Annotated in this window: 174 protein-coding genes, 14 tRNA genes, 7 rRNA genes, 4 pseudogenes and 1 other annotated feature (2 of these 200 running past the window's edge); of the genes and pseudogenes, 15 read left to right on the top strand and 184 right to left on the bottom strand. The window is 46.5% G+C overall.

Annotated features, from left to right (window positions below; all coding sequences use genetic code 11):
- The 14 genes and pseudogenes from C0Q44_RS09460 to ppc all read right to left on the bottom strand — a co-directional run.
- On the bottom strand, window positions 1-5019 hold the 5' end (the start) of the coding sequence (locus C0Q44_RS09460; RefSeq protein ID WP_105407002.1) for a non-ribosomal peptide synthetase. The gene continues 13920 nt to the left of window position 1, outside the view; 5019 of the gene's 18939 nt are visible here — the first part of the coding sequence; it begins with the start codon at window positions 5017-5019; the stop codon falls past the left edge of the window.
- An 82-nt stretch (window positions 5020-5101) separates the two neighbouring features.
- Window positions 5102-6835: an ABC transporter ATP-binding protein gene (locus tag C0Q44_RS09455; protein ID WP_105407001.1), complete on the bottom strand. Its 1734-nt coding sequence runs from the start codon at window positions 6833-6835 to the stop codon at window positions 5102-5104.
- Window positions 6832-8658, bottom strand: a complete 1827-nt coding sequence (locus tag C0Q44_RS09450; protein ID WP_105407000.1) for an ABC transporter ATP-binding protein — start codon at window positions 8656-8658, stop codon at window positions 6832-6834. Before C0Q44_RS09450 ends, C0Q44_RS09455 begins: the two co-directional genes overlap by 4 nt.
- Window positions 8648-11955, bottom strand: a pseudogene (locus C0Q44_RS09445) (non-ribosomal peptide synthetase). Before C0Q44_RS09445 ends, C0Q44_RS09450 begins: the two are co-directional and overlap by 11 nt.
- A gap of 149 nt (window positions 11956-12104) precedes the next feature.
- Window positions 12105-14081, bottom strand: a complete 1977-nt coding sequence (locus C0Q44_RS32015) for a condensation domain-containing protein (protein ID WP_258166222.1) — start codon at window positions 14079-14081, stop codon at window positions 12105-12107.
- Entirely contained in the window at window positions 13973-27055 is a 13083-nt protein-coding gene (locus C0Q44_RS09440; protein WP_258166221.1) for an amino acid adenylation domain-containing protein, read from the bottom strand. Before C0Q44_RS09440 ends, C0Q44_RS32015 begins: the two co-directional genes overlap by 109 nt.
- 764 nt (window positions 27056-27819) lie before the next feature.
- The gene (gene ectB / locus C0Q44_RS09435; protein ID WP_105406999.1) at window positions 27820-29103 is read right to left on the bottom strand and encodes a diaminobutyrate--2-oxoglutarate transaminase; all 1284 of its coding nucleotides are present in this window, start codon (window positions 29101-29103) and stop codon (window positions 27820-27822) included.
- 1248 nt (window positions 29104-30351) lie between these two features.
- A complete protein-coding gene (glmS, locus tag C0Q44_RS09430) occupies window positions 30352-32184 on the bottom strand; it encodes a glutamine--fructose-6-phosphate transaminase (isomerizing) (RefSeq protein ID WP_105406998.1) in 1833 nt (610 codons plus the stop codon).
- 791 nt (window positions 32185-32975) lie between these two features.
- Complete coding sequence (gene glmM / locus C0Q44_RS09420; protein WP_105406996.1) at window positions 32976-34316, bottom strand: phosphoglucosamine mutase; 1341 nt, start codon at window positions 34314-34316, stop codon at window positions 32976-32978.
- A gap of 74 nt (window positions 34317-34390) precedes the next feature.
- Window positions 34391-35884 carry a CdaR family protein gene (locus C0Q44_RS09415; protein WP_181150910.1) on the bottom strand — a complete coding sequence of 498 codons (1494 nt, stop codon included), beginning with the start codon at window positions 35882-35884 and terminating at the stop codon, window positions 34391-34393.
- Window positions 35877-36713, bottom strand: a complete 837-nt coding sequence (gene cdaA / locus C0Q44_RS09410; protein WP_105406994.1) for a diadenylate cyclase CdaA — start codon at window positions 36711-36713, stop codon at window positions 35877-35879. Before cdaA ends, C0Q44_RS09415 begins: the two co-directional genes overlap by 8 nt.
- A gap of 382 nt (window positions 36714-37095) precedes the next feature.
- Entirely contained in the window at window positions 37096-37710 is a 615-nt protein-coding gene (locus C0Q44_RS09405) for a zf-HC2 domain-containing protein (protein ID WP_017692118.1), read from the bottom strand.
- 135 nt (window positions 37711-37845) lie between these two features.
- Entirely contained in the window at window positions 37846-38412 is a 567-nt protein-coding gene (gene sigW, locus C0Q44_RS09400; protein ID WP_017692117.1) for an RNA polymerase sigma factor SigW, read from the bottom strand.
- A 261-nt stretch (window positions 38413-38673) separates the two neighbouring features.
- Window positions 38674-41466, bottom strand: coding sequence for a phosphoenolpyruvate carboxylase (gene ppc, locus C0Q44_RS09395; RefSeq protein WP_105406993.1), 2793 nt, complete (start codon window positions 41464-41466; stop codon window positions 38674-38676).
- Between the two features lie 573 nt (window positions 41467-42039).
- Between ppc and C0Q44_RS09390 the strand changes: the two genes are divergently transcribed.
- The gene (locus C0Q44_RS09390; RefSeq protein ID WP_105406992.1) at window positions 42040-42369 is read left to right on the top strand and encodes a WGxxGxxG family protein; all 330 of its coding nucleotides are present in this window, start codon (window positions 42040-42042) and stop codon (window positions 42367-42369) included.
- Between the two features lie 225 nt (window positions 42370-42594).
- Here the strand turns inward: C0Q44_RS09390 and C0Q44_RS09385 are convergent.
- The 19 genes from C0Q44_RS09385 to C0Q44_RS09295 form a co-directional block, all read right to left on the bottom strand.
- A tRNA-Gly gene (locus tag C0Q44_RS09385) sits at window positions 42595-42665 on the bottom strand.
- A gap of 12 nt (window positions 42666-42677) precedes the next feature.
- Window positions 42678-42751, bottom strand: a tRNA-Pro gene (locus C0Q44_RS09380).
- A gap of 15 nt (window positions 42752-42766) precedes the next feature.
- Window positions 42767-42843 (bottom strand) — tRNA-Arg (locus C0Q44_RS09375).
- A gap of 7 nt (window positions 42844-42850) precedes the next feature.
- Window positions 42851-42925 (bottom strand) — tRNA-Gly (locus C0Q44_RS09370).
- A 10-nt stretch (window positions 42926-42935) separates the two neighbouring features.
- Window positions 42936-43016 (bottom strand) — tRNA-Leu (locus C0Q44_RS09365).
- Between the two features lie 6 nt (window positions 43017-43022).
- Window positions 43023-43098 (bottom strand) — tRNA-Lys (locus C0Q44_RS09360).
- 10 nt (window positions 43099-43108) lie between these two features.
- A tRNA-Gln gene (locus C0Q44_RS09355) sits at window positions 43109-43183 on the bottom strand.
- 10 nt (window positions 43184-43193) lie between these two features.
- Window positions 43194-43269, bottom strand: a tRNA-Val gene (locus tag C0Q44_RS09350).
- A 7-nt stretch (window positions 43270-43276) separates the two neighbouring features.
- Window positions 43277-43348 (bottom strand) — tRNA-Glu (locus C0Q44_RS09345).
- Between the two features lie 10 nt (window positions 43349-43358).
- Window positions 43359-43431 (bottom strand) — tRNA-Thr (locus C0Q44_RS09340).
- A gap of 3 nt (window positions 43432-43434) precedes the next feature.
- Window positions 43435-43510 (bottom strand) — tRNA-Asn (locus tag C0Q44_RS09335).
- Window positions 43511-43594: 84 nt separating this feature from the next.
- Window positions 43595-43711, bottom strand: a 5S ribosomal RNA gene (gene rrf / locus C0Q44_RS09330).
- Between the two features lie 146 nt (window positions 43712-43857).
- A 23S ribosomal RNA gene (locus C0Q44_RS09325) occupies window positions 43858-46782 on the bottom strand.
- A gap of 252 nt (window positions 46783-47034) precedes the next feature.
- Window positions 47035-47110, bottom strand: a tRNA-Ala gene (locus tag C0Q44_RS09320).
- Between the two features lie 22 nt (window positions 47111-47132).
- Window positions 47133-47209, bottom strand: a tRNA-Ile gene (locus C0Q44_RS09315).
- 35 nt (window positions 47210-47244) lie between these two features.
- Window positions 47245-47361: ribosomal RNA gene (gene rrf / locus C0Q44_RS09310) — 5S ribosomal RNA — on the bottom strand.
- 159 nt (window positions 47362-47520) lie between these two features.
- Window positions 47521-49074, bottom strand: a 16S ribosomal RNA gene (locus tag C0Q44_RS09305).
- The 16S, 23S and 5S rRNA genes sit together here with 13 tRNA genes alongside, the layout of an rRNA operon.
- Window positions 49075-49600: 526 nt before the next feature.
- Window positions 49601-49831: a hypothetical protein gene (locus tag C0Q44_RS09300; protein WP_017692114.1), complete on the bottom strand. Its 231-nt coding sequence runs from the start codon at window positions 49829-49831 to the stop codon at window positions 49601-49603.
- A 155-nt stretch (window positions 49832-49986) separates the two neighbouring features.
- Complete coding sequence (locus C0Q44_RS09295; RefSeq protein WP_105406991.1) at window positions 49987-50604, bottom strand: stage II sporulation protein M; 618 nt, start codon at window positions 50602-50604, stop codon at window positions 49987-49989.
- A gap of 122 nt (window positions 50605-50726) precedes the next feature.
- Between C0Q44_RS09295 and pdaB the strand changes: the two genes are divergently transcribed.
- Window positions 50727-51503 (top strand): polysaccharide deacetylase family sporulation protein PdaB, encoded by a 777-nt coding sequence (gene pdaB, locus C0Q44_RS09290; RefSeq protein ID WP_105406990.1) that lies wholly within the window; start codon window positions 50727-50729, stop codon window positions 51501-51503.
- Window positions 51504-51603: 100 nt separating this feature from the next.
- Here the strand turns inward: pdaB and C0Q44_RS09285 are convergent, their stop codons facing one another.
- Window positions 51604-52236, bottom strand: a complete 633-nt coding sequence (locus C0Q44_RS09285; protein ID WP_105406989.1) for a KinB-signaling pathway activation protein — start codon at window positions 52234-52236, stop codon at window positions 51604-51606.
- Between the two features lie 124 nt (window positions 52237-52360).
- On the opposite strand from C0Q44_RS09285, the gene gerD reads away from it, so the two are divergent.
- The gene (gene gerD, locus C0Q44_RS09280) at window positions 52361-53101 is read left to right on the top strand and encodes a spore germination lipoprotein GerD (RefSeq protein WP_105406988.1); all 741 of its coding nucleotides are present in this window, start codon (window positions 52361-52363) and stop codon (window positions 53099-53101) included.
- Window positions 53102-53185: 84 nt separating this feature from the next.
- Here the strand turns inward: gerD and C0Q44_RS09275 are convergent, their stop codons facing one another.
- The 63 genes from C0Q44_RS09275 to C0Q44_RS08965 form a co-directional block, all read right to left on the bottom strand.
- Window positions 53186-54286 carry an Mrp/NBP35 family ATP-binding protein gene (locus C0Q44_RS09275; RefSeq protein WP_105406987.1) on the bottom strand — a complete coding sequence of 367 codons (1101 nt, stop codon included), beginning with the start codon at window positions 54284-54286 and terminating at the stop codon, window positions 53186-53188.
- Window positions 54287-54365: 79 nt separating this feature from the next.
- On the bottom strand, window positions 54366-55121 hold the full coding sequence (gene cwlD, locus C0Q44_RS09270; protein WP_105406986.1) for an N-acetylmuramoyl-L-alanine amidase CwlD: 756 nt from the start codon (window positions 55119-55121) through the stop codon (window positions 54366-54368).
- 68 nt (window positions 55122-55189) lie between these two features.
- Window positions 55190-56359 carry a sulfate adenylyltransferase gene (gene sat, locus C0Q44_RS09265; protein ID WP_105406985.1) on the bottom strand — a complete coding sequence of 390 codons (1170 nt, stop codon included), beginning with the start codon at window positions 56357-56359 and terminating at the stop codon, window positions 55190-55192.
- Between the two features lie 24 nt (window positions 56360-56383).
- The gene (locus C0Q44_RS09260; RefSeq protein WP_105406984.1) at window positions 56384-57076 is read right to left on the bottom strand and encodes a phosphoadenylyl-sulfate reductase; all 693 of its coding nucleotides are present in this window, start codon (window positions 57074-57076) and stop codon (window positions 56384-56386) included.
- Window positions 57077-57869: 793 nt separating this feature from the next.
- Window positions 57870-58262, bottom strand: coding sequence for a 30S ribosomal protein S9 (gene rpsI / locus C0Q44_RS09255; protein WP_017692105.1), 393 nt, complete (start codon window positions 58260-58262; stop codon window positions 57870-57872).
- 19 nt (window positions 58263-58281) lie between these two features.
- On the bottom strand, window positions 58282-58719 hold the full coding sequence (gene rplM / locus C0Q44_RS09250) for a 50S ribosomal protein L13 (RefSeq protein WP_105406983.1): 438 nt from the start codon (window positions 58717-58719) through the stop codon (window positions 58282-58284).
- Between the two features lie 205 nt (window positions 58720-58924).
- Entirely contained in the window at window positions 58925-59698 is a 774-nt protein-coding gene (gene truA, locus C0Q44_RS09245; protein ID WP_105406982.1) for a tRNA pseudouridine(38-40) synthase TruA, read from the bottom strand.
- A gap of 159 nt (window positions 59699-59857) precedes the next feature.
- Complete coding sequence (gene rplQ / locus C0Q44_RS09240; protein WP_105406981.1) at window positions 59858-60223, bottom strand: 50S ribosomal protein L17; 366 nt, start codon at window positions 60221-60223, stop codon at window positions 59858-59860.
- A gap of 34 nt (window positions 60224-60257) precedes the next feature.
- On the bottom strand, window positions 60258-61202 hold the full coding sequence (locus C0Q44_RS09235; RefSeq protein WP_017692101.1) for a DNA-directed RNA polymerase subunit alpha: 945 nt from the start codon (window positions 61200-61202) through the stop codon (window positions 60258-60260).
- A 136-nt stretch (window positions 61203-61338) separates the two neighbouring features.
- The gene (gene rpsK / locus C0Q44_RS09230; protein ID WP_017692100.1) at window positions 61339-61734 is read right to left on the bottom strand and encodes a 30S ribosomal protein S11; all 396 of its coding nucleotides are present in this window, start codon (window positions 61732-61734) and stop codon (window positions 61339-61341) included.
- 19 nt (window positions 61735-61753) lie between these two features.
- Window positions 61754-62122, bottom strand: coding sequence for a 30S ribosomal protein S13 (rpsM, locus tag C0Q44_RS09225; protein ID WP_017692099.1), 369 nt, complete (start codon window positions 62120-62122; stop codon window positions 61754-61756).
- Window positions 62123-62142: 20 nt separating this feature from the next.
- Window positions 62143-62256 carry a 50S ribosomal protein L36 gene (gene rpmJ / locus C0Q44_RS09220; RefSeq protein WP_003333770.1) on the bottom strand — a complete coding sequence of 38 codons (114 nt, stop codon included), beginning with the start codon at window positions 62254-62256 and terminating at the stop codon, window positions 62143-62145.
- A 152-nt stretch (window positions 62257-62408) separates the two neighbouring features.
- Entirely contained in the window at window positions 62409-62624 is a 216-nt protein-coding gene (infA, locus tag C0Q44_RS09215; RefSeq protein ID WP_017692098.1) for a translation initiation factor IF-1, read from the bottom strand.
- A gap of 3 nt (window positions 62625-62627) precedes the next feature.
- Window positions 62628-62936 carry a KOW domain-containing RNA-binding protein gene (locus C0Q44_RS09210; RefSeq protein ID WP_105406980.1) on the bottom strand — a complete coding sequence of 103 codons (309 nt, stop codon included), beginning with the start codon at window positions 62934-62936 and terminating at the stop codon, window positions 62628-62630.
- Window positions 62937-62946: 10 nt separating this feature from the next.
- Entirely contained in the window at window positions 62947-63699 is a 753-nt protein-coding gene (map, locus tag C0Q44_RS09205) for a type I methionyl aminopeptidase (protein ID WP_105406979.1), read from the bottom strand.
- Between the two features lie 3 nt (window positions 63700-63702).
- The gene (locus C0Q44_RS09200) at window positions 63703-64347 is read right to left on the bottom strand and encodes an adenylate kinase (RefSeq protein WP_105406978.1); all 645 of its coding nucleotides are present in this window, start codon (window positions 64345-64347) and stop codon (window positions 63703-63705) included.
- A 90-nt stretch (window positions 64348-64437) separates the two neighbouring features.
- The gene (gene secY, locus C0Q44_RS09195) at window positions 64438-65736 is read right to left on the bottom strand and encodes a preprotein translocase subunit SecY (RefSeq protein ID WP_105406977.1); all 1299 of its coding nucleotides are present in this window, start codon (window positions 65734-65736) and stop codon (window positions 64438-64440) included.
- Complete coding sequence (rplO, locus tag C0Q44_RS09190) at window positions 65736-66176, bottom strand: 50S ribosomal protein L15 (RefSeq protein WP_105406976.1); 441 nt, start codon at window positions 66174-66176, stop codon at window positions 65736-65738. Before rplO ends, secY begins: the two co-directional genes overlap by 1 nt.
- 43 nt (window positions 66177-66219) lie before the next feature.
- Complete coding sequence (rpmD, locus tag C0Q44_RS09185; protein ID WP_017692092.1) at window positions 66220-66405, bottom strand: 50S ribosomal protein L30; 186 nt, start codon at window positions 66403-66405, stop codon at window positions 66220-66222.
- 12 nt (window positions 66406-66417) lie between these two features.
- Window positions 66418-66915 (bottom strand): 30S ribosomal protein S5, encoded by a 498-nt coding sequence (gene rpsE, locus C0Q44_RS09180; protein WP_105406975.1) that lies wholly within the window; start codon window positions 66913-66915, stop codon window positions 66418-66420.
- Window positions 66916-66942: 27 nt separating this feature from the next.
- On the bottom strand, window positions 66943-67311 hold the full coding sequence (rplR, locus tag C0Q44_RS09175) for a 50S ribosomal protein L18 (RefSeq protein ID WP_105406974.1): 369 nt from the start codon (window positions 67309-67311) through the stop codon (window positions 66943-66945).
- A gap of 117 nt (window positions 67312-67428) precedes the next feature.
- The gene (gene rplF, locus C0Q44_RS09170; protein WP_105406973.1) at window positions 67429-67971 is read right to left on the bottom strand and encodes a 50S ribosomal protein L6; all 543 of its coding nucleotides are present in this window, start codon (window positions 67969-67971) and stop codon (window positions 67429-67431) included.
- A 30-nt stretch (window positions 67972-68001) separates the two neighbouring features.
- Complete coding sequence (gene rpsH / locus C0Q44_RS09165) at window positions 68002-68400, bottom strand: 30S ribosomal protein S8 (RefSeq protein WP_017692088.1); 399 nt, start codon at window positions 68398-68400, stop codon at window positions 68002-68004.
- A gap of 32 nt (window positions 68401-68432) precedes the next feature.
- Window positions 68433-68618, bottom strand: a complete 186-nt coding sequence (locus C0Q44_RS09160; protein ID WP_013312154.1) for a type Z 30S ribosomal protein S14 — start codon at window positions 68616-68618, stop codon at window positions 68433-68435.
- 73 nt (window positions 68619-68691) lie between these two features.
- On the bottom strand, window positions 68692-69234 hold the full coding sequence (gene rplE, locus C0Q44_RS09155; protein WP_105406972.1) for a 50S ribosomal protein L5: 543 nt from the start codon (window positions 69232-69234) through the stop codon (window positions 68692-68694).
- A 32-nt stretch (window positions 69235-69266) separates the two neighbouring features.
- The gene (rplX, locus tag C0Q44_RS09150; RefSeq protein ID WP_017692086.1) at window positions 69267-69620 is read right to left on the bottom strand and encodes a 50S ribosomal protein L24; all 354 of its coding nucleotides are present in this window, start codon (window positions 69618-69620) and stop codon (window positions 69267-69269) included.
- Between the two features lie 39 nt (window positions 69621-69659).
- Complete coding sequence (gene rplN, locus C0Q44_RS09145) at window positions 69660-70028, bottom strand: 50S ribosomal protein L14 (protein ID WP_017692085.1); 369 nt, start codon at window positions 70026-70028, stop codon at window positions 69660-69662.
- A gap of 35 nt (window positions 70029-70063) precedes the next feature.
- The gene (gene rpsQ, locus C0Q44_RS09140; RefSeq protein ID WP_105406971.1) at window positions 70064-70330 is read right to left on the bottom strand and encodes a 30S ribosomal protein S17; all 267 of its coding nucleotides are present in this window, start codon (window positions 70328-70330) and stop codon (window positions 70064-70066) included.
- A gap of 44 nt (window positions 70331-70374) precedes the next feature.
- Window positions 70375-70575 (bottom strand): 50S ribosomal protein L29, encoded by a 201-nt coding sequence (rpmC, locus tag C0Q44_RS09135; protein WP_105406970.1) that lies wholly within the window; start codon window positions 70573-70575, stop codon window positions 70375-70377.
- On the bottom strand, window positions 70565-70999 hold the full coding sequence (rplP, locus tag C0Q44_RS09130) for a 50S ribosomal protein L16 (protein WP_017692082.1): 435 nt from the start codon (window positions 70997-70999) through the stop codon (window positions 70565-70567). Before rplP ends, rpmC begins: the two co-directional genes overlap by 11 nt.
- A 2-nt stretch (window positions 71000-71001) precedes the next feature.
- Window positions 71002-71667 (bottom strand): 30S ribosomal protein S3, encoded by a 666-nt coding sequence (gene rpsC / locus C0Q44_RS09125; RefSeq protein ID WP_105406969.1) that lies wholly within the window; start codon window positions 71665-71667, stop codon window positions 71002-71004.
- A gap of 15 nt (window positions 71668-71682) precedes the next feature.
- The gene (gene rplV / locus C0Q44_RS09120; RefSeq protein WP_024633583.1) at window positions 71683-72015 is read right to left on the bottom strand and encodes a 50S ribosomal protein L22; all 333 of its coding nucleotides are present in this window, start codon (window positions 72013-72015) and stop codon (window positions 71683-71685) included.
- 38 nt (window positions 72016-72053) lie between these two features.
- Window positions 72054-72332, bottom strand: coding sequence for a 30S ribosomal protein S19 (gene rpsS / locus C0Q44_RS09115; RefSeq protein ID WP_017692079.1), 279 nt, complete (start codon window positions 72330-72332; stop codon window positions 72054-72056).
- 71 nt (window positions 72333-72403) lie between these two features.
- On the bottom strand, window positions 72404-73234 hold the full coding sequence (gene rplB, locus C0Q44_RS09110) for a 50S ribosomal protein L2 (protein ID WP_024633585.1): 831 nt from the start codon (window positions 73232-73234) through the stop codon (window positions 72404-72406).
- Window positions 73235-73264: 30 nt separating this feature from the next.
- Window positions 73265-73555: a 50S ribosomal protein L23 gene (gene rplW, locus C0Q44_RS09105; protein WP_105406968.1), complete on the bottom strand. Its 291-nt coding sequence runs from the start codon at window positions 73553-73555 to the stop codon at window positions 73265-73267.
- Window positions 73555-74178, bottom strand: a complete 624-nt coding sequence (gene rplD / locus C0Q44_RS09100; RefSeq protein WP_105406967.1) for a 50S ribosomal protein L4 — start codon at window positions 74176-74178, stop codon at window positions 73555-73557. The genes rplW and rplD overlap by 1 nt, the downstream gene beginning before the upstream one ends.
- Before the next feature lie 25 nt (window positions 74179-74203).
- The gene (gene rplC / locus C0Q44_RS09095) at window positions 74204-74827 is read right to left on the bottom strand and encodes a 50S ribosomal protein L3 (RefSeq protein ID WP_105406966.1); all 624 of its coding nucleotides are present in this window, start codon (window positions 74825-74827) and stop codon (window positions 74204-74206) included.
- 48 nt (window positions 74828-74875) lie between these two features.
- Window positions 74876-75184: a 30S ribosomal protein S10 gene (gene rpsJ, locus C0Q44_RS09090; protein ID WP_105406965.1), complete on the bottom strand. Its 309-nt coding sequence runs from the start codon at window positions 75182-75184 to the stop codon at window positions 74876-74878.
- Window positions 75185-75623: 439 nt separating this feature from the next.
- The gene (tuf, locus tag C0Q44_RS09085; protein ID WP_105406964.1) at window positions 75624-76814 is read right to left on the bottom strand and encodes an elongation factor Tu; all 1191 of its coding nucleotides are present in this window, start codon (window positions 76812-76814) and stop codon (window positions 75624-75626) included.
- A 95-nt stretch (window positions 76815-76909) separates the two neighbouring features.
- On the bottom strand, window positions 76910-78988 hold the full coding sequence (gene fusA, locus C0Q44_RS09080) for an elongation factor G (protein ID WP_105406963.1): 2079 nt from the start codon (window positions 78986-78988) through the stop codon (window positions 76910-76912).
- 48 nt (window positions 78989-79036) lie between these two features.
- Complete coding sequence (gene rpsG / locus C0Q44_RS09075) at window positions 79037-79507, bottom strand: 30S ribosomal protein S7 (protein WP_017692071.1); 471 nt, start codon at window positions 79505-79507, stop codon at window positions 79037-79039.
- An 86-nt stretch (window positions 79508-79593) separates the two neighbouring features.
- Window positions 79594-80016 (bottom strand): 30S ribosomal protein S12, encoded by a 423-nt coding sequence (rpsL, locus tag C0Q44_RS09070; RefSeq protein ID WP_105406962.1) that lies wholly within the window; start codon window positions 80014-80016, stop codon window positions 79594-79596.
- 153 nt (window positions 80017-80169) lie between these two features.
- On the bottom strand, window positions 80170-80418 hold the full coding sequence (locus C0Q44_RS09065; RefSeq protein WP_105406961.1) for a ribosomal L7Ae/L30e/S12e/Gadd45 family protein: 249 nt from the start codon (window positions 80416-80418) through the stop codon (window positions 80170-80172).
- A 206-nt stretch (window positions 80419-80624) separates the two neighbouring features.
- Window positions 80625-84239, bottom strand: coding sequence for a DNA-directed RNA polymerase subunit beta' (rpoC, locus tag C0Q44_RS09060; RefSeq protein WP_105406960.1), 3615 nt, complete (start codon window positions 84237-84239; stop codon window positions 80625-80627).
- Between the two features lie 112 nt (window positions 84240-84351).
- The gene (gene rpoB, locus C0Q44_RS09055; RefSeq protein ID WP_105406959.1) at window positions 84352-87897 is read right to left on the bottom strand and encodes a DNA-directed RNA polymerase subunit beta; all 3546 of its coding nucleotides are present in this window, start codon (window positions 87895-87897) and stop codon (window positions 84352-84354) included.
- Window positions 87898-88301: 404 nt separating this feature from the next.
- Window positions 88302-88913 carry a class I SAM-dependent methyltransferase gene (locus C0Q44_RS09050; protein ID WP_105406958.1) on the bottom strand — a complete coding sequence of 204 codons (612 nt, stop codon included), beginning with the start codon at window positions 88911-88913 and terminating at the stop codon, window positions 88302-88304.
- 96 nt (window positions 88914-89009) lie between these two features.
- Entirely contained in the window at window positions 89010-89369 is a 360-nt protein-coding gene (gene rplL, locus C0Q44_RS09045; RefSeq protein ID WP_105406957.1) for a 50S ribosomal protein L7/L12, read from the bottom strand.
- Between the two features lie 73 nt (window positions 89370-89442).
- A complete protein-coding gene (gene rplJ / locus C0Q44_RS09040) occupies window positions 89443-89946 on the bottom strand; it encodes a 50S ribosomal protein L10 (RefSeq protein WP_105406956.1) in 504 nt (167 codons plus the stop codon).
- Between the two features lie 23 nt (window positions 89947-89969).
- Window positions 89970-90117, bottom strand: a sequence feature (ribosomal protein L10 leader region).
- Between the two features lie 68 nt (window positions 90118-90185).
- Window positions 90186-90878 carry a 50S ribosomal protein L1 gene (rplA, locus tag C0Q44_RS09035; RefSeq protein WP_017692063.1) on the bottom strand — a complete coding sequence of 231 codons (693 nt, stop codon included), beginning with the start codon at window positions 90876-90878 and terminating at the stop codon, window positions 90186-90188.
- Window positions 90879-90972: 94 nt separating this feature from the next.
- Window positions 90973-91398, bottom strand: coding sequence for a 50S ribosomal protein L11 (gene rplK, locus C0Q44_RS09030; RefSeq protein ID WP_056697655.1), 426 nt, complete (start codon window positions 91396-91398; stop codon window positions 90973-90975).
- A gap of 68 nt (window positions 91399-91466) precedes the next feature.
- A complete protein-coding gene (gene nusG, locus C0Q44_RS09025) occupies window positions 91467-92000 on the bottom strand; it encodes a transcription termination/antitermination protein NusG (protein ID WP_105406955.1) in 534 nt (177 codons plus the stop codon).
- A gap of 21 nt (window positions 92001-92021) precedes the next feature.
- Window positions 92022-92213 (bottom strand): preprotein translocase subunit SecE, encoded by a 192-nt coding sequence (gene secE, locus C0Q44_RS09020; protein ID WP_105406954.1) that lies wholly within the window; start codon window positions 92211-92213, stop codon window positions 92022-92024.
- A 20-nt stretch (window positions 92214-92233) separates the two neighbouring features.
- Window positions 92234-92383, bottom strand: coding sequence for a 50S ribosomal protein L33 (gene rpmG, locus C0Q44_RS09015; RefSeq protein ID WP_072735843.1), 150 nt, complete (start codon window positions 92381-92383; stop codon window positions 92234-92236).
- A gap of 303 nt (window positions 92384-92686) precedes the next feature.
- A complete protein-coding gene (sigH, locus tag C0Q44_RS09010; protein WP_105406953.1) occupies window positions 92687-93331 on the bottom strand; it encodes an RNA polymerase sporulation sigma factor SigH in 645 nt (214 codons plus the stop codon).
- A 171-nt stretch (window positions 93332-93502) separates the two neighbouring features.
- Complete coding sequence (locus C0Q44_RS09005; RefSeq protein WP_105406952.1) at window positions 93503-94024, bottom strand: NYN domain-containing protein; 522 nt, start codon at window positions 94022-94024, stop codon at window positions 93503-93505.
- Between the two features lie 5 nt (window positions 94025-94029).
- Complete coding sequence (rlmB, locus tag C0Q44_RS09000; protein ID WP_105406951.1) at window positions 94030-94776, bottom strand: 23S rRNA (guanosine(2251)-2'-O)-methyltransferase RlmB; 747 nt, start codon at window positions 94774-94776, stop codon at window positions 94030-94032.
- Between the two features lie 43 nt (window positions 94777-94819).
- Entirely contained in the window at window positions 94820-95209 is a 390-nt protein-coding gene (locus tag C0Q44_RS08995) for a Mini-ribonuclease 3 (RefSeq protein WP_308737396.1), read from the bottom strand.
- A 122-nt stretch (window positions 95210-95331) separates the two neighbouring features.
- Entirely contained in the window at window positions 95332-96732 is a 1401-nt protein-coding gene (cysS, locus tag C0Q44_RS08990) for a cysteine--tRNA ligase (protein WP_105406950.1), read from the bottom strand.
- Between the two features lie 14 nt (window positions 96733-96746).
- A complete protein-coding gene (cysE, locus tag C0Q44_RS08985; protein WP_105406949.1) occupies window positions 96747-97427 on the bottom strand; it encodes a serine O-acetyltransferase in 681 nt (226 codons plus the stop codon).
- Between the two features lie 534 nt (window positions 97428-97961).
- Entirely contained in the window at window positions 97962-99425 is a 1464-nt protein-coding gene (gene gltX / locus C0Q44_RS08980) for a glutamate--tRNA ligase (RefSeq protein WP_105406948.1), read from the bottom strand.
- Window positions 99426-99458: 33 nt separating this feature from the next.
- The gene (gene ispF, locus C0Q44_RS08975) at window positions 99459-99935 is read right to left on the bottom strand and encodes a 2-C-methyl-D-erythritol 2,4-cyclodiphosphate synthase (protein WP_105406947.1); all 477 of its coding nucleotides are present in this window, start codon (window positions 99933-99935) and stop codon (window positions 99459-99461) included.
- A complete protein-coding gene (gene ispD, locus C0Q44_RS08970) occupies window positions 99932-100624 on the bottom strand; it encodes a 2-C-methyl-D-erythritol 4-phosphate cytidylyltransferase (RefSeq protein ID WP_105406946.1) in 693 nt (230 codons plus the stop codon). Before ispD ends, ispF begins: the two co-directional genes overlap by 4 nt.
- 82 nt (window positions 100625-100706) lie before the next feature.
- Window positions 100707-101792 (bottom strand): PIN/TRAM domain-containing protein, encoded by a 1086-nt coding sequence (locus C0Q44_RS08965; RefSeq protein WP_105406945.1) that lies wholly within the window; start codon window positions 101790-101792, stop codon window positions 100707-100709.
- A 171-nt stretch (window positions 101793-101963) separates the two neighbouring features.
- On the opposite strand from C0Q44_RS08965, the gene C0Q44_RS08960 reads away from it, so the two are divergent.
- Complete coding sequence (locus C0Q44_RS08960) at window positions 101964-102359, top strand: nucleoside triphosphate pyrophosphohydrolase family protein (protein WP_105406944.1); 396 nt, start codon at window positions 101964-101966, stop codon at window positions 102357-102359.
- A gap of 131 nt (window positions 102360-102490) precedes the next feature.
- Here the strand turns inward: C0Q44_RS08960 and pssA are convergent, their stop codons facing one another.
- The 12 genes from pssA to C0Q44_RS08900 all read right to left on the bottom strand — a co-directional run bounded on the left by pssA (window position 102491) and on the right by C0Q44_RS08900 (window position 117828).
- On the bottom strand, window positions 102491-103222 hold the full coding sequence (gene pssA / locus C0Q44_RS08955) for a CDP-diacylglycerol--serine O-phosphatidyltransferase (RefSeq protein ID WP_105406943.1): 732 nt from the start codon (window positions 103220-103222) through the stop codon (window positions 102491-102493).
- Between the two features lie 45 nt (window positions 103223-103267).
- Window positions 103268-104344: a DNA integrity scanning diadenylate cyclase DisA gene (gene disA / locus C0Q44_RS08950; protein ID WP_063567410.1), complete on the bottom strand. Its 1077-nt coding sequence runs from the start codon at window positions 104342-104344 to the stop codon at window positions 103268-103270.
- Between the two features lie 13 nt (window positions 104345-104357).
- The gene (radA, locus tag C0Q44_RS08945) at window positions 104358-105725 is read right to left on the bottom strand and encodes a DNA repair protein RadA (RefSeq protein ID WP_105406942.1); all 1368 of its coding nucleotides are present in this window, start codon (window positions 105723-105725) and stop codon (window positions 104358-104360) included.
- A 258-nt stretch (window positions 105726-105983) separates the two neighbouring features.
- Entirely contained in the window at window positions 105984-108446 is a 2463-nt protein-coding gene (locus tag C0Q44_RS08940; RefSeq protein ID WP_105407662.1) for an ATP-dependent Clp protease ATP-binding subunit, read from the bottom strand.
- Window positions 108447-108630: 184 nt separating this feature from the next.
- Window positions 108631-109701: a protein-arginine kinase McsB gene (mcsB, locus tag C0Q44_RS08935; protein WP_105406941.1), complete on the bottom strand. Its 1071-nt coding sequence runs from the start codon at window positions 109699-109701 to the stop codon at window positions 108631-108633.
- A 29-nt stretch (window positions 109702-109730) separates the two neighbouring features.
- On the bottom strand, window positions 109731-110255 hold the full coding sequence (gene mcsA / locus C0Q44_RS08930; protein ID WP_105406940.1) for a protein-arginine kinase activator protein McsA: 525 nt from the start codon (window positions 110253-110255) through the stop codon (window positions 109731-109733).
- 31 nt (window positions 110256-110286) lie between these two features.
- Complete coding sequence (locus C0Q44_RS08925; RefSeq protein ID WP_105406939.1) at window positions 110287-110748, bottom strand: CtsR family transcriptional regulator; 462 nt, start codon at window positions 110746-110748, stop codon at window positions 110287-110289.
- A gap of 496 nt (window positions 110749-111244) precedes the next feature.
- Window positions 111245-112420 (bottom strand): GNAT family N-acetyltransferase, encoded by a 1176-nt coding sequence (locus tag C0Q44_RS08920; protein WP_105407661.1) that lies wholly within the window; start codon window positions 112418-112420, stop codon window positions 111245-111247.
- 183 nt (window positions 112421-112603) lie between these two features.
- Window positions 112604-112720: ribosomal RNA gene (gene rrf, locus C0Q44_RS08915) — 5S ribosomal RNA — on the bottom strand.
- A gap of 143 nt (window positions 112721-112863) precedes the next feature.
- A 23S ribosomal RNA gene (locus tag C0Q44_RS08910) occupies window positions 112864-115790 on the bottom strand.
- A gap of 253 nt (window positions 115791-116043) precedes the next feature.
- A tRNA-Ala gene (locus C0Q44_RS08905) sits at window positions 116044-116119 on the bottom strand.
- A 155-nt stretch (window positions 116120-116274) separates the two neighbouring features.
- Window positions 116275-117828: ribosomal RNA gene (locus tag C0Q44_RS08900) — 16S ribosomal RNA — on the bottom strand.
- A 757-nt stretch (window positions 117829-118585) separates the two neighbouring features.
- On the opposite strand from C0Q44_RS08900, the gene C0Q44_RS08895 reads away from it, so the two are divergent.
- Window positions 118586-119953, top strand: coding sequence for a molybdopterin-dependent oxidoreductase (locus tag C0Q44_RS08895; protein WP_105406938.1), 1368 nt, complete (start codon window positions 118586-118588; stop codon window positions 119951-119953).
- 132 nt (window positions 119954-120085) lie between these two features.
- On the opposite strand, the gene ligA is transcribed toward C0Q44_RS08895, so the two are convergent.
- The 15 genes and pseudogenes from ligA to uvrB all read right to left on the bottom strand — a co-directional run bounded on the left by ligA (window position 120086) and on the right by uvrB (window position 146519).
- Entirely contained in the window at window positions 120086-122104 is a 2019-nt protein-coding gene (gene ligA / locus C0Q44_RS08890) for an NAD-dependent DNA ligase LigA (RefSeq protein ID WP_105406937.1), read from the bottom strand.
- A 75-nt stretch (window positions 122105-122179) separates the two neighbouring features.
- A pseudogene (gene pcrA, locus C0Q44_RS08885) lies at window positions 122180-124539 on the bottom strand (DNA helicase PcrA).
- A 457-nt stretch (window positions 124540-124996) separates the two neighbouring features.
- Window positions 124997-125683, bottom strand: coding sequence for a heptaprenylglyceryl phosphate synthase (pcrB, locus tag C0Q44_RS08880; RefSeq protein ID WP_374955095.1), 687 nt, complete (start codon window positions 125681-125683; stop codon window positions 124997-124999).
- A gap of 189 nt (window positions 125684-125872) precedes the next feature.
- Window positions 125873-126748 carry a phosphatidylinositol-specific phospholipase C/glycerophosphodiester phosphodiesterase family protein gene (locus tag C0Q44_RS08875; protein WP_105406935.1) on the bottom strand — a complete coding sequence of 292 codons (876 nt, stop codon included), beginning with the start codon at window positions 126746-126748 and terminating at the stop codon, window positions 125873-125875.
- A 194-nt stretch (window positions 126749-126942) separates the two neighbouring features.
- Window positions 126943-127824: a dTDP-4-dehydrorhamnose reductase gene (gene rfbD / locus C0Q44_RS08870; protein WP_105406934.1), complete on the bottom strand. Its 882-nt coding sequence runs from the start codon at window positions 127822-127824 to the stop codon at window positions 126943-126945.
- Complete coding sequence (rfbB, locus tag C0Q44_RS08865; RefSeq protein WP_105406933.1) at window positions 127821-128846, bottom strand: dTDP-glucose 4,6-dehydratase; 1026 nt, start codon at window positions 128844-128846, stop codon at window positions 127821-127823. Before rfbB ends, rfbD begins: the two co-directional genes overlap by 4 nt.
- A gap of 54 nt (window positions 128847-128900) precedes the next feature.
- Window positions 128901-129449, bottom strand: coding sequence for a dTDP-4-dehydrorhamnose 3,5-epimerase (gene rfbC / locus C0Q44_RS08860; protein WP_105406932.1), 549 nt, complete (start codon window positions 129447-129449; stop codon window positions 128901-128903).
- A 183-nt stretch (window positions 129450-129632) separates the two neighbouring features.
- Complete coding sequence (gene galU / locus C0Q44_RS08855; protein ID WP_105406931.1) at window positions 129633-130511, bottom strand: UTP--glucose-1-phosphate uridylyltransferase GalU; 879 nt, start codon at window positions 130509-130511, stop codon at window positions 129633-129635.
- A gap of 75 nt (window positions 130512-130586) precedes the next feature.
- Entirely contained in the window at window positions 130587-134357 is a 3771-nt protein-coding gene (locus C0Q44_RS08850) for a DEAD/DEAH box helicase (protein WP_105406930.1), read from the bottom strand.
- Between the two features lie 107 nt (window positions 134358-134464).
- Complete coding sequence (locus C0Q44_RS08845) at window positions 134465-136978, bottom strand: U32 family peptidase (RefSeq protein ID WP_105406929.1); 2514 nt, start codon at window positions 136976-136978, stop codon at window positions 134465-134467.
- 254 nt (window positions 136979-137232) lie between these two features.
- The gene (locus C0Q44_RS08840; protein WP_258166220.1) at window positions 137233-139203 is read right to left on the bottom strand and encodes a stalk domain-containing protein; all 1971 of its coding nucleotides are present in this window, start codon (window positions 139201-139203) and stop codon (window positions 137233-137235) included.
- Complete coding sequence (locus tag C0Q44_RS08835; protein ID WP_258166219.1) at window positions 139172-140341, bottom strand: S1C family serine protease; 1170 nt, start codon at window positions 140339-140341, stop codon at window positions 139172-139174. Before C0Q44_RS08835 ends, C0Q44_RS08840 begins: the two co-directional genes overlap by 32 nt.
- A gap of 271 nt (window positions 140342-140612) precedes the next feature.
- Window positions 140613-140825, bottom strand: a complete 213-nt coding sequence (locus C0Q44_RS08830) for a hypothetical protein (RefSeq protein ID WP_105406927.1) — start codon at window positions 140823-140825, stop codon at window positions 140613-140615.
- Between the two features lie 341 nt (window positions 140826-141166).
- Window positions 141167-144025 carry an excinuclease ABC subunit UvrA gene (uvrA, locus tag C0Q44_RS08825; RefSeq protein ID WP_105406926.1) on the bottom strand — a complete coding sequence of 953 codons (2859 nt, stop codon included), beginning with the start codon at window positions 144023-144025 and terminating at the stop codon, window positions 141167-141169.
- Window positions 144026-144527: 502 nt separating this feature from the next.
- Window positions 144528-146519 carry an excinuclease ABC subunit UvrB gene (uvrB, locus tag C0Q44_RS08820; RefSeq protein WP_105406925.1) on the bottom strand — a complete coding sequence of 664 codons (1992 nt, stop codon included), beginning with the start codon at window positions 146517-146519 and terminating at the stop codon, window positions 144528-144530.
- 169 nt (window positions 146520-146688) lie between these two features.
- Here uvrB and C0Q44_RS08815 point away from each other — a divergent pair, with 169 nt between their 5' ends.
- Window positions 146689-147486: a flagellar motor protein gene (locus C0Q44_RS08815; RefSeq protein ID WP_105406924.1), complete on the top strand. Its 798-nt coding sequence runs from the start codon at window positions 146689-146691 to the stop codon at window positions 147484-147486.
- The gene (locus C0Q44_RS08810) at window positions 147470-148312 is read left to right on the top strand and encodes a flagellar motor protein MotB (RefSeq protein ID WP_105406923.1); all 843 of its coding nucleotides are present in this window, start codon (window positions 147470-147472) and stop codon (window positions 148310-148312) included. The genes C0Q44_RS08815 and C0Q44_RS08810 overlap by 17 nt, the downstream gene beginning before the upstream one ends.
- Window positions 148313-148462: 150 nt before the next feature.
- Here the strand turns inward: C0Q44_RS08810 and C0Q44_RS08805 are convergent, their stop codons facing one another.
- From C0Q44_RS08805 to C0Q44_RS08795, 3 genes are read right to left on the bottom strand one after another with little or no spacing between them, the layout of a single operon-like run.
- Entirely contained in the window at window positions 148463-149641 is a 1179-nt protein-coding gene (locus tag C0Q44_RS08805; protein WP_105406922.1) for an ABC transporter permease, read from the bottom strand.
- Complete coding sequence (locus tag C0Q44_RS08800) at window positions 149634-150830, bottom strand: ABC transporter permease (RefSeq protein WP_105406921.1); 1197 nt, start codon at window positions 150828-150830, stop codon at window positions 149634-149636. Before C0Q44_RS08800 ends, C0Q44_RS08805 begins: the two co-directional genes overlap by 8 nt.
- Window positions 150831-150842: 12 nt before the next feature.
- A complete protein-coding gene (locus C0Q44_RS08795; protein WP_105406920.1) occupies window positions 150843-151778 on the bottom strand; it encodes an ABC transporter ATP-binding protein in 936 nt (311 codons plus the stop codon).
- A 210-nt stretch (window positions 151779-151988) separates the two neighbouring features.
- Between C0Q44_RS08795 and C0Q44_RS08790 the strand changes: the two genes are divergently transcribed.
- Together C0Q44_RS08790 and C0Q44_RS08785 are read left to right on the top strand one after the other, a co-directional pair.
- On the top strand, window positions 151989-153200 hold the full coding sequence (locus tag C0Q44_RS08790) for a sensor histidine kinase (protein ID WP_105406919.1): 1212 nt from the start codon (window positions 151989-151991) through the stop codon (window positions 153198-153200).
- 21 nt (window positions 153201-153221) lie between these two features.
- Window positions 153222-153910, top strand: a pseudogene (locus C0Q44_RS08785) (response regulator transcription factor).
- A gap of 78 nt (window positions 153911-153988) precedes the next feature.
- Here the strand turns inward: C0Q44_RS08785 and C0Q44_RS08780 are convergent.
- From C0Q44_RS08780 to ftsE, 5 genes are all read right to left on the bottom strand, one after another.
- Window positions 153989-155317 carry a PDZ domain-containing protein gene (locus tag C0Q44_RS08780; RefSeq protein WP_105406918.1) on the bottom strand — a complete coding sequence of 443 codons (1329 nt, stop codon included), beginning with the start codon at window positions 155315-155317 and terminating at the stop codon, window positions 153989-153991.
- A 63-nt stretch (window positions 155318-155380) separates the two neighbouring features.
- Window positions 155381-156853 (bottom strand): S41 family peptidase, encoded by a 1473-nt coding sequence (locus C0Q44_RS08775; RefSeq protein ID WP_105406917.1) that lies wholly within the window; start codon window positions 156851-156853, stop codon window positions 155381-155383.
- 136 nt (window positions 156854-156989) lie between these two features.
- Window positions 156990-158270 (bottom strand): murein hydrolase activator EnvC family protein, encoded by a 1281-nt coding sequence (locus tag C0Q44_RS08770; protein WP_105406916.1) that lies wholly within the window; start codon window positions 158268-158270, stop codon window positions 156990-156992.
- A 187-nt stretch (window positions 158271-158457) separates the two neighbouring features.
- On the bottom strand, window positions 158458-159375 hold the full coding sequence (gene ftsX / locus C0Q44_RS08765; RefSeq protein ID WP_105406915.1) for a permease-like cell division protein FtsX: 918 nt from the start codon (window positions 159373-159375) through the stop codon (window positions 158458-158460).
- Window positions 159365-160051: a cell division ATP-binding protein FtsE gene (gene ftsE / locus C0Q44_RS08760; protein ID WP_105407659.1), complete on the bottom strand. Its 687-nt coding sequence runs from the start codon at window positions 160049-160051 to the stop codon at window positions 159365-159367. The genes ftsX and ftsE overlap by 11 nt, the downstream gene beginning before the upstream one ends.
- A 253-nt stretch (window positions 160052-160304) precedes the next feature.
- Here ftsE and C0Q44_RS08755 point away from each other — a divergent pair, with 253 nt between their 5' ends.
- A complete protein-coding gene (locus tag C0Q44_RS08755) occupies window positions 160305-161738 on the top strand; it encodes a VanW family protein (protein WP_105406914.1) in 1434 nt (477 codons plus the stop codon).
- Window positions 161739-161964: 226 nt separating this feature from the next.
- On the opposite strand, the pseudogene C0Q44_RS08750 reads toward C0Q44_RS08755, so the two are convergent.
- The 4 genes and pseudogenes from C0Q44_RS08750 to C0Q44_RS08735 form a co-directional block, all read right to left on the bottom strand.
- Window positions 161965-163525: pseudogene (locus C0Q44_RS08750) on the bottom strand (MDR family MFS transporter).
- Between the two features lie 72 nt (window positions 163526-163597).
- A complete protein-coding gene (locus C0Q44_RS08745) occupies window positions 163598-164293 on the bottom strand; it encodes a hypothetical protein (RefSeq protein ID WP_105406913.1) in 696 nt (231 codons plus the stop codon).
- 33 nt (window positions 164294-164326) lie between these two features.
- The gene (locus C0Q44_RS08740; RefSeq protein ID WP_105406912.1) at window positions 164327-165055 is read right to left on the bottom strand and encodes a polymer-forming cytoskeletal protein; all 729 of its coding nucleotides are present in this window, start codon (window positions 165053-165055) and stop codon (window positions 164327-164329) included.
- Window positions 165056-165069: 14 nt separating this feature from the next.
- Window positions 165070-165693, bottom strand: coding sequence for a YhbD family protein (locus tag C0Q44_RS08735; RefSeq protein ID WP_105406911.1), 624 nt, complete (start codon window positions 165691-165693; stop codon window positions 165070-165072).
- 313 nt (window positions 165694-166006) lie between these two features.
- On the opposite strand from C0Q44_RS08735, the gene C0Q44_RS08730 reads away from it, so the two are divergent.
- From C0Q44_RS08730 to C0Q44_RS08720, 3 genes are all read left to right on the top strand, one after another.
- Complete coding sequence (locus tag C0Q44_RS08730) at window positions 166007-166795, top strand: alpha/beta hydrolase (protein ID WP_105407658.1); 789 nt, start codon at window positions 166007-166009, stop codon at window positions 166793-166795.
- Window positions 166796-167031: 236 nt separating this feature from the next.
- A complete protein-coding gene (locus tag C0Q44_RS08725) occupies window positions 167032-167721 on the top strand; it encodes a helix-turn-helix domain-containing protein (protein ID WP_105406249.1) in 690 nt (229 codons plus the stop codon).
- Between the two features lie 2 nt (window positions 167722-167723).
- Window positions 167724-168596 (top strand): IS3 family transposase, encoded by an 873-nt coding sequence (locus C0Q44_RS08720; protein ID WP_181150857.1) that lies wholly within the window; start codon window positions 167724-167726, stop codon window positions 168594-168596.
- A 162-nt stretch (window positions 168597-168758) separates the two neighbouring features.
- Here C0Q44_RS08720 and argH read toward each other — a convergent pair whose 3' ends face one another.
- The 7 genes from argH to argC all read right to left on the bottom strand — a co-directional run bounded on the left by argH (window position 168759) and on the right by argC (window position 178036).
- Window positions 168759-170162: an argininosuccinate lyase gene (gene argH / locus C0Q44_RS08715; RefSeq protein WP_105407657.1), complete on the bottom strand. Its 1404-nt coding sequence runs from the start codon at window positions 170160-170162 to the stop codon at window positions 168759-168761.
- A 105-nt stretch (window positions 170163-170267) separates the two neighbouring features.
- Window positions 170268-171503 (bottom strand): argininosuccinate synthase, encoded by a 1236-nt coding sequence (locus C0Q44_RS08710; RefSeq protein WP_017692004.1) that lies wholly within the window; start codon window positions 171501-171503, stop codon window positions 170268-170270.
- Window positions 171504-171596: 93 nt separating this feature from the next.
- Window positions 171597-172562, bottom strand: coding sequence for an ornithine carbamoyltransferase (argF, locus tag C0Q44_RS08705; protein ID WP_105406910.1), 966 nt, complete (start codon window positions 172560-172562; stop codon window positions 171597-171599).
- 204 nt (window positions 172563-172766) lie between these two features.
- Window positions 172767-174020, bottom strand: a complete 1254-nt coding sequence (locus tag C0Q44_RS08700; RefSeq protein WP_258166218.1) for an aspartate aminotransferase family protein — start codon at window positions 174018-174020, stop codon at window positions 172767-172769.
- 397 nt (window positions 174021-174417) lie between these two features.
- Window positions 174418-175257, bottom strand: a complete 840-nt coding sequence (gene argB, locus C0Q44_RS08695; protein ID WP_105406909.1) for an acetylglutamate kinase — start codon at window positions 175255-175257, stop codon at window positions 174418-174420.
- Between the two features lie 367 nt (window positions 175258-175624).
- Window positions 175625-176863, bottom strand: coding sequence for a bifunctional glutamate N-acetyltransferase/amino-acid acetyltransferase ArgJ (gene argJ, locus C0Q44_RS08690; protein ID WP_105406908.1), 1239 nt, complete (start codon window positions 176861-176863; stop codon window positions 175625-175627).
- A 123-nt stretch (window positions 176864-176986) separates the two neighbouring features.
- A complete protein-coding gene (argC, locus tag C0Q44_RS08685; protein WP_105406907.1) occupies window positions 176987-178036 on the bottom strand; it encodes an N-acetyl-gamma-glutamyl-phosphate reductase in 1050 nt (349 codons plus the stop codon).
- 332 nt (window positions 178037-178368) lie between these two features.
- Here argC and cls point away from each other — a divergent pair, with 332 nt between their 5' ends.
- Window positions 178369-179817, top strand: coding sequence for a cardiolipin synthase (gene cls, locus C0Q44_RS08680; RefSeq protein WP_105406906.1), 1449 nt, complete (start codon window positions 178369-178371; stop codon window positions 179815-179817).
- A 143-nt stretch (window positions 179818-179960) separates the two neighbouring features.
- On the opposite strand, the gene C0Q44_RS08675 is transcribed toward cls, so the two are convergent.
- From C0Q44_RS08675 to C0Q44_RS08635, 9 genes are all read right to left on the bottom strand, one after another.
- Window positions 179961-180869, bottom strand: coding sequence for a YitT family protein (locus tag C0Q44_RS08675; protein ID WP_105407655.1), 909 nt, complete (start codon window positions 180867-180869; stop codon window positions 179961-179963).
- A 124-nt stretch (window positions 180870-180993) separates the two neighbouring features.
- A protein-coding gene (gene prfB / locus C0Q44_RS08670; RefSeq protein WP_105406905.1) for a peptide chain release factor 2 occupies window positions 180994-182107 on the bottom strand; the annotation gives its coding sequence in 2 pieces (ribosomal slippage) (window positions 180994-182034 and window positions 182036-182107; 1113 coding nt in all).
- 477 nt (window positions 182108-182584) lie between these two features.
- Window positions 182585-185089 carry a preprotein translocase subunit SecA gene (gene secA, locus C0Q44_RS08665; RefSeq protein WP_105406904.1) on the bottom strand — a complete coding sequence of 835 codons (2505 nt, stop codon included), beginning with the start codon at window positions 185087-185089 and terminating at the stop codon, window positions 182585-182587.
- A gap of 1021 nt (window positions 185090-186110) precedes the next feature.
- Complete coding sequence (gene hpf, locus C0Q44_RS08660) at window positions 186111-186674, bottom strand: ribosome hibernation-promoting factor, HPF/YfiA family (protein ID WP_105406903.1); 564 nt, start codon at window positions 186672-186674, stop codon at window positions 186111-186113.
- Between the two features lie 421 nt (window positions 186675-187095).
- The gene (locus tag C0Q44_RS08655) at window positions 187096-187293 is read right to left on the bottom strand and encodes a cold shock domain-containing protein (protein ID WP_017691992.1); all 198 of its coding nucleotides are present in this window, start codon (window positions 187291-187293) and stop codon (window positions 187096-187098) included.
- A gap of 281 nt (window positions 187294-187574) precedes the next feature.
- Window positions 187575-187934 (bottom strand): flagellar protein FliT, encoded by a 360-nt coding sequence (gene fliT, locus C0Q44_RS08650; RefSeq protein WP_105406902.1) that lies wholly within the window; start codon window positions 187932-187934, stop codon window positions 187575-187577.
- The gene (fliS, locus tag C0Q44_RS08645) at window positions 187931-188314 is read right to left on the bottom strand and encodes a flagellar export chaperone FliS (RefSeq protein WP_105406901.1); all 384 of its coding nucleotides are present in this window, start codon (window positions 188312-188314) and stop codon (window positions 187931-187933) included. Before fliS ends, fliT begins: the two co-directional genes overlap by 4 nt.
- A gap of 23 nt (window positions 188315-188337) precedes the next feature.
- Window positions 188338-189819 carry a flagellar filament capping protein FliD gene (gene fliD, locus C0Q44_RS08640; RefSeq protein WP_258166217.1) on the bottom strand — a complete coding sequence of 494 codons (1482 nt, stop codon included), beginning with the start codon at window positions 189817-189819 and terminating at the stop codon, window positions 188338-188340.
- 13 nt (window positions 189820-189832) lie between these two features.
- Entirely contained in the window at window positions 189833-190225 is a 393-nt protein-coding gene (locus tag C0Q44_RS08635) for a flagellar protein FlaG (RefSeq protein WP_105406900.1), read from the bottom strand.
- Window positions 190226-190385: 160 nt separating this feature from the next.
- Here C0Q44_RS08635 and C0Q44_RS08630 point away from each other — a divergent pair, with 160 nt between their 5' ends.
- A complete protein-coding gene (locus C0Q44_RS08630) occupies window positions 190386-190853 on the top strand; it encodes an FAD synthase family protein (protein ID WP_105406899.1) in 468 nt (155 codons plus the stop codon).
- Window positions 190854-190956: 103 nt separating this feature from the next.
- On the opposite strand, the gene C0Q44_RS08625 is transcribed toward C0Q44_RS08630, so the two are convergent.
- From C0Q44_RS08625 to C0Q44_RS08475, 32 genes are all read right to left on the bottom strand, one after another.
- Complete coding sequence (locus tag C0Q44_RS08625; RefSeq protein ID WP_105406898.1) at window positions 190957-193086, bottom strand: hypothetical protein; 2130 nt, start codon at window positions 193084-193086, stop codon at window positions 190957-190959.
- Between the two features lie 12 nt (window positions 193087-193098).
- Window positions 193099-194763 (bottom strand): SAM-dependent methyltransferase, encoded by a 1665-nt coding sequence (locus C0Q44_RS08620; RefSeq protein ID WP_105406897.1) that lies wholly within the window; start codon window positions 194761-194763, stop codon window positions 193099-193101.
- Between the two features lie 14 nt (window positions 194764-194777).
- Complete coding sequence (locus tag C0Q44_RS08615; RefSeq protein ID WP_105406896.1) at window positions 194778-196919, bottom strand: hypothetical protein; 2142 nt, start codon at window positions 196917-196919, stop codon at window positions 194778-194780.
- Between the two features lie 21 nt (window positions 196920-196940).
- Window positions 196941-198116 (bottom strand): LicD family protein, encoded by a 1176-nt coding sequence (locus C0Q44_RS08610; RefSeq protein ID WP_105406895.1) that lies wholly within the window; start codon window positions 198114-198116, stop codon window positions 196941-196943.
- A 16-nt stretch (window positions 198117-198132) separates the two neighbouring features.
- Complete coding sequence (locus C0Q44_RS08605) at window positions 198133-200676, bottom strand: hypothetical protein (RefSeq protein ID WP_105406894.1); 2544 nt, start codon at window positions 200674-200676, stop codon at window positions 198133-198135.
- Window positions 200677-200687: 11 nt separating this feature from the next.
- A complete protein-coding gene (locus C0Q44_RS30845) occupies window positions 200688-200819 on the bottom strand; it encodes a hypothetical protein (RefSeq protein WP_258166216.1) in 132 nt (43 codons plus the stop codon).
- A gap of 152 nt (window positions 200820-200971) precedes the next feature.
- Window positions 200972-202852 carry a hypothetical protein gene (locus tag C0Q44_RS08595; RefSeq protein ID WP_105406892.1) on the bottom strand — a complete coding sequence of 627 codons (1881 nt, stop codon included), beginning with the start codon at window positions 202850-202852 and terminating at the stop codon, window positions 200972-200974.
- A gap of 69 nt (window positions 202853-202921) precedes the next feature.
- Window positions 202922-203989, bottom strand: coding sequence for an NAD-dependent epimerase/dehydratase family protein (locus tag C0Q44_RS08590; protein ID WP_105406891.1), 1068 nt, complete (start codon window positions 203987-203989; stop codon window positions 202922-202924).
- A gap of 2 nt (window positions 203990-203991) precedes the next feature.
- Window positions 203992-204717, bottom strand: coding sequence for an IspD/TarI family cytidylyltransferase (locus tag C0Q44_RS08585; RefSeq protein ID WP_105406890.1), 726 nt, complete (start codon window positions 204715-204717; stop codon window positions 203992-203994).
- A 308-nt stretch (window positions 204718-205025) separates the two neighbouring features.
- On the bottom strand, window positions 205026-206228 hold the full coding sequence (locus C0Q44_RS08580) for a CDP-glycerol glycerophosphotransferase family protein (protein WP_105406889.1): 1203 nt from the start codon (window positions 206226-206228) through the stop codon (window positions 205026-205028).
- Between the two features lie 11 nt (window positions 206229-206239).
- Window positions 206240-207310: an NAD-dependent epimerase/dehydratase family protein gene (locus tag C0Q44_RS08575; RefSeq protein ID WP_105406888.1), complete on the bottom strand. Its 1071-nt coding sequence runs from the start codon at window positions 207308-207310 to the stop codon at window positions 206240-206242.
- A gap of 110 nt (window positions 207311-207420) precedes the next feature.
- The gene (locus C0Q44_RS08570) at window positions 207421-208203 is read right to left on the bottom strand and encodes an IspD/TarI family cytidylyltransferase (protein WP_258166215.1); all 783 of its coding nucleotides are present in this window, start codon (window positions 208201-208203) and stop codon (window positions 207421-207423) included.
- Window positions 208204-208402: 199 nt separating this feature from the next.
- Window positions 208403-209245 (bottom strand): TylF/MycF/NovP-related O-methyltransferase, encoded by an 843-nt coding sequence (locus tag C0Q44_RS08565; protein WP_105406887.1) that lies wholly within the window; start codon window positions 209243-209245, stop codon window positions 208403-208405.
- 71 nt (window positions 209246-209316) lie between these two features.
- A complete protein-coding gene (locus C0Q44_RS08560) occupies window positions 209317-211200 on the bottom strand; it encodes a glycosyltransferase (RefSeq protein WP_105406886.1) in 1884 nt (627 codons plus the stop codon).
- 161 nt (window positions 211201-211361) lie between these two features.
- Complete coding sequence (hag, locus tag C0Q44_RS08555; RefSeq protein ID WP_105406885.1) at window positions 211362-212255, bottom strand: flagellin Hag; 894 nt, start codon at window positions 212253-212255, stop codon at window positions 211362-211364.
- 144 nt (window positions 212256-212399) lie between these two features.
- On the bottom strand, window positions 212400-212645 hold the full coding sequence (gene csrA, locus C0Q44_RS08550) for a carbon storage regulator CsrA (protein WP_105406884.1): 246 nt from the start codon (window positions 212643-212645) through the stop codon (window positions 212400-212402).
- A 1-nt stretch (window position 212646) separates the two neighbouring features.
- The gene (gene fliW / locus C0Q44_RS08545) at window positions 212647-213060 is read right to left on the bottom strand and encodes a flagellar assembly protein FliW (protein WP_258166286.1); all 414 of its coding nucleotides are present in this window, start codon (window positions 213058-213060) and stop codon (window positions 212647-212649) included.
- Window positions 213061-213171: 111 nt separating this feature from the next.
- Complete coding sequence (locus C0Q44_RS08540; RefSeq protein WP_105406882.1) at window positions 213172-213741, bottom strand: DUF6470 family protein; 570 nt, start codon at window positions 213739-213741, stop codon at window positions 213172-213174.
- Window positions 213742-213759: 18 nt separating this feature from the next.
- Entirely contained in the window at window positions 213760-214680 is a 921-nt protein-coding gene (flgL, locus tag C0Q44_RS08535) for a flagellar hook-associated protein FlgL (RefSeq protein WP_105406881.1), read from the bottom strand.
- 24 nt (window positions 214681-214704) lie between these two features.
- The gene (flgK, locus tag C0Q44_RS08530) at window positions 214705-216261 is read right to left on the bottom strand and encodes a flagellar hook-associated protein FlgK (RefSeq protein ID WP_105406880.1); all 1557 of its coding nucleotides are present in this window, start codon (window positions 216259-216261) and stop codon (window positions 214705-214707) included.
- A 19-nt stretch (window positions 216262-216280) separates the two neighbouring features.
- Window positions 216281-216784 (bottom strand): flagellar protein FlgN, encoded by a 504-nt coding sequence (locus tag C0Q44_RS08525; protein WP_105406879.1) that lies wholly within the window; start codon window positions 216782-216784, stop codon window positions 216281-216283.
- A gap of 11 nt (window positions 216785-216795) precedes the next feature.
- Window positions 216796-217080, bottom strand: a complete 285-nt coding sequence (gene flgM, locus C0Q44_RS08520) for a flagellar biosynthesis anti-sigma factor FlgM (protein ID WP_105406878.1) — start codon at window positions 217078-217080, stop codon at window positions 216796-216798.
- Between the two features lie 175 nt (window positions 217081-217255).
- A complete protein-coding gene (locus C0Q44_RS08515) occupies window positions 217256-217660 on the bottom strand; it encodes a TIGR03826 family flagellar region protein (RefSeq protein WP_105406877.1) in 405 nt (134 codons plus the stop codon).
- 149 nt (window positions 217661-217809) lie between these two features.
- A complete protein-coding gene (locus C0Q44_RS08510) occupies window positions 217810-221778 on the bottom strand; it encodes a fibronectin type III domain-containing protein (RefSeq protein ID WP_181150909.1) in 3969 nt (1322 codons plus the stop codon).
- A gap of 365 nt (window positions 221779-222143) precedes the next feature.
- Window positions 222144-223040 carry a ComFC family protein gene (locus tag C0Q44_RS08505; RefSeq protein ID WP_105406875.1) on the bottom strand — a complete coding sequence of 299 codons (897 nt, stop codon included), beginning with the start codon at window positions 223038-223040 and terminating at the stop codon, window positions 222144-222146.
- A 104-nt stretch (window positions 223041-223144) separates the two neighbouring features.
- A complete protein-coding gene (locus tag C0Q44_RS31745; protein ID WP_374955074.1) occupies window positions 223145-223606 on the bottom strand; it encodes a helicase-related protein in 462 nt (153 codons plus the stop codon).
- 53 nt (window positions 223607-223659) lie between these two features.
- Window positions 223660-224220: a DEAD/DEAH box helicase family protein gene (locus tag C0Q44_RS31740; RefSeq protein WP_374955073.1), complete on the bottom strand. Its 561-nt coding sequence runs from the start codon at window positions 224218-224220 to the stop codon at window positions 223660-223662.
- Between the two features lie 475 nt (window positions 224221-224695).
- A complete protein-coding gene (locus C0Q44_RS08495) occupies window positions 224696-225031 on the bottom strand; it encodes a hypothetical protein (protein WP_146113434.1) in 336 nt (111 codons plus the stop codon).
- A 447-nt stretch (window positions 225032-225478) separates the two neighbouring features.
- Window positions 225479-225883 carry a hypothetical protein gene (locus C0Q44_RS08490; RefSeq protein WP_181150908.1) on the bottom strand — a complete coding sequence of 135 codons (405 nt, stop codon included), beginning with the start codon at window positions 225881-225883 and terminating at the stop codon, window positions 225479-225481.
- A 335-nt stretch (window positions 225884-226218) separates the two neighbouring features.
- Window positions 226219-226941: a response regulator transcription factor gene (locus C0Q44_RS08485; protein WP_105406872.1), complete on the bottom strand. Its 723-nt coding sequence runs from the start codon at window positions 226939-226941 to the stop codon at window positions 226219-226221.
- A gap of 4 nt (window positions 226942-226945) precedes the next feature.
- Window positions 226946-228106 (bottom strand): sensor histidine kinase, encoded by a 1161-nt coding sequence (locus C0Q44_RS08480; RefSeq protein WP_036612500.1) that lies wholly within the window; start codon window positions 228104-228106, stop codon window positions 226946-226948.
- Window positions 228107-228153: 47 nt separating this feature from the next.
- Window positions 228154-230686, bottom strand: the 3' portion of a protein-coding gene (locus C0Q44_RS08475) for a stalk domain-containing protein (protein WP_105406871.1). The gene runs 194 nt beyond the window's last position; 2533 of the gene's 2727 nt are visible here — the last part of the coding sequence; its start codon lies beyond the right edge, outside the window; the stop codon is at window positions 228154-228156.

The raw sequence follows: 230686 nt of genomic DNA, 5'->3' as shown, positions 1-230686 counted from the left end.
TCCCGACGTGTAGATGACATAGGCCAGATTGCCTGGCCCAGAAATGGACTCCAAGTTCGAAGCTTCCAGCGCATCTGCGGAGTCTGCACCTCTGTTGCCCCAAACGAAATCATCCAATTCAAGGCGCGTTCCTGCAAAGTCGGTCTTATCATGCAGATGCTTTTGAATCAGCAATAACGGTGCGCACGAATCCTCAATCATGAAGCGGATCCGCTCCTCCGGGTAGTCGGGATCGACAGGCACATAGGCTCCGCCCGCTTTGAGAATCGCCAGAATGCCGACGACCATATCGAGCGAGCGTTCGGCCAGAATCGCTACCAGTTGGTCCGCTTCGACTCCCGTCTCCCGCAGCTTCCGCGCAAGCCGGTTGGATCGCTCGTTCAGCTCGCGGTAGGTCAACTGCTGCTCGTTCATGACAGCGGCCACATTGTCCGGGTAAAGTTTCGTCTGCTCTTCAAACAAGCTGTGAATCGTTTGGTGACGCGGGTAGTCCGCCGCCGAATCGTTGAAACCACGCACCAGCTCGCGGATTTCCTCCTCTGTGAGCATTTCCAGCGAGGCAATATCCCCGTCTGGCGCTGCTGCGATGGTTTCGAGCAGCTTGTCATAATGTCTGGCGAACCGCTCCGCAGTCTTCTGTTTATACAAAGCTGTAGCGTACTCCAAACGGCATTCGAGCTGACCTTCCAGCTCCGAAATGTCCAGGAGCAGCTCGAACTTGGATGTTCGGTTTTCCAGCGGATAAAACGATTGCTCCAGCCCCTCGATGACAATTTGCTCGTTCTCCGTATTTTGCAGAGAGAAGAACGTATCAAAGAGCGGATTCCGGCTGGTCGCGCGCGGAATGTGAAGACTCTCTACCAAGTCTTCGAACAAATAATTTTGGTGTTCGAAAGCCCCAAGCGTGATGTCCTTGATTTCTTCCAGGTACGAAAGGTACGTCTTGGAACGCTCCGGACGGCTGCGAATAGCCAGCGTGTTAATAAACATTCCTACGATCGGCTGCACTTCTTCCTGCGTTCTTCCGGCAATCGGCGTTCCCACGATCAGTTCTTCCTGACCCGAATATTTATGCATAAGGATAGAGTAAGCCGACAGCAGCACCATGTACAGTGTCGTCCCCGTCCGTGACGCCAGCTTTTTCAGCTTCTCCGTCCGCTCTTTCCCGATATAAAACTTCACAGTCCGGCCGTCAAAGCTTTGCACCGCAGGCCGCGGGAAGTCTGTCGGCAGCTCCAAAACTGGCAGCTCACCCGACAATTGTTCCAGCCAGTACTCCTTCTGCGGCTGGAGCATCTGCCCATAGGCTTCGGAATGCTGCCACACGGCATAATCTTTGTATTGAATACTCAGCGAAGCCAGCTCCTCACCCCGATACAAGCGGCTGAACTCGTCGAAAATCAGCGCTGTCGAAATGCCGTCCGAGACGATATGGTGCATATCAAACAGCAGAATGTGGCGCTCCTCGGCGACTTTGATCAGGCCGATACGGAGAAGTGGCGGCTTGGTCAGATCAAACGGGCGATAGTAAGATTCCACCACTTGGTGCAATTCCTGCTCGCTCGCCTGGAAATAATCGACAGCAAACTCCACCTCGTCGTAGATGCGCTGGACAAGCTCGCCTTCAACTTGCTCAATCCCGGTACGCAGCGTTTCATGGCGCTGAATCAGTGCCATGAAAGCATGCTCGACCCGCGTGCGGTTCAACTTGCCTTCGAGAAGAAGCGCCGCCGACATATTGTAGCTTCGCTGGGAACCGTCAAGCTGGCGCAGGACGTACAGACGCTTTTGCTCGGATGAAACCGGATAGTACTCGGCATCCGCCGCCTTTGTAATCTCATACGTCTCCTGCTGCTTTAAACCATCGATTCTTTGCGCCAACTGTGCGATCGTAGTGTAGCGGAAAATTTCCCGCAACGGAACCTCGACTTGCAGTTCTTTCCGAATTTTAGAAACAAGCGTGGAGGCACGCAAGGAATGACCACCCAGATCAAAGAAATCGTCTTGGACTCCAACTCGCGCAATACCCAGCACCTGTTGCCATATGAGAGCAAGTCTTGTTTCCAGCGTTGTACGAGGAGCCACATACTCATGACTTGCTTCTACCTCTGAAGTCGGTTCAGGCAACGCTTTACGGTCAATTTTGCCGTTCGGCGTAAGCGGAAGCTTATCAAGAGACACCAGTCGGGAAGGTACCATATGAGCTGGCAGCTCTTGCTTCAATTGGGACAGCAGATCGCTCAGCTTCAAGGAAGCATCCGCCGCCACGTAGCCACACAAATACTTTTGCCCCTGCTCATCCGTACGGTCGGTCACCACAGCCTGCTTGACGCCCGGGAAACGCAGCAGGGCCGTTTCAATTTCGCCGAGTTCAATCCGGAACCCGCGAATTTTCACCTGGTAGTCGATCCGACCGATGAAGTCCACGTTGCCGTCTTCCAGCCAGCGAGCCAAATCGCCTGTCCGGTACAGACGTTCACCCGGCACAAACGGGCTGCCCACAAACTTCTCGGCAGTTAGGTCAGGACGGTTCCAGTACCCGCGCGCCACCCCGGCGCCGCCGATGACAAGCTCGCCCGGAATCCCTACAGGAACCGGATTCAACGCGGCATCTACAATGTAAAACCGGGCGTTCAGCCAAGCTTTGCCGATCGGCACATGACCCGACGGTGGCAGCTTATCCAGCGGCTCATCGTAAAAGCTGCTGTCAATGGCCGCTTCGGTAACGCCATAGCTGTTGATGATGCGAAATTGTCCGCCGAATCTTTCCTCCAGCAATCGGTAATCGGTGACACTGCAAGCATCCGAGCTGGTAATCAGCAACTGCATAGAGCTGACGTCCAGCCCTTCTTCATAAATATGCTGCATGAAAGGCAGGATGAGCGCAGGCGTCGATTCGAATACCGTAATGTTTTGGTCCCGAATCCAGCCGTATAAGCGGTTCGGATCAATCCGGTCATCCTTCGGCACAATCACCATCGTGCCACCGTTATACAACGTCCGCGCAATGTCTCCAACGAAGACGTCAAACGAGAAGCTCGCCAGTTGCAGCAGCCGCACCGGGAACTGATCCAACCGGTACTCACGGCGGTACGCATCCGCCGTATTCACGAGACTACCGTGCTCGATTAAGACGCCTTTCGGGTGTCCCGTCGTACCCGAGGTGTAAATCACATAAGCCAAGTCTTGCGGGGCGCTGTCAGCAGATTCAAATTCCATAGCTAAGGCATCCCCGTTATAAATCTGTTCATCGTCCATGTCATAGACAGCTTGAAGCTTCAGCTGGTCATCTGCCAACCAACCTCCGGCCCGTTCCAACAGATGACGCTGCGTAAGCAGCACCGATGCTTCGCTATCGCTAAGCATGTACTCAATCCGCTCAGCCGGATAATCAGGGTCCAGCGGTACATAGGCTCCGCCGGCTTTCCAAACGGCGAGCACCCCGACCAGCAGTTCCACCGAACGCTCCGCCCAGATCCCCGTAATCGTCTCCCTTCCCACGCCCTGTGCGCGAAGGTGAGAAGCCAGCCGCTCGGCGCGTTCGTTCAATTCGCCGTAAGTCAGCTTTTTGTCCATGTAGACGACTGCCGGGTGATCCGGAATGTCTCGGGCAAACTTTTCGACATACCGATGAAACGCTATTCCCTCGCTCAGTGCTGCCACCGGCGGGTTAAACACGTCCAGAATACGGTGTCTCTCCTCATCGCTCAACAGAGAAATCTCGCGTACCTGCAGTTCAGGAGTCTCAAGAAACTGGTCCAGAACGGTTACATACTGTTCCATAATTCGATCAATCTCGGCCGTCTCGAATAGGCCGGTACGATAGGAAGCATGGAGAATGACATGGCCTTCATTTAGCATATGGTCGAAGCGCAGCAGTAAATCGTCCATCTCGTGCCTAGCAAAGTGAGCCTCCAGGCGTACCTTGATTTCTTCGTACTCCACAATTTTCAAAGGCAAATATTCCAGAGACGTGCGGAACAGCTCCGAAAGATCGTTGCGGCCGTGTTGTTCGCGTAAATCCTGGATCAATTGGTTATAAGGGTATTTCTGATACCGCAGATCCGCCGTATTTTCCTTCGAAACCGCTTGGATCAAGGAAAGCACATGGCCATCTGGATCCAGACGAATCCGCGTAGCCACAGTGCTGACGAACATGCCAATCGTTTCTTTTTCCTTCTTGCTGGTGCGATTGGCAAAAACCGTGCCGACCGGAACATCAGTGCTATCGGTCAGCTTGTACAATAAGGCGTACATGGCGGACAGAAATAACGTATATAAGCTGACCTGATATTGTTCGCTAAAGGCCAGAATGCGTTCATAACGAGGACCGTCCAATGTGATAGCCAGCTTATTGGATTCGCTGCCGATCGAGAACGGCGGAACCGATTTAATGCCGGTCGTTTCAGGCAAAGTGTTGTACTTCGTCAGCCAGTATTCCTTGCCTTTTTGATAACGCTGCGATTGCTCATATTCATGCTCTGCATAAATATAATCCAGATAGGATGGAGCCTGGTAACTGCTGGAGTTGCCTTTGCGTAGCTCCAGGTATTTTTCCATCACCGCATGCAGCAAAGCAGTGACGGACAAGCCGTCGGCGATAATATGATTTATCGTTAAATTGAGCCATACTTGGCCGTTCACAAAGTGGATCATAGTAAATTCGTAGAGATGTTCGTCGAACACGCTGGCCGGCTTTTCGCTTATTCCTTTCACCCAAGCATCGAACTGTTCGGTTGTGCCTATTTCGAGGCGGGTTATCCTGGCTTGGACATTCTCCGGTTGTTCGAACCACTGCGTTGGATTTTGCAAATCCCCGCTAATACGGATTCGGAAAGCGTCATAGGTTTTGACGATCTCTGCCGCCGCTTGCTCCAGAAGCTGTGTGTCGATCTCACCCGTAATTTGGTAGGTCGCGGAAAGCATCGTGATAGACGTCCCCGGATTCATAATTTCCATGAACCATATCCGGCGCTGGGCTTGCGTTAATCCATATTGCTTGTTCGTATTCTCTCTCACATCGACACACTCCCGTATTAGAGATTGTTTGTAGATTGGCTTTGTACCTAGATATCAGCAGGAAGCCACTCGTCATAATGGTCTAGCCGTACAGCCGCGCGTAATAACCTCCGAGCGCCAGCAGGTCCTGATGGCGGCCTCGTTCGACGACCGTTCCTTGATTCATGACTGTAATCAAATCCGCATGTTCCACGGTGCTGAGACGGTGGGCGATCAGAATGGTGGTGCGCCCCTTCATTAATATGTTCAGGGCTTGCTGTACCCAATGCTGGGATTCGTTATCCAGCGCGGAAGTCGCTTCGTCCAACAACAGAATCGGGGCGTTTTTGAGAATCGCCCGGGCGATCGCAATTCGTTGCCTTTGTCCGCCCGACAACGATGCTCCTCTCTCTCCTACCGGCGTTTTATACTGTTCAGGAAGCTCCTGAATGAAATGGTGAGCGTACGCTGCTTTGGCCGCTTCGATCACTTCTTCATCCGTTGCATCCGGGTTGCCGTAGCGGATGTTTTCCTCAATCGTGCCGGTAAACAAGAACGGCTCCTGCGGAACGTATGCAATCTGCCTGCGAATCTCATCCAGCGTGTAATGGCCAAACGGTTTGCCTTGGAGCAGGATTTCACCGCTGTCCACAGGATAAAAGCCGAGAAGTAGCTTAATCAGCGTACTTTTACCGCTACCGCTGGCACCCACGATCGCGGCGACCTGACCAGGAAACACCTTCATGGACATATCGACAAGTACCTTTTTATCCGCCTGATAAGAAAATTCCACGTCGCGAAACTCCACCGCAGCCTCAGACACCAGCTCGCTGTTAGGAGATCCCAAACGCTCCGGTTCCTCTTCCTCTCTTAGTACCTCTTGAATCCGGTGAGCGCCCGCGAGCGAATTTTGGGTCATCGACAGAACCATCCCTAAGTTCAACAAGGCGTGCGTCAGATTCACTTGCAGAACCGCCAGGGCGGCGACGCTTCCCATTCCCATCAGTCCGTTGGCATACAGAAGACTGCCGATGACGATGATGCCGCAGAACGTGATGTAGCTGATAAAATGGTTCACCGCAGCCTGCATGCCGTTCTTCTGCGCGGTTTGCCTAAGTGTCTGCGTCATTTGTTCGTTCAACGCCTCGTACTGGCCGTATATCGTGCGGATGCGGAACAGCTTCACAATTTGAATGCCGCCCATGAAATCTTTGAATTTTTCGGTCATTTTACCGAGCGTTTGCAAGCCTTGTTCGGACAAGGCGCGAATATCCCGCGCAAATTTCAGGCTGACCACAGAGGACAGCAGTAGAATGACGAAGGATACGCCAGCAAATCGCCAATCAATCAACACCATGGAGGTAATGGAGCCGATACAAAAGACAACTTGAAGCAACAAAACGAAGTAAACCTGTGAGAATGTAAACTCAACGGTCGTTACGTCGTTGTTCACCCGCGACAGCAAATCCCCATGGTGCGTCTGCTCCAAGAATCTCGGCCGCACCCGGCATAGCTTGTTATAGAGACGTTCGCGGATATTCAGCACAGTCAGCTCGACACTGCGCTGATATAAGTAAATGAACCACGGAGAAACCATATTTTCCAGGAACAGGGCCGCGCCCAAAATAATAAAGGCTTCCACCATTAGGGACGTATCTCGGGACACGGCGAAATCAACCAAGTTATGTACGACCAAACTGAAGGCGATCAGGAACAATGTCTGGGTGAGTGTGGTCACGACAAGGCCGATGGCATACTGGGTTTTGAGCTTGCGGTTCATAAACGTCAGCAAATAGCCGAGTTCTTTCACTTGCGAGAGCCTTCCGCCTTTTTTCATCTGTACGCCACCTCCCTGCGTTCGGCAGACTCGATAAATTCCTGGTAGTACGACTGGGCGTACAGTCCTTTCATCTCCAGCAATTGTTCATGAGTGCCCTTTTCAACAATATTCCCCTGTTCCATGACCCATATTTCGTCGGCGTTTTGAACTGTAGAAAGCCGGTGGGCAATAACCATTGTTGTTCTCTGCTTCATCAATACGCCCAGCGCTTCCTGAACCGCGCTTTCCGACTCTGGATCAAGAGCCGACGTTGGCTCGTCCAGCAACAGAACGGGAGCATCCTTCAGAAAAGCCCGGGCCATTGCAATGCGTTGGCGCTGCCCACCGGACAAAAATCCGCCACGCTCTCCGACATACATCTGGTAGCCGCCGGGAAGCTGCATAATGAAGGAATGCGCCTGAGCTGCTTTGGCTACTTGAATAATCTCGTCCATCGACGCTTCTTCCCGCCCATAGCCGATATTCTCGGCGATCGTGCCGCTAAACAAATATGAATCCTGGGTGACCACGGAAAAATGTGACCTAAGCTGCTCCGGGTCGGCGCCGTGGATCTGACTGCCGAACACGCGAATCTCGCCCTGATCCTCTGGAAGCGTATAAAAGCCGCATACAAGCTTAAACACCGTGCTCTTCCCTCCACCGCTTGCTCCGACAAGCGCGATCGTCTTCCCTTCCGGCACAGAGAAGCTAACACTCCGCAGGATTGGGGAGCTCTCCTCATACCCGAAGGTTACGTTCTGAAACTCGATGGGGGCGGCGCTTGCTTTCGGAAGCGAACGGCCATGTTCCGTTTCGGTTGGCTGCTCGACGATTTCGGAGACCCTTTTCAGGGAACCGGCCATTTCGAACGTGCGCGTGATGAGCTCAGGAATATGCTCCAGTGGCTCCAGACACAGATTCAGCAAGTACAGAAAGGCAATTAGCTCTCCCGCGCCTAGCTGCCCTTGGTAGATCAAATAGCTTCCGTAACTGACGGCGAAAATGATCGGGCTGATCATCAGTGTGGAAAGCAGCGGGTTAACCCAGGCTTCCCGCTTTTTCACGGCCAGCTTTTTTTGAGCCGTCAATTGCAGCAGCACTTGGTAGGAGCGAGATAACATGCCGGATAGCAGGTAGCTTTTTACAATAGGCATACCCCCAAGCGTATCCTGAAGGTTGACGTTCATTCGGCCCATATTCGCCTGGGCTTCCTCGGTTAATCGCTCCAACTGCTTGCCGATCCATTGGGAAACCAGCAGCGCTACGGGAAATAACAGCAGGCTGTACAGCATCAGCTCCCATTGGAGGTAGATCAAATAAGTGAAACAGCCGATGAACAACAGTGGATGATAAAACCACTGGGCGAGGTCCCGAATCATAAACTGCTGGATGAGCTGCAGGTCGTTGTTGATTCGCGACAACACATCGCCGGAGTGTTGCTTTTCCAAATAGGAGACTGGGAGTTTACCAATATGATGCATGACATGGTTGCGGATATCCTGCACCGCAGAGGCGCTGCTTCGCTCCACGCCGAAGCTCATGAAAAACTTCGCCGGCACACCGATCAAGATGACCACAAAGACCGTGTACACGATTTGCAGAACGATTGGCCCCGCTCCCTTCTCGGCCTCGGTGGTCAGCTTCTCGATCAAACTTCCCGTCCATATCTCAATAACGGCGGCGGCAATCGCGGACAAGATACCGACGATCATCCAGCCTTTGTGGCGGCTTACATAGGACATCAGCCAGCGGAACGCTTTCCAGGTGGAGTAAGCAGTTTGGCGCTTGGAAGGTGCCGCTGTGCCTTGTTCTTGAACAGACGGCTGCCGGTCAGCTTCCATGCAGTACCCCGGCCTCCGCTTCGATCTGCCGCTTGACTTGCTCTAAGATGCCCCGGATGACGGCGGCCGTTTCTTCCACGCGCGCGAGTTCCAGCAATTCCTCGTGCGCGCCCTCCAGCCGGTAATCGGCATAAGCTTGTCTCGTTGCCCCCCGCCAGGACGGCAATTGATGCTCCAGACGGAACGCTTCGCTGTCCTTCGCAATCAGTTCGTAAATCCGGGCAGGGATCGTGCCGGAATTAATAAGCTGCGCTTCGTACGCCAAGGTCGCTTTGACCTTCCGATGAACCCGCTCCCGCACGAGCGGGTTGCTCATTAATTCCTTCTCTTCTTCGTCGAAATCGGTAAGCGTTTCTTCCAGCTCTTTCTCCGACGTTTCGGAAGGCGTCAGCATGTCCTTAATCCACGAGTCCACCATGAGCACGTCCGTTACGGAATACCCTCTTTTCTCCATCGTTTTGGCTACCTCGAACATCAGGTTGCCTCCGAAGCAGTATCCCAGTAGCACGTAAGGTCCTTCCGGCTGGATGCGGACGATCTCGTCCACATAACGCTTCAGCATGGCCTCGTAATCAACGGCATCGTCGATAAAATCAATACCGTAGAGCACGAACCGGCCATCGAGCCTACTTGCGAGTTCTCGGTAACCGATGCCGAAGCCGCTGCCCGGAGGGAAGCAGAACACGTTCAGATCTCCTGCTTTATTCAGCTTAATGAAAGAGTCTCCCCCTTGATCCAGACCCAGATCCCCCTCTCCGAAAGCCATAGCTTCAACGGTTAAATGATGGAATTGGCGGTTCAGCGGTACCTCAATGCCCGTTTCATCATAAACAGCTTGTACGAGCCTCATCAGACTTAATGAATTACCACCCAACTCGAAAAAGTTATCCTTTACGCCGACCTGCGGCACGCCAAGCGTATCCTGCCAGACGCGGGTAATCTTCATTTCGAGCAGCGTTCTCGGCGCGACATATTCCGCGCCTCCGGCTGCCGCTTCCTCCGGCGCGGGCAACGCTTTGCGGTCCACTTTGCCGTTGGAAGTCAGCGGCATGCGCTCAAGCTGCACGAGGTGCGAAGGAATCATATACCCCGGAAGCTGTTTGGCGAGCTCCTCCTTGAGTTCATTCGCCCCCAGCCTTGTTTCCGCGACGTAATAAGCGACAAGCTGCTTTTGGTCATTCGCGTCCTTGCGATCGAGCACCTTGGCTTCTTGCACGGCGGCGATCTTCAGAAGCTGCGTCTCGATTTCGTCCAGCTCGATCCGGTAGCCACGGATTTTGACCTGGTGGTCGATCCGACCCATGTATTCGATATTGCCGTCCGGCAGCCAAGCCGCCAAGTCGCCCGAGCGGTACAGTTTCTCCCCTCCGCGAACGGGGAATCCACGAATTTCTCTGCCGTCAGATCCGGGCGGTTCAGGTATCCTCTCGCAAGGCCTTCCCCGGCCACGTACATTTCGCCCGCCACGCCGATCGGCACAAGGTGGCGGTTTTCATCCAAGACGTACACGCTCAGCGTTGGGATCGGCTTGCCGATATTGCTCTTCGCCGCCTCCATTTCGACCCACGTGATTTCCTTATACGTAACATGAACCGTCGTCTCGGTAATCCCGTACATATTGATCAGCTTCGTCTCCGGGTACTTCGTCTTGAAGCCCTTGAGCAGCAGCGGACTCAGCGCTTCGCCCCCAAAGATGACGTTGCGAATCCGCAGATCGTACAGATGATCCACCAAGACCTTACGCAGTAGCTGGTAGAAGTACGTTGGCGTCTGGTTCAAAATCGTGACCTGTTCGCGGCCCAGCAGCGCCAGAAAATCGGCCGGATTTTTTGCCGTGAGCGGCGGTACGATGACCAGCTTGCCTCCGAACAGCAACGCTCCATACATCTCCCAGACGGAGAAATCGAAGCAGAACGAGTGGAACAGCGTCCAAGTGTCGGACGGCCCGAAGTCGAACAAGTTCTTTTCGTTGAACAAGAGGCGCACGACATTTTTATGCTCAATTAGCGTTCCTTTCGGTCTGCCGGTCGTTCCTGACGTGTAGATGACATAAGCCAGGTTGCCCGGCCCGGAAATGGACTCCAGGTTCGAAGCGTCCAGCACATCTGCGGAGTCTGCCCATCTGTCACCCCAAACGAAATCATCCAATTCAAGGCGCGTTCCTGCGAATTCCGTCTTCTTGTGCAGATGCTTTTGAATCAGCAATAACGGCGCGCCCGAATCCTCAATCATGAAGCGGATCCGCTCCTCCGGGTAGTCGGGATCAACAGGCACGTAGGCTCCGCCCGCTTTGAGAATCGCCAGAATGCCGACGACCATATCGAGCGAGCGTTCGGCCAGAATCGCTACCAGTTGGTCCGCTTCGACTCCCGTCTCCCGCAGCTTCCGTGCAAGCCGGTTGGATCGCTCGTTCAGCTCGCGGTAGGTCAACTGCTGCTCGTTCATGACGGCGGCCACATTGTCCGGGTTAAGCTCCGCCTGCTCTTCGAACAAGCTGTGTATCGTCTTCCCCCGCTCAAACTCGGTTTCGGTGTCATTAAATTGCTTCAGCAGCGTCTCCCTCTCGTCTGGGGATAGCACATCAACTTGTCCAAGCTCCAGATCCGGTTGAAATAAAAGCAAGGACAGCAGCCGAACAAGATGGTCGGCCGCCTGTTCCACAAATGCGCGCTCGTACCGCTGCCCGTCAAAGCTTATTTCCAGCTCGATGGAATGGTTTTGGCGATCGAAGCGAAAAACCGTATCGGCCGCCACCCGTTTACCCTGCGGTCCCGGATGAATCGGGGCGAAGGATGTGACGGTGTTGACGACCGGGAGGCCGTCCACTGTATAGTCCAGATGGAGCGGCTCCACCATTTTCCGAAAAGGCAGGTGCTGATGCTCCAGCGCCTCGCCGATGGAGGCTTTGATGCCCCCGAGCAACGTTTTCAGCGTAATCTGGCGGCTTATAGACGTCTTGATCACCAAGATGTCATGTGCCGGCGGAGTCCCGGCGGGGTCTGCGCTATAAGAAGGCATGCCGACCAGCATTTGGTCCCTCCCGGTATATTTGAACAGCAGGCTTTTTACTCCTGCAAGAACAATCATGTACAAAGCCAAATCCGAACCGTTGGCGAGGCCAATGATTCTCTCCGAGAGTTCGCTCGGCAGAGTACGATGAAGCAAGCCCGGCTCGGCCACAGCTTCCCCGCCCTCGGATAATTTGGAGGATTGACTGTAGGGAAGGAAGCTCAGGCTGTCATCGGCGTCAAACTTGCCGCTCCAGTACCGTTCTTCCTTTTCAAATAAAGATTTCATTCGTACCTCCCCTAAAAATGAAGTGACCACATGCCCTGGCGCAGGTCCGAAAAAGCTTGCTTTCGGCCTGCGGTTATGGGCTTGGGCGTTGTTCGCCGTCTTCAATATGCGCGCCGCTTTCGCTTGACAGCGGAGACACACTTGTAGGATTAAAACGCAAATTCGATTGTATCGACGGCACTCTTTGCACCTGAAGCCGGTTTATGACATTCAATCTGGCTTAGCTCAAGTTGTGGATTTTCCGCAATTTGAGACAGTACCCGCAGGTAATTCTCGGTCAAGGTGCGGATCATCGATTCTTTGAACAGCTTGGTGGCGTAGAAGAAGCCCCCGCTCATCGTCTCGTTGTTTTCATACATAAACAGCGTCAGATCAAACTTCGCTTCTTCCAATTGGTCCAGCTCGTAATTCTTCAGGCTGACCTCTTCCAGTTCGGCGTCATGTTCTTCGATATTTTGCAAATCGAAAACAGCATCAAACAGCGGGAAGCGGCCCGGTTCCCGCTTCACATTCAAACGCTCCACGAGTTCCTCGAATGGATAATCCTGATTCTCGAAAGCACCCAGAGCTGTTTCCTTCACTTCTTCCAGATAGGACAAGAACGTTTTGTGAGCCGACGGACGATTGCGGAGCGCCAGCGTATTGACAAACATTCCGATGACCGATTCTAAATCGGCGTTCGTTCTTGCCGCCACCGGGGTGCCCACGATTAAGTCCTCTTGCCCGCTGTACTTGGACAGCAGCACAGTATAAGCTGCAAGCAGCACCATGTACAGGGTGCTTTCATGCTCGGCCGCTAATTCACGCAGCCGCGAAGAGAGTGAAGCTTCAACGTCGAACTCCAGATGAGCACCTTCGTAGTTGCGAACCGTAGACCGTTCGTAGTCCATCGGCAGATCCCCTGTCGGCAGCTCGCCTTCGAAGGTTTGCAACCAATACGCTTCCTGTAGCCCGATCCGCTCTCGGTGGGTCTTCGACTGTTGCCAAACGGCATAATCCTTATATTGAATGCGCAGTGGCGGCAGTTCCTCCCCAGCGTAGAAACTTGAGAATTCATCGATCACAATTGCCATTGATACGCCATCGGACACGATATGGTGCATGTCGAAAAGGAGAATATGCAGGTTCGGTTCCAACTCGATGACCCCGGAGCGTAGCAGCGGCGGCTTGCCAAGATCAAACGGACGAATGAAGCTGCGGACGATCTGCTCAATCTGAGTTGCATCCTCTTGATCCGCTTGATGATGCTCAATAGCAAAATCAACCTGCGGGTAAATCCGCTGAACGGCTTCGCCCTTCACGATTTCAAAACCGGTGCGAAGCGATTCATGCCTTGTGATCAATTTCCGCAAGGCGCCTTCCAACCGTTCTAAATCAAGCTCGCCTTCCAACTGCACCAGCTCCGGCATGTTGTAAAGCTGATCGGCTCCATCCAGTGTGTGCTGAATGAACAGCCTTTTCTGGGCGGAGGACAGAGGGTAGTACTCTCGCTCTTCCGCTTGAGGGATGGCTTCATGCTCCCGCCGTTCCATCCGGGCAATCACATCGGCCATCGCTGCAATCGTGGAGTGACGGAATACGTCGCGCAGCGGCAGGTTGACTTTTAATTCTTTAAATACCTTGCCCGCCAGCGTCGTCGCTCGCAGGGAATGGCCGCCGATGTCGAAGAAGTTGTCGTAAACGCCTATCTCCTTCGTAAGCCCCAGCACCTCCTGCCAAATCACTGCCAGCTTCGTTTCCAGCTCATTGCGCGGTGCGACATACTCCGTTCCGCTTCCCGCTTCCCCTTCCGGCGCTGGCAACGCCTTCCGGTCAATCTTTCCGTTCGGTGTCAGAGGCAGACGCTCCAGTTCCACAAAGTACGATGGGATCATATACCCCGGCAACTCCTGTGCCAGCGCGCTACGCAGATCGTTTACTACCAGCCTGGCTCCGGTATCTGGCGTGTAATATGCGCATAGTGACTTCTGCCCGTTCGCGTCACTTCGAACCAGCACTACCGCTTCGCGCACGCCTTCTACCCGCAGCAGCTGCGATTCAATCTCACCCGTCTCAATCCGGTAACCCGGATTTTCGCCTGGTTGTCGATTCTGCCGATGAAGTCTACGTTCCCATCCTCCATCCACCGCGCCAAATCTCCTGTAAGGTACAGCCGCTCACCCGCGGCGAACGGGCTGTCTACGAACTTCTCTTCTGTCAGCTCCGGGCGGTTTAAGTACCCACGCGCCACGCCGACTCCGCCGATAACCAACTCACCCAGCACCCCGACCGGTACCGGATTCAGATGCGCGTCCACGATGTAGAATTTCGCATTCAGCCATGCTTTGCCGATCGGCACATGACCTATCCGCGTTAGCTTCGTCAACGGCTCGTCGTAGAAACTGGAGTCGATCGCCGCTTCCGTCACGCCGTATGCGTTAATGATTCGGAACAATGAGCCAAAGCGTTCCTGCAAGGTTCGGTAATCCGCCACGCTGCAGCTGTCCGAGCTCGTGATCAACAGCTCCATCCCGCTTATATCCAACCTCTGCTCGTACACATAATCCATAAACGGTACGATCAGCGCCGGCGTTGATTCGAAGATGGTGACCTGCTCCCGCTCCATCCAGTGGTGCAGACGAGATGGATCGATCCGGTCGTCCTTAGGCACAATCACCATTGTGCCTCCGTTATACAGCGTCCGTGCAATATCTCCGACGAACACGTCAAACGAGAAGCTGGCGAGCTGCAGCAACCGCACCGGGAACTGATCCAACTGGTATTCCCGTCGGTAGCCCGCCGCCGTGTTCACCAGGCTGCCGTGCTCGATCATTACGCCCTTAGGCTTGCCCGTCGTTCCCGACGTATAGATCACGTAGGCCAGATCCTCTGGACGGGCTTCATGGAAGTTGTCCATGCTGACATGCGGATGGCTCTCATCGCCGTTGTTCACAGCATCCGTTCGCTTACCGGAGACCATGCCGGAGTCCATCGGTGCATTCGCCCGCTCCTCGCTGTACGACGCTTCGTCGTCCAGGTACAGCACCGCCGCCAGTGCCAGTTCATCTTCACTGAGCCAGGCTTCGGCACGCTCTCGCAGCGCCGTTTGCGTCAGCAGCACCTTCGCGCCGCTGTCTTCCAGCATGAACCGCAAGCGATCCGCAGGATAATCCGGGTCGAGCGGCACATACGCCCCGCCCGCTTTCCAGATGGCCAGCACGGCCACCAGCAAATCCACCGAACGCTCGGCGAGAATGCCGACGATCGTCTCCCGGCCGATGCCGCTTGCGCGCAGCGTCGCTGCCAAGCGATTCGCCCGCTCGTTCAGCTCCGCATACGTCAGCCGGTCGTTCTCGTACACAACGGCCACCTCTTCCGGCGTGTGCTCCGCCTGTTCCTCAAACAGCCGGTGGAACGCAACGGTAGGAGCCGCTTCCAGCTGCGCCGGGTTAAACGCGCCGAGAATTTGCTCTTTTTCCTCTGCCGTCAACACGTTTAGCTCGGCGAGCTTCGCATCTGGACGGCCTACGATCGTTACGAGCAGTTGCTCGTAATGTTGCGCCAGCCGTTCGATCGTCTCCCTTTTGTAGAGAGCCGTCGCATACTCGAAACTGTAATCCAAGCCTCCGTTCTCCTCACCCACATCCAAGCTGATATCAAACTTCGCGGTATCCAGTGCGCTCGGATAAGGAATCAGGCGAAGCCCTTCCAGCTCAAACTCCTCATTCTCCGTATTCTGCATCGTAAACAGCGTGTCGAAGAGCGGATTGCGGCTTAAATCACGGGTGACTTGCACCTTGTCCACCAATTCTTCGAACGGATAGTTTTGATGCTCGAAGGCGTGGAGAGTCGTTTCTTTGACTTCGTTCAGGTATGAGAGGAATGTCTTCTCCGAAGCCGGATAACTGCGGATCGCCAGCGTGTTTAAGAACATCCCGATCAATGGCTGTACATCTCCATGATTCCTTCCGGCTATCGGCGTACCAACGATCACGTCTTCCTGACCTGAATATTTATGCAAAAGGACGTTATACGCCGCAAGCAACACCATAAACAGTGTCGTGCCCGTTTCCGAGGCCAGCTGCTTCAGGCCGTCGGTTTTTGAAGCGTCGAAGAAAAATTCCAGCGTTTGACCTTCGTAGCTCTGCACGGCCGGACGCGGATAATCGGTCGGCATTTCCAGTACCGGAAGCTCGCCCTGGAACATGGTCAGCCAGTACGCCTCCTGATGCTGAAGCCGTTTTTTCTGCTCCTGCGAATGCTGCCAAACGGTATAGTCTTTGTACTGAATGCGCAGAGGCTCCAATTGCTCTCCACGGTACAAGCGGACGAATTCTTCAACAAAAATCTCCATCGAGACACCATCGGAAATAATATGATGCATGTCGTACATTAGAATATGGCGTTCCGGGGCCAGCTCAACAAGGCCTACCCTCAGCAGCGGAGGCTTCGCCAAGTCAAACGGACGGACGAAACGGCGAACCGTCTCTTCGGCCTCTTGCTCATCTGCTCGATAGAACTCCACGGCAAAATTCACGTCCTGGTAAACCCGCTGTGATGCTTCACCATCCACCATTTCGAACCCGGTACGCAGCATTTCATGCCGTGCCACGAGCTTACGGAACGTTTCTTCGAACCTTGCCCGGTCCAAAGCACCCTCCAGCAGCATCGCTTCCGGCATGTTGTAGCTAAGCTCAGCGCCTTCCAGTTGATTCAAGATAAAGAGGCGTTTTTGAGCAAAAGATTGCGGGTACACCTCTCGGTCATACGCCACCGAAATGGAAACAAATTTCTTTTCATCCAGCCGGGAAATGGCAACTGCCATGCTCTCGATGGTGGAATGTCGGAACACGTCGCGTAGCGGCAGATCCACGTTCAACTCTTTATGAATCTTGCTGACCAGTGTTGTCGCCCGCAGGGAGTGGCCGCCGATGTCGAAGAAGTTATCGTGAACGCCAATCTCCTTCGCAAACCCCAGCACCTTCTGCCATATCACCGCCAGCTTCGTTTCCAGCTCATTGCGCGGTGCGACGTACTCCGTTCCGCTGCCCGCTTCCCCTTCCGCCACTGGCAGCGCCTTTCGGTCAATCTTTCCGTTCGGCGTCAGAGGCAGGTGCTCCAGCTCGACAAAGTACGACGGGATCATGTAACCCGGCAACTCCTTTGCCAACTCGCTGCGCAGATCGTTTACTACCAGCCTGGCTCCGGTATCTGGCGTGTAATATGCGCATAGTGACTTCTGCCCGTTCGCGTCACTTCGAACCAGCACTACCGCTTCGCGCACGCCTTCTACCCGCAGCAGCTGCGATTCAATCTCGCCCGTCTCAATCCGGTAACCCCGGATTTTCGCCTGGTTGTCGATTCTGCCGATGAAGTCTACGTTCCCATCCTCCATCCACCGCGCCAGATCTCCTGTAAGGTACAGCCGCTCACCCGCGGCGAACGGGCTGTCTACGAACTTCTCTTCTGTCAGCTCCGGGCGGTTTAAGTACCCACGCGCCACGCCGACTCCGCCGATAACCAACTCACCCAGCACTCCGACCGGTACCGGATTCAGATGTGCATCCACGATGTAGAATTTCGCATTCAGCCATGCTTTGCCGATCGGCACATGACCTGTCCGCGGTAGCTTCGTCAACGGCTCGTCGTAGAAACTGGAGTCGATCGCCGCTTCCGTCACGCCGTAGGCGTTAATAATTCGGAACAATGAGCCAAAGCGTTCCTGCAAGTTTCGATAATCCGCCACGCTGCAGCTGTCCGAGCTCGTGATCAACAGTTCCATCCCGGTTATATCCAGCCGCTGTTCGTACACATAATCCATAAACGGTACGATCAGCGCCGGCGTTGATTCGAAGATGGTGACCTGCTCCCGCTCCATCCAGTGGTGCAGACGAGACGGATCGATCCGGTCGTCCTTAGGCACAATCACCATCGTGCCTCCGTTATACAGCGTCCGTGCAATATCTCCGACGAACACGTCAAACGAGAAGCTTGCCAGTTGCAGCAACCGTACCGGGAACTGATCTAACCGGTATTCCCGCCGGTAGCCCGCCGCCGTGTTCACCAGACTACGGTGCTCGATCATCACGCCCTTAGGCTTACCCGTCGTTCCTGACGTATAGATCACGTACGCCAGGTCCTCTGGACGGGCTTCATGAAAGTTGCCCATGCCAACATTTCGATGGCTCTCATCGATGTCGTCCACAGCATCCGTCCGCTTGCCGGAGACATTGCTGGAGCCCATCGGCGCATTTGCCCGTTCCTCGCTGTACGACGCTTCGTCATCCAGGTACAGCACCTCCGCCAGTACCAGCTCCTCTTCGCCGAGCCAGGCTTCGGCGCGCTCACGCAGCAGCGTTTGCGTCAGCAGCACCTTCGCTCCGCTGTCTTCGAGCATGAACCGCACGCGCTCTGCCGGATAATCCGGGTCGAGCGGCACATATGCCCCGCCCGCTTTCCAGACAGCCAGCACGGCCACCAACAAGTCCACCGAACGTTCGGCGAGAATGCCGACGATCGACTCCCGGCCGATGCCGCTTGCGCGCAGCGTAGTCGCTAGACGGTTCGCCCGTTCGTTCAGCTCCGCATACGTCAACCGGTCGTTCTCGTACACAACGGCTGCCTCTTCGGGCGTGCGCACCGCCTGTTCCTCAAACAGCCGGTGGAACGCAACGGCAGGAGCCACTTCCGGCTGCACCGGGTTAAACACGCCGAGAATTTGTTCTTTTTCCGCCGGTGTCAACAAGTTCAGCTCGGCAATCTTCGCATCCGGACGGCTTACGATCGCCGCAAGCAAATGTCCGAAATGAGTCGATAGTCGCTGGATCGTGCTTTCTTTATAAAGAGCCGTTGCGAATTCAAAGCTGCACTCCAGACGCCCGTTTTCTTCCGTAACATCCACACTCAGGTCAAACTTGGCCGAGCCGTATTCACTAGGGTACGGGGACAATTTCATCCCTTCCAGCCTAAACTCTTTATCCTCCAAGTTTTGCAGGGAGAACATCGTGTCAAATAGCGGATTGCGACTCAAATCCCGGCTGACCTGCACTTTATCAACGAGCTCTTCGAACGGATAATTCTGATGCTCGTAAGCACCTAAGGTTGTTTCTTTCACTTCTTCCAGATACGACAGGAAGGTCTTCTCCGAAGCCGGATAATTGCGGAGCGCCAGCGTGTTGACGAACATTCCGATCAAAGGCTGCGTGTCTACGTGCGTTCTGCCCGCAATCGACGTTCCGACGATCAAGTCGTCCTGACCTGTGTATTTATGCAAAAGCACTGTATATGCCGCAAGCAGCACCATATACAGCGTCGTTCCTCTTTGAGCGGCCAGCTGCTTCAAGCCTTCGTTCGTTGACTCATCTACGAAGGATGTCAGCGTTTGTCCCTCAAAGCTCTGCACGGCAGGACGCGGATAGTCCGTCGGCATTTCCAGAACCGGCAACTCGCCCCGGTAACGATCCAACCAGTAGGCTTCCTCGCGTTTTAATTGCAATTTTTGCTCGTCCGACTGCTGCCATACTGCATAGTCCTTGTATTGAATGCGTAGAGGCTCTAATGACTCGCCGCCGTACAGACGAACGAGTTCCTCGACTAACACCTCCATCGAAACCCCGTCAGAGACAATATGGTGCATGTCGAACATCAGCAAATAACGTTTGGCTGCCAGCTCTACGAGCTCCGCGCGCAGCAGCGGCGGCTTCACCAAGTCGAAAGGCCGAATGAATGCCTGCACGACTTCAGGCGCTTCTTCCTCGCTCGCAAGAAGATACTTGACGGCAAAGTCTACGCTCTCGTAAATACGCTGTACTACTTCGCCTTGTACGATCTCAAAGCCGGTTCGTAGCGTTTCGTGCCGTGCCATCAGTCCGCGGAAAGCCTTCTCCAGCAGACTCCGGTCAATTGATCCTTCCAGTAGCAGCACACCCGGCATGTTATAGCTCTGATCAGCCCCTTCCAGCTGATTCAGGATGAACAGCCGCTTCTGAGCTGAGGAAAGCGGATAATATGCTCTTGCGCCTGCCAGCGGAATTGACGAGAACGACTGCTCTCCCATTCGGGAGATGACGAGAGCCATCTCTTCGATCGTCGAGTAGCGGAATACATCGCGCAGAGGAAGCTCAACGTTCAGCTCCTGATGCACCTTGCTTACCAGTGTCGTTGCCCGCAGGGAATGACCGCCCAGGTCGAAGAAGTTGTCATGAACGCCGATATGCATCAGTCCAAGTACACTTTTCCAAATTTCGGCCAAACTGGCTTCTAGCGGAGTACGAGGCGGAGTATGTCCTTCGCCCGGTTGCAAGCTCTCTTCCGGCGCCGGGAGAGAGCTGCGGTCAACCTTGCCATTCGTCGTCAACGGGAGCCGATCCAACTGGATCAGGTACGCCGGAATCATATAGGCCGGCAGTTCCTGGGAAAGAACGCTCTTCAACTCGGCCGCTGGAAGCTCGTAGTCCGCTTCATAATAGGCGCAAAGCTGCTTTTCCCCGGAGGCGTTTTCCTTCGCGAATACCGTTGTTTTCCGAATTCCTTCTACTTTTTGGAGCTGAGCTTCGATCTCGCCCAACTCAATGCGGAAGCCACGGATTTTCACTTGGTCGTCCGTCCGCCCCACATAATCGATCGTGCCGTCCGGCAACCATTTCGCCATATCTCCCGTCCGGTACATGCGCTCTCCCGACACAAACGGATTCTCCACAAATTTCTCTGCCGTCAGCTCCGGCCGGTTATTGTAGCCCTGTACCAAGCCTTCTCCGCCGATGCAAAGCTCCCCGGCCACGCCGATCGGCAGAACCTTATTCCGACTGTCTACGATATACACCGTTGTATTGCTGATCGGCCGTCCGATAGGTACGGTAACCGCCGACTCATCGACGAAGTCGACCGGAAGATACGTAGCATAAACCGTGCTTTCCGACGGGCCGTACAGATGGTTGAGCCTGCCCGGTCCGATATGGGCGAGTGCTTTACGCACATGGCCGACCGAGACGCGCTCTCCTCCGAACAAAATCGCACGGACATCCCGCAGGCAATCAACATTCACATCTACAAGGATGTTGAAAAAAGCTGTCGTAATCAGCATGACCGAGATACGCTCACGCTGGATGAGATCCGCCAGCTGGCCGATTTCCAGCAAAGTCTCGCGGGGAACCAGCACCAGCCGCGCCCCGTTGGTCAAAGCGCCAAAAATATCGAAAATCGCTCCGTCGAACGAATAGCTCGAAAGTTGGAGGACATGATCCCGCTCGGTGATATAGATATAATTCGTATTTCGCACGATCCGCACAATGTTACGGTGTGAAACAAGATTGCCTTTCGGCTTGCCCGTCGTGCCTGACGTATAGATGACGCAGGCCAGATCTGTCGCTTCGGTGCCCGGATTTAGATCTGTGCCGTCCTCTTGATAGAAGGACTCATCATCCAGTAAAATCACGGAGTCCAAACCCGCCAATCGCTCGCGCAAGTGGCTTTGCATCAGCATGACCTGCGCTCCCGAATCCTCAATCAAGAAACGGATACGCTCCTCAGGATACTCCGGGTCAATCGGTACGTAACCTGCTCCGGCTTTGTGTGCCGCCAGCATGCCCACCACCATTTCGATGGAACGCTCAGCCATAATGGCAACCAGACAACCTTTGGATATCCCGTGGCTACGCAAGGTACGGGCAAGGCGGTTGACGCGTTCGTTCAGCTCGCGGTAGGTCAGCTCTTGCTCATTCCAGGAGATGGCGGCTGCATCCGGGATGCGCTCCGCCTGCTCTTCGAACAATTGAATGAGCGTCTTCCCGCGTGGAAATTCCGTAGTGGTGTCATTAAAACGTTCGAGAAGGTCAGCCTTTTCCGTCTCCGTCACAAGTTCTAACTCGCCCACGGTAATTTCCGGGTTATCCGTCACCTGCTTCAGCAGATGAACGAGATGCCCCTTGAGCCGCTCAATGCTGTCTTTATCGAACACTTCGACGTTAAAGTCAAACCGAATTTCAATCTCGGCTCCTGGCACCACGGTCACGTTGAAGTTATAGTTCGTCTGCTCCTCCATCTGAACATCAGCGATCGTCAGGTCGCCATGCCGCTGGTCGCCCGCCTGTTCCATCTGCTCGTCCACCGGATAGTTCTCGAAAGCGATGATATGGTTGATCAGGTTCTGCTTTTGCACACTGCGGGCTTGAATTTCATACAGCGGATAGTAATCATAACGCCCGGACTCCAGCGCCCGCTCTTGCATCTTCGCCATCAGGTCGCCGAACACGGTGTCCGCTTCGCTTGTGACGCGGACCGGCACCGTATTGATGAACAGGCCGATCATGGACTCGATGCCCGGGATTTCCGCCGGTCTTCCGGCCACAACACTGCCGAATACGGCATCATTTGTTCCGTTATATTTTTGCAGAATCACACCCCAAGCGGCTTGCAGTAACGTATTGACCGTAACCAGACGCTGTTTTGCCACCCGATCCATCCGCTCGCTCAAGTCTTTGCCCAGTTCGGCGGTGACGTGATCTGCCGTAAATCTGCCATTCGGCGCCAGTTCCTTTTGTCCGGGGATTATGGTTTGCCCTTCATAACCAGCCAGGAATGCCGTCCAATAGCCGGATGCCGCTTGATCGTCCTGTTTTTCCAACCATTCGATATAGGCGCCATAATCTGATCCCTTATCTCCCGCTGGCTGTTTGCCAGATGTCAAGGCCGAGTACGTCTCAAACAGCTCATGCGTCAGTTGTGTCAGGCACCAGCCATCCATCAAAATGTGCTGGAAACTCCAGAGCACATGATAGCTTTGCTCTTCGGTGCGCAGGATCGTAACCCGAACGAGCGCGTCATGTTCCATGTCGAAGCCGCGAAGCATGTCATCCTCGGCCCTTTTATCCAAATACGCTTGTTTCTCGTCCGCCTGCAAATGAAGCAGCTCTTCATATTCAAAGCCGACCGGCTTATCACGGTATATGATTTGCATCGGCTCGCCCGCCGGTCCTTTCACAAAGTTCGCCCGCAGCACCAGATGACGTTTCGCAAGCTCCGTCCAGCTCCTCTCGAAAAGCTGGACGTCAAGCGTTCCACGCATGGTAAACCGCGTCTGCTCGAAGTAAGCGGCCGACTGTCGGTCAAACGCGCTGTGGAACCACATGCCCTTCTGCATCGGCGTAAGCGAGTAAATATTTTCGATTTCCCCGAGATGGCCCGAGCGCTGGGCGATTTGCTCCAATTCCGCGATGGTCAAGCCTTTAAATTGCACGTCGCTCGGTGTTAATTCGGTGTTTTCTTTGCCTGCGCAGTGGATGATAAGCTCTCGGAGACTTTGCTCAAGCCGCTGAGCGAAGGCTTCCATCGTTTCCTTGCGATACTGCTTCCGGCTATAGCTAAGATCGAGCGATAAAGCGCCGTCCAGCACCATGCCGTTGATATCCAGCACAAAGCTGCGGGCCTGCCGGTCGCTGGCCGGGCTGCCGCTGGAATAAGAAGATATGCCGATCTCGTCCTGATTGACATCATCGTCGAACTGGCCGAGGTAGTTAAAATTAATTTCCGGCTCCGCGCCCCAAACAAAGTCATCCTCCGATTGGGAGAGATGGCGGCATACGCCGTACCCCAGCCCTTTGTTCGGAATGCGACGCAAGCTTTCCTTGACCTGTTTAATCTGATAGGCTAAATCCCGGTCGGTTTGCGGCTCCAGAACAACCGGAAACTTGGTCGTAAACCAGCCGACTGTACGCGTGATGTCGATATCCGTTCCGATCGTTTCGCGTCCGTGTCCTTCGAGATTGATCCGCATCCGCTCGTGTCCCGTCCACTTGCGAACGGCTATACCGAGCGCCGTTACCAAAATATCGTTCATTTCGGTGTTGTAGGCCCGATGAACGCGCTTCAGCATCAGCTCCGTTTCTTCGGGAGTCAAACAAACGAACAGCGATTCGCTGTCTTGCTGCGTCGTAACGTCCGCCTCCAGATCCTTCGGTATGGCCGGAACCGCAATTTGATCCACGGTCTGCCAATAGGCTCGTTCCTTCGCCATCTCTGGGCTTTGCGCGTAAGCGGCCAACTGCTCGGACCAAGTGCGGTACGCATCCGTTTTCGTCGGGAAACGAATGTCATCGCTTTTGCCAGCCTGCTCGTAACCCAGAGCGAAATCTTCCATCAAAATGCGCCAAGACACGCCGTCCACCACGGCATGATGAACTGCGAGCAGCAAATGATCGCCGTCCGTGCACCGGAACAGTCCCGCCGTCACGAGGGGTCCGTTCTCCAGATCAATGCCCGCTTGAATGTCGGTTGCCTTCGCTTCCACATCCTGCGCAGTATTTTCCGTATCCTTAAAGTCGAACACATCCAGCGTGAATAGCCCGCCTTCCTGAATCGCGCGGGTCCGCGCACTAAACCCTTGTTCCGCCTTGCGGAACACCATCCGCAAGGCGTCATGATGCTCGGCCAGCTTTTGCAGCACCTGACGCACCGTCTCTTCGTCGAAGCGTTCCTTCCGGTACAGCATCACCGACTGGTTGAAATGATGTGGGTCCGCAAAGGAGCTCTCGAAAAACCAATGCTGAATTGGCGTCAGCGCCGTTTCACCCGTTATTTCGCCTTGATCGATGGTACGTCCGATCGGTTTTACATGCAGACTGAGCTGTGAGATTGTCGGATATTTGAACAAATCTCGGATTTCCAGCTTGTACCCGGATTGATGAAGCCGCGAAGATACTTGAATGGACTTGATCGAGTCTCCACCAAGCTCGAAGAAATGATCCGTTACCCCAACGCGATCAGCGTTCAATACCGCCTGCCACACATCGGCCAGCGTTCGCTCGGCTTCATTGCGCGGAGCTACGTACGTGCCGCCAGTCAGCGCGTTTCCTTCCGGGGCGGGCAAAGCCTTACGGTCGATTTTGTCGTTCGGCGTGAGCGGCATCCGCGGAAGCTGAACAAAATGTGCCGGAATCATGTAATTCGGCAATTTTTGCGCCAGCGCGCTTCTCAGCTCGCCGAGCGTAAGCGAGTGGCTCGACACCAGGTAAGCACATAGTTCTTGCCCGCTTTTTCCTTCCCGCGCGATTACGATCGTCTCCTGCACGGAGTCAATCTTCATAAGCTGCTCTTCAATCTCGCTGATCTCAATCCGGAATCCACGAATTTTCACCTGATGGTCAATCCGGCCCAAGTACTCCATATTTCCGTCTGGCAGCCAGCGGGCGAGATCTCCCGTCCGGTATAGGCGTTCTCCCGGTGCAAACGGATGTTCCACAAACTTCTCTGCCGTCAGCTCCGGTTGGTTCAGGTAACCTCTCGCAAGCCCAACGCCTGCCACACACAGCTCGCCTTCCACTCCCGGAGGCACAAGCTGCAGATGAGCATCTAAAATAAAAATTTGGTGATTGTCCAGCGGTCGCCCGATCGGAATGACTCTGTGCTCCGGTTGCTCCTCATCTGCATCCCAAAGCGTCGTAACAATCGAAGCTTCGGTCGGACCGTAAGCATTGAAATAGCGGACTTTCGATTTCCACTGCTGCACGAATTCGGCCGATACTGCCGAGCCTCCCGTTACGAGCTTCGTTAAACTGGGAAGGCGGTCCGGGTTCAAATAAGCACTGTACGTCGGAGGCAAAATCGCCGCTGTAATCGCGTGCTCGTTCATATAATTCTCGAACAGGCGGGTGTCGAGAATCGTCTCGGCTGTCGGGATGTACAAAGCCGCACCAAAATAGAGCGCTTTGAACATTTCCCAGCAGGATGCGTCGAACGACAGACTCGCGAATTGAACGATCCGGTCATGCTCCGTGATGCCCATCCTGTCCGCGAACATCAGCTTCAAGCTGACCAGACCGCGATGCTCCAGCATGACCCCTTTGGGTTTGCCCGTCGTACCTGACGTATAGATGACATAAGCCAGATCATTCGGACCGCTGGCCGACTTCAGGTTTGAGCCATCGTCGCTGTAGGACTGTTCGTCATCCAGCGCCAACAGGGTCCCTTCGAACGCCACCTGCTGCTGCAGCTCCCTTTGAGTCAGCAGCAGCTGCGCGTTCGAGTTCTCCAGAATGTAACGAATGCGTTCTTCCGGGTATTCCGGGTCGATCGGCACGTAGGCACCGCCAGCTTTCAGAACTGCCAGAATACCAACGACTGTCTCCAGCGATCTCCTGACCATCAAGCCTACCAGCTGATTGGGCAACACGCCGACCGATCGCAGCGTCCGCGCCAGCCGGTTCGCCCGTTCGTTCAACTCCGCGTACGAAAGCCGTCGCCCCTCAAAGACAATCGCCGTCGCTTCAGGCACCCGCTTCGCCTGCTCCTCCACGAGCTGATGAATCGTCCTGTCACGGGGATAGTCCTTCTCGGTATCGTTAAAGCTTTGCAGCAATTGAAATTTCTCGTCCTCCGATAGCATGTCCGCCCGTACGATGTCCAGTTCCAACTCGTGAAGCCCCACGACCAGCAGGCGATTCAGATGGCCGACGACCCGAGTCATGAACTCGGAGTCATATAAGTGCTCGTTATATGACAGCGCTAGCTGTATCGTCCCACCGGTTAAGCTGAATTCAAAGGAACAATCCGTGACCATATTTTGCCCGATTTCGTCCAGATGCAGCTCCTTGAGGGATACTAGCGTATGCACGACGGGTATCCCATCTGCATATTGCAGGTCCAGCTTCTCCGTCATTTTTAAGAACGGAATATGTTGATGCTGAATCGCATCCGGCAAGGAAGTCCTCAGATCGCTCAGAAGCGTCTTAAAAGTCGCACCCGCCGAAAGCGAGTTTTTCAAAATGACCGTATGATTAACGGATCGGCGCGTCTCCGCCTTTTTCCGTACAACCGGCATACCGACCAGAATGTCAGAAGCACCTGTATATTTATGCAAAAGTGACTGAACTCCAGCGAGCAAAATCATAAAAGCGGCCAGCGGAGCGCCCTTGCTCATTTGAAGAACGCGCTGCGCCGCTTTCTCCGAAAGCGAACCGCCGACGGTTGTCATAATGGACGCCAAAGAGCTTGGAGCTTTGCTGTAAGGAAGCCGTGTCAAGGTATACTCGTCGCTACCGAATTTTCCGTTCCAAAACAACATTTCTTTTTCAAAAGCCACCTGGATCGTTCCCCTCTCTTCATCGGTAAAAGCAATCCGGCGGAGCATATGTTGCAGCAACACTCCAGCCTTCGCTTCCCGCCTTTTCAAACATGTGACAACAATATTAATGGCTTACGCCAGGTCACCGCTTCGCTTGCCCGGTTGATCGCATGCGGCAATCCTCTGCCTGGCAACTGTCCCGCTCGGTCCATTCGTAAAAGAAAACAACGAACATCGTTCTATGCAAGAAATGCGGCTGCTTCTAGCTCCTCTGCTTCAATATACTTTCTGCGGACGAGCCGCCCGAAGACGGGCTTTGGTTTAACATTGGGTTCGGAACTGGTCTTGGAATGGTTTTGGAATTGGATTTGCGGGTGGACAAGGGATGTTCCTCCCATCAGATGTAAGGATTGCTGTAGGGTTCCGACCGGCCAGCAGAAAGTGGGCCAGTCGGCCATACCTCTGGATACGGCACCGGAGCTGCCTTTGTCGAAGCCTATGTTTATGGGGTATTGATACACTCTATGTACGATTTGTGTATTCCCCGCAGCCCTGATGGGGATAAGTAAAGATCCCGCTGCGGGGTAGCGATCTTTTCCTGACGATTAGATGTGACGATGGTACTGCACGAGGTTCAAAGAATGCTCCGTATGGCATGAACGAGACAGCACTTGGATTAGCGATGAATTTCAAACTTCATTACGGTAACGCAAAGAAGCATAGAGACACAAACTTTCAGTGGAGTGAAAATGTCGCTCAACATCAGGGCCGCACGGCCTCCGGAAGGCACTTCCGTGCCTCTTGCCGGGGCGGCACCGTCTTGGCGGAGCTTAGGTCGTTACCAGCAAATTCTGGGTCTCCTGAGAGATCACCTGCTGAATACTGGACTTGATAATATCGCACCCGGCGGCGAGATGCTCCATCGAGACGGTCAGCGGAGGCATGATCTTCAGCACGAGGTCTCCTCTGCCGGCTCTTTCAATGACGAGCCCGTTCTCAAAGCTGATCTCCGTCATCCGCTTCGCCCCGGCTTCATCCGTGAAGCCCGAGACGTCAATGCCCCAGATCAGGCCGAGTCCGCGGATGGCGATGGATGGATGCAGAGGCTTGATTTCTTTGTCAAGGAACGAGCGCACAAACTCTTCCTTCTTCTTCACCTGTTCTTCCAGGGCAGTTCTGTCTCGGAACTCGAGAGCAGCCTTTGCAGCCACAAAAGCGAGCTGGTTACCGCGGAAGGTACCGTTGTGCTCACCCGGCGTCCAGAGATCCAGTTCGGGCTTCATGAGCAAGAGGGCCATTGGCAGGCCGTACCCGCTGATCGACTTCGACAGGGTAATGAGATCCGGCTCAATCCCTGCACGTTCGAAGGAGAAGAATTCACCTGTCCGGCCGCAGCCGACTTGAATCTCATCGGTAATGAGCAGGATATCGTGTCTGCGGCAAAGCTGCTGCAGCCCACGTAGCCACTGCGCGTCGACGACGTGAATTCCGCCTTCGGCTTGTACCGTTTCAAGCAGGATGGCGGCTGGCTTGTCGATTCCAGAGTGCGAATCAGTCAGGATATTCTCAATATAGCCGAGCGTATCCATTTCTGCGAAAGCCCCGCTCGGATGCGGCATGAACGTAACTCCGTCCAGAGGAAGCCCCGCCCCTTCCCTCATGGACTTGGAGCTTGTCGCCGACAGGCTGCCGAGCGACATACCGTGGAAGCCACCCATGAATGCGAATATCCCGGTTCTCTTTTTCACCTTACGTGCGAGCTTCATTGCCGCTTCCACTGCGTTCGTTCCCGTCGGACCGCAGAATTGTAGCTTGTAATTCAGCTTCTTCGGCTCTAGGATCCGCTCCGAGAAGCTCTGGATGAATTCGCGCTTGGCCAATGTATACATATCCAGACCGTGCATAATCCGGTCGGAGGTCAAGTAATCGAGGACCCGGTCCTTGATATAATCGTTGTTATGACCGTAATTCAGTGCGCCGGCTCCTGCAAAAAAATCAATATATGGTCTTCCGTCCTCAGAATATAACAGGTCCCCTTTGGCCCGGTCGAATACCACCGGAAAGCTTCTGCAGTAAGATCTTACGTTGGATTCCAGCTTTTCAAAAATGCTCATGCGCTTCATCCTCCATCGGAATTGGGATAAGGTTAGCTTCATTCTTTCTGAACCTTCTGACGTCATGGAGCAATATATTCTCGGCTGTCATTTTCCACAATTGTCGCTCCCCGCATACCGGGTAGCCAGTGGACTGGTCTTTCGTGCAAAGCTTTGTTAGGTATAAAAACCCTATAATTCTATTTTATAGTATAATTGGAAAGTCGACCTAGGTAGAATTATATCAAAATTTCGAAGATTGTATAGTAAAATTTTTGTTAAATATAGTAAAACATTTGTTAAATTTGGTTTATACAATATAATCTGTTAATATTTCGCCTCAAATGAGTGTATCGAGAAGAAAAGCTGAGAATGGTTTTCCATCAATTGAGGAATATAAGGCGTGTTGACATTCAGTTTTCTGCTGAGAAATTTGGTATATACTACCTACTTTCACTCTCTGCCAGTGCTCTATATCCTTACGCTTGCAGTAACTTAACATGATTACCTGACGAATTTTTGGAAGCCTGGCTGGATAAATGTGACTGGATGTCAGCTAGATAAGCTGCTTTGATCTCCATCAAGGTATACGTAGTTCGAATGTATATAGATTTTTGAAAATGTTGAATTTCTTTATAGGAACAATCCTTTCGCTTGTATATTGTTTAACTTTCGACATCTGTGTTTTATTGAAAGCATTCCATTTACTTATTGGTGTGAAATAGTCCCTACTTGAATTGCATAGGAAGACTATGTGCAACTTCAAACTCTTCAATTTTTCATATGTAAACTTTTCGTTATGTGAGTTACTCTTCAATTGTCCGAAATTTAAAAAGCACTATCACTAAGGTACTTTAGAATAAAAACAGATGGCTTTTCGTTCAATGAAGAACAACTATAATTTATGATGTAAGAACAAAAAAAAGGTGGTTCTGATATTCAGAGCCACCTTTTTCAACTTCTGCACTACTTTATGAATAACGTCTTATTTTCATTTTAATAAAATTTATGATTTCGCTTTGGTCGGTATCGGTGTGTTCTTATATTTGTCTGATTTATTGAGGTAATAGTTGACGGAATTAATCCCTCTTAAAATTAAGAAAGTCCTGATGACTTAACGTCATCAGAACTTTTATTTAGTTTAGATATTATTGAATGTCGGATGACATTGATCAATCTCATCCGACATTAGATCGTGTAGTTCCATGCTTTTGTCACTGGTTCCACGTTTTTTTATCACTGGACAACCATAATATTAAGAATCAATTCTTACTCTACCGTTACGCTTTTCGCCAGGTTACGTGGTTTATCCACATCGTGACCTAATGCAAGAGATGCGTAGTATGCCAGCAATTGCAATGCAACTACGGACAGAGCCGGGCTAAGCAGTGGCAACGTCTTAGGGATAGCAAACGCTTGGTCTACGGATTTCAACAGCGTTGCTACGTGCTCTTCGTACGTAATCACCAATACGTCTGCGCCGCGTGCTTTCACTTCCTTGATATTGCTCACGGTTTTCTCCAGAACGTTCTCCTGCGTTGCAAGAGCAATGACAGGGATGCCATCTTCAATCAATGCAAGCGTACCATGTTTCAACTCACCCGCAGCATAAGCTTCAGAGTGAATATAAGAGATCTCTTTCAGCTTCAACGATCCTTCTTGAGCTACTGCATAGTCAAGACCACGACCGATGAAGAAGAGATGCTCGTGTTTCGAGATCTGCTCTGCATATCCTTTGATTGCGTCGGCTTGCTCCAGCATAGATTCCACTTGCTCAGGCAATGCTTGCATTGCTGCTAGCGTGTGTGCAATCTCTTCTGCAGATTTTGTACCGCGTACTTGTGCAAGGTACAGACCGAGCAAGTTAAACGCGATCAACTGTGAAGTATATGCTTTCGTAGAAGCTACCGCAATTTCAGGGCCTGCCAATGTTGCGATGACATCGTCTGCATCACGTGCAATGGAACTACCCACAACGTTCGTAATTGCCAGTACATGTGCACCATTGGATTGTGCTTCGCGAAGTGCAGCAAGGGTATCTGCAGTCTCACCAGACTGGCTCACAACGATCACAAGTGTATCCTTGTGCACGATTGGCGAACGGTAACGATACTCGGAAGCCACATCCGTTTCAACCGGAATACGTACCAATTGCTCAATGACTGTACGTCCAACCAGACCTGCATGGTATGCTGTACCACATGCAATGATTTGAACGTTACGGATATTTTTAATTTGCTCTTCTGTCATTTTCAACTCAGGAAGTTGAACTTTTTTGCCATCATTGTCGATGCGACCGAGCATTGTATCACGATATGCTTTGGGTTGCTCATGAATTTCTTTCAGCATGAAGTGCTCGAATCCGCCTTTTTCTGCGGTTACAGCATCCCAATCGACATGAATCATTTCCCGAGAAATAAAGTTGCCTTCAATCGTCATTAATTCGACAGCATCATGTGTCAATATAGCCATTTCACCATCGTTCAGAATGTACACATTACGTGTATGTTCCAGAATTGCCGGGATGTCGGAACCGATAAAGTTCTCTCCTTCACCGATACCGATAATCAATGGGCTTGCTTGACGCACAGCTACGAGTTTCTCAGGCTCATACTCTGTCAATACACCCAGAGCGAACGCGCCACGCATCAGCGTAATCACTTTTTGCACTGCTTTAACAATATCACCATTGTATTCGCGTGCAATCAGGTGAGAGATAACTTCAGTATCTGTCTCGGAAGTGAACGTGTGACCTTGTGCCATCAGTTCTTCTTTCAGATCCAGGTAGTTCTCAATAATGCCGTTGTGAACAACAGAGAACTTCTGGCTCTCATCCGTATGTGGATGGGAATTCTCATCTGATGGTTTACCATGAGTTGCCCAACGTGTATGTCCGATTCCGGCATTACCTACCAGAGGAGCGCCATCAAGTTTGGCTTCAAGGTTCGCAAGACGTCCGAGAGCTTTCGTGATTTGCAGACCTTCCGGTGTAAATACCGCGATACCTGCTGAATCATAACCACGATACTCAAGCTTTTTCAGACCTTCGATCAATACCGACTGAGTGTTCTTATTACCAATATATCCAACAATACCGCACATAATATATTTCCTCCGTTTGTGTATGAATACTGTGTCACGAAGAGAAACAGGCAGAGGCGGCATATCGGAAAAATGAGTGATTGCCTAACGGTTCATGAATACTTGTTACCTATTCAATTATCAATGATCAGAGCGACCTCTTGTCGCCCCGCAGTCATCATAAGCTGTTATGAATGCAATCATGAATGTACATCATTTTCCCGTCCGCGTACTGTTTACGCTCTTCACGCACATTCATTTGAATTTTAGTTGACTCTTGCACCTGCACCGGCGCGTTGTGTGGACAGTCACCTATCCATTTTCCGCATTCCGGTTTACGGCTCTGGTGCTTCACCGGGAGGTCCCCGCCGAACAATCCGAACACCTCCACCTCGTCAGCTTGATTGCCGTTGATGTTGTTCAGCCTTCTCTATCAACCCAGGATGATCGTTGATCGGTTACTTAAACCGAACAAGCATATACATCCCTCGAAAGAAAACTCTGATCTACACCATCCCGCGCAACTTCAAGCTCTGGCGCTTGTGTAACTGTTACCTTACAATCCTCACTTTCTGTGTCTGAATGACGACTCCACTCATTATATGCACGTCAGGTCCATTTTGCAATGGAGCAAAATACCTGTGACAATTTCAGCATATTTACCCACAATCCCGACCTGATAATCAGACCTATGGTCTCACCAAGTCGGGATGCAGGAATAATGAATTTTATAACATAACCTTGGTATATTAAACCATCCTGTGCAGCATTTCTCTACAGAGAATACCGCCCAGCGGTGTATAATGATTCTTCTATACCAGTTCTTTTTGCACCACATCTGCAATTTGGGATACAAATTGTTCAAGTTCGTCTTTATCTGGTCCTTCCGCCATAACACGGATCAGTGATTCAGTTCCTGAAGCACGAACGAGTACACGTCCATTATCACCCAGTTGTTGTTCCACCGTCGCAATGGCTTGCTCAATCGCAGAATTGCCCTCGTATTTGCTCTTATCTTCAACACGCACATTCACCAATACTTGTGGGTACTGGGTCATCAGCGCTTTCAGTTCACTCAGTTTTTTACCAGAAGCCTTGAGCGTATCCACGAGTTGAATCCCAGTTAACATGCCGTCTCCCGTTGTGTTGTAGTCCAGGAAAATAACATGACCAGATTGCTCTCCACCCAGGTTATAACCCCCGCGACGCATTTCCTCCATCACATAACGGTCACCCACTGCCGTTTTAGCTGTTTTCAGTGCAAGTTTTTCTGTTGCTTTGTAGAATCCAATGTTACTCATAACGGTCGACACGACAGTACTGTCCTTCAGCTTACCTGCACGATTCATCGCATCACCACAGATACACAGAATGAAGTCTCCATCCACCTCAGCGCCCGTCTCATCAATCGCAATTAAACGATCTGCATCCCCGTCAAAAGCAAGACCCAGATCCGCTTTATGTTTGAGTACTTCCTGCTTCAAATTATCTGGATGAGTTGATCCACACTTCTCATTAATATTCAGGCCGTTAGGTTCTGCGCCAATGGCAATGACTTCTGCACCAAGCTCACTGAACAATTTGGGTGCCAGCTCATAAGCTGCTCCGTTTGCACAGTCCAGAACAATTTTCAGGCCAGAGAACGACTCATTTACTGTAGTTTTCAGAAAATCGAGGTAACGATAACGGGATTCTTCATCCGTCATTACGGTTCCCAGACCGCCTCCAACAGGACGTGGCAATTCATCTTTCTCTGCATCCATCAACTCTTCAATCCGGTTCTCGGTTTCATCCGACAACTTGAAGCCATCTCCACCAAAGAACTTGATTCCATTATCCTCAACCGGATTGTGGGAAGCCGAGATCATCACGCCTGCATCAGCTTTCAACAAACGTGCAATATATGCCACTCCTGGAGTGGATACAACGCCCAGACGAATCACATCAGCACCGATGGACAATAGACCTGCAACGAGTGCGGACTCCAACATGAGTCCCGAAATACGAGTATCCATGCCGATCACTACCTTCGGTCTTTCCACACCGCCTGCAAGTACGTAACCACCACAACGTCCAATGCTGTAAGCCAGCTCCGCCGTTAACTCTTTATTGGCAACCCCTCTTACACCGTCTGTACCAAAATATTTACCCATGATTTAACTCCTTCTATTCGCATCGTATACGAGTACAATTATAATTTTTTTTAAAAATTTCAGAATGAGAACATTTACGGATTAGAGCCATTTTTACCGCCATTACCGCTGTTATTGTTATTTAGATTACCACGATTGGTTGTGTTCGACTGAGGGCTCTGCTCCTGACTGTCCGTATTCGATTCCGTCTGCTCTTCGTCAGGAACAGGCTCCGTTTCCCCATTTTCGACCTCTGCTGGTGAAGGGTCAGGTGCTACCGTGCCCTCATCAGTCGGATCTTCACCGGGAGTAGTCGTTGTATCTTCAGCCTTTTCACTAATTTTGACCGTTGCACTCAGCGCACTGGATGAATCATCCAATTTCGCAAAACGGGGCAGATCGGCTTCAACCTTAATCTCATGCGTACCCGACGCAAGTCCCGCGAGGTTCCCGGTCAACTTGAGATCATCACTACTCAGCCCTTCAAGCATGCTTGGCGAGCCTGTGAGTGTAAGGTTCAGACCGCCACTTCGAGGAGTAACCAACGTACCTTCCAGTCCATTCCCCGCACCGGTAAGTGTAATGGGGACGTTGGGAAAGACCTTGGTGGTCTCCTCTACTTCGTCAAATGGTGATACGGTAACCTTAATCTGAATCGAACTAGGCTCGATTTTCTCAAAACCGGAAGGCGGCGTCAAGTCCATGGTAACTGTCGACGTACCTGCCTGATCGAACTGTGTTAGATCAAGGGTTACTTGGTCGTAGGACTGTATACCCGCAAGCACATCTTCTGATCCATAAACCGAGACTTCTTTCACGCTTGGCTCTACCGTGGAGAGAACTAGGCCTTCCGGCAGCTGTCCCGAATATCTGATTCTTAAGGGTACAGATGTATAGGGCTGATTGACCGGAACCCGGACTTCAACCGTTTCTGGCGTTATAATCGCATTTTCAAGGACTTTGCCTTCGGCATCGTATGCCTGAAGCTTCACTTTTTTCTGTATGACATCATCCTTCGCATCCTTCACGCTCACACTGCCCTGGACTTTCGCTACAGCCTCAAGCTGTCCTTCCGGCAGAGTTACCTTAACCGGAGCTGCCGGTTCAACAACGGGCGTTCCAGCGCTGTATCCGGCGGATGGTTCTCCTTCGGGTACAATATTCACATTGAAGGATTTCGTGCCCAATTTTTCCACATTCACTGTAACCATGGAAGGCTCCATGCTAACCACTTCAACGCCAGAAGGTAGATCAGGCACCAGCGGCAATGTATTGGACCCATCTTTCACCTGGCTCAGATCGACCAGGACTTTATAATCGTCATTGGTAAAAATCGAAGTTAACATCGAGCGCTGCCCTTTGATTTCCAATCGGACCTCATCTGTACTTAATGATGTAAGCACATAGGCGTTGCTGTCTAACCCATAAGGTTGAACAGGCACCGTACGTTCCACAACCTTATGGGTTATTCCCGTTGTAATCGTCGGAGTAGTTGGCACTTCATCCAGATGAATCATGAACCAGAGTAGCAGGCTCACCGCAAGCGCCAGTATTTTGGCAAAGTTATTATTGTTAAACCACTTATCCATTGTTACGTCCCCCCTTCCGTTTCCAGAAGGTTGTCCAGCCATTCTTTTTCAAATTGGATGTAGGGCGCAACTCCTCGTATAGTTTGGTAATCAGTGATTCTTCCTTAATATCACGTACCACCTGTCCATTCATCGCCAGCGACACTTGTCCTGTCTCCTCGGAAACAACCAAACAGATCGCATCTGCAACTTCAGTAATTCCAATCGCTGCACGGTGACGTGTTCCGAGTTCCTTGCTGATAAATGGATTCTCTGATAAAGGCAAATAACAGGCTGCCGCCGTGATCTGCTTTCCTTGTATAATAACGGCTCCATCATGGAGCGGTGTATTAGGAATAAAGATGTTTATCATCAGCTCTGAGCTGACAAGAGATTGCATCTTAATGCCCGATTCCGTGTAATCGTTCAGACCCGTTTCACGCTCGAATACAACCAACGCGCCAATTTTACGCCGTGACAGATAATTAACAGACTTAATAATCTCACCAATTAGCACCGTTAATTCTTCATCACTCGCTGCCGCTGAACGTCCAAACAGCTTACCGCGTCCCAATTGCTCCAGACCACGACGCAATTCCGGCTGAAAGATAATAAACACCGCAACGACACCAAACGTAAACATCTGGTTCATCAGCCATTTGAGCGTATACAGGTTTAGCCATGTACTTAATGCCCAGATCAGCACAAGAAACAGAATCCCTTTTAGGAGCTGAACCGCACGCGTACCTCGCACAAGCAAAATCAGTTTGTACATAATATAGGTCACGATCAATATATCAATAACGTCCTTAATGGACTCTGTCCACGTTAAGTCAGCAAAATAATTCATAAGCCAGCCCCCGCTATCCCCATTGATGAGTAAACCCTGATCTCATATTAACCCATTAGGATTTTATATAATCCTTTATCTTAGCATCTGCATCATTCCATTCAAGCTGCTCCTATAGTCGAAGAGAATGATTTCAATCTATATTGATGGAGATTACGCTCTTTGGATGGATGCATAGTGCTTATCTATATGTAGTAGTATGTTCTCTTTAGTATCTAGGTTATAACGTTAACGTTCAGGTTGCAAGTTACAGCAGTCACAATCTGCGCATAAATAATGGATTTACCATAAATTACAATTCATACGTATAAAAAAAGAGTACCCCCTGATGCAATCTGGAGGTACCCTGCTTGGTATATACCATTGAAGAATTTACCCTGTTCTAGCGATAAGCTACTTCATTTACCATATTGGTTATTTTGTACCAGAACCAGTCCAGCGCCTGATCAATACTTTTCACCTGACCTGAAATATGCGCCGTTGAAGCCTGAAACAGTTGTCCGTCGATAACCGTCAGATTGCCGTTCACATCACCATATACTTGTGCGGTTCCATTTTCTATCGTAAGATCGCCAGCAATTGACTTACCTTCAGGAACAATAACCGTGTTACCCTGAATCACGATCTGGTCCAGATTATTTCCCTTAACGACCATTTCGTTATTCTGATTCCAGAAATTCAAGGCGCTAAAGAGCATCACGACCAAAAAGAAGGCTGCCGCCGTCAGCGCGGGATGTCCTTTGACCCATTTGAGCCATACTTGCTGTCTCTTGGGCTGGGGCAGAGCATTCATAATTCGATTGGTCAGCTCATCCGAGGCAGACGGTGAATAGTGTTTCATGGCAAAGAGTAGCATTTCCGTCTGTTCCAACTCTTTAAAGCGCATGCGACAATCCGGACAGATCACAAGGTGACTTTTCAGTTCAACCTTCTGGGCCGGGGACAACGACTCATCCAAACATTCATGCATTAAAGAGACGGCCGAGTTGCAATCCATATGAGAGCCAATCCTTTCTTAGATCACTTAGTCCATGAGCCTGTAAAAAGCGCGCATAAGACTTGCATACATTACATACGCATCCGTTTCGGATATGTTTCAAATAATTTCGCCCAAATAAAAAGCATAGAACATTTATAACTTGTACTCCAATTTTTTACGTAAGAAATCACGGCCCCGATGAACGCGTGTCTTAATCGTTGTTACGGGCATACCTGTTACATCACTGATTTCCTGTAGTGACAAGTCCTGTAAATATCTCAAAATCATAACGGACTTATACTTGGCCGGCAAACTGTCAATCGCCTCACGAATGAGTGTCTGCGTTTCCGACAGCAGTGCTTCACTCTCCGGTGTACGATCATCACTCGGAAGCATCGCGTAACCATCCGATCCTTCTTGATCGTTCAGTTCAGCATCCAAAGAGTAGGAAGGTTTCTTTCTGCGCAGTCGGTCGATACACAGATTGGTCGCAATCCGGTAGATCCAGGTTGAGAACTTCTGGTTCGGATCGTACTTCTCCATGTTGCGAAACACACGCAAAAACGTCTCCTGTACAACGTCTTCAGCTTCATGACGGTTGTTCAGCATCCGGTATGCCAAGTGAAACAGCTTGTCTTTATATAGTTCAACGATTTCTGCAAAGGCTCTCTGGTCGCCTTTCAGCACCAGCTTAACAAGCCTGTTTTCCAAATTGTCCACCTTTAATTCCCCCAGACATGCTGATGGGTCTTCCGTCTTCTGATACCCGTCCACACTTGTAATTCACCAATCAAATCGTAAATCAACTTTGGTCAAAAATCAAGACTGTATGACAAATATCCGCCAAAAACAGTAAAAACGGGAACTCCCGAAGGAGTCCCGTTTCATTTCTCACTCCTTAGAGTAGAGAATGGAGCATTTAATCAACAAAGTAATGGGTACTTCGTTTCATATCGTCATTCTTTTGCAGCAGTTAGATAATCAACCTGTATTACGAAGCCCTGCAGCGATGCCGTTGATTGTCAGCAACACTTCCCTAAGTAGTTCCGTATCATCCTCACCACGTTCACGCATATCTCTGAGCTCGCTCAGAAGTTGAACCTGCATGTAGGACAATGGATCCACATAAGGGTTACGAAGACGAATGGATTCTTGAATAACGGGTACATCATCGAGAATCTCAGCTTCTCCGGTAATTTTCAGAATCAGCTCTTTGGTGAGCTTGAATTCGGCTTCAATCTGACCGTATATGCGATCACGGGCTTCTTTGTTCGAAGTCATTGCTGAATATTCTTTGGCAATAACAAGGTCAGCCTTGGCTACGGCCATCTGAACCGTATCAATAAGCGTGCGGAAGAATGGGAAGCTTGCATACATTTCTTTCAGAACAACCAGGTTTTCCTCTTTATCCTGATAGTAACTTTGCAACCCTGTTCCTGCCGCATACCAAGCCGGAAGCAGATATCGACTTTGCGTCCATGCAAATACCCAAGGAATCGCTCTGAGATCTTCGAACTTGTCGCTACCTTTCCGCTTGGACGGACGTGAACCAATATTCAGTTCACCCACCTCTGGAAGCGGTGTGGATTCCTTGAAGAAGGTGAAGAAGTCTGGATCACGGAAAATCAGATCCTGATACTTCGTCAGGGATACTTCCGAAATCTCTTTGATGATGCTGTCCCAATGACGCTCAGATTCTGATTCTTGTGGTTCAAGACCATTCAGTGCTGCTGTTATCAAAGCAGAAGTTGCCTGCTCCAGACTACGGTATGCAATCCCCTGAAGGGAGTAACGGGAAGAAATAACCTCTCCCTGCTCCGTGATCTTGATGCCCCCACCAATGGTATGCGGTGGTTGAGCAAGAATACTACGGTTGAGTGGCATGCCGCCACGTCCAAGAGCCCCGCCACGTCCATGGAAGAACTTCAGCTTAACGCCGTGTTCATTACCTACAGCCGTAATGGCGTTCATGGCTACACGCAGTTCCCAGTTGGCTGTAACCACTCCACCATCCTTGTTGCTGTCTGAATAACCAAGCATAATTTCATGCAGTTCATTCCGTCCACTTACGCTTGCGCGGTATACAGGGAGGTTGAACAACTTCTGCATAATTTCCGAAGCAGCATGTAGATCATCAATCGTCTCAAAGAGTGGAACGGCCTGAAGTGTAGATATGACCTCACCATTCTGTCCTTTGGTGAATAAGCCCACTTCCTTGGCAAATACCATAACCTCCAACAAATCACTTGCGCCCTGCGTCATACTGATGAGGTAACTTGTGATACAGTCGGCCCCAAATTCGTTCTGGGCACGCTTAATGGTACGGAAGACCTCCAAACACTCTTTGGTTCCCTCCGTATATTGGTGGTAAGGAGAAGTAAGCGGACGTGGATCATCCAGCAAACGAGCCAGCAGATCAATTTTACCGTCTTCTGTGAGACGCGCATAATCTTCTACAATGTTCATTTTGGCTAAAATCTCTGACATCGCATTTTCGTGTTCCTTACTATGCTGACGCACATCCAATGCTGCAGTGTGGAATCCAAACAGTTCAACTTGACGAATCATTTTGCGAATGGTCGTATCAGCTACGTAATCAGCAAAATGGTGACGCAGGCTTCGATCAATAATCATCAGATCTTCGATCAGATCCTTAGCGCCATCATATCGGTCAGGCTGTCCCACTTTGTTCTCATCCAATACATTGTTCAACTTGGCAATCATGTAGGCCAATTTGATGCGGTATGGCTCTTTTTCATTCCGCCATATATCCACTTTTTTCAACGTGACACAATCACGGTCCTGCTCAATCGACTTCACCAGCTCATCCGATACATGGATGATGTTCGTACTGAAGCTGAGATGGCCCATGAGTTCAATCATAATCCGCTGGTATTCACGCAAAGCAAGCTTGCGTTGCATCAACAGTGTCTGCCATGTTACATCTGAAGTTACCGAAGGATTTCCATCCCGGTCTCCACCAATCCAGGAACCGAACCGCAAATACGTCGGTACATGCCAGTCATGGTCAGGATAAAATTTATTCAGGCAGCGTTCCAGCTCCTGGTATACATCCGGAAGTACGTGGAACAACGTTTCATGAAAGTAATACATCCCGTTCCGCACTTCATCAAGTACAGTGGGTTTGCGGTCGCGAAGTTCATCGGTCTGCCAGAGGGTAATAACCTCGTTAAGCAGCTTCTCCCGCAACTGTTCACGTTCACGCAACGTCAGCGTAGGATTATCGAGCAGCATGACATCTTCGGAGATCCGTTTGTGGATGTCCAGAATAACCCGGCGCATAGCCTCGGTCGGATGAGCTGTCATAACAAGTTCCAGCGATAATTCATCCAGAATCTCTTCTACTTCCGTATGAGACAATCCGCGTTCCTTTAGATCCAGTACTGCTTTTTCTATCGATCCTGGCTGCACAGCGTTACCTGCAGAACGTTCATAATCCCGTTTACGCCGGATCCGATGGTTTTGTTCAGCAATGTTAACTAATTGAAAATAAATTGCAAAAGCCCGAATAACCTGATGACGATTGTCCGAGTCTAATTCCTGGATCATCGTTTTGAACTCTGCATACAGTTCTGGCAAGAATTCTGCACGTAACGATTTGCTCGTTTCCCGAATCTTCTCAACGATATCTAGAAGCTCCGTGCCGCCTTGATGGACAAGAACTTCTCCGAGTATATTGCCCAGGAACCGCACGTCTCGCCGTAGCAGGTTGTTGGATTGGCTTTTGCTGGCGGTTACCATAGTTTCAGTCATGCTTATCCTCCCATCTGATCGTCCATTCGTACACGTAAATTTGACACCTTCATAACATCATACAATAAAATGGTACGAAAATCTTTATTTTTCTACTAGAAAAAATGGGGATTATCCCCGATTTACAGCACAAAAACACGCTTTTTTATTCATTTTCTTATTCTGCTTCAATTAATGGTCATATGCTGTCGCATGATACCTTTTTCACATACTTTTCTCAAGTTAAATGTCTCATACCTATTCTTTAAAATTCATAAATATGCAGTACACCTAGTTAAAATTGAAGTACCTGATAGTAACTGAAACTACATAATATTCATGGCTTGATAACAGACGTATGCAAAGAAACATGACCGGCAAAGCAAGCTTTTGTATACTTTACCACAGTGACGCAATAAATTAAAGACGTTATTACAAATTTCTTTCTATTACAGTCTGCTTACTCTTGAAGTTTTTCATGTATGTAGGTAGCTCCTTGTAACCGAAACCAGAACTTAACACAAAAATTGTACATAATGTTCTAGGGTTTTTGGGCAGATTAGACTATAGCTCAAACAAAAAGGAGGAATTCACATGATGAAAAAAGGTACTACGATTGTCGCTTCCATGCTTCTCGTCGCAGCATTAGCTGGGCCCGCTGGAGCTCAAGGTCATACAGCTAAAGGGATGGACACCAACGGCTCACGGGTTCATTCTTACCAGGACAGCAACTATATGAACCAAACCAACATGAATGGTGATCTCCGTACGAATGGTGACTACCGTACCAACAGCGTTCGTGCGAATGCTAATACAACAACCAACCGTGACAACGGAATGGACTGGGGCTGGCTCGGTTTACTGGGGCTACTTGGTTTAGCTGGCATGCGTAAAAGAGTGACAGATCATAATAACCACCGTTAATCTGAAATAATTGTTGTACGAAGTCACCTGTAGTATTGTAATAATATTCTAAAATCACAGGTGAATATAAAGAGCCAAGACCTTTCCTGTTTCATTGGAAGATGGTCTTGGCTCTTAATGATACTTACATCTCTACATAAACTACCTATTTAGATCGTACGAAATCAACAAAAACAAAGAGAGCATCTACAATTGTAGATGCTCTCTTCTTTAATCAACCAGGTAAGCGGGTGATGGGAATCGAACCCACGCTATTAGCTTGGAAGGCTAAAGTTCTACCATTGAACTACACCCGCACAAACATAAGATCGGGATGACACGATTTGAACATGCGACCCCCTGGTCCCAAACCAGGTGCTCTACCAAGCTGAGCTACATCCCGATACTAAAAAAATAATGGCGCGCCCTGAGAGATTCGAACTCCCGGCCTTTTGATTCGTAGTCAAACGCTCTATCCAGCTGAGCTAAGGGCGCAAAATAATGGAGCGGACGACGGGAATCGAACCCGCGACCCTCGCCTTGGCAAGGCGATGCTCTACCGCTGAGCCACGTCCGCTTATAAAGGATGCGCGTGGAGGGACTTGAACCCCCACGTCAAAGACGCTAGATCCTAAGTCTAGTGCGTCTGCCAATTCCGCCACACGCGCATATGATGGTGAGTCATGAAGGGCTCGAACCTTCGACACCCTGATTAAAAGTCAGGTGCTCTACCAACTGAGCTAATGACTCATAATAAAAATGGCTGGGGATATAGGATTTGAACCTATGCATGACGGAGTCAAAGTCCGTTGCCTTACCGCTTGGCTAATCCCCATTAAACTAGATGGTGGAGGCTGAGGGGTTCGAACCCCCGACCCTCTGCTTGTAAGGCAGATGCTCTCCCAGCTGAGCTAAGCCTCCATCTATATGACCCGTAGGGGATTTGAACCCCTGTTACCTCCGTGAAAGGGAGGTGTCTTAACCCCTTGACCAACGGGCCCCATTTTCAAAGCTCTCAACCGGGATCGAACCGGTGACCTCATCCTTACCATGGATGCACTCTACCTACTGAGCTATGAGAGCAAATGGCTCCCCGAACAGGGCTCGAACCTGTGACAACTCGATTAACAGTCGAGTGCTCTACCAACTGAGCTATCAGGGAATAATATGCATTTGCAGAGCAAATGCAATTCATCGTACAACGTCCACATGCAGAGCCTGTTTTCTATGTATGATGAAAGAGTTCGCTTGGCGGCGTCCTACTCTCCCAGGACCCTGCGGTCCAAGTACCATCGGCGCTAGAGGGCTTAACGGTCGTGTTCGGGATGGGTACGTGTGGAACCCCTCCGCTATCGCCACCAAACGTGATTTGTCGAAGCATAGCTTCTTGAAATCAAATATGGAACTGAAAATCATACACACGTTCTGTGATGTACCGATTTTCATTTCAGAGTATTTGTTCTCTGAAAACTAGATTCGAAACGAAATTTGCGATTTATCACTTGCATATTGGATAAGCCCTCGACCGATTAGTACTGGTCAGCTCCATGCATTGCTGCACTTCCACCCCCAGCCTATCTACCTCGTCGTCTTCAAGGGGTCTTACATACTGGGAAATCTCATCTTGAGGGGGCTTCACGCTTAGATGCTTTCAGCGTTTATCCCTTCCGTACATAGCTACCCAGCGGTGCTCCTGGCGGAACAACTGGTACACCAGCGGTACGTCCATCCCGGTCCTCTCGTACTAAGGACAGCTCCTCTCAAATTTCCTACGCCCACGACAGATAGGGACCGAACTGTCTCACGACGTTCTGAACCCAGCTCGCGTACCGCTTTAATGGGCGAACAGCCCAACCCTTGGGACCTACTTCAGCCCCAGGATGCGATGAGCCGACATCGAGGTGCCAAACCTCCCCGTCGATGTGGACTCTTGGGGGAGATAAGCCTGTTATCCCCAGGGTAGCTTTTATCCGTTGAGCGATGGCCCTTCCATGCGGTACCACCGGATCACTAAGCCCGACTTTCGTCCCTGCTCGACTTGTAGGTCTCGCAGTCAAGCTCCCTTATGCCTTTGCACTCTTCGAATGATTTCCAACCATTCTGAGGGAACCTTTGGGCGCCTCCGTTACTCTTTAGGAGGCGACCGCCCCAGTCAAACTGCCCACCTGACACTGTCCCCGCACCGGATTACGGTACCAGGTTAGAACCTAGATACGATCAGGGTGGTATCCCAACGTTGCCTCCACGCAAGCTGGCGCTCACGTTTCAAAGGCTCCCACCTATCCTGTACAGATCGTACCCAAATTCAATATCAAGCTGCAGTAAAGCTCCATGGGGTCTTTCCGTCTTGTCGCGGGTAACCTGCATCTTCACAGGTATTAAAATTTCACCGGATCTCTCGTTGAGACAGCGCCCAAGTCGTTACGCCATTCGTGCGGGTCAGAATTTACCTGACAAGGAATTTCGCTACCTTAGGACCGTTATAGTTACGGCCGCCGTTTACTGGGGCTTCGGTTCACAGCTTCGGATTGCTCCTAACCACTCCCCTTAACCTTCCAGCACCGGGCAGGCGTCAGCCCGTATACTTCGCCTTACGGCTTCGCACAGACCTGTGTTTTTGCTAAACAGTCGCTTGGGCCTTTTCACTGCGGCCCCCTCGTGCTATTCACACTACCGGGGCACCCCTTCTCCCGAAGTTACGGGGTCATTTTGCCGAGTTCCTTAACGAGAGTTCTTCCGCGCGCCTTAGAATACTCTTCTCGCCTACCTGTGTCGGTTTGCGGTACGGGCACCATCACCTGGCTAGAGGCTTTTCTTGGCAGTGTGAGATCATGACCTTCGCTACTATAATTTTCGCTCCCCATCACAGCTCAGCCTTAGTAATGTGCGGATTTGCCTACACATCAGCCTTACTGCTTAGACGGACATCCATCAGTCCGCGTCACTACCCTACTGCGTCCCCCATTGCTCATAACGGCTTACGGTGGTACAGGAATTTCGACCTGTTGTCCTTCGACTACGCCTTTCGGCCTCGCCTTAGGTCCCGACTTACCCTGAGCGGACGAGCCTTCCTCAGGAACCCTTAGGCTTTCGGCGGACAAGATTCTCACTTGTCTTTTCGTTACTCATACCGGCATTCTCACTTGTATAATGTCCAGCGCTCCTTACGGTACACCTTCAACCCTTATACAACGCTCCCCTACCCCTGATGCACTGCATCAAGCCATAGCTTCGGTGGCGTGTTTAGCCCCGTTACATTTTCGGCGCAGAGTCACTCGACCAGTGAGCTATTACGCACTCTTTCAATGGTGGCTGCTTCTAAGCCAACATCCTGGTTGTCTGTGCAACTCCACATCCTTTCCCACTTAACACACACTTGGGGACCTTAGCTGATGGTCTGGGCTGTTTCCCTTTTGACAATGGATCTTAGCACTCACTGTCTGACTCCCGGAAGTAAGTCTATGGCATTCGGAGTTTGACTGAGCTTGGTAACCCTTGCGGGCCCCGCACCCAATCAGTGCTCTACCTCCACGACTCTGTTTTCCGAGGCTAGCCCTAAAGCTATTTCGGGGAGAACCAGCTATCTCCGAGTTCGATTGGAATTTCTCCGCTACCCCCACCTCATCCCCGCATTTTTCAACATGCGTGGGTTCGGGCCTCCAGTGCGTGTTACCGCACCTTCACCCTGGACAGGGGTAGATCACCCGGTTTCGGGTCTACGTCCACGTACTATGTCGCCCTATTCAGACTCGCTTTCGCTGCGGCTCCGGCTCTTCACCTTAACCTTGCACGGGAACGTAACTCGCCGGTTCATTCTACAAAAGGCACGCCATCACCCCTAAAACGGGCTCTGACTTTTTGTAAGCACACGGTTTCAGGTTCTATTTCACTCCCCTTCCGGGGTGCTTTTCACCTTTCCCTCACGGTACTGCTTCACTATCGGTCGCTAGGAAGTATTTAGCCTTGGCAGATGGTCCTGCCGGATTCATACGGGGTTTCACGTGCCCCGCACTACTCGGGATCCGTCTCGGAGAGAACAGACTTTCAACTACAGGGCTTTTACCTTCTTTGGCGGGCCTTTCCAGACCTCTTCGCTTAATCGGTTCCTTTGTAACTCCATGTGAGACGTCCCACAACCCCAAAGAGCAAGCTCTCTGGTTTGGGCTTCTCCGCGTTCGCTCGCCGCTACTGACGGAATCACTATTGTTTTCTCTTCCTCAGGGTACTTAGATGTTTCAGTTCCCCTGGTATGCCTCTGCATAACCTATGTATTCAGTTATGAGTAACTGGAAATTACCCCAGCTGGGTTTCCCCATTCGGACACCCCCGGATCAAAGCTTGCTTACAGCTCCCCGAGGCAGTTTCGTTGTTCGCCACGTCCTTCATCGGCTCCTAGCGCCTAGGCATCCTCCGTGTGCTCTTAGTAGCTTAACCAAATTGTTCCGGTATTGACTGCTCGCTTCCCTTGTTTTGCTTGCGCAAAGCCAAAAGTCGCTCCCATTCGATACCATCGCAACAGCAATTATCTACCTTATAAACACTTCACTTGTTTACACAAGATCAGCTAGGATGATTGTTGATCGGTTACTTGAACCGAACAAGCATTCATCCCTTAAAGGAATGTTCTAATTCGCATTTTTCGTTTCGATATCTAGTTTTCAAAGAACAAACTCATAAAAGGTTTATTGGTGGAGCCAAGCGGGATCGAACCGCTGACCTCCTGCTTGCAAGGCAGGCGCTCTCCCAGCTGAGCTATGGCCCCATATAAAAGGAAAAAATGAAAATGGTGGGCCCTGGTGGACTCGAACCACCGGCCTCACCCTTATCAGAGGTGCGCTCTAACCAACTGAGCTAAGGGCCCACATTATATTATATTTTGAACCCAAAATGGGTTACGCTTGGCGACGTTCTACTCTCCCAGGACCCTGCGGTCCAAGTACCATTGACGCTGAAGGGCTTAACGGTCGTGTTCGGGATGGGAACGTGTGGAACCCCTTCGCTATCGCCACCAAACGTTTTGAGAGTTTGAGCTCTCAAAACTGAGCAACGAGTGAGTTGCTTGTGCTTTCCATTTCATCCACACCGAAGTGACGGACCGAAATGAATCGCTGTGCAGGTTCTAAAGAACCTGCTTATTTGAATGTTTCCGTTACAGGAAACGATTCTCCATAGAAAGGAGGTGATCCAGCCGCACCTTCCGATACGGCTACCTTGTTACGACTTCACCCCAATCATCTATCCCACCTTCGGCGGCTGGCTCCTTGCGGTTACCCCACCGACTTCGGGTGTTATAAACTCTCGTGGTGTGACGGGCGGTGTGTACAAGACCCGGGAACGTATTCACCGCGGCATGCTGATCCGCGATTACTAGCAATTCCGACTTCATGCAGGCGAGTTGCAGCCTGCAATCCGAACTGAGACCAGCTTTGTTGGGATTAGCTCCATCTCGCGATTTCGCAGCCCGTTGTACTGGCCATTGTAGTACGTGTGTAGCCCAGGTCATAAGGGGCATGATGATTTGACGTCATCCCCACCTTCCTCCGGTTTGTCACCGGCAGTCTATCTAGAGTGCCCACCATGATGTGCTGGCAACTAAATATAAGGGTTGCGCTCGTTGCGGGACTTAACCCAACATCTCACGACACGAGCTGACGACAACCATGCACCACCTGTCTCCTCTGTCCCGAAGGAAAGATACATCTCTGCATCGATCAGAGGGATGTCAAGACCTGGTAAGGTTCTTCGCGTTGCTTCGAATTAAACCACATACTCCACTGCTTGTGCGGGTCCCCGTCAATTCCTTTGAGTTTCAGTCTTGCGACCGTACTCCCCAGGCGGAGTGCTTAATGTGTTAACTTCGGCACCAAGGGTATCGAAACCCCTAACACCTAGCACTCATCGTTTACGGCGTGGACTACCAGGGTATCTAATCCTGTTTGCTCCCCACGCTTTCGCGCCTCAGCGTCAGTTACAGCCCAGAGAGTCGCCTTCGCCACTGGTGTTCCTCCACATATCTACGCATTTCACCGCTACACGTGGAATTCCACTCTCCTCTTCTGCACTCAAGTCACCCAGTTTCCAGTGCGATCCGGGGTTGAGCCCCGGGATTAAACACCAGACTTAAATGACCGCCTGCGCGCGCTTTACGCCCAATAATTCCGGACAACGCTTGCCCCCTACGTATTACCGCGGCTGCTGGCACGTAGTTAGCCGGGGCTTTCTTCTCAGGTACCGTCACCTTGAGAGCAGTTACTCTCCCAAGCGTTCTTCCCTGGCAACAGAGCTTTACGATCCGAAAACCTTCATCACTCACGCGGCATTGCTCCGTCAAGCTTTCGCCCATTGCGGAAGATTCCCTACTGCTGCCTCCCGTAGGAGTCTGGGCCGTGTCTCAGTCCCAGTGTGGCCGATCACCCTCTCAGGTCGGCTACGCATCGTCGCCTTGGTGAGCCGTTACCTCACCAACTAGCTAATGCGCCGCAGGCCCATCCCCAAGTGACAGATTGCTCCGTCTTTCCAGTTCTCTTCAGGTGAAGAAAACAATTATTCGGTATTAGCTACCGTTTCCGGTAGTTGTCCCAAACTTGAGGGCAGGTTGCCTACGTGTTACTCACCCGTCCGCCGCTAACCATCAGAGAAGCAAGCTTCTCTTCAAGTCCGCTCGACTTGCATGTATTAGGCATGCCGCCAGCGTTCGTCCTGAGCCAGGATCAAACTCTCCAATTAAAAGATGAATTTCAGTAGCGTGGTTAGACGCTATAAAAATCATCTCAAGTATTTGAAAAGAGCGATATGCTCATTTTGAATCTGACGAGATTAAAAATCTCATTTGTGCTCCAGTCGATCCAAGCCAAGGCTTGTCTCAAACTTTCGCGTTCATTCTGCAAGCAGAATGTTTACTCACTCGTTGTTCAGTTTTCAAAGATCAAACATTCAATTTGTTGCTGTCATTCTTGTTGTCGTCGTTTCAGCGGCGACTTTTATAATATATCATGTCCAAGTTCTCTTTGCAAGCATTATTTTTCGATTGCTTTCAATCGCCTTATTATGATGCTTGTTTCGGTGAACTGTTCCTAAAAAAGGAACGAAAGTTAATTTACCATATGAAATTAGAAAGGTCAACCCTTTTTCGACAAAAAGTATGGTTCACTACCAATTTCGATATAATCATGGTTCAGAGGTACAGCATCATCTTTTGAGAGCCGCACCTCGCTTCCACTTCTGTACTGCGAATATAGGACCAGCGTCCGCATTATGGCTTGGACTTTTTCAGCTTCCCACCTCTTGCATACTTGGACAACTCTTTAGGCGGAGCAAAACGTGCATACATACGGAACACGGTCTTGTATCGGCTCGCGATAGCGTATTTGATCTCTTGGTCGAGACGATTATCACTTAGATCGAACAACATCTCATCTAACTCTTTACGCAGCACATAGTCCAGTTCCTTACATTCCTTCTCGTTAAACAACATACCCAGCATTAGAGTTCTCCTTTTTGTGCATAGCCTCTTTATCACACCTACACAAGTTTCATGCACCACCCCCGTGATCTCCCTTTTGGTGGATGTTGTGGAAACCCGTTTTATTGTTATGGTCAACTTTCTGAAAATTTATGAATGTGAACCAACACAAAATTTTATCCTCTGACCAGAGTATACGTAAGTGTGCTTTCGATGATTGCTGCAACAAGAAGCAAGACAACTACCCAGAAAGATGCTGTTAACGTCCTATTCATGAATTTCCTCCAATGGGTACCAATCATATCCCGTTTGTCACTTCCAAGTTGTAGAAGACTTTTGATCACCAGACCACCAAACTTGAGTCCAAATGCGCAAGCAATAATAATGACCGGAATTTCAATAATGCCATGTGGAAGCAGACCTTTAATCACAATATCATAGAAACTCGCCCCATAATTCATCGTGGTGTGAACGACAAATCCAAGGACCATACCATTGATCAGCAGGAAAATGACAGGCAGAATTCCAAAGAATATACCGGCATAGATGACAAGTACACTTTTGATCGCATTATTGAAAAAGATAAACATGAAGAAGTTCCATTGCACATTGCCCCCCTGCTCCAGCCGTTCACTAACCTCGCGTAATCCCCCGATTTGATTTAATAAGAGTTCCTCTAATGGTCCTGTGCTCACCCAACCCGCACCAATCCCCATGGTAAATAAGACTACAGACCAGATTAAAGCACTGCGGATGGAACCAAGATCTCTGAGAAATGTACTGAATTTTAACATAATGACCTCCTGTAGAATCTAAATGTTGGACAAACAAATGACAGTTACGAATAACTGGGCAGTACGAGCATACATTGGAGAGTAAACAAGCATTTCTTATGGGAGAGGGGCGCTTATCGAAAATGAACTCGTTCTATGTATTTAGCGGCAAAAAGATCAAACGTTACCTGATTGTGCTGGTTGCTGCCGTCTTTGCGATCGGTATCATCTATCTGGAGAGCGGCAATGTTTCCGTATTCTCGGAGGATGCACCGTCAGCCATCTACAGCGTTCCAACCGAGAAGAAAGTGATTGCACTTACCTTTGACATTAGTTGGGGAGATAAAAGGACAGAACCTATTCTAAAAGTTCTTCAGGAGAATAAAGTGCAGAAAGCTACCTTTTTCCTCTCCTCCCCATGGAGCAAGACACATCCCGAGATTGTAACAGCAATCAAAGATGCAGGGTATGAAATTGGCAGTCATGGACACAGACATGAGAACTACAGCAGCCTGACCGAAGAAGAAATTCGCAAGGAAATTTCGACTGCTCACAGCATTTTAACCGATTTAACGGGAAAAGAACCGAAATTGCTGCGTCTGCCTAACGGGGACTTTGACAAGCGTGTACTTCAGGTAGCCAATAGTCTGAACTATCAGGTTGTTCAATGGGACACTGACTCCCTGGATTGGAAGAACCCTGGTGTACAGACCATTGTGGATCGCGTAGTAAGCAAAGCTCATCCGGGTGATATCGTGTTGCTACATGCAAGTGATTCCTCCAAACAAACCCATGAAGCACTCCCTGCCATTGTCGACAAACTGAAGAATCAGGGATATGAGTTCGTAACCGTCTCCGAGCTGCTCAACCATTCCAGTGTCGAGGGCAAGGAAGTTCGTGACCACGCCAGCGCTCAATAATTGGTAGATTTGCTTGGGACGACAGCTTCAACACAAGCTTAAAAAGTTGAAAAGAGCTAACCAGGTTAGCTCTTTTTGGTATGTTTTTGGCAAACGCAATCTACGCCCGGCTTTCTTTTAACTGTTCTGCTTTTCCACTTACGCTAGACTTTGTCGATACATCCACCAACCTGTGCAATATCAGCATTTGGTATGCATTACATAACAGCAAGGGAACCACAATAAATATGGTTGCAGAATTCACATCGATGCGCAATACGCCTATCGTCTCCACTACGGTGACGGCAATCATAAAAAAGAGTGTAGGTACGAGTGCCGAAATATGAGTCAGTTTCACTTTAACGTAAGCGGTAACAATTGCAGCCAACAAAATAATGATACCTAGCACGATATCCGATAATCGCTCCCGGCCTCCTCCTACAAACAAACGCAAAAACATCACGTCAAGCAGGGCTAACACCGTCAGGATAATCTGTACAATCTGCCATCCACGTTTTGGGAATACACCTTTGCCCATATAATTCAATATCAGATATGCAAAGAAACCCATTTGTGAATAAACGCTGATCATAACGCCTGATCCAAACAAGATCAGAAGGTACAAAAGAAAATCATTCAACCCATTTGTTTTCTCTCCGTTTACCAGCATCATAATTAATCCAGTACCTAATGCTCCAGCGGCCCCAATAAGCAAGGCTGTCCAAAATAGGAAAAACCATTTACGTAAATTCAAATGTTTTCCACCCCGAGTGTTTATTTTACCAACCTTCACAGCAAAAAACCATCATTGCTCAACATATTTCCCCCTTTCCCATCACATACTACATCCAGTATCTAATCAAGGAGGGATTGTACACATGAAACGGCCTTTGTGGCAGCAATGCTGTGTCGTACTGGGACTATCCGTCATGCTTGCCGGCTGCGGTTCAGATCAGAGTTCTTCGCCTCCTCAGGGCAGTTATAAAGAGATGAAAACGATGGTCGTAGATATTTTGAAAAGTGATGAAGGCAAAAAAGCAGTGGAGGAAGCTCTTACAGGTCAAAGTTCCTCCAGCGGGGAGGGCGGTGGTTCGGAAGGTGGCGGATCAGGTGGTGGTTCGGGAACTATTGGGATGAAAATGTTAATGCCTATGCAATCTTCGGAACAAATACGTATTGCAGTAAAAGATACCATCACAGCTCCTGAATACAAGAAGGAATTTGAGAAAATCATGACAGATCCTCAGTTTGCTGGCGAATTCGCCAAAGTAATCAACTCACAAAGCAAGCAGCTCCACATGCAGTTGATTAAAGATCCCACATATCAAAAGTCCATTGGGGATATCATGAAATCACCTGAGGTATCCAAGATGTTTATGGATATGACCAAGACCCCCGATTATCGCAAACAGACGATGACTGTTATGCAGGAAGTCATGCAAAATCCGTTGTTCCGCATGGAAGTACTCACTTTGCTCAAGAAAGTTGTGCAGGACGAGCTACAACCAAAAGTAGAGAGTGGTGGGCAACAGCAGGGCGGACAAGATGGCCAGGGGCAGGGAGGTAGCGACGGCGGAGATGGAGGCAGTGGTGGCTCTGGCGGAAGTGGCGGTTCGTAACAATAGGTGATGATACATCACAGAAACTGATAAGCCTGCATCCGTATGGACGCAGGCTTTATTAGTATTTAACTACGCAAACAATTAGAATTTGGATTCAATGGAGCGAGCAACTTCATCATAGATCGCCCCGATCCGGGAATCTGCTTTGTAGACCGAGGGTGAGAAATCAGGTTCGGAAGGATGATTATCCGGAGTACCTAATGGTATCTGAGCAAGCAAGCCCGTATGCAGACTTTCTGCAAGTCTTCCTCCGCCTCCACGACCAAAGACATAATCCTTCTCTCCACAACTGCCACACTCGTAGTAAGCCATATTCTCCACCACACCAAGTAACTCATGATCGGTCTGAATGGCCATTGCACCTGCACGTGCTGCGACAAAAGCTGCTGTTGCATGCGGTGTGGTAACGATGATCTCCTTGCTATGCGGTAACATCTGATGCACATCCAAAGCTACATCTCCCGTTCCTGGTGGCAAATCCAGCAACATATAATCCAGTTCGCCCCACTGAACATCAGTGAAGAATTGACGTAGCATCCGACCGAGCATGGGGCCACGCCAGATCACCGGGTTGTTCTCCCGAATAAAGAAGCCCATCGACATGACTTTGACACCGAAACGCTCAACCGGTTGAATAACTCCATCCTCCACGACTGGATATTCTTCAATTCCCATCATATCGGGTACACTGAAGCCATAGATATCAGCGTCAATCAATCCCACTTTCTTCCCTTGACGTGCCAAGGCTGCAGCCAAATTAACCGTCACTGTTGATTTACCAACCCCGCCTTTACCACTGGCGACTGCGATAAAGCGAACTCCTGATTCAGGACTTAACAGCGCATGTCCATCCAGACCTGCTGCGTGGCCTTTGACGAGTACTTCATCCGGATCTGGCTCATCCTCGGGTTGTCTCATATTCAGACTCTCACGATCATGCTCAGAAGCTGCACGCAGGCGAATATGTACATCCTTTATTCCGTGTTGGGACAACAGATTACGAGCAGCATCACTCAAAGCCGTTGTATCCTCAGATCGATTCTCCAGTGTCACCATGTTCAGAGCCACATGATTTTCCTTCACCATAACATCACGAACCCATCCCAGTTCGGTCAGACTTACTCCCAATTGCGGTTCTTGTAATGGCTGTAATAGTTCCAGTATCTGTTCTTTTGATAACATCGGACAGCACCTCAGCTTTATCTATTGGCATGTAATTAGGTATGCGGTTCCAATTATATCATTACCTTTCTTATTCTGACTAACTTTTAGGACGTTCCCCTGATGAATATCGGAGAATTCCGTTATAGATCGAAGCAGCAACCTTACGCTGATAGGCTTCGTCTGCAAGCAAACGTGCTTCTTCCGGATGAGAAAGGAAACCTACTTCTACAAGCGCTGACGGGATCTTTAGAGCCTGTAGCAGATAGACTGTATTGACCGTTTTGGCGATTCGATCTGTATTCTCCAGATTACGAATCATCTCTTGCTGTAGCAGATTGGCCAGCCCTTCGTTGTCCGGATGATTAGGTGTATAGAAAACTTGAGCTCCGCTCCATCGGTTTGAAGGAACACTGTTCATGTGAATGCTGATAAAGAGATCTGCTTGCTTATCCTCTATCCGCCGGACTCTCTGCTTCAGATCTTCAGTTTTGCGTTTGGAATACCCCCTGGTGTCTGATTCAGCCAGATCAGTGTCTATTTCTCTTGTCATAACCACCAAAGCTCCTGACTGTTGCAAATAATCCCTCACATACAAGGCGATAGCCAGATTGATATCTTTTTCAATTACCCCTTGTCTGCTCACAGCTCCTCCATCCGGTCCTCCGTGTCCTGCATCAATGGCTATGACTTTACCAGCCATCGGCAAACTCCAATAACCTGACGTCTTGGCGGAAGGCATTTCATAAGATACTACGGCCACTAACATGGCCAACAAGCAGAGGCTTAACATAACCCTTTTAATGGTCTTTAACCTGATCCAGACTACAAAGTGTTTCCCCATATTTTTACGCATAAAAAAACCACCTCGCCCCTATAAATGACTCTAATCATCTATATGGGACAAGATGGACAAATATACCGTTAGGAGCGGACTTGCTCTGCCATCCCTTCAATCAGCACCTCAGCTACCTCAGGACGTGTAAACTCAGGCGGTGGACACTGACCGTCACGCAGCAACCCACGTACCTTGGTACCCGACAGCGTCATGTGGTGCTCTTTATCATGTGGACAGGTTTTGCTGGATGCCATGTTTCCACATTTGGTACAGAAGAAACTGTGTTCGAAGAACAATGGAGTGATCCCCAGTTCATCTGCTGTAAAGTTGGAGAAAATCTCCTGTGCTTCATATGTTCCGTAATAATCACCTACACCCGCATGATCTCGCCCGACGATAAAGTGGGTACAACCGTAATTTTTGCGGACCATTGCATGAAAAATAGCCTCTCGTGGGCCGGCATATCGCATGGCTGCGGGAAACACACCTAAAAACGCACGATCCGTTGGGTAATAGTTCTCCAGCAACACCAGATAACTCTTCATGCGAACATCTGCTGGAACATCATCTGACTTCGTCTCTCCTACGAGCGGATTCAGGAAAAGTGCGTCTACAATCTCCATGGCAGTCTTCTGGATATATTCATGAGCACGATGGACCGGATTACGTGTCTGGAAACCAACTACCGTTTTCCACCCTTTCTCCTGGAAAGTCTTTCGGGTATCTGCAGGGTCATAATAGAACTCTTCAAATTTCACGGGTTTCGGACGATTTAGGACTTGGATTGGACCTCCTACGTATGTTGCAGGACGCTCCAACAGCTTTTTAACACCCGGATGCTCTGGATCATCGGTCTTGAATACACGTCGGGCTTCGTCACCCTGATTCACCTGATATATACTTTGGACTTCGAGCAATCCATAAGTTACTCCATCATGATCACCGACAAGTTTCACACGTTCACCAATCTGGAGGGATGCCGCTTGTTTATCATCAACAGCAAGTGTAATCGGTATACTCCAGACGGTTCCATCCGCGAGACGCATGCGAGACACAACCGAAAGGTAATCTTCCTCATTCAAGAAACCTTGGAGTGGCGAGAACGCTCCTACACCAATCAGATCCAAATCTGAAATTGTCCAGGTATTAATACGTAAAGAGGATAAATTCTTACTATCTTGCAATAATTGCTCCCGTTCTTCTCCTTGTACGATACGCTGTATCAACGTACCTCCATGAGGCAGAATCGATGTCATCTTGTCAGCTCCTTGTTTATTCAATTATTTATGAAGGCCACATTCCGTTTTATCATTGCCAGACCAGCGTCCAGCACGAGGGTCCTCACCAGGCATAACCTGACGCGTGCAGTACTCGCATCCAATACTCGGGTAGTTCTGATCATGAAGCGGATTGTATACCACGTTATTAGCTCGAATGTACTCCCATACATCCTCTGTCGTCCAATGTGCAATCGGATTAAACTTCATGAGTCCAAACTTGGAGTCATATTCAACCTTTTTTGAATTAGCACGAGTCGGCGCCTGATCTCTGCGTATACCTGTAATCCAAGCATCATACTGCGAAAGAATACGTGTTAATGGTTCGACTTTGCGAATGTTACAACATGCATTAGCGTCGGACTTCCACAATTCCTCACCATGCTGAACTGCCTGCTCTTCAGGAGTAATCTTGGGTGATACACGGACAAAATTAAGGTTGTAGTTCTCTTGCATCTTATCGCGTGTTTCGTATGTTTCTTTAAAATGAAAATCTGTATCCAGATAAAAAACATCCGTGGATGGGCTGATCTTCTGTAGCATATCTACAAGTACAACATCTTCTGCACCAAAACTACATGCAAAAGTGATATTTGGGAACGTTTCAATGGCATACCGAATAATATCCTCTGGACTAGCTTGTTCTAATTCCTCTGCTTTAGTCCGAGCCAATTCTTCTTTCTCCAACAAGTTCATCTTTAAATTTCCCCCATTCAGCATTCAACACATTTAAAGCCGACTAATCTAATATGAATTATGTATAGTATAAATCTTTCATCCGAGATGTCAATGCCTGCCACCTGGTAATACTAATCAGCTTTTGTCCATTTTTATGTCCTTTTCATACATGATTTTAGTACGATTTAATCAAAATTCTAATTTTCAGATAAAATCAATCACGTTCATTTGGGTCTATGGGCAGGTGCTATCAGAATCATTAACTCGTCAAACCTTTGCTGCTACCGGGTTTAAAAGCCCAAATGGTTAAGAACTGCACTGAATAACATCTTTCCTTCGGAAATATAGAATGCCAAGAACAGGTGATTTGGTTAAAAAGATTGTGATACACAGCAGAGCATAATGTAAGAAACATTTATGGATTCCATAAGAAATACTGATGACAAATGTATACTACACAGACGCATCATAAGAAAACGGGAACGGATCGAACTGTTGACTATAAGGTTTAGAAATGAGCTTGTAATTGAGCCATTAAAAAGAGAAGAATAATTATGTGTGAGATACAGAGATGTACAGGGAATTATCAAAAACGATAGGAAGGTTTAGTTGAGATGTACTAAAAGCAGATGTTAAAGGAGTATATGCAGGAGTAACTCCAAGGGAATGAAAAGCTTTAGAGGCATTTAAAAAGAATAAGTAAGTAATTAGTGAATAGTTTCATGCATGCACCGTGAAAGAATATACGATGAAATAAGTCCTGTACATACAAAAAAAACCTTTGGCCGAGGCCAAAGGCTTGCAATGCATATTAACGTTTGGAGAACTGAGGTGCGCGACGAGCCGCTTTAAGACCGTATTTTTTACGTTCTTTCATACGTGGGTCACGAGTCAGGAATCCTGCTTTTTTCAGGGATGCACGATATTCCGGATCTGCTTTGAGCAGAGCACGGGAGATACCATGACGGATCGCGCCGGCTTGACCGGAGATTCCGCCACCATGAGCGATAACAAGAACGTCATAATTGTTGAGCGTTTCTGTCAAGTTCAGTGGTTGTTTTACGATCAGTTTGAGTGTTTCCAAACCGAAGTATTCATTAATATCACGTTTATTGATGACAATGCGTCCTTCACCCGGTACAAGGCGAACACGTGCTACCGAATGTTTACGACGACCTGTCCCATAGTATTGTACTTGTGCCATGAAACTGTCCTCCTTTTAATTAACCGCGAAGTTCGTAAACTTCTGGTTTTTGTGCTGCATGTGGATGCTCAGTGCCTTTGTACGCTTTAAGTCTCAGCTTCATTTTCTCGCCCATGCGAGTTTTAGGAAGCATGCCGCGAACAGCCAATTCCAACACACGCTCAGGTTTGTTCTTGATCATCTCTTCAGCTGAAGTTACTTTCAAACCACCTGGATGCATCGAGTGACGGTAGTATTTTTTACCTTGCATTTTCTTACCAGTCAATACGATTTTCTCCGCATTGATGATAACAACGAAATCGCCAGTGTCCACATGTGGAGTGAATTGTGGCTTATGTTTGCCGCGAATCAAAGCTGCTGCTTCGCTCGCCAAACGTCCGAGGGTTTTGCCTTCAGCATCAATGATGTGCCATTGGCGCTCAACTTCGTTAGGCTTCGCCATGTACGTAGTACGCATGAAAAGTTCCTCCTTAAAATGTTCAAAATCATCATTTTCATTTATCTTCGTTCGTTAAGTTATAACTTTAGGTCTTGATGGATTGTTATTTCGATGTGAAGCTCTTAATTGGGGCTGTGGGAAAGCCATTAAGAAAACACAACTTTTATATTACATGATAGGCGATTAAATCGCAAGTGTTAATTAAGCTTTTTACTCAGCAAATTTAATCTTTTTTGTATTCAAGATCCCAGAGCATTAATCCACAGCTAACTGCAGTAGGACCTGCAGCAGAACGATGACATGCAGCAATCATATTCGGTACATCAGAGGCTTTCCGTTTGCCCTCTCCGATCTCCAGCAGTGTCCCTACAATAATACGAACCATATGCTGCAAAAAGCCGTTACCACTCACATAGATATGAATGACACCCTGATCGCGCGGATGGTCTCTGCACATTGATCGGTCCACTTCCATCCATGCTTCGTATACCGAACGTACATGATTCTCTTTCTGAGACTTGCGTGAAGCAAAGGAGGTGAAATCATACGTGCCTATAAAATGACGCAATCCCTCCTGCATCGCCATAATGTCCAGCTTCGCATGATGATGATACTGCAATCTTCTGTTGAATACATCCGGAAATTGATTTGCATTGACAGTATATCGATAGGTTTTCTTTTTCGCTGCATAGCGAGAATGAAAATCAGACGGAACCTCAATAGCATCAATCACAACAATATCGGATGGTAATCTGGAGTTGAGTGCAATACACCAACGTTCAATCGGGATCTGGGACTCCGTAGGAAAATTGAAGATTTGTCTGCGGGCGTGAACACCAGCATCCGTTCTGCCTGAACCTGTAATTTTAATAGTCTCACCGGTCAAAGCACGAATGGCATCTTCAAGATGATCCTGAATCGTATTCCCTCCCGGCTGCACTTGAAAGCCGAAATAGGCAGTGCCATCATAAGTTAACGTCATACATAAGTTCCGCATTATAAACACACCTTTGTTCCATACTATACATACCCCTATCCCGAACAGCAAAAGAAGCTCCTAACGGAGCTTCTATTACAGCACGAAATCCAAAATGAAGAGAAAAAAAGGGTTAATCCAGAATCACAGATTCTGTCCCCTTTCCTCATCTCATCTGTTTTACGCGCGGTCAACCAGTTCCAAGTAAACCATTGGCGCAGCGTCACCACGACGAGGTCCCAGCTTCAGGATACGTGTGTATCCACCTGGACGCTCAGCGTAACGAGTGGACAATTCGCTAAACAGTTTTTGGATTGCATCTTGTTCACCATCGATAGTTTCGCGACGAACATAAGCTGCCACTTGGCGACGGGCATGAAGATCTCCCTTTTTCGCTTTAGTGATAATTTTTTCAGCAATAGAACGAACCTCTTTAGCTTTCGCTTCAGTTGTCTGAATGCGTTCGTATAAGAACAGGTCGGTTACCAGGTCACGGAACAAAGCTTTACGTGCGCTGGAATTACGGCCCAACTTTTGATATGCCATTGTTTTCCCTCCTTCACTTCAAGCACTCGGCTGTTTATTCTTCTGTACGGAGTCCCAAACCAAGTTCCTCAAGCTTCTCTTGAACTTCTTCCAAAGACTTGCGTCCGAGGTTACGGACTTTCATCATGTCTTCTTCCGTTTTCGTAGTCAGCTCTTGCACAGTATTAATACCGGCACGTTTGAGGCAGTTGTAGGAACGAACAGAGAGATCCAGCTCTTCGATCGTCATTTCGAGTACTTTTTCTTTTTTGTCTTCTTCTTTTTCGACCATAATTTCAGCATCTTTCGCTTCGTCTGTTAGACCCACGAAGAGCATCAAATGCTCAGTCAAAATTTTAGCGCCAAGGCTTACAGCCTCTTCAGGACGAATACTTCCGTCAGTCCAAACTTCCAACGTGAGCTTGTCATAGTTGGTCACTTGACCGACACGCGTATTTTCCACAGCGTAGTTAACGCGGCTGATCGGGGTAAAGATGGAATCGACTGGGATGACGCCGATCGGCTGGTCATCGCGTTTATTCCGATCTGCCTGGACGTAGCCGCGACCGCGATTGGCAAAAATACGCATGTGAAGTCTCGAACCTGGTCCGAGCGTAGCAATATGCAAATCCGGATTAAGGATTTCCACATCGGAGTCAGCACGGATATCTCCAGCCGTAATTGCTCCTTCGCCTTCAGCATCAATCTCGAGCACTTTCTCCTCATCAGAATGAATTTTGAGCGACAAAGCTTTCAGGTTAAGAATAACCTCCGTAACATCTTCCATTACGCCAGGAACTGTAGCAAATTCATGCAGAACGCCATCGATTTGAACCGAAGACACTGCCGCACCCGGCAGTGACGAGAGCAAGATTCGGCGAAGCGAGTTTCCAAGCGTCGTACCGTATCCACGCTCTAGCGGTTCTACTACGAATTTCCCATAGGTGCCATCATCGTTGACGTCTACCGTCTCAATTTTCGGCTTTTCGATTTCAATCACTGCAATACCCCTCCTTCAAAACGTCGGTCCTCTATGAAACATTTACCTTCTCTTGCGAAAACATGTAGTAGTATGCCTAAACAACCATTATTAGCAGATTGTGCCGGAAATATACCACACGCAGGGGCAAATCTCATTAGACACGACGACGTTTTGGAGGACGGCATCCGTTATGCGGGACTGGAGTTACGTCTTTGATCAGGTTAACTTCAAGACCAGCAGCTTGCAAAGAGCGGATCGCTGCTTCACGGCCTGCGCCTGGTCCTTTAACCATAACCTCAACGGCTTTCATCCCATGTTCCATTGCAGCTTTGGCAGCAGTCTCAGCAGCCATTTGTGCAGCAAACGGAGTCGATTTACGGGAACCTCTAAATCCGAGACCGCCGGAGCTTGCCCACGAAATTGCGTTTCCGTGAGGATCCGTAATAGTAACGATAGTGTTATTGAAAGTGGAACGGATATGCGCCACGCCAGATTCAATATTCTTACGGTCACGACGTTTAGTACGTACGACTTTTTTCGGTTTAGCCATTTTCTCTTATCCCCCCTTATTATTTTTTCTTGTTCGCTACTGTACGACGAGGACCTTTACGAGTACGAGCATTCGTTTTCGTACGTTGTCCACGAACAGGCAGACCACGACGATGACGAACTCCACGGTAACAACCGATCTCCGTCAAACGTTTAATATTCAAAGAGATTTCTCGACGCAGGTCACCTTCTACTTTGACCTCTTTATCGATACTTTCACGCAATTTGCCGACTTCATCTTCCGTCAAATCACGAACACGAGTGTCCGGATTGATGCCTGTTGTGCTCAGAATTTTCTGGGAAGTCGTTTTACCGATTCCGAAAATATAAGTCAAGGCGATCTCAACGCGCTTATCACGTGGCAAATCCACACCAGATATACGTGCCATTTTACGCTACACCCCCTTCTTTAACCTTGTTTTTGTTTGTGTTTCGGATTTTCACAGATAACCATAACATTCCCTTTGCGGCGAATGACTTTGCACTTTTCGCAAATCGGCTTGACCGAAGGTCTTACCTTCATGTGAATTACCTCCTCAAAGTTTTGCTATGCAAAACCCTCTTCGTAAGCATTGACCTTGTTCTACTATTGTAAAACCGGCTTCGAAGCTTTCGCAAGTTTTGCCGGGCAAAACCCGCTTCATAAGCTTCACAGTTCACTGCAACTGTCTACTACTATTTACGGTAAGTTATACGACCTTTTGTTAGATCGTAAGGCGATAACTGAACAACTACTTTGTCTCCAGTCAGGATACGAATAAAGTGCATCCGTAATTTCCCGGAAACGTGAGCGAGAATTTGATGACCGTTCTCAAGCTCAACCTTGAACGTTGCATTCGGTAGCGGTTCAAGAACCGTACCTTCCACTTCAATGACATCTTCCTTGGCCATTAGTCAGTCTCCTTTCTCTTCAGCTTGAATGTTGGTGGATTCCAGAAACGAATGAACCGCATAGCGGAGCTTTCCATTTGTCACCCGACCACACTCGTTTAAACTGTTTACTACCTCGCTGCTAATCATAGGCTGGAGTTCAAGATGAAGAAGACTCTTCTTCTTGGGTTGATCAAACTTACGTTTGTCTCCATCCGCAATATATACGAACCTACTGTCCGCTATAGCAACAATTACTGCGGCTTGGTCCGCATTGCGGCCTTTACGGATCTTCACAAGTTGACCGAGCTGCGGATTAGACTGATTGTTCATGCCTTATCACCTACGCATTCAGTTTCGTGAAAATTTCCATACCATCTGGTGTAACTGCTACGGTGTGTTCAAAGTGGGCACATAACGTTCCATCAACTGTGACGACAGTCCAGTTATCTTCCAACGTTTTCACATACCGTCTACCTACGTTAACCATCGGCTCTATGGCCAGCACCATGCCCGCTTTAAGCCGTGGTCCCCGATCAGGAAGACCATAGTTCGGAATCTTTGGTTCCTCGTGCAAATCTGCGCCTATGCCGTGACCGACATATTCACGAACCACGGAGAACCCTTCATCTTCAATATATTTCTGAATCGCATGAGATATTGTAAACAAGCGAACGTCCGGTTTTACCAGCGCCAGACCTGCGTATAACGAAGCCTCGGTAACGTCCAGAAGACGACGGGCTTCTTCGGAAATACGGCCGACCGGATAAGTCCAGGCGGAATCTCCATGATACCCCTGGTACTGCGCGCCAATGTCAAACGTAACGATATCGCCCTCGTTCAACTTGCGTTTGCCGGGAAATCCATGTACCAATTCTTCATTTACTGAAGCGCACACACTGGCAGGGAAACCGTTATAACCTTTGAAAGACGGCACAGCTCCTTGACTGCGGATGTATTGATCTGCCATATGGTCAAGTTCTCCAGTCGTAATACCGGGAGCGATATGCTCTGCCAAGAGATGATGCGTTTCCGCAACAATTCTCCCTGCTTCCCTCATCAAGCCCAGTTCCGTTTCGGACTTACCAATGATCATCAATTAACCTCTCAGTAAGGACACGATTTCTTTAGAAACTTGATCGATATCCTGTTCTCCGTTCATTTCACGAAGAAGACCTTTAGTCTCATAGAACGTGAGGAGTGGTGCTGTTTTGTTGATATACTCGTCCAGTCGAGTACCTACACTCTCTTCATTATCATCAGAGCGTTGGTAAAGCTCACCGTCGCATCTATCACAGACACCTTCCTGCTTAGGCGGATTGAACACCACATGATAAGTGGAACCACAGTTCTTACAAATCCGACGACCCGTCAAACGAGCGAGGAGTTTGTTGCGATCCACTTTCAGGTTAATTACATGATCAAGACCTGAGTTCAATCGATCCAAAATGCCATCGAGCGCTTCTGCTTGAGACAGGGTTCTTGGAAATCCGTCCAAGAGAAATCCTTCTCTGCAGTCAGGCTGCTGCAAACGTTCTTCAACGATGCCAATGGTTACATCATCTGGTACAAGCAATCCTTGATCCATATATTCCTTGGCTTTCAGGCCAATGGGAGTTCCCTGTTTAATCGCCAGACGAAATGCATCGCCTGTTGAAATATGGGGAATACCGAACTCTTTCACGATGACGTCTGCTTGTGTTCCTTTTCCTGCCCCCGGAGGGCCCATGAATAGGATGTTCACGTTATGTCACTCCCTCCAAGACTACCCTACATCAACAAACAGCACAATAGGTGCCGGCAAGTAAATCTTAACTTGACCGGTACCTATTGCCTATTTATTGATAAAACCTTTGTAGTGGCGTTTGATCAATTGGCTTTCGATTTGCTTCATCGTATCCAGCGCAACACCGATAACGATCAGGAGGGATGTTCCTCCAATTTGCGCTGATTGAGGCAAACCAGAAAGTGCCCCTAAGATTACAGGCAGAACGGAAATGGCTGCCAAGAAGATGGCTCCGGCCATTGTCAAACGGGTCATGACACGGGTCAGATATTTCTCGGTTGCTTTACCCGGGCGAATGCCTGGGATATAACCGCCGTTCTTTTTCATATTATCAGCCATCTGCTGTGGATTCATCTGTACGAAAGTATAGAAGAATGTGAAACCGAAGATCATCACGACATACAACAACATTCCAAGAGGTTTGTGTGTAGTCAGATTCTGTCCGATCCATTGTGCCCATAAGCGATCTGCCCAGAAGTTGGCGATGATCGTTGGGAACATCAACAGCGATGATGCAAAGATAACAGGGATAACACCTGCTGCATTAATTTTCAGCGGGATATGTGTATTCTGTCCACCGTACATTTTGTTTCCTACGACACGTTTAGCGTACTGTACCGGAATTTTCCGAATCGCCTGCTGAATGTAAATGACCCCTATGATGATCAGCACAATAACGATTGCGATGATAACACCCTTAAGAATATTCATAAACAGTTGGTCAGGTTGAATGAAGTCGGATTCGACTGTTTGTTTGATAATATTAGGCACCGTGGATAAGATACCCGCAAAGATCAAGATCGAAATACCGTTTCCTATGCCCTTCTCGGTGATCTGCTCACCAAGCCACATCAGGAATGAAGTACCGGCCGTAAGTACAATCGCGATCAAGATATAATCTGCAAATGTTGCGTTAGGAATCATGTCTGTATTGTACAAGCGGTTGAAGCCGATTGACGTACCAAACGCTTGAATTAATGCCAGCCCAATGGTTAAATAACGGGTCAATTGTGCAGATTTCTTCTTACCTTGTTCACCTTGCTTTGCCCACTCCGCTAATTTAGGAATAACGTCCATGGAAAGCAACTGTACTATGATTGACGCAGTGATGTAAGGAACGATCCCGAGCGCAAAAATCGAGAACTGGAACAGTGCTCCACCCGAGAACGTATTGAGAAGTCCAAAAACTTCTTTACCCGCAGAATTTGTCGCTTCGAACACATCTTTGTTAACGCCCGGAACGGGGACAAAGGAGCCGATGCGGTAAATGATCAGTACAAAAAGGGTAAATAATACCCTTTTGCGCAGATCCTCAACCCGCCAGATATTCTTTAGGGTCTTGAACATTAAATCACCTCGGTTGTACCGCCGGCAGCTTCAATTTTCTCTACCGCAGATTGAGAAAATTTATTAGCTTTAACAGTCAGCTTCACAGTGACTTCACCGTTACCCAGGATTTTGATTCCGGATTTAGCGTTTTTAACTACGCCGTTCGTCATCAAAAATTCTGGAGTTACTTCAGTACCCTCAGCCAAACTGTTCAGGTCTTCAATATTCACAACTGCATATTCTTTGCGAGTTGGGTTTACGAAACCGCGTTTTGGCAATCGACGATACAATGGATTTTGTCCACCTTCGAAGCCTGGACGTACACCACCGCCAGAACGAGAGTTTTGTCCTTTGTGACCGCGACCTGATGTTTTACCTGTACCACTACTTGGACCGCGACCAACACGCTTACGCTCTTTGCGGGATCCAGGTGATGGTGAAAGCTCATGTAACTTCATCGTTCGTTGCACCTCCTTAAAGATTTGTGGGATTAACCCGTTATTAAGCTTCTACTTCTTTAACAGCTACCAAGTGGCTTACTTTGTTAATCATACCACGGATGGCAGGATTATCGTTTTGAACCACTTTGCTGTTGATTTTGCGCAAACCCAATGTTTTCACAGTTGTTCTTTGCGTCTCCGGACGTCCGATCAAGCTACGGACGAGGGTAATTTCTAATTTAGCCATGAGATTCCCTCCTTAACCCAAAAGCTCTTCGACGGATTTTCCGCGCAGTTTAGCCACGTCTTCAGCACGCTTCAAACGGGACAAACCTTCCAAAGTCGCATTGACCATGTTCATGGAATTCGAAGAACCCAGAGATTTTGTCAAAATGTCACCTACACCAGCAAGTTCAAGAACCGCACGTACAGGACCACCAGCGATAACACCAGTACCTTCAGATGCTGGTTTCAACAGAACGCGTCCTGCGCCGAACTTACCTGTTACCAAGTGAGGAATCGAAGTTCCTACGAGTGGAACGTGTATAAGGTTTTTCTTAGCGTCTTCAATACCTTTGCGAATTGCATCAGGTACTTCGCCCGCTTTACCGATACCAGCGCCAACCCAGCCGTTGCCGTCGCCGACTACAACCAGTGCGCTAAAGCTGAAACGGCGTCCGCCTTTTACTACTTTAGCTACGCGATTAATATTTACAACTCTTTCAGTCAGTTCCAAAGTATTCGGATCTACACGCAAGTCGTTAACCTCCTTTTGAAAAATATCTTAAAACTCAAGTCCTGCTTCACGAGCCGCTTCAGCCAATGCTGCGATACGACCATGGTACAGATATCCGCTACGGTCAAATACGATGTTGGAAACACCTTTATCTTTCGCACGTTTAGCAACGAGTTCGCCGACTTTACGAGCTGATTCAACAGATGCACCATTTTGAATGTCGCTGCTCAATTCTTTGTCTACGGTAGACGCGGAAGCGATTGTTACACCAGCTACATCATCGATGATTTGCGCATACATATGTTTACCAGAACGGAATACGTTCAAACGAGGACGTGCTGCCGTTCCTTGGATTTTCTTACGAACACGAAGGTGTCTTTTCAGACGAGCCTTATTTTTATCTGGTTTCGTAATCATCTCAGGGATTCACTCCTTTCAGGTTACCTCGCTGGCTTCATATTGGAAGCCACGAAGTATATTAGATACACACGAAGCAAGCAAACCGAAAGCCGCGCAAAGGCGGTAAGAGAAATCTTATTTCTTCTTACCGGCTTTACCTTCCTTACGGATGATACGCTCGCCTTCATATTTAATACCTTTACCTTTGTACGGTTCAGGTTCACGAACGGAACGGATTTTAGCAGCGTAAGCACCTACACGCTCTTTGTCAATTCCGCGAACGATGATTTTCGTATTCACAGGTACTTCGAATTCGATTCCCGCTTCCGGTGTAATTTCAACCGGGTGAGAGTAGCCAACGTTCAGAACGATTTTATCTCCGGATTTGCTTGCACGATATCCAACCCCAACCAACTCCAGAGATTTTGAGAAACCTTCAGTAACGCCACTCACCATATTGTTAACAACGCTACGCGTTGTGCCGTGCAAAGAACGGTGAGTTTTGTTATCGGAAGGACGCACAACTGTGATTTCGTTATTTTCAACTGTAACCTTCATGTCTTTATGAAGCTCACGAGTCAAAGTTCCTTTGGGTCCTTTTACCGTAATAACGGTGTTGTCCAGGGTGATGTCTACACCACTTGGTACTGTAATTGGTTTGCGACCAATACGAGACATATGTTGCACCTCCTATCTTGTGACGTTATATTACCAAACGTAGCAAACGACTTCTCCGCCGGATTTCGATTGACGAGCTTCTTTGTCCGTCATGATACCTTTAGATGTCGAGATGATTGCGATTCCCAGGCCACCAAGTACACGAGGTACTTCGTTGCTTTTCGTGTAAACACGAAGACCAGGTTTACTGATTCTTTTCAGACCAGTGATAACGCGCTCGTTATTTTGACCGTATTTCAGGAAAACACGGATAATCCCTTGTTTGTTATCATCGATAACTTCAGCGTCACGGATGAAACCTTCACGCTTCAGGATATCGGCGATTTGTTTTTTCATTGTCGAAGCAGGCATTTCTACCGTTTCGTGACGAACAGTGTTCGCGTTACGAATACGAGTAAGCATATCTGCAATTGGATCAGACATAGTCATTGTGAGTTAACCTCCTTCCCGTTCAGGACTTTTTACCAGCTTGCTTTTTTCACGCCAGGAATCTGGCCTTTATAAGCTAATTCACGGAAGCAAATTCTGCAAATTTTAAACTTTTGCAGGACCGAATGTGGACGTCCGCAACGCTCACAGCGTGTATATGCACGTACTTTAAACTTTGGTGTACGTTGTTGTTTGACTTTCATCGAAGTTTTTGCCACTTAGCCTGACACCTCCTAAATAATTTCGGAGAAAAGGGAGTCTTTCCAGACACCCGGAAACGTTATGCTAACATTACTTAACGAAAGGCATTCCCATTTGCGTGAGCAATTCGCGGGACTCTTCGTCTGTTTTCGCCGTTGTTACAATGACAATATCCATACCGCGGACTTTGTCTACTTTGTCGTACTCGATCTCTGGGAAGATCAGTTGCTCTTTCAGACCCAGTGTATAGTTACCACGTCCGTCAAAAGCTTTGCTCGATACACCGCGGAAGTCGCGGACACGAGGAAGCGTGACGTTCAACAATTTATCGAGGAAATAGTACATACGCTCGCCGCGCAATGTAACTTTCGCACCGATAGGCATATTCTCACGCAGTTTGAAACCTGCGATAGATTTTTTTGCACGAGTGACTACAGGTTTTTGACCTGTGATCAGTTGCAAATCGCTTACTGCGGAATCCAACACTTTGGAGTTCTGGACAGCATCGCCCACACCCATGTTGATAACGATTTTCTCGACTTTCGGCACTTGCATAACCGTTGTATAGTTAAACTTCTGCATCAAAGCAGGAGCGATTTCTTGCAGGTAACGTTCTTTCATTCTTGATGCCATGAATCATAGCCCTCCTTTCTCATTCGGTTCAATTAGTCGATAATTTCTCCGGATCGTTTAGCAACGCGCACTTTCTTTCCGTTATCCAACACTTTGTAACCTACACGGGTTACTTTTCCGCTCTTTGGATCGATGTGCATTACGTTGGAAACGTGAATCGGAGCTTCCTTCTCGATAATGCCGCCTTGCGGATTTTGCTGGTTAGGCTTCTGGTGTTTTTTAACCATGTTAACACCTTCCACAAGGACGCGGTTCTCACGAGGATAAGCAGCGATAACACGACCTTTTTTACCTTTGTCCTTACCGCTGATTACCATAACCGTATCTTCCTTTTTAACGTGAAGTTTGTTGTTATGGGATTCCAGAACTTTTTTCACTCTTGGCATTTCGTACACCTCCTGTTTCTAACATCACGAGATTAAGCTTTAGATAACTTCTGGGGCCAAGGAAACGATTTTCATGAAATCTTTGTCGCGAAGTTCACGAGCAACAGGTCCGAAAATACGTGTTCCGCGTGGGCTTCTGTCGTCTTTTACAACAACCGCTGCATTTTCATCAAAACCGATGTAGGAACCGTCTTTACGACGTACAGAACGTTTCGTACGAACGACAACCGCTCTAACTACATCACCTTTTTTGACAACGCCGCCTGGTGTTGCTTGTTTAACAGAACAAACGATCAGATCACCGATTTGAGCTGTACGACGTCCCGTACCGCCGAGTACGCGGATACACATCAGTTCCTTCGCACCGGAGTTGTCAGCCACAGTCAAACGTGTAAATGGTTGAATCATTTAGTATTCCTCCTTTCAGCTATGCTGCTGATGCATTAGATGATAACCGCTTTTTCTACGATTTCAGTAAGTCTCCAGCGTTTATCTTTCGAAAGCGGACGAGTCTCCATGATTTTCACCGTGTCACCGATTTTCGCAGTGTTTTCTTCGTCATGTGCTTTGAATTTTTTAGTAACCTTGATGCGCTTATGGTACAAGTTGTGTTTTTTGTAAGTTTCTACAGCAACAACAATCGTTTTATCCATTTTATCGCTGACCACTTTACCGGTTTGCACTTTACGTGCGTTACGTTCTACGCTCATTGTTAGCCTCCTTCCTGATTACGGACGGATTATATATCCAATCCCTAATTAACGATTCCCAGTTCTCTTTCACGGATAATGGTTTTAGCACGAGCTATTTCTTTCCGCACATCACGGATTCGAGTCGGGTTATCCAGCTGACCGGTAGCGAGTTGAAAGCGGAGGTTAAAGAGTTCTTCTTTAAATCCGGCAATCTTTTGCTCGATTTCAGCAGAGGTTAGGTTGCGAAATTCACTAGCTTTCATTTGCTTCACCACCCAATTCTTCACGTTTCACGAACTTCGTTTTGATTGGCAGTTTGTGAGCGGCAAGGCGCATTGCTTCGCGTGCAATTTCCTCCGGTACACCAGCAAGTTCAAACATGATCTTACCAGGTTTCACTACTGCAACCCATTTTTCTACGTTACCTTTACCGCTACCCATCCGAACCTCGAGAGGCTTTTGAGTGATTGGTTTATCCGGGAAAATTTTAATCCAGACTTTACCACCACGTTTGATGTAACGAGTCATCGCAATACGAGCCGCTTCGATCTGACGGTTCGTAATCCAAGCCGGTTCCGTAGCTTGCAGACCATATTCGCCAAAGTTCAGCGTTGTTCCGCCTTTAGCTTGGCCTTTCATATGTCCACGTTGTTGCTTACGGTGTTTTACGCGTTTTGGTACCAACATGATTAGTTGCCTCCTTCCTTAGCAGCTTGTTTCTTAGCCGTAGGAAGAACCTCTCCACGATAGATCCATACTTTTACGCCGATAAGTCCGTAAGTAGTATGAGCCTCTGCAGTACCATAGTCAATGTCAGCACGCAGTGTGTGCAGTGGAACAGTTCCTTCGCTGTAGCCTTCAGAACGTGCAATCTCAGCACCGCCAAGACGTCCGCCTACTTGAGTTTTAATACCTTTAGCACCAGAGCGCATAGTTCTTTGAATTGCTTGTTTCAGAGCACGACGGAAAGAAACGCGACGTTCCAATTGTTGTGCAATGCTTTCAGCTACAAGAATAGCGTCCAGATCTTGGTTCTTAATTTCAGAGATGTTAATGTGTACTTTTTTACCGCCGGAAATTTTCGTAATTTGGTTACGAAGATTTTCAACTTCCGAACCACCCTTACCAATAACCATACCTGGTTTAGCAGTGTGAATCGTTACGTTTACGCGGTTAGCCGCTCTCTCAATTTCAACACGAGATAAAGCGGAGTCTTTCAATTTATTTTTCAGGAATTCACGAATTCTCACGTCTTCCATCAAAAGCTCACCGAAGTCTTTGCCTGCATACCACTTAGATTCCCAGTCACGGATGATTCCGACACGGAGTCCGACTGGATTTACCTTTTGGCCCACACATTTCCCCTCCTTCTACTTCTCAGATACCACCAAAGTAATGTGGCTAGTACGTTTGTTAATACGACTTGCACGTCCCATTGCACGAGGGCGGAAACGTTTCATTGTCGGTCCTTGGTTCACGTAAGCTTGCGAGATAACCAAGTTATTAACATCCAAAGAATAGTTATGTTCCGCATTCGCAATAGCGGAGTTAAGCAACTTCTCAACGATTGGAGAAGCGGATTTCGGAGTGTGACGGAGAATGGCAACCGCCTCACCTACTTGCTTGCCGCGAATCAAGTCAACAACGAGTTGAACTTTACGAGGAGCAATCCGGATAAACTTAGCATGTGCTTTTGCTTCCATTGTGTAACCTCCTCTCAAACACTAAAGATCTTCATTATCTATCTTCTTGTTTTCTTATCATCAGCAGTATGGCCTTTGTACGTACGGGTTGGAGCGAACTCACCCAGTTTATGTCCGACCATGTCCTCAGTTACATACACTGGCACGTGTTTACGACCGTCGTAAACGCCAAATGTGTGTCCGATGAATTGTGGGAAAATTGTAGAACGACGGGACCAGGTTTTGATTACATTCTTCTTGCCTGAAGCTTCCATCTCTTCTACCTTTTTGAGCATGTAGCCATCAATGAATGGCCCTTTTTTCAAACTGCGACCCATGTGGAGATCCTCCCTTCAAACATAGCTATTATGCATCCGCAGATGCCTCACGAAGTTATGCACAGTGTGTATTACTTCGTGCGGCGGCGAATGATGTATTTATCAGAAGCTTTATTTTTCTTACGCGTTTTGTAACCAAGAGTAGGTTTACCCCATGGTGACATTGGCGATTTACGTCCGATTGGAGCACGACCTTCACCACCACCGTGTGGGTGATCGTTAGGGTTCATTACTACACCACGAACTTCAGGGCGTTTACCCAACCAACGGCTACGACCGGCTTTACCGATTTTGATGAGCTCGTGGTCTTGGTTACCAACAGATCCGATTGTAGCGCGGCAAACTTTCAAAATACGACGAACTTCTCCGGAAGAGAGACGAACGGAAACGTATTTTTCTTCTTTACCAAGCAATTGAGCTTCTGTACCAGCAGCACGAACCAACTGTCCGCCTTTACCTGGTTTCAACTCAATGTTGTGGATAACGGTACCTACTGGAATGTTTTCGAGTGGCAATGCATTACCAATTTTGATGTCTGATTCAGGTCCGGAGAATACTTGATCTCCAACTTTCAAACCCTTAGGAGCGATGATATAACGTTTCTCACCATCAGCGTAGTGAATCAGAGCGATGTTAGATGTACGGTTCGGGTCATATTCAATCGTAGCAACGCGGCCCGGTATTCCATCTTTAGTACGTTTGAAGTCGATGATACGGTATTTACGCTTGTGTCCACCACCATGGTGACGAACTGTAATTTTACCTTGGTTGTTGCGGCCTGCTTGTTTGCTTAATGGAGCCAACAACGATTTCTCCGGCTGATCTGTGGTAATTTCCTCAAATGTAGAAACGGACATATTCCGTCTTGCCGGGGATGTTGGTTTATACTTTTTGATTGGCACTGGGTTTCCCTCCTAACTTCAAAAATTCAATTATACTGTTTCAAAGAACTCAAGCGTTTTGCTGTCTTTTGTCAGCGTTACAAACGCTTTTTTCCATTCGCTAGTATATCCGTTATAACGTCCATACCGTTTTGGCTTAGCTGGAACACGAAGCGTGTTCACGTTTTTCACTTTTACGTTGAAAATAGCTTCTACGGCTTTCTTGATCTCGGTTTTGTTTGCACGGATATCGACTTCAAATACATATTTCAAGTCGTTCATCATATCAGCTGTACGTTCCGTAATAATCGGACGTTTTACAATATCACGAGGATCTTTCATTACGCGAGCACCTCCTCTACCTTCTGAACTGCTTCTTTCGTAATGATCAGTTTGTCGTGCGAAAGCACGTCAAGAACATTAATACCGTCAGCAGCTACAAATTTCACGCCTGGAATATTCCGTGCGGAAAGAGCTACATTATCATCATAGCTAGGAGCTACGATTAAAGCTTTGCGTCCCACTTTGAGATTACTCAAGATGGCTGCAAACTCTTTAGTTTTAGGCGTGCTCAACGTGAGAGCGTCCAAAACGATAATGTCATTATCAAGCAATTTCGATGAAAGGGCCGATTTGATCGCCAAACGACGAACTTTCTTAGGCAATTTATACGCATAGCTCCGTGGTGTCGGACCAAATACGATACCGCCGCCTTTCCATTGTGGAGAACGAATCGAACCTTGACGAGCGCGACCTGTACCTTTTTGTTTCCAAGGCTTACGTCCACCGCCACGTACTTCAGAACGTCCTTTTACTTTGTGGGTACCTTGACGAAGAGAAGCGCGTTGCATAAGAACTGCATCGTACAGAACGTGTTGATTCGGTTCAATTCCGAAAACCGCATCGTTCAATTCAACTTCGCCTACTTGGTTACCATCTACATTGTAAACTGATACTTTTGGCATTTTGTGTTCCTCCTTTCTTCAGTAGTTATTTTTTAACGGTCGCTTTGACTCTCACAAGGCTGTTTTTTGGTCCAGGAATGGAGCCCTTAACGAGCAATACATTACGTTCAGCGTCTACTTTAACCACTTCAAGACCTTGAATTGTAACAGTATCATGTCCCATATGTCCTGGCAGGCGTTTGCCTTTAGGAACGCGATTAGCTTGGATCGAACCCATCGAACCTGGGCCACGGTGGTAACGCGATCCATGTGACATAGGTCCAGTGCTTTGTCCCCAACGCTTGATAACACCGGCAAAACCTTTACCTTTAGAAGTACCTGTTACGTCAACGAACTCGCCTTCAGCGAAAATGTCAGCTTTCAATTCTTGGCCAACTTCATATTCCGCGATGTTAATGCCGCGAAGCTCACGAACGTAGCGCTTAGGTGCAGTATTCGCTTTTTTAGCGTGTCCCGCTTCTGGCTTGTTAGCATTTTTCTCTTTCTTATCGGAGTAACCGATTTGAACTGCTTCGTAGCCATCGTTCTCAATATCTTTCTTTTGTAAAACAACACAAGGTCCTGCTTCGATAACCGTTACTGCAACTACGTTACCGTCTGGGGTAAACACTTGAGTCATTCCAAGTTTTTTTCCTAAGATACCTTTCATGTTGACACCTCATTTCCTTTATAAATGTTCTTTATCTGTAGTTTTATACTACAATTTAATTTCGATATCTACACCGGACGGCAGATCCAAGCGCATCAAGGCATCCACAGTTTGTGGAGTCGGGTCAACGATGTCGATCAAACGCTTATGTGTGCGCTGTTCGAATTGTTCCCGAGAATCCTTGTACTTGTGCACCGCACGAAGAATAGTAATGATTTGTTTTTCAGTAGGAAGCGGAATCGGACCGGATACACCAGCACCCGAACGTTTTGCTGTTTCAACAATTTTCTCCGCGGATTGATCAAGAATTCTGTGGTCGTAAGCTTTCAAACGAATACGAATTTTTTGCTTTGCCATTTTAGTCCCTCCTTCTATCGCCCAATTTTTTATCGGACATACTCCGTGAAAATTTTCTAGCCACTGTCCCATGGCAAAGGGGCCGGGTGTGCCAGTAACCTCTCACATCATCGCAACGTCACAGAACAACATTCATTATTATATAGAAAAGATGGGCGTATTGCAAGCATATTTAAGAAAAACATTTAAACTTATCTTTTCTGATGAAATGACTTCGTTTATTGCAGTGTTTATCTTTTATATACGAGCTGCCTTAACCAATCTTTCTAGACTCATAAATGGTGTACATTTCGTATGACGCAGGTTCCGAAACTATTACATAATAAAAGAGTTCTTTATCCGATGTCGGATAAAGAACTCTTCCGAAGCTTCGTTACAATACAATGTTACTCGTTCCAGTACACTGTTGCATATGCATATTTAGCTATGAGCTAAATTATTACTTTTGGATTGATGCTACGGAACCTGCACCAACTGTACGTCCACCTTCACGAATGGAGAACTTAGTTCCATCTTCAATCGCGATTGGGGAGATCAGGGAAACAGTAACCGTGATGTTGTCACCAGGCATTACCATTTCAGTACCTTCTGGCAAGTTGATGATGCCCGTTACGTCAGTTGTACGGAAGTAGAACTGTGGACGATATCCAGTGAAGAAAGGCTTATGACGGCCACCCTCTTCTTTAGTCAAAACGTAGATTTGTGCAGTGAATTCTGTGTGTGGCTTAACAGAACCTGGTTTTGCAAGTACTTGACCACGCTCGATTTGAGTACGGTCAACACCACGCAACAATGCACCGATGTTGTCACCCGCTTGAGCGGAATCCAACAATTTACGAAACATTTCAACGCCCGTAACTACGGATTTTTTAGTTTCTTCAGTAATACCAACGATTTCGATCTCTTCGCCGACTTTAACAGTACCACGCTCTACACGACCTGTAGCAACGGTACCACGACCAGTGATAGAGAATACGTCCTCGACAGGCATCAAGAAAGGCTTGTCAGTTTGACGCTCAGGCAGTGGGATGTACGTATCGATTTCTTTGAACATCTCAATGATTTTTTGAGCCCACTCACCATCCGGGTTTTGCAGAGCTTCACGAGCGGATCCACGAGTGATTGGAGTATCGTCACCTGGGAACTCATATTCGTTAAGAAGGTCGCGAACTTCCATCTCAACCAATTCCAACAACTCTTCGTCTTCAACCATGTCACATTTGTTCAAAAATACAACAATGTAAGGTACGCCTACTTGACGGGAAAGCAAGATGTGTTCACGAGTTTGTGGCATTGGACCATCAGCTGCGGATACTACCAAGATAGCTCCATCCATTTGTGCCGCGCCAGTGATCATGTTTTTAACATAGTCGGCGTGACCTGGGCAGTCAACGTGAGCGTAGTGACGGTTGTCAGTTTCGTACTCAACGTGTGACGTGGAGATTGTGATACCGCGTTCGCGCTCTTCTGGAGCTTTATCGATTTGATCAAATGCGATTGCTGCACCACCGTAAGTTTTGGACAATACAGTTGTGATTGCAGCAGTCAGTGTTGTTTTACCATGATCGACGTGACCAATAGTACCGATGTTAACGTGGGGTTTATTACGTTCGTATTTAGCCTTTGCCATTTGAACGTGGCCTCCTTAAAATTATAATTTTATGTTTTCACTGAATGAAGTGCTCCGAATTTTATTCTTATGCACTTGCATCCAGTGTGAGAAAACTACTCGCCGCCTTTTGTTTTGGCAACAATTTCTTCAGCAATGCTCTTAGGAACTTCTTCATAGTGTGAGAGTTCCATGGAGAATACACCGCGTCCTTGAGTACCGGAACGAAGAGTTGTAGAGTAACCAAACATTTCAGACAAAGGCACCTTAGCACGGATGATTTGAGCTCCACTACGGGAATCCATACCTTCGATGCGGCCACGACGGGAGTTGAGCATCCCCATTACGTCACCCATGTACTCTTCTGGAACTGTTACTTCTACTTTCATGATTGGCTCAAGCAGAACTGGTTTACATTTGTCTTTTGCCGCTTTCAGCGCCATAGATCCGGCAATTTTAAACGCCATCTCATTGGAATCGACATCATGGTAAGAACCGTCTACGATTGTAGCCTTAACGTCTACAAGCGGGAAGCCTGCAATAACGCCGTTTTTCATTTGCTCTTCAATCCCTGACAGTGCTGGTTGAATGTATTCTCTTGGTACCGAACCACCGACAACCTTACTTTCGAACTGGCTGCCTGTACCCGGCTCGAGAGGTTCGAATTCAACCCATACGTGACCGTATTGACCACGACCACCGGATTGACGTACGAATTTACCTTCAACGCGCGCTGGTGCACGGAATGTTTCACGGTAAGCTACCTGTGGTTTACCCACAGTTGTTTCAACCTTGAATTCACGACGCATACGGTCGATGATGATATCAAGGTGAAGCTCACCCATACCAGCCAAGATTGTTTGACCTGTTTCTTCGTCAGTATGAGCACGAAGAGTTGGATCCTCTTCAGTCAACTTGCCGAGAGCCACACCCATTTTATCTTGGTCAGCTTTGGTTTTAGGTTCAACAGCGATTTCGATAACCGGATCAGGGAAGTTCATCGACTCCAAGATAACCGGATTTTTCTCATCACATAGTGTATCACCTGTACCCGTATCTTTCAAACCTACAGCAGCAGCAATGTCACCGGAATAAACTACAGTGATCTCTTGACGACTGTTTGCATGCATTTGAAGGATACGACCGATACGCTCACGTTTATTTTTAGTGGCATTCAACACATATGAACCGGATTGAAGAACACCGGAGTATACGCGGAAAAATGTCAACTTACCAACGTAAGGGTCCGTCATGATTTTGAATGCCAATGCGGAGAAAGGCTCTTCATCAGAAGACTTACGAATTGTTTCAGTACCATCCTCAAGATGTCCTGTAATAGAAGCAACATCTGTTGGAGCTGGCAGGTAATCAACAACAGCATCCAACATCAGTTGAACACCTTTGTTACGATACGAGGATCCACAGATAACCGGGAAGATTTTAACTTCGACAACACCTTTACGGAGTGCGGCTTTGATCTCATCAACTGTGATCTCTTCGCCCTCCAGGTATTTCATTGTCAAGTCTTCGTCAAGTTCTGCAACACGCTCGATCAATTCGTTGCGAAGTTCTTCAACTTGCTCAACGAATTCTGCAGGAATTTCAGTTTCTTCGATATCTTGTCCCAGGTCATCTTTGTACATATGAGCCCGTTGAGCAACGATATCAATGATACCTTTGAAATCATTTTCAGCGCCGATAGGAAGTTGAATCGCAATAGCGTTCGCTTTAAGGCGATCACGCATGTCAGATACAACGTTCAAGAAGTCAGCACCGATGATATCCATTTTGTTTACATATGCGATACGAGGTACGTTGTATTTATCAGCCTGTCTCCATACGGTTTCGGACTGAGGCTCAACGCCTTCTTTCGCACTGAATACACCAACTGCTCCGTCCAATACACGAAGGGAACGTTCAACTTCAACAGTGAAGTCAACGTGTCCCGGGGTATCAATGATATTAACGCGGTAGCCCTTCCAAGCAGCGGTAGTTGCAGCGGAAGTAATCGTAATTCCGCGCTCCTGTTCCTGTTCCATCCAGTCCATTGTCGCAGCGCCTTCGTGAACTTCACCGATTTTGTGCGTACGTCCTGTGTAAAACAGGATCCGCTCAGTTGTCGTGGTTTTACCCGCATCAATATGAGCCATGATCCCGATATTACGTGTATTTTTCAAGGAGAACTCTCTAGCCATGTAATGGGTCTCCCTTCAAAATTGAAGTTTTTTATTGTGAACTGAATCCTACCAGCGGTAGTGAGCAAACGCTTTGTTTGCTTCAGCCATTTTGTGCGTATCTTCACGTTTTTTAACGGAAGCGCCTGTGTTGTTGGAAGCGTCGATGATCTCAGCCGCCAAACGCTCTTCCATTGTTTTCTCGCCGCGGTTGCGGGAGTAGTTTACGAGCCAACGTAATCCCAGAGCAGTACGTCTCTCTGGTTTCACCTCGATTGGTACTTGGTAGTTGGCACCGCCGACACGGCGAGCTTTAACTTCCAGGACTGGCATGATATTCTTGATTGCTGCTTCAAATACTTCCATAGGGTCATTACCCGTACGTTCTTGAATTAACTTGAACGCATTATACAGAATGCTTTGAGCAACACCGCGTTTACCACCGATCATGATGCGGTTGATTAAACGAGTAACCAACTTGCTGTTGTATAACGGATCAGGCAGAACGTCTCTTTTCGTAACTGGACCTTTGCGTGGCATGGATATCCCCTTTCTTTCTTGTTCAGCAGCTCCTGTACCTTCCAGACTTAGACCAGAAGGCATTCAGGCTATCTGCTTATAATAGTTTAGGCTTTTTTAGCTTTTGGACGTTTAGCACCGTATTTAGAACGAGCTTGCATACGGTTGTTCACGCCTGCAGTATCGAGAGCACCACGAACGATGTGATAACGAACTCCTGCAAGGTCTTTAACTTTACCTCCGCGAAGTAATACCACACTGTGCTCTTGAAGGTTATGTCCGATTCCCGGAATATAAGCAGTTACCTCGAGACGGTTTGTCAAACGAACACGAGCATACTTACGAAGTGCGGAGTTCGGTTTACGTGGAGTCATTGTTCCTACACGAGTGCAGACACCACGTTTTTGTGGGGCACTGATGTTAGTGGATTCACGTTTCAAAGCGTTAAATCCTTTTTGCAAAGCTGGTGATTTAGACTTGTAAACTTTTGGTTGACGTCCTTTACGAACCAATTGGTTAATAGTTGGCATGTGATTGCCACCCCCTTCCTCAAATATTCATGTTTCTTTATAAACCTCTTTTCGCTAAGTCCACAGACCCAGGCGGTTCATAAAAAGACAAATGAAAAGTTTTTGCCTTGGAGAATCCTTGAAAGTTCTCGGACAAAAACGTTCCTTACCGTATCATTTTACGACAGCAGCCATTGCTGCTCCCACTCCAATCCCGCAAGCTTTGCCGAGATTTTTCATTGTATCCACTTTCGTGCATTTCACATTGTATTGTTCACACAAAGCAATGATTTTGGAAGTGAGCTGCGGATCACAATCTTCTGCGACATAGACTTCAGAAGTCATACCTGTCTGCACCATCCGCATGGTCTGTTTGGTACCAATTTTGACATGAGCATCTTGCAAGGCTTTTTCATTAGACATTAGACATTCCTCCGAATAGAACCATATACAATCAGCTGCCCACGCACCTTTGATATATTAGCATCTAGCGCAAGCAATGTCAATGCTAATCCTAAAACATTTTCACAAAGTTTACGTACATCAGGATTCGTCCGTCTGTATCATACAACCGTCCGTCTCCTGAGGTACAAAACTTTCTTTCTCCTCTAAATCAGAAGAAATCTATCTTAATCAACCGAAACTGGCTCAAGTTCTTCTACTGAAGATTGGCCATCTTCTGGCTCAGCAAATTTGATGCTGCGGTAACGGTGCATACCTGTACCTGCAGGAATCAATTTACCGATGATTACATTTTCCTTCAGACCGAGCAATTGATCGACTTTACCTTTGATCGCTGCATCTGTCAGTACACGTGTAGTTTCTTGGAACGAAGCCGCTGAGAGGAAAGAGTCTGTTTCCAAGGATGCTTTTGTAATACCGAGCAAGATTGGTTTTGCAACCGCTGGCTCTTTATCACTAAGAATCGCTATTTTGTTAGCTCTTTCGTACTCATGCATATCAACGAACGATCCTGGCAACAGCGTTGTATCTCCTGCATCTACGATGCGGATTTTACGCAACATTTGACGGATCATAACTTCAACGTGCTTATCGTTGATTTCTACGCCTTGGTTACGATATACGCGTTGTACTTCCTGCAAAATGTAGTTTTGTACGCCACGTATGCCTTTAATGCGCAGCATTTCTTTTGGATCGATGGAACCATCCGTCAACTCGTCACCCGCTTCAATTTCCATGCCTTCGCTTACGCGCACACGGGAACCATAGGTAACGGCGTATACTTTGGATTCCGCTTCACCTTGAATTTCGATTTCACGACGATCTTTCGTCTCGCGAATTTCTTTAACCACACCATCAATCTCACTGATCGTTGCTTGGCCCTTAGGATTACGAGCTTCAAACAACTCTTGGATACGCGGCAAACCTTGCGTAATATCGTCTCCGGCTACACCACCGGTATGGAACGTGCGCATTGTAAGCTGTGTTCCTGGTTCACCAATGGACTGTGCTGCAATAATCCCAACTGCTTCACCGATCTCCACGTGTTTACCTGTCGCAAGGTTACGACCATAACACTTCTTGCAGACACCATGACTTGCACGGCAGCTGAGTACAGAGCGGATTTGCAGTTTGGTTATACCTGCTTTGATGATAGCCTCTGCTTTGTCGGAGTCAATCAATTCATTGCGACCCACAATAATTTCTTTCGTTTCCGGATGACGTAATGTCTCGAAGCAGTATCTGCCTTCAATACGGTCGTAGAGATCTTCAATAACCTCTTTACCATCCTGGATACGACTTACTGTAAAGCCTTTATCTGTACCACAATCATCATCACGCACGATTACGTCTTGCGCTACGTCTACGAGACGACGAGTCAGGTAACCTGAATCCGCTGTACGCAGAGCCGTATCCGCCAAACCTTTACGCGCACCGTGAGTCGAGATGAAGTACTCGAGTACCGTCAGACCTTCACGGAAGTTTGATTTGATTGGGAGTTCAATGATTCGACCGGATGGGTTGGCCATCAGACCACGCATACCGCCCAATTGAGTGATTTGCGATTTGTTACCCCGTGCTTTGGAATCCACCATCATCATGATCGAGTTATAACGATCCATGGACTTCATCAGAATCTCAGTAATGTCATCTTTGGATTTCGACCAGATGTCAATGATACGGTCATAGCGCTCTTCATTCGTAATCAGACCACGACGATACTGATTCGTAACGATTTGTGCTTTTTCCTCAGACTGTCTAAGGATTTCAAACTTCTCAGGTGGAACGATAACATCCGATACCGCAACCGTAATACCGGAACGAGTGGAATACGTAAATCCGAGTTGTTTGATTTTATCCAAAATAACAGCTGTCTTTGTTGTGTGATAAATTTCGAAACAACGCGCAATGATGGAGCCGAGGTATTCTTTGCCGACACCGCCAGCTAGAGGAGCATTCATCAAAGCCTCTCTAAGATCAGCGCCTTTTTCATATACAAATGAGTGATCTGCAGTACCCTGATAGAGGTTCGCACGAGTCGCGTCATTGATATAAGGGAAGCTCGCCGGGAAAATTTCATTAAAGATAATTTTACCGATAGTTGTCAGCAACATTCCTTTTTGCTGTTCATCCGTGAAGCTTGTTTTGCCAAGAGCCTTAACCGGAATCGCCACACGTGCATGGAGACCAGCAGTACCACGTTGATATGCCGATACAGCCTCGTTGACCGTGCGCAGGATCATACCTGTGCCCTTTTCTTCCTTGTTGTCCATAGTGAGGTAAAAAGAACCAAGCACCATATCCTGGGAAGGAGTAACAACCGGTTTACCGTCTTTCGGGTTCAAAATGTTACCTGATGCAAGCATCAGGATACGTGCTTCCGCTTGAGCTTCAGCGGACAACGGAACGTGCACGGCCATTTGGTCACCGTCAAAGTCGGCATTGTAAGCCGTACATACGAGTGGGTGAAGACGAATTGCTTTACCTTCAACGAGAATCGGTTCAAATGCTTGAATACCGAGACGGTGAAGCGTAGGGGCACGGTTCAACAGGACCGGATGCTCCCTGATTACTTCTTCAAGAACATCCCATACTTCAGGACTTACACGCTCAACTTTACGTTTCGCGCTCTTGATATTGTGGGCAAGGCCTTTATTTACAAGCTCTTTCATTACGAAAGGTTTGAACAGTTCAAGTGCCATATCTTTTGGCAGACCACACTGATACATTTTCAGGTAAGGTCCGACAACGATAACGGAACGACCGGAATAGTCAACCCGTTTACCGAGCAAGTTCTGACGGAAACGCCCTTGTTTACCTTTCAGCATGTGGCTGAGAGATTTCAAAGGACGGTTACCAGGACCCGTTACCGGGCGTCCACGACGGCCATTATCGATCAAAGCGTCAACAGCTTCCTGCAGCATCCGTTTTTCGTTTTGCACGATAATATCTGGCGCGCCCAGATCAAGCAGACGTTTCAGACGATTGTTCCGGTTAATTACACGGCGATACAAGTCATTCAAGTCAGACGTTGCAAAACGCCCACCATCCAGCTGTACCATTGGACGAAGTTCCGGCGGGATAACAGGAAGTACATCCATGACCATCCACTCGGGTTTGTTGCCAGAGTTGCGGAATGCTTCGATAACTTCCAGACGTTTAATTGCACGGTTACGACGTTGTCCTTGCGCAGTGCGGAGCTCTTCCTTCAGGAATTCAAGCTCTTTGTCCACATCAATATCCTGAAGCAGTTTTTTAACCGCTTCTGCACCCATGCCAGCATGGAAACCATATCCGTATTTCTCACGATAGCTGCGGTATTCTTTCTCGGACAACAGCTGTTTTTTCTCCAGAGGAGTTTCTCCTGGATCAGTTACTACATATGATGCAAAATAAATAATCTCCTCCAGAGATCTTGGAGACATATCCAGAGCGAGACCCATGCGGCTCGGAATACCTTTGAAGTACCAGATATGCGATACCGGAGCAGCGAGCTCAATATGGCCCATCCGTTCGCGGCGTACTTTCGCACGTGTTACTTCAACACCACAACGATCACAGACAACGCCTTTATAACGGACGCGTTTGTATTTACCGCAATGACATTCCCAGTCTTTTGTAGGGCCAAAAATCTTTTCGCAGAACAGCCCTTCTTTTTCCGGTTTCAACGTGCGGTAGTTGATCGTTTCCGGTTTTTTCACTTCTCCGCGGGACCAAGAACGAATTTTCTCTGGGGAAGCAAGCCCGATCTTCATATATTCGAAATTGTTGACGTCCAACAAGGAGCAACCCTCCTTAACCAATTCCTGTATTCTAGGTTACGCCCTCTCCGGCCGAAGCCGGAGTAAGACGCGAGCCTGATGAAAAACGCCGGTCATCATGCGCTCGGAGCTGTTATTCAGCTCCGACCTCTGTACCCTCAAGGTTGAGGCTGAGCTTATCGCTCGCAGCGTCTTCTTCATCGTCCATTTCTCTCATTTCAATCTCTTGCTCATCTTCACTCAAAATCTTAACGTCCATACCCAAGCTTTGCAGCTCTTTGATCAATACTTTGAATGACTCAGGAACGCCAGGTTCCGGAACATTCTCACCTTTGACGATGGACTCATACGTTTTCACCCGACCAACAACATCATCGGACTTAACGGTCAAGATTTCTTGCAGGGTATAAGCAGCACCGTATGCCTCAAGCGCCCATACTTCCATTTCCCCGAAACGCTGTCCACCGAATTGGGCTTTACCACCCAACGGCTGTTGCGTAACAAGTGAGTAAGGACCTGTGGAACGGGCATGGATTTTATCATCAACCATGTGTGCCAATTTGATCATGTGCATGACACCCACAGTAACTTCACGTTCAAATTCTTCACCCGTACGTCCATCATACAAAATAGTTTTACCGTTACGTTGCATGCCCGCTTCTTCCATCGTATCGAAGACATCATACTCCTTCGCTCCGTCGAATACAGGGGTAGCTACGTGAATACCAAGTTGCATGGCTGCCATACCCAAGTGAACCTCAAGCACTTGACCGATGTTCATCCGGGAAGGTACGCCCAGCGGGTTAAGAACGATTTGAACCGGAGTACCGTCTGGCAGGAAAGGCATGTCTTCTTCCGGCAAGATCCGGGCCACGACCCCTTTGTTACCATGACGTCCAGCCATTTTATCACCCTCGGAAATTTTCCGTTTTTGAGCGATATAGACACGAACGAGTTGGTTAACACCTGGAGGCAGTTCATCACCGTTTTCACGAGTAAACACTTTAACGTCTACTACGATACCGTCAGTTCCGTGAGGTACACGCAAGGAAGTATCACGTACTTCACGTGCTTTCTCACCAAAAATCGCATGCAAGAGACGTTCTTCTGCCGTCAGTTCCGTAACGCCTTTAGGTGTTACTTTACCAACTAAAATGTCGCCAGCACTGATTTCAGCACCGATCCGGATAATACCACGCTCATCAAGGTTACGGAGCGCTTCTTCCCCAACGTTAGGGATATCGCGTGTAATCTCTTCAGGTCCGAGCTTGGTATCACGAGCTTCCGACTCATACTCCTCGATATGGATGGATGTGTATACATCTTCCTTAACGAGTTTCTCACTAAGCAGAATGGCATCCTCGTAGTTATAACCTTCCCAAGTCATGAAGGCAACAACGACGTTACGTCCCAATGCCAATTCACCCATTTCCGTTGAAGGACCGTCAGCAAGGATATCTCCAGCTTTGACAAGAGTACCTCTTTTGACAATCGGACGCTGGTTAATGCATGTTCCTTGGTTCGAACGCATAAATTTGTGTAATTTATATTTAACGATGTCGCCTTTGACTTCCTGACCGTCCACCTCTTCAATACGACGGACCCAAATCTCGTTCGCAGAAGAACGCTCAATAATTCCGTCGTAATCGGAGACAATACATACACCGGAATCTTTTGCAGCTTTGTGTTCCATACCTGTTCCCACAAGTGGTGCTTTAGGAATCAAAAGTGGAACCGCCTGACGTTGCATGTTTGATCCCATGAGTGCACGGTTGGAGTCATCGTTTTCAAGGAACGGGATAAGCGCTGTAGCGACGGATACAACCTGTTTAGGAGATACGTCCATGTAGTCCACTCGCTCACTCGGCATCGTAAGGATGTTATCCGACTGTTTGTTGTAACGTACAATGATCGCTTCCTCTTCAAAAGTACTATCTTCGTTCAACTTCGCATTCGCTTGAGCGATTACATAGTTGTCCTCTTCGTCTGCTGTCAGATAATCAATTTGTTTGGTTACAACACCTGTCTTCGGATCAACCCAGCGATAAGGAGCTTCAATGAAGCCATATTCATTCACACGGGCAAATGTAGACAATGAGTTGATCAAACCAATGTTTGGTCCCTCTGGTGTCTCGATTGGACACATCCGGCCATAGTGGGATGGATGGACGTCACGCACTTCCATACCTGCGCGCTCACGCGTCAAACCACCGGGTCCGAGTGCGGACAGACGACGTTTATGTGTCAACTCACCCAGCGGGTTCGTTTGATCCATAAACTGTGACAATTGAGAGCTACCAAAGAACTCTTTAATCGATGCAATAACAGGACGTATGTTAATCAATGCCTGTGGTGTAATGACGTTAGCATCCTGAATGGACATTCTCTCACGCACCACACGCTCCATACGGGACAAACCGATACGGAACTGGTTTTGCAAAAGTTCACCCACGGAACGCAAACGACGGTTACCCAGATGGTCAATATCATCCGTGCTACCAATTCCCTGCAGAAGGTTAAGGAAGTAACTGATAGACGAAATGATATCCGCCGGCGTCACGTTTTTCACCGACTTATCAATAATCCCATTGGCAATCAGTTTGACCACTTTACCATCTTCAGTTGGTGAGAACACATCAATGGTTTGCATAGGGACATCATTGGCATCCAAAACACCGTTCGCCACGTGATATGTGCGGAACCCAACGCTTTTCTCCAGATATGGCATGATTTCATCCAACAAGCGACGGTCAACCATTTGACCCGCTTCAGCGATGATTTCACCTGTTTCAGCATCAACAAGAGACTCAGCCAAACGTTGGTTGAACAAACGGTTCTTGATGTGAAGTTTTTTATTCATTTTGTAACGACCTACATTAGCCAGGTCATAACGTTTTGGATCAAAGAAACGTGCTACGAGCAAACTTTTCGCATTATCAAGCGTTGGCGGCTCGCCCGGACGAAGACGCTCATAAATCTCAATGAGTGCTTTCTCCGTAGAATCCGTGTTGTCTTTGTCCAGTGTATTGCGGATATATTCGTCATTACCGAGCAGATCCAGAATCTCAGCGTCTGTGCCAAAACCAAGTGAACGCAGGAGAACCGTAACCGGTATTTTACGTGTACGGTCGATCCGGACGTATACAACATCCTTCGCGTCCATCTCCAGTTCCAACCAAGCGCCGCGGTTAGGAATAACTGTAGCGGTATACGTTTTTTTGGCATTTTTATCTACTTTAGTACTGAAGTAAACGCTAGGAGAGCGAACCAACTGGCTGACAATAACCCGTTCCGCACCATTAATAATAAATGTGCCCGTGTTGGTCATCAGCGGGAAATCTCCCATAAATACTTCCTGCTCTTTGACTTCGCCGGTTTCCTTATTAATGAGCCGGACTTTGACCCGAAGTGGTGCTGCATAAGTAACGTCGCGCTCTTTCGCGTCGTCTACTGTATACTTCGGTTCACCGAGACTATAATCGATAAATTCCAAAATCAAGTTACCCGTGAAATCCTGGATCGGCGAGATATCCTGGAACATTTCGCGCAACCCTTCCTCCAAAAACCAATCATAAGATTTTTGTTGGATTTCAATCAGGTTCGGAACTTCGAGTATCTCGTTAATTCGTGCATAACTGCGCCGAGTGCGTCGACCATATTGAACAAGATGTCCTGCCAACTTAAACTCACCCCTCAATGTCTACTCACTTTAAAAATTTCGTTGCGAACCTCTGTTTGTAACCTTATAATGATACACATACAGAGCAAAACAATGCATCCACAAATAAAGAAAAGCCCTTACTCGAAATGTCGTTCGAAAAAAGAGCAACTTTGATCGGCGGATGTCTTTCCAAAACATTCTTATCCCCAGTTTGCCCAAAATGTACATATTATACGCCAAACGTAGGCATAATAAGCCCGTTCGGCGTAAAAAAAGCTTGACATTTTTAGTTAGCTAAAGCCAAATAGGGCATCTTAATACTGACATTTCACAATAATACCACGGCCTGATTTTCAAGTCAATAGTCCTATTGCAAAAAAAACGAACCCCTGCTTACTTTACAAATTCGAAATTAGCTTATACTAGATAACTTCTACCGCTTTCACCGCTTTGAAAATCCGATAGCCTTTATCCTTCGTCACTTCTTCCACTCGTGCAAACAAGGATTCCAATTTCGCTTTCGCCGATGGGGCCCCTTGCTTCTTCTGAATGACAATCCACAACGAACCGCCCGCCTTCAAATGACGATGTGCCTGTTCGAAAATAGCATGAACCGTTTCTTTCCCAGCCCGTATAGGTGGATTGGTCAGTATAACGTCAAAATCTTGCTTTTTTACTTCAGTCAGTAGATTACTTTGTAATACCGTAACATTACTGATCCCGTTCGCTTTTGCGTTTTCCCTGGAAAGTTCAACGGCTCTCTCATTGATATCGATCATGGTGACATGTCCATCCGGTACAAGTTTGGCTGCCGTAAGGCCCATTGGCCCGTACCCACACCCCACATCGAGAACATGAGCTCCTGATGGTAACTCTATCGCATCAATCAATACTCTGCTGCCATAATCGATTCCGTTTTTGGAAAATACACCGGCGTCCGTCATGAGTCGCAGACTGAATCCGCGAAGAACCGCTTCAGTTGCTTTGCGATCATGTGCTACTTGCGGTTTGTCCGAATAATAATGATTGGACATGTCCTCACTCACTTTCCATATACAATTACAGCAACAAACCCCTTGATATAAGTCAAGGGGTTTGTTGTTTTGTTCATTCAGCTTGTATAAGCTAAATTATTTAACTTCGACCGAAGCGCCTGCTTCTTCAAGCTTAGCTTTAACCGCTTCTGCTTCTTCTTTAGCAACTTTTTCTTTCAAAGCTTTTGGAGCGTTGTCAACCAGTTCTTTTGCTTCTTTCAAGCCAAGACCTGTGATTTCGCGAACTGCTTTGATAACGTTGATTTTGGAAGCACCAGCGCTAGTCAAGATTACGTCAAACTCGGATTGCTCAGCTTCAGCAGCTGGGCCTGCACCTGCAGCAGCTACTGGAGCTGCAGCAGTTACGCCGAATTCTTCTTCGATTGCTTTAACAAGATCGTTCAATTCCAGTACAGTCATGCCTTTGATTGCTTCCAAGATTTGCTCTTTACTCATGAGTGAACCTCCATATATAATATTATTTTTTTGTAATTCATTCGCCACCTAAGCAGCATTCAGATCAAGTTGCTTACGCGCCTTGTTCTTCTTTCTCTGCAACAGCTTTAACCGCAAGCGCGAAGTTGCGCACTGGCGCTTGAAGCACACTGAGGAGCATGGAGAGGAGTCCATCGCGGGATGGCAGTTCTGCCAACGCCTTAACTTCTTCTACTCCGATTACGCGACCTTCAACAACTGCACCTTTCAATTCAAGTGCATCGTTCTTTTTCGCGAAGTCGTTCAGAATTTTGGCTGGAGCTACAACGTCATCTACGCTAAACGCAATTGCAGTAGGACCTGTCAGTACTTCATTGAGTTCTGTCAGTTCTGCTGCTGCTGCTGCGCGGCGAAGCAACGAGTTTTTCAGCACTTGGAATTCGATTCCAGCTTCACGAAGCTGCTTACGCAGCTCAGTTACTTGAGCAACGTTCAATCCACGATAGTCAACAACAACGGTCGTAACGCTCTCGCGCAATTTTGCTGTTACTGCATCAACGGACTCTTGTTTTGCTTGAATCACTTTTGCATTTGCCAAACTGTACACCTCCTGATCAAATTTATCCCATTAAGAAAAGCCTCCGTAGAATCACGAAGGCTTGATATATACTCACAACCGATTTGCATCGTTCTAAGTTCTATAATCACACCTCGGCAGGAAATTAAGCCAAATGGCACCTACTGTCTACGGCAAGCATATTCAAATGTCAACGGTCAGTCGCTCGGACTCACAACTTTTATATCTTATCAAAACAGGTCAAACCTGTCAAGAAAAAATTATCTAAAAGCTGCTGCGTTCACGCGTGCGCCAGGGCCCATCGTGGAAGAAAGACTAACATTCTTCAGATAAACACCTTTTGCTGCCGCCGGTTTAGCACGATTCAAAGCTTCCATGAGAGCTTTAAAGTTCTCATTTAGTTGCTCAGAAGAGAAAGAAGCTTTACCGATCGGTGCATGAATTTGACCTGCACGATCCAGACGATATTCGATTTTACCGGCTTTAATTTCTTGAACAGCCTTAGTTACATCGAAAGTTACCGTTCCGGCTTTAGGGTTAGGCATCAGACCTTTACCGCCGAGCAGTCGGCCCAATTTACCTACTTCACTCATCATATCTGGCGTCGCTACGCAGACGTCGAACTCGAACCAGCCTTGTTGGATTTTGTTGATCATGTCTGCATCACCAACATAGTCCGCGCCAGCCGCTTCCGCTTCTTTCGCTTTGTCACCTTTTGCAAATACCAATACGCGTTGTGTTTTACCTGTGCCGTGTGGCAAGACAACAACACCACGTACAGCCTGGTCTTGCTTACGAGGGTCTACACCCAAACGAACTGCTGCTTCGATGGTTTCATCGAATTTTGCAGTGGCTGCCTTTTTCACAAGCTCTACAGCTTCTGAAGGCTCGTAAGTTGCTTCGCTGTCAATCAGCTTAGCAGCTTCCAGGTATTTTTTACCGTGTTTAGCCATGTTTTATTCCTCCTTTGTGGTTTTAGCGGATATACCTCCCACATCAACCGGCCGCGAATCGACCGGCATTACGAAGCCATGTTTCTTGTGAAAATTAGTCTTCGATGGTGATACCCATGCTGCGGGCAGTACCTTCGACCATACGCATAGCGGACTCAACGTCTGCTGCATTCAGGTCAGGCATTTTTTGTTCTGCGATTTGACGTACCGCATCACGTTTAACAGTAGCAACTTTTTTCTTGTTCGGTTCGCCGGATCCTTTTTCAACTTTAGCTGCCACTTTCAACAGAACTGCTGCTGGTGGAGTTTTAGTGATGAAAGTAAAGGAGCGATCCTCGAACACAGAAATCTCAACTGGAATAATCAATCCCGCTTGATCAGCTGTACGAGCGTTGAATTCTTTACAGAATGCCATGATGTTGACACCTGCTTGACCCAAAGCCGGACCTACTGGTGGTGCTGGATTTGCTTTACCTGCTGGAATCTGCAGTTTTACCATTTTAATTACTTTTTTCGCCATGATTGACACCTCCTTGCAAAATAGTGGTTAACGGGCCTTTCAGCCCTCCCACAAGAAACTCGAAGATATTAAATCTTCTCCACTTGTGTGTATTCCAACTCAAGCGGCGTTTCCCGTCCAAACATGTTCACGTGCACTTTCAACTTGCTCTTGTCTACCAAAATTTCTTCCACGGAGCCCACAAAATTCGCAAAAGGACCGACTTTAATACGTACGGATTCCTTGATTTCGAATTCAATCTTCGGCTTAGGTTCAACCATACCCATGTGCTTCAGAATTTGTTCCACTTCTTCAGGCAACAAAGCAGTTGGTTTGGACCCAGAACCTGTCGAACCGACAAATCCTGTAACACCTGGTGTGTTGCGAACAACATACCAAGAGTCATCCGTCTGTACCATTTCCACCAAGACATATCCAGGGTAAACTTTACGCATGACGATTTTTTTCTTACCGTCTTTGTTCACCACTTCTTCTTCCATAGGAACAAGAACGCGGAATATCTTGTCTTCCATGCCCATGGACTCTACGCGTTTCTCCAAATTGGCTTTGACCTTATTCTCATACCCTGAATAGGTATGAACGACGTACCATCTTTTTTCCATATCAAGCCACCGGAACCCTTCTTAAATAATCGCTTCGATCACAAAGGAGATGCCAATGTCAATGACCCAAAAAAACAGCGTCATAACCACAACAGTACCAAGTACGATCAATGTGTAGTTGGTCAGCTCTTTACGATTAGGCCAGCGAACTTTTTTAAGTTCAGCCCAGCTTTCTGTGAAAAAGGAAATCAGAGATTTGAAACTTCGTTTCACGCCGACTACACCTCCAAAAACTATCTGGTTTCGCGATGAGAAGTCTGCTCGTTACAAAACTTGCAAAATTTCTTCATCTCCATGCGGTCGGGGTGATTACGCTTGTTTTTTGTCGTAGTGTAATTTCTTTGTTTGCAGTTAGTACAAGCCAAAGTAATAATTACCCGCATGATGTACACCTCCCGAAGACTTCCACATTCAAGCGGAGTCTCTAAATTGATCCTGAAAAAAAGCCATAAATTTAGGCCTACCTAAAACACTTTATCACAAGGGTATAACCATGTCAATGAAAGAATAGCCTTTCATCATTGGGTATTACTTCCGTGCATCGTACATTGGTTTCGCATCTCTGTTTTCCTCTTCTCCTGCATGGACCGAGCGATTACTAGTATAATCATTCTTACATTTTATAAACTTGAGACAATAAAAAAAGACTCAAACACCGAGCCTTTTCCGTCAACGACAACATCTGTTTAATTATCTCGAACTTCCAGGTACTTTTCAAGTTTGCGCTTAACGCGCTGAAGTGCATTATCAATGGACTTCACATGTCTGTCCAAATCTACTGCAATCTCTTGATAAGATCTCCCGTCCAGATACAACATCAATACTTTACGTTCCAGTTCACTCAGAATCTCGGACATCTTATCTTCCAGGCCCACAAACTCTTCCTGATTGATGATAAGTTCTTCCGGATCACTGACCTGGGTTCCACAAATCACATCGAGTAACGTACGATCAGATTCTTCGTCATAAATAGGCTTGTCCAGAGATACATAAGAATTAAGCGGAATGTGCTTCTGACGTGTTGCCGTCTTAATCGCCGTAATGATCTGTCTCGTAATACACAGTTCAGCAAAGGCTTTAAACGAAGCCAACTTGTCCCCTTTGAAATCTCGAATGGATTTATAAAGGCCAATCATTCCTTCTTGAATAATATCTTCCCGGTCTGCCCCAATCAGAAAATAAGATCTTGCCTTGGCGCGTACAAAGTTACGATATTTGTTAATCAAAAACTCTAACGCTTCGCTTTCGCCTTCACGGAAAGCTTCGACAATGTCTTCGTCACTTTGGTAATCATACTTAGATAACATGATATCTTTGAGGTCGACACTCACAGACAATCCCTCCGGCTGCAACGCAAGGTACCCCGTTACTCTACTCTATGAAATATACGCTCAGTATATATGATGGTACCTCACACCGTCAACCACGCTCTGCCTAAAAAAGAACATCAATAACATAATTGTCAAGAGTTTCAATATTCTAAATTTTGTAAAAGCGAACGGTTATTCCCGTCTCCAACGTTCAAACTGTTTCAATACTTCCGGGCTTAACTTGCCCCCGAGTGTATTACGCGTTTTCTTAGCCTGATCTTCTTCCAGACGTTTCTTTAATTCTTTTTCGTTCTGCTCTACTTCAATCAGCAATTCTCTCGCAGATATACGCAGCGCTCCCTGTCCAAAGATGACATGTTGCTCTACCATATCGCTTGTAGCTACATAAATTTGGCGTCTTCGCATGCTTAGTTCCCGAACGAGTCTCTCAATGCATTCGTCTGCCGTCTCTTTTTCCTTTGTAAAATAGATCTGCACTTTGCTCTGTGTAAAGGATTTACCGAGTCCAGGCACGAGGTAGGCGTCAAACACAACAATGACTCGCCGGCCGGAGAAAGCCTGGTAGTCAGCGAGACGAAAGAGAAGCCTGTTACGCGCCTCTTCGAGTCCACTCACCGCCAGTCTGGTTAATTCCGGCCAGTCGCCAATCATGTTGTACCCGTCTACAAGAAGCACATCACGGGAATCAGCCATACCTTCTATTCCTGTGCTTGACGCGAGCGGAGCACTTCATACATGACAACACCCGCTGCTACGGAAGCATTCAGGGAATTTATCTGACCTTGCATCGGTAATTTGATCAGTACATCGCATTTTTCGCGAATGAGTCGACCCATTCCTTTATTTTCGTTCCCGATTACGAGTGCAACAGGGCCAGTAAAGACTCCGTTACCAAAGACAGCTTCATGAGCAGTGACATCTGTCCCCACAACCCATACGCCCTCTTCTTTGAGACGATCAATGGTCTGTCCAAGATTACTTACACGAGCTACTGGTACGTACTCAACAGCGCCTGCTGACGTTTTGGATACCGTCACGGTTACTGCTGCTGAGCGACGTTTGGGTACAATAACCCCATGCGCTCCTGTGCAGTCTGCTGTCCGCAAAATCGACCCCAGATTATGCGGGTCTTCAATCTCATCCAGCAGAATGAGGAAAGGATTCTCATTCTTCGCTTTTGCTGCGGCAAGAATGTCTTCTACCTCTACATAAGCGTAGGGTGCCGCTTGTGCCACTACCCCTTGATGCTGAATGCCTGGGACCGTTTGATCCAATTTGCGCTTGTCCACGTGTTGGATGACAATACCGAGTTTTTTGGCTTCCGAGATAATAGGTTGAGTCAGATGTTTCTGTGCTGTATCGGCAATCCATATTTTATTAATGGTCCGGCCTGAACGCAGCGCCTCCGTCACGGAGTGTTTACCGGCGATCCATTCTTCTTCCATCGTTGTTCGATCCTCTCTGTACTGCCTTGTTTTGTTGAAATTTCTATTTTTTTGTCGGCGATGGCGATTGTTGTTCCGCATACTCTATGCCAAGTCCAATCAGTTCAATCATGCGATCATGACGACCACTGCTGTAGAGGTAACCAATCAGACACTCCAACGCCGTGGCATGTCTGTACTCCAATACATCTGCATTTTTGGGAATACTACCTGACTTGGCATTCCGCCCTTGCCGGACAATGTCCCATTCTTCTTCTGTCAATTCAGCCTCAATGCTTGTAAGAATGCGGCTCTGTGCCTTCGCTGATACCAAGCCGGTCGCACTTCGATGTAGATGATTGGGACGCATGTTGGCTTTCGACAAAAGATACTGACGAACAGCTACCTCATATACCGCATCACCAATATAGGCCAGCGCAATGGGAGGAATCAACCTTGCAGGTCTGGAAGGGGGATAGGGGAACCATCCTCCCTCAGTGACCTGCTCCGGTTGTTTTTTTGTATTTTGATCTTTCAGCTCGACAGATTCAGACAATTTATTTGAATGTCCTTCGTTCATTTGCGTCGCCATCTCATCCCCTGCGCTGTATCCTCAAGCAGAATACCACGTGCAGACAGTTCATCCCGAATCTCATCCGCTCGTGCCCAGTTTTTGGACTTGCGAGCTTCTACACGTTCTTCAATCAGACACTCCACTTCCTCATCCAAAAGTTCCGTTTCTGCGTCAGTATAGATACGTAATACAGCGTTCAGCTCATTAAACAGTTCCAGAAGCGCACGAATCGCTGCGGCATTAACAACTTCCTGCTGTAACAGTTGGTTGGCTTCCCCTGCCCACTCAAACATAGCTGTAATCGCATCAGGTGTATTGAAATCATCCTGCATTTTCTCATGATACTGTTGACGGATCTGATCAAGTTTAGCTGCAAACTCAGCAGATATATTCTGGTCCACGGTCACGGCCTGCAGACGATGGTTTAGGTTCACTACAGCATTACCAATGCGATCCACACTGTTCTGTGCCTGCTCCATCGTATCATCTGTGAAGTTCAATGGATTACGATAGTGGGTAGACAGCATGAAATAACGAATAGCTTCCCTTTTATATTGATTCCGCAAATCTTTAACCAGTACACCGTTACCGAGCGATTTCGACATTTTCTCGTTATCGATTCGGATGAATCCATTATGCATCCAGTAGTTGGCAAGAGGTTTACCTGTTAGCACTTCAGATTGCGCGCATTCGCACTCATGGTGTGGGAACTGCAGATCCTGTCCACCACCGTGGATATCCAGCGTATCCCCCAGATACTCCCGTGCCATGGCCGAGCATTCGATATGCCAACCCGGTCTGCCATCGCCCCAAGGACTGGACCAATAGATCTCGCCGGGTTTAGCAGCCTTCCAGAGTACGAAATCTTCGGGATGTTCTTTACGCTCGTCCACACCTACACGGATTCCGAATTGCAGTTCCTGCAGGTTTTGTTTCGAAAGTTTACCATACTCGCTGAATTTGCCTGTACGGTAATAGACATCACCGCCATTTTCATATGCGAATCCTTTTTCAACCAACTCACGGATAATATCAATAATGAGCGGCATGTTTTCCGTTACTCTTGGATTGCTGCTTGCCTTTGGAATCCCCAATCCTTCAAGGTCCTCATAATAGGCTGCAATAAATTTCTCCGCTACATGAGGCACATCTGTTCCAAGTTGTTCTGCTTTGCGAATCAGCTTGTCGTCCACATCCGTGAAGTTCACCACATAGTTCACTTCATGTCCTATCTGTTCCAGGTAACCGCGAACCGTGTCGAAAAAGATGACCGGGCGTGCATTCCCAATATGAATGTAGTCATATACCGTTGGTCCACACACATACATTTTTACTTTCCCTGGTTCCTGAGGAACAAAGTTCTCTTTTGTACGACTCATTGTATTATAAATCTGAAGCGTCATGGTCACTTATCCTTTCATCCTATACTTCCTTTATTTATTGTATCACGTGAGGTCTCGTTTTCTCGGGCATCATGCAGTGTACGTACTTCCTCCCGCAATCGTTCGATCTCACGTTGCATGTTACGTAAGGAGTCAATAACTGGATCGGGCATCTGTTGATTCAAGCGATCCACCCGCCGACCGTCTTGTTTAACGATTCTGCCGGGTATGCCCACTACCGTGCTATTCGCTGGAACTTCTTTAAGTACAACGGAATTGGCACCAATATTGCATTGATCCCCCACGCTAAATGAACCGAGCACCTTGGCTCCAGATGAAATAACCACATTATTGCCAATGGTCGGATGTCTCTTTCCTTTTTCTTTCCCTGTTCCGCCAAGTGTAACCCCCTGATAGATGACAACATCATCACCAATCTCACACGTTTCTCCAATAACGACGCCCATTCCATGGTCAATAAACAATCGATTTCCGATGGTCGCCCCAGGATGTATCTCAATTCCTGTCATAAAACGACTGACCTGCGAAATGAACCGGGCAACCGAGAACCATCTTCGCTTGTATAAAAAATGTGCGGTCCGGTGTGCCCATATCGCATGCAACCCTGAGTAGGTAAATACCACCTCAAACCATCCTCGGGCTGCGGGATCGTTCTCGAACACCGCCTGGATATCTGATTTGATCTTCTTGAACATGATCGTTCCCCTCTTGTTCAGGTCCTCGTCCTCCGGCTTACCGGACGGCGTGTTCCTTGGTAGTGTACTGCACACTCGCCTAAACAGAAAACGCCCCTGCAGCTGTTAAAGCTGCAGAGGCGTTTATCGCGGTCCCACTCTGCTCGGTTCATTCTCAAATAGAATAAGCCCTCAAGCGGTTTGGTAACGGAAACCAATCGTCACAACCTATCCTAACGTTCTCCTTTGTCATACTCGACAACGGCGGGGCTGGATTCGGCTGTGCAGCTCACGGGCGCATTTCGACTGATGGACAGTGGATGGCTCACAGCCACCGCAACCAAAGATTAATTCCTTTGCAACGGGGCCATCCTCTCTGAATCTGTCCGGGGCAGTCTACTCCTCCCGGTCTTTGCTGTTCTATTAGATAAATCATATCATTTAATCGTTGTGTTGTTATTATAGCGAAAAGGCCTGAGACTGACAACAGCCATTGCCTCGTATCCAAACAAAATAATCTGTGATTACCGTAGCCTATTAACTGGACGACTCGAATTATGCACCTTTAACTTGAGCAAGCAAACGTTCGATAACCGTATCACGGCCAAGCAAGACGATGGTTTGATTCAGATCACGTCCATGTGTCTGTCCGGTCAAGGCTACACGGATGGGCATAAAGAGCTGTTTGCCCTTAAAGCCGGTTTCCTTCTGTACTTCCTTAATTAACGCAGCCATTTTGCTTGGCGTGAACTCTTCACTGGCCTGCACTTTATCGGCAAAAGCCTTCAGCACCGTTGGAACCTGCTCTTCAGCAAGAACTGCTGCTCCTTCAGATTCCAGCTCCAGCTCCGGACGGAAGAAAACTTCCGACAATTCAACGATATCCGATGCCGAATTCATCTGCTCTTGATAGAGGTGAACCAATGTATGCGCCCATTCTTTTTGTTCCGCAGACAGTTCGGAAGGCAGCCGTCCGGCCTTTTGCAGTTGTGGAATCGCCATTTCAGCAATGCGCTCCGGGTCAGCGTGTTTGATATAATGATTATTCAAGTGAGCCAGTTTGTGGGTATCAAATACCGCCGGGCTCTTGGATAAACGTTTGGTATCAAAAATGGAGATCAGTTGCTCTTGCGAGAAGATCTCTTCTTCCCCTTCCGGCGACCAGCCGAGCAAGGAAATGAAGTTGAACATCGCTTCAGGCAAATAGCCGAGTTGATCATACTGCTCAATAAACTGAATCACGGATTCATCCCGTTTGCTCAGCTTTTTGTGATTTTCATTCACGATCAGCGTCATATGACCGAATTGCGGCGGCTCCCAGCCGAGCGCTTCATAGATCATCAGTTGGCGCGGCGTATTCGAGATGTGATCTTCCCCACGCAGGACGTGGGAGATCTTCATCAAGTGATCGTCCACAGCAACAGCATAGTTGTATGTGGGAATGCCGTCCTTTTTCACAATGACGAAGTCGCCGGATTCCTTGCTATTAAACGAAATTGTGCCTTTAACCATATCATCGAACGTATATATACGCTCTTCCGGTACACGGAAACGAATACTCGCTACGCGGCCTTCCGCTTCCAAAGCACTGCATTGTTCCGGTGTCAGATCCCGATGTTTACCTGAATAACGCGGGGTTTCCCCACGGGATGTTTGCTCTTCACGTTCTTGCTCCAGCTCTTCTTCCGTACAGTAACAGTGGTACGCCAGACCTTTATCCAACAATTCTTGCGTATATTTACGATAGAGATCCAGACGTTCCGTTTGACGATAGGGTCCGTATTCTCCGCCTACATCAATACTCTCGTCCCACTCAATTCCGAGCCATTTCAAGTATTTCAGCTGGCTTTCTTCCCCACCGGCAATGTTCCGTTTAACGTCCGTATCTTCAATACGAATAATAAATTTCCCGTTATTATGTTTGGCATACAAATAGTTAAACAGCGCCGTACGGGCATTCCCGATATGCAGATGTCCCGTTGGGCTCGGCGCGTAACGCACACGAATTTCCGTGCTCATATGATCCCCTCCGTCACGAATTGGTTGATGATATTATACTCGTACAAGGCACACAACGGATTGAGCGGCAATTCCCTCTCCCCGTCCCGGGAATCCCAGCTGCTCTGTTGTTGTTGCCTTCACGTTCACCTGAGTTACATCCGCTTCCAGCGCCTTGGCAATCACCTCAGCCATCTGTGGGATGTAAGGAGCCATCTTCGGCTGCTGAGCAATAATGGTTGAATCGATATTACCCAAACGGTATCCGCGATCCTTCACCAGTTGCCACACATGCTCCAGCAATTTCAGACTGTCGGCATCCTTGAATTCCGGATCGGTATCCGGGAAGTGTTTCCCGATATCACCAAGTGCCAGCGCACCCAGAATGGCATCACTAATCGCATGCAACAGCACGTCTGCATCCGAGTGACCCAGCAGTCCCTTTTCATAAGGAATCGTTACTCCGCCAATAATGCACGGACGTCCCTCCACCAGTTGGTGTACATCAAATCCTTGTCCTACACGTATCATCGCTTCTTCTCTCCCCTCAGCAAAAATGTAGCGTATTCCAAATCTTCCGGCGTTGTTAATTTGATATTCGTATAATTGCCTTCCACGACCTTGACTGACATGCCCTGACGTTCAGCCAGCATGGCGTCATCCGTCCCCAGAAATCCGTCCTGTTCAGCTGATTCGTAGGCGAAAAGCAGGGAAGAAAGACGAAAAGCCTGCGGGGTTTGAATGCTCCACAGACTGCTGCGTTCTGGCGTCGCCGTAACGATGCCTTCCGCATTCACTTGTTTGATCGTATCCTTCACTGGTACGGCCAGCACAGCTGCTCCGCCGGATATGGCGGCCTGCATGCATCCCGTGATCTGCTCATGGTTCACAAAAGGACGTACCCCGTCGTGAACGAGAACCCAATCCGTCTCAAGCAACTTCAGGCCTTTATGGACAGAATGTTGTCTCTCTTTCCCACCGGGGATGACACGCACACGTGACTCCAGTTGGTATTCTTTTACCCAATCCAGGCAACGTTCAACATCTGCGGCTCCAGTGACCAGCACGATCTCGCGGATCTCGTCCAGCGCAGCAAATACTTCAAGCGTATGTATGAAAACGGGCTTGTCCTGCAGCAACAGAAACTGTTTGCTCTCGGTCGTCCCCATCCGGGTTCCGCGACCTGCTGCCACAATGACAACGCCCCACCCTTTATCCATGCCGCAATCCCTGCCTTGTCTGTCAGTTTATCGTTCTGTGATATTAAATATCGTGAAACGATACACTACCCATCATACCGCTTTATTGGGCTTTTTCCAACAGTTTCGGCTTGGCAAAAATCATTCGTCCCGCAGATGTCTGCAGTACACTGGTCACCAGCACTTCCATCATCATGCCAATATACTCGCGTCCACCTTCCACAACGATCATTGTGCCATCATCCAGATAGGCTACACCTTGACCGTGCTCTTTGCCATCCTTGATGATCTGTACCATGATCTCCTCACCCGGCAGAACAACTGGCTTGACTGCATTGGCCAGATCATTGATGTTCAGCACAGACACACCCTGGAGTTCACACACCTTGTTCAGGTTAAAGTCATTGGTTACCACTTTGCCCTGAAGCACTTTAGCCAGTTTAACCAGTTTGCTGTCTACCTCGGAAATTTCCTCAAAATCCCCTTCGTAGATTAAAACTTTCACATCGAGTTCCTTCTGGATTTTGTTCAAAATGTCCAGTCCGCGCCGTCCTCTGTTCCGCTTGAGCAGGTCCGATGAATCAGCAATATGCTGAAGCTCCTCCAGAACGAATTCCGGAATCACAATTGTGCCTTCAATAAACCCGGTTTTGCATATATCAGCGATGCGCCCATCAATGATTACACTGGTATCCAGAATCTTATGTTCTTCGATCCGTCTATCCTCGTCCACCTCAGGGTGACCCCACCTTCCAGACATCCAGAAGGCCGCCAGATCGTCTCTCTTCGCCATGGCAAGGGCATAACCGAAATAGCTACTTACGACCGTGAGCGCCACTTGCAGCACTTCTCCTGCTGTACCCAGCCATGCTACACAAGGATACAGCAACAAAGCCACCAGTAATCCCGAAACGATCCCGACTGCTCCTGCTGCCAATTCATTCATAGGTATCTTTGCCAATGAATCGATTCCACTGTTCAGCCTGGTCGCCATCAATGTTCCACCAATATTACATAGGGACATAAACAGTACAGCTCCCAGTAGCGTCGATATACCAGCCCCCACTAATCCTGCTGACTGAATCCATTCTGCCATCCATGGAATTGATTTTCCTGCCAGATGATATGCCGTGTAGCCGAACCATGCACCGCACAATCCTGTAAAAGTTAAAATGCCTTTTTTCCACATAAGTCTGCACCTCCTTCAATGTATCTCAATCTTTATATCCAGTATGATCCAATTGTTGAATTGCTAATCCCATCTGAAAGAACTTTTTGGAAATGTTGCAATCGTCAGTTGAAAGTAGGTAAATTATTGGCATATAATGAATTCAATTCATATCCCGAGGTGAGTGGCCAAATGAGTACGCTAAGTTTACAGGCTTTCCAGGATCAAGTTTCTGAACTGTTGCTGCGTCATCGCAGCCTGATTGATGTATTGTCCAAAACCGGACAAGCAGGAGCTTCCGTTAACCGTGCCGTGTCCAAAGCCATTACCGAATGCGGTTGTATCGAGCTGCACGCCACCAAGCAGAAATATCCCCCGGAGAGCGATATCGCTCAATCCAAAGGCCTGCTCGAAACGCATGTGGAAGGTGAATTGTGCGAGAATTGCAAGGAGGTTATTAGCTCTGAACTGGGGCGGAACCTGTTCTATATGTCAGCTCTCTGCAATCTGCTGGACATCAACATGGAAGAGGTCGTGAATCACGAATCACAGAAGTGTTCGACGTTAGGGATGTTTAATCTGTCGTAAGAAGATATGTAGTCGTTCGTAAGGGTTTCTTTTACCGTAAATAGATCCGAATAAGCAAAAAGCACGCATTCTCCTATTCAGGAGCCTACGTGCTTTCTTTGTGTTGTGTCTGTCCCGATGTCCAGTGTTACTTAACGATCAGAAGAACGGGAGGATTTCTCATCCTTGCGCTTTTTGGCTCGACTACGCGAGGCCGCCGTCCGCATATTATGCTTCATACCATACAACGCATATAACACCAGCGGAATAAAGATCAATTTGGATAACTGCTCTGGGAAAATAACAGCAACGGCTATCGCAAATAACACAACCCATGGTGCAATCCAGATTGCCTTACGCGGCAAACCAACTTTTTTGAAGTTGGGATATTTAAGCGAACTCACCATTAAATACGATAACAGCAACGTAGCAATCATCATGCTGATCGGGCCGATATCCTTGTTGAACAAGGATAGTGTAGCCAGAACTCCGCCGGCTGCCGGTATTGGCAGACCTGTGAAGTACCCGGGAATTCCGGGACGAACGTTAAACCGTGCAAGACGGATAGCTCCACAGATCGGAAAAGCAGCTGTTGCAATCCATGCGAGCATCGGCATCGAATCTTGAAATGACACCATAAATATGATCAGGGCTGGTGCCGCACCAAAAGAAACCATGTCAGACAAGGAATCCAGTTCTTTGCCGAATTCACTTTGGGCATTGAGCGCACGTGCCACCCTGCCATCCAGACCATCCAGCAGCATCGCTACAATGACCATAATGGCAGCCAAACTGTAATTCCCATCAATTGCAAGCAAAATTGCCATCATTCCAAGAAACAGATTACCCAGGGTAAAGAGATTCGGAATGAATCTGGTTAGCATCGTTGTTTCACCTCATCCATTTCAAGCCTTTATATAGGCAAACCCTTACATCTGTCTGTCGATAAACATTTGCTCCTGCAAACGTTTGAGGCCTTCCTTAATGGTTCGAGCACGAACTTCACCAATACCATCCACTTCGTCCAGTTCCTCAATCGTAGCCATAATCACATGAGGCAATTGTTCGAATTGATCGACCAGGTTATGGATAATGACATTAGGCAGGCGGGGGATCTTATTTAATACCCGGTATCCGCGAGGGGCAACCGAATCCTCTGAAGTAGCCGCTGATGAAGGGTAGCCGAGCAGACGAACAATATGATGTGCATCCAGCAATTCATCATCCGACAATCTTTTCAGTCCCACGATAATTTCACGGATTTTGTCATCACTGTCGTCACGGGCATAATCTTTGTACAGCAACCAGGCTTCTTCTTCTGTTGTACCTACAAGCTCTTCCATTTGCATGGAAATAAGTCGTCCCTCATTACCAAGTTCATGAATGTATCGTTTGATTTCCGTTTTGATCCGCATCACCATCTCTGTACGCTGAATTACATTCACCACTTCCGGAATCGTTACCAACTCCTCAAATTCAGCGGCACTCAGATTCGTAAGAGACTGTGTTAAGACTGCCTTATATTTCTCCAGAGTTTGAATTGCTTGATTCGCTTTGGTCAGAATAACCCCGATTTCCTTGAGGGAATAACGAAGGGTTCCCTGGTACAGGGTAATGATATTTCGGCGCTGTGATATGGATACGACCAATTTACCCGTTTGCTTCGCTACACGCTCTGCCGTCCGGTGACGAATCCCGGTCTCTGATGAAGAGATGGAGGAGTCCGGGATTAGTTGGGTATTCGCGTACAGAATACGCTTCAAATCCTCGCTAAGGATAATGGCACCATCCATCTTGGCGAGTTCATACAGATAGTTCGGGGAGAAATCACAGTTAATCGAGAATCCCCCATCTACCACTTCCATTACTTCAGGGCTGTATCCTACAACAAGCAGTGCGCCCGTCTTGGCGCGCAGCACATTTTCCAGACCTTCGCGGAAAGGTGTACCTGGTGCGATCAGCCTTAACAATTCATTCATATTATCCAGTTGGCTCGAATCTTTCATCTTGTTATGCCCCCTAATCTAAAGCAACCGCTAGTGCATCTGCCACGGTATTAACACCGATCAGTTGTATCCCGCGAGGATGTTTCCAGCCCTTTAAGCTTTTTTCTGGTAAAATGACTCGTTTGAAACCTAGTTTCGCAGCTTCTTTCACTCGTTGTTCGGCCCGTGATACGGCTCGAACCTCACCCGTCAGACCGATCTCGCCAAATATGACATCATCAGGCTTGGTCGGTACATCTCTCAAACTGGATGCAATGCAGACCGCAACCGCCAAATCTACAGCGGGCTCATCCAGCCTTACACCCCCGGCCACATTCAGATATGCATCCTGGGTCTGCAAAAACATCCCCATTCGCTTCTCCAACACAGCAATAATCAGGTTTAATCGATGAAGGTCTATTCCTGTTGCCATACGACGAGGTGAAGGGAAATGTGTGGTTGAGATCAATGCCTGCAACTCGACCAGCATCGGACGAGTCCCCTCCATACTGGCAACCACCGTAGAACCCGCTACACCAAGTGGACGTTCTGACAAAAAGAGTTCAGATGGATTGCCTACCTCACGAAGTCCCTCTTCGCCCATCTCAAAAATACCAATCTCATTGGTGGAACCAAAGCGGTTCTTCACCGCACGCAACAACCGATACGTATGATGTCGCTCTCCTTCAAAATAAAGAACACAGTCCACCATATGTTCCAACATACGTGGGCCGGCGATGGCGCCTTCTTTGGTAACATGCCCCACAAGAACCGTTGCAATGCCTCTGCCCTTGGCAATCCGCATGAACCTTGACGTACATTCCCTTACCTGTGCTACACTACCCGGCGCACTGGTAACTTCGGGCAAATATACCGTCTGGATGGAGTCGATGACAAGAAAATGCGGCTGGATCTGATCCACCGCTTCCTCTACACGTTCCATGTTGGTTTCACACAATACATATAACTCGGCAGAGAGTGCGCCGAGACGATCCGCCCGCAACTTCGTTTGCTTGACCGATTCCTCACCTGATACATATAACACACGCAAACCTGAATGCGTCAAAGCATGTGATGTCTGCAACATCAACGTTGATTTACCGATACCTGGATCTCCGCCCACCAGAACGAGAGAACCTGGAACGATTCCACCACCCAATACTCGGTTCAACTCTCCGATTCCAGTCTGTACACGCGGTTCCTGACCGCTATCTATATCTATGATAGGAAGCGGTTTATCTTTACTGTCATACAGGGGAGAATTTCTCCCTTGTGTTTTGACCACCGTCTCTGTTTCTTCTATCATTGAATTCCATGACTGACAACCCGGACATTTCCCTAACCACTTGGGGGCTTCATAGCCGCATTCCGTACATTGAAACTTGGTTTTAACTTTGGCCACTTCAGCACTCCTAAGATTTATTTTATAACAGCATATAGCATTATTCGACGAATTTTGCCTGAACTCCCTAACATACAGGGTTAATAAAAGTTTACCATTGTTTGAGATTTTTCGTAAAGGATTATCGCAAACTTTACACAGGTTCCTGAACTAATCATGTCTGTCTTCTGTCCAAAGTGCAAAAAATCCTTCCCGGCCGAAGCCAAGAAGGATTAAGGATAAACACAAGCTGGTGTATGTGCCTAAGCTTGATGACTATTATTGGGTTTCAATTTCCTCATTGGAAGGAACAACTACGTCTTTTTTCGTTACAGACAGTGAACCGTTCTCTTCGTCAATGAGTAACGAATCTCCTTTGGTCACATTACCCGTAAGCAGTTCTTCAGACAATTTGTCCTCGATATGCTTCTGAATTGCCCGACGTAGCGGACGAGCACCGTAAGCCGGATCGAAGCCCGACTTGGCAAGGAAGGACTTGGCATTATCAGTAAGTTCGAAATCAACTTCGTGTTCGAGCAGTCGTTTACGAAGTTCTTCACTCATCAGCGTAACAATTTCAGCGATGTGTTTTTCATCAAGTGAATGGAACACGATAATTTCATCAATCCGGTTAAGGAACTCTGGACGGAAGCTTTTCTTCAGCTCATCCATCACTTTCCCCTTCATGTTGTCATAATCTGCTCCTGCATCTATAACTGCAGTGAAGCCCAGTGTGGAGTTACGTTTGATCGCTTCTGCACCCACGTTCGATGTCAGAATGATCAGCGTATTGCGGAAGTCAACGACGCGACCTTTGGAATCCGTCAGACGACCATCCTCAAGAACTTGCAACAAGATATTGAATACTTCCGGATGTGCTTTCTCGATCTCATCGAGCAGGACTACGGAGTATGGTTTGCGACGAACTTTCTCTGTCAGCTGACCACCTTCTTCGTATCCAACATATCCTGGAGGAGCTCCGACAAGTCGGGAAGTCGAATGCTTCTCACCATACTCGGACATATCGATTCGGATAACTGCATTTTCATCACCAAACATCGCTTCAGCAAGAGCACGAGCCAACTCCGTTTTACCTACTCCCGTAGGGCCGAGGAAAATGAATGAACCCATCGGACGTTTCGGATCTTTAAGTCCAGCACGAGCACGGCGAACCGCACGGCTGACAGACTTCACTGCCTCATCCTGACCGATGACACGTTCATGTAGAATAGACTCCAGATTCATCAGACGTTGTGTCTCTTCTTCTTTCAGTTGGTTCACAGGGATTCCCGTCCAGCTGGCTACCACTTGTGCGATATCTTCAGGCGTTACCTCGGAATCCGTACGGCCTTGTTTTTCTTTCCATTGATTCTTCGTTACATCCAGCTCTTCACGGATTTTTTGTTCCGTATCACGCAAAGCTGCTGCTTTTTCGAACTCCTGGCTTTGAACCGCTGCGTCTTTTTCTTTACGAATATCTTCCAGACGGCTCTCCAATTGTTTGAGGTTTGGTGGGATCGTATAAGAGTTCAATCTTACTTTGGAGCCCGCTTCATCAATCAAGTCGATCGCTTTGTCTGGGAGGAAACGGTCCGTAATATAACGGTCAGACAGTTTGACAGCCTGCACAATTGCTCCATCCGTAATTTTCACGCGGTGATGCGCCTCGTAACGATCACGCAAGCCGTGCAAGATTTGAATGGCTTCTTCCGGAGAAGGCTGATCTACAGTAATCGGTTGGAAACGACGCTCCAGTGCAGCATCTTTCTCAATATATTTACGGTATTCATCCAGTGTTGTTGCACCGATACATTGCAGTTCTCCACGGGCCAGAGAGGGTTTCAGAATGTTGGAAGCATCGATGGCACCTTCAGCCCCGCCGGCACCAATTAGGGTATGCAATTCGTCGATAAACAGAACAATGTTACCAGCTTGGCGAATTTCATCCATAATTTTTTTCAGCCGATCTTCGAACTCACCACGATACTTCGTTCCGGCTACAACGGAACCCATATCCAGGGTCATGACACGTTTGTCACGCAATGTCTCTGGAATTTCGTTAGCAATAATTTTTTGTGCAAGGCCTTCAGCGATCGCTGTTTTACCTACACCAGGTTCACCAATCAATACCGGGTTGTTCTTGGTACGACGGCTCAACACCTGAATAACACGTTCAATTTCTTTGCTACGCCCAATAACTGGGTCCAGATTATTCTCTCTGGCATAAGCCGTGAGATCACGCGCTAGACTGTCCAGTGTTGGCGTACTGACATTGGCAGGTGTTCCATTATGGCTGGATACAGCTTCACTGCTACCAAGCAATTGCAGCACTTGCTGACGCGCTTTGTTCAGGCTAATACCCAGGTTGTTTAGCACTCGTGCCGCAACACCCTCGCCTTCACGAATCAATCCAAGCAAGATATGCTCTGTGCCTACATAAGTGTGGCCCAATTTACGAGCTTCATCCATAGACAGTTCAATTACTTTTTTCGCACGTGGCGTATATGCAATGTTGGTAGGTTGCTCCTGGCCACGGCCAATCAGCGTTTCTACTTCATCCTGAATTTTTTCCAATCCGAGTCCCAGGCCGATCAGTGCTTTGGCTGCAATGCCTTCGCCTTCACGAATGAGGCCGAGCAGAATATGCTCAGTACCGATGTTATTATGACCGAGACGGACAGCTTCTTCCTGTGCGAGTGCGAGCACCTTTTGGGCCCGTTCCGTAAATCTTCCAAACATCATATCTCCTGCACCTCCATGGTTTTGGATAAAACGAGGGTAATCTAATGTACCCGTCGTATTCTTCATATCATTTTTGTTTGCAGCCGTGCTGCGAATAAAATCATTCGGCATGAAATACATGCCATATTATATAAAAGCCGCAATGCGGCATGAAACCATACTTCAGTAAATTTATCAGGCTAAACTAGGACTGCTTCGCTGCGTTGATCGTATCACGAATCAACTGAGCACGATAGATGTCACGCTCATCTGTACGCATATCTTCCCCGAATGTTTTCTGCAAAAATCCCGGCTGAGTCATCACATTCAACTCATTCATCACCGTGATGGACAGACCATCCAACAAGCCGAGATCTACGCCAAGGCGTATATCCGATAAGCGCTGTGCAGCTTCCTTTGAATCCACAATGGCCGCATGAGACAATATGCCGTAAGAACGCATGACACGATCCGTAATCCGAAGTTTGGAGTCAGTAATTAACCGTTCTCTGGCTGTACGCTCATGACCAATCATCTGTAATACAACACCATGCAGATTCTCGATGACTTCTTGTTCAGTCTGTCCCAATGTAATCTGGTTCGAGATCTGGAACAAGTTACCCATTGCTTCGCTGCCTTCACCGTAAATCCCTCTTACTGTCAATCCCACTTGGGAAACTGCAGCTAGAATGCGGCCAATCTGCTGAGTCATCACCAGGGCAGGCAGGTGCATCATAACAGATGCTCTGACACCTGTGCCTACATTGGTAGGACAGCTGGTTAAGTATCCTCTGCGATCATCAAAGGCATAATCCACGTGCGCTTCAAATGCATCATCTATTGCGGAAGCTTTCTCCCAGGCTTCTTTCACCTGGAACCCCGGATAGAGACACTGGATACGAAGATGATCCTCTTCATTAATCATAATACTGACAGACTCATCCTCGCTGAGAATAACCGCACCATTTCTGGATTCATTCGCAAGACTTGGACTGATGAGATGTTTCTCCACCAGCACCCGTTTGTCGAGTTCGTCAATATCGATTAGATCCAACGCATGAAAATCCCCAAAGGCATGAACGTCATCGTATTGAAGTACTTCGCTCAGCTTATTCAGCACCTCTTCCGATTGCTCATTGGAAGCCAGCATCGGAAACGGAACATGCTGAAGGTTGCGTGCGATCCGAACACGGCTGCTAATAACGATTTCTGAATCAGCCGCATCACTGCGCATCCAATCGCTGAGCGCCTTCTCTGTAAAACGCAGATTAGGCATTACGCATCCCTCCTACTCATGACAAGACTTTACTCCTGAGCCATTCCTTTTTCAAGTTCCCTGATCTGATCACGGATCTGAGCCGCCTCTTCAAATTCCTCTTGGGCAATGCTCTCCTGAAGGTTACGCTTCAGATCGGCAATTTGCCGTTTCACCTTAATGCGACCACCAGCTCGTGCAGGCACTTTGCCTACATGAAACGTACTGCCATGAACCCGTTTGAACAATGGATCAAGGCGACTGTCGAAATATTTATAACAGGAACTGCAACCGAATCGGCCTATTTTGCTGAATTGTGAGTAAGTCATACCACAATCTTCACACTGAAGCGCTTTTGCAGGTGGTGTTCCTGCAGCCCCACCTTTGCCGGCTGGATCAAAATCGAGTAACCCTGACAACAGGTTGTGAATGGAAAATCCATTGGATGTTCCGGGGATCATCTCCCCTTTTTCACGGGCACATGTCTCACAAATATGGAATTCCGTCTTCTCTCCATTCACGATTTTTGTGAAATGAAGTGTAGCCGGACGTGTATTGCATTCTTGGCACAGCATATTGATGTACCTCCTTTGACCCCGATAGTTTTCATTTACCGAGCAAAGATATTAACATCGCCTTCAACATTCTGGCACGAATTTGATCCCGGTAAGGAAGTTTGACCAATATAACCTCTCTAGATACAGCAGCTCGCATCAACCCGGCTTCCCTCTTGCTCAAGAAACGTGCTTCTTCCAGTTGGTAGATCAGACCTTCGGCAGCTGTCTGCCCGATCTCATCACCAATACTATGGTGCAAGTGATTATGCAGAGCTGATTGGGCCGGCAATTCAATCCGCTGTAACCGAACATAGCCACCACCGCCGCGTTTACTCTCTACCAGGTATCCCTTCTCGAGGGTAAACCGGGTGCTGATGACATAATTGATCTGGGAAGGTACACATGAAAATTGATCTGCCAGATCATTACGCTGAATTTCAACCATTCCTTCGGGACTTTCATGCAAAATACTCTTCAGATATCGTTCGATAATATCAGAGATATTACGCATCCAATCATCCTCCACTGTCTGAAACGTTAAGTCAATAAGGACCCACACGCCCCACAGAGTACACCTTCTCTACCCATTTAACCAATCAGGGAAACAGCGAATCTTGCTTCCACAGGCGTTAGCAGGAGAGCAAAGGAAGCACGAAGGTCCTTTAATATTCCCTTTTTTCTCCGATGAAATGAATCCTATAATGGCTCTCATCCATCAGAATGTAGAAAGAAAGTTACTTAAGTATTAAACCTTTAGTTGACTTTGACTTTCTTTGACTTTGTATACATTATAGCATATTTTGTGGGTTTGCCAAGTGGGGTCACTATTCATTTTTTACGATTTTACACGAAATATTCCCCAGATACAAAAAAACCTCTCCAAAATAGCTGGAAAAGTCCATTTGTCTTACGATAACACCGTATTTCTATATATACCTGTGTGGGTTCAATATCAATGTTTAGACCTTATTCCAAGTAAATAAGTCAAAGAGTAGAGGAAATGTTCATCAGAAGAAATCAAGCAAATAGGTTTCTCGTTCAGGGATTGCTCGTTCAAGCGCCTTAATTGCTGGAGTCGGTCCTTGAATTCTTCCGATCTGTGCCATTTCCGTTGGTCTTCGATACCCCATCATCACGGTTGTGAGGGCTTGAATATCTACCTTAATGGTCTGATCTTCAGAAGCCGGTTCGGATGTTTTCCAGATGGAGGCGGTTCCATTCATCGCTACGTTTAACTGCCACACCCCTTCGTTCCAGGGAGCGTGCGCATCCTCTACCTGAAGCAGAATCTGTAAAGGAGAGTCTTGGCTTGCAAATGGATACTGCGATATAAACTGCTCTACACTAACGATACGTGCCATGAAGTAAGGTACAATCTCTTGCTGAATTCGTGGATTATCCAGCTGAAAAGCCAGCGTATCACTAGCAGGTGCCCGCAATGTCACTTCATCAATCATGGAATCATGATTGGCAATAAAGGTCCACAACCCTTGTCTGGCTTCTTCATTCAGATGTATGATTTCATCAATTGCAAATTTGCGTTCCTTCACTTCATATAGCACATATCCCTGAGCTTTCCCAGCTTTATCATAATATACGGCCTTCTGCCTTGTCCCTTCAGTAAGTACCGAGTTCTCCCATCTCGCATCATCCCGTACCAAACTTCCGTTGTAGCGCTCTGCGTAGGCATTGTATACTTCTTTTAATATACCGAGACCTGGGTCACCGCGCCGAATGCTTCCAGGTGTTGCTTTCTTCGTAGGAAGATGAGCTGTCGGAACTTTATATCGTTTGAATTCTACATAAGTCTCCCATCCATACTTCCGATAGAAACCAAAAGAGAATGGATGCAAGAACGATACACTTTGTTTATTACGGTTCATTTCCTCCAGCGCATGCTTCAGCAGACCCGCTACCCAGCCTTTGCGTCTATACTCTGGCCAGGTGGCTACACCGGCTACACCGCCCATCTCGAACGATCTACCATGAATATAGGTTTGGAAAGGAATAATGTGGAGTTTCGCTCCCAGCTGTCCTTCCTCATAGACACCCCATATATCCTGTGAAGAAAACTGACTCCGTCGCTTTTCTTTTTGTTCTTCACTCATTACAACTTGAAAAGCATATTCGGAGAGTGCCATCGCTGGTTCAAAATCATTTAACGTCAATTTCTGAATTTCCATCTCACCCTGCACCCCGTTCTCTAGAATGTTGAGATCATTTTTAAATGATTGGTCTGATACACAATCTATGTATCCACTATGAGTGTGTCAGAGGATTCCCACAAAGTCAAATAAGAGATGCCTTGGCATCCCCTAAATAAACAAATAAAAACCACCACCGAATAACATCGGCAGTGGTTCTTCGCTTGGCGGCGTCCTACTCTCCCAGGACCCTGCGGTCCAAGTACCATCGGCGCTAGAGGGCTTAACGGTCGTGTTCGGGATGGGTACGTGTGGAACCCCTCCGCTATCGCCACCAAACGTGATTTGTCGAAGCATAGCTTCTTGAAATCAAATATGGAACTGAAAATCATACACACGTTCTGTGATGTACCGATTTTCATTTCAGAGATCATTCTCTGAAAACTAGATTCGAAACGAAATTTGCGATTTATCACTTGCAATTGGATAAGCCCTCGACCGATTAGTACTGGTCAGCTCCATGCATTGCTGCACTTCCACCCCCAGCCTATCTACCTCGTCGTCTTCAAGGGGTCTTACATACTGGGAAATCTCATCTTGAGGGGGGCTTCACGCTTAGATGCTTTCAGCGTTTATCCCTTCCGTACATAGCTACCCAGCGGTGCTCCTGGCGGAACAACTGGTACACCAGCGGTACGTCCATCCCGGTCCTCTCGTACTAAGGACAGCTCCTCTCAAATTTCCTACGCCCACGACAGATAGGGACCGAACTGTCTCACGACGTTCTGAACCCAGCTCGCGTACCGCTTTAATGGGCGAACAGCCCAACCCTTGGGACCTACTTCAGCCCCAGGATGCGATGAGCCGACATCGAGGTGCCAAACCTCCCCGTCGATGTGGACTCTTGGGGGAGATAAGCCTGTTATCCCCAGGGTAGCTTTTATCCGTTGAGCGATGGCCCTTCCATGCGGTACCACCGGATCACTAAGCCCGACTTTCGTCCCTGCTCGACTTGTAGGTCTCGCAGTCAAGCTCCCTTATGCCTTTGCACTCTTCGAATGATTTCCAACCATTCTGAGGGAACCTTTGGGCGCCTCCGTTACTCTTTAGGAGGCGACCGCCCCAGTCAAACTGCCCACCTGACACTGTCCCCGCACCGGATTACGGTACCAGGTTAGAACCTAGATACGATCAGGGTGGTATCCCAACGTTGCCTCCACGCAAGCTGGCGCTCACGTTTCAAAGGCTCCCACCTATCCTGTACAGATCGTACCCAAATTCAATATCAAGCTGCAGTAAAGCTCCATGGGGTCTTTCCGTCTTGTCGCGGGTAACCTGCATCTTCACAGGTATTAAAATTTCACCGGATCTCTCGTTGAGACAGCGCCCAAGTCGTTACGCCATTCGTGCGGGTCAGAATTTACCTGACAAGGAATTTCGCTACCTTAGGACCGTTATAGTTACGGCCGCCGTTTACTGGGGCTTCGGTTCACAGCTTCGGATTGCTCCTAACCACTCCCCTTAACCTTCCAGCACCGGGCAGGCGTCAGCCCGTATACTTCGCCTTACGGCTTCGCACAGACCTGTGTTTTTGCTAAACAGTCGCTTGGGCCTTTTCACTGCGGCCCCCTCGTGCTATTCACACTACCGGGGCACCCCTTCTCCCGAAGTTACGGGGTCATTTTGCCGAGTTCCTTAACGAGAGTTCTTCCGCGCGCCTTAGAATACTCTTCTCGCCTACCTGTGTCGGTTTGCGGTACGGGCACCATCACCTGGCTAGAGGCTTTTCTTGGCAGTGTGAGATCATGACCTTCGCTACTATAATTTTCGCTCCCCATCACAGCTCAGCCTTAGTAATGTGCGGATTTGCCTACACATCAGCCTTACTGCTTAGACGGACATCCATCAGTCCGCGTCACTACCCTACTGCGTCCCCCCATTGCTCATAACGGCTTACGGTGGTACAGGAATTTCGACCTGTTGTCCTTCGACTACGCCTTTCGGCCTCGCCTTAGGTCCCGACTTACCCTGAGCGGACGAGCCTTCCTCAGGAACCCTTAGGCTTTCGGCGGACAAGATTCTCACTTGTCTTTTCGTTACTCATACCGGCATTCTCACTTGTATAATGTCCAGCGCTCCTTACGGTACACCTTCAACCCTTATACAACGCTCCCCTACCCCTGATGCACTGCATCAAGCCATAGCTTCGGTGGCGTGTTTAGCCCCGTTACATTTTCGGCGCAGAGTCACTCGACCAGTGAGCTATTACGCACTCTTTCAATGGTGGCTGCTTCTAAGCCAACATCCTGGTTGTCTGTGCAACTCCACATCCTTTCCCACTTAACACACACTTGGGGACCTTAGCTGATGGTCTGGGCTGTTTCCCTTTTGACAATGGATCTTAGCACTCACTGTCTGACTCCCGGAAGTAAGTCTATGGCATTCGGAGTTTGACTGAGCTTGGTAACCCTTGCGGGCCCCGCACCCAATCAGTGCTCTACCTCCACGACTCTGTTTTCCGAGGCTAGCCCTAAAGCTATTTCGGGGAGAACCAGCTATCTCCGAGTTCGATTGGAATTTCTCCGCTACCCCCACCTCATCCCCGCATTTTTCAACATGCGTGGGTTCGGGCCTCCAGTGCGTGTTACCGCACCTTCACCCTGGACAGGGGTAGATCACCCGGTTTCGGGTCTACGTCCACGTACTATATCGCCCTATTCAGACTCGCTTTCGCTGCGGCTCCGGCTCTTCACCTTAACCTTGCACGGGAACGTAACTCGCCGGTTCATTCTACAAAAGGCACGCCATCACCCCTAAAACGGGCTCTGACTTTTTGTAAGCACACGGTTTCAGGTTCTATTTCACTCCCCTTCCGGGGTGCTTTTCACCTTTCCCTCACGGTACTGCTTCACTATCGGTCGCTAGGAAGTATTTAGCCTTGGCAGATGGTCCTGCCGGATTCATACGGGGTTTCACGTGCCCCGCACTACTCGGGATCCGTCTCGGAGAGAACAGACTTTCAACTACAGGGCTTTTACCTTCTTTGGCGGGCCTTTCCAGACCTCTTCGCTTAATCGGTTCCTTTGTAACTCCATGTGAGACGTCCCACAACCCCAAAGAGCAAGCTCTCTGGTTTGGGCTTCTCCGCGTTCGCTCGCCGCTACTGACGGAATCACTATTGTTTTCTCTTCCTCAGGGTACTTAGATGTTTCAGTTCCCCTGGTATGCCTCTGCATAACCTATGTATTCAGTTATGAGTAACTGGAAATTACCCCAGCTGGGTTTCCCCATTCGGACACCCCCGGATCAAAGCTTGCTTACAGCTCCCCGAGGCAGTTTCGTTGTTCGCCACGTCCTTCATCGGCTCCTAGCGCCTAGGCATCCTCCGTGTGCTCTTAGTAGCTTAACCATATCGCTCGTGTTCGAGCTGTCGCTCCGCTTGTTTTGGACTGCGTCCAAAGCCAAAAGTCGCTCCATTTCGATCACTCGCTCATGCAATCTACCTTATAAACACTTCACTTGTTTACACAAGATCAGCTAGGATGATTGTTGATCGGTTACTTGAACCGAACAACAATCATCCCTTAAAGGAATGTTCTAATTCGCAAAATTTCGTTTCGATATCTAGTTTTCAAAGAACAAGACAAATAGACAGAATTGTTTGGTGGAGCCAAGCGGGATCGAACCGCTGACCTCCTGCTTGCAAGGCAGGCGCTCTCCCAGCTGAGCTATGGCCCCTCAAATTCCATCAAAACTGAACAAATGGATAAGTAACTAATTTGTGCTCTTCATTTCAACTAACACATGAAGTGATAAATCGAAATGAATCGCTATGCAGGTTCTAAAGAACCTGCTTATTTGAATGTTTCCACTCGGGAAACGATTCTCCATAGAAAGGAGGTGATCCAGCCGCACCTTCCGATACGGCTACCTTGTTACGACTTCACCCCAATCATCTATCCCACCTTCGGCGGCTGGCTCCTTGCGGTTACCCCACCGACTTCGGGTGTTATAAACTCTCGTGGTGTGACGGGCGGTGTGTACAAGACCCGGGAACGTATTCACCGCGGCATGCTGATCCGCGATTACTAGCAATTCCGACTTCATGCAGGCGAGTTGCAGCCTGCAATCCGAACTGAGACCAGCTTTGTTGGGATTGGCTCCATCTCGCGATTTCGCAGCCCGTTGTACTGGCCATTGTAGTACGTGTGTAGCCCAGGTCATAAGGGGCATGATGATTTGACGTCATCCCCACCTTCCTCCGGTTTGTCACCGGCAGTCTATCTAGAGTGCCCACCATGATGTGCTGGCAACTAAATATAAGGGTTGCGCTCGTTGCGGGACTTAACCCAACATCTCACGACACGAGCTGACGACAACCATGCACCACCTGTCTCCTCTGTCCCGAAGGAAAGATACATCTCTGCATCGATCAGAGGGATGTCAAGACCTGGTAAGGTTCTTCGCGTTGCTTCGAATTAAACCACATACTCCACTGCTTGTGCGGGTCCCCGTCAATTCCTTTGAGTTTCAGTCTTGCGACCGTACTCCCCAGGCGGAGTGCTTAATGTGTTAACTTCGGCACCAAGGGTATCGAAACCCCTAACACCTAGCACTCATCGTTTACGGCGTGGACTACCAGGGTATCTAATCCTGTTTGCTCCCCACGCTTTCGCGCCTCAGCGTCAGTTACAGCCCAGAGAGTCGCCTTCGCCACTGGTGTTCCTCCACATATCTACGCATTTCACCGCTACACGTGGAATTCCACTCTCCTCTTCTGCACTCAAGTCACCCAGTTTCCAGTGCGATCCGGGGTTGAGCCCCGGGATTAAACACCAGACTTAAATGACCGCCTGCGCGCGCTTTACGCCCAATAATTCCGGACAACGCTTGCCCCCTACGTATTACCGCGGCTGCTGGCACGTAGTTAGCCGGGGCTTTCTTCTCAGGTACCGTCACCTTGAGAGCAGTTACTCTCCCAAGCGTTCTTCCCTGGCAACAGAGCTTTACGATCCGAAAACCTTCATCACTCACGCGGCATTGCTCCGTCAGGCTTTCGCCCATTGCGGAAGATTCCCTACTGCTGCCTCCCGTAGGAGTCTGGGCCGTGTCTCAGTCCCAGTGTGGCCGATCACCCTCTCAGGTCGGCTACGCATCGTCGCCTTGGTGAGCCATTACCTCACCAACTAGCTAATGCGCCGCAGGCCCATCCCCAAGTGACAGATTGCTCCGTCTTTCCAGTTCTCTTCAGGTGAAGAAAAAAATTATTCGGTATTAGCTACCGTTTCCGGTAGTTGTCCCAAACTTGAGGGCAGGTTGCCTACGTGTTACTCACCCGTCCGCCGCTAAGTATCAAGGAAGCAAGCTTCCTATCAACTCCGCTCGACTTGCATGTATTAGGCATGCCGCCAGCGTTCGTCCTGAGCCAGGATCAAACTCTCCAATAAAAGATGAATTTCAGTAGCATGGTTAGACGCTATAAAAATCATCTCAAGTATTTGAAAAGAGCGATATGCTCATTTTGAATCTGACGATTCATTGTAAATCATAAGTTACTATCCATTTGTTCAGTTTTCAAGGAACTTGTATGTCTGTTTTTGTTGATGAATGTCAACCAGACAGGAAATTTATCTTATCATGTTAACTAACTAACTGTCAACATTTTTTTCATCACCGTTCAAATGATTACGACAATCATTCGTTCGAGGCGACAAGAAATAATATATCATGTTGTTATTTATATAGCAAGCACTTTTAATATATAACCTGGAAATAGTAATATTCTTCACTAACTACACCTAGACTGATCCCCTATCCGACACGTTATGTGATGCACGATTGGAACATACTGTAGTTGGTGCTTTATTATTATAGAGGCAGATCATTCCTTCCTAATCACTCCCTTTTCTATGCATATACAGGAGAGCTAACACTCTGTTTAGCCAGAGGTTTCTTCATTATAACAAGCGTTACCTCCTATCGGTTTGATGAAAGTGATCCAAAAACTCTATAATACGTGTATATAGTTGTAGGGATAGGGATTTGTGATTCAAGTTTACCTGCTCTATAAATAGCCAACAATCTCTAGGCTGTCATCCCGCGTGAACCTTCACTCAAATAATGCACTCCATTTACTGTCTGGGTCTTACATATCAAGGATTAAAATAAACTCAATACTCACTAACCTGGATGGGGTGATCGAACTTGAAACAATGGTTGAATAATATCCGCAAAGGATACGGTAAAAAACTGGTATCCATCCATGCGTGGAATGCCTGGATTGTTGTAATTCTCGCGATCTCGGGTCTTATGTTGGTTGGTGGCTTCTGGCGTGAGATTCTTGGAATCGGACGTGTATGGTTAAAATGGCTACATATTTTCGTTGGGTTAGCTATGCTGGCACCCGTGGTGTACTACTTGATTTTGGCCGGCAAGCACTGGAAGCAACTTCGTAACAGACCTTGGCAGAGGGCAAACACCATTATCGTTCTTGCGTTGCTGATGGGCTGGCTTCTCTCGGGTATTGTGTTATGGCAATTCAAACTTGCTGGGCCACGTTGGTCGAATGCTGCACTCCTGATTCATGACCTGCTGACCTGGGTGGGTTTGCCTTATATCATATACCACTCGATTACGCGCACCAAATGGTTAAAGGACCCTGCACGCCGGGCAGTGAAATTCGAAGCAATTTCATCTCGAACGCCCAATGCAATGGATTCACCTGTCACAACATCGGATGAAAACACTACAGTGACGGCTATATCTGCTCCTGAGCTCAGTCGCAGTTCCAAAGAGTCTCCGATCAAACCAATGGAGAAGCCCCAACCGGTATACACACGGCGAGCTTTTATCCGTTCTGCTGTGGGCATTGGCCTTGCTGTAACTATCGGTCCTACATTCGTATCCTGGGTGGGACGAAATCTCAAGATAGATAACAGTATCGACAGTATGTTGGAGAACGACCCTAACCGGATGGTCCCTTTGCCACAACCGTTATCTGCCTCATCACCTCCAATTGGGGGAGGGGCCGAAGGTCATTTTCGCGTATATACGGTTACGCCTATCCCTTCCTTTTCCAACGATAACTGGTCTTTCCGGATTGACGGATTGGTTGAGCGGGCACAGGTATGGAACTGGGAACAGTTCGTAAAGCTCACGCGTAGTGTACAGGTCAGTGATTTTCATTGTGTGACTGGTTGGTCCGTCTATAAGAATACCTGGGAAGGTATTTCTCTTAAACAGCTCTTGAAACAGGCCGGGGTAAAACCGGGAGCACATAGTGTAAAGTTTTATTCCGGAGATGGTGTGTATACGGATGCCATCACGATGGATCAGGCTCAGATGGATGATATTATGGTCGCTGTCATGCACGATGGCAAACCCATCCCCGCAGATCTGGGCGGTCCGGTGCGACTCGTCATTCCTCAGATGTATGCTTATAAATCAGTGAAATGGTTGAATCGTATTGAACTCATCGAAAGCGAACATATTGGTTACTGGGAAGAGCGCGGATACGACAAGGATGCTTGGCTCACAGGCGCATCTCAGCGTTTCCCTGATATCAGTGGATGAGGATTGACTCAGGTAGGTTGAACACCATTTATTGTGAAAAATAAATACGAATAAATAGAAAAGCCCCCGATCACGTATTCGTGTCCTCGGGGTTTTCTTATTAGTAACACCACACTAATTAAGGCAAAGCAATTAATCTTGCGTATTCAACAAACGTACAAGTTCGTCCTCATCCTCAATCGTAGGAATGCCGAGATCATGGGCTTTGGCCAATTTGCTGCCTGCCTTCTCTCCGGCAATAACCAGATCTGTCTTTTTCGATACACTGCCTGTCACCTTCGCTCCAAGCGATTCTAATCGTTGCGTCGCCTCTTCACGTGTAAGTTGATGCAGGGTACCGGTCAGGACAACCGTTTTGCCACTGAAGAAGGAATCCTCCACAACAACAACCGGTGCCTCAGGTGCTTGAGCCTTCACACCCAGATTCAGCATTTTCTCAATCGCAGCCTGGGTAAATGGATCGGCAAAGAAGGTCACGATACTCTCAGCCACAATGCCCCCGACGTCTGGTAGTTCAACCAGTTCTTCTACGGTTGCATTCATAATGGCGTGCAGATCACGGTAATGATCGGCTAGCATACGTGTGGTGGATTTACCTGTGTTCGGAATACCCAGTGAGTATAAGAACGAAGCCAGGTCACGATCTTTACTGAGCTCCAGCGCAGCGAGAAGGTTGTTTGCTTTCTTTTCGCCAAACCGCTCCAGCTTCACCAGATCATCAAATTGCAACGTATACAAGTCCGCTGGCTCACGCACATTCAATTCATCGTACAGCTGAATCGCTGTTTTCTCACTGAACGTTTCAATGTCCATGGCATCACGGGAGGCAAAATGGGAAATACGGGCTACCGTCTGCGGTTTACAAGCCAGTCTGTTGTTACAGAACAGATGTGCTCCGCGCTGCTCGAGTGGGAAGCCGCATGCAGGACACTGCTCAGGGAACACAATCTCTTCACCATCGTTTTCTTCCGTCACCTTGCCCAGAATTTCAGGAATAACGTCATTGGAGCGACGGATAAAGACGTGTGCGCCCAAGGCGAACTTCAGATTCTTGCGTTCGATATCGCCGACATTGTTCAAGGTGCAGTTCTGTACGGTTACTCCGGCAAGTTCAACAGGCTCTACCCGCGCAAGGGGAGTCACTTTGCCGGTACGGCCCACATTCCAGACTACTTCGTTGAGCACAGTCGTCGTCTCTTCTGCCTCAAATTTATAGGCGACCGCCCAGCGAGGGAATTTGTCGGTGTAACCCAGCACCTCGCGGGTGCGCATGTCCGTGATCTTGATAACAGCTCCATCAATCAGATAGTCCAGTTGACCCCGGTTCTCCTGAATGGCAGCCAGTTGCTCCATCACATCCTCAAACTCATGGAAGTAGGTAATGGATGGATTCACTTTGAAACGATTCTCGCGCAGGAAGTCCATCATCTGCTGATGATCAGCAAACTGAATGTCATCCGAATACCCTACGTTATAAAAATAAGCATTCAACTTCCGCTCGGCAGTCGCTTTCGGGTTCAGGTTGCGCAGTGCTCCTGCTGCTGCATTACGAGCATTCTTGAGCGGGTCTGCTGCTGTCTCATTATATCGATTCAGGACAGACAGATTCATGATGCCTTCGCCCTGTACTTCAATTGTGCCGCCGATATACGGAATCTTGAGCGGAACAGATCTGATTGTTCTAACCTGTGCCAGAATCCCTTCACCCACTGTACCGTTACCACGCGTAGAAGCCTGAACCAGTTCACCGTTGGTATACGTCAGATTGAGCGTCAATCCATCAAATTTCAGCTCAATGACATAGCCAGGTTCCGGTAACGGTGTATCCGGATTTTTAGTGTTATAGTCATTAATCAGTTTCAGTACACGGGTATTCCAGTTACGCAGTTGCTCTATATTCTGAGCTTTGTCCAGACTCCATAATGAGGATAAATGACGATGCGGAGTAAAACCCTTGAGCAGTTCGCCACCTACACGCTGTGTCGGGGAATCCGGCAGAACCATGCCGCTCTCCTGTTCCAGCGTAACCAGTTCATCGTATAGAATGTCATACTCCTTATCACTGATCTGTGGTTGATCCATCGTGTAATACTGATAATTATGCTGATTCAGCTCGGTAACGAGTTGCTCCATCCGGTGCATCGGGTCCATACAGGGCCATCCCTCCGTTAATTTCATCTATATATGTAGAACGAACATCAGGCAAACCAACGTTCGTTCAAAAAATTATTCTACTTTCGTAATAGGGGCGAATCCGGCGAGCAGACGTTTCACACCAACCGGAGCCGGGAAGGCAATCTGCAGTTCGGTATCATCACCGGTACCTTTTACCGCAACAATTGTACCTATCCCCCACTTGCCATGCTGTACTTTGTCTCCTGCGTTGAAGCCTACTTCACTATTGGAAGCTGCGGGCTTTGCGGCAGATGATGGCGTAGCATATGTTGGGCGAGAGACACTTGTGGTCACACGGGAAGTTGGTGTAGATGCGGTAGCAGATGAACCACTCTTGCTTTGGTGATCGAAGAGCTTGGTGCCACCACTACCTCCAAAGTTGCTTCCCCCACTGGAGCCAAGTCCACGGCCACCATATGAACCTCCTGCGCTACTGCCACGGCGGTAACGATCACGAGCAATAGAGGTGTCTTCTTTAAGCTCATCCGGAATTTCATCCAGGAAGCGGGAAGGCGGGTTCGCTGTTGTACGTCCAAACAACGTCCGCATCTGGGCACACGACAGGAATAATTGCTCTTCCGCACGGGTAATCCCTACATAAGCAAGTCGGCGTTCTTCCTCCAACTCTTCGTTGTCCATAAAGGCCCGGCTATGCGGGAAGACACCTTCCTCCATACCCACAATAAAGACAACCGGGAACTCCAGCCCCTTGGCACTGTGCATCGTCATCAGGGTAACGGCATCGCTCTGATCTTCTTCGTCATCGTTCATGCTGTCGATATCTGCAATCAATGCGAGATCGGTGAGGAACGAAATGAGCGTTTTGTCTTCATTATTTTTCTCAAATTCCATCGTTACCGATAGGAACTCATCAATGTTCTCTAGCCGTGCACGAGATTCGAGTGTATTTTCATTTTGCATCTCAAGGCGATATTGACTCATCTCAAGGATTTTCTCGGTAAGTTCGGTTACCGACAGATACTCCACCATCTGGTGCAGCGCAGCGATCATATCATAGAACTCCACCAGCGCATTTCGTGTACGGCCTGCAAATCCAAGATCGTCCACAACCTGAAGCACTCGGAAAATAGAAATTCCACGCTCTCCTGCCGCAGCCGCGAGCTTCGCTACCGTTGTATCACCAATGCTTCGTTTAGGCACATTAATAATCCGGGTGAGGCTGATATCATCGTCGGGGTTAGATAACACGCGTAGATATGCCAGAATGTCCTTGATCTCTTTACGATCATAGAACTTGATGCCGCCGACAATCTGATACGGAATATCAGACTTGATCAGAATTTCCTCTATAACCCGGGACTGGGCGTTGGTACGATACAAAATAGCATGGTTCTGATAGGATTTGCCGTTCTTCACATTTTTACTAATCTCAGAGGTTACAAAGTACCCCTCATCATGTTCGGAATCGGCACGGTACACCTTGATTTTCGAACCACCCTCTTTGTCCGTCCACAGTTTCTTAGGTTTACGCCCTGTATTCAGGCCGATCACTTCATTCGCTGCATTCAGGATATTGGAAGTAGAACGATAGTTCTGCTCCAGCAGAATCGTACTCGCTTCAGGGTAGTCTTTCTCGAAATTCAGGATGTTGCTGATATCTGCTCCACGCCAGCGATAGATGGATTGGTCACTATCCCCTACAACGCAGATGCGGTGATGACTATCCGCGAGCATGTTACACAGCATGTACTGTGCACGGTTCGTATCCTGATATTCATCGACATGAATGTACTGGAATTTCTTTTGGTAAAAGTCGAGGACTTCCGGCACTTCCTTGAACAGTTGAATAGTCTGCATAATGAGATCGTCAAAGTCGAGAGAGTTATTGGCTCTTAACCGTCTCTGGTACATCGTATATACCTTCGCCACAATACCCTCAAAATAGTCGCCTGCTTGCTTCTCATATTGCTCTGGACTAATCAATTCATTCTTGGCCGTGCTCATCATGGACTGAACTGCTTTCGGTTCAAACTTTTTGGTATCGATATTCTGATCCTTCATACAGCTACGAATGACCGATAATTGGTCCGATGAGTCCAGAATGCTAAAGTTGGAGGTGAATCCGATCCGTTCGATGTCACGGCGTAGAATACGTACGCACATGGAGTGGAATGTAGATACCCAAATGTCGCGGCCTTGGGGCCACCAACGAGTTGGGATACCCGGTCCTGCATCTCCCGAGCGGCTTTGTTCGTAAAAGTAATCGCTAGAATTCCCCACGGAGGTGCTTTCCGTGTTGCAATAAGGTAGGCAATCCGGTGTGTCAGCACCCGGGTCTTGCCCGAGCCCGCCCCGGCCATAATCAGCAGCGGACCATCCGTCGCCTCGACGGCTTGCCGTTGAGGGGTGTTAAGCCGTGCTACGGCATCATGTATATTTACAGGTTGCATGCATGCATGCTCCTTTCGTTGGTTGGTTGGTATAACTGATCTATCCATTACACTTGGACTTCGATTACAGCAGCATCTTCCGATCGTCGTTATCCCCAGATTTTTTGATTCCCTTTATCCAAGGGGAAATCCGGTGATAAATACGAGCACTTCGTTTCTTCAGATTGCTTCTGCACTCTCCGTTTCTGTGTAAACATAGTTCTCTATACGAATGGCTTAGTAAATGGTGAAAATCCGTGAATAAAGGCGAACGCTCCGCTTCTCCAGCTTATTTCTGCCCTCTTCATTCTCGTGTGAAAATTAGTTTGACTTATATTTAAGGGTAGTAAAATACAAGAGAGAACACTTCGTTTCTGTGTAAACACAACTCTTGTATACCAATCGCTTAATTAGTAAGGGCAAAGTTCTATTTTAACAGATCATGAGGGATAAATGGGGGAATGGTAAACTAAACCGATTAAACGGATGGCTTGACAGCTTGTACCGTCTCCAGTGCCCTCTGCAAATCGCTGTACACTATGTTTCCCACAACGACCGTGTCTGCCACCTTGGAAGCTTGCTCTGCTTTCTCCAGGGTGTCAATTCCGCCGCCATAGATAAGATGCGCTCGCTCCAGTTGTCTGTGTGTGTCACCAACCAGCTCCATATCTCCAAAAGTACCGCTGTACTCCACATATACTATGGGCAGATTGAGCAGGCGTTCCGCAGCCTGAGCATATGCAGCCACAGCCTCAGTGGTCAGTTCCGTATCAGCTCCGGTCATTCGGGCTACCGTAGAGTCAGCATTGAGCACAATATAACCTTCGGCAATCAGCAGGTCCCATGGGATGAGATAACCGTAGCGCTCTATAGCTTGCTGGTGATGTCCAATCATCCACTTGCTATCGGTTGCATTCAGGACAAGCGGGATCAGATATCCGTCAAATCCGGGCACAACCGCCTCCAGATCAGATACTTCAAGCACACAGGGCAATTCATAGCGACGAACACGGGACATCAGGTCTACCGTATTATCATAGGTAATTCCGGAAGAGCCGCCAACGATAATCGAATCGGTTCCCGACATGCAGATCAAGTCGAGTGCGTCATCCGTTATTTCCCTGTCCGGGTCGAGCTTAAATACATGTCTCCACTGCTTGATCATGTCTATCAACGAACATTCCTCCAGAGGTTCTTCTGCATCCTAAAAAGCTTGTAAACTCAGTCTAAGTCAGCAGACAGTAGGTGTCAATGTTCGTATAAAAGGGGAACATAAAATCACAGACATTTCCCTGTTCTGGTGTGGAAATGCCTGTGATTTGGATTACGATGTGACCCATAAAAGAACAACAACTTATGGTTTCCAGGCAAACCGGGTGTTCATCTCATCCAGTTCCTGTTCAGTTAACACGTCAGAGTATACGCCGTATACGCCCCATTTCTCATAGTTAGCGACCTGCTCGGTGTCATTGATAGTATGCACATAGGTGACAGCGCCTGCACTGTTCAGCCTGGCAACAAAGTTCTGGTTCACTTTATATTCCGGCATGGTTACGGCATCCACATCATTATTTTGCACAAATTCAACAACCTGATCTTCCGAATCCTGTGTGGCATATAAGGTATAGATTATAGAAGGGAACGCATACACTTCTTTCACTGTTTCAAGCATGGGTTCGTTATAAATCTGCACAACAACCCGATCCAGAATGGTAGGGTCATATTTCCTGGCTGCATTCACCAATGATTTCAGTACCTGCTGAATATCCTCATCCTTCTGTTCTTTGGTGTCGGTTACGATATACATATCCGGATACTTGGACAATACATCCATAATGCCATCGGCATCCATGGGTTGATACATACCCAGAATCGGTGTATTCATGAATTCATCATGTGTCAGCGCCTCGGCTTGTTTATCCTCCGGAAGCTCCTCGTCCTGCCCGAGCATTTTGCTCATATTGGCAGTCCATTCATGGCGGGCTACAGCTACACGATCGGAGGTCAACATAAAGTCGATCTCAAATACACGTGTTCCTTTCTCATAATTGGCAATCATTGCTTCATAGGCGTTCGTATAGGGTTGATCACGGATACTGCCCATCGCATGGGCAATCAGCCGATAAGCCGTGAAATCGTCGCGTTGTTCCTCACTCTGACTGTCATAGGCAAAAAAGAGTGTGCCCACGGTAACGATAAGTAGTGTCAAAACGGCGGCAATGCGTTTCATATGGTGTTCACATCCTTAGGTGGGTTAATAGGGAATGAGCAGGTTACATTTATAGTAATGAGGAGGGTCGTGTGTTTACCTTATTTGATAGCTAACTACCCTAATTGAAGAGATATAAAACAAAAACAGCCGCCTGGAGGCAGCTGTTAATTGATGGATTGGTGTAATAATGAATTGTTAATCATAAGCCTGATTCAATTCCCTTGCTTCACACTCAACTCGTTTAGGAAAGCGATTAATGCCTCTCGCCAAGGTCTCATGGGCTTCAATCCGTTCGTCCGGATTGCCAGTTGATCCATAACCGAGTAAGCAGGACGAGGGGCGGGACGAGGGAATTGATCGGTTGTACAAGGTATAAGTTCAGCTGGTTGCTTGAACCTGCCTTGCTTAACGGCTTCTTCGCCAATCGCTTGTGCAAACTCATACCACGTGCAGATTCCCGAATTGGATACATGGTAGATTCCATATTTTTCAGTTAAGGAGAGGGTGTATACAAGCTGTGCTAGATCTACCGTGTAGGTGGGGGAACCTTGTTGATCATGAACGACTTGCAGTTGTGGGCGCTTCTCCAGAAGTTCCAGCATGGTTTGGACAAAATTACTACCATGTACGCCAAACACCCAAGAGGTTCGTACAATGAACCATCGTGTACACAGACTCTGAACCAGCCGTTCCCCAACAAGCTTGGACTTGCCATATACACTCTGGGGATTCGTTACATCGTACTCCTGGTAAGGTCTGCTCCCTCTCCCGTCAAATACGTAATCAGTACTGATATACACCAGCTTCGCTCCCACACGCTCTGCTGCAACCGCAATATTTCTGGTGCCTGATGCATTAACTGTGTATGCCGTATCCTCATCCACTTCAGCCTGATCAACCGCCGTGTAAGCCGCGCAGTGTACAATAAGGTGGGGTTGGAACGTGGCTATCAACTCTGTGCATTGCTGTTGATCGGTAATGTCCATCTGATCCCTGTCACAGGCTAATATCTGATGCCCCTCTGCCTGAAAGCTTTTCACCACATCATGCCCCAGCTGTCCAGCCGCCCCAGTCACCATAACTCTATAACTCATTGGGATGAATCACCCAGCCGCTCACCATACTGTTGCTGAACATAGTCCTGGTATGTGCCCGATTGGATTCTCGCCATCCAGTCCTGATGCTTCAGATACCACTGAATGGTCTCCTGAATCCCTGTCTCAAAGTTGTACGACGGTTGCCAGCCGAGCTCTGTACGTATCTTGGTAGGGTCGATACCATAACGCCGATCATGTCCCAACCGGTCCTGTACATATTGAATCAAACTCGCTGGCTTGCCCAATTGCTCCAGAACAGTCTGCACAATATATATATTGGTACGTTCATTATTGCCACCAATGTTGTATACCTCTCCCGATTGTCCATTATGGATGACCAGATCAATCGCACTACAGTGATCTTCGACGTACAGCCAGTCACGAATATTGAGCCCGTCACCATATACAGGGATAGCATCATCATTCAGTGCACGGGATATAATTAGCGGAATCAGTTTCTCCGGGAACTGCAAAGGTCCGTAGTTGTTCGAGCAGCGTGTAATGTTAACAGGAAGTCCAAACGTTTCATGATAGGCTCTTACAAGCAAATCTCCGCCAGCTTTACTCGCAGAGTAAGGGCTATTGGGCATCAAAGGTGTAGCTTCAGTAAATAAACCTGTTGCACCAAGGGAGCCATACACCTCATCTGTCGATACCTGAACGAATTTGGTAACTTGAACTTTTTTCGCCGCATCTAGCAGCACCTGCGTTCCAAGCACATTGGTACGGACAAATATATCCGGAGACAGAATACTGCGATCCACATGAGATTCAGCAGCGAAATTCACAACCACATCGATGCCTTGAGAGAAAACAGCTTCCATCTGCTGTACATCTGCAATATCGGCTTTGACAAATGTATATCTCGGGTCGGACTCTACCGTTTGCAAGTTCTCCAGATTCCCTGCATACGTTAAGGCATCGACGTTGATAATTTCAACATTCGGATGTTCACGAAGCATATATAACACAAAGTTGCTGCCAATGAAGCCAGCCCCACCTGTAACCAGTAATTTCATGCTGTCTCTCTCCCTCTGCCTTTCAGATACAGGAAGTACCTGAGAAGTCTATTGTTAATCAAAATTCAGCTCGGCAGCTTTCAATACGGGGTGCTTCTGATCCTTCGCCGATAATATAGGTTCCGTAACAGGCCAATCGATGGCGAGCGCGGGATCGTTCCACAGAACGCCACGATCATGTTCAGGAGAATAATACGCATCCACTTTATAGGTCACCTGTGTATTCGGCACCAAGGTGCAGAAACCATGAGCAAATCCTTGGGGGACAAGCAACTGGCGCTGATTATGCTCACTCAGTATGACACTTTTCCATTGTCCAAAGGTAGGCGAAGAAGCACGAACATCTACAATTACATCGTATATGGCCCCGGAGATCACTCTCACCAGTTTGGTCTGAGCTTTGGGATGAAGCTGGTAATGGAGTCCCCGCAGAACACCTGCTTCTGCCGACAAGGATTGATTGTCCTGAACAAAGACATGTTGTATTCCATTCTCGTGCAATACCTGTTCATTATAACTCTCCATAAAATATCCACGATGATCGCCATAAACCTTGGGTTCCAGTATCACTGCACCATCCATAAACAGCGGAATTAACTTCATGTCATCCCTCCGTTCTGCTGCTTTACAGCATTTATTCATATTGACTATGTATATGTAAAGTGTCGGGTATGTGTTTGTTCATTGGCCTGTATAATCCTGATATTTCATGCTCTATATAAGTAAATCAAAGCCCAGCCGCGATATCATTCATCGGCTGGGCTTCAATGGCAAGCGGAAAACTATTTATTGATCCTTTAGGACCTGTTCCAAATACTTTAGGAGATCTTTCCTCAGATCCGGGCGCTGTAATGCGTAGTGAATCGATGTCTCAATAAAGCCCAGCTTCTCACCGACATCATGACGGAGCCCCTCAAAGTGATAAGCAAGAATCTGCCGCTGTTCATTCAATCGGGACAACGCGTCAGTAAGCTGAATTTCTCCGCCCACCCCAACAGATTGTTGACCCAGAATCTCGAAGATATCCGGTGTTAAGATGTAACGCCCCATAATGGCCAAGTTAGACGGGGAGTCTTCTGTCTTCGGTTTCTCGATTAAACGCCGGGCGCGGTACACCCGATCTTCGGCGCGAGATACCAGTTCTCCGTCCACAATTCCGTATCGAGATACCTCGTTCCAATCGACAGGCTTCACGCCAACGATCGGAGATTGCAATTCATCGTAAACTTCGATCATCTGCTTCAGGCAGGGATGGTCCGCTTCCACAATGTCGTCCCCTAACAGGACAGCAAACGGTTCGTTTCCAATAAACTTGCGGGCGCACCAGATGGCGTGACCAAGTCCCTTGGGTTCCTTTTGACGGATATAATGGATATCTGCCATCTCCGAGGGTTTGCGAACTTCGTTCAGCAAGTCCCATTTCTGTTTACCCGCCAGATTCTGCTCCAGCTCAAAAGAATAGTCGAAGTGATCCTCGATGGCCCGTTTCCCTTTACCCGTTACGATAATAATATCCTCGATGCCTGAAGCTACGGCTTCTTCAATAATGTACTGGATCGTCGGCTTGTCCACGATGGGCAGCATTTCCTTCGGCATCGCCTTGGTAGCAGGCAAGAACCGGGTACCGAGACCGGCAGCTGGAATAATGGCTTTGCGAATGCGCATACGAACCCACTCCTTTTGCTAGATACATAGTTTACTTTATTTAATGATTCTGAGTGCTAGGATGCTTGGACTCCATTATACCATCAACAATTCACGAATATCCTGTTCGGATAAGGTGGTTGAGCCACCGTCCCCCGGTTCAATGACCTCGGCAATCAAGTCCTTCTTCCGCTGCTGGAGTTCCAGAATCTTCTCTTCGATCGTACCTTGGGTAACCAGACGGATGACTTGTACCACTTGTTTCTGTCCCATGCGATGAGCACGACCAATGGCCTGTTCTTCCACAGCGGGATTCCACCACAGATCATATAATATAACGGTATCTGCACCCGTTAAGTTCAGTCCAGTTCCTCCAGCTTTCAGGGAAATTAGAAACAGTTCGGCTTCACCCTCGTTAAATCTGCGGCACATCTCAACACGGTTCTGTGCTGGTGTCTGACCATCGAGATAGAATAGGTTTCTTCCTTGTGCAGTGAGCGTCTGCCGAATCAGGTTCAACATGCTTGCAAACTGGGAGAAGATGAGAATGCGTTTGCCTGCGGCCAGACAATCCTCGACGGTTTCGAGCAGCTGCTCCATTTTCCCGGAATCGCCTTGATACCCTTCGACAAAGAGGGCCGGGTGACAACATAACTGACGCAAACGGGTGATGCCAGCCAGTATTTTGATACGATTCTTCTGGAAGCCGCCGTTATCCTCCATATCTTTCGATGCTTCATCCTGCAGCTGGGAAAGGTAGGCGGCGTACAGCTTCTTCTGTTCAACTGTCAGCTCGGACCGCTGCACCGTTTCAATACGATCTGGCAATTCTTCCAGCACATCCTTCTTCAGGCGACGGAGAATAAATGGACGCACCATGCGCGAGATTCGTTCGGGAGGAAGATCACGAAATCTTCTGTAACTTGGAAACAACCCCGGGAATACGGCCTCAAAGATGGACCACAACTCATCCAGAGAGTTCTCCACAGGCGTACCTGTGAGCGCAAAACGGCGCGGGGCCTGAATCTGTTTGACTGCCTGCGCCGTCTGGGAAGACGCATTCTTGATCGCCTGGGCCTCATCCAGAATGAGCGTATGGAAGGTTCGGCCCAGATAGGTGTCCAGATCCCGGCGTAACAACGGATACGACGTCACAATCACATCTGCCTCATCCATGCCTGCCAGCATACTGGCTCGTTCTTCTTTCTGACCAGCTGCAATTAGAACTCTCAAATGCGGGGCGAACCGGGCAAACTCATTCGCCCAGTTGTACGTCAGCGAGGCGGGAGCCACGACAAGTACAGGCGGATGAGTCGTCCTCGTTTGGATCGTCAATCCATCCTGCTGCAGGGTAGACCATATGCCATCCGCATCCTCTAAAACCACATGATCCAATGGGAGCCCAGTTAAGGGATCGAAGGCAGCAGTAGACGTTGTGTTGCCCCACGAAGACGCTGACCCTGGTTCCCCTTGAATAACCTCAGCATGGTCAGCATTGTACTCAGGCTTCTCATGAAGCGATGCCGTAATGTAGGCAATGCTTTGTAACGTTTTGCCAAGTCCCATATCATCCGCCAAAATGCCGCCAAAACGGTAATAAGCGAGGGTACGTAACCACTGGTACCCGCTCGTCTGATAATCTCGCAGGATGGGTGTCAGTGCTTCAGGCAATGCAAAATCCATTCGTTCGGGATCACGCAGATCATTCAGGAAACGTTTGAGGGACCCTCCCCATTTCACATGACCCGATACTTCATCTCGGCCTGGCAATTGTAACGCCCGAACAGCAGGCAGCCGAATATGGCTGCTCTTGATATCATCCGGTCCCAGTCCAAGCGAATCAGCCATATGAGCGAAACTGTCCGCGCCTTCATTTTCAAGTGAGAGAAAGACACCACTGCGTAGACGGAAATATGGTTTCTTTTCCACAATGCGGCGCATGAGTTCCTGAAGTTCCTGCTCGTCCACACCTTCCATCTCAAATGAGATCTCCAGCCAGTCGAGCCCTTTCCCCAGATCTGCCCGGACTTTCGGAGGTGTTGGATAGGATTGCACCATAGCCTTCACGGCGTTCGGCATATAGATCTCTACCTGCTTCTCAAGCTCAGGCAGGAGATGGTACATCACATCATAGATGGCATCTTCGCGCTCACTCGCCCAGACACTCCCCTCACGTTCCAAGAAAGACCGATCGAGTCGTTCAATCAGATTTCGCTCCTTGTACCGGTCACGCACCAGAATAACCTTTTTCTCTTCCTCATCCATTAAATACTCTGCCAGTGGGTTAATCACCATTAACTCATAGTCGAACTCCAGGCGCGCTGTAATACGTTCACGATAGAAGTCGATGTACAGTTTCGGTGCAAGTTCAGGTTCCGCGATCTGTTCACGCACTTGCGAATCAATGGACAGATGTCCGAGTGTACGAAGTTCTGGCACGACATGTTGTACGAACTCATCCACCTGCTGGGACGAAATATCAATGCTTTCCTTGATTCCATACGAAGTGAGCGCCCCGCTCAAATCCTCCAGACTGCGCATCTGCATCGGTTCCAACATATGCAATTGTCCTTCCACCACAGCGGCGTCATAGGCAGGAAGAAGAATCAACTCACGGAGTCCAGAAATCTCAAGCTGATATCCCTCATTCGCTCCCTGGGCAATCCGGTAAAATAAAGGCAGTGCCCCTTCACCCAACGTGAGTGGTCCATTGGAAAATCCCGTGCCCTCCATACGGCTGTCAACCTGGAGTAGCCGTTCCAACAGCGGCTTCCATACGAGCGGAGCAATCAATATATCCCGACCATCCGAAGCTCCCAAATAACCCGATATGGATTCGCGATACGCATCTTCACTCTGTCTCATTCGAATAAGCATCGAAAGAATCGCCTGATCCTGAGGACTGAAAAAATGCATCACAGGATCATAAAAGAACAGCTTCGTGAATGACATCGGCTCGCCCTTCTCGATGCAGTTCAGGAATTGCTTCACTTTCTGCACAACATATAGACGTTTGTTACCCACCTTCAATTCAAGCGCGAGCTTCGCTCCACCCTTGTGAACCTGTACGAGCTTACATATAAACTGAATCTGCAACTCTTCCCGCAGTGAAGATCGGGTGACAGGAGGGGCGTATTTACGGTCATTGGCATGTAGCGGCCTGCGATCCTTGGCAAACATGGACAAAATCTGATCCGCAGTACGGTATGAAGGCTTGTCCGCGGAGCGGCCCCAACCCGAAGCTGAGCTTGGTCGACCTGCCTGGGCAAAGTGAACCGGCGGTTGCTCTGGAGCATCCACAGATGAACTGCCCTGTAAAAGAGAACGGGAAGATACACCGGGGTTAGTGTGATTCGGGTCACCTGAAAGATCTGAACGATTCACATACGTATCTGTATCTGTATTTTCACTTGGATCTGATTGTGTAACAGATTGCGGACGCTCCCATTCGCTTTCTTCGACTAATGTCCCCACTCTGGACTTGAACCCCGGTCCAGCATTAGAAGTGGTTTCTTTGCCAGTGGCAGGCTTGGAAGGTGGGGAGGGCTTTCCGGAAGCAGCCTTAGCGTTATGTTCCTGTTGTTCTTCCCATTGTTGTATAGCCAACATGACAGCAGCTACGTGTTTGCAATAATCATAATACCTGCCATCACCCGGACAACTGCAGCCTGCCACGATCTCACCCGACCCATCCACATCTACGGAGACCTGGTAGCGCTGCGTTCCACGTACCTGTGCTTCATAATGACGTTGATCCACACTGACCACCAGATTGGTCACCCTGCCGGATTGGTTATACGCTTCTCCTCGTTTGAATGCCGTGACCCCGCACAGCAATTTGATATCCATGATTGTGAATGGCGCCACACTTCTTCGCCTCCTAGCCTTTTTACAGAAAAAACCCCAAGAGCTCCGTAAAGCAGAGATTGGGGTTGCTTCATGCTTGTAGCCTGATGTTGTAACCTGCGATGCATTTATTTCACCAATTGACCACGTGTAACGCCCAGTTGGTTCGTTGCTTTCAGTGTTTTCCAAACTTGTGTACCCGTGATCTCGCCGCGTAGTGCACGGTTGTACAGATCAATCACTTCGCGTACTTGCTCCGGTGACTCTTCCAGGAATTCCACACGGTAACGGGATACACCCAGATCCATGAAGTTGGTCAGATACTCGGCACCTGACTGTTCTACAGCATTGTATACGGTATTACGGCAGCCTTCATCCACACGTACCGGATGGGACATGCCGATCCGGTCTTGCAGCGATGCACGTTGTTCCTCACAAGGACGTCCACAGTTCGTAAAGTCCGTTCCTTCACTCATAAACGTACAGTACACACAGTGCTCGGTATGGAACATCGGCAGATGCTGATGGATAACCACTTCCGTCTGACTTGTACGGGAATGTCCAAGCAAATCAACCATTTGCTGAATGTTCAGGTCATAGGAAGGTGTAATCCAGTCACATCCCGCTTCCAGGAACAATTCAACTGCTTTGTGATTGGCGATGTTCAATGAGAAGTCGCCGATCAGTTCAGGGTGCGTCGCATCCGGGTTCTCCATCCGGTGGCGCAGGTAGAAGTACAGTGCACCTGTATTACGTACCAGTACCGCATCCGGCTTCAGACGCAAGATATTATTATGATATCCGTTCTCTCCAGGCATGTGAATCCGCGGTGTTGCCAGCGCGATCTTGCGACCAGCGGTATGCACAGCTTCCACAGCTGCCGGGAACTGCTTGATGAATTCGAAGTCGGCGTAGATCATGCCGACCCCCGCTTCAATCGCTGCCTCGACTTGTGGCAGGCTGCGACAGAGCGCGGTCAGCTCCGCTTGACCGCGAGCAACTGGCGATGCCGGTTTCACCGAATCGCCATAGACGTTCACTGCCCGTTTCACGTAGACGGGCGGTTTAGGGCGCTCGCCCGCGAGTTGTTCGACCGCCTGACGGCGAATATTGTTCAACTCGCGCATCGGGATGATGACGTCACCGTGCAGGTTGACGTCCATTCCTTCCAGCTGGAACACGGTGCCCCCGAGGCGTCCGAATTGCTCCTCGAGCAATTCATGGGTCATCGGACGCTTCTGGGCAATGTCCAGTTCCATCTCGGAATCAATCCGGACAGTCGTGCCTTTCTGTACGTCTGTCCACCATGTGCTAAGCGGCTGCCCCGGGCTGCCGATGACTTTCACTTTGACCGGGAAGACACGGTATGGCTTCTCGGTCTCGAAGCTTTGACGCAGGCGTTTGTCCAGCGCAGGGTCATTCGTTTTCCATACTTTGTCGCCAACTTTCACACGGCGCAGATCCACATCACTGCGACCTGGCACAACATCAACGATCCAGCCCTCTTCAGCTTCGCCTTCGAGTTTCACACCTTTGCGACGCACATCGTATACACGTCCGCCCTCTTCCTTCTGCGTCGGATCTCCGGCGTCAAATACAATCCCGTCTCCACGTTTCACGGGAGCATCCAGCTTCAGAACCACACCATCGCGCAACACTTGATCTACACGACCAAGGTAGACACCGCGGCTTTTCGGGAATGTGCCATCAACCAGCTCTTTATTGTTCGTACCACTCAGGAAACCGTGCGTAAATCCACGGGAGAAGCTTTGCTGCAATTCACGAACTTCTTCCTTGCTTGGCGGCGTGTTATCTCCATCAAAATAACGATCGATCGCTTTACGATATTTGCTTACCACGTTCGCTACGTATTCCGGCGTTTTGAGACGTCCTTCGATTTTGAAAGAAGTTACACCCGCTTCGATCAGTTCAGGCATCAGGTCAATCGCTGCCAGATCCTTCGGAGACAACAGATAAGCCACATCACCCATCGGCTTGTGAACTCCGTCCACCATCAAGTCGTACGGCAGACGACATGCCTGTGCACATTCCCCACGATTGGCGGAACGTCCACCCCACATTTCAGAAGTCAGGCATTGCCCTGAGTACGATACACACAGCGCGCCGTGAACGAATACTTCCATTGGAAGCTTCGCTTGTTCTCCGATCTTCTGGATCTGCTTCAGATTGTTCTCTCGTCCCAGAACGACACGTTCCATGTCAAACGGCTTCGTAAACTCGACCGCTTCCGGTGACGTAATCGTCATCTGTGTTGAACCGTGAATTGGGAAATCCGGTGAGATCTCGCGGATCATCTTCACCAGACCCAAATCCTGAACAATTACAGCGTCCACACCTGCATCGACACATGCATCAATCAGTTCTTTGGCATCCGTCAATTCATTTTCAAAAATCAATATATTAAAGGTCAAGAAACCTTTTACGCCGTAACTGTGCAAAAACGCCATAATCTCTGGCAGCTCGTCCATACGGAAATTGTTCGCCCGTGCTCGTGCATTAAACTTTTCGACTCCGAAGAAAATGGCATCTGCGCCATTGGCTACCGCCGAACGCATACAATCCCAGTCCCCTGCGGGTGCCAGAAGTTCAACGTCTTCTCTTCGTATTGTTGCTGTTTTCATGTAGATCCTCCCCATAACCGGCTATCGCCGGATTTCATCCCTTGCTATATCTATACATTATGTCTGTATTGCCCGATATCCAAGCCTACAGTCATCTATATTCATCAGATCAGCAGTCATAACTCCTGAACTAGTATAGTGTACCACTTCTGCACCGACTCTTCTACGCTTTCCTGAAAAAACCGTTTTCCATTTTAATTTCCAGTACGACAAATAAACCGGAAGGTCTACTAACCCTCCGGCATGCAACTCTTTTATTTGATAAATGTAAATGAGTTCACTGCTTTTTCCAAAGCTGCCGCCTGAACTTCTGTCTTGTTGGCATCATTCAGACCACTTGTGATTGTATACGTCGTTCCATCCTTTGCAAACACGATCTGACGACCCGCATATGGCACACCGTTGTCCAACTCATGATACACGAAGGAAAACGCAGGTACACCGGCAAATGTCAGTTCCTCACTGCGCAGCAGCTTGAAGTTATTACGGGTCTTGGTGGCTTCGGCATAAGCCTCTCTCAGTTGACTTACGGTCATCTCGATCGACTTATCCTCGCTCGCCGCAATGGAGAACTCTCCGCCCGTGAAGGTATACACCACAGGGGAGTACTCAAATCGATCACTGTATGGCGTCCAGTACCGTGGAATATCTACACTGTAATGATACCGCTTGGACGTGCGTGTGAGTGTCTTCGTTTTGTCCGTTAAATACGGATCTTCATCCAGCTGACCGAATTGTTCGGCAACCGTATCGAAGTCAATCTCAACACTCTTCATGATCCGTTCAAACCATGCCCGATCTGCAACCTGCTCTTCAGGGAACGTGTATTCTGCATAATAGCGATAACCGTTTTTCTGCAAAAGAACATCGAATTCAGTCTGCCAGCCCCCGCCAAAGTTATATCGGAACTCATTCACCTCGGCAGTCTCCCCCGAAATCTCCATCGTATAGGAGCCTATCGGCTTGTAACTCTCCGGCGTAAATGTCTCGCGCATCCATTTATCCAGTTGGCCGCTCCACTCTTTTACCGTTGCACCCGCCTTGGCCGAAGTGACACGCAATTGTAGATAAGCACCATCCTTGGCTTCATAGATCATCTGATTGTTATCCATCGACCAGCCAGCAGGAATCTTCAATTCAATGCCATAGTCTTCGTTCCACGCGGAGCGCATGCCTTGATCTACAGTAGAAAGATCCTTGATCGTTCGATCCGACTCCGCATAGGTAGGCTGGAAGGAGTTGAGCAGCGACGCGCGTTTGCCCAGATCCTTATAATTCACTGCTTGGTAATCAGCGAGGTATACATCATATTGACGACCTTCATTGAGATATTGGCGCATCTCCCATAACATGCCGTCCGCATCTTTCACGACAATACGCGCATAAGGCGTTTTGCCTTTCGACACCGCTTCACGATCCAGTACGGTATCTCCCGATTGTTTGGCTTCCTGCACAAGCTGTTGGAGTAGATCATCTGCATCCAGAGCCACATCCTGGTCGCTGACGTACACTTCAAGATAATAACTGTTGTCCGCAGCGCCGAAAGTCATCATGCGCTCCTGCTCACCTGTCTGGAAAACCATGAGATCTGCCGGATAGTTAATGGACCAGCCGTAAAAGCTGTTGCCTATTCTTGTTTTTCCTTCGTCCAGATGAACGCCATCCTCACTGTATGCCGAATCATCGGATTGCAATAGACGAATCACCATTTCTCCAGAACTACTTGGAGCAAGACTTGCCCCAATCCCCGCAGCCACCGGACGAAGCGGAACCATGAGTACTCCATTCACCATCTTGGGAGCGGCACCCATCTCATGCTTCACACCATCTACCCAGGCAATGGAACTGCCAATCTTCAGTGTCACGGTATGTGGACCTTCCTTGATTTTGACGACATCATTTTTCTCCAGTCGGATCTCACTGCCAAATGCTTTCTTGAATACACCGACAGGCACCATCGTAACACCCTTGACCTTGTACGGTTTGGCTATGGCCTGCTTATTACCGTTGATGTAGGCATTCGTGCTACCCGATTTGATCCGCAGTTCACTCGTCGTCAGATCAGAGGCCCATACAGGCAATGCCGCACCAATGGCCAACATCCCGGTTAATACACCTGTGCTCAGCACACGTATAAATGATTTTTTCATTCCGTTCTTTCGTCCTCTCTCCATCCGGGTTGATCGCCGGGCTTTATTGTTCTTCATCTGCAAAGAATGATTCATCTTCCTCGTCCTGGATGTCTGCGCGATCAGCAAGCACCAATGTACGGGTGACGATATCACCCTCCGTCTGCATCAACAATTTCACCTTTTGTCCTGGCAGATATGTTTTGAGCAACTCATTGATATCCACGACAGAAGAAACCCGCGTGCCCGCCACACTGTAGATGGCATCGCCCTCTTTGATTTTGGCTTTCTTCGCTTCAGGAGATAGTACCCCCGTGATCGTTAATGGATCATCTGTGGGCAGACCCACAATCGCGGACCAGCTTTCTTCCAGCTGTAACCCCAGACTTGCACGCTTTATTTTGCCATATTTAAAAAACTGATTGATGATATATTGTACGGTATCCACCGGAATCGAAAATCCCAAACTTTCTACGCCTACCGCAGAAAATTTCATGGAGTTAATACCGACCACTTCACCTTTCAGGTTAACCAGTGGTCCTCCGCTATTGCCTGGATTAATGGCCGTGTCGGTCTGAATCAGGCGATAGGTCGCCTCAACCCCACGATTCAAGCCGCTGATCACCCCAACCGTTGCCGAGTTGCGCAAGGAAAAGGAAATCGGTGTCCCTATGGCGATAACGGTCTCTCCTACAGAAGGCTGCACCGTTTTGGCGAAATTCACCGGTTTGAGCGACTTGGCATTGATTTTGATCAGCGCCAGATCACTTAGTGGATCACTGTAGGTTTTCGTAATGTTATATGTATTGCCATCCGTCGTTACGACCACCGGATTCATTAATCCGTCGATCACATGAGCATTCGTCACGATCCAGCCATTGGACCGAATAATAACACCTGTACCATGTGCAAGATTATAGCGGTCGTCTGATGTTTCACCTTCCTGCACTTCGGCAGATTTCCCAATAATGCCTACGACCGAAGGCGATACCTTTTCGATCACTTGAGGAATGGCTTGACTTCCTTTGTATGTGTACGTTCCAGATTTGGCATCATATTGCCCACTGCCACCGATAGCCTTGACCAGATCCTTTGTGTTCACATAGACTTGTCCGTCTATGACTTTGGCCTGCATTCCTGCCTTGGACTCCGCCGCTCCTACCGTTGACGCAACACTGATCGAGAGTACAGCAGCCATTAGCATGGCTATTCCCTTTTTACCCAACACTCTCATACTTTCACCTGACCCTCTCTATATATCCTTCTTGCACGACTAGACATCGAATTCATTGCTGAATCTATTCTCTCTCTCATCTGCAATACCAGTATCCCTCAATGTAACATACAAATTCTGGCTATACAATTGTTTTCAATTCATATTTTCATAGAAAAGCTAGTATTCTGTTGCATCCTTCAATACGGATAAAAAAAACACTCTCCATAACTTCTCTGGAAAGTGTTTGTCTGTGCCTCATATACATGTACCATTCATCTCAGTAGCATTCCTACTGACCAAACCAACCGGTTACCATCGCATAGTCTGTCATCAGAAATACAAGTAGGCTGACGACTGCAAATCCGATTGCAAACAGATTCTTCTTCGGTGCCCTAAGCAGGCGAACGACTCCGATGAAGATCAGGATTGTAAATAAAATGACAAAAATATCAAATGCATTAAAATTCGATGTACTCGCCGTGGCAGCTTCTGCAAACAGCATGGATAGACAGACCTCCTTACCATAGTTGAACAGCTAACGCATACCCTAATATCTTCCTCTATGTTATCTGTACCCTGCTTGTAATGCAAGCCCTATCATCCAGAAAAATGAAAAAAATCCAGTTTGGATGAATATTCCTGCAACGCTTGCACGGATGCATATGTAAACACTTTCAAGATATCCCCTTAACCACAAGGATTTATTGTGTCTAACCCCACAAATAATACCCTTCTTCTCGGAAGCAGAGAACAAACATCAGACCGAAATCCAATATCTCATACTTCTCGAAAAGAAGGGCTAGTACTATCGTTTCTTATTCTGTAACTCTTGCCTGGAGAACCTCAGTCCACCAATTGCAGCGCCTTGCTCCGCTCGGTATCCCGTTCCAACACCGGCTTCAAGTACTTGCCTGTATAGGATGCTTCCACTTTAATAATATCCTCGGGTGTTCCGATTGCAACAATGGTTCCTCCACCATTGCCCCCTTCCGGACCCAGATCAATAACATAATCTGCGGTTTTGATCACATCCAGATTATGTTCAATGACCAATACGGATTCTCCGGAATCTACGAGACGGTGTAATACGTTCAGCAAACGGTCAATGTCATCCACGTGCAATCCGGTTGTAGGTTCATCCAGAATGTAGATGGTTTTTCCGGTACTGCGACGATACAGCTCAGAAGCAAGCTTCACACGCTGGGCTTCACCACCAGACAATGTGGTTGCAGGCTGTCCCAGGTTAATATAACCCAGACCCACATCCATTAACGTCTGCATTTTGCGATGGATCTTCGGAATGTTCTCGAAGAAATGTGTTGCATCCTCAACCGTCATTTCCAACACATCTGAAATGTTTCTGTTTTTATATTTCACTTCAAGCGTTTCCCGGTTGTAACGTTTGCCTTTGCAGACTTCACAAGGCACATAGACATCCGGTAAGAAGTGCATCTCAATCTTGATAATGCCATCTCCACGGCAGGCTTCACAACGTCCGCCTTTGATATTGAAGCTGAAACGGCCTTTTTTGTATCCACGCACTTTAGCTTCGTTCGTCTGGGCAAACAGATCCCGGATGTCATCAAAGACACCGGTGTACGTAGCCGGGTTGGAACGTGGTGTGCGTCCGATTGGCGATTGGTCGATATCGATAACTTTATCAATATGTTCCAGACCCCGAATCTCCTTATGCTGGCCAGGACGTACACGGGCACGGTTCAGATCACGTGCCAGTGTTTTGTACAATATCTCATTGATCAACGTTGATTTACCTGAACCGGACACACCCGTGACTGCGGTAAATACACCCACCGGAATCTTCACATTCAGATTCTTCAGGTTATTTTCTTTGGCTCCACGTACTTCCAACCAGCGATCTCCTACACTGCGGCGCTCTGAGCGGATCGGAATGAACTTGCGCCCACTCAGATACTGACCAGTTAAGGAGTTCTCATCGTTCATGATCTCTTCCGGTGTACCCTGTGACATGATGGTACCTCCGTGGATACCTGCACCCGGACCAATATCAATAATATAATCGGCAGCCATCATCGTATCCTCATCATGTTCAACCACGATCAAGGTGTTACCAATATCCCGCATATGCGCAAGGGTGGAGATGAGACGGTCATTATCCCGTTGATGCAGACCGATACTTGGCTCATCCAGAATATACAGTACGCCCATCAGGCTGGAACCAATCTGTGTTGCCAGCCTGATCCGTTGGGCCTCCCCACCAGACAATGTTCCAGCGGCACGGCTCAACGTAAGGTAATCCAGACCTACATTCACCAGGAAGCCGAGACGGCTGTTGATTTCTTTCAAAATCAGTTTGGCAATCGTCTGCTCTTTCTCCGACAATTCCAACGAGTCGAAGAATCGGCCCGCTTCGCCAATAGACAAACTAGTCACGTAAGCCATGTTGTGATCATTGATCGTAACCGCGAGACTCTCGCGTTTCAGACGCTGACCTTTGCATGTGCCACAAGGCTTCGCACTCATGTAACCTTCAATGAATTCACGAATACCTTCAGAAGCGGTATCCCGATAACGACGCTCCAGATTATTCACGATACCTTCAAAGGTAACCAGTGCTTCCTTGCGTTGTCCAAAATCGTTCTCATACCGGAAACGGATTTTCTCCGTACCTGTACCCTGTAACAACTTGTTCATCTGTTCAGCTGGCAGGTCTTCGACAGGCATATTCTGCGGAATGTTGAAGTGTTCACATACTGATTTCAGGAATTGCGGATAATAGGTAGATGTTCCACCTGTCCAAGCATCAAAAGCACCGTCTTCAATCGTCTTGCTGCGATCCGGTACGAGCAGTTCAGGGTCAACGATCATTTTGACACCCAAACCGTCACAATCCGGGCAAGCTCCGAAAGGACTGTTGAAGGAGAACATCCGCGGCGCAAGCTCTTCAATACTGAATCCGCAGACCGGGCAGGCAAAATTGGAACTGAAGCGCAGCTCTTCTTCACCCATAATATCCACTAGCAGTTGTCCTCCGGACAGATTAAGTGCAGTCTCAATGGAGTCGGCCAGGCGAGCCTGAACGTCATCCTTCACAACGATCCGGTCAACCACGACTTCGATCGTATGTTTCTTGTTTTTCTCCAATTGGATATCTTCGGACAGGTCACGTAATTCTCCGTTCACGCGTACGCGGACAAACCCTTGCTTGGACACATCGGCAAATACACTCTTATGCTCGCCCTTTCGGCCCGAGATAATGGGCGCCAAAATCTGGAGTCGGGTACGCTCCGGGTATTGCATAATCCGGTCAACCATCTGTTCAACGGTCTGGGAACTGATCTCTACGCCATGGTCTGGACAATGCGGATGACCCACACGTGCAAATAATAGACGCAAGTAATCATAGATTTCGGTTACGGTTCCGACTGTGGAACGTGGGTTACGGCTTGTTGTTTTCTGATCTATTGAAATGGCAGGGGACAATCCTTCGATGGAATCAACATCCGGTTTCTCCATCTGTCCCAGAAACTGCCGTGCATAGGCTGACAATGATTCTACATAACGTCGCTGTCCTTCGGCATAGATGGTGTCAAAAGCCAGCGAGGACTTACCTGAGCCACTCAGACCGGTCAATACGACAAAGCGGTCACGCGGGATGGTAATATCAATATTTTTCAGGTTATGCGCTCGTGCGCCTTTGATGACAATGTTGTCGCTCGCCAATGGGATTCATCCTCTCAATGTTTTAATCCAACCTTTTGGAAAGGCCTTTCGATCCCTCCCAAACCCTCCCTTCCAAGGGAGGGCCCCATAGGGCGCAGCCCTCTGGACACCCGAAACAAGCGGTGCAGTGGTGAAGGGTCGGGTCTTGCTATGTGAAGGGTTGTCGTGTGCCCGCGGTTTCCCATAAGGTTCCGGCCTATTGCCAGAACCTTATGGGACCGCTCTACTGCGAGGTGGCGCTCGCGGCTTCGCCTTGTTCGCGACAAGGTCGCCATTGCCTTCGGCTCGGCTCCCAGGGGACACGACTCCCAAATGCTTTTCTATAAATCTTTTAACCAATTTCAACTTTTCTACCAGTATAGACCTGAATTCAGGTTTTCAACATCTCTTATTATCGGTAGATATGGCTGATTTCCTTACTCAACAAGAGAACGGCCCATCGGCCGTTCTCTTGTTACAGATCTCTTGTATCTTTGATCAAAATATATTCATTAGCTGTGTCTTATTCAGCGCGAAGTTCCAACAACGCATCGCGAAGCTCGGCTGCACGCTCAAACTGCAAGTTTTTGGCTGCATCTTTCATCTCTACCTCCAGACGCTGGATAAGCGCCTGGCGATCCTTCTTCGACATCTTCTCGGCAGCGCCTGTGAGATAGTCTTTTTTGGATTCGGCAACTTTGGTTGCCTCAATCACATCACGCACTTTTTTGCGAATCGTCTGTGGTGTAATTCCATGTTTCTCGTTGTATGCGATCTGAATTGCACGACGGCGATCTGTTTCCTTTATCGCCTTATCCATGGAATCAGTCACTTTGTCACCGTATAGAATAACGCGACCCTCACTGTTCCGTGCCGCCCGGCCAATCGTTTGGATCAGTGAGCGTTCGGAACGAAGGAATCCTTCCTTATCGGCATCCAAAATAGCTACCAGAGATACTTCGGGTAGATCCAGACCTTCCCGGAGTAAGTTGATTCCGATAAGGACATGGAAAACGCCCAGCCTTAAATCACGTAATATCGCCATACGTTCCAAGGTCTTGATCTCGGAATGCAGGTACCTTACCTTGATTCCGACTTCCTTCAGGTAATCCGTCAGATCCTCGGACATCTTCTTCGTTAACGTTGTGATCAATACACGCTCGTCTTTGGCTACCCGGTCATTAATCTCACCAATCATGTCATCGATCTGTCCCTTCGTTGGACGCAGTTCAATGATAGGATCAAGCAGACCCGTTGGGCGGATAATCTGTTGTACCATTGTATCGGTGTGTTCAATCTCATAAGGACCTGGCGTTGCCGATACATAGATAATCTGATCCATTTTGCCTTCGAATTCTTCGAATCGGAGTGGGCGGTTATCCAGCGCAGACGGCAGTCGGAAACCATGTTCGACCAATACGGTCTTCCGCGCCTGGTCACCGTTGTACATCGCACGGATCTGTGGCAAGGTCACATGAGACTCATCGACCACAATCAACATATCATCCGGGAAATAATCCATCAGAGTGTATGGCGTATCCCCACGTTCACGGAAAGTCAGCGGGCCGGAATAGTTCTCAATCCCCGAACAGAATCCGACTTCCTTCATCATTTCGATATCGTAACGTGTACGCTGCTCCAGTCGCTGAGCCTCCAGCAATTTTCCCTGTTCATGCAACACTTTAAGACGTTCTTCCAGTTCACGCTCAATGTTCACCAGCGCTACCTTCATCGTCTCTTCTTGTGTTACGAAGTGAGACGCCGGGAAAATGGCAATATGTTCACGTTCGCCAACCAGTTCTCCGGTTAACACGTCAATCTCCGTGATTTTCTCAATCTCATCACCAAACAGTTCAACCCGAATCGCATGTTCGCCCTTGGAAGCAGGGAAAATCTCTACGACATCCCCACGGACACGGAAAGTACCCCGCACAAAGTTAATGTCATTCCGCTGATACTGAATCTCTACCAATCGGGACAAAATCTGATTACGCGGTTTCTCCATTCCTACCCGAAGTGACAGCAGCATGCTCGAATACGAATGTGGTGAACCCAAACCATAAATGCAGGACACACTCGCAACAATGATGACATCCCTACGCTCAAACAATGAACTTGTCGCCGCATGACGCAGTTTGTCGATCTCTTCATTGATACTTGAATCCTTCTCGATATACGTATCGGAGGACGGGATATATGCTTCTGGCTGGAAATAATCGTAATAACTTACGAAGTACTCCACCATGTTATTAGGAAAGAAGTCTTTGAACTCACTTGCAAGTTGTGCTGCCAGCGTCTTATTGTGGGCAATAATCAGCGTTGGACGTTGCAGCTGGGCAATCGTCTGGGCAATCGTGAATGTCTTACCCGTACCCGTTGCACCCAACAATGTCTGATATCTCTTCCCCTCCTGAACACCCTTCACCAATTCTATAATGGCTGCAGGCTGATCTCCTTGGGGAGAAAACTCTGACTCGATTTCGAACGTTTTGTCGCTCATTATAATATCGCTCATTGCCGTATCTCACCCTATCGTCTAAAATAATAGTCACTATATATTGTCGAAGTTCCCCGAATTTTCATATGGGAAAACTTATAGGAATAGGAATATTTGTTCCCGTTCAATTATACCTTGTTCGTATTTGTGATGCAAACGTGAAATGAAGATAGGAGTGGGTTAATTTATGGATATTGCGACACTTATCGGTATTATTGCCGGAATTGCCGCAGTCATCGGCGGTTTCTTGTGGGAAGGCGGTCAATTGTCCGGCCTTATGCAAGAAGCAGCTGCTTTAATTGTATTCGGTGGAACGATTGCTGCTGTTGTTGCCAGTTTCCCTGCGCATCGCCTGCGTACGATTCCGGCTGCCTTGCGTATGGCTTTTGGACGCACCAATAACGACACAGGCTTGTGGGTTAAAGAATTGGTCGAGATGTCTTCGATCGCGCGCCGATCGGGTGTGCTTGCACTGGAACGCAAAGTGATGGATTACCCGCATCCATTTCTGCAAGACGGTATTCAGATGGTTGTCGATGGTACCGATCAGGATGTAGTTCGCCAGATCCTGGAGATGGAGATTGACTCTGTTGAACAAAAACATGAGGGATATGCCAAAATATTCGAATCTGCTGGTGGTTATGCCCCAACCATGGGAATCATCGGAACCGTAATGGGACTCATTCAGGTCCTCGGTAGCTTGACCGATCCAACCGGACTCGGACCTGCGATTGCTGTTGCCTTTACTGCGACCCTGTATGGGGTTGCCAGTGCCAACCTTATCTTTTTGCCCATTGCATCCAAGATTAAATCCCGAGGTGCTGACGAAGTTCAGACCATGGAAATGCTTCTTGAAGGTGTACTTGCTATCCAGAACGGTGAGAACCCCCAGCTTGTTCGCAAAAGACTGGAGTCCTTCACCCTCACACATCGTGGGCATATACGCCCCCTAGCAAAGGAGGGATTGGATGAGTCGGCGCAATAAACGGCGCGGAAATCGTGAAACTGTCGATCCTCGGGATCGCTGGATGATTACGTATGCCGATCTCATTACCCTACTCTTGATCTTTTTTGTCATCATGTACGCCATGAGCAATCTGGATTCCGGTAAATATGACGTCGTTACTCAATCATTACAAAATACATTCAACGCATCCGACTCCATACTCGAACTGGGTGAAGGCCTCGGGGAGTCGCCTGGACAGACCATCACCGAGACACCCCCCTCCGAGATTCAGGGGGAGGACCCTGCTGATGGTGAAGGACCCTCTTCCGGTTCCGGGACAGCAACGCCAGATGAGGACAACAAGCCTCTCACGGAACGGGAAGAACAATTCAGATCACAGGAGCAGGAATTGCAAAATCTGTTCAATGTGATTACCCAATATATTGAGGATAATAAACTGGATAACCAGATTTTTGTAACGGATAAGCCACAAGGCATCTCTATAACACTGAGCGATCTCTTTCTGTTTGACCAGGGACAGGCTGCCCTGAAAGACGGTGCAGAACCCACGCTGAGCAAGCTCGCCAGCCTGTTCCGTGATCTGAATACGGTGGTTAGTATTGAGGGTCACACCGATAATATTCCTGTAGGCGCTAACTCCGCCTATGACGACAACTGGCAACTTTCAGGCGAACGTGCCTTATCTGTACTTCGGTTTTTTCTTGATCAGGAGAAATTGGACCCTGACGATTTTCAATACGCAGGATACGCAGATACCCGACCAACGGGTGACAACTCCACAGTAGCTGGAAGACAAAAGAACCGTCGGGTGGAAATTACCGTACTGCGTCAACTCCAACCTTAAACTTCAACATTTCACAATAGGCATCATATTAATCAATATGCAGAATCGCGCCATAAAAAAGCACGTTCTACTGGACTGAATCCAGCAGACGTGCTTTTTTTGATTTTCATTTTATGTAGGCTACATTCTTTCAAATTAACCCCTTATATATTATGCATCTACCCCTGGCTGACTCGGACGCAGAATCGCAGAACCCACGGTGAGCAGAATGGCAGCCATCCCACACAAAATCAGGAGCGGGATACGGATATCCCACAATGTGCCACCGGCAGATATCGTCTCCACCGCCTGAATGGTCCATTTCTGCGGAACAAAGTTGGCCAGCTTCTGCATATAGTCAGGCATGAACGAGATCGGCCAGAAACAACCACCTATCATACAGGTTGGCATAATGACAAGTGAATTCAGCATATTGGCATTGTTGGGATTACGGATTAAACCTGCCACGGTACTTGCGATCCCCATGGAGACCAGCATGAATGCGGCCAAGATGATGAAATGAATGCCAAAAGGAATACCGGCATCATAATGCAGCAGCCACCTGCTGACTCCCAAAACCATCACAATCTGAATCATGCCAATGACAAAGCTGCCGAGGAAGTTACCAAGCGCAATCTCATATGCACGGACGGGTGCCGTATATACTCTGGCCATCGTACGTTTCCTGCGATCTTCCATTATCACAGCCACTGCACTGGTCAGCAGCCCCATCATAAACATAATCGTAAATCCAGTCACATTGTTCAGGCCTGGCTTGGGATAGATCTGCAGATCGGTAACTTCACCGGCAACCTGATGTTTTCCTATCTCCTGTAAAAGCTGTTCAAATGGCTTCTGTGTACTCGATAGTATATCCGTCTCACTTGAGACAGGACCTGCCGCCACCTTAACAGCTGAAGCAGATTGTAACAATCCGCTCGTCAAACCTTCAACTGCTGCTCGTAGGGTATAGGAACTTTCACTTATACGCAGTTCCACCAATTGAATTTCGGTTGGCTTTCCTTGTAACAGATCCTCCGTATAATGTGCCGGAATGATGATGCCAGAACTTCCTTTTTGCTGAGCGATAGCTTCCTTCACTTCTGCTTGGTTGTTCATCGGCTTGAGCAGATACTCCTCTTTGTCAGCAAGTTCATGAATCATCCATGTCCCTGCCACCCCTCCATCCTCATTGAGATAGGGAATAACAGTACGTGCTCTCTGCTCGCTTCCAAAAAGAGCCACCGCTCCTATAACCACCAGGCAAGGCAGAAGTAGAAACGTAATGAAGCCCATTTTACGGCCAAGTGTACGTCTAATCATCAACCAGGCGATGTGTAGACTATTCATATCGGTATCCTGCCTTTCTATAGATCATTCCTGAGATGAACAGTAATACAGCGCATACCACGACTAACATTAGAATGTTATACACAATCTCTGCTACAGGTGCATCCAGCATCATTCTCAGAAAACTTTGGAGCGCCCAGTGGTTAACCGTAAATTGGCTAAGCCGTTGTACAAAATCAATCGGAATGGGCATGAACCCACCGCTGATGAATGTCATGGCAACGATGATACCTTGTAAGGTTGCGCTGGCCGATGCCTTGCTTTTGCATACCAATGCCACGATCACGCCAAGAGTCATGGATGCCAATGTGATGCATACACAAGTCAGCACAATATACCAAGGATGGGTTCCCCAATCCACACCGTAGAGCCAATATGTCATAAGGATAATCGTTGTTGCTTGTAAGAAAGCGAGCAGACTATTGCCTGCAATTTTGCCAGCGAAAATAACTCCATTACCTATCGGCGCAGCCTGAAGGCGAATTAACGTTTTGTTATCACGCTCTCCAAAAAGGCTGGTACTGGTTGTCATGCCCGAGTACAACATGAACATCGCCAGCATGGAAGCTGCATAGTATTGGGAGGCACTATACGCCGTACCTGTCTTACCGGGATTAGTGACAGCAATCGAGGTTGAATTCGCCGTACCAGACTCCGAATAAGAGGTCATAGCAGCAATCACTTCCGGACCGAGCACTTTGGTAATCGCCATCTGTCGGTTCCATTCATCCGTAAAACGTGTGAACAAAGTTTCACCCAAGGTATTAAGTGTGTTGTCCTTTCCTCGTATCCACTGTAACCTGGCCTCTTTCCCCATCATCACGTTTTGCTCAAAATCCGAAGGAATCATTACAGCAAAGTCCAGCTTGCCGGTACGCAGCGAATGAACGGCCTCTTCTTCTGTCGTAAAGTTCTGCACCTTGACCATCTCAGCTACTTCCGGGGATTTAACGAATGTATCCAGCGCTTGATTAACCGTACTTGATCCTCCACCAGATTCAGTGCTCAAATGGATGATTCCCACACGTACAGTATCCGGAATAACATCATCCGCCGTACCCATCGTACTGGAAAGTGCCGTGCCCAATATAAAAATCAGTAACAACGGCAAAATAAACAGGTTTAACACCACAGATCGAATCTTCAGAATACGCCTTAATTCAAAGATGCAAATATGCCATATATTCATCTCTTGTTCCCCCTAGTCCCGAAGCGTACGCCCGGTCAGATTGAGGAACAACGTTTCCAGATCCGGCTCTTCGACCTTGAGCGACTGAATGGATACTTCATGTTTGCTGCAAATGAAGAGCAGATCCTGGAGATCCTGCTGTGCCGAGGGCAGCGTAATGGTCAGTGTATTCTCTGAAACGTCTACCATCCGCACACGGGGGTGAAGTTTCAGTTCTTCCACGACGTCGGGACCGATACCGGAAGTGGAGAGCACTACTTTTTCCTCCGATGCTACCCGTTCTCTCAGCTCTGCTTCAGTCCCACAGGCAATAATTCGCCCCTGATCCATAATTGCAACCCGTTGACTAATCGCAGCCACTTCCTCCATGTAATGACTTGTATATATAATCGTTGAACCCATCTTGTTAAGTGTGCGTACCGATTCAAGAATATGATTCCGAGATTGCGGATCAATGCCAACGGTCGGTTCATCCATAATAATTAGATCCGGGCGATGTGTAATCGCACATGCGATGTTTAACCTGCGTTTCATACCGCCAGAGAAGGTCGAGGGGGCATCCTTTGCTTTATCCTGCAACCCTACAAATTCAAGGGACTCCTGCACTCTTTCCTTAAGCAATTTTCCACGCAGTCCATACAGTCTGGCAAAAAAGGTCACATTCTCCGCAGCAGACATGGTTTCGTATAAAGCCAGATCCTGCGGAACCAGTCCGATCTTGCGCTTTACTTCAAGCGGTCGCTTCTTGACCGAGACCCCATCTAATCTGATTTCACCCTGATCCATATTCAGGAGCCCTGCAATCATGCTGATGGTGGTACTTTTTCCTGCTCCATTGGGACCAAGCAATCCAAAAATCTCGCCTTTACCAACACTAAGGTTCAAATGATCCACGGACAGCTTGCTGCCGTATCGTTTTACTACATGATCTACTTCAAGTATGCCCATCCCTTTTACGCCCCTTTTCCGTTTCGGCCTTCGCCGCTGGATTTCATAATTTTATTGTAACGGATCGCAATCTGTAGCGAAGGTACAAAAAGTCATGAATCGAAGGTGACTTAAGTCATCTCCTGATTCGAATGCTGCTTATGGTATAATCAAGGGCGCATTACCAAGAGATTTTCTACTCCACTTTTATATAAAGGATGTCATTTACATATGCCAATGCGGTTTCTGCAATACGGATTAATTATCGTTCCAGCAGTACTGTACATATTGATGCTGCCCTTGGAAAACGAAGCTATCTACACCCTGTATATCATCATCGCGCTTGGACTCTCCGTGTGGAAAGATTTTAACCGTTCAAGTACACAGCAATGGCTGTTGCTTCTGGCCGAAATACTCTGGAGCTGCTGGCTGATTGCTTCGTATGGACCATTTATGTTTTTCCTCTCTCTATCCGTGCTCTACGTGTATATATACAGACTGGTGGGAAGTTGGAGATGGTTGATGTTTGCAATTCAGCTTGTCGCTAACAATGTCGCTTTGCATTGGCATTATTGTGCCCCACAGGCACCGCAGCGAGGGTTAACCACACTAAATACAACCGCCCCTACATTACTCTCCGCAGAGACAACTGCGATGGTTCTTGGCAACCTGCTTCTGCTCATCACAGCGGCTCTGTCCTGGCAGGGATCAAGAACGGCGAGCAGCCGCGGACAACTGGAACAAGTCTATGACGATCTTCGCAGCAAACATTACGAGCTACAAGAAACTCGTGCGCAGCTGCTGTTATTTACAAAGAAACTTGAAGGAGTGGCTCAGGCAGAGGAACGTACCCGTATCTCCAGACAGCTTCATGACGATATCGGTCATCGACTGATTCGCACCAAAATGATGTCGGAAGCCGCCCTGCTGACCCTTCCCCTGAATATGGAACAAGGAACGGAAATGGTGAGACAGATTCGCGATCAATTGGCCGATAGTATGGATGATATGCGCAGCACACTACACAAACTGCAACCTAATTCCTATGCATCCAAAGCCTACGCCCTGGATCGTCTCCTAGAGGAAGTCGGCAGAGATACCGGCGTGAAGACAAATTATGAAGTTCATGGCCCATCCCATGTACTGTATCCCAGCATACAAATCGTTTTGTTCAAAAATGCCAAAGAAGCCTTGACCAATGCCCTGCGACACGGAAATGCTTCTTCAATCACAGTGGAGCTGGTATTCGGGGATCAGGAAGTGTGCATGAGTGTAAGTAATGATGGCAAAATCAATCCTCATTCTTCCAAGCGAAATGGCATAGGACAGGAAGGCATGCTTCTGCGCACACAAATGGTGGGAGGAACCTTGGAGATCCAATCGGCTTTTCCGTATACAGTGATTACATGCATTCCATTAACGAACCAGATGGATATACTCTGAAAAAAGGAAGTGAATGTTCTCATGTCCGAACGGAATGATGTGAACCAAAACAATGATTCAGCCCAGCTCCCACTTATTCGGCTGATTCTCGCAGACGATGATTACTTCATTCGTGAGAGCCTGAAAGTGCTGCTTGGACTGGACTCCGGCATTCGCGTTACAGGCACGGCCTCAAATGGGCAGGAAGCGTTGGAATTGATTGAAGCAGGAACGCCTGCGGACGTGGTGTTGATGGATATTCGGATGCCGGAATGTGACGGAGTTGAAGGTACCAAACGCATAAAGGCACGTTTCCCTGAAATCCAGGTGCTCATGCTGACCACGTTTGACGACGATGAGTATATTATTCAGGCATTACAGAATGGAGCAAGCGGTTATTTGCTCAAAAACGTCCCCCAGAGCGGATCATTCAAGGCATCAAGACCGTGCATAACGGAGATATGTTAATCCATCCGGATATTGCCCGCAAACTGGCAGGACTACTACGCCCTGCTGCGACTCCCCAGATACAGAATTCAATCGAAGCTTATGGACTGACACGTATGGAGCTAGCGGTTGCCGAGGCCATATCAGAGGGCTTATCCAATAAGGAAATTGCCGCCAAACTGTTCCTCAGTGAAGGCACAGTCAAAAACTACGTCACAGATATTCTCGGCAAGCTAAGCTTGCGTGATCGGACTCAAATCGCCATCTTTATGTTAAAAAAATAACAAAAAGGTATTTCCCTTGCCTGTGAAGGCGCTCGGAAATACCTTTTTTTTCATTTCAGCATGTATGCAAATGCTTATTTACATCTCGACTGACCCTTTATCATTAACAACAGGGGCAGGCGGCAGTGCCAGTGGAGCTTCATCCCTGTGTGGTTTTTTCAGACGGGCTAATAATTTGAGGTTTATGATATGAAACAACGTCAGTGGACGTAATCGAATCGCCCAGACCTCGTGATTGTCCGGTGCCATTATAACCCCAAGCTGATGATGCTCCCCTTCATAGATCGCTCGTTGCATGAATTTGCTTTCCCCCTGATGATTGCGCACCTCGAGCTTGCAAAAAGCCGGGTTCATCCGCAAGGCACGATGCAACTCTTCCGGCGAATGAACTAACTTACCATTCACCTTGTACAACGTCTCTCCGGCTTCAATCCCCAAATCTGCAGCAGGACTCTCCGGAATAACAGCCAATACTTTCAAACCATGCTGCGGATGAACAAATATCGGACTGCGATTTTGCTCTTCAAATGCACTGTACCATACCAGGAACTCGTGCCCGATGAATGCAATCAGTGCAGCAACGACCATGAGTGGAGACCACCATGCAGCAAGCAAACTGATCACGAGCAGGCTTGTCCCGTAGAGCAGCAGCCGTTTCGCAGAAATCTGTACTTTCTGTCCTGGAAGCATACTCTGCGTTATCTCACCAAATCCGAGCATGATCGGTAGCGCAACCAGCATGTATCCATTACCCACATTCAAGAGGGGACTCCATGCCAGCTCTGCACCACTTCCTGTGACCGGAACAAGAATCAGTAGCGGAATGGCCCAGAACTGTTGCAATTGATATCCTCCGACCAATTTTCCGCGTTTGCCTTCAAAAAGCAGCGGTGATGCCATCGATACCCCCTGCATGCCTACCAATAGGGCTTCACCCATATGTAGAAGGCCTGCCAGGACAAGCAGTGCAGGCATGTCCAGTGTACGCAGCGTCTCCGTGACACTACCCAGCCAACCGACTGGCTGCCAGCCTGAAGCCAGGTTCAAGCCAAATTGCAATACACCCAACAACCCAGCCGCGTAGGCGAAGCACAGATACCGGATACGGAACAAGGATAGTACTAACGTTGCAGCCCATATACATAGCAGACTTCCCAGTGTAAGGTGCGCACCGAGAAATAGGGACACCATCGAGACCATCGTACCAATGACTATACCTCCGAGCACGGCACGGATCGTCTGTGTGATCGAGCTTTGCAAACGAACATGAAACAATTTACGTTCCTGCAACAACTGACGATGATAGATCAGCGCAATCAGAATCACCGCTATATAATAAAACGGCTGAATAAACAACTGCAACAATGCTTCGCCTAATGTAGTTAACCACACCCATACCCATTCCATTGTGGTCGGTCACCCCTTCCTTCAGCCGGTTCAGAAAAAAAGAAGGCTGAAAATCAGCCTTCTTTATGGCTTCGACACAGCGGACGAAATATCCTTTGAGACATTTTCGATCGCGCGTTTCAGCTGTGCATCATATTGAGGATTGGCAATACGTTCAATCAGAGCCGCTTCAAGTGATTCAGCGGTTTTCTCATCAATCTGGCCTGTGGCCTGCATGCCCTTCTGCTTCTGGAATGCCTTGACCGCTTCTTCTGTCTTCTGGTCGTAGTATCCGTCCACACGATCCGGTTTGAAATCGAGTCCTCTCAGCATCGTCTGTGCACTTTTCACATCCGTGCTATTGCTGTCATATTGAAGTGGCAACTTCTCTTTGTTAATCGGTGCCACCGAGAAATAATCCGGCTGGTCCACCGCAATATCCGGCTTGATTCCTTTTTCATGAATCCAGTCCCCGTTTGGCGTAAGCCATTTGGCAATGGTGATCTTCAGCAAGCTGCCATCACCCATCTGTTTGTCATAACTCGTCTGTACGGTTCCTTTACCAAAGGAATTCTCACCAATCAGCTTAGCGCCTGCTGATTGTTGCAATGCACCCGCCAGAATCTCCGATGCACTCGCGCTACCTTTGTTCATCAGTACCGTAACTGGATATGGTTTGGCTGAACCACTGGATTTGCTTTGTTCTTTTTTGCCATTCTTGTCTTCCACTTGCACAATGACCTTGCCTTTGGGAACGAACTGTTCAGCAATATCAATGACCACTTGCAGTACACCGCCGGGGTCATTCCGCACATCAATGACCAGACCCTTCATGTTCTGCTTCTCAAGCTTCGCCAGTTCTTCCTTGAAGCGATCACCTGTATTCAGAGAGAATTGGGTAATAGAAATCACGCCGATTCCGTTATCTTCCATGTGAGCATATACCGTCTCCAGATCAATGTCATCACGTACAATGACAAATTCAATCAGTTCGGAAGTTCCAGCACGTTTAACCTCTACTTTGGCTTCACTGCCCTTTGGACCTCTGATCTTGTTAACCGCTTTGTTCAGTTCCAGCCCTTGAAGAGATTCGCCATTTACAGACATAATCATGTCTTTCGCACGAATTCCTGCTTTCTCGGCTGGTGATCCTTTAATTGGGGAGACGACAACCACATTCCCATCCTGTGAGGATACCTCTGCACCAATACCGGTAAATGAACCTTCGATCGACTCTTCAAACTGGGCAGCCGTTTCCTGCCCCATATAGTTAGAGTACGGATCACCAAGAGATTCCATCATGCCGTTGATCGCACCATCAATCAATTTGGTCTGATCCACGTCTTTGTAATAGTTACTTGAGATCAAATCCATCGCAGTTTCAATCTTCTTCAAATCGTTCTTCTGCTGCGTATTGCCGGTTACACTGGCCAGCAAACCTTCGCCCGCTGTGGTCTGGCTTGCTATTCCCGGATAAGCCATTAATACCAGGGTTAGCAGACTTCCGCCAAGAAGACCTACAATGACAAGCAGCAGCGCCGATCTTTTTTTCATCATCCGTTTGTCACCGCCTTTAGTTTTGAAGCGTGTCCGATTCCATTGTCGCTTGAATCCATTCCCTGAACATGCCAGCTTAGTATATGTCTAGCTTGTACGGAATATGTTTTTTCCATTCGATTCATGCACCAGAAAATTACAAATAGTTCATTGGGTTCACTGCGGTACCATTATCCCGCACTTCAAAGTGCAAGTGAGGTCCCGTAGAGTTGCCTGTATTACCTGACTCAGCAATGGTATCACCTTTGCTTACATTGTCTCCCTTGCTGACTTTAAATCCACCTTCGCGCAAGTGACCATATAACGTCCATAGTCCGCCACCATGGTCTACAATAACGGTGTAACCATAACCACTATACCATTCCGCCATGATCACGATTCCGCCAGAAGCAGCATGTACCGAAGTTCCCTGAGGAACAGCAAAATCGACACCTGCGTGCATTTTACCCACTACACCCGTAATTGGATGGGTGCGGGGGCCGAACGGAGAAGAAATACGCCCGCCAGATACCGGTCTGGAGAAGATCCCATTACCGGAGGAATACGTTACCTCACTGCTGCTGTCCGAGCTGACTCTGGTTGGTGTTTTGGCTGCAGCTTTCGCCCGGGCTGCAGCAGCCGCTTTTGCTTTGGCAGCGGCTGCTGCCTGCTGTTCACGCAATTTATTTTTCTCTTGAAGAAGCGCTGAACGTTTGCCGGCAATCTGCATTAATACATCTTCCTGCTCTTGCGTCAACTCTTCCGACTCTTCAATCTTAGCATCATATGAAGCGAGAAGCACTTGCTTCTCCCCTTCTTTTTCATTCAACTGAGACTTGCGATGTTTCTTCTGTGCATACAGGCTCTTGGCTTCAGCATATTGCTGATCCAGTTCTACCTTTTTGTCCACGACTAGCTGCTTGTCCGTTTTGTGTTCATCCAGCAGATGTTGATCCTGATCCACGATCGTTTTCAAAGAATCTGCACGAGTCAGAAAATCAGTGAAACTGGTGGAGGACAACAATACATCCAGATAGGATACAGCACCGTCCGTATACATGAGGCGTACACGTGACTCCAACAGTTTCTCACGTGCAACAATACGTTCTTCTGCCGCTTGCAGATCTTTCTTGGTTGTACGGAGATCTTCCTCCGTATTCTCAATCTGCAGGGATACGCTGGCCAGTTCATCACTAACGACATTGATCTGTTCCATGACGACCTTCAGATAAGCATTGGTTTTGTTCTTATAATGCTGAGCTTCCTTTTTGTTGGAAGCAGCCTTTTTCTGCTCTTTTTTGGCAGAAGCCGCTTTGTTCTCCAGTTGCTGGATCTGCTGGTCAATATCACTGATGCTACTCTTGGCATATCCGTCAGAAGGTTGAAGCGTCATACCGGCCAATAACGCAAAGGCCAGTAGCGAAGCAGTTTTTTTCAAAATGATGATCCCCCATCCTATGATTTCACAAGAAAGCAACCTGCACAGGTGGTGAACAGCATGTTCTTTGCTTTCTTCCAACTTATAAAGCGTCCGTCTTTCCTACATATCGTCAAACAGCGTCCATTAATGAACTGTTTTACCATTCCTTTCGACATTCTCTGCAATTCGATCGTTGAAAACAACATTAAACGTTGAGTGATTTTCGAATGGAAAGTGTACTTCCCAAAATTCCTACCAGCACACCAAGACCGACCAACAATGTTCCAAACAGCAACCAGATATCACCGAGCGGAATCAGATTAAGCATCTGCATAAATACATCCTGACCTATGGTGGACATCAACTGGCTGTATCCAAAGAAAAGCAACCCAACCGTAATGACCGATCCAATAAATCCAATGAGTGCACCCTCAATAAAGAAAGGCCAGCGAATAAAGGTATTGGTTGCTCCGACCAGCTTCATGATGCCGATCTCATGGCGACGGGCCAGAATCGTTACGCGAATCGTATTCGAGATCAGGAACATTGACATCAGACCCAGTCCCCCGACAAAAATAAATCCGATGTTACGAACAAGCTTCGTAAATTTGAACAACACTTCCACCGTTTCCTTGCCATAATTCACTTTCATGATCGGCTTTTCCGGGTGTTTTTCGTTCAGTGCTTCGATTTTTTGCGCCACAAAATTGACGGTTTCCGGTTCAATGACCTCAACTTCAATCGTCTCCGGCAGTGGATTGTTATCCACATCGAAACCGCTAAGCACATTATCTGCACTCTCTCCAAGACGTTCACGGAACTCCTGAAGTCCTTCTTCTTTGGAGACAAAGCGAATCTCACTTACTTCTGGCATTGCGCTGATTTCCTGCTCCAGTGTGTTACGCAGGTTCTCGTCCACATTGAGTTCCAGGAAAGTGCTGATCTCCACCTGGCTGTCTACCTGATTCGCCATGGAATTCACATTGAGAACAAGCAACATAAACACGCCGAGGATCAGCAGTGAAACAATAATGGACATGATGGAAGCCAAAGACATCCAGCCGTTGCGGAATACGTTTTTGAATCCCTCCCGCAAATGGCGCAAGAGAGTACTAAAATTCATAACCGTATTCTCCTCTCATCTGATCCCGTACAATATGTCCACTCTCAATGGCGATAACCCGTTTACGCATCGTATTTACGATATCTCTGTTATGAGTAGCCATGACAATTGTCGTACCCCGAAAATTAATTTCATCCAGCAACTGCATGATCCCCCACGACGTCTCCGGATCAAGGTTACCCGTAGGCTCATCCGCAATAATAACCGATGGGTTGTTCACGATGGCACGCGCGATAGCAATACGTTGCTGTTCTCCACCTGAGAGCTGAGAAGGTTCACGATTGGCCTTGCTGCGGAGCCCCACCAGATCGAGCACTTCCATGACCCGTTTCTTGATGTGACGCTTAGGCGCTTCAATAACTTCCATAGCAAATGCTACATTCTCAAACGCCGTCATCCTAGGCAGCAAACGGAAATCCTGGAACACAACGCCGATGTTGCGGCGGACATAAGGAATCTTCCGTGGCTTCAACTTACCAATATTAAATCCGTTAATGGATATTTGTCCTTTGGTCGGAACTTCTTCTCTGTACATCAGTTTCATAAATGTCGATTTACCTGCGCCGGACGGACCGACGATATAAACAAATTCATTGCGGTCGATCTTCACCGACACCCCTTGTAATGCGTGGGTCCCATTGGCGTAGGTCTTCCACACGTCCTGCATTTCTATCACATCATCACTTCCTGCTCGCATAGTTAGCCTTTATCATTTCGACACATTCCCGGCATTTCCTTTAAAAAGACCTGAATTCCATCAGGAAAAATCCACTTCGCTTCAATTACGATGTTGAAGCATGGATTCATATGAAGTTTATTGTAACAAATTTGTTACCTATTGAGTACCCGAAAGTTTTCCTGCATTGGATCATATATATAGAAAGTGTTACAAAGTGCGGGACAACAGAAGTATAAAGGAGCGTACGGTTATGAAAAAAATACATCTGACGGTCATTGTTCTCTTTTTAATCCTCTTGATCGGCTCCGCGTCCTATGGATTGTTGTATATGTACGTGAATCAACCTTCCATTCCCAAAGATGTGCATGTTGGTGGCTGGGCTGTAGAAGGGAAGAATCGTAAGGAAGTGTTGCTTGAACTGGGTGAGCAGATTAAAAAGCTGGAGGACTGCCCTGTCACCCTTGAAGTGGCTGAACCCGATCCCGTGACGATGACGTATACCACAGCTCAGGTCGGAGTGAGTTACAACGTTAACCACTTCAAGGCCGCGTTACAGCAGCTAGAGGAAGGGAACCTGTGGGAACGTACGTCTGCACGCTACCATTTTCCCAAAGCGTTTTCTCTGGATACGACCTATGATTTAAGACCATTACAAGCGCTTCTCAGTCCTGCCTGGGAAAAAGAAACCTTCGGAACACCTGCGAACGCCGTTCGCCGCATTACCGCAAGTGACAGCATTCAATACATCCCCGAAAAGGGCGTCCGCCGAATCGACTGGGATGAACTCACAAGTCTCATCCAGACGAAACTGCACCGGGATTTCGGCTCTTTAAAGTATGATGAGAAACCCGCCCCACTGCTAATTCAGGTACCCTTGTATACGCTGAAACCTGAAGTGACCATCGACTCGCTACGTCAGGAAGGCATTGAGCGGAAGATCATCCAGTTCTCCACAGGTCTTGGTAACAGCAGTGAAGGCCGCGTACATAATGTCAGCGCTGCAGCAGAAGCCATTAACGGCATGATTCTAACACCCGGTTCCATATTCGATTATGAGAAGATCATCCGTAAAGCTGAGAAGGATTATGGGTTCCGTGAGGCACCGGTCATTGTGAATGGACGACTGACTCCCGGTATTGGCGGTGGCATCTGTCAGGTATCCAGTACGGTATATAATGCTGCTCTGTTGACGGGTCTTGATATTATTGAACGCCGCAATCACTCCCTGCCCGTCAAGTATTTACCGAAGGGGCTGGATGCCACCTTCGCCTCCGGAGCCATTAACTTTCGATTCAAAAACAATACCGGCAAGTCCCTGCTCATCCATGCCGAGGTGAAGAACCGGAGTTTGGTAGTGAAATTCTTCGGCACGTTCCCGGAGAATATCAGCTATGCACTGGAATCACGTACCATAGAGACCTTAAGCGTTCCGGTGAAGTACGTGTCCAGCACAGTTCTGCCCGATGGTGCACAGCAGGTGCTGCAAAACGGACAGCCCGGGTATATCGTCGAGACTGTACGAATCAAAAGGATTGATGGCAAAGTGGTTGAATCCAAAACGATCACTCGTGATACGTACAAAGCACAGAATCGCCTGATAGCCCGGTCAGGTCACAGCAGCCTGCCTTTTCCACAAGAGCCTTCTGTTGTCGAGGATGGGATCAGCGATACGAGACAGCCTTAAAGCTCCAAGATGTCTGTGTCTGTGGTCAAAAAAAGGGCCTGTTGCTCGCTGTTGTTACAGATCAGATTGTGAGGATCATCAAAAAAAGACACACTTCTCATGTAACCTATTGGGCTACATGAGAAGTGTGTCTTTCGCTTGTTTCAGATTCATGGTCTGGTCTAACATGTTCAGCAGCTATGTACTAGCTGTAACAGCTTAAACGAATGGTTCATCGCGGAGCCACTTAATGCCCGCCTGTATATTCGCCTTGCTCTTCCCCTACAACCATCTTCTCTTTCCCCATGAAGAAGGAAGCGATTAAAGCCAGTGCTGCTGGAATAGCAGCCCAAGCGAACAGTTGTATAATGGAAGACGACAATGCATGCGTGATGGTTTCGAGTACCTGTGGGGAATCGCCTGTCTGAGCTCTGGTGAGAGCAGTGCGTGTGGATCGGTCAGATCCACTCCCTGAGGTAGACCCCCCGCAGGACTTCCTGCTGCTGCACCCGCTTCTCCTGCCGCTCCAGCAAGGGCATCATTCATTTTGCGTGTAAACACCTGACTCTGTACGATGCCAAAGATGGTAATCCCCATCGTCATGCCAAGTGAGCGCAAGAAGTTAAGCGTGGAACTGGCCGCGCCGCGTCTACGTGGTTCGAATGCATTCATGGCCGCATTACTGAGCACCGAGAAGGATGCACCGACACCCAAACCAACCAGTACCATGTAGATGCGAATCGTCCAGAGGGATGAACTCTCATCCAGCGTAGTCAGTAATCCAAGACCAAGGACAAGGAGCGCCAGTGTAGGAATCATAATATTGCGGTACTTGATTTTGGTCATCAGCACCCCACCCATGGAAGCCGTTACCACAGACCCCAGCATCATTGGAAGCAATACCAGACCAGAGTTGGTTGCTTTCCCACCGAGCACGCCCTGAATGAAGATAGGGATGTACACGGATGCTGTAATGAAGGCCGCACCGCTGAACATTGCGATAACGTTACTGGACCAATACACCCGATTGCGGAACATGTTGAAGGAAATAATCGGTTCCTTGGCTTTCGTCTCCGCGTACAGAAAGAGAAGGGCAAGCACGATAAATCCGGCAAACAAGCCAATAATCTGCCATGAACCCCAGGCAAACGTTTTGCCGCCCAGCTCCAGACCGAAGATCAGACACACGACAGCGCCAATCAGCGTTACAGCACCCAACCAGTCGATCTGTTGGGATTGATGCTGATGGGATTCTTTGTAGAAGAATGCAATAAACAAAAAGGCAATCAAACCAAGCGGCAGGTTGATATAAAATACCCATTCCCATGTCGCATACTCCGTAATGTAAGCACCAAGCAATGGGCCAAACACGCTAGATAGTCCGAACACTGCTCCAAACAAACCGCCCAGTTTTCCCCGCGATTCAGGTGCAACGACATCAAACATAATCGTAAAGGCAATCGGTACCAGTGCACCCGCACCAATCCCCTGAATTGCTCTGTACATCGTCAATTCAACAATAGACGTTGCCGTTCCGCACAGCGCCGAGCCAAGCATAAACACAATAATACCAAACACAAAAAACTTCTTCCGTCCATACATATCGGATAACTTACCGAAGATCGGCATTCCTGCCATCTCAGCTACCATGTACGCGGAAGTAACCCAGACGAACTTGTCGAGTCCGCCGAGCTTGCCGACAATATCCCCATCGCCGTAGCTACAATGGTATTATCCATTGAGGCCATCAGGATGCTAAGCAGGAGACCTGCCAGCACGAATCCAATCTTGTTTTTACTTGCAGCCATTGTACTCAATCTCTCCATTCACGATCTATTCATATGACTGCATTAGTATATCCGAAAAGGTATTGCCGATAATCAGTCCAAGGACCGATTGCTTTGCAACAAAACTTCCGATTGTGGATGAATATGCAGGGAAGATCGGTATTCCACAGTACCAATCCGGCAGCCCGGGCCAATTTTAATTGTATCTCCTCGTACAACCTCCGCCTCCGTATTCTCTAATTCAATCTCGTCACCTTCGATTATTCTGACCTTGAGAATGGACTGATTCTCCGTGAACAAGCTATTCAGCAGTTTAGCCCGGCCACTCTTCACATATATGATGGAACCGCCCATTTCCCTAACCTCGGATGGCCCCATAATTCTAAGTGTCATCTGTTCAGCGCTGAGCATACCTGCGATCGTGAGACTCCCATTCAGCTTGAAATTCTCCGCCTGACAGTCACCGGATAGATAGAGTTCACCGACCACTTTCATATTCTCCGCTTTGGCATGCAGGTCAGAAATATGGACTGCGTCGTTCTGACCATCGGAGCTGGCAGCTCGCTCTGTCAGGGTGAGGGTTCCCGTGATTTTGACATCTGTGGCTTCAAGAGATCCGTATATGACCGACGTACCGGTACATTTGAATTGATTACAGTATAGATTGCCGTTAAATGAAGAATCCCCCACTGTCTTGACCTTACCGTACACCCCGCCAGCAGAACTACCTTCACCGACGATGCTGATATCGCTTTTTCGGTCCAATGAATGCCCTGGATTAGTATTCAAATCGATCTCATCCCTTTCTCTCCAATTCCTAATTTATATCCGCTGACTGCTGCCCACCTTGGCTTCCGGATCAACCTCAAGTTCACCTGAGTATTCAACCAGTCTGATGTTACAGCCACGACCGATATGAACCTTGCTCCCTCGGATAATATCAGCCTCCGTATCTTCCAGCAGGATTTCATCTCCCTCTATCAAGGATGCCTTGAAGGAAGGTTTGCCACCCAGACCTATGCTTTTCCAAAAGCCACTCTGTTGTTCCTTACGACGAATATCAATACGCTCTCCGCCCACCTCTTTAGCTGATGAGGAAGTATGCAGCCTGATCTCTACCGTCCCAGCATTCAGAAAACCAGTCATTTTAATATTGCCCTGCACATTCAGGGACTCACATTGCACATCACCTTCAATATCAATCATGCCACCGATATCGATTCGTTCCCCATCCACCTTTCCACGTATGGTACATTTTCCGTTCACTTCAAATTCAGGGCTGTTCACATCTCCCTTAATCGTTGCCATACCATCCACGCGAACACAAGAACTGATCAAGGGACCGTTCAGTGTGCACATGCCGTTGATCGTTGCCCTTTCAGCGTTCAAAGCGCCGTGCATCTTCAATGTCCCATTCACATCCAGAGAGGTACAGTCCAGGTTACCGTTCACCTTAGCCATGCCATCAATGGATACCCTGTGGAATTCCCCACCAGCCGTTTGGCTTATGCCCGATACGTTCAAATCATTCCGCATGTTGCGCTCTTCCATATATAATCCTCTCCTTATCCCAATTTGAGTTTTAATTCTTCCATAAATGTTCCCATGGGCTGCCTAAGAACCACCTTCACACCATTGTCAAAATAAAACTCCGTTCCTGCTGTCACCAGCATGAATGACGGGACACCCATCTTGCGAGTAAGCACAAGTTCGCTCGGTCTTCCTGTGAACCGATAATAATGTTCAGACATCACATCGATCAGCAACGTACCTTCCTGACGAGTCATGTCCCCGCCCATTAACAGCTTATCTAGTACAAAGAGCATCATAATCTGCTCCAAAACATACATGGGTTGTTCCCGCCCCGCTTCTTTCAACAGATCAAGCGAAATCTGTGAAACAATGTTTCGCTCTAACAGTTGTTGAGCAGTCATGTCCACTTCACCCAACGTAGGTGAAAACACGTCTGCCAGCTCATCCAGTGACAATCCGTCTTTCATGTTCAGAATCTTGTCAATGCGCAGTAAAATCTGCTGTTTAGGAAAAAAGGTCTCTTGTCCGGTGTAGGAGGACTTCCGAATGAACCATTCTTCCGGAATGAGATTCTTGCGCTTCCAGCGGTATAACTGGCCGTAGGAGATACCTGTCAGGTCCAGCAGTTCTTTTTTGGAGATCAAATCGTCCGTCATATATGCTCCCCTCTCTTGTCGAAATTAGTGTAACATAACATTGTTACGTTGTAAATTAGGTTAGAAACGGTTTTGAAATTTATTTCGTCATCCGTTTCATACATGTCTTTGGTGTGGTCGCATGAAGAGTTGTACGTACTCCGGGCTTGTTCTGTTATTCTTCAGCTTCATCTTTATTGCATTGGAAGAGTATTGGGTATAACCTGTTACATATAGACACTTGGGAGACATCAGGTTGCGTTTCCCCCTTCTGTCTTCTTCATTTAAAGTAAAGTATGGAGTTCACGAATTTATGAAAGGGGTTTCTTATACCATGGCACTTATTAAATGTGATTTTTATTCGGATACACTTGGACTGAGCACCAGCATGCATGTCATACTGCCACAACAAACCCACAATCAGATCGGCATGGAGAATGTAACCGGCACAGGACTACATCCAACCCTGTACCTGTTACACGGTCTGTCGGATGATGATTCCATCTGGCTGCGCCGGACTTCCATCGAACGTTATGTGGCCAACCTCGGTATCGCCGTTGTTATGCCTCAGGTACATCGCAGCTTCTATACGGATATGGTGGAAGGTGGAAAGTACTGGACGTTTATCAGCGAGGAACTGCCCGCACTCACTCGTTCCTTCTTCCCACTGTCGCATCAACGCGAGGATAACTATGTCGCTGGTTTATCCATGGGTGGATACGGTGCATTCAAGCTGGCCCTTCGCAAACCGGATCAATACGCTGCAGCTGCAAGTCTGTCTGGAGCACTCGATATGTCTGCACATATGGATAGAAACGCATCCTCAGCATTACAACAGACGGAGTTACAGCGGATTTTCGGACCCGATGTGGCAGGTACAGAGAACGATCTGATTCATCTGTTAAAAGAAAATCAATCTGGCGAAAGCCCACGACCTATGCTCTACCAATGTTGTGGAACGGAAGATTTCCTATATGAGGATAATCAAACGTTCCGTCAAGCCTGTGAACAAACGAACTTCGAATTGACATACGAGGAAGGGCCTGGTGAACATGAATGGGGCTACTGGGATGCGAAGATACAGAATGTATTGAACTGGTTGCCTCTGCCTAAGCGGGATTAAAGATATAGGAAAGAAATCTCCAATTTCTCCTAACAGGCCGCATCTAGGAGATTAAACATTTGGAGTAACGGTGTTGCGGAACTTCGTCATATTTCTGGAGGGAAATTGGTTTCCTGGATCATAGACTGAAAACCAATGAAAAAAGCAGGCCTTGGAGGTATTCTGATAAGCTCCCCTCATAGTAGACAGTAGAAAAAAACAAAACTTCTACGTCTATTTATGAGGGGAGCTTTCTCATGTCTAAAAGAAGTCCCATTTCTTTAAAAATCAAATTACACACCGTACAGCGCTGTCTTGAGCACCATTCAAACCCAAATTCGGAAGCTAAACAAATTGGGGTGAGCAAGAGTTCTGTCACGGATTGGATAAGGAAATATAAGGCACATGGATGGAGTGGGTTAAAAGAATCGAAAACATGGAAAACGTACTCAAGGGAATTGAGACTTGCTGCGATCAGAGATGTCTTGTCTGGTGATCTATCCTTAACAGCTGCAACAAAAAAACATCATATTTCGAGTACAAGTGTTTTGAAGAAATGGATTACCAAGTATACTCAAGAGATAGAATTAAAACCTACTCGTAAAGGAAAAGGGCTATCTCATATGAATAAAGGACGTAAAACCACTTTCGAAGAACGTATTGAAATTGCGCAATATACCCTCGCTAATGACCTGGACTATCAGAAAGCAATGGAGAAGTTTGGTGTATCTTATCCGCAAGTGTACGCATGGGTTCGGAAATATCAAGCGGGTCAAGAAGAGGCTCTTCTTGATCGTAGAGGTCGTAAAAAGCCTGTAGAAGAATTGGATGAGCAGGAACGACTCCAGCTGCGGATTAAAGAACTGGAAGCCCGAAATGAATACCTGGAGATGGAGAATGCTTTCGCAAAAAAGTTGGCAGAGATCGAGCGACGAAAACCACGCTAACCTTGGTCAGGCATGTAAAGTGGTATCAAGCCATACAAGAACTACACCATGAAAAAGGATATACCGTTGCGGCGTTATGTGCGCTTGGTGGTGTAGCTCGATCTGCCTATTATAAATGGTTAAAGTGGACACCTTCTGCCAGAGAACGTGAAGGATATATGCTGGCAAAAGAAGTAAAGCGTCGTTATGACAAGCGAGATGGGATTCTAGGCTATCGTCAAATGCGTACCCAGTTAAATCGAAAGCTGCATCAGAAGTATAACAAAAAGCGCTATTATCGAATCATGCGTGCTCTCGGGCTGAAAGCAGTCATTCGTAAAAAACGGCCACATTACGTGAACGCCACCGCGCTCCATGTGGCTGAAAATAAAATGAATCGCAACTTCGCTGCCTCTGCTCCAAATGTCAAATGGTCTACTGATGTGACCGAATTGAAATACGGAAATGGACGTAAAGCTTATTTAAGTGCCATTATAGATGTGTACGATAACTCCATTGTTTCATGGGTACTGAGTCATTTCAACAACAATACACTCGTGATGGATACGCTGAAAAAAGCGTACGTCAAGAATCCGGATGTTTCCCCCATGATTCAGAGCGACAGAGGCTTTCAGTACACGTCTCATGAGTATAACAGGCTCCAGTTGAAGTACGGATTTATCAAGAGCATGTCTCGTGTGAGTCGCTGTTTGGATAACCAGCCGATTGAACGATTTTGGGGTACATATAAGTCAGAAAGTTATTATCTTACGAAGTATGACACCTACGAAGATGTTCACAGGGCAGTTGATCGTTATATGCGCTACTACAACAACTACCGTTACACGGAGTGTTTGGAAGGCTTGTCTCCGAACGAATACCGAAGAGCTGCATAACAAAAAAAGATACCTTAGCACGTCATCCGAGCTAAGGTATCTCAATGAACTAATTTTTGTTTTTTCAACTGTCTACTTGACAGGGAGCGGTTCATATTCCCCTCTCGGCCTGCTTTTCACGTTATACGTTCGTATGGCTGTTTTCCCACTATTCAAGTGGCATTAACCACGGTTGGTAATCCATTGCTCGGTAATCTCCAGTACTTTCTCGCTACGTGCAATCGCATCAGCAACCTGACCCGCAGCCGTTCCGCCATAGACATTACGAGCGTTCACAACGGCTTCCGGTTGAAGCACGTCATAGATCCGGTCATCGAACAGTGGTGAGAACTGACGGAATTCATCAATCGTCAGATCCAGCAAATACTTGCTGTTCTGGATGCAGTACAACACCGTTTTACCAATCACTTCATGCGCTTGACGGAAAGGTAAGCCTTCACCCACGAGGAAGTCGGCAATATCCGTAGCGTTGGAGAAGTCCTGGTTGACCGCTTGACGCATGCGATCCTTGTTCACGGTCATTGTCGCGATCATTGGAGCAAACAGTTGCAGTGCACCTTCCAGCGTCGCTACGGTATCAAACATGCCTTCTTTATCTTCCTGCATGTCTTTGTTGTAAGCCAATGGAAGAGACTTCAGGACCGTAAGCAAACCGATCAGGTTGCCGTACACACGTCCCGTTTTACCACGAACGAGTTCGGGAACATCGGGATTCTTCTTCTGTGGCATAATGCTGCTGCCTGTGCAGAATGCATCGTCCAATTCAACGAAACCAAACTCCGTGCTGCTCCACAGTACCAGTTCTTCACTCAGACGGGACAAGTGAGTCATGATGAGCGAAGCGGCTGCCAGGAACTCAACGATGAAGTCACGGTCGCTTACTGCGTCCAGACTATTCTCGTATACGCCGTCAAAGCCCAGTTGTTCCGCCACAAAATGACGGTCAATCGGGAATGTGGTACCCGCAAGCGCACCTGCACCCAGTGGCAGGATATTAATACGTTTGTAACTGTCCATCAGACGTTCCGCATCCCGTTGGAACATGGACACATACGCCATCAGGTGATGGGCGAACAGAATCGGTTGTGCACGTTGAAGATGCGTATAGCCCGGTACAATCGTATCGAGATTATCTTTGGCTTGTCCAATCAGCGCTTCCTGCAAAGTGTGCAGCATGCCGACAAATCCAACTACACGCTCACGCAGGTACAAGTGCATATCGGTTGCTACCTGATCATTCCGGCTGCGTCCTGTATGTAATTTGCCGCCTACAGGGCCGATGGTGTCGATCAGGTTTTTCTCAATGTTCATGTGGATGTCTTCATCCGATACGGAGAATTCCACTTCGCCCGCACGAATTTTGTGCAGAACGGTGATCAGACCTTCTTTGATGGTCTCCACATCTTCCGCCGGAAGAATACCGCATTTGCCTAGCATCGTTACATGAGCCAGACTTCCCTGGATGTCTTCCTCTGCCAAAGCTTTGTCAAAATTGATTGATGCCGTATATTCCTCAACCAAGTGATTGGTTTGTTTTGTAAACCGTCCTCCCCATAGCTTGCTCACGGTGAGTTCTCCCCTTTCGCTCATGGACAAAACCGCTCCTGCCAGATATGCAAGAACGGCCTGCCTTGTCAGTTATAGTCATGCAGTATGATGTGCATGTTTGAATTAGTTTTTGTTTTGCTCTACACCGGAGTTTACTTTCAGACGCAGTGCGTTCAGGCGGATAAAGCCGGTTGCATCGCCTTGATCGTAGGCTTGCGTGGGATCAGCTTCCATCGTTGCAATATCCGGATTATACAAGCTGACAGGGCTTTTCACACCTGCGCCGATAATATTACCTTTGTACAGTTTCACACGAACCGTACCTGTTACGTTCTTCTGGCTTTCAGTCACCAGCGCTTGCAATGCAAGACGCTCTGGTGCGAACCAGAAGCCGTTGTATACCAGTGTGCTGTAACGTGTAATCAGGCTATCACGCAGGTTCATCACTTCACGGTCCATCGTGATGGATTCCATTTTGCGGTGTGCTGTGAACAAGATTGTTCCACCCGGTGTTTCGTATACGCCACGGCTCTTCATGCCGACAAAGCGGTTCTCGACCATATCTACACGGCCGATACCATGTTTGCCACCCAGTTCGTTCAGTTGTTCCATCACTTGCAGTGGGCTTAGACGCTCACCGTTCAGTGCCACACAGTCACCTTGTTCGAATTCAAGCTCAACATATTCGGCTTGATCCGGTGCATCTTCCGGTGCACTGCTCAGCAGGAACATGTCTTTGTTCTCGTCTGCACTTGGATCGAACCAAGGATCTTCAAGCACACCACTCTCATAGCTGATATGCAGCAGGTTACGGTCCGTCGAGTACGGTTTAGCCGCAGATGCGGTTACCGGAATGCCATGCTTTTCAGCGTAAGCAATCATCTCGGCCCGTCCAGGGAACTGGTTGCGGAATTCTTCCAGACGCCAAGGTGCAATGACGTTAATGTCAGGTGTCAGTGCAGCCGCGTTCAGCTCAAAGCGAACCTGGTCATTCCCTTTGCCCGTAGCGCCGTGAGCGATAGCTGTAGCGCCTTCTGCGCGAGCGATATCCACCATGCGTTTCGCAATCAGTGGACGAGCAATACTTGTACCAAGCAAGTATTGTCCTTCATAGAGGGCGCCCGCTTGGAACATCGGATAGATGAAGTCTTTCGCGAATTCATCGCGCAGATCGTCGATGTATACTTTGGAAGCGCCGGTAGCCAGTGCTTTTTCCTCCAAGCCATCCAGTTCATCCTTTTGACCAATATCCGCTGTAAATGCGATGATCTCTGCATCATATGTTTCTTTCAACCATTTCAAAATTACAGATGTGTCCAACCCGCCTGAATAAGCGAGTACAATTTTTTCCTTAGCCATGTTCGATGGTCCTCCCCAAGATCAGTTGCTATAAACTTTTATCTATCATCGCGAAAACTGCGCCTAAAATCAACCCATTCAGACAAACAATCTCTATTCGCTCATTAATGCAGTCATTAGAGCTTTCTGTGCATGCAATCGATTCTCCGCCTGATCGAAGATCAGGGAGTTCGGTCCATCAATCACACCGGCACTCACTTCTTCACCGCGATGCGCTGGCAGACAGTGCAGGAACATGTAATCCGGCTTCGCGTGTTTCATCAGTTCCTCGTCCACTTGATATGCCGCGAACGCCTGCTCACGAATCTTCTGCTCTTCCTCAAAGCCCATACTTGCCCACACATCGGTGTACACGATATCTGCATCTTTCGCTGCTTCCTGTGCACTGTACGTTACAGTCACTTCAGAACCGCTCTCCTGTGCAATGATACGTGCCTGCTCCACAACTGCGCTATCCGGCTCGTAGCCTTCTGGCGTTGCTACAGCAACATGCATACCCATCTTCGCTGCACCGAGCATCAGAGAGTGCGCCATATTGTTGCCATCTCCGATGTAAGCCATTTTCAGCCCTGTCAGCTTGCCTTTGTGCTCCAGCACCGTTTGGAAGTCTGCCAGTACCTGGCAAGGATGCGCCGCATCGCTCAGGCCGTTAATGACCGGAACATCCGCATGCTCTGCCAGTTCAGTCACATTATGGTGTCCAAAGGTACGGAGCATAATGCCGTCCAGGTAGCGGGACAATACTTTGGCTGTATCATGTGTTGTTTCCCCGCGACCCAGTTGAATGTCGTTTTTGCTCAGGAAGAGTGCGTGTCCGCCCAATTGGAACATACCCACTTCAAAGGATACACGTGTACGTGTGGATGATTTTTCAAAAATAAGTCCGATCGTTTTGCCTTTCAACGGTTGAAAGGGCACACCGCTTTTTTGCTTGCCTTTGATCTCAATCGCGAGATCGAGCAAATAGCGAATTTCCTCTGCTGTGTAGTCCGTGAACTCAATAAAATCACGGCCTCTAAGATCAATCTTCTGTACCTTTTCCGTCTGTTGCGCTGTCATCTATATTGTCCTCCTTATTTCCGGTTCCCTGCACCCGCAGGGGCAGAAGAGTGAGCATCATCGCATTGGATATATATATATGAATGGTGCTTCTCTATCTTCGCCTTCCGCAGATTACCGCGCGGCTACAGGGATTCATCTCATCTGATTCTGCATCGGGAGCCAGTGAAGGCCCCGGGACAGATCGGTTCTTATTTTATAATCTCAGGCTTTCGCCGCCACGTGCTCTTCAATCAGTGTTGCCACCAAGGAGACGGCCTCGTCGATCTCTTCTGTGCTCACATACAGGTTCGGAAGCAAACGAATGACATTCGGTCCTGCAGAGACGAATAAAATACCGCGTTTTTGCCCAGCAAGCACAATATCACCTACCGGCTCAGCACATTCGATGCCGACTAACAATCCCAAGCCACGAACTTCCTTCACAACGGAATTGCCCGCCAAACGATTCCGCAGGGAATTCATCAGGTATTCACCCATCTCCGCTGCACGCTCTGGCAAGCGATCTTCCAGCATCGTTTCAATTGTTGCAATCACAACGGATGAAGCGAGCGGTGTTCCGCCAAAGGTCGTCGCATGACTGCCCGGTGTGAACGCGTCCCGCAGGAAACCTTTACCCAGCATTGCACCTACCGGAAAACCACTGCCAATGCCTTTAGCCACAGTAAACACGTCCGGCTCGATGCCATAATGCTCGTGCGCGAATAGTTTGCCTGTACGTCCCATCCCCGTCTGCACTTCATCGACAATGAGTAACAAACCATGTTCGTCACACAATTTACGTACTTGCTGCACGAATTCCGGTTCAACCGGATACACACCGCCTTCAGCCTGAACCATTTCCAACATAATCGCTGCTGTATGAGGTCCAATGGCTGCTTCAAGTGCAGGGATGTCATGTAAAGGCACCGTTATAAAGCCCGCCGGTAGTGGTAAAAACCCTTCTTTCACCTTATCCTGTCCGGTTGCTGTCAATGTTGCGAGTGTCCGTCCATGGAAGGACTGGGCAAAGGTAATCACTTCATACCGATCCGTGCCTTTCACCTTCTGGTGATAACGACGAGCGACCTTAATAGCTGCTTCGTTCGCTTCAGCACCACTGTTACAGAAGAACACTGCATCCGCGCAAGTATTGGCTGTCAACAATGCTGCTGCTTTCTCCTGACCCGGAATCTGGAACAGGTTGGACACATGCCACAGCTCATCAATCTGAGCTTTCAGCTTGGCTCCCACCTTCTCTGGTGCATGACCCAGGCTAGTTACAGCGAGTCCGCACATGAAATCGAGATAACGGTTGCCTTGGTCATCCCATAACCAACTGCCTTTACCTTTGACCAGGCTGATTGGATAACGCGCATACGTTTGGAAAAGCGAGCTTTCCGTCTGTGCCACTGCACCTGTTGCTGTTGCGCCCGCTACCGCTGTGCCAGAACCTGGCTGTTCGTTGCCTTTTGCCATCACCATTTCACTCCTTATTTGTTGGTACACGCCTAAGGTGAATAAAACATAACACTAGACTACTTCAATTGCAGTCCATCTTCCGAACGTATGCATACTTCCACTTCGATGACAGAACAACCTTCCGATCGCTGTTATCCCCGGATTTTTTTGATTGTCCCTTAAAGGGGGGAATCCAGGGATAGTGTATGCTTCCGAAGTAGCTTTCTTTCAGAAAGCTTTTAGGCGCACGCTTCGCTTCTTCAGGTTATTTCTGTCCTCTCCGTTCTCGCTTTTTGTTTCTTCAGATTGGTTCTGCACTCTACGTTATCGCACTATGCCAGATTCACAAAAAAATCGTGTACATATTTTTTTATATAATATAAGACTATTAAGACCCTGGCGCACGGAGAGCAAATTATTGCATACGGATGATTCTTGTCCCGATGATTTCTCCGCCGAGCACTCGGCTCAGGATCTGGGGTTCGCTGCCGTCTACGATGACGACCTCGCGTACTTGACCATGGATACATGCGATAGCTGCGCGCACTTTAGGAATCATACCGCCGTAAATTTCTCCGGTCTGTATCATGTCCTCAATCTCTTGCACGGATACGGATGGCAGCACTTTCTTCTCACCGTCCACGTTCTTCATGATGCCAGGAACATCGGTCACGACGATCATTCGACTCACGCCGAGATGAGATGCCACGGCACCCGCAGCTGTATCTGCGTTAATGTTGTAGCGTTGTCCAGCTGCATCCACGCCAACTGGCGCAATAACTGGCATGTAACCCATGCTCACGATTCCCTGGATTATCTCGGCATTCACGCCCGTGACATCGCCTACCCATCCAATCTCAGCATGGTTAGACACCGGTTTGGCCTGAATCAGACCTCCATCGACGCCAGACAAACCAAGTGCACGACCGCCCACACGTTGAATCAAGCGCACGATCTGTTTGTTGATACTACCCGCCAGCACCATCTCCACTACGTCGAGCACAGGTTCAGTCGTCTTGCGTAGGCCGTTAACGAATTCGGTTTCGATACCGAGCTTCGACAGGTTATCCGAGATGGCAGGACCCCCGCCATGCACGATCACTGGCCGCGTACCTTGCGACTGCAAATCACGCAAATCTGCGAAGAAAGACTCGGGCAGTGCTGCCAGTGTACTGCCTCCACATTTCATGACAAACATCTGTTTCTCAGTGCTCGCTTCCGTTGCGGTACTCTCATTAGGCAATGTTGAATTCATGAGGGCAATCTCCTTTCTTAGTAAAAATCACATTCAATAAAATTCAACACCTTTAAAAGATGACAATGGCTCGTAGGAGTCCATTCCGAATTCGGATTGTTCTTTCGATCGCTGTTGTCTCCCGGATTTCTCTAATTATCCCTATTAACAGGGGGAAACCCAGAGACAGCTTATGCTTCCGATGCAGCTTTCTTACAGAAAGCTTTTAGGCGCACGCTTCGCTTCTACAGAATCGATTCCGACTTATTCACTTTCCCCGTCAATGATCAGACTCTAAAAGTTTAATCCTTATAGATGTTCTACATATTTTTGCAAAGCAGCTTTTCAATCATGAAGCTGCTAAATTAATAAAACTAAATACAAAATATTACGTGCGGTATGCTGCGTTAATTCGTACATAGTCATACGTCAGGTCACAACCCCAGGCTGTTGCTGTTCCTTCACCGTGGTGCAGATCCACCACAATGCGAACCGTATCTGTTTGCAAATAGGCCAGTGCGGCCTCTTCATCAAATACGACTGGACGGGACTGTTCCAGAACCGGAATATCTCCCAAACGGATATTTACCGTATCCGGGTTCACCGGTTGTCCTGCACGTCCTACGGCTGCAATAATCCGTCCCCAGTTGGCATCCGCGCCGAACATGGCGGATTTCACCAAGCTGGACCCGATGACGGTTTTGGCAATCGCTTGCGCGGATTCATCACTTACCGCACCTGTAACTTCTACCTCGACCAGTTTGGTTGCTCCTTCGCCATCGCGAGCAATAGCTTTGGCCAATACTTGGCATACATAGGTGAACCCAGCTGCAAAAGCCTCCCAATCCGGGTGATCCATCGTCAGCTCTTCATTGCCTGCATATCCACTGGACATCGCTACGAGCATATCATTCGTACTTGTATCCCCATCTACGGTAATCATGTTGAACGTATGGTTGGTTGCCTGGCGCAGCAACCGCTGCAATGCTTCTGCACCAATGACCGCGTCAGAGGTCATGAAAGCGAGCATGGTCGCCATATTCGGATGAATCATCCCCGAGCCCTTGGCGGCTCCCGCAATCGTAACCGTCTTGCCGTTAACGATAACGGAGACGCAGGCTTCCTTTTTCACCAAATCCGTGGTTAGAATGGCTTGTGAGAACTGTTCGGCCTCATTCGCTTCCTTGCCCAGTTGTGTAGGGAGTCCGATAATGCCTGAATGTACAGCGTCCATTTTCAACAACTCACCGATCACACCCGTCGATGCTACAGCCACATCCTCTTCAGCCACACCCAGCTCACGTGCAGCCGCCGAACGCATCGCGTAGGCATCTTCTTCACCCTGTTGTCCTGTACACGCATTCGCATTGCCACTATTGACGATGACCGCCTGAAGTCGTCCATTACTCAAGCTTTCACGTGTTACCTTGAGTGGTGCCGCCTGAAACACGTTCGTTGTGTATACAGCTGCTGCTGTTGCCGGTACATCACAGCGGATCGCTCCGATGTCATTGCGTGATGTTTTTTTCAACCCGCAGTGAAGTCCACCCACAGTGAATCCTCCAGGAGTTACAATTGATCCGTTCTCAACCACGCTAAAAGCCTGTTGCTCGACATTCGTTCCCATATCATATCCCCCGTATGCGTTCAGCTATATGCTGATGATCCGCCTGCTTAACTTGATCCGTTCTTCCCAAGCCAATTCGAGAATGCATTGTATATGCTCCATGCTCCTCTCAAATTCAAAGCCTTATGGATACACCGGTGTCATGTTCAGCCCGAGGTTTTCCTCCCATCCCATCATCAGGTTCATATTTTGAATCGCTTGCCCGGAAGCACCCTTCACCAGGTTGTCAATGACCGAAATAACGGTCAAACGTCCTGTACGAGGATCTACCGCAAATCCAATATCACAATAGTTGGAGCCGTATACTTCCTTTGTCGAAGGCCAGATACCCGGTTCCCGTACCCGTACGAAAGGTCTGTTTTCATAATATTTGCGGTACAGATCTACGATCTCGCGATCACTGTGTTCTCCAACAAGGCTCGCATACATGGTAGTCATGATTCCACGTGTCATAGGTACAAGGTGTGTCGTAAACGTCACCGTCACCGGATTGCCCGTGATGCTGCCAAGAACCTGCTCGATCTCGGGAATATGTTGATGTTTGTTCAATTTATAAGCTCTGAGATTCTCATTCATCTCTGCATAATGGTTCGTCAGACTTGTTCCGCGCCCTGCTCCGGATACGCCGGATTTCGCATCAATAATAATGCTGGAAGGATCAATCCAGCCTGCTTCCACCGCAGGGATCAGCCCCAGAAGGGTAGCAGTTGGATAACAGCCCGGGTTGGAAATAAAGTTCTGGCCTTTCACGTTATCCCCGTACACTTCTGCCATACCATATACCGCCTGTTCCAACAAATCAGCTGCAGGTGCAGGGTGCTTATACCACTCTTCATACACCGCTCCATCCTTCAGTCTGAAGTCTCCAGACAGATCAATGACCTTGAGCCCTGCTTCCAGCAGACTCGGTACGAGTTTTGCGCTTACGCCGGACGGGGTCGCTGTGAATACAAGATCCGCTCGACTTGCAATCTCCGCCGCATCTACACCGTCGAGTGGCCTATGAATCACGCCCGTCAAATGCGGGAATCCATCTGCGATAGAATCCCCACTGCTGGATGAAGATATCACCGAAGTGATTTCAACCTGCGGATGGTTCTGGAAAAAACGAATCAGCTCCACCCCGCCGTAGCCGGTGGAACCGACGATTGCCACTTTTAATTTGTTATTCACTCTCGCTCCCCCAATCTCGATGTATGCGCTACTTGTGCTAAGCTGAGGCCCCAATGAGTGCTCATCCTAGCAATTCCGTCGCTTATATGCATATTTGTGTATTATTATACGACTCTGGTTATATAAATACAACACTCTATCATCAATTTCACATGGATTTTTATCCATTCCGAACGATATCTTTTTTAACATCTGGGACGAATAGGGAGACTTCTGTTAAAATACGTATTAGTAGTAAACATTACAACCAGAGTCTCATTCATAACTAACCTGCACAATCTAGGATAGGTGAATAGATTCATGATGGTCATTATGAGACATGGGGGTCTACAGTGCATATCGAATCCATCTTACTTATTGTGCTCCTGGGCCTGAATATTATTTTCGCAGCAGCAGTCGTTTTCTTCGAGCGGAAGGATGCCAGTGCTTCCTGGGCTTGGCTGCTCGTCCTGAACTTTATTCCGGTGTTTGGATTTGTACTTTATCTTTTGACCGGTCAGAACCTGACCCGATACCGGCTTTTCCAGTGGAAAGAACGCAAGAAGCTCGGACTTGAGGAACGCATTGAGAACCAGCTTGCGCAGTTGCAGAATAACCGTACTCCTTTTCGCAACAAAGCTACAGAGACCAGTCAGGACATGATCTATATGAACCTGAAGCAGAATGGTGCTCTGCTGACGGAGGATAATGCGGTTGAGATCATTACGGATGGAACCGATAAATTCCAGCGACTCCTGGACGATATTGAAGCGGCTCAGGATCACGTACACGTGCAATACTACATCTATAGAGGCGACCGTCTAGGCAAAAGAATCCGGGATGCACTCATTCGCAAAGCGCAAGAAGGCATCAAAGTTCGTCTGCTCTATGACGCGCTCGGCTCGCGACGGGTATCCAATCGCTTTTTCAAGGAACTGCGTGAAGCGGGCGGCTTGGTGGAGGTATTTTTCCCATCCAAATTCAGTCTGATTAACTTGCGTATGAACTACCGGAACCACCGCAAAATCGTCATCATTGATGGCAACCTTGGATATACGGGCGGATTTAATGTAGGGGATGAGTATCTTGGCTTAAACTCGAAGTTCGGTTATTGGCGCGACACACATCTGCGTATTCAAGGAACTGCCGTGCATGCGCTTCAGACCCGGTTCCTTCTGGATTGGAATGAAGCATCCAAACAACACGACACTCCTTATGTTCCCGCACATTTCCCTCATATTGAGGGTACAGGGAAGACGGCCATGCAGATTGTCTCCAGTGGACCGGATGCCGAGACGGAGCATATCAAGAACAGTTATCTCAAGATGATTAACGGCGCGAAACAATCGATCATGATTCAAACACCGTATTTTATCCCGGATGCCAGTGTATTCGAAGCGATTCGTCTGGCGTGTCTGTCCGGCATTGATGTTCGCATTATGATTCCGAATAAGCCCGACCATGCCTTCGTATATTGGGCTACCTTATCTTATATTGGTGAATTGCTAAAAGTCGGAGCCAAAGTGTTCATCTACGACAACGGCTTCATTCATGCCAAAACACTGATTATTGACAGTTTGGTTGCATCCGTGGGAACCGCCAATATTGACTACCGCAGTTTCCGGTTGAACTTTGAAGTAAATGCGTTTATGTACGATGAAACGATTGCGACAGCACTTGTACAGACCTTCGAGCACGACTTGCACGTATCGCGAGAACTGTCGGTGGAGGAATACCAAAAACGCAGTTTTCTTATCCGCGTCAAAGAAGCCATTTCCCGTCTGCTGTCTCCAATTCTATAAGCATTCTTCATTCATTCCAAAAGATACAAAACAACAACAGGAACTTCCTCTCCCGTCTTTTCGGGTGAAGAAAGTGCCTGTTGTTCCATGAAGTCATATCTTATTAAGCCTATACGGCTCACTCGCTATATTTTATACGCTTTTCACACGTGTTCTCCCCGTTTAAAGCCTTCGCCAAGCACTTCGTGCGCATTACTAATAATAACAAAAGCCCCCGGGTCCACAGACCGAATCAACGCTTTCAGTCTCGGCACCTCATTTTGTCCAACGACTACCATCAATACCGTTCGTTGATCGTCAGTGTAACCACCTTTAGCTTCAAGTTTCGTCAATCCGCGATCCAGATCATCCAGAATAACCTTGGTAATGGATTCGGTCTGGTTGGAGATAATATAAGCCACCTTGGAGAAGCCCAGCCCCATCTCAACGGCATCAATTACTTTTCCAGTCACATATAGTCCAATCAGCGCATAGAGCGACTGTTCCAATGACAATACAAAAGCAGCCATAATAATAACTGTAGCATCCATAATCACAACACAAAGAGAGTAACTGAGTCCGCTATACTTTTGCACGATTCGGGCGAGAATACTCATGCCTCCTGTTGATCCTCTACCCCGATACACAATCCCGATTCCCAAACCAACGCCAATTCCTCCATAAAGGGAACCAAGCAATGGATTCGTTGTTGGGATGGCCCAATCCTTCGTGAGATAGACTAACAGTGGCAGAACAATGCTGCCCAGTACCGAACGAACACCGTATTGCTTGCCGATGAGCAGGAAACCTGCAATTAACAACGGGATATTAATCGCCCATTGCGTGTAGGCTGGCTCCAGATTGAGCCACTCCTTACCCAAGATGGACAACCCGGATACCCCACCCGAAGCGATCTGATTCGGTAATAAGAATAAGTTAAAGGCCACTGCGATTAAAAACGAGCCTACAATAATAGATACCGTATCTACAACGTTCCTCCACGGACCATTGAGCGGAATGAGGGTAGTCAATCTTTTTTTGCGGTTATTGTGTAGCTGTGATCGTTGTTGCATGTTGTCGCGCTCTCCTTTGATGTGACTGATGGGATGTTCATTCATTTTCTCTATATTATTCAAAAAAAAGCTCCTGTACACACCAGCATACGCCTACACGTATGGGTCCATACAGGAACTTATATTAATCGGTATCCACTTTAATCTGGCTACGCAAATAACCATCGATGAATCCATCGAGGTCGCCATCCATCACTGCTCCTGTATTTCCTGTTTCCACGCTTGTACGGTGATCCTTTACCATACTATAGGGATGGAATACATAGGAGCGAATCTGGCTTCCCCATGAAATATCCGACTGATCTCCTCGGATTTCATCCAGATGCTGTTTTTGTTCTTCAATTTTGCGCTCATACAATTTCGAACGAAGCATCTTCATCGCCCGCTCACGGTTTTTAATCTGTGAACGTTCATTCTGACACGTTACAACCACACCGGTTGGAAGGTGGGTAATCCGCACAGCTGAGTCGGTGGTATTGATATGCTGTCCACCTGCGCCACTCGCACGGTACGTATCGATCTTGAGATCCTCTGTTCGAATGTCCAATTCAATCGTATCATCAATCTCAGGGACCACGTCGCAGGATACGAAGGAGGTGTGTCTACGGCCCGACGAGTCAAAAGGTGAGATCCGTACCAGTCGGTGAACACCCTTCTCGGCCTTTAGATAGCCATAAGCATTATGTCCTTTGATCGAAAGTGTCACACTCTTGATTCCTGCCTCATCACCTGGCAGATAATCCAACACCTCAACCTTGAAACCACGCTTTTCGGACCAGCGTGTGTACATCCGCAGTAGCATCTGTCCCCAGTCCTGTGACTCGGTACCACCTGCCCCTGGATGAAGTTCCAGAATGGCATCCATCTTATCATACGGCTGGTTCAGGAGCAGCTGAAGTTCGAACTCGGCCACCTTGCCTACGATCGATGTAACGCTTCTACCGATCTCTGTCGCTAGTTCTTCGTCGCCCTCTTCATCAGCAAGCTCTGCCATCATCACCGCATCGTCGTACTCCTGCTGGAGCTTCTCATATTGATCCACAGATCCCTTCACCGCGTTCAGATCAGCAATTAAAGCTTGAGCCTTATCACTATCGTCCCAGAAATCCGGGGCAGACATCTTCACCTCAAAGTTCTCAATCATCTCCTGCTTGAGATCTAAGTCAAAGAGACCCCCTAAGGTTTGTTAGTTTCTTGCCTATTTCACGCAGGTCCTGCTTGACGCTTGGATCGATCATGTGCAATTCCTCTTTTCATTAAGATAAACTCCCCGCATCCAGGGTATTCCTCCAGATCAAGTATTGATGCGTCACCCCGGTGTTGAGATTACTGATATATCAGCCAATCTCTTCTCCATGATCATGGTCATATGAATATAACTATGCACCATTAACCGGTTATGCATCCTTCACTTCATCCTATGGATTACCCGGCTGCGAGGAGCCGTTCATGTCATGCTATATAAGTTGACCTAATTAATGTTACACCTGTCACTCCGATTACAGTGGCATCTTACGATCACTCTTATCCCCAGATTTTCTTGATTCCCTCTTACAAGGGATAAATCCGGGGATAGCGTACGCTTCCGATGTAGCTTTCTTGCAGAAAGCTTTTAGGCGAACGCTCCGCTTCTTCAGATCGCTTCTGCACTCTCTGTTATGGTGTAAAATCAAGGTTCAACTTATTACACTATAGTGTATATAAAAACCATTGTACTATTCTTGGCCGTGGCAGTGTTTGAACTTCTTGCCGCTACCGCATGGGCATGCGTCGTTACGTCCGATTTGGTCAGAAACCTTCACTGGACGTTTCTCAGCTGGCTCACCGCTTGTCGAGATCTGACTTTCCTCAACAACCGCTTGACGCTCCTGATTGCTCTCGATCTGTGCTCTCATCACATAAGTCGCTACTTCTTCCTGAATGGAAGAAATCATCTGATGGAACATCTCGAAGCCTTCGAACTGGTACTCACGCAGCGGATCTGTACCGCCGTAGGCACGAAGGTGGATACCTTGACGCAATTGATCCATGGCATCAATATGATCCATCCACTTGCTGTCTACTGCACGGAGCACAACCACTTTCTCGAATTCACGAACCATCTCTTCCCCAATTCGCTCTTCACGTGCGTTGTACTTGTTCTGTACTTTCTCAAACAAGTAGTTGATGATCTCTTCGGCTTCTTTGCCCCACAGATCGTCTTTCGTGATTGAACCTTCATCCAGCAGTTTGCTGTTCATATAGTCAGCAACTTCCTGCAGCTCCCAGTTCTCCGGAATATCGTCACTGCAATGTGCTTCAACAATACGTTCAATAGACGGTTTGATCATATCCATAACGATCTGTTTGATATTCTCGGATTCCAACACCTCGCGGCGCTGTTTATATATAATTTCACGTTGTTGGTTCATCACATCATCATATTGAAGAACGACTTTACGCACGTCAAAGTTGTTACCCTCAACACGCTTCTGCGCCGATTCTACTGCACGGGTAATCATCCGGCTCTCGATCGGTTGGTCTTCTTCAAAACCAAGGCGTTCCATCATGTTCAATACGTTGTCTGCACCGAAACGTCTCATCAGTTCATCACCCAATGACAGGTAGAACTGCGTTGAACCCGGGTCACCTTGACGTCCCGCACGTCCACGCAACTGGTTATCAATCCGGCGTGATTCGTGACGCTCTGTACCGATAATATGAAGGCCGCCTACTTCAGCTACACCTTCACCCAAGATAATATCCGTACCCCGTCCAGCCATGTTGGTGGCAATCGTTACTGCACCCGCTTGTCCAGCTCCTGTAATGATCTCTGCTTCTTCTGCGTGGTACTTGGCGTTCAGTACCTGATGTCGTATACCACGGCGTTTCAGCATATCCGAGAGGCGCTCCGAGTTCTCAATGGACACCGTACCTACCAGAATCGGTTGGTTTTTGCTGTGACGTTCCACGATCTCTTCCACAACGGCCTTGAACTTGCCATCAATGCTCTTGTACACAACATCTGCCATATCATCCCGTTTGTTCGGACGGTTCGTTGGAATTTGCAGTACTTCGAGACCGTAGATTTTTTTGAACTCTTCTTCCTCGGTTTTCGCTGTACCTGTCATGCCCGCAAGTTTGCGGTACATCCGGAAATAGTTCTGGAATGTAATCGTAGCAAGCGTCATGCTCTCGTTCTGCACTTCGATGCCTTCTTTAGCTTCAATCGCTTGGTGCAATCCATCACTGTAACGACGTCCAGCCATCAGACGACCGGTGAACTCATCCACGATCATAACTTCTTCATCAGTCACCACATAATCCACGTCACGACGCATGATTACATTGGCTTTCAAGCCCTGTACGATGTGATGATTAAGTGTAACATTGGCATGGTCATACAGGTTCTCGATCCCAAATGCTTTCTCTGCTTTGGCTACACCCGCCTCAGTCAACGCTACGGATTTCACCTTGATGTCTACCGTAAAGTCTTCTTCTGGAACCAGACGTTTCACAAAACGATCTGCTGCATAGTACATGTCAGTCGACTTCTGAGCTTGTCCAGAGATAATGAGTGGCGTACGCGCCTCATCGACCAGAATGGAGTCCACTTCATCAATGATACAGAAGAACAATGGGCGTTGTACCATTTGCTCTTTGTAGAGCACCATGTTGTCACGCAGATAGTCAAAACCGAATTCATTATTCGTTCCGTACGTAACATCACATGCATATGCATGTTGTTTCAAAGCATGGTCCATACCGCTCAGGTTAACCCCTACCGTCATGCCCATGAACTCATAGATTTGTCCCATTTCCTGGCTATCCCGTTGAGCCAAATAGTCATTGACCGTAACTACGTGTACACCTTTGGACATCAATGCATTCAGATACACGGGAAGTGTTCCTACCAGCGTTTTACCTTCACCTGTTTTCATCTCGGAAATACGGCCTTCATGCAGCGCGATTCCGCCCAGCATCTGTACATCATAATGACGTTTGCCCAGTACACGGCGTGAAGCTTCACGTATGGTTGCAAATGCTTCCGGAAGAAGTTCATCTGTTGTTTCTCCCTTTTCAATACGAGCACGGTATTCGTCCGTTTTACCTTTCAGTTGCTCATCAGACAACGCCTGAAGTTGTGGTTCCAGTTTATTGATCACATCGACTGTTTTCATCAGACGTTTAACATCACGTTCGTTCATGTCTCCGAAGATCTTTTTGACAAGTCCTAGCATGGTATACCCCTTTCGTGCAAAACAGAATAGACCCCTGTTGCCGCCACGCGACACCATCGGATGGATATTGCATCCACTTGCCCGGGGTGACAAACAATATGATTTAAGCTTAATGAAGGTTACACTTCGTCAACTCAGTTGCCAGAATGTCCTTTCGATCGCTGTTATCCCCAGATTTCTTTTAAACTCTCTTCTCAGAGGGGGGAATCCGGGGATAAAGCGTATGCTTCCGATGTAGCTTTCTTTCAGGCGAACGCTTCGCTTCTACAGGTCATTTCTGCCCTCTTCGTCATCCGTGTAAAAATCAAATTCAAATCATATGCTAATAAGTAATATGATGAATCAACTCCAGGCTTGCCAAGGGTCCCTCATGAAGCTGATTCGGTATTTAACCGGATTCGGTTATTAAGAACTAGCCGAAGCCCGAGCCTTACGAATCATGTTCATGGTGCTGTGCCTGTCATTGATTATGATTAGCGATCATTCGTTGACAATTCTCCATCAGGACAATGATTCTCTTTGCATAAATTGTAACAGTTTGTAAGGGCCGCCGCAACAAGCCACGGCACACTTCTTTGAACTTCTGAGGCTTATTAAATGGAGTTTAAGTGCAAAAAATCATAGTCGTTAGCGGAAGCCTTCGGTTCTGATGTTTCATTTTCGTTATAAGATAGCCACGATAACGAATTTTGGTGGTAAATCTGGATGGAAATCTCAATATTCAGTTTATGAATTCATGTGTACGAATATTTTCGTAACCCGAGTGAATCTCGTATTCAACTTATGCTTTAAGTAGTACAGATTGTGCTTCTTTCTACTATCTATTAGACGCAGCAGCATGGGGAATAGTTTCACCATTTTATTTCCACAGGTCATTTCCCAACCTCTACGCACAAAAGAGCCCCATCCCCTAAGGGATGGAAGCTCTTGTTAGGTCCAATCCAGGAAAGTCCCTTTCCTGTGTTCGTTATTTGATTAGTTAATTATTCACATGCATGTCCGATAATACAATACGTTATGATTAACCTTGTTCGATCAATCCATACTTGCCATCGTTCCGTTTGTAAACAACGCTCACTTCTTCACTGTCAATGTTGGAGAATACGAAGAAATTGTGGCCAACCATGTTCATTTGGAGGATTGCCTCTTCCACGTCCATTGGTTTTAACATAAAGCGTTTCGTCCGTACGACTTCAAAATCATCGTCATCCGTATCCGTGTCCAGTTCAGCTGTAGCTACAGTACCTGTTGGATCTTCAACGAAGAGTGTTTTCAGGCTGCCTTCCTGGCGGAACTTACGGTTAACTTTGGTTTTGTGTTTGCGGATCTGACGTTCCAGCTTGTCTACCACAGAGTCAATAGATGCGTACATATCATCGCTCTCATCCTCAGCGCGGAGCACAATGCCTTTCAATGGGATCGTCACCTCTACCGTATGCAAACCTCTCGTCGTGCTCAATGTAACAGCACCGTCAGAGTTAAGGGGTGCATCGAAATACTTCTCGAGTCTACTCAACTTTTTGTCGACATAATCTTTCAAAGCATCGGTAACCTCGATTTGCTGACCTCGAATACTTAAATTCATAGGGCACTCCTCCTTTTTCCTTTGCCACTTCATTATAACACGAATGTTAGCGCCATGTAAAAACTCCCGGTGACCGAATAATGACATCTGTTCAAGCCACATCTGCCAACGTAGGCATAACGCCATTTTTCGCGATATTTCATCATATTCAGCCATAATCGTTTGTTTAGGTGGTATGACTTATCAGGCGCTTGATGATGTACTTAACCGTTTTTGAGCCTGCTCAATCTATTATGTAAAATGAACTTCAATTTATCTCATGAATCTACCAGATTTATATCAAATTTGACCCTCAACCGATCCCGAAATCTCGAATAGATTAGAACAAAAAAAGACCCCGGAACGTACCGGAGTCTGATGCTAGCGATAATTCAATTTGGTAACCATCTAACCATATATGTAGGTCGGATTGTCCGGATGATTATAATTTGATTACGTTAGCTGCTTGCGGTCCACGTGCGCCTTCGACGATGTCGAATTCTACGGATTGACCTTCTTCCAAAGTCTTGAATCCTTCGGTTTGAATTGCGGAGAAATGTACGAATACGTCGCCGCCATCTTCAGTCTCAATGAAACCGTAACCTTTTTCTGCGTTGAACCATTTTACTTTACCTTGCATGCACTAACATTCCCTTCGTCATCAAATGAAGTGAAGCTTTCGGCCTTAACCTCTGCCCACAATTCAGATGATACCATCCAAAGTTATCCATTGTCAATTGGAAACGTAAATGTTTTCTTGGAATTTTTTGTAGATTAATTGGGGATTGTGTTGAAAGGTGAAATATCTTGAATATATCTGTTAAATGGAGGGTTGGGACGTCTATTTTAATGAAAGCAAAAGAACCCCATACTGAGTATTTGCCAGTACGAGGTTCGTTGTAATTATAAAATACTTTGTTACTACTTTCGTTTATCCATAAGATAACTCTCGGAAGCATACTTGGATTCATATACCGTACGTTGCGTTTTGGCCGTATTTCGTTGGAGCAACCATTCCTGCGCTTCGTTTTTAAGTGATGACATACGTTGCTCTATTATCGTGTCATATGCCAAAACCTGCTTCAGCGCTTCTTTTTGCAGATCACTCATCTCTTGAACATCCAAAACATCATGTAATTGTTGCACTAGAAGTTGACGCTCTTCAACAAATTGTTCTACATGATCAGAATCTTGAATCTCTAAATCTTTGATAAAATTCTGCGTAAGCTCAGAAAGTTGGCTGAGAACATCGTTTATCAAAGTCTTGTTGTTACTATTCATTGAGCTGAAGCTCCCATTGCTTGCTTGCTTGCTACAATCCAAGTCTCACGCAGTTCCTGAAAATATCCCAGAGCTTCTTCCCCATGCTTGATCTCTTTTTTAATATTTGCTTGAATCAACAAATGATTCATGTACTCGTATAGCGAGAACAAATCTTTAGACACAGGATAAGATAGATTCAACGTAGACATTAACTCGCTGACAATCGTTTGAGCTTTGCCAAGGTTCACATTCGCTTTAGAATAATCTTTGTTTTTAATTCCTTCCAGGCCCAATTTGGTAAACCGAATTGCACCATCATATAACATAATAACCAATTGTCCTGGAGTGGATGTTTGAACTGAAGACTTCTTATATTTGTCATAAGGAGATGTAATCATGCCAAACTATTCCTCCTTTAAATTTATTGAAAATAACTTGCTAAACTGGAGGACTGGGACTGGAATTGACTCATTGCTTTTTCCATAGCGGCAAACTGTTTGTAATATCGAGTCTCCCAAACAGTCATTTTTCTATCCAAGTCTGAAATCCTACTATTGTAGTTTTTCAATTGTAGGCCCATACTACTTTCTGTTTTCAATGCGATGCTAGCGTCCGCATCCTGCTTCGAAGTACCTACTTTTTTAACTAACATATCCAAAGTTGAATTCAATTCTTTTCTCAATCCACTAAAGATAGCAGGATTGTTAGCGTCATTAGAAGGGCCTCTAAAAGCACTTAGAATTCTATCAGGATTACTGTCCAACGCACTTTTAAGTTTAACCTCATCAATCTGTAGTTTACCCTTCTCATAGTATTGCCCAGTTGTTATTCCTGCCTCACTTAGCACTTTCAAGTTGCCTGAAATGACAGACCTCATTGATGCTACGGTCGAGCTTAGAATCGTATCATTTTTTAGAAGGCCACTTTTTGCGCGCTCTTCCCAGTTCTTAATATCGTCTTCCTTCATGTCCTTTTTTTGCTCTGCAGTCAAAGGTGTATAATCACGATACTTCGCTTCAGATAATTTCGTATTCATTAATCCCAATAATTCATTGTAGGTATCAACAAAGGATTTTATCGTCTCCATCGCTTTTGTAGGGTCAGACTGTGTTGAAACCTTGCTGGGTGAGCCTACGTTCGTTTCTAACAGGGTCAAATTCACACCATTGACAACCAATGTATCTCCAGTAGTTTCATATTTCCGGGTACCCGAAGAAGTGGTAATGTTTACTTCACCTTTTACAGCCCCATTCGCTTGTAAACCCAGCAAACCCGATAAAGAACTCGGCATTACCGCCCCGCCATCCCCTGTCCCCGTGATTACTTTCCCATTCTCTCTTGAGGTGATCGTTAGCTTACCACTGATCTCATCATAACTTGCATTAGCTGTTGGGATTTCGGAATTAATACGAGAAATTACGGTTGATAAAGAGTCTGTATTTTTGAATACTAACGATTTATCATTAATATGAAGTTCATATTGTGCTGGAGGTGTACTACTTTGGTCAAGCTGCGCTAGCGTAGTGCTCAAGCTTGCTTTTTCGTCGGGCGTCCCTGTATTTAACGCTGTTAAGTTTTGCAAATTTGCTTTCTTAGCCAATGTTTTCACTTCAACACTCATTGTTACAGAAATCGCATCTACGTTTGCCTCTGCTCTAACTGCTGTTGTATTTCCACTAACCGTCGATTTTTGTGTGTTTGTTGCTGCGGACAAATCCATTTGTTGCAATTTGTTGCTTAGCTGCACAATTTTACTGTTTAACTGTCTATAGCTATCTCTGGTCCAATCCAGAATCTGTTTCTGTTGATTTAACTTATCAAGCGGAACTCTCTTCACTGTCATAAGAGATTTGACCATACTGTCAATATCCATACCTGAGAAGCCATTAATTCGCATATTCATTTATAGTAACCTCCTATACCTTTTCATCAATTAGGATACCCGCAATTTCCATCATCTTGGCTACCAAGTCTAATGTTTTTTCAGGTGGAATCTCGCGAATCAATTCACCGGTTTCTTTATTCAGGACTTTCACTAAGATTTGGTGAGTTTTTTCATGAACGCTCATCTCCAAAGTTGTTGTAGGTCCCTGAAGGGCTTTTACAGCTTTGTCAATCGCTTTAATAAGATGTTCGTCACCAGACGGAATGCTAATCCCTTGGCGTTCAAGCTTAGACATATCAACGCCGTTTCTCACTGCTTGAATGAGTTGTGTGTTCGAATTTACTGATGCTTCACTTGGTTGACTTAAAGAACTTGAAGTACTGTTGTTCACTGAATTCGTTGAAAGTGAGAACTGTAGATTCATCGTTCATCCCCCGATGGAATTATTTATTATATTTATCGGTCAAATTAAAGAGAGAATGAAGAGGTATTTAAAATTCGCATATAAATAGACTTTACATGCATTTTTTTTTAAAATACGCTTAGACAAACGCGTCTTCAAAAAAATAGTAGGAGTGAAATAAATGGATCGTTTAAAAGATATTATAAATCAAGAACCTCCTTACAAGGTCGGATACATTGCTGGAGTCTTCGATTTATTCCATGTAGGACATCTCAATTTACTCAAGAAAGCAAAAGAACGTTGTCATTTCTTAATTGTGGGAATTTTAGAAGATGAACTAGTAATGCACTTTAAGAACATAATACCTTTTATTTCTCAAGAAGAAAGACGTACGATAATTGAGTCGATTAAATATGTAGATCAAGCTGTGTTGGTTTCTGTGGATAATATTGACAAATTAAAAGCATGGGAAATCTATCAGTTTGATTGTCTTTTTTCTGGAGATGATTGGAAAGATGAGCCAAGTTGGGACAAAGATAAGGATCGTTTAAACCAACTTGGCTCTAATATTGAATTTTTCCCTTACACCAAAGGAACCAGTTCTACACAAATTCGTCAATCAATTCAGAATTCAGCAAAAAAAAGTTGAACCTGAATTAAAAGAAAGCGTCCAAATTTAATTCTGGCGCTTTCTTTTAATTACCAGTTCTCTACATTTCTCCTGTATATACAGCATATATCCCAACAAATCTTTAACAAACTACCTCTATTTCCCCTACACCGAAATCATCAATTAATACCATATTATAGAAGCTTTCATTTTCGATATTTGTGAATTTCCCTTGAATAAAACTATACATTACTTCAGAAACCATGTTATTAATAGGTGCGGATTGTTGATATACATTAAGAATATAATCACAGCAGAAATCTGTAATCGCTTGATGCATTTCACTTAAATATTTCATCTCTTTCTCAGTTCGTTTTTCAGGTCTATAGATAGGATTAGTATCCTCATCAAAAGAAGCTAATGAGGGCTCAAATGAAGTTACAACTAGTTCCATAAAGTTGTAATTTTCAAAAATATAGCTTTGTGTTTGATATGTGAAATCATTTTCGTAAAATGCCTTAATTGATAGCTGATTCTTCTTGAGGTTATTAATTTTATAATTCAAGAAATATAGCCCTGTTAATTCACAAGGAAGTAGGTCTGTAAGATACATTTGACAAGTGCCCGTTGAGACAAAATCGAATACTGCTATTTTATCCTCTTTTGAAAAGTTAAATTGTCTTATATATTTCATGTAATTTTCTTTTAATACAGATGAGCGTGATAAGATTGTTGTCTCATGCATTAAGACGTACTCTTCAACAGTTATTTTCGGATTATATGATAGTATTTCAATATTCTCTAGACTAAAACGTGTTTTTAGCAACTCTTCAGGTGAGTCCGTAAAGGGTATTTTGGCAATCTCAATAATATCTTCTCTTGAAACGATTGATGATCCTGCACAGATCATTCTTGAAGTAAGAAAATACTCATTTTCTGGCATGATTTCCATATTCAAAATACGAGTGGCCTGTTGATACAGTTTTTGTATTAAGTATCCATCCCTCGCTAAAAACAAAATTTTATCATAATTCCCCTCTTTCGATGCTTTAAGCAACCACAGTACAAAGTTGGTTATAATAGGGGCAACAAAAGAATAGCCAACGTCATACGTCGAAATGAGCTTTGGACGACCATCAGACTGATAAAGAGCAAAGGGGTTGTTAAATACCCGGGATAACTGAAGTCCTAACAAAGACCGATCATTAATAGAAGTTAAGCTCTTAAAAATACTACGATAAGATGAGATTTCTAGCATTTCCAAAGAACTTTTTATATGAAATGAGTCCAAACCATGTAACTTGGCAAACGTATAGTCCGCATCATAATTATCCCCTATATGAAGATAACTACTTGCTTTAACTTTATCTTTAAAAATATCAAACAAACCATCACATTTAGGCGTACGATATTCACAAGAAACAAATACATCTTTAAATCCACGAATACCCAAGTCAGAAAGGTAACGAAGTAATATGGTCTTCGGTAGATACATATCAGAGATGAGATATACATCCTTACCATGAGCGACTGCATACTGAAGTAACTCAACCATTTTTTCTCTTTTTATGAGCACTTCTTTTTCTGTCGCCAGCTCAAGCGCTAATAACTCTTCTTTCTCTTCTGATGATATTTGAGTTAGATCTTGCAGTTCCTCATATATTTCATAGATATTAGGGTTTGTTCTCATTAATAATGAACGCTCAGACTCAGCTCTTTTTTGTCTGAATTGTTGTACACTTAATCCAATTTGCAGAGCCTTCCCTTCAACTAAATCAAATACGTCTTGAGGATAAAGAACTTTCCTCATCATTAACGTATCAAAAATATCAAAACTGATAGCTTCATGCTTTAATATTTCTTCTTTTAGTGAATCCTCATTAACCTGGAAATATAACTCATTCTCATCCGAAATTCTTTGGTCATCAAACAACTCAAACAAATTATTTTTATTAACATCATAGAGGATAACATTACTATCAACATATAAATTAGAAATCCTATTAAATATAATTTTAACTGATTTTGAGCGCGCTATCACAATAATGGCTTCAACATCCAATTCAGAGGCTTCCTCAAATGTTAGTATTTTCTTGTTATAAATATCACCTGTTCTTACCGGATCCATTAATCCAATGACATTGAAGTCAGGAAACGCAGAGAGAATAGCTTGAGTATGAAAACCGATTCCGTACAGAACAATCCTACGATTTTTGAAATCAGAGAAATTCTCTCTAAATGTTTTTACTACAAAATCTTTCTCGCTGATCATACTCAGTTCCCCTTAATCATTTTTTCGATTTGCTTTTAATAATTTTTTTGCATTAACGCGCATCCCGTTTCGGTCTATATAGGTTCTTTTAAGGAAATTATGATACTCGTTATATTTTCGGTTCAAGGATACAAAGTTGTATTCTTCTTTTTCGAATTCTTCCCACAAATGATTAAGCCCGTATCTTTCCTGCATATCACCGAGCGGGATATATCTTTCTGCATCTTGAATGAAAAAATACGTATATTTTAACGCTCTGAACAAAACATATTTAGCAGGGTAGTGTTCCTTCACAAACTCCTGATCAAAGAAAATAAGCTCGTTATCATGATGAAAACAGTTCACCGGAATCATATCGATATAAGCCTTTTCCAGAATGACTCCATAGTCCAATGAGTCGTTATAGCCATGAAAGGAAGGATTCATGTGTTCAGTTTTAGTGGATGATTGCAGTATACTGTTGTATAGCTGATCAAATAACAATATGAATTCTTCAGGGTTCGTTCGGATGATGAGCTTTAAATAATCCGATAAAGTATCGTAAGCTACGTAAGGCATAACTAATCTATTTTCTTTGATGAGCGTTCGAATTACTTTTAACTGACTCGATTCTAATTCATCGTGGTTTTCTTTTATGTTTTGCAGTTGAGGTAACCCTTCTGAATATAAAGGTGTTTTCTTGACATTGCCATCACTATGAATTGTTGTTGCGAACCCGTCTCTCCGTCCACGATCAGTAGAGACAGCAGCATAAATTACATTACAAAAATCCATATCATTCAAGGAGCATTCCACCAGAAAAGAATTTGCCACAAATTCCAACGCATTGTTTTCAATTACATCATCGTACAGATCGTTTTCATACGCCAGCAGTGAAGAAGAATCAATATAATACGGGGTTAATCTTTCCTTCAAACTTGTTTTAGGTATAAATTTCTCAGAATAGATCAATTGAGGCAATCTATAGTCCGGCAGAGGATAATAAAACTTAAAATGTTTATAACCTGCATTTTCTATTATTGTAGTTAATTCCTGCTTACTGAAAGAATAGCCTGTTCCCTTTTTGTAAGAGCTTTGATTGATTTGGGCAAACGGAATTCCATAGTATGGATCAGGCGCACCACACAAATACTTCAAGCCAAATCTGTTCTCGACAGCGATGATAAGTTTTCCACCAGGTTTAAGACGCTCACCTATTGATCTTAAAAAGTCACTGTAGATTAATCTGTCCTTACTCCCTTTTCCTTCAAATTCCAAAAGTCCAATAAGAGTAATATAATCAAACTTTTGATCTAATGGAATATCTTTAATGTTGGCGGCATATATTTTAAGGTTTGTTCGATTTTTATGTCTCTCCTCAATTTGTTTGGCTCGTTGAAGCGACTCCTCCACTGAAACAACTTCTGCACAATGATCACAGAGGAGACCAGTTAAAGCTCCGAAACCACCACCTATTTCAAGTAAAGTGGAGCCAGGTTTAAAGTCATACCAGTTTAACAATGATTTCCTCAGTCGTGTTAGTTGTAGAAAAACATTCCACCTCGGATCCTCTGATATCAATTGATCATAGTTATCTTCGTTATTCTGTGAAATATAACTACAGATATCCATCTCTTCCTGACTGAGTTCTACTTCATCATTCTCACTTTTATAATATTGTGTTATGAGTAAAGTCATTTCTTATCCACCTTCTAAGTTGCTCGTGGTAATGTCATATGCCATTGGCCGAAGTCTTCCATCAACCTTAAGTTATCAAAAATTTCACACTGTTCGTTAGTATATCTTGATTGATGATAACTAAAAATGCTATCTACCACAAATTTATTGATTTCAATATTCATAATGTGCATATTCTCTATATAGTCTAAAAAAATGTCTTCGACAGCTTGATGGACTTCCTGAACATACATCATTTCCTTCCCGTTTCTTACTTCCTCACCATATATAAATTCACCATCAAGGCCCATGCTTGCAATGGAAGGATTCAGCGAAGTCATCACCGTTTCTAATAACAAGTAATTTTCGTAAGAATGGCTACAATAGACTTGTTCTACCATATTCTCAAACATAGCATCACCTGAAAGATTTAATTTTGATTCATCATTGTTATTGTATTTGCAATAATATAATCCTTCCAAATGGAATGTAGTAATATTATCCAATAACAATTGACAAGTCCCTGAAGAGACAAAATCCACGAAAGCGTAATTTCCTTCTGATTTCAGATTTAAACTTTCTATATAATTCAAGTAACTTTCTCGAATACGTTTTGCGTTTAAGAATATAGCTTCTTTATGGTAATATGCATACCACACTGAATCCACATGATTTTCTTCAACGTACTCATGTATTTCTGAATTAGCTAATCCGAATCTACGTTTAAGCATCTGTTCAGGCTCATATGCATGAGGTACTTCAGCTATCCACCGAATATCCTCTTCTGTCTTCACGGAAGCAAGAGTGCAGAGTGTTCTTGACGTCTGAAAATATATCCCTTTTGGAATGTCCATCCTCATTTTCTCACGCACAATAGAGTACAGCCTATGTGTAATCCACCCATCTCTAGCAGCAAATAATACATCATCATATTTTTCATTCTTCATCTTACCTATGATCCAAAATACATACTTTATAATCAGTGGAGCTATAAAAACGTACCCAAAGTTATAATTACTATCGACTTTCGGTTTTCCATCCGAATTATAGAGTGCAAATGGCGAATTAAACAATTTGGCTACAATTAGTCCGAACAGAGAGCGCTCATTGATATTATTGAGGCTATAGATCATATCCTTATATGAAGATAAAAGAAACATGTCATATGCACTTTTGATCAAAAAGATGTTAAACTTACTTTGGTTTTCCTGGACTATTTCATTTTCCGAGTCCACTCCTATATAAAGAGAACTTTCATTGCTATAATTGTTATCCCAAAAACTGAGCAATCCCTCACGTTTTGTTCGTTTATGTTCATTTGAGATTATTAAATCAGAATAGCCAGTTATTCCTTGGCTTAGTAACAGTGATTCTAAAAATTCTTTTTGAAAATAAGTATCACTAACCAAGTATACCTTTTTATTTTCATCTAAAGCATATCGCATCATAGCTTTGATTGAACTCCGACTACAAGTAATAGACGTCTCAACTTCTAGCTCAACTGCCATAGCTTCAAGAGCATTCTCAACAGAGATGTTGCTGATTTCAGCTAACTTTTCATATATTTCATTGATTGTGCCGTGTGACCTCATAACTTCTTGTTCGGCTTTGAGTCTTGCATTAATGTAGTCAGGAATCTTAATGTTAGCTTGAGTTAATCTATATTCAACAATATCCAATACATCCAACTTGATTAATGTCTTTCTCATGATTAGAACATCGTAAATATCAAAATAAATGATCTCATTTTTTTCAATTTGACTCTTTAGTAATTCTTCATGCACATCAAAATAACGTATCTGGGAATCGGATAGCCCCTGATATCCATAAACAGTAAATAAATTTCTTCCATCAACAGAGTACAATGGTATATTATTGGTATGACAAAAATAAGCTAACCGATCATAGATCATTTCTATATTTCTTTTAGCAGTAGCGACGATAATAATATCTGGCTTGTTTTTCAACACCTCTTCATAGGAATATACCTTCTTACCTAATAGCTCTCCGTGTTTCTTGTTCCCATCCATTAAACCTATAATATTATAACTGGGGTTATTATTCAGGATGAACTCGGCTACTACCCCTGTCCCATAAAGTATAATCTTCTTATTTTTATAAGTGTTGAACTGTTCTTTGAATGCCCTCTGGACTGTAGTCTCAAATAGATTGTCCATAATACCTCCCTCTATTTTTAATTAAAGCCAATATTGATTCTGTACAAAAATTGCATATTCACTGATTTTCATATTTTTTAGTTGCTCCACAATACTCCTATAATGGATACTGCAAATTAAAACAATTGTTTCTTTATCATTTTCATCTAGTAGATACTGTGGCGATTTCACATCAATATCTTGTATCGACATTCCCCACTTCATTGGATCATTATCTAGGATATATTTCGGGCGCTTATTTTCTGTTCTTTCTAAATAGTATTGAAGCATCTGTCCAGCTCCGAAAATAACAACGTTTTTACTATCAGTTACATCTTTAAGATTGTCAGAATTCATAATGAATTTAGTATAAGGAATCTCGATACTCAACACTCCAATATGGGCGGGCTTACGTTCTTCCTCTGGAGGCAAATCCATATACTCCCTTCCATATTTCAAATATAAGTAATTCTTGAATCCAACCGGAGCGGGCAATAGCATTGTCTGAAAATTCATAGGAGTTACATCTTTAAAATCTACTGTCTCCAGTTCTATAGGAAAATACTGATCAGCATGATATGCAAAACTAGTTACAAATTTAGAGTATTCACAGGAAGAGCTTGCTGCTTTAAGCTGTTTACTTATCCAACTTCTCGAACACATTTTAGTTCCTAATTTAAATAAGAACCAATGGAAATCGGATAACTCTAACAGCCCTTCCTTTCTTTTAAATGTTTTCGCATACATTAATCTTTGAAAAAATCTAATTCTGTTAACTTGTATTTTTCTTTTCGACTTATCTTCAGCAAGAAAATCTAATATACTAATATCTATCCAAATCCCAAAATTCGCCTTACAGCTCATGTGAGCATAAGTAATATTAGTAGTATGACTATTTCTAAGTCTTGCAAATCCCCCCAAATACAAGCCAGGATCGCTCTCCTCAGTCTGCAAAAAATATGGCTCTGTAAACTCCTTAGCCGCAACTAGTTTTAATTTCTCATAATCCTTTCGGGGCATTAGAAAATCTGCATCATCATCCCAAGGAATAAACCCCTGGTGTCTAACTGCTCCCAGCAATGTTCCACCCGACATATAATAGGTAAGATTATGTCTATCACATACTTCTTTTAATCTATCAATCAGATCCATTTCCACAGCCCATAATTTTTTCACTTCTTCTGAAGCCATATAATCTCTTACTACCACCTCTTTCACCTTCCCTCTTCTTCCACTAATACTGCCCTTTTTCCGCACATTCCAATTGATTCGTGATCTTTAATTGGTTAGTTATATGTTGATGTATTTTCAAGCCACTTGTTCCGTCCATGTTATTAATAACCTTTTGATACGCTCTTTTTTGAGCTACACTGTGTTCAATATTATATTTATCTAAACCGTCAAGAAAGTCTTCAACGTTGGAAAGTAGTCCTTCTCTACAAGCATAAGGTAGATTGCTGCCCCATTCTTGATAATATAGTCTGGATTCATTTTTAATAAATTTGCTCTCTTTCATAACTACCTGTCGAGTTTCAGTATTTATAAATAGCAGTGAGCTATCATATGCTGTAAGTGCAACGATCTGATTTTCGTTAATTCTTTTCACAAAATAGTAATTATTCGGCCAATTATGTTGTTCTGATTTCCTTTCTCCTTCTTTGTATGGCAAATCCAAAATGTATTCTTGCATAATCCCTGATTCTTTATTAATTTCGACAATCATATTACCTTTTTTAGGGAATAACAGCATATAGTCTGTGGCACAATTTATTATGCTGAAAAATCCTTTTCCTTCTGACAAAAATCCTTTTGGATATTTATCATATTCGAATGTTTGATTTGTTTTACGATTCCACTTAACTATTGGTCCATCTTCATTTGAAATCAACCAATAGTATTCACCGTCATTTTCCATACGATAAAATCCTGTTTCTTTAGTTCCGACTTTGTGCAGTATTATAGTCTCGGTAACTGTATTAAATTCAATAATTATATTTGTCTGAGCAGCTGCCAAAAAAAGCAAGTCGCCTTCTTGAACAATTGCATTCATAAAATATAGACCCTGATTATTATTCAAAGAATATTTTTTTATTTTTTTTACTATTTCAGAATAATATTTGAAGGTTCCATCCGTTACGTTATACCTGACTAAAGCAAAATGATTCACTGGTAAAAAGTACAGGAAATTATTCAGTCGCACTGCTCTTGTAAATTTAGAGAAAACATTATCATTCTCATTTTCATATGCAACTTTTTCGAATTTATTGTTTTCCATATCATAAATGGCCATCTCTTCTGCACGACTTGGTACAAAGTATAATTTATGATCTACTTTAGCGATATCGTGATACAACAGATCTTTTATTGGAAGCTCATTGGGGATACTATTCATAATCTCAACTTGAGCAGTGTGAATGTTCATTTTACATAAAGCATTATAATGAGCGTGAGTAAACCACAGTTCTTCACCTTCTAGATGGGCATCTGCAAATCCTAGTCGGTTAATATCTTCGTCTCCAAAATGGAGTAAAAATATTGGTTTTCCTGTAGCCCCAAACAAATGAATAACAGAAGAGCCTTCTTCCCCAATATATGCATCTGAAATCGCTACAGAAAGTGAGATGTCCGGACTTGCATCCAAAATACCCATTTGACTAAATATAAATTCTTCTTCTATCTCGCAGTACTCCTGATAGAGTTGTGGAAACGTTGATTTTAATGTAGCCTTAACTAGAGGATGTGGTCTCCATAACAACACTTCGTTCTCTCTGCCCTTAAAACAAGTAAATACATCCCTCATCTTCTCAAGGCATTTTTCTTTATATTCATATAAGCTGGATAGACTTGTATTATAGAAAATGATCTTCTTATCTTGGATAATGGACTCCCACTCTATCGGTATTACTCTATTTTCTTTAGAAAGCACTTGTACTTTGTCTACTTTTGGGGAGCCTAGCGCGACTAATTTTTCTGAAGCGACGTTACCTTTATAGAAACTACTCACACTTTCCGATTGAGTGACAATTACATCCATAAATTGGTATGTCGGTAACGAAGTAAGACTTTTTGAGATTGATCCTCCGGTTACAAAATAAGGAATATACACAAGAAGATTGGTATACTCTTTTAATATAGAAGCATAGAACGAAGGATGAACAGATGTAACATTATTGTATTGATCATATGGATTGTGTATATAGATTACGTCAGGCATTTGCTGCTTAAAATCATAGTTATTAAATGGCATAGTCGGAACGTATGATGGAAATTCGGCTCCCTCATATCTTAACAATTGTGTTTTTGGATTTTGAATAAATTCAAAGTATGGGACAGGAATAACATAACAATTACAATTCGGATCTTCATTCGCAGCTTTCCATACGCTCTCCATTGAATCCCACATGGAAGCTTTATATGGAAGAAATACAACCTCATATTTCACGTGAATTTCACTCTCAATACATATTTCTATATCGTGCAATTGGTCAGCTAAGTTTTTCAACGGATTACTCGCAAGATAATCTGCATTCTCTACATTTATATAAACTTGGTAGACACTTTCACAATAATTTTCTAATTTCTTGATAATGTATCCAGTATCTTGGTTAGCCTGCTGCTCTATTGTAGTTCCAATACTTATAGCACCTTCTTGACAAGCTTTTAGTACTTCTAACGAATCGGTATATCGCCCAGCATGAACAAGTGTTTCTAAATTAGAGGTCGCTTGTTGAAGTGAATAAACTACATTCAACAAAGTACTTTTCATCTTTTTTCGCACTAATAATCTCCTTAAATCATATTTTCCCAGATATTCATCGTTTCTTCTGAGGCGAAGCTGTCATAATACCCAAAACCCTTACTTAGTGTTGGTGGCATAATCGTTCTCTTAACATCCATCATTTCACTAAACGAATCTACCATGCCTAAATTAATAGGTTGCAGATACCAACTTTCATTTAAGTATTCCAAATCAGCTATAAAGTCTTGAACACCTCTCTGCAAGGCTATAATTTCGTTGTGGTTATACTCACTAGACTTTATAAACTGAGGGTTCCCTTTTTCGTCGAAGCATTTTAACTGTCCTTCGGATGACGCATACGCAACTTCAAAAAGCTGATAAAATTTTTGAAAAGAGAAACGAGTTTCTCCTGCATCTCCAAACAATCGCTGTATCTCATCCAAATTGGAGATATATTCATTGGGGCATCTTTAACATCAAAACATATCAATTTCATATTTGAGAGTAATTTTTTGAGATTATGAAAACTTGTTCCTTTTGTATATAAGTCAAAGAAGTATACCTCACGGTCATCATTGTACTTATTCTGAAGGACCAGGTCTATATACTTGAGATAGTTTACTCGCTCTTTTAAAGCATTACTGAGAATTAACTGCTTATATTCAAGTACTCGTTCTATAATTTGATCGCTATCTTGGGTATCCTGAATTGTATTTAGTTCACAATTCAGAATCTCATCCTTAGGATCGAAATCAATACCTAACCGTTGCCCTAAAATTTGATTAAGCTTACCTCTTGATAAATCCAATACTGAACGAACAATATTTGCTATATCCTTTTCCGAATGGATACAAGCGACGTTTACCGCTCTTCTGGATATATAAAAATAGATGCCTTCAGGCAACCCCAAATCAACTTGTTGACTTCTTATTTTTTCGTATAATTGATGTAGCAGATACCCATCTCGCGAAGCGAATAAAATAACAGCACTATGATTAAATCTATATTTCTCTGTAAGCCAAGTAAGGAACTTTATTGTCAAGCCAGCGAAACAATAGTATCCAAGTTCATATAAATTTTTAATCTCCATTTTACCTTTAGAAGAGGATAAAACGAACGGATCGTTAAACGCTTTCGATGCTAGGACGCCTAATAAGATGCTGTCGTTTAACGTTATCGCCTTCGGAAGGATATGACGAATTGAGGATTTACTCCATAACTCATATGAAGTCGCCAAATAATTTGCTTCGATATTATAATTTTTGACCTTATCAACATTTCTATTACCAATGTGCATTTTCTTTCCTGTGCCGGCAATTTCATTAAAATACTTATAGATCGAGCCATCTCGAGTTGTCTTTCTAATTTCATTAGAGATTAAACACTCACAATTCTCAACATTAATAAAGCAATTTTCAAGAAGACTTTGAATCTGCGGGCTTGTAAGGCTTGTTTCAAATATTAAATAGACCCTTTTACCTTGCTCCCTAGCATAGTCTAGTAGATAAACAATAGATTCTCTCTTAATTGAGTACTTCCTTTCCGTCTCAATCTCCAGTTCCATTAACCGTGGCCACAACTGTGAATCGATCTTAGGCTGATTGTTTTGGATCTCTTCATATATTTCTGTCAAATTTGGAATATACCCCATATCTATTAATGTTTGCTCTGCTTTAACCCTTAAATAGCTAAAATTCAAATTATCCACAAAAGGTTTTGACTTGGACTCAACGATATCAAAAATATGATCTGGATGCAGAACTTTTCGCATAATCAATGTGTCCCATAGATCAAATGAAACGATATCACTTCTATCAATATGATTCTTTAATTCTGTAATGTTCTTCTTCCAGTATGGCTCATCAAAAAATTCGTTCTCATGATCCTTAGACAAATTTTCACCTGTTAAATCATATATTTCTAAACCAGCCTCTTCAGCGTGCTTTATTCTATTGTAGATTGTTTTAACTGATTTCATTTGAGAAACAATAATAATTAATTTGGCATTATTCATTACTGAATCGATAGACATAACTTCTTTTCCATACACAACTTCACCGATTCTTTCATTGGCCACAATACCAACAAAATTATAGAGTTCATGCAATTCTAAAATCTTTCTTGTAGTAATCCCCAACCCGTATAAAGCAATGGGCCGTTTATTATGCTCTTTGAATGTTTCAATAAACTTTTGATGGATTTGTTCACTCATCATGCAAACCTACCCTATAATTATACTGAAAAACTTTACATATACTGGATAAATAAATAATAAATGCGACTTTTAGACAGTTAATTTCTGTTCATTCAATGTCATGTAATCAATCATTCGTTTGTACATGAGTTCTAATCCATACTTAGGTTTCCAACCGAGTTCCACAATTTTTGAAGCTGATAGCTTTATATTAGTTGTAACAGCATATCCGTATTGATTTAGCGCAGGAATTTCATACTTCACTTTAATATTTCCCCCGGAAACATTCTGAGCTACAAGATTCGCCATTTCTCTAATACTTAAACTAGCTTCTTCATTGACCACATTATATTCCTGTCCATTGACACCATTGAACAGAATATAGAACAGCGCCCGAATTACATCCGCTGAATAGCAATAATTACCCATAGATGATCCATCTGTATGAAGCACAATATCCTTACCTTGAAGAACACTGCGAGCAAATTGCGCAAAGACTCTATTCTCATTCTCAGAAATACCAGCTCCAAAGGTTTGTGCAAGTCTTGCAACCTTAACAGGAACCTTGTATTCAGAAAAATAACTGAAGCAAATGTTCTCTGCCATTCTCTTACCGAGAGGGTAACAGTTCCTTGTATTATAAATTTCAATACGCCCCAGATCCTTCTCACCAACTTTGGAACTCCCCTCACTACTACCGTAGACTTCCATAGAAGAAAGGAAAACAACACTTTTTACGTTTTGTTCTGCTGACAACTTCATGACATTAAATGTCCCTTGCACAATTCCCTCGGTCACTTCAACAGGTTCTTCAATCATTGCCTTCGAATTGGTCACAGCTGCACAATGGAAAATAAAATCAACTTGCATTTCGAGTGATAACAACTGTCGAATGTCACTTTCCACTATTTCTACTTCCAATGAATTAAATACATTCACTGCTTTATTGTAATCACGAACAAGTGCTACAATTCTAATGTTATATTGATAGTTCTTATTCATATAATCAAAAAAACGAACTAATAAAGACCCTATATATCCTGTTGCTCCTGTAATAAATACAGTGCTATTCTTAATACTTTCCCACGGTAGATGAGCATCCTGTATATATTCAAAATCTTCTTTTAGAATTTCATTCATCGTATCACCAATTTTCAATGTTATAGTCCGAATATTTGCGAATTCTCCTCGGCTTCAAATAAAGCTCTAAAAATATAATAATCTGCAGGAGTCGTAATTTTGATGTTATAGTTAGAACCAAGTACTGTATGAAGATCATGTCCATAATAATTCATTAAGGAAGCAGCATCTATCATTGAATGAATCCCCTCAGTCTGTGCCTTATGATGTGCTTCCATAAGTCTGTCCATATAAAAACATTGAGGTGCTTTTGCAATTCTAGCCTTGTCCCTATTCTCTACTCGTAAAATCTTTCCATCATCATCTACTGAGGTTATAGTTTCAATCGCGTAACTAACAGTCACAGAGGATCCTCGATTTTTAACCGTTTCAATATTATCTGTTATTAACTTTTCATCTATTAACGGACGTACCCCATCATGAATTATTGCAATATGATTTTTTAAATGACCCATTTCATTGTAAACAGCTTTCAGTCCATTATAGGTTGACATTTGGACTGTTTCTCCGCCTCCTACAACCCACTTCACTTTAGTTATATAATTTCTTTTTATGACATTCTCTAGTTCTTTGTTCCACCCTTTAACACAAACCACCACTATATTATCCACTTTTGGATGGCGTTCGAAATGTTCTAATGTATGAATAATGATCGGTTTTCCATGAAGCTCCAGAAATTGTTTAGGTTTTGTTCTACTATTCATTCTTACTCCAGTTCCACCTGCCAAAATGATCGCCGTTATCATTTTATTCCTCCTCCTATGCTGTCTGATTTCCAAGATAAACTACATGATGGGTTTCGATTAAATTAAGCATATATTATACACGGTATTATAAGATAAAAACTAATATGAAGTGAGATACACTTACTACAGTTCTCTAACTTATATCGGATTAAAAGGAAACTTTCATTAGCTCAAAGCTTACAACATATCCTCCAATTAATTCCAAAAATGAAGCAAAAAAATAAGAAGATGTCTCCTAAAAAGGGAACCATCTTCTATACTTTTGAAGCCAATAATAGTAAAAATTTAAAGCTGTAACGTTCGATCTCTTAAGTTTTTTTTTGTATAAGATCAACAACTCTTTGGCTCGCATAGCCGTCTTCCAATAATTCAACTTCATCACGTAATTTGCCTAGGCCATTATGATACTCCTCCTCATTAAACTCAATGATATTTTTTAATAGCTCATCATTTCTATATGATACTTTAAAAGGTAAATCCTCCATATCCCAAAGAAGCCTACCTCTATCTTTCACATAATCATCCATATCCTCAGCGAAAATAAATACGGGGATATTCATAGCTGCAGCGTCGAAGGCTATACTTGAATAATCTGAAATAAACAGATCCGTGGCAGCTAATACGTCATATGCATCATCTCTATTAGTTATATCAAAAATGATAGAGTTATTCTCTTTGTTCTCAAATTTCTGACCTTTGAGGCTTGGATGTAACCGTACAAAGATATACCAATCGCCCTGGAACTTTTTATTTAATACTTCGTGTAAAGCTTCATATGACAGTCGGCTCTCCCCCGATAAAGTATTCATAACCATATTTTGCGTCCCACTCCGAAATGTTGGAGCATAAAGCAATATTTTTGAATTTTCAGGCAGTTCAAATTCTTTGCGTATTCTTTTACGCATATGCTCTGCCTCTCTATAAACATCACATCTTGGAGAGCCGGTTTTAATGATTTCACCTTCGTAAAAGAACGCCTTCCTATACATATCACTGCACCATGAAGAATTAGACAAAAAATAATCCACAAGTTGAGAATCATGTTTGCTGACCAAACGGGCTATCTCAGGAAAGGAAGTTCCTCTCAATTCACCTACAGCTTTAAAGCCAATTGCTCCATGCCACGTAGCTATATACAATTGCTTTTTTCTCTTTCTAGTTTCCAATGGCTTTCTATGGTTATCGATCCATATGGCTGCTGTGGATAGTTGGTATGCTCTGTTCCAAAAACTGTTTTTCTTCACAAGAATCTCACTCGGAAATATATTGGAAGTATCATTTACTAACCAAATAAGTTTGTATGGTTGGCTGCTTAATTTATTTCTCTTTAGAATCTCCTCAGCTATATATTTAGGATTACAACTGTATCCTTGTTTTCCTTCAAAACTGGATAATACAACTTTTTTATCGTCCATTGGTAAAAACCGAAACAAATAGTACAAAGCTGCTATAGAGATAGCTTTTATACGTCGATAAACAATATATAGACTTTCACTGAACGCTCTGCTCATGTTGCCTCCGATTACCTGGATTCTATTTTAAGTTCATGGATTATTTCAACAGTATTTTTCAAACTTTCTTTTATATCAAATATGGGGGACCAATCCAATAATTTCAATTTATCAATATTTAAGATGGCTTTACTCGCCTTAGAATATCCCATTTGTTCTTCTTCATTTGCTAATTCGTATCTGATCTGTCTTCCATTAAGGCTAGCCAAGTATGTTGCTAAATCTTTAAGGGTGATATTCCCTTTTTTCCCAGAAAGGTTGTAACATTCCCCACTCTTACTCTCGAACATTATTTTTAATATGCCTAATACAGCATCACCAACATAACAATAACTAAAATATTGATTCCCTTCACTTTTCAGGACGATATCATCTTTATTTACCGCATTTTTTATAAGTTGAGACACTGCTTTACTATCATCCATATTCATGGTTGGCCCAAAAATTCTTGCCAAACGAACAGTTACAAAATCAACGTTTTTCTCTTTACAATAAGCTTGGCATAGTGCTTCTGCTACCCGCTTCCCTTCTGGGTATCCTGCCCTTAAAGTATTGCAGTCAATATAGCCACAATAATCTTCAGTGAATTCCTCAACGTCTCCTCTATTTTCTCCATATACTTCAACCGAAGATAGTAGTACAAATCGTGCTCCCTGTCCACGAGCTGCTAATTCAAGCATATTGTTTGTACCCAACGTATTAATTAATATAGTATCAATGGGTGCATTGGAATATTCTAAAGGGTGGGTTTTGCTGGCTGCATGAATAACAAAGTCAACTGCTTCGATTTCTCTAAGCGTGTTAAAATCATTGATATCACATGGTATGAATTGAAATCTTTCATAACCTAGATAATCAGTAAATAAAGAACTAGCTTGGCTCATTGTTCTCCCTAAAGCAATAATGGATATGTTATCCTGATAGATCTTATTTCGATACATAATTACATCAATTAAAAATCTCCCGATCATCCCACTGGCACCTGATATTATTATTTTTTTATTACTAACCTTTTCCCAGTTGAGATCTTGATCTGCCACTTTCTTTATATCCATAACATAATTCAAACTTTTCTGAATCATAAGTTATTGTCTCCTTGGAATATAACTTGAACCTTTATTTAATGTTTTGAATTAAAATAATCAACAATTACCCATAAACACTAATTTCATTTATAGCAGATTGATATAGCCTACTGTGTATGCAGAAGTGCCTTGAGTATTTCCATATCTTCCATCGTTGTCAACTTTATATTTTTTTCCGAACCTTTTGATAAATATATTTTCTCCCCCAACTCCTGCATTAAAGTGCAACTTGCTACTGAATTTTCTATCCCCATTTTTGCTGCCTCTTCATGCGCCCAGAGAAGTTTGCCAAGAGAATAGGTATGAGGCGTCTGAGTCCTAAATAATTGTTCTCTAGGTATATAAAAATCAGATGACAGTCCATCCTCGCTTCTAAATACCGCTTCATTACAAGGTATAGCAGCTACAGCAACGCCATAATCTTTAAATGTAGCCAAACTATCGGATATAATTTCATTAGTAATTAAGGGTCGATTCCCATCATGAACCATGACTGTATCTTGTGCTTTACATGAATATTCTAGTTCTTTTAAACCCTTATATATTGATTCTTGACCTGTACTCCCACCAGCAACAACCCATTTCAACTTTGTAATCCCATGTTGGTTAGCATAAGACAACAAAACTTCTCTCCATCCCTCTAAGGTCACAACCATTAAAGCGTCTATGTTGGGATCATTCTGGAAAACTTCCATTGTATAGATGATTATTGGTTTATTATCTATATGAAGAAATTGCTTCGGAATACTTTGGCGCATTCTACTAGCAGTACCCGCAGCTGTTAATAAAGCTATGTTCATCTCTAGAACACCCCAATTCATTCTCATATTCATATTAATTAATAAGTTTCTTGAATATATCATTAATTTATATACTGCATTTAAAATCATACACTTAAGTGAGCTAGGCTAAATCCAAATTTCCCTCTTAAGTAAACTTAGGTTTTCTCGTTTACAGTTTTCTGAAGAATTATTCATGGGCTAATTTTTCAACACTTATATTTGAGTTCTAAACGATTCTCCCCTATCTTGTAATTACTCTTCTTCACCCAGCTCAAAAAAATCACCTAAATTAAGGATATTATCCCAATTATTTAGCTAAAACAACACTACTGCCTCTATCCAAGATCGGGAGGTAGGGAACATTATATTTCTCACTAAATTCTCTTACGGCCAAGGTGGCCCCAGGCCAATTAACCTTATCATAATCATGAATAAATATATAACCTCCACTTACTAATCGCGGATAAAAATATTCTAGTCCTTGTAAAATTGGCTTGTACAAATCAGCATCCAAACTTACAAAACAAAAAGTATCCTCTAATCCAACTGCAGTATCAGGAAAGTATCCTTTTTTCACGGTCACCTTTTCAGGAAATTGCATTCTATTTAAAACGAGTTCTACATTTGTATCCGTAAACATTGGTGAACTAGATACATATTCATCTTTATGATGCTCATCTCGCTCATCAAACCCCTCAAAAGTGTCAAAAAGATACAGGTTTTTATCTGGGAAGAACCTATTCAAATAACTAGCAAATTCTCCTTTATATACGCCGAGTTCTGCAATATTTCCGGGAATTTGACGCTTATTTATTTCTTCAATGCACGCACGAGCCATCACATATCTATTCTCAAGCCATTGAATATTTTTATCATCAGGATGGAAAGTTATAATTTTCTCTTCTTCTACGCCTAGATTCATTAGCTGATTTTTAATATCTTTTTCTAAGGTTCCAACAGAAACAATGATACTGTCATACTGATAGTACTGAATTTTTTCGGGAGGAATAATCGGTACATCATTTACCATGTGACCATGTTTTGCTTGATGATTGTCTACAAAAGCTACTACTTTAATATATCGCTCATCCAAAGAATACAGTATACGCTTACCATATCCGGAAGCCCCAAAAATTAAAACATTTTTCATTTAATTCATCCCTCTCCTACACCTCTCACTTTACAGCGAAATTTAAGTTAAGTTAATCTTCCCTCTTTAATTCAATTTTTTATATTACCTACCCATAAAGCTGTTGGATAACGTTTAGATATTTCCTTCTGTAATTGCATCGTCTCAGATTGATCATTAGAATTTTTAGTTAAATCAAAATATCTCTCATAGTTTTGATAGGTGGGGTTATTTTCCTTTAAATAGTCATAAAAGAATGCTGCATCTTCCAGATAGTTATTCCGGAAACACAAGTCTCCAAGCAACTGCATGACTTCAATATTATTATTTTTATTGTTATAAAGAGTAGTTAACATATCTATAGCCAACTCATCAAAGTTATATTTTTTCAAGAGGTTGCTAAGTGTTATTTTGTAATTTTGCTTTGATTCCATAAGCTTTTCTGCAAGTTCCTGGAACAAATCAAACTCCTCGATAATAATCAGCTTCTCACACAATACAAACAACGCTCTTTCTAAACTCACACTCATTGAGCTAGGTAAGGCTTTTCCTTCAAAAAGCATTCTGATACCCTTTAATTCTTTATTCCCCAAGTTCATCAAAGGCTGAAGTTGAGTGATTAAATTTATTTCTTTAAACACATACGCTAAGAGCAGAAGATCATCACCATTTTCTTCTTTAGTGATATCCCCAGACTGGTCTAAAGCTCTCTTCATAACTTGCCGATCCTTACTATAAATCATCGCTGCTACATTAATATGGGCATCTGCTTCTATCTTGAATTTTTCCAGATAATAATGGAGTAATGGGTGACGCAAACCATATAACATATTCATTAGGTTTTGTAAGTCTTGTATATTATCCATTTTATAAAACTTCTCAATATTTTGTATAATTTCATCAGCAGGCTGATTCATTCTCAATGTAAATTCCAAATAATTAAAAATAATTTCTAATGAGCTTTTTGTTTCCATAGCTTGTTTCTTCTTTTTATAACTTTCATTCAGATCCCCTTGTAGTTCATATAGCTCAGACAGCTCAAGATGAGCCCTAAAGCTACCACTACCTTCGGTCACCGCAGTACCCTGATCCCCCAGTTCAAGACAGCGTAAAAAGCAAACCTCGGCGTCTTTATAATATCCTGCATTTTTATATATAACGCCTTGGATATATTTCATTTCAGTTTCATTAGGATAAATTGAGGTTGCATCTCTTAAAATATTTAATGCTTCATCGCTCTGCCCTATCTCTGCAAGAGAATATGCCAATTTAGTTAGTAATTCAGGCAAGTACATGCGGTCCTTACTTAGTGGATAAGCTCGTTTGAAAAATTCTATTGCTTTCATGTAGTCATGCAATCCAAAATATGTCTTTCCCATATTAAATAAGTTATATCCTGTCGGATTTTCTTTAACTTCCAATTTCATCAGCGGAAGATTTCGATTCACTTTTTTTTCTTCAAGTTTATTGGAATCTTCGTATCCCGAGTGAACGATTAAACAATTAGAAGTCCCACTTATAAGGTTTTTATGATTATCAATAATATTTAAATGTTCATGTAGTCTGTTCTCATAATATAATTCAAAATCATTTTTAAATAATCTTACTGCAGTATGATTAAATGCTGTACCTTGATTTGTTGTATTTTTAATATTAAAAACATAGAAGTCTAGTTCCTCTTGTAAATCTTTTTGTAATTCATGTCCTGATTCCAAATATTCATCGGCATCCAACACTAAAATATAATCAGATGCAGCATATCCAATGGATTCATTCCTTGCTGCAGAAAAATCATTAATCCATTCAAATGAATAGATTTTATCTGTATATTTTCTTGCTATATCTAGTGTGCTATCTATTGAGCCCGTGTCTACAATAATGATTTCATCAACAAATTCTTTAACACTATCTAAACATCGTTCCAAAACGCTCTCTTCATCTTTAACTATCATGCATAACGAAATCGTATTAGTCATAGAACCCTCTCGTCTCTTCAGTCTTATACTATATGTCGGTGCACTTCCCTATTTTAATTAGTCGTTTTTCGGGGAATCCATCTAAAAATTTATGGAATTTCTATTCTAAATACAAAAAAACTGCCAAGACAAAGCCTGGCAGTTTTTGAGATAATATAAAATTAACGAAGCAATTGCAGAACAGCTTGTGGCTGTTGGTTTGCTTGTGCCAACATTGCTTGGGAAGCTTGAGCCAAGATGTTGTTTTTCGTTTGGTTCATCATTTCTTTAGCCATGTCTACGTCACGAATACGGGATTCAGCAGCAGACAAGTTCTCGGAAGTCGTTCCCAAGTTGTTGATTGTGTGCTCCAAACGGTTTTGATAAGCACCCAATTTTGCACGTTCTGTGGAAACTGTTTCAATCGCTTTGTTAATTGTTGTGATTGCATTATTCGCCGAAGTTGCGCTGGAAATGCTGATACCACCAGTTACAGCTGCTGCTGTTGCACCAGTTGCAGAAGTAGACCCTGTCGCTGCACCAACACCTAGGCTCGCTGCATCCATCGCTTTAATTGTAAGAGAGATGTTTTGGCCAGCATTCGCACCGATATGGAAGCTCAGGTTAGCTGCACTAGTTACGCTTGAGCCGCTATCCGCGAAACCGTCAAGCAACTTCTTCGTGTTAAACTCAGTTGTATTGGAGATACGAGTGATCTCTTTAGCCAACTCATTTACTTCATCTTGCAATGCAGTACGGTCTTTATCTGTGTTCGTATCATTGGAAGATTGAACTGCCAATTCACGCATACGTTGCAGGATGGAGTGAGTTTCGTTCAATGCACCCTCAGCTGTTTGGATCAAGGAAATGCTGTCTTGACCGTTTTTAGTAGCCATATCCAAACCGCGGATTTGACCGCGCATTTTTTCGGAAATTGCCAGACCTGCAGCATCGTCACCAGCGCGGTTAATACGCAGACCGGAAGACAATTTTTCGATAGCCTTGTTTGTGTTAGTTGTGTTTGCACCCAATTGACGGTGAGTGTTCATTGCAGCAATATTGTGGTTGATAATCATTTGAAATTTCCTCCCTGAAAATAAGTTAGTTCCACATCCTTGTGGTAAACGCCGCGACATTAAGGTCGGCCGCCCTGCCGAAGCAGCGTCTAAACTATATATCGACAGGAAGAGTACAACTGTTTATAGTAAATTGGAATATTTTTATTTTTTTTTGTTTTCGATTCCTTGGAGCAATTTCATAAAAGCATTTACACTAGGAACATCTGGTGTTGCGGACTCTCGATTAGCCTCCTGAATAGATGCATACACCTCTTTCCGAAAAATATCAATGTGCTTGGGGGCGGATATGCCGATCCGTACTGTATCACCTTCTACTGCCAATACAGTTATCTCAATATTATCTTGAATGATAATAGATTCTCCTTTTTTACGTGACAATACTAACATTTCAGACCCCCTCCTTCGTCGAAGTCGCTTCTTCTGTCCATATGAGATGTTTAGTCACATAACCTGATTGTTGAAGAACAACTTGCTTGCCCACCCTATGTGCAGGATTAATTATAACAGGGGCTAAGAGATTCATCGTTGATTTTGTCACATCTGAATGTATAGTGACTATGGAATATACGGCCACATCTTCTTCGATTTTGAGTTCTTCTTTATCTTCTTCACTCAGTTCAAAACTATAATCCTGTTTAAACTCAAATGGACTGACTACCAAGAAAGACAACTCTTTCTCCGTTAATGATTGTAAGTAACTGAATGGTGTGTCTTCCCAAGGGATTAGTGCAAAACTAGTTTCATTTTCAAAACCAGGTAGACCTCTGGGAAATTGATACGTGTTGTTTTCATCTACTTCAATTTCACCCCATGTACTTGTCTCAATAATAATAATAAACGCCTCCTTGGCGATAATTTTATAGAAAAAAGCTATAGCGGGGTATTACATCCGTCTATAGCTCTACATTATATCTTATAATCCCATATCAATCGTAGGTGGAGTATATTGTATAGAAGCATATTGCTGCACATAAATATCCAACTTACCGCGTTGATATTCAATCTCTGGTTTGTTCACGATTACATTCATCTCGGATTCCGCTGCTTCAAAGCGAATGTCTGGTGCTTGCGTAAACACACGGACATCCACATTATCAGAGGAAGCTGCCGTGCGAGTCTCTGGGAACGGCTTAGCTTGCCAATTCGTTCCTACAATATTGGCAATGGTATTACCTGGTTTGTGGATGGCTGCCATATCATTCCCTTGTTGCACACGTTCAGCCATATTCTGCATGAATAATTGCTGAATACCCGAATATATTCGGGCATTCATATCGATCATATTCCCTCCATGATAGGCAGAAAAAGCCTTGGACTGATCCACGTTCAACTCTATTGCATGGCTTTGCATCGTTAATTTACCCGGCTTGGTATGGAGCTGAACCTCTGCCTTTGGCTGACGAATCGAATACTGACCAATGTCCGCATCGATATGTAATAACGTGGGCGTTGTCTGAATTTGAACGACCGGAAGAGTATTCACCAGATGATCTCTCCTTTGTTATCTAAGAAAATCAACTAATGATTGGGATATAATTTTAGCACCAGCGGAAAGGGAAGCATTATATATATTTTCTTGAATTTTGGACTTAATTGATAACTCAGCGTAATCTGCATCCTCAACCTTTGCTTGCAAATCCGTTAAGTTCACTTCAAGATCACTTAATCTACCTTGCATGAGTTCCACACGATTGGTTTTCGCACCAATCTCCGCACGGATTGCGAGCATCTTATTTGTTCGAGTATCAATGTTTGCAAGCTGATTTGATACTTCTTTTTGATCGCCACTAGCGAGAGCCTGACTAATCGTATTAAAGATTACAAATAGATTATCAGCTTCTGTAGAGTCACCGAACACTTCATTACCGGTTACGTTAATTGGGAGTTGGATACTCTCACCCACGATAAAATTAATTTTACCCGAATCAGTAACAACGGAAGCAGCATTTGTTGTATCGAACGATCCGTCAGTACTGGTAGGGAAATCATAAGGCTTCACATCATAGGTTTCCCCATTAAACACATACTTCCCATTCAACGTGCTGTTTGAAATATCAACAAGTTGTGCTTTTAATTGTTTCACTTCTTCATTGATACTATCAAGCGCAGATTGCGGGTTAGTCCCTGTAGCTGCCTGGACCGTCAGTTCTCTCAACCGCTGAACCACGCTACCTGCTTGATCCATAACTGTATCATTAAAATCCAACCACGATACCGCGCTATCCACATTCTTTTGATACTGTTCATTGGATGAAAGTTCTGCACGATAGCGAAGAGAGTACGTAATCCCTACCGGATCGTCAGAAGGTTTGTTGATCTTCCGTCCCGTTGCCAGTTGAGTTTGTGTACTATTCATCTGTTGTGCATTACGGTTCAAGTTAAGAATCAATTGCGAGCTCAACATATTATTTGTAATTCTCATCGTCTGTTATGTCACTCCTTTCTATTATCTGCCTACTACGCCGGTAGAGTTAATTAATTTTTCGAGTAATTGGTCATATGTCGTCATAAAACGTGCAGAAGCACTGTAAGCATGTTGGAATTTGATCATATTAGCCATTTCTTCATCCAAAGAAACACCACTGACTGATTGACGGCGAGTGTTCACTTGTTCTACGAGGAACTCGGAATTAGAAGTCTGACGTGCCGCCTCTTGAGATTGAACTCCCAACTGTCCAACGATCGCACTAAACTGAGCACCAATCGTTGCATTCCGCAATCCATCCACGGATTTCATTGGAGTATCCTTCAGGTTAGCCAGCAGATTAGCCAGTGTATTGTTTCCTTTGATTACTGTTTCTGCTCCTGAAGAATCCGTAGTGGTTCGGAGCGAGGTTGCAATTTTATTCGGGTCAGCTACAATATCAGCATTCAATGAAATATTGCCAGCTGTAATGGCTGTTCCACCACCCGCTGCTGTAAAGAAAGGTACTCCGGGCGAATTAGTTCCGTCCATGCTGTATCCAAGCTGATGCAATCCATTCAGGCCTTTGACTGTAACTTTCAGGTCTGTTGCTAGCGTTCGTGCTGCACCTGTGTATGTAACTCCATCCAGTACAGTATTATCTGGCAAGACAGAACCCGCAGGAAGGGTGATCTCAATATCACCGTTGGCAAGCGTATTGGCTAAGTCATCCATTTGTTTCTGATAGTCAGTCACCAAAGTGTCTCTAGACTTGATCATGCCGTGGACCTCGCCGTTAGTGAGCGTACCTGCTGTATAAGCAGCATTCAGAAAAGCAGGATCTACCGCTACTTGTACCGCACCGCCTGTGACAAGTGCCTGACCATTCATCTGAACTTGGTATCCTTGCGGAGAATCCGTAACAGTAACGTTCATGATTTTGGACAACTTGTCTGTCATCAGATCACGTTGGTCACGTAAATCGTTGGCATTGTCGCCAAGTGACTCGACTTTTACAATAGCACTATTAAGGTTCGCAATGTTACCCAGGTAGCCCTGAATTTCATTGCCTTTCACAGCAATGTTACTGTCCAGATCCTGACTGAGTGCATCCAGTTGACGGCTAATTTGATTCATCGCATCGGTAAGAGCAAGGGTTGTTTCTTTGACGATCTTACGTGCCGTAACATCCTCAGGATTCTTGCTCAGGTCTGACCATGATTTGTAGAAGTTATCCATAACGGTTCGAAAACCAGTGTTTGATGGTTCGTTTACAATAGCCTCAAGTTTCTCAAGTGTATCTCGTTGAATGGACCAACTCCCGAAGTTGGTATTCTCATTGCGATATTGGTCATCCAGGAATTTCTCGCGCACACGGGTAATGGAGTCGAACTCTACCCCAGTACCAAGCTGTCCTGGTATTGTGCTATGCAGAAATGCAAACGGCTCCATGGGAATGGATGCCTGCATGTTTACCTTTTGGCGTGAGTAGCCTTCCGTGTTGGCATTGGCTATGTTGTGGCCTGTTGTGCTAAGAGCTGTCGTCTGAGTGAACAAACTGCGTTTAGCCGTTTCGATTGAATGAAATGTAGATGTCACCTGGTTTCCCCCTAATTAATCAGGCACGCGTGTCAAACAGACCGATTCGCCCTGGATTGCCGTTCTTATCAGCAGGATGCTGATAGGTGGCATCCTGTTCTGGTCTTGTAGCAAAAATGTCCATTGAAAGATCAATAAACATCAACGATTGCTCGATAAGCTTTTGATTCAATTGATTAATTTCTTTCAGTTCCTGTAGTGTTCCCGCCAGCTTCTTCTGGACTTCAAGCAATCGCTGTTTATCAGCCGGATCAAAGATCAGCTTGGAAATCTCGGTAATGTTCAGATTCAGCATGGACTTGATCCCACGCTCCTGAAGCAGTTCATGAACAGCGCTTTGTCGTTCACTTTCAAGCGGCTCTTGCTGTTTCATAAACTTGGATTCCTTATTCATGACGGCAATGAGTTGGTCTACATCGTTCTTGACGATGACCTGCCTCTTGTTCTCGCTGAGTGCCAGCATATCGCGGTGACTTTGTTCCATTTGCTGCAAAACTGCAATTAATCTGTCCAGTGCTGCCATTACGTGATCACCTATTCCTTATCAAAAGACTTAAAATACGGCAGCAGCTTATCAGCAAGCTTGCTACTATCTACCTGATACGTTCCCGAACTGACCTGTTCTTTCAGTTCTTGTATCCGTTGTACGCGTCCTGCATCTTGTGTGCGTCCTTGTTCCTCAAGCATCTTCATCGCCTCCGGAGAAATGGATACTTCGTCCTTACGGCGGCTCTTCTTGGCATCAGCCTGCTGATTGGATTCAACGTTCCTCTGATATGAATTGATGGCGCCAATTCTACTGGGTTCATTGATTTTCATTTAACTTGCACTTCCTTCCACATTAGGGTTTTACGACAATATACGTTTTTCTTACTTTAGCTTTATGTTATCAAAATAATTAGGAAAATAAAAAAACCGATAATCTTTAATAAGTTTATCGGTACGTTTCAAAACATTTGTTATAGCATTATTCGTATTTAAGACCTCGTTCCTACTAATCGCGCAGTTTGTCGACAGCATTGTAGGTTCGTCCGCCTATATTGTTGTTATCCTTCTGGCCTACTTCGCGAGCTGCCCCAGACAAATCTTTCGTCAAACGATGACGGCAGGAGTCACACATATGCCCTTCACGAATCAACGTTCCACATACTTCACAAGGATACATCATATTCGGGGCGTTTTCGATGGAAATCCGTCCCTCTCGGATAAACTTGGTAATGGTTTTAATTGAAACTTCTGTTGCATCGGACAGTTCCTGTATGTTAGAGCCCTTATTCTCACGCAAGTAATCTACACAAATCTGATATTCAGCTTCTATTTCCTTGATACAGTTCGAGCATACATCTCGAAAATTCAATGCATATAATCTTCCACAGCGAGGACAATTACCCAGATTCATCGCTAAAACACCCCTCTCAAATTTCCTTTTCCGTATAGATAATAAGTATACATTACCTTATTTTCTCATATGAAGCCATAGTCTATTTACAAAACAAAAGGGGGAACAGAATGCATATATACGCAATCCGGTTCCCCCACTCTACATCATTAATTCAATGTTCTAATACTTAGAACAGAAGACCAAACGCTCGTGTTCTGATCATTTAATGCCCGAATCCGATATTTGTGCAAACTGGACGGTAGCAGATCGGAATGAACAAACATTGCATCACTGAAAACCGCCACAATTTGCCCATCCGCTTCAATTTCGTAAGACGAAGCTCCAGCTACAGTGTCCCACGTCAGATTAACGTTCGTTCTGTCCGAGGTTCCCTTCAGCGCAGGTGTGGTTAATTGAGTCGTTCCCGTTAGGATCTCACTCCAGGCTCCCGCACCGGAAGCGTTTTTGGCACGAATTCGGAAGGTATGTTCCGTGTTTGGTGCAAGTCCGCTCTTCGTATAAGCAACTCCACTCACGGCAACCACCGTACCATCAATCTCAAGTTCATAACCGGTAGCTCCAGTTACGGCACCCCATCTTAGCGCGATCGCCGCTGTGGTTGCAGAATTAATAGTCAAACCTGAGACACTCGCTGGTAACGTAGTTTGGGACACTAATGCTGTCCATGCACTCACATTAGTGTCGGTCAGGGCACGAACACGATATTTATGAATGGTACCACCAGGCACTCCATTGTGAACATACAAGAGATCACTCACAGTAGCAACGACTATGCCATCTGCTTCTATCTCATATTTTGTTGCACCAGCAACTTCATTCCAAGTCAGCGTAACTGCCGTTTCTTCAGGTATAGCTTTCAGCGTTGTTGGTACATTTAATTGGGTCGAGGCAGTTACGATTTCACTCCAGCTACCGATGCCGGCAGCATTTTTGGCACGAATACGGAAGGTGTGATCCGTATTGGCTAGAAGACTACTTTTCGTATATGCAACTCCACTCACAGCAATTACAACACCGTCAATTTCCAAATCATAAGCGGTAGCACCTGTAGCAGGATTCCATTTCATTGAGATAGCAACAGGTGTAGCTGTATTTAACATGAGACCGTTAACTGTTGCAGGTATAGTGCTTTGGGTCAGTACTGCTGTCCATGCACTCGTATTGGTCTCCGTCAATGCACGAATACGATATTTATGGGCCGTTCCTGGCAGTAGTGCTGCATGGCTATAGCTAGGTTCTTCTACCGTTGCTACCACTACTCCGTCAGCCTCAATCTCATACTTTGTCGCATCAGCAATGGCTGCCCAAGTTAGGTTAATTGCAGTTTCTTCTGATGTTGCTTTTAATACCGGTGTATTTAGAAGTGTTATTCCACTGATCAACTCACTCCACGCCCCTAAACCGGCAGCATTTTTCGAGCGAATACGGAAAGTATGATCTGTGTTCGCTGTAAGACCACTCTTCGTATAAGCTACTCCCGTTACTGGGACAACCGTTCCATCGATCTCCAGATCATATCCCGTTGCTCCCGTCACTGCTGTCCATTTCAATGCAATGGCTACATTCGTAGCTGAGCTAACCGTTAATCCTGTAACAGAGGCAGGGATCGTGCTTTGCGTCAGGATTGCTGTCCATGCACTCGTGTTGTTCTCCGTCAACGCACGAATGCGATATTTATGGGCTGTTCCTGGCAGCAATGATGTATGGGTGAAGCTAGGCTCTTCTACTGTTGCCACCACTACTCCGTCGGCCTCAATCTCATACTTGGTCGCATCAGCAATAGCTGCCCAAGTTAGGTTAACTGCCGTTTCTTCCGATGCTGCTTTTAGTAACGGTGTATTCAAAAGTGTCGTTCCACTGATCAATTCACTCCAAGCCCCTACACCGGCAGCATTCTTCGAACGAATACGGAAAGTGTGATCTGTGTTTGCTGCAAGACCACTCTTCGTATAAGCTACTCCCGTTACTGGGACAACCGTTCCATTGATCTCCAGATCGTATCCCGTGGCTCCGGTTACTGCTGTCCATTTCAATGCAATGGCTACGTTCGTAGCCGAGCTAACTGTTAATCCTGTAACGGAGGCAGGGATCGTGCTCTGGGTGAGGGTTGCTGTCCACGCACTTGTATTGGTATCCGTCAACGCACGAATGCGATATTTATGGGCCGTTCCTGGCAGCAGTGCTGTATGGCTATAACTAGGTTCTTCTACCATTGCTACCACTACTCCGTCAGCCTCAATCTCATACTTAGTCGCATCAGCAATAGCTGCCCAAGTTAGGTTGATTGCTAATTCTTCCGATGCTGCTTTTAGTGCAGGTGTATTTAAGAGTGTCGTTCCATTGATGGGTTCGCTCCAAGCTCCTACACCAGCAGTATTCTTCGAACGAATACGGAAAGTGTGATCTGTGTTTGCTGCAAGACCACTCTTCGTGTAGGTCACTCCTGTTACTGGGACAACTGTTCCATCGATCTCGAGGTCATATCCCGTTGCTCCGGTTACTGCTGTCCATTTCAGAGTAATAGCTGCGTTGGTTGCTGCACTAATCACTAATCCATTAACGGAATCAGGCAACGTATTTTGTGATTTTACTGCCGACCATGCGCTATTGTTATTATCACTTATAGCTCGTACACGATACTTATGTGCCGTTCCAGGTTTGAGTCCCGTGTGTGTATAGATTGAATCTGATATATCTCCAATGACAACGCCATCAGCCTCAACTTCATATGACGTTGCACCATTAACTGGTGACCAGATGAGAACAACTTCTTCTTGTGAGGGGTTGGACTGAATAACGGGTGTACTCATCTGGGTGATTCCTGTAGTTACATCACTCCAGCTTCCTGCACCACCAGCATTTTTAGGTCTGATTCTAAATGTGTACTCTGTATTGGCTGTAAGTCCGGTTTTACTATATGTGGTGCCAGTTACTGCAACATTAGTGCCATCAATCTCCAAATCATATCCGGTAGCACCCTTTACTGCAGTCCAAGCTACGGTTAGTTTATTAAATGTAGCATCAGTAACCTTCAACCCGTCTGTACGATCAGGTACTGTTAACTGACTCACCATTTTACTCCACGCACTCTCATTATTAGCCGAGAAGGCTTTTAGCACATAGGTATGCGTTGAATTCGCTTCAAGCCCTTCATGCACATAAGAAGTTACGTTTCCTAATTCAATTGGTGCACCACCATCAATCTGCAACTGGTAGCGATCTGCAAACTCAACCGCCATCCACTGAATCGTATTCTTGCCTTCCTCAGACGTTACGGCCAAAACAGGTTTCTCAAGCAAGGTTGTTACTGCAATCGGCTCACTCCACTCACTAGCCCCTAGTCGGTTGATTCCACGTACTCTATAGGTGTATGTAGTATTTGGTTTAAGTGAAGAACTTGTATAATTGATTCCGTAGAAAGGTCCTTTGACTACACCATTCTCTTCAATCTCATATTGGACAGCTTGTGGAGTAGCAGACCACTTGAGATTAATAGCTACATCATTGGCGTCAGCCGCCAAATTAGCTGGAACTGCTGGAGCCGTAGTAATAGGCTGTGTTGTCCCCGGCTCTTTTACAAAACTGAATGATTCTGCTTTTCGTATATAATACGGATTCAGGTTGGATACAAAATCTACTACCGCTCCTGTATCGGCGTTAATCACAAGACTTAACTGTGTAGCCTCATAGCTTTGCACATATCTTGGCGTAGTCATTCCAAACTCATCAACCGTGGAATTATTCCATACACCAACATTAGTTCCGGATTGTCTGTATTCCATAGTCGTGTAATACTCCCATACCTCTGCAAAGTCGATGATAAAAGCATTGGTAACTTTGCCGGCATAAGTAGATGTGTAGGAGCCAAATGAAATCTTGGTTATGTCCTCTGCTGCCCCATTGATCGATTGACTTCTCCTAAAAGAATAGCCTGATGTTGAAATCTCGTATGATCTTGCCCAACTCAGTTTAACTAATTTTTGGTTCACCTGTAGTTGGCCGTTGTTGTTGGTCAACACATATTGGTAATCATTACTTGATGAGACTATCCCGCTTCCTATTGCGGCATGTGCCCGGTTCCCCCCGTACACACCAAACTGACCGAATACCAGCATAAATACTAGTAGACGGACAGTCCATAAGTAAAAACTGCTTTTTCTTTTTCCTGAGACCACTTTTGTTCTCCCCTTCAAAAAGATGTGTTGTGCCACTCCCTATGGTGAACGGCAAAACTATCTATTCTGCGCGAGAAAACCAATCCCTCTTTTTTACATGTAAATTTTTTCTTATAACGCTTTCATTCATAATTTCTTCAAACAACTATACTTCAAAAGGCATAAACGAAAAGGAGACACGCATTAACATACCAATGATTAATAAAAGAACATACTTTCCTGTCTACTATTAATCAGAATGTTAGATTCCCCACCTATAGTCGCTGAAGATTGTGGGACCGTCATTCATAACTTGTATTTGCTTCCTAGGATCTCGCCAGTGTTAATGTATAAATCTCGACCGGAATCTCCATGGAGAAGGCAGCATTAAGAATAACCCGCCCACAAGCGTCCAAGGTGCTACCTGTTGTGTATATATCATCGATCAGCAGTATCTGTATGGCTCTAGCATGTGACATGCCTTTTTGTGTTGGCAGATAAGACTCCCTGTATAGTTCTTCAATGAACTGTATGCCATCCGGGTTGATGGAAAAAGCGTTCTTCATCGTTTCGATACGCTCACCGCGTGATTTGAAGCTCTGTTTGGTGGTGTTGATCTGGCGCTGCAACAGATCAACGATGGGTAGGCGGCAGGCGGTGCCGAGCCCAACAGCCAGCCGCTCCGCCTGATTGAAGCCGCGCTCGGCCAGGCGCTCGCTGCTCACCGGAACATAGGTGATCGCGTCAGGCCGCCATTGCGGCTTCGGTTGTTGAGCAAATGTGGCGGGATGAGCCACGGGGGATGAGGGTTCTTTTACCAAAGCAGCAGTTCGTTCATCACTCATCGCTTGAAAAGCTTGAATTAACAGCGCGGTTAAGAGCGGAGCGTATCTTTCATGGCCCCGAAATTTGTACATGCCAATCCAATCCTTCATAAGAGCGTTGTAATGTACGGCACTGCGATTGCAGATAAAAGAACGGTTTTGCATATGTAGACGAGCACAGTCCGGGCATCCGACGCCCCGACCACAACGCAGACAGCGGATGGAACGAATCCATGGAATCAGCTTCACACAACGCAGACATATCCCAGGGTAGAGTGGAGACAGGACTGCTCGGGTGCCACAGGTCAGACAAGTCGCTCCCGGCGGGGCGAGCAGGTGGTGAAGTCGCTGAGTTAGGTACTGCGCGTGATCGGTGATGTTGCTGAGCCAGTTGAACATGGATGTGTAAACCTCCAGTCTCGGGAATCTAATGAGAAGTGTGGATATATGAGCGTGTGTAATCTGAAATATAGATATGAAACCATATATTTGGGCAGGTAACATTATGCTTGATTCGGCAGATGCAGATAGCCTTTGCGACGAGCGATGGTGTTCATTTTCCGAATCTGTGCAACGGCCTTCACCTGTGAGTGTGTCCGACGAGACGATGCAAACACCACTCTACCTGTCGGGTCATCCATGGAACGCCCTGCTCTACCCGCCATCTGGACCAGCGAAGCTTCATCAAAGAGACCATTGTCTGCATCTAATATGAAGACATCACTGCGCGGAATGGTTACACCACGCTCCAGAATTGTAGTGGTCACGAGTAGACGAATCGTTCGTTCGCGAAAGGCAGTAACTTTGCCAGCCCGATCTGGATCTTGAGATGAAGTTCCTTCAATATGGATTCCCGGGAAAGTTCGACGCATCAGGTGAACAAATGCCTCAATCTGGGCAATCCGTGTCACAAAGACAAAGACTTGGGCTTCGCGTTGTATTGAGGTACGGATGCTTTTTCTCATTGCAACTGGCAGCTCACGTCTCTTAATGCACTGGGCAACGGTAGCCATCTTCATCAAATGAGGGACAGGTAAAGGATGACGGTGGAAACGTACCGGAACTTTGGCATGAGCGAGTTTGCCCTGTGCCGCTTCCTTCTGCAGACGAGCAGGTGGTGTAGCGGATAGATATACGAAATTCCCGTCCGGCTTGCAGGAAGATGTCGCCGCGTGAGCGAGCATGGGATCATTGTGATAAGGATAGGCATCGAGTTCGTCGATAATAACAAGGTCAAACCCTTGATAAAAACGCATGAGCTGATGCGTAGTCGCGAGCGTGAGCTGTGCTTCTTTCCAGCGTTCATCACTGCCCCGTAAAGGGTAGCAATCGGGGTGCCCGGGAAAGCCTTTGCCAGTCGCGGGGCCAGTTCCAGCACCACGTCTCTGCGCGGGGTAGCGACCAGAGCTCGTCCACCACGATCCAGTGTATGCTGGAGCAGCGGGAAAATCATTTCCGTTTTGCCGGCCCCGGTCACGGCCCACAGCAAAAACCGCCCCGGCCCATCCCCTGCGGGTGGCCGGGCCAAAAACGCGAGCGCCGCGGCTGCTGCCGCGCTCTGCGCTGCGCTCAGCCCCACCGGGCGAGTCCGCCGCCGGTGGGGGCCATGACCGTGCCACGCGGTGCTTCGCCGCGTCGTGGCACGGCCACTTGCGCTGCACTGCGTAGCAGCAGCGCACAGGCACGGCTGCGCCCCAGCGCGAGGCAAGCCTCGCAGTAGGCGCACGCCGTCAGGCCGCAGGCAGCGCAGGGCACGCGCTGCCTGGCTTCGCTGCCACAGCGGTGGCAGCGAGGCGCGCTCCGCGCGCGGCCAAGCCACGCATGCCTGCGGCGCGTGGCAGGCCCTTCGAGGGCGGCTGTGATGCTCAGCCGCCCATGCAATTGCGCGAGCTGCGCAGCCGCGCGCCAATCCTCTGGCGGCTGGGCGGTATCCGCCAGCAACGCCTCGGTCTCGGCCGCCAGCAATTGGCGGCCGTGAAGCCGCTCAGCCAGCAGGGCCGCGTCCCGCTCCAGCTGAGCCCACTGCCCGGCGGGATAAGGCTCTGGCATCCCGCCTACTTGAATGCCCCGCACAGCGGCGCTGCCCGCTTTGCGCGATACTCTCCCCTAGCCTCATCCTCCCCCGAGGCTTGCTCATAAAAATCCAGCTTACGTGTGAGATATGCCTGCCAGTGAGCTATGCCCCATTGATGCATTCCCCGCTCTGTCCCAAACTGTTCAACCAACCATGAAGCTTGGCTTAACGGTAGCGCTCCATCTAACAGCAACCAGCGAAATACCCGTCGCCCACTCCCTCCCTCAAGCCACCAAGCTACATCCACTCGGATGTCGAGTGACAACACCATGCTCCACCCTTCACCTATACGGCACACATATAAGGCAACCTTCACTTTCTCTCCTCTCCCCTCGAACATTCTCCCAAACGCAAAAAAAGCACATGCCTACCCGGCTGTTCGCCGGAGCATGTGCTTCATGTCCATATTCAATCTTATTATGATGAATCTACATATTACTATATCAATTGAATCTCTACACGACAAGTTCAGTCTTGTAGATCAATTCCTCTAAGAACCAGAATCTTTCTTAAACATCGCGAAACTTTTTCCAGTTTGAATCGTCTATACTTTTAAATTAAGATTTCTGACTTCAAAAATCTTATTTCAGTGATCATGACTCGGCAACATCCAGACAATAACCATAGATTGCATAAAAACCCATTTTTGATTTAAAAGCAGACTTGGCTACAATTACAAAAAAAGACTACAGCTTCTGCTGTAATCTTTTCACTGTGGACTTGCAAAATGCAAATCCATATTCCGTTCACATCGAATCATAATTCATCGCCTTGATTCACGCAAATCAATAAGGCGAAACGTATCATCGTTCTGAACCACCTGTTCGATATCTGCCGGGACAGCAGACAGATACATTGGCTCCATTCCTTGCCTTCGCATAAGCTTTTCAATAATCGTAATGGTTTCCGCTTCCGTACGATCAGCGATAACTGTCAATCTGAAGCTCTTTCCACGGTATAACAAATCCCGGCAAAGTGCTCTTACTATGCCTTCAATCCGTTGTTCCTGATTGGAAGGGATGAGCAGAATCTGCTCGAAACCTTCGTCTTCCGGACGGGAAAGATGGCGCTGGTGCATGGCATGAACGGCCATTGCCGCCAGGAAGTATATGAGCAGAATCATAGTCAGATGAGCAACCATGGCAACTGCACCTCCTCGGAAGGTCATGCTCACCCATGGCGAACATCCCTGTATACAACAAGTATATGCTGTACATCCCGAAGGGTTACATCTGCATCTCCATCTCCTATCACTCATATTCCATTCTGATCGACACCGGACGAAGAAAGACAGGCCAGGTCATTCATTCACGCCTAAGCTTAAACATATGTTCCGCACAACTTAACACTTTAATCATATGCAGTGATAAAGTCCATTAACCCGCAAACCGATCCAACATTCTGGACAGGGCGCGAGTGAACACCAATCTATACTTCATCAAGGTTAAACCAACCAATGGACTGACTTACGGTATGAATACTGCTTCAAGGAAACATATGATACTAGAGCGTAACCCAACCATACTTGATTGAATTAATAACGGCCTGTGTACGGTCATCCACTTCCATCTTCTGCAGAATGCTGCTGACATGGTTTTTTACCGTTTTTTCACTGATGAACAGGAATTCACCAATCATTTTGTTACTCTTACCCTCTGCCATCAAGCGCAGAACTTCAGCCTCACGACGAGTGAGCGGGTTATTGTCGCCAGCGACAAATTTAACGCCTGCTTCCTTCGAAGCTCCTTCACTCATTGCCCCTGTTTCATTAAGGTATGTCATACGACGCAGCTGCATGATCAGTTTACCCGTTACTTTCGGATGAATGAACGCATGTCCTTCATGGACAGAGCGAATCGCGTTGATCAGAGACTCAGCCTCCATATCCTTCAGCAAGTATCCGTTAGCCCCTTTGCGAAGCGTCTCAAATACATAACTTTCATCATCATGGATAGACAAGATAATGACTTTGACATCAGGGAACAGCTCACGCAGTTTCTCCGTTGCTACAACCCCGTTTTCGATCGGCATGTTAATATCCATCAAAACAATATCAGGTTTCTCTTGGTTGCAGAATTCGAGCACTTGAATCCCATCGCCGCATTCGCCGATGACCTCAATGTCGTCCTCCATATTTAAAATGCGTTTCAGTCCCTCACGGAACAGCTGATGATCATCAGCCAAAAGAACTTTAATTGATGCTTTACCAGTATCACGGTTTTCCATCCTGCTACTCCTTTCCCTTATCCACGTTTGTCGGGATATGAATCACTATTTTGGTTCCTTGATTTTCTCCGGACTCAATCTCTATTCTTCCTTCTAACAGTTCAACCCGTTCTCTCATCCCAATCAGACCGAAGTGGGTATGATCCTTGCTTTTCTTTGCAAGAAGCTCCGGTTTGAATCCAAGCCCATTGTCCTGAACGACAATTTTGACGAGCTGAGCCTGGTATGTAATTTCAACTACAACATAAGTGGGATAAGCATGCTTTGCAGCATTCGACAGACCTTCCTGCACGAGGCGATAGATGGCAGCCTCCATCGCAGATGATAAACGATGTTCCTTGCCTCTTGTTTCAAAAAGCGAGCGGATTTTCGTTTTTACTTCAAAATCCTGCACGTATTTCCGAAGCGTTGGAATTAGTCCCAGATCATCCAGTGCCATAGGACGCAGATTGAAAATTACTTTTCTCATTTCTTCAAGACTGGAACGAACCTGGCCTTTCAAATCTACTATTTCGGCCTGGACCATCTTAAAATCCTGCTTAATGAGCATTCTTTCTACAATTTCCGTCCTAAGCACTAGATTGGCGAGCATCTGCGCAGGCCCGTCATGAATCTCACGAGCAATGCGTTTCCGCTCTTCTTCCTGGGCCAAAATTATTTTCAAACCAATCATTTGTCGATTTTTGGCATTTTCAATGATACGGGTCACTTGACCCAGTTCACCCGACAGGTACTCCAGCACAACGCCCATTTGCGAACCGATGGTCTCGGCACGCTCCACAGAAGCTTCCACATTTTTGGCACGCTTCTGCAGATCATCCCGACGGGCCTTCAGATACATTTCCTTCTCACGATAAATCATCAGATCCAGCTGCAGCTGTGTTGCTTTCTCATACGCCTGCTTAATATCATGTTCGGAATAACGGACAAAGTCACGGCTAACCTCCGTCAGCCGGATCCGGGAACGGCGGTAGTTGAGCTCCAACTGATCTACTTTCTCGATCGTTTCCGCCGTCTCCTTCAACACCGACTTCAACTCCTCGTTGAGCGTTTTTAGCTCATCGCGAGTCGAATCCATGATTTCGAACATTTGATATTTACTGTTTTCCATGACTTGTATGGCGTTTTTAATGACGCGGTCTATGGCATCGGCTTGTAAATCCACGTTTGTTCGACTCCATTTCTATCGTTTCCGGTATATATCATACCATATCACGATGAGATGGTAACGGTCTTCGTTTTCTGTTCCCATTTTACAGTCAGACCAAGTTGCTCGGAAACGAGTCTTAAAGGGACTAAAGTCCTACCACCCGTTACGTATGGTGCTACTGTTGCGCTTTGTCTTTTTCCATTTAGAATGAATTCTTTCTGTCCGACAACCAGATCAATCAGCTTGCCACCACGGATTACTGTGATCCGCTGATTTTTGCTGTCCCAGTTCGCCTGTCCGCCAAAAGCATCAAGTACATGTCTGATCGGCACATACGTTGTACCATTTCTCAGAACGGGTGCAGCATCAATTACTTTATTGATTCCGTTCACGGTCATCGATTTCTTTCCAAGCACGAGTGAAGCTGTTCCTGTGGGCAATCCAACTTCGCTGGATTTGGAAGGCATTGTGAATGTGATGTTGTCAAAAGCAACCGTCCCCGTCTTCGCACGCTCATCCTGACCTTCTTCCACGTTCACGACATAGACCCGTTTCAGCTTCGCCGGATAGGCCATGTTCAGACCATTCAGGTCCACACTCAGCTTCTTCCACCCATTCCAGTCCATCGCTTTGGCAAGATCGGCATATACCGTTTTGCCATTGGCATCCGTGAATTCGGCACGCAACCAGTTCAGGCTCTTATCACCCATCACATCCATCGACATCGTTGTAGCGGCAGCAGATACCTCTCTGCCCGTGGAACCGTTTAGTTGTGCGTAAGCATACATTTTGCCTGTTCCAGCGGTCATGTCATAATCGAGTTGCAGCACCTTGGAGCCAGCTTGTTCACCTGTTCCTGTCGTAACCGTTGCTGAACCAGTCACACCTGCTGCATTCGTTGTGAAGTTGACCGGATAATTCACGTTCTCAAAGTTCTCCCAGATCGTTTCGCTTGCTGAAGCCGAGAGCACAACGACTGTGCTGTATCCGTCATAACGGCCAATCGCATATCCCACTTGTGCGCCGGAGTCTACGGAAGATACCGTTAATTGGTCAGAAGTAACTTTACCCTTGAACCCGATAAATTCCCATGTCAGTGAGTCCGCCGGAACCGTTACACTTTGTCCGTTCTTCGTCGTTGCCGTTACCGGAATGGACATCGTTGTACCCGCTTGGAGCGAACCAAGACCTGATCCTGCTGTCAGAGAAGACAGCTCATTCCCTCCCAGTACCGACACTTTAATGGAGGATGAAGCCCCATTGCTCGTTGCCGTCAGAGTTGCTGTCCCTGGCTTCACGGCTTTGATCGTTCCATTGCTTACATTCACAATACCGTTATTGCTGGACTTCCAGGACATGCTGATATCACCTGTTGCCATCGGATTATAGTAGGTGTCATATCCTTTGGCTGTGTACTTGCCCTCTTGTCCTATCAGCAACGTCTGGCTGCCACTCACAGCAAAGCCCTTCAGCTTGCCCGCAGGAGCCGTAGAGAACACACCCAGCGTGTTTACAACCTGACGTTGCTCGGTGCCATACTCCGTATTGAACGTCAAACTGGCAGACTGCTCACCTAGCGGACGTGTCACCATTGTAGTGGAGCCGCCGCCATCCAGGTTCATGCCTTTCCAGACATCTACACTCGTCATGAAGGATTGCAGTTCCGTCAGCGACATCCCGCTACTGTTACTGTTTTTCTCCGCTGCAATGATGTAGACATAACGACCATCCTGGGAATATCCTACTGCCGTTCTCGCACGAATACCGCCAATACCGGAAGAGGCAATGTCACGTGAAAAGGAAGCTGCCTTGCCACCATTCACAAGAATGGTATGACCGCCAATCATCATCTCCAGGTTACTTGGATCGACCGATTGTCCGGTTGATTTGGCGTTCAGTTTGTAATCCGCGTTCAAGGTCTGCCCAATGGAAAGGTGACTCATAATCCATGTCGCCGCTGTTCCATGGGCACGCAAAATGTAGCCATCCTTAGGTACCGTCATGTTTAACGCTTTTTTATCCGAGATTTGGGTAATGACTCCGTTCTGTACGAGCACCTCAGTCGGCGTTGTCGAAGGGTCATTCGGACGTTTGGTGGAAGTCCATACCGGTGTATAAATATACATTGAATTGGCATGGCTGTATTTTACCGCACCCGATTCTACCGTATAATCCTCTTTATTAATCCCACGCAAAGCAAAGGTTGAACCATCCTGTGCCGTCACTGACCCATTAAAAGAATACTCGTCAATCATTGGCTTGCCATCCTTGGTCACCGTGAGGGCATACATGCCTGACAGCTCGGAAGGTGTGGACACCAGCACGCCATCGGATACCTGACCACCGATCGGCGCTAATTCCCCGGATACATTGAAGTAATCGCCGTTCACAGCGGCCACTGCACCATTTTCCTTGGCCATACCACCTGTGCTCTGTTTACTGTTCAGATTGCCGCCTTTGCCTGTCATGACATCCAGTTTCACATACGGGTTCTGCAGATCCACCTGGATCACGTCCGCCAATACGTTAACCTTGGAACCTGAACGTGTTGTTGTATATCTGTATTTCATGAGCTTCGCACCCGAAGTCAGGATT

The sequence above is a fragment of the Paenibacillus sp. PCH8 genome, assembly GCF_002968835.1.
GTDB lineage: Bacteria > Bacillota > Bacilli > Paenibacillales > Paenibacillaceae > Paenibacillus.
This window is presented reverse-complemented; position numbering and strand designations above follow the sequence as displayed.

Coding starts and splice junctions, on each gene's coding strand:
- ftsX (WP_105406915.1), bottom strand. CDS start 159,375: ATGAATTTTAGTACTCTCTTGCGCCATTTGCGGGAGGGATTCAAAAAC.
- mcsB (WP_105406941.1), bottom strand. CDS start 109,701: ATGCCTAATCTGCGTTTTACAGAGAAGGCGCTCAGCGATTGGATGCGC.
- C0Q44_RS08560 (WP_105406886.1), bottom strand. CDS start 211,200: ATGACTAATACGATTTCGTTATGCATGATAGTTAAAGATGAAGAGAGC.
- pssA (WP_105406943.1), bottom strand. CDS start 103,222: ATGCTAACCAGATTCATTCCGAATCTCTTTACCCTGGGTAATCTGTTT.
- C0Q44_RS08780 (WP_105406918.1), bottom strand. CDS start 155,317: ATGGAATGGGTATGGGTGTGGTTAACTACATTAGGCGAAGCATTGTTG.
- rplE (WP_105406972.1), bottom strand. CDS start 69,234: ATGGCATCAAGAATGAAAGAACGTTACCTGCAAGAAATCGCTCCTGCT.
- C0Q44_RS08840 (WP_258166220.1), bottom strand. CDS start 139,203: ATGAATCATTCTTTGCAGATGAAGAACAATAAAGCCCGGCGATCAACC.
- C0Q44_RS08490 (WP_181150908.1), bottom strand. CDS start 225,883: ATGACCTTCCGAGGAGGTGCAGTTGCCATGGTTGCTCATCTGACTATG.
- fliS (WP_105406901.1), bottom strand. CDS start 188,314: ATGATTACATCTCCTTATGACAAATATAAGAAGTCTTCAGTTCAAACA.
- C0Q44_RS08630 (WP_105406899.1), top strand. CDS start 190,386: ATGGATCGTTTAAAAGATATTATAAATCAAGAACCTCCTTACAAGGTC.
- rplR (WP_105406974.1), bottom strand. CDS start 67,311: ATGATTACGAAACCAGATAAAAATAAGGCTCGTCTGAAAAGACACCTT.
- C0Q44_RS08965 (WP_105406945.1), bottom strand. CDS start 101,792: ATGTGGAAAAAAGGCATTTTAACTTTTACAGGATTGTGCGGTGCATGG.
- ppc (WP_105406993.1), bottom strand. CDS start 41,466: ATGACTGAAACTATGGTAACCGCCAGCAAAAGCCAATCCAACAACCTG.
- cdaA (WP_105406994.1), bottom strand. CDS start 36,713: ATGAATTATTTTGCTGACTTAACGTGGACAGAGTCCATTAAGGACGTT.
- rplF (WP_105406973.1), bottom strand. CDS start 67,971: ATGTCTCGTATTGGTCGCAAACCAATTACAGTACCAAGTGGTGTAGAC.
- rplL (WP_105406957.1), bottom strand. CDS start 89,369: ATGAGTAAAGAGCAAATCTTGGAAGCAATCAAAGGCATGACTGTACTG.
- ligA (WP_105406937.1), bottom strand. CDS start 122,104: ATGGACCCGATGCACCGGATGGAGCAACTCGTTACCGAGCTGAATCAG.
- cysS (WP_105406950.1), bottom strand. CDS start 96,732: ATGACGCTTCAGATTTATAATACAATGAGTCGTACAAAAGAGAACTTT.
- galU (WP_105406931.1), bottom strand. CDS start 130,511: ATGCGCATTCGCAAAGCCATTATTCCAGCTGCCGGTCTCGGTACCCGG.
- pcrB (WP_374955095.1), bottom strand. CDS start 125,683: ATGATCAAGCAGTGGAGACATGTATTTAAGCTCGACCCGGACAGGGAA.
- C0Q44_RS08585 (WP_105406890.1), bottom strand. CDS start 204,717: ATGATAACGGCGATCATTTTGGCAGGTGGAACTGGAGTAAGAATGAAT.
- C0Q44_RS08740 (WP_105406912.1), bottom strand. CDS start 165,055: ATGGAAGAGCGCAACATGCGGAATGATTTGAACGTATCGGGCATAAGC.
- C0Q44_RS08875 (WP_105406935.1), bottom strand. CDS start 126,748: ATGAAACGCATTGCCGCCGTTTTGACACTACTTATCGTTACCGTGGGC.
- rplN (WP_017692085.1), bottom strand. CDS start 70,028: ATGATTCAACCATTTACACGTTTGACTGTGGCTGACAACTCCGGTGCG.
- C0Q44_RS08615 (WP_105406896.1), bottom strand. CDS start 196,919: ATGGACAATCTATTTGAGACTACAGTCCAGAGGGCATTCAAAGAACAG.
- C0Q44_RS08485 (WP_105406872.1), bottom strand. CDS start 226,941: ATGGAAAACCGTGATACTGGTAAAGCATCAATTAAAGTTCTTTTGGCT.
- fusA (WP_105406963.1), bottom strand. CDS start 78,988: ATGGCTAGAGAGTTCTCCTTGAAAAATACACGTAATATCGGGATCATG.
- rplW (WP_105406968.1), bottom strand. CDS start 73,555: ATGAAAGATCCTCGTGATATTGTAAAACGTCCGATTATTACGGAACGT.
- C0Q44_RS31745 (WP_374955074.1), bottom strand. CDS start 223,606: ATGAGAAAAAGCATCCGTACCTCAATACAACGCGAAGCCCAAGTCTTT.
- flgM (WP_105406878.1), bottom strand. CDS start 217,080: ATGAAAATCAATGAACCCAGTAGAATTGGCGCCATCAATTCATATCAG.
- C0Q44_RS08700 (WP_258166218.1), bottom strand. CDS start 174,020: ATGGCAAAAGGCAACGAACAGCCAGGTTCTGGCACAGCGGTAGCGGGC.
- C0Q44_RS09405 (WP_017692118.1), bottom strand. CDS start 37,710: ATGGATTGCAACTCGGCCGTCTCTTTAATGCATGAATGTTTGGATGAG.
- rfbD (WP_105406934.1), bottom strand. CDS start 127,824: ATGAGTTATAGAGTTATGGTGACTGGGGCGGCTGGACAGCTGGGGCAT.
- C0Q44_RS09455 (WP_105407001.1), bottom strand. CDS start 6,835: ATGAAAAAAGGCGGAAGGCTCTCGCAAGTGAAAGAACTCGGCTATTTG.
- rpsS (WP_017692079.1), bottom strand. CDS start 72,332: ATGGGTCGCAGTTTGAAAAAAGGGCCATTCATTGATGGCTACATGCTC.
- rfbB (WP_105406933.1), bottom strand. CDS start 128,846: ATGAAATTACTGGTTACAGGTGGGGCTGGCTTCATTGGCAGCAACTTT.
- C0Q44_RS08940 (WP_105407662.1), bottom strand. CDS start 108,446: ATGATGTTTGGAAGATTTACGGAACGGGCCCAAAAGGTGCTCGCACTC.
- argJ (WP_105406908.1), bottom strand. CDS start 176,863: ATGGGAACGAATGTCGAGCAACAGGCTTTTAGCGTGGTTGAGAACGGA.
- rplC (WP_105406966.1), bottom strand. CDS start 74,827: ATGAAAGGTATCTTAGGAAAAAAACTTGGAATGACTCAAGTGTTTACC.
- rplO (WP_105406976.1), bottom strand. CDS start 66,176: ATGAAGTTACATGAGCTTTCACCATCACCTGGATCCCGCAAAGAGCGT.
- rplP (WP_017692082.1), bottom strand. CDS start 70,999: ATGTTGGTACCAAAACGCGTAAAACACCGTAAGCAACAACGTGGACAT.
- fliD (WP_258166217.1), bottom strand. CDS start 189,819: ATGAATATGCGAATTAATGGCTTCTCAGGTATGGATATTGACAGTATG.
- secA (WP_105406904.1), bottom strand. CDS start 185,089: ATGCTAGGACTTGTCAAAAAGATCTTCGGAGACATGAACGAACGTGAT.
- C0Q44_RS09295 (WP_105406991.1), bottom strand. CDS start 50,604: ATGTTAAAATTCAGTACATTTCTCAGAGATCTTGGTTCCATCCGCAGT.
- C0Q44_RS08580 (WP_105406889.1), bottom strand. CDS start 206,228: ATGAGCAGAGCGTTCAGTGAAAGTCTATATATTGTTTATCGACGTATA.
- C0Q44_RS09210 (WP_105406980.1), bottom strand. CDS start 62,936: ATGAACAATCAGTCTAATCCGCAGCTCGGTCAACTTGTGAAGATCCGT.
- C0Q44_RS08960 (WP_105406944.1), top strand. CDS start 101,964: ATGAGTACGCTAAGTTTACAGGCTTTCCAGGATCAAGTTTCTGAACTG.
- rpsQ (WP_105406971.1), bottom strand. CDS start 70,330: ATGAGCGTAGAACGTAACGCACGTAAAGTGCAAACCGGTAAAGTGGTC.
- rplK (WP_056697655.1), bottom strand. CDS start 91,398: ATGGCGAAAAAAGTAATTAAAATGGTAAAACTGCAGATTCCAGCAGGT.
- C0Q44_RS09275 (WP_105406987.1), bottom strand. CDS start 54,286: ATGTTATCAAAAGAACAGATACTGGAACTATTACAGCCATTACAAGAA.
- C0Q44_RS08920 (WP_105407661.1), bottom strand. CDS start 112,420: ATGGAAATTCAGAAATTGACGTTAAATGATTTTGAACCAGCGATGGCA.
- C0Q44_RS08510 (WP_181150909.1), bottom strand. CDS start 221,778: ATGCTGGTATTCGGTCAGTTTGGTGTGTACGGGGGGAACCGGGCACAT.
- rpsM (WP_017692099.1), bottom strand. CDS start 62,122: ATGGCACGTATATCTGGTGTGGATTTGCCACGTGATAAGCGCGTTGAG.
- C0Q44_RS08525 (WP_105406879.1), bottom strand. CDS start 216,784: ATGGCAGCACTGGACAGATTAATTGCAGTTTTGCAGCAAATGGAACAA.
- rplX (WP_017692086.1), bottom strand. CDS start 69,620: ATGCCAAGAGTGAAAAAAGTTCTGGAATCCCATAACAACAAACTTCAC.
- C0Q44_RS30845 (WP_258166216.1), bottom strand. CDS start 200,819: ATGGTAGATTCGTTTAGTGAAATGATGGATGTTAAGAGAACGATTATG.
- C0Q44_RS08830 (WP_105406927.1), bottom strand. CDS start 140,825: ATGCTGTTTGCAGAAGCTGCCACGGCGAGTACATCGAATTTTAATGCA.
- rplA (WP_017692063.1), bottom strand. CDS start 90,878: ATGGCTAAACACGGTAAAAAATACCTGGAAGCTGCTAAGCTGATTGAC.
- C0Q44_RS08710 (WP_017692004.1), bottom strand. CDS start 171,503: ATGGCTAAGGAAAAAATTGTACTCGCTTATTCAGGCGGGTTGGACACA.
- rpmG (WP_072735843.1), bottom strand. CDS start 92,383: ATGCGGGTAATTATTACTTTGGCTTGTACTAACTGCAAACAAAGAAAT.
- rplV (WP_024633583.1), bottom strand. CDS start 72,015: ATGGAAGCAAAAGCACATGCTAAGTTTATCCGGATTGCTCCTCGTAAA.
- rpmC (WP_105406970.1), bottom strand. CDS start 70,575: ATGAAAGCTAGTGAATTTCGCAACCTAACCTCTGCTGAAATCGAGCAA.
- argF (WP_105406910.1), bottom strand. CDS start 172,562: ATGACAGCGCAACAGACGGAAAAGGTACAGAAGATTGATCTTAGAGGC.
- ispF (WP_105406947.1), bottom strand. CDS start 99,935: ATGATACGTGTAGGACAAGGATTTGATGTACACCAACTGGTGGAGGGA.
- C0Q44_RS08735 (WP_105406911.1), bottom strand. CDS start 165,693: ATGACGGACGATTTGATCTCCAAAAAAGAACTGCTGGACCTGACAGGT.
- glmM (WP_105406996.1), bottom strand. CDS start 34,316: ATGGGTAAATATTTTGGTACAGACGGTGTAAGAGGGGTTGCCAATAAA.
- rlmB (WP_105406951.1), bottom strand. CDS start 94,776: ATGGAAGAAGAATGGATCGCCGGTAAACACTCCGTGACGGAGGCGCTG.
- C0Q44_RS09050 (WP_105406958.1), bottom strand. CDS start 88,913: ATGTCCAATCATTATTATTCGGACAAACCGCAAGTAGCACATGATCGC.
- rpsK (WP_017692100.1), bottom strand. CDS start 61,734: ATGGCTAAACCGAAAAAAGTCGTACGTACTAAACGTCGTGACCGTAAG.
- secY (WP_105406977.1), bottom strand. CDS start 65,736: ATGTTCAAGACCCTAAAGAATATCTGGCGGGTTGAGGATCTGCGCAAA.
- cysE (WP_105406949.1), bottom strand. CDS start 97,427: ATGTTCAAGAAGATCAAATCAGATATCCAGGCGGTGTTCGAGAACGAT.
- uvrB (WP_105406925.1), bottom strand. CDS start 146,519: ATGAGCGATATTATAATGAGCGACAAAACGTTCGAAATCGAGTCAGAG.
- C0Q44_RS09005 (WP_105406952.1), bottom strand. CDS start 94,024: ATGGCTGATTCCCGTGATGTGCTTCTTGTAGACGGGTACAACATGATT.
- pdaB (WP_105406990.1), top strand. CDS start 50,727: ATGAACTCGTTCTATGTATTTAGCGGCAAAAAGATCAAACGTTACCTG.
- glmS (WP_105406998.1), bottom strand. CDS start 32,184: ATGTGCGGTATTGTTGGATATATTGGTAATAAGAACACTCAGTCGGTA.
- fliT (WP_105406902.1), bottom strand. CDS start 187,934: ATGAATAGTAACAACAAGACTTTGATAAACGATGTTCTCAGCCAACTT.
- C0Q44_RS08620 (WP_105406897.1), bottom strand. CDS start 194,763: ATGACTTTACTCATAACACAATATTATAAAAGTGAGAATGATGAAGTA.
- C0Q44_RS08835 (WP_258166219.1), bottom strand. CDS start 140,341: ATGAGAGTGTTGGGTAAAAAGGGAATAGCCATGCTAATGGCTGCTGTA.
- flgL (WP_105406881.1), bottom strand. CDS start 214,680: ATGAGAATTACAAATAATATGTTGAGCTCGCAATTGATTCTTAACTTG.
- C0Q44_RS08815 (WP_105406924.1), top strand. CDS start 146,689: ATGGATATTGCGACACTTATCGGTATTATTGCCGGAATTGCCGCAGTC.
- C0Q44_RS08635 (WP_105406900.1), bottom strand. CDS start 190,225: ATGAATCTACAGTTCTCACTTTCAACGAATTCAGTGAACAACAGTACT.
- C0Q44_RS08730 (WP_105407658.1), top strand. CDS start 166,007: ATGGCACTTATTAAATGTGATTTTTATTCGGATACACTTGGACTGAGC.
- C0Q44_RS09300 (WP_017692114.1), bottom strand. CDS start 49,831: ATGCTGGGTATGTTGTTTAACGAGAAGGAATGTAAGGAACTGGACTAT.
- disA (WP_063567410.1), bottom strand. CDS start 104,344: ATGAAAGATTCGAGCCAACTGGATAATATGAATGAATTGTTAAGGCTG.
- tuf (WP_105406964.1), bottom strand. CDS start 76,814: ATGGCAAAGGCTAAATACGAACGTAATAAACCCCACGTTAACATCGGT.
- C0Q44_RS08755 (WP_105406914.1), top strand. CDS start 160,305: ATGAAAAAAATACATCTGACGGTCATTGTTCTCTTTTTAATCCTCTTG.
- C0Q44_RS08655 (WP_017691992.1), bottom strand. CDS start 187,293: ATGCAAGGTAAAGTAAAATGGTTCAACGCAGAAAAAGGTTACGGTTTC.
- rfbC (WP_105406932.1), bottom strand. CDS start 129,449: ATGAAGTTAATTCCGCTGTTTATGGATGGTGCAGTGATACTGGAACCC.
- infA (WP_017692098.1), bottom strand. CDS start 62,624: ATGGCCAAGGAAGATGTCATTGAAGTGGAAGGTACGGTTCTTGAACCG.
- rpmD (WP_017692092.1), bottom strand. CDS start 66,405: ATGGCTAAATTAGAAATTACCCTCGTCCGTAGCTTGATCGGACGTCCG.
- C0Q44_RS08625 (WP_105406898.1), bottom strand. CDS start 193,086: ATGATCAGCGAGAAAGATTTTGTAGTAAAAACATTTAGAGAGAATTTC.
- rplD (WP_105406967.1), bottom strand. CDS start 74,178: ATGCCAAAAGTATCAGTTTACAATGTAGATGGTAACCAAGTAGGCGAA.
- rpsI (WP_017692105.1), bottom strand. CDS start 58,262: ATGGCACAAGTACAATACTATGGGACAGGTCGTCGTAAACATTCGGTA.
- C0Q44_RS08575 (WP_105406888.1), bottom strand. CDS start 207,310: ATGATTCAGAAAAGTTTGAATTATGTTATGGATATAAAGAAAGTGGCA.
- C0Q44_RS08805 (WP_105406922.1), bottom strand. CDS start 149,641: ATGAATAGTCTACACATCGCCTGGTTGATGATTAGACGTACACTTGGC.
- C0Q44_RS08775 (WP_105406917.1), bottom strand. CDS start 156,853: ATGATGAAAAAAAGATCGGCGCTGCTGCTTGTCATTGTAGGTCTTCTT.
- rplM (WP_105406983.1), bottom strand. CDS start 58,719: ATGCGTACTACGTACATGGCGAAGCCTAACGAAGTTGAGCGCCAATGG.
- C0Q44_RS08795 (WP_105406920.1), bottom strand. CDS start 151,778: ATGGGCATACTTGAAGTAGATCATGTAGTAAAACGATACGGCAGCAAG.
- sat (WP_105406985.1), bottom strand. CDS start 56,359: ATGACATCGATTCTGCCTCATGGAGGTACGTTGATACAGCGTATCGTA.
- cwlD (WP_105406986.1), bottom strand. CDS start 55,121: ATGCGTAAAAATATGGGGAAACACTTTGTAGTCTGGATCAGGTTAAAG.
- gltX (WP_105406948.1), bottom strand. CDS start 99,425: ATGAGCACGGAAATTCGTGTGCGTTACGCGCCGAGCCCAACGGGACAT.
- ispD (WP_105406946.1), bottom strand. CDS start 100,624: ATGGATAAAGGGTGGGGCGTTGTCATTGTGGCAGCAGGTCGCGGAACC.
- hpf (WP_105406903.1), bottom strand. CDS start 186,674: ATGAATTTAAGTATTCGAGGTCAGCAAATCGAGGTTACCGATGCTTTG.
- rpsJ (WP_105406965.1), bottom strand. CDS start 75,184: ATGGCAAAGCAAAAAATTCGTATTCGTTTGAAAGCTTACGACCACAGA.
- C0Q44_RS08595 (WP_105406892.1), bottom strand. CDS start 202,852: ATGATGAGTGAACAAATCCATCAAAAGTTTATTGAAACATTCAAAGAG.
- C0Q44_RS08515 (WP_105406877.1), bottom strand. CDS start 217,660: ATGAATCTGGGTAATTGTCCTCGCTGTGGAAGATTATATGCATTGAAT.
- argB (WP_105406909.1), bottom strand. CDS start 175,257: ATGAATTCAACATTGCCTAATGAGAGTACCGCAACGGAAGCGAGCACT.
- C0Q44_RS08675 (WP_105407655.1), bottom strand. CDS start 180,869: ATGCAACAACGATCACAGCTACACAATAACCGCAAAAAAAGATTGACT.
- C0Q44_RS08725 (WP_105406249.1), top strand. CDS start 167,032: ATGTCTAAAAGAAGTCCCATTTCTTTAAAAATCAAATTACACACCGTA.
- csrA (WP_105406884.1), bottom strand. CDS start 212,645: ATGTTAGTATTGTCACGTAAAAAAGGAGAATCTATTATCATTCAAGAT.
- C0Q44_RS08790 (WP_105406919.1), top strand. CDS start 151,989: ATGCCAATGCGGTTTCTGCAATACGGATTAATTATCGTTCCAGCAGTA.
- rpsH (WP_017692088.1), bottom strand. CDS start 68,400: ATGACTATGTCTGATCCAATTGCAGATATGCTTACTCGTATTCGTAAC.
- C0Q44_RS08810 (WP_105406923.1), top strand. CDS start 147,470: ATGAGTCGGCGCAATAAACGGCGCGGAAATCGTGAAACTGTCGATCCT.
- C0Q44_RS08505 (WP_105406875.1), bottom strand. CDS start 223,040: ATGTTCAACTGGCTCAGCAACATCACCGATCACGCGCAGTACCTAACT.
- map (WP_105406979.1), bottom strand. CDS start 63,699: ATGATCATTGGTAAGTCCGAAACGGAACTGGGCTTGATGAGGGAAGCA.
- ectB (WP_105406999.1), bottom strand. CDS start 29,103: ATGAGCATTTTTGAAAAGCTGGAATCCAACGTAAGATCTTACTGCAGA.
- rpmJ (WP_003333770.1), bottom strand. CDS start 62,256: ATGAAGGTAAGACCTTCGGTCAAGCCGATTTGCGAAAAGTGCAAAGTC.
- rpsG (WP_017692071.1), bottom strand. CDS start 79,507: ATGCCACGCAAAGGTCCAGTTACGAAAAGAGACGTTCTGCCTGATCCG.
- C0Q44_RS08800 (WP_105406921.1), bottom strand. CDS start 150,830: ATGAATATATGGCATATTTGCATCTTTGAATTAAGGCGTATTCTGAAG.
- C0Q44_RS08565 (WP_105406887.1), bottom strand. CDS start 209,245: ATGAAAAATGTTTTAATTTTTGGGGCTTCCGGATATGGTAAGCGTATA.
- C0Q44_RS09065 (WP_105406961.1), bottom strand. CDS start 80,418: ATGTCTAATGAAAAAGCCTTGCAAGATGCTCATGTCAAAATTGGTACC.
- truA (WP_105406982.1), bottom strand. CDS start 59,698: ATGCGGAACTTATGTATGACGTTAACTTATGATGGCACTGCCTATTTC.
- C0Q44_RS08925 (WP_105406939.1), bottom strand. CDS start 110,748: ATGCGTAATATCTCTGATATTATCGAACGATATCTGAAGAGTATTTTG.
- C0Q44_RS09390 (WP_105406992.1), top strand. CDS start 42,040: ATGATGAAAAAAGGTACTACGATTGTCGCTTCCATGCTTCTCGTCGCA.
- C0Q44_RS09260 (WP_105406984.1), bottom strand. CDS start 57,076: ATGAACTTGTTGGAGAAAGAAGAATTGGCTCGGACTAAAGCAGAGGAA.
- C0Q44_RS09415 (WP_181150910.1), bottom strand. CDS start 35,884: ATGGATAAGTGGTTTAACAATAATAACTTTGCCAAAATACTGGCGCTT.
- rpsL (WP_105406962.1), bottom strand. CDS start 80,016: ATGCCAACTATTAACCAATTGGTTCGTAAAGGACGTCAACCAAAAGTT.
- C0Q44_RS08845 (WP_105406929.1), bottom strand. CDS start 136,978: ATGAAAACAGCAACAATACGAAGAGAAGACGTTGAACTTCTGGCACCC.
- C0Q44_RS08570 (WP_258166215.1), bottom strand. CDS start 208,203: ATGATTTTAAATGCAGTATATAAATTAATGATATATTCAAGAAACTTA.
- mcsA (WP_105406940.1), bottom strand. CDS start 110,255: ATGCTGTGCCAAGAATGCAATACACGTCCGGCTACACTTCATTTCACA.
- gerD (WP_105406988.1), top strand. CDS start 52,361: ATGAAACGGCCTTTGTGGCAGCAATGCTGTGTCGTACTGGGACTATCC.
- rplQ (WP_105406981.1), bottom strand. CDS start 60,223: ATGGCATATCAAAAGTTGGGCCGTAATTCCAGCGCACGTAAAGCTTTG.
- hag (WP_105406885.1), bottom strand. CDS start 212,255: ATGATTATCAACCACAATATTGCTGCAATGAACACTCACCGTCAATTG.
- nusG (WP_105406955.1), bottom strand. CDS start 92,000: ATGGAAAAAAGATGGTACGTCGTTCATACCTATTCAGGGTATGAGAAT.
- C0Q44_RS09450 (WP_105407000.1), bottom strand. CDS start 8,658: ATGGAAGCTGACCGGCAGCCGTCTGTTCAAGAACAAGGCACAGCGGCA.
- C0Q44_RS09440 (WP_258166221.1), bottom strand. CDS start 27,055: ATGCTCCGCCGGATTGCTTTTACCGATGAAGAGAGGGGAACGATCCAG.